Below are 225,593 nucleotides of genomic sequence, written 5' to 3' on the forward strand. Positions count from 1 at the left end.
AAGGAATCCATCCCCACCAGACAGCCACCCGCTAAGACGGCCATCCGTGACAGACGGAGGTTCATGCATGATTCATGCACTGGCTTTTAACACACTGTTGAGTTCTCAAGAAACGGACGCGTACACCATCACCCGAACCCGACCAGGATCCGAACTCCGGGGCTTCCATCTCGTATGCCTTCAAGCTATCAAGCCGCTTGACCGCCAGCAAATCGCGCCGTTACCAGCACTTGACCTGCGACCCAGCAACCCACTAGCATTCAGGCCGCCCCGTCTCCAGGGCAACCCCTCTAACTTAGACCAGCGAGTCCCACTTGGCAAGCGAGACTTGGTAGATCTTTTAGAGGGGATCGACGGCACCTCTGGCCGCACCCACGCGTCATCCACCCGGAGGGGATGTGCGGTGGGAAGTGGCCGGTCGATGCCGACACCAAAAGATTAGCAGGCCCCAGCGGGCGCTCGATCCAATACAGGCAACGATCGGGTAGAGGCTCCGGTCCTGAAGGCGATACAGATGGTCAACTAGGGCAGTACAACGCCCAACAGCGGGACACCCGAAGTTCCCCGAGCGGATCGAGGCACGCGTGAGCGATCGAGCGGTACCCCGGGCGCTGGTCACATTGCTCGTCGCGGCGGCGGCCGTCATCACGCTGGCCGGCATCAAGGCCATCGACGCGATCGCCGGCCCCGTCGTCCTGGCACTCGTCCTCACGATCGCCGTCTCCCCCATCAGAAGCTGGCTCGCCCGCCGGCGCGCGCCCGCCTGGGTCGTGGTCGCCGTCCCGTTCACGATCGTCATGGTCCTGCTGCTCGGCATGGTGGCGACGCTGATCGCCGCGGTCGCCGAGCTGGCGGTGCTGATTCCCGGCTACACCGAGCAGTTCCGCAAACTGGTGGCCGACGCGCAGGCGTGGGCTGCGGCGCACGGCGTCGCTCCTCAGGTGAACAAGGCGCTGCAGTCGCTGGACCCGGGGAAGATCCTGGAGTTCGCGCAAGGACTGCTGTCCGGCGTGCTCGGGGTGGTCTCCAGCGTGTTCCTCATCGTGGTGCTGCTGCTGGCGATGAGCCTGGACGCCCCGATCATCTCGCGCGTCATGGCGGCGGCCTCGGCGGAACGCCCGGCGCTGACCCGCGCGTTGACGACGTTCGCGAGCAAGACGCGCCGGTACATCCTGGTCTCGACCATCTTCGGGCTGATCTGCGCCGCTCTGGACGTCGTCGCGCTGTATCTGCTGCGCGTGCCGCTGCCGCTTCTCTGGGGCGTGCTGGCGTTGATCACGAACTACATTCCGAACATCGGGTTCGTGGTGGGCCTGGTGCCGCCGGCGCTGCTCGCCCTGCTGACGGGAGGCATTCGAGGGCTGGTGCTGGTGGTGGTCGCCTACATGGTGATCAACGTGGTGGTGCAGTCATTCATCCAGCCGAAGTTCCTGGGCGACGCCGTGGGGCTGACGACGACGGCGACGTTCCTGTCCTTGATCATCTGGGCGACGGTGCTGGGCCCGCTCGGCGCGTTGCTCGCGATTCCGCTCACTCTGCTGGTGCGCGCGCTGCTCATCGACAGTGATCCGGGGGCGAAGTGGTCGGGCGCGCTCGTGTCCGGCGAGATCCCCCGGGATTGACCGTCCCTCGTAGGCTGGGCGCGTGTACGTGGAGTCGGCGCCCGATCCGGCACTGGAGGGGCGGGTGGCCTGCCTGTGGGTGCAGGAGGCCCGGTCCCCGCTGGTGCAGCGTGTGGTGCCGGACGGGTGCGTCGACCTGATCTGGGGGCCGGACGGCCCGCACGTCGCGGGTCCCGACACGGGCCCGTTCCTGGCCGAGCTGCGGCCGGGTGAGCGGCTCACCGGCCTGCGGTTCCGTCCCGGAGCGGTGGGCGGCGTCTTCGGGGTGCCGGTGGAGTGGCTGCGCGACCAGCGGGTGCCGCTGGCGGACCTCCCGGGAGTCGAGGTACGCGGTCCGGCCGATCTGCAGCGCGCGACGGCCGAACTCCTGCGCGCGGCGCCCGAGCCGGACGCGGCTGCGGGGCCCATCGCCGCGGCCCTGAGGCGGGGGGCGGCCGTCGGCAGCGTGGCCTGGGATCTCGGGCTGAGCGAGCGGCAGCTGAACCGGCGTTGCGTGCGCGCGTTCGGGTACGGGCCGAAGGTCCTGCAGCGGGTGGTGCGTTTCCAGCGGGCGCTGACGCTGGCGAGGTCGGGGCTGCGGCTGGCCGACGTCGCGGCCGCGAGCGGGTACGCGGACCAGGCGCACATGGCGAACGATGTCAGGCGCCTGGCCGGAGTGCCGATGGCGCGGCTGATGGAGGCGGAACCGGCGTAGAGCCCGGGAGCCTCAGACCGCGGCCGCCATCGGCTCGGACGGCACCTTGCCGGAGGTCGGGGACTGCGGCGCCTTACGGCGCGAGCCCCACGGCATGGCGACGACCAGGACCGGCAGCAGGAGCATCGAGCTGAGCGCCCACGGCGCGTGCAGCATCTCCCAGCGCACATGGTCGAACTGGGTCAGATAGAGATATCCGACCGCCGCCCAGGTGGAGCAGCCGATGATGACGGGCCAGGCGAACCGGGTGGGCCGGGCGACGAGGAACGGCATGAACCACATCAGGTACTGCGCGCCGAGCCGAGGGGTGACCACCATGAAGGCGAGCAGGAGCGCCGTGGTGAGGTCGATGGGATCGGCGCGGCGCCAGAAGAAGCCGACGACGAGCAGCGTGCCATAGATCATGTACTGGCCGATGCGTGCCAGGCCGGCGTCCAGCGCCCAGTGACCGCCGGTGAAGGGGGGCGTCCACCCCCATTCGCCGATGATCGGGCGGACGTCGCCGATGGTGTGGATGACCTCGGGGAGCTGGGCGAGGGACGTGCCCGCGCCGATGGGCAGCGTGACGAGGAAGAAGATGGGCGCCACTCCCGTGGCGAAGAAGGCGTACGCGCGGGTGCGCAGGTCGGGCAGGAAGAACAGCATGCCGGGCACCAGCCAGATCGGCCAGCTCTTGGCGCAGAGCGCGAGGCCCATGAGCAGGCCGGCGATGATCGCGTTGCGGACGGGCCGGGAGGTTCTGGCGTTCCTGGCGACGATGAAGGCGGCGACGCCGAACACCAGGGACACCGGCTCGACCTGGCCGTGGACGGACGCGACCAGGATGGCCAGGGGGTTGCACGCGTACTGGAAGGCGCGCAGTTTGGCGTCCTTCCCGCCGGCGAGCTTGCCGACCAGCGGGATCAGGATGATGTCAGAGACCACGGTGACGAGGCGGCCGGCGATCTCCCAGGGGATGTGCATCCACAGGAGCAGTCCGTAGATGTACGGAATCGTCGGCAGGAAGTGCCACCCCCCGTTGCTTTCCAGCACGGGATCCCGGTGGGCGAGGATGGCCTCGCCCGCCGGTTTGAAGCTGTTCACGAAGTCGACCGGCTGCCAGGTGTCGACCGCCGACAGCGACATGATGAGGACGCGGACGCCGATCCCGACCGCCAGAGCGACGACGAGGGATGGCTTCCAGCCCTTCCACTGTGCGGCGATCGCCAGCACGACACCTGAGACGAGGACGAACCCCGTGAGCATTGCGTAATCCATGACGTCACTAGCCTGCCGGAAGGCAGACCAAACCGACCACTCGGGTACGAAAATTGCCACCATCTATCCAGAATTGCTCACACAAAGAAGTGTTTCCACTCCAGAGGGTGACGATCGAGTGGTCGGTGTGCGTCACGGCAGTGCGTTGAGGTAGCGGCGGTGGTTGGTCGAGAACTCCGAGGCGTTGTACTTGTCCCAGTTGATCGACCATGTCATGAGCCCGCGCAGCGCCGGGTACACCCCGCGCGGCCGGTAGGGGCCGCAGTTGGCGCCCTTCGCCAGGCAGTCGAACGCCTTCTGGACCTCCGCCACCGAGGTGAAGCCGTTACCGGCGTACACCGCGGCCGGCAGGCCGATGGCGACCTGGTCGGGACGCAGGGCGGGGAAGACGTTCGCGGTGTTCCCCGCGACCGGGAAGCCCGCGAGCAGCATGTCGGTCATGGCGATGTGGAAGTCCGAGGAGCCCATGGTGTGGTACTGGTTGTCCAGCCCGGTGATCGGACCCGAATTGTAGTCCTGCACGTGGAGCAGTGTCAGATCGTTGCGCATGGCGTAGATCACCGGCAGGTACGCGCCCGCGCGCGGGTCGGCGCCGCTGCTCCCGCCACCATAGAACTGGTAGCCGAGCTGGACGAAGAACGTCTCCGGCGCCATCGTCAGCACGAACCTGCTGCCGTACTTGGCCTTGAGCGTCCTGAGCGCCGAGATCAGGTTGACGACGACCGGCGTGGTCGGGTTCTTGAAGTCGGTGTCGCCGGAGTTCAGCGACAGGGAGTGGCCCTCGAAGTCGATGTCGAGCCCGTCCAGGCCGTACTTGTCGATGATCGCGCCGACCGAGCTGACGAACTTGTCGCGGGCGGCGGTCGTGGTGAGCTGAACCTGGCCGTTCTGGCCGCCGATCGAGATGAGCACCTTCTTCCCGGCCGTCTGCTTGGCGCGGATGCCGGCGATGAAGTCGGCCTCGCTCTCGACGTTCGGGCACTCGGCGACCGGGCAACGGGTGAACCGGATGTCGCCCGAGGTGACGGACGTCGGCTCGCCGAAGGCCAGGTCGATGACGTCCCAGGCGTCGGGGACGTCGCTCATCCTGATGTATCCGGACCCGTTGGCGAACGACGCGTGCAGGTAGCCCACGAGCACCCGCTTCGGCAGGGAGGTCGGCGGCTGGTTGCCCGGCGTCGCGGTGACCTCGGCCGACCGGGCCGACTCGCCGTTCGCGTTGGAGGCGCTGACCGAGAAGCGGTAGGTCGTCCCGCTCGTCAGGCCCGTAGCGGTGAAGGTGGTCCCGGAGGGCGTGCCCACCTTCGTCCCGTCCTGGTACACGTTGTACGAAGTCGCCCCAGAGGACGCCGACCAACTCAGCGAGACGCTCGTCGCGCTGGTGCCGGTCACGGCGAGGCCCCCGGGGACGGGCGGCGGGACCGGCGTGCTCGACGGTGTCGCGGTGACCTCCGCCGACCGGGCGGACTCGCCCGCCGTGTTGGAGGCGCTGACCGAGAAGCGGTAGGTCGTCCCGCTCGCCAGGCCCGTAGCGGTGAAGGTGGTCCCGGAGGGCGTGCCCACCTTCGTCCCGTCCTGGTACATGTTGTACGAAGTCGCGCCAGAGGACGCCGACCAACTGAGCGAGACGCTGGTGGCGGTCTTGCCGGTGACGGTGAGGCCGGCGGGTGTGGCGGGCGGGGTCGGCGGGGTGCCGCCGCCGTCGGGGCCGTCCAGCACGAGGTCGTCGGCGTTGTAGGCGCCGGTGCCGTACCAGCCGTTGACGTATACGGTCACCGACGTCGTCGCCGAGCCGGTGGTGAAGGACGTGGTCAGCTGGGACCACGCCGCGCCGGGCGAGCCCCAGGTGCTGACGTCGGTGGTGCCGGTGCCGAGCGCGCCGAGGAAGACGTAGTTGCCCCTGACCCATGCCGACAGGGTGTACGACGAGGACGGCTTGACCTTCACCGACTGCGAGCAGCGCGCGTAGTCGGAGCCGGCGGGCGTGGCCTCCAGGGCGGAGGTGCCCCCGTGCACGGGGGTGGTGACCGTCCGGGCGGTGGAGGCGCAGGTCCAGCCGTTGAGGCCGCTCTCGAAGCCGGGGTTGGGCAGGATGTTGGCGGCCAGGGCGGCGGTGGCCGGGACCACCGCGAGCCCGAGGGCGATCGCCGCCGCCGCGAGGGCCGCCATGAGGCGGGACCGGCGGCGCGTGAAGGGTGAGCCGCCGGCGCGCGGACGGGGGGCGTCCGCGCGCGAGGGGCCTGAGATGCGTGACAGGAAGGTCATCCGTTGTACCCCGCGAAGATCTTGGAGAATTCGTACGGCGCCTGGGGGATGTTGGTGCACGAGTACAGCGCCCCGGTGCAGGCGTTGCGGTCCCGCGTCATCTCCCAGAAGGCGAGCTCGCCCAGGTGCTTGGTCTTGGCGAACGCCACGAGCTGGCGGGCGTCGGCCTGGTCGTAGATCCGGCCGTCGTCGTTCTGGCCGAGCATCGGCGTGACGCCGACCATCCGCCAGACCTGGGCGTCCGACTTGCCGGGGTAGAGGGTTTTGAGCTGGTTGAACGTGCTCTGCGCCGCCTGGACGGCCGCGTCGCCGTAGTCGACGGAGCGGTAGTAGTCCATCGCCATGACGTTGACGACGTCGAGGTTCACCCCGGCGTCGCGCGCGGACCTCACGACGTTCAGCCCGTCCGCGGTGAGCCCCTCCGGGAGCACCGGCAGGGTGAGGGAGACCTTGAGGTCGGGGTGCGCCTGCTGGAGCCGGGCGAGCGCCTGCGACCTGCGGTTGACCGACACGGGGTCGGCGGTGGCCGCGCCCTCGATGTCCAGGTCGATGTACTTCAGCGCGTACGCCCTGACGACGGCGTCGTACTCGGTGAACAGGGCGTTGACGTCCGGGCACGCCTGGGCGAGCTCGACGCCGCCGGCGCCGCCGAAGGAGATCTTCACGTCGCCGCCGGCGGCGCGGACGGCGTCGATCTGGTCCTTGGCCCAGGCCTGGCGGGGGTCGTAGGCGTTGAACCACATGGCCTTGCAGGCGGAGGCGGTGATGAAGGCCAGAGTGAAGTTCTTCAGCCCGGAGGCCGACCTCATCGCGGCGATGCTGGGGGTGGGCCACGCGCCCATGTCGATGTACGGGGCGTGGAACAGGGAGCCGGGGCCCGGGGGTGTGGGCGTGGGGGTGACCGGAGGCGTGGGGGTCGGCGAGGGCGTGGGCGCGGGGCCGCCGGCGCAGGAGGCGCCGTTCAGCGTGCAGGCGGTGGGAGCTCCGGTGCCGTTCGCCACCCAGCCGAAGGTGGCCGAGGCGCCGGGCGCCAGCGTGCCGTTGTACTCCCGGTTCTTGAAGGTGTAACGGGAGCCCGACCGGGTCATGAGCGCGTCCCAGTAGGTCCCGGCCGTGGTACCCGCGGGCAGGTCGAAGGCGACCGTCCAGCCGCTGAGCGTCGTGGAGCCGGTGTTGGTGATCGTGAACTGGCCGTTGTACCCGGCGTCCCAGCTCGACGTCTTGGCGAAGACGGCCGTGTCGGCGTAGGCGGGTCCCGGGACGGCGATCGCGGCGGCGACGGCGAGGGCCGCCGCGGCCGCGGTGAGGAACCAGGTCGCGGGGCGCGGTCTCATCATGACCTCCCGGAGGTGGGGAGTGAGGTCAGGGCCCCGCGCCCCGGGGCGGGCCGGGGCACGGGGAGTCTCGGGGGTGTACGGCCCGCACACCCCGTGGGGGGTCGGGCGTGTGCGGGCCGTACGGTCAGGGGCTCCGGCCGGGCGGCCTGGAGCGTCACCCGGGCCGGCTTCTCGCCGTGCCGGTGCGGCGGACGCGCCGTACAGGCGGCCGGAGGTCCTGGAAGCCGCGGCCGGGGGCGCCGGCGGACGCGCGCAGGGGCGGGCGCGTCGGAAGGGGTTGGCGATGAGGACGGGGGCGGGGCGGCTCACGTCTTCAGGGTTCGCGCAGCTCAGCCGAGGAAGCCGGGGGGTGGAGGGCGGGGCACGGACGCCTCCGTTGGTCACTTCTTTTAGGAAAGTTTCCTAAGAGTTGTCGCGATCGTAGCCCCGTGGCAGCGTGCCCACAAGACCCAAACACCATGGTTTGCGGGCAGCCAGATGGGACCTGACAAGCCTTCGCGACTGGTCTAGCCGCCCGCCTGGAGAGGTACGGCACGCCCCGCGTCCACGGTCGTCGCGCACATATTTCATGCGGCTTTCAATCGGCGCGGTGAGAGGCGACCTTCCCATGGACGGGGCGGATCACGAGTGGTTCAGTCGCCTCATGGCGATTCATGGCATCTGTGACGCCCGGTACGCCGAGGTCCAGGATGAGTTCGAACGCAACTTCGAGGAACGCGGCGAGGTCGGCGCCTCCGTCTGCGTCACCGTCGACGGCGAGACCGTCGTCGACCTGTGGGGCGGGACGGCGGACCCCGTGACCGGCGCGGAATGGCGGCAGGACACGATCGGCCACGTGTGGTCCTGCACGAAGGGCGCCACGGCGCTGTGCGCCCACATCCTCGCGTCCCGGGGCGATCTCGACCTCAACGTGCCCGTGGTGAAGTACTGGCCGGAGTTCGCGGCCAAAGGCAAGGACGCGATCTTGGTCAGGCACCTGCTGACCCACACGGCCGGCCTGCCCGCGCTGCGCGAGCCGCTCCCCGACGGCGCGTTCTACGACTTCGCCGCCATGGCCGGGCGCCTGGCGGACGAGGAGCCCTTCTGGGAGCCCGGCACCCGCCAGGGCTACCACGCGCTGACCTTCGGCTTCCTGGTCGGCGAGGTGATCCGCCGCGTCGGCGGGCGCACCCTCGGCACCTTCTTCCGCGACGAGGTCGCCGGCCCGCTCGGGCTGGACTTCTGGATCGGCCTGCCGCAGGAGTACGAGGAGCGCGTCGCCCCGACGATCCCGGCGCCCCCGCCCGCGCCCGGCGCCCCCATGCCGACCCTCTACCGGAACGCGTTCGGCGACCCGTCCTCGATCGCCGCGCTGGTGATCGGCAACACGGGCGGCTACCTGACCCCGGGAGAGTCCGACAGCCGGGCCGCGCACGCCGCCGAGATGGGAGCCGTCGGCGCGATCACCAACGGCCGGGGCCTGGCGGGCATGTACCGGCCGCTGGCGCTCGGCGGGGGGCTGGTCTCCCCCGACCAGACGGCGGTGATGGCGTCGGTCGCCGCGGCGACGCAGTCGGACGCGGTGCTGTCGGTCCCCACCCGCTGGGCGATGGGCTTCGTGAAGGGCACGGACAACGGCCATCTGCGCGGACCCGACGCCGAAGGCGTGCTTCTGTCGGAGGACGCGTTCGGGCACTCGGGCATGGGCGGCTCGCTGGGGTTCGCCGACCCGGTGCCGCGCCTGTCGTTCGGCTACTCCATGAACCTGCAGGGGCCCGGTCTCGGGGTCAACGAGCGCGGCCAGGCCCTGATGAACGCGGTGTACCGGACGCTCGGGTACCGGCAGGCGTACGGCGGCCTGTGGTACCTCTGACGGCCGGGCCGAGGGGGGACGGGTGGACGACAGGAAAGCGATGACCACGTGTATAACGTGATACATCCCTCGCGACTATGGAGCACGGCGGCATGTTCTTCGGCATCACCAATATCTGGACCTACGTGGTCGGCGCTTTCCTGATCGTCCTCATCCCCGGCCCCAATTCCCTCTACGTCCTCAGCACCGGCGCCCAGCGCGGCGTGCGGACGGGCTACCGCGCCGCCGCCGGGGTCTTCACCGGCGACACGGTGCTCATGGTCCTGTCGGCGGCCGGGGTCGCCTCGCTGCTCCAGTCGACGCCGCCGCTGTTCAACGTCGTCAAGTACGCGGGCGCGGGCTACCTCGCGTGGATCGGCATCGGCATGATCCGCTCGGCGGTGCGGTCGTGGCGAGGCCGGACGGGGAGGGACGAGGCGCCCGCGCCGGTGCCCGACCTCGCCGACCCGTTCAGGAAGGCGCTCACGATCAGCCTGCTGAACCCGAAGGCGATCTTGTTCTTCATCTCGTTCTTCGTCCAGTTCGTGGACCCGCACTACGGCGCGCCGGCGCTGTCGTTCCTGATCCTCGGCGCGATCTGTCAGTTCTTCAGCGTGATGTACCTGTCAACGCTGATCTTCGCGGGGGCCTACCTGGCCGGCCAGTTCCGGCGGCGGCGGAGGTTGTCGGCCGGGCTGACGACCGGAGTGGGCGCGCTGTTCCTGGGCTTCGGCGCCAAGCTGGCCACGACGAGCCTGGGCTGAGCGACGGGCCCGGGGTAATGGACGGGGCTCGGTCGAGAAGCGCCGGACGAGCCGGCCACCGCCTCAGCGGTGGCCGGCCTCGTGCTCCTGGTTGGCCTTCAAGGCCACGCTGACCAGCGAGAGGAACATCTGGGCGTCCGTGCGGTCCTCGATCTCGACCCGGATCCACCCGGCGTTGTGCCCGCGGGTGACTCGGTGGGATTCGGCGAGGACCCGCGCCCATCGGTCGATGACGGGGGTGGTGAGACGGAGCTCCGCCGTGTGATCGCCCGACATGCGGATGATCTCGCGGCCTTCGGCGAGGAATCTGATTGATCTACGGGTACGACTGACGACCAGGTCGGGCCATCGAGTCAACTCGACGGCGACATCGGCCACGCACCCAGCCGACCGAACATGCGTGCGTGAGAGCACTGCCATAGCCTCATGCTCGCGGGCCGAACCTCGTCCGGAAACCCCCCGTTCCCGAACTGTTATCCAAAGTTCAATCACCCGGAGGAACTCCGTCATAACCAGAGCGTGACCAGCGATCGCTTGAAAGGATCTTTTTCGACGAATGCCGGGTATCGCCAATATTGGGTATCGTCGGCCCCAATGACGGCAATTCAGCATTGGCGGCCAGTTTTGACATTCCCCACTCAGGGTAGGCGCCGAAGCCTTAGCGTCGGTCTCAGCCGCCGTCCGTGGGAGAACCATGAGCCACCCGACCTTCACCCTCCCGAGGATCACCGCCCTGCTCAGGCAGGCCGTGCCGAAGCTGCTGGAGGGGGTGGTGGCCCCGCTGGCCGTCTTCTACACGGCTCTCGCGCTGCTCGGTCTGGACGGGGCGCTGATCGCCGCCGTGTCCTGGGTGTACGCCGGGGTGCTCTGGCGGGTGGTCCGCAGGCGCCCGATCCCCGGCACGATGCTGCTCGCGGCCATCGCCATCACCGCCAGGGCGGCGGTGGGCTGGTGGACGGGCAGCGCGGTGGTGTACTTCCTGCAACCTGAGCTCGGCACCATCTGCATCAGCATGGCCTTCCTCGCCTCCGTCCGGCTGAACAGGCCGCTCGTCCAGAAGCTGACGCTCGACTACATCCACCTGCCCTCGGCCGTGCTGCGGCACGAGCGGGTGCGGCGGTTCTTCGCGCGTATCACGCTGCTGTGGGCCTTCGTGCTGCTGGCCAATTCGACGGTCAGCATCTGGCTGCTGCTGCACCAGTCGATCGGCACCTATCTGCTGGTCCGCACCGCGGTCGTCGCGGCCATCAGCGGCGTGGCCGTCGGCATCTCGATCTACGCGTTCCGCCGCGTCCTGCGCCGCCTCCACACCGACACGCCGCGTCCGAGAGCCCTCACCGCCGGCTAGCGGGCCGTCTTCCCCTACGGGAACCCGGGGGACGAACCCTGACTAAAGCCAGGGACTGACGAGACCTTCGGAGGAAGCGCGCCTTTAACGGGCGTTTCTAACGTGGACATATGTCCCAAGCCCTGCTCGACCTGCTGAACGACGTCATGACCTCCCCTTGGGTCTACCTGGCCCTGTTCGCGCTCGCCGCGGTCGACGGGTTCTTCCCAGCGGTGCCGAGCGAGACGGCCGTGATCACCGCGGGCGTGTTCGCGGCCACAGGGAAGCCCAACCTGGCGCTGGTGATCCTGGTGTCGGCGCTCGGGGCCTTCGCCGGCGACCACCTCTCGTACCTGATCGGCCGTTCCTCGGTCGGACGGCTCCGGCGCGGCAGGCGTGCGCGCGCGGCGTTCGACTGGGCGTCCAAGGCATTGGCCGAGCGCGGCGGGGTGGTGCTGGTCATCGCCCGCTACATCCCCGGCGGCCGCACGGCCGTGACGCTGACGATGGGCGGGGTCAGGTACCCGCTGCGGTCGTTCTCCCCCTTCGACGCGCTCGCCGCGGGCTCGTGGGCGCTGTACTCGGCGCTGGTCGGCTTCCTCGGCGGCATGGCGTTCGAGAACGACCCGATCAAGGGCCTCCTCCTCGGCTTCGCGGTCGCGATGTCGATCGCGGTCACGACCGAGATCGTCCGGCACGTGCGCCGCCGCCGCCCGACGGCGCCGGTCCCCGCGGCGGCCCCGTCCTCGCGCGACGCCCTCGCCCGGGTGCCCGCACGGGACGATCAAGCAGATTAGTCGTGAAATAGGCGAAGATTGGAGGTCTCATCGCGGAAAGGACATTTACATGGGATGCGCACTCGTCACCGGGGCGTCGCGCGGGCTCGGCGCCGTCATCGCCGAGCGGCTGGCGGCCGACGGCTGGAAGGTCGTCGTGAACTACGCCAACGACACCGACGGGGCGAACGCCGTGGCGCGGCGCATAGGCGAGGCCGCCTACGTGGCGCGGTTCGACGTGACCGACGAGGAGGCGGTGCGGCACGGCATCGCCGAGATCCGCGAGAACGCCGGGCCGATCGGCGTCGTGGTCAACAACGCCACCGGCCCGCAGCCCATGATGCCGATCGAGAAGCAGACCTGGGACGACCATCTCGACCAGCTCCGCTTCTTCGTCAAGGCCCCGCTGCTGCTCCTGCAGGCCGCCCTGCCCGACCTGCGGGCCGACGGCGAGGGGCGCGTGATCAACGTCGGCAGCGAGGTCGCCGACCTGGGCAACGCCGACTTCGGGCACTACGTCTCGGCCAAGGCCGCCATGCACGGGCTCACCCGGTCGTGGGCCCGGGAACTCGGGCCGCTGGGCATCACCGTCAACACCGTCGAGCCCGGCTGGATCCCGGTCGAACGTCACGAGGGCTCCGACCACACCGAGTACCTGCGGACGTTGCCCCTCGGCCGCATGGGCGTGCCCGCCGACGTGGCCGAGGCGGTCGCCTTCCTTGCCTCGCCGAAGGCGCGGTTCATCACCGGGCAGCGGCTCGCCGTCAACGGCGGCAACACCATGAGCTGAGGCCCGTCACCCCGGCGGGGCGTGGCGTCCCGCCGGAACGGGCGGCCGGAGCATCGGGGACGGGCTCAGCCGGCCAGGGTGGCGAGCAACGCGCGGGTGCGCGCGGCGTCGTCGCCGGTGGCGAAGATCGAGGCCGCGAAGTCGGTGACGCCCGCGGCGGCGAACGTCTCCAGCTGGGCGCGGACATCGTCCTCGTCGCCCGCCACGACGACGTCGCCGGGGCCCGCGACGCCCTCGCGGTCCAGCATCGCCCGGTAGGACGGGAGCTGCCCGTAGATGGCGAGCACCTCGCCGGCCCGCGCCCGGACGGCGGCGACGTCGCCGGTCACCGCGACCGGCAGCGCGCACACGACGCGCGGGGCCGGGCGTCCCGCCTCGCGCGCGGCCTCGGTGACGGCCGGGACGACGTGGCCGGCGACGGTCTTGGGGCCGGTCATCCACAGCACGGTGCCGTCGGCGACCTCGCCGGCCAGGCGCAGCATGCGGGGCGCGAGCGCGGCGAGCAGCACGGGCACCTCGCCGGCCTTGGGGGTGCCGAGCTCGACGTGCGCCGTGAGGGTCTCGCCGTCGACGTCGGCCCGCTCGCCGCGCAGGAGGGGGCGCAGCACCGACAGGTACTCGCGCATGTGCCGGGCCGGCTTGGCGAAGTCGTACCCGTACATGTCCTCGATGACGACCTTGTGGCTCAGGCCGATGCCGAGGGCGAGGCGCCCGCCGAGCGCGGCGTCGGTCGTGAGGGCCTGCTGGGCGAGGACGGCGGGGTGGCGGGGGTAGGTGGGGACGACGGCCGTGCCGAGCTCGATACCGGGCACCCGGCTTCCCGCGGCGGCGAGGGCGGTCAGTGCGTCGAGTCCGAAGATGTTGGAGACCCATGCCGTCGCGAAGCCGTCCGCGGCCGCGCGGGCGATCCGATCCTCCAGCTCGGCGATCGCGTCCGGTCCCGAGGGCTCGTCGAGGAGAAGCCCGATGCGCATCGTCTCACCGTCAATCCGAATCAAATTCTAGTTATGGTGCCGGCCATCGTACGCCGCCGCGCCGACCATAGGCGATCTTGCGCTGTTAGCGTCGGCGGTTTCCGTGAAGTACCGCCGACAGCCCCAGGAGGAGCATCATGCGCGTCACGACCAGGATCGCCGTCGTCGCCGCCGCGCTGGCCGGGACCGCCGTGCCCATCGCCGTGCCGGTCGCAGCCGCGCACGCCGTGGGCGCGGAAAAGCCCGGGAACGCACCCGCGTTCGTGGCCTACCACGGCATCAGCGCGGCCCAGCAGTCCGAGCGCCTCGCCGCCCTGACCAAGCAGGGGTACCGTCCCATCTCGCTCAGCGTGTCCGAGCCTGGCAGTCCCCGGTACGCGGCCGTCTGGGCCAGGCGGCACGGCTCGGCGTGGGCGCTCTACCAGGGAATGTCCCCGAACGGCTACCAGAAGCGCTTCGACCAGTACTCCGCCAAGGGTTACCGGCCGGCCGTCGTGTCCGCCACGGGCAGCGGCGGCGGCGCCACGTTCGCGGCGGTCTTCGAGAAGGCGGACGGCGGCTTCCTGGCCCGGCACGGGCTCACCGGGAGCCGGCTCACCGCCATCCACGCCGCGCAGACCCAGGCGGGCCGCCGGCTCGTCACCGTCAACGCCTACGGCACCGCCGCCGAGCCCCGCTACGCCGCCGTGTGGGCGCAGGACCCCACCGGCGGCACGTCCGTCACCGTGGGGAAGACCCCCGCCGAGCACCAGGCCGAGTTCCTGTCGCGCAGGGACAAGGGCGAGCGGCCGGTCCTGGTCTCGGTCGGCCCCGGCGACACCTATACCGCCGCCTGGCGCAAGGACGACCTCGGCCCGTGGCAGGCGTACGCCGGCATGTCCGCCTCGGCGTACCAGAACCGGTTCGACCGCCTCAAGGCAGAGGGGTACCACCCCGTCCAGGTGGACGCCGAGGACGGTCGCTACGCCGCCATCTGGGCCAAGGGCTGAGCGGCGGCGGTGTGGACGGGGGTGGGCCTACCCCGCCCCCCGGCCACCGCGTCCGGACGCGGTGGCACCGATAATGGCGCCCATGGTGGGTTCTCGCGCGAGTGGACGGGAGCGGAACGAATCGTCCGCCTCCCTGTCCTGGCTGGCGGACGCCCTCGGGGTGTCCCCCGGCTCCGCGCCGGGGCCGGTCGCCGCCGCGTGGGCCGAGACGCGCGACACGATGCGGGAGCCGCGCAACCAGGCCGTCGCCCACCCGAACGACTGGACGTCCGACCCGTGGCTGGCGCGCGGCACGGGCATCACCGGGTCCGGGATGATCCCCACCTGGATCCCGCCGGACGGCATCGACGAGTGGCCCGCCGCCGACCTGACGGGCCTGCTGGACGTCTTCGCCTCCTCGGCGCGCCGCACCCGCCCGCAGACGCTCGCCGGGCCGTCGGAGGCGGCTGGGAACGTTCCCGGCGACGCCGTGGCGGCCTTCCTCCGGGAGGAAGCGGGGGCGGGAACGGACGGGGCCGCCGCCGTGCGGGCGCAGCACGTCCGCGCCTGGCTGGGCTGCGCGGTCGGGCCGCTGCTCCGCGAGGTCGTGCTCACCCCCGGAAACGGCCACGACGCGCTCGCCGCGGCCGCCGCCGCCCGGCTGGAGACCCCGCGCCGGGTCAACCTGCCCGTCTCGTGGGCCTCGGCGAACCAGTTCGCCGAGAAGTACCTCGACCTGCTGTACAACCTGCGGACGTCGGCCGACGGCCGTTTGGCGTTCCCCGACGCGGCGGACGTCAGGACCGGCCAGGGAGAGGGCTGGCGCGAGCACTGGACCTGGCTGAGCCGCGACCTCGGCCTCGGCGACGTGCGCGAGGCGCTGCGGACGGCCGCGCGCCTCATGCGCCACCCGCCGCTCGTCGAGGGCCTGCTGCGGACGGTCGAGGCGCAGGACCGGCGGCTCGGCATGACGGCCCTCGGGGTCGCGCGGCGCTGGCTTCTCACCCTGAAGGCGATGGCGTGGCTGGAGGACGCCACCGCGCACGAGTGGGAGCACGTCCGGCCACGCGACCTCGCCTGCTTCGCGTTCAACGCGCTCAAGCCCGACTGGCCGCGCCGCGTCCTCGGCATCAGCCACCGGTCGATCGACACCAAGTCGGCGCTGAGCCGGACGGACCTGTGGTCCTCGGGCCGCTGCGCCATCGACGCCACCTACGTCCCGTCCTGGGAGACCAACACCGGCATGGTGTGGGGGCTGTTCGGCGCGACGCCCGCGATCGTCCGGGTGCGCTCGGCGGGCTACGAGAAGTCCGCCTGGTGCCGGCGCGAGGCCGAGCTGACCCACTACCTGGTCGAGCGGGCGGACTTCCTGGCCGAGCGGTGGGTGCTGGACCTCGTCCCCGGGGACCTCACCGCGCTCGAAGCCGCGCACAACGCGCGCGACCCCCGCCCGCGACCCGGCGCGGCCGTCCCCGTGCCGGCCAGGCGTCCGGCGCCGTACGAGGTGCCGGTCTGGACGCCCGGCCCGCGACCGGCCTGGCAGACGGCGGTGCTGCGGGCGAGCGCGGCGCTGCGCGTCATCAACACGCTTCTCGCGGACGCCGAGCTGACCAACCGGTTCGTCACCGAGTTCCTGCTGGGCGACGCGCACTTCCCGGAGCCCGCGCCGACCGGCCATCCGGAGGGCTGGCAGGCGTACCGCTCGATCTTCCGCGAGCTCCAGGCGCTGGCCGGCGGCACCGAGCCGGCCGTGCGGCTGCCCTGGGGGTACAGCGCCGAGCAGACCGCGCTCGACGTGCACATGTTCCGGCGCCTGCCCCACCTCGGCGGGAGCGCTCACGTACGCGCGGGCTCCGGCACGCACGCGGGCACGGGCGCGGCCGGGCTGCGGGACGTGCTGGTCGCCTACGAGTTCCTGCGCAGCGAGTGGCCCTCGGTGGCCGGCGACCGGCGACGGTACCTCGCGGTCGACTGCCGCGACGTGCGGCCCGGGCTGTGGGCGGGCGACGAGCGGCTGTCCCTGCAACGCGGCCTGCTCGCGGTGCGCACACCCGTGCCGGTCTGGATCGTCCAGCGCGCCGGGCAGGAGGTCGACACCTGGCCCATCCCCGGCGACCACCCGATCTTCACCGAGCACTTCCCCGGCCAGTTCTCCTGGATGGCCGGGGAGCGCGACGACCGGGCGGCCCCGTCCCCCGGCTCGGGGCTGGAGTTCTCCCCCGCCCTCGCCGCCATGATCCGGCGTTCGGGCGATCGGTGAACCCGCGCGCCGCTTGATCGGCTCGTGGGTAGAGTGACCGGGATGCGATGTTTCGGGATGTACGCGCTGGTGGCGGGGCTGGCGGCGGCCGGGTGCGCTCCCGCGCCCGTCCACGCGGAGGCCGCGGGAGTGCTCCGCGAGGACGGCGCCACGCTGAGCCGCATCGCGCTGAGCGGCAAGAACGTCCGCACCGGCGACGACGGCTCGGGCTGCGCGCCCGGAACCCGCCGCGGCCTCTACACGATCACGGGCGACCTGGCGCCGGGCACCGAGCCGTCGGCCGTGGCGACGGCGCTCGGCACCGAGCTGCACACCATGGGCTACCAGGAGGCCGGAGGACCCGACGCGCGGTTCGGCGTGACCGTCAGCGTGCTGCGGAAGGACTCGCTCGACATCACCTTCACCGTCACGCTGCGCGGCCGGTCGCCGAACGTCGAGGTCGCCGGGACGACCGGCTGCCTGCCCGCGTGACGACGGCTCACGCGCAGCGGCGCGCGGCCGGGAGGGTGATCACAGCGCCTCCGCCGGTGCGGTGCGGACCTCGCCGAACTCGCGGAGCTCGCGGAGCTCGACGCGCCGTCCCTCGGCCGAGGAGCGCAGCCCCGCCTCGGCCAGCCGCACGCCGCGCGCCCCGGCGGTGAAGTCGTACGGGAACGGCGTGCCGTCCACGACCGCGCGGACGAACATCTCCCACTGCACCTTGAAGCCGTTGTCGAACTCCTCGTTGTCCGGGACCTCCTGCCAGTCGTCCCTGAAGGAGTGCGTCACGGGCACGTCCGGGTTCCACACGGGCTTCGGCGTGGACGCCCGATGCTGGATCCGGCAGCCGCGCAGCCCGGCCACCGCACTGCCGTGCGTCCCGTCCACCTGGAACTCCACCAGCTCGTCGCGGTGGACGCGCACGCACCACGAGGAGTTGATCTGCGCCACCACCCCGGCCTCCAGCTCGAAGATGCCGTACGCGGCGTCGTCCGCCGTGGCCCGGTACGCGCGGCCGTCCTCGTCGACACGCTCGGCGATGTGCGTGACCGTGCGCGCGGTGACCGCCTCGACCCGGCCGAAGAGGTTCTCCAGGACGTACGACCAGTGGCAGAACATGTCGAGCGCGATGCCGCCGCCGTCCTCGGCGCGGTAGTTCCAGGACGGGCGCTGCGCGCTCTGCCAGTCCCCCTCGAACACCCAGTAGCCGAACTCGCCGCGCACGGACAGGACGCGGCCGAAGAAGCCGCCGTCCACCAGGCGCCTGAGCTTGAGCAGGCCCGGCAGGAAGAGCTTGTCCTGCACGACGCCGTGCCTGACCCCGGACTCCCCGGCCAGGCGGGCCAGCTCGACCGCCTCGGCGAGCGTCTCGGCGGTCGGCTTCTCGGTGTAGACGTGCTTGCCCGCCTCGATGGCCCGGGTGATCGCGCCCACGCGGGCGGAGGTGACCTGGGCGTCGAAATACAGGTGGTTGTCCGGGTCGCGCAGGGCGCCGGCGAGGTCGGTGGTCCAGTTCTTGATGGCGTGCCGCTCGCAGATCTCGCGCAGCTTGGACTCGCTGCGCCCGACCAGCACGGGTTGCAGCAGCACCCTCCCGCCCCCGGCGACCGCAACGCCGCCGCCCTCGTTGATGGCCAGGATCGACCGCACCAGATGTTGCCGATAGCCCATGCGACCGGTCACACCGTTCATGACGACGCCCAGGGTGCGTGTGGTCACGCAGAGCCTCCTCTGGTCACGTGCTGGAAGCGGACCGGCGGGCGGGCCTGCGCTGCCGGCACGACCATGCGGGGTAAACGCTTTCCAATCCCGGCTCATATACCCGGGAAAGCGCTCTCTGAGCCGCAGCCTAAGTTCGCCCCGACAAGCCGGTCAAGCAACGCGCCCCGCCCCCGCCCCGAAAACGTGCGCGAGCGCTCCCTGATGGCGGTAAGCTCATAAACAACGACGCGGGGTGGAGCAGCTCGGTAGCTCGCTGGGCTCATAACCCAGAGGTCGCAGGTTCAAATCCTGTCCCCGCTACCAAGAAGGCCCTGGCCATTTCGATGGCCAGGGCCTTTTCTTTGTCTTTCCGGCCTGCTTTCCGGGGACCAGCTCGTCACCGCCGGGGCGGCACCGGGACGCGCATCAAATCTTCGGCCACCACCAGGTCGCTCTCGAAGTGGCGGCGGGCCTCGGTGGCGAAGGCCGTGGGGTCGGGGTAGCGCTGGCTGAAGTGGGTCAGGACGAGGCGGCGGACGCCGCTCTCGCGGGCCACGCGGGCGGCCTGGCCGGCGGTGAGGTGGCCGAACTCGTGCGCCAGGCGGGCGTCGGCGTCCAGGAACGTCGACTCGATGACCAGCATGTCGGCGCCTTCGGCGAGGGTGTGGACGCCCTCGCACAGGCGGGTGTCCATGACGAACGCGAACCGCTGGCCGGGCCGGGGCTCGCTGACCTCCTCGACGGTCACCGTGCGCCCGCCCACGCGGATGCCTCCCTCGCGCACCAGCTCGCCCACGCGGGGGCCGCTGATGCCGAGGGCCGCGAGGCGGTCCGGCAGCATGCGGCGCCCGTCGGGTTCGACCAGCCGGTAGCCGTAGGCCTGGACGGGATGGTCCAGAGGATGGGCCTCCAGCCGGCCGAACGCGCCCTCGGCGATCACTCCGGGCGCGCGCACGGGCTGGGCGATGACAGTGGCGGTCTCGTGGTAGGAGCTGGCGTGCCGCAGGCGGGCGAAGTACTCGGCGCCCGAGGCCGGGAAGTGGGCGTACACGGGATGCGGCACGCGGTCCAGGGACATGCGCTGGACGACGCCGGGCACGCCGAGGCAGTGGTCGCCGTGGAAGTGGCTGATCAGGATGCGGGTGATGTCGGTGGCGGCCACCCCCGCCATGATCATCTGGCGCTGGGTGCCCTCGCCCGGGTCGAACAGCAGACCGGCGCCGTCCCAGCGCAACAGGTAGGCGTTGTGGTTGCGCCGGCGGGTCGGCGTCTGACTGGCCGTACCTAGGACGACGAGCTCACGCGTGGACACCTGCGCCAGGATAGACCGCCGGGCGCGTCCGGGGCTCCAGGCTTTCCGGTGGCGGCGGACACGCGGGCATTACGGTGCCGGGGTTCGCGGACCGGAGGCGCCCGGCGCGTCTCAGAGGTGCTCGGCGAGGAACGCCGTGGTCGCCTCGACGGCCTGGGTGACGTAGGGCTCGGTGTCGTAGAGGTCGATGTGGTGGCGGGCGTCGAGCCAGACGATCCGCTTCGGGCCCTCCATGCGCTTGTACGCCTCCTCGGCCCCCTCCGGCGCGCAGAGGCGGTCGACGACGCCGTGCACGATGAGCCCCGGTTTGGGGGCCAGGAAGTCCGCGCCGATCATGCCGTCCATCGTGATGAGCTCGCGGACCGACGCCCGGGTGACCTCGTTGACCCACGAGGGCGCGGCCGAACGCGCGGTGCCGTAATAGGCGAACGGCTCCTCCCCCGGCATGGCCGCCTCCCCCGACACGGCCACCGCGGGAAGGTACTCGACCTCGCCACCCAGGTCCTGGCGCTCCAGCACGCCGGTGAGCGCGGCCAGCGCCTCCTCGTAACCGTCGTCGGACATGCCCGCGCGCATCGCGTACGGGTTGTCGTACGCGCCCGCGATGCCGGCGAAGACCTTCACCCGGGGGTCGAACGCGGCGAAGCGCAGAGCGTACCCGCCGCCGAGGCAGATGCCGACGACGCCGACCCGCTCGCCGTCCACGGAGGGGAGCGCGCGCAGGTAGGAGACGGCGGCGCGCAGGTCGGCGAGCTTGCCCTGCGGGTCCTCGTGCCGGCGCGGCGTGCCCTGGGAGGAGCCGAAGTTGCGGTGGTCGAACGCCAGCGTGACGTACCCCGCCTCGGCGAGCCGCGCCGCGTACAGGCCGGTCACCTGCTCCTTCACGCCGGTGAACGGACCGGTGAGGACGAGCGCGGGACGCGGCCCCTCCCCTGTGGGCACGCGCAGGTCGCCCGCGAGAGTGAGACCGTCGGCCTTGAACGTCACCGGGTCGATCACGACGGGCGCGGCCACGGGCTCGGGGACTGGCACGGTCATGCCGCCACCGTACGGCACCGGCTCACCCGACGAGCCAGCGTCCCAGCCAGCTGGCGACGGCCTCCCAGAAGACCAGCTTGTTGGCCGTCCGCACGGTCTCGTGGCCCTCGTCCTCGAACAGCAGGTAGCGGCAGGGGATGCCGCGCGCGGTGGCGGCGGCCACGACCTGCTCGGCCTCGTAGACCGGCACGTTGGTGTCCTGGGCGCCGTGGACGACCAGCAGCGGCGCGGTGAGCCGGTCGAAGGAGTGGATCGGCGACAGCGAGCGCAGCAGCTCGCGGTCGGCCACCGGGTCGCCGTACTCGCCGACGGCGGCGGCCGCGATCCACGGCTCGGTGAGGGCGTAGAACGTCGCGAAGTCGGCCATGCCGCACACGTCGACGCCCGCCCGGAACAGCTCCGGGTAGGTGACCAGGGCGGCGAGCGTGAGGTAGCCGCCGTAGGAGCGGCCCATGCAGGCGACGCGGCCGGGGTCGGCGACGCCGATCCTCACCATGTGCTCGACGCAGTCGGCGACGTCGTCGATGGCGTGGAAGCGCAGCGCGTGGTTGTCGGCGTCGAGGAAGGCCCGCCCGTACCCCGAGGAGCCCCGGACGTTCGGCGCGAACACGCTGATGCCGGCCATGAGGAGCCGGTGGAAGAGCGGGTTGAACGTGGGGCGTTCCTGGCTTTCCGGGCCGCCGTGCAGGTAGATGAGGCACGGCCCGGCGGACGGCCCCGCGCGGTGCAGCCAGCCGGTCAGCTCCAGGCCGTCCCGGGCGGCGAAGCGGACCAGCTCGGTCTCGACCCCGTCCGGCAGCGGCTCGTCCCCCGCGACCCGGTGGTACCGGCCGCTCTCCAGGTCGCACAGCAGGATGTGGGACGGCGTGTCCGGGGACTCGGCCGCCAGCACGGCGAGCGTGCCGTCGCAGGAGATCCGTGCCGAGGTGACCACGTCGGCGGGCGGCGGGGGCAGCGGGCGGAGGTGGTTGCCCTGGAGGTCGGCGACCTCCAGCTCGGAGCGGCCCATGACGTTCCAGGCCAGCAGGGCCACGCGGCCGTCCAGGCTGACCGAGAACCGGTCGAGGTCGGCCTCCGGGCGCTCGGCGACCACGCGCGGCGCCCCGCCGACCGGCACGGCGACCAGCGCGGCGCGGTCGCGGCCCGCGTCGGAGCGGACGTAGGCGATCTCGCCGTCCGGCGACAGCGCGCCGAGGTCGGTGGTGGCCGGCAGCAGCGGGCGCTCGTCGCCGACGGGAAGGTCGGCGACGGCCATCATGCGCTGGCCGCGCGGCCCGTGGCGCAGCAGCGCGCGCCGGTGGTCGCGGCTCACCGCGCTCGGCCACATCAGCGGCCCGCTGGCGATGGTGTCCCGGTGGCCGAGCTCGGCGTCGATCAGGACGGCCTCGGTGGTGCCCGAGCCGCTGAGCTCGGCGACGAGCAGGGTGGCGCCGCGCCCGGTCCACCGGACGAACACGGCCGAGCCCCGCGCGGGGGCGTCCACCGGCCCGGCGAGCAGGCGCCGGTCGGTGCCGTCCGGGCGTACCGCCCAGACCTGGGTGTGCTCGCCGCCGCCGGGGGCGACCAGGACGGCGAGCCACGCGCCGTCGGGCGACCAGAGCACGTCCCCGACCGGCTCCGGCCCGGTGTCGACGAGCCAGGCGGGGGCGGGAGGTCCCTGGGACGGGGTCGCCCCGCCGGGAGGCAGGGGCTGGACCCAGACGCGGGGAGAGCCGTCGCGGTCGCTGACGAAGGCGACGGCCGTGCTGTCAGGGGACAGTGCGGGAGACCGGCAGGTCCACGAGACGTCTACTTCAGACTCCTTGCGCTTGCAGCCACAGTTCGAGAAGTCCAAGTTGCCACAAAGCGTTGGCTCCGAGTGTGGTTCTGTGGTCATCCGGCGCGGCGAGGAGCTTCTCCACCATCGCGGGCCGGAACAGGCCGCGTGAGCGCGCGGCGGGAGCGTTGAGGGCCTCGCGCACCATCTCCAGGAACGGGCCGTGGATGTGGCGGATCGCGGGCACCGGGAAGTACCCCTTCGGCCGGTCGATGACCTCGTCGGGGACCAGCCCGCGCGCGGCGGCCTTGAGCACGCCCTTGCCGCCCTCGGCCAGCTTGAGCTCGGGCGGGCACATCGCGGCCAGCTCGACGAGCTCGTGGTCGAGGAACGGCGTGCGCGCCTCCAGCCCGAAGGCCATGGTCATGTTGTCGACCCGCTTGACCGGGTCGTCGACCAGCATGACCTCGGTGTCCAGGCGCAGCACCGCGTCCAGCGCGGTGTCGGCGCCCGGCTCGGCCAGGTGTGCGCGGACGAACGCGCCGCTGACGTCCTCGCCGACCAGGTACTCGGGTTCGAGGATCTCGGCCAGGTCCTCGTGCGGCCGGTCGAAGAAGACCTTCGCGTACGCCTCGGCCGCCCCGGCGCGGGGCACGTCGGCGAGCGGCGGGTACCAGTCGTAGCCGGCGAAGACCTCGTCGGCTCCCTGGCCGGACTGGACGACCTTGACGTGCCGGGACACCTCCTGCGACAGCAGGTGGAAGGCGACGCAGTCGTGGCTGACCATGGGCTCGCTCATCGCGGCCACGGCGCGGCCGAGCGCGGGCAGCAGCCGCGCGTCGTCCACCATGATCTTGTGGTGGTCGGTGCCGAACCTCTGGGCCACGAGGTCGGAGTACGCGAACTCGTCCCCCGACTCGCCGCCGGCGGCGTGGAAGCCGACGCTGAACGTCGCCAGGCCGTGCTGGCCCTCCTGCGCCAGCAGCGCGACGATCATGCTGGAGTCCAGCCCCCCGGACAGCAGCACGCCGACCGGCACGTCCGCGACCGTCCGGCGCCGCACGGCCACCCGCAGGGCGTCCAGCACGGCGTCCCGCCAGTCGCCCGCGTCCATCGGCCCCGCCGCCGTCTGCAGCACGTCGAGCTGCCCCTGGCGGACGGCCCCCTCGGCCGGGCGGGTGAACGGCGGGTTCCAGTACCGGTCGTCGCTGATTGCGCCGTCGGGCTCGATCGTGCGGACGGTGGCGGGCGGCAGCTTCTCGACCCCGGTCAGGATCGTCCGGGGCGAGGGCACCACCGAGTGGAACGTCATGTAGTGGTGCAGGGCGACCCGGTCGATGTCGGTGCGCACGCCGCCGCCCGCGAGCAGCGCGGGCAGCGTCGAGGCGAACCGCAGGCGGGAGGCGTCCCGGGTGATGTAGAGCGGCTTGATGCCGAGGCGGTCGCGGCCGAGCACGACGCGGCCGGTGTCGCGCTCGGCGATCGCGAAGGCGAACATGCCCTTGAATCTCTCCACGCACCGGGGCCCCCAGTGGCGGTACGCCTTGAGCAGCACCTCGGTGTCGGATGTCGAGAAGAACCGGTGGCCCTCGGCGATCAGGACCTCGCGCAGCTCCCGGTAGTTGTAGAGGCAGCCGTTGAACACGCCCGCCAGGCCGGCCTCGGGGTCGGTCATCGGCTGCGATCCGCGCTCGGACAGGTCGATGATCTTCAGCCGCCGGTGTCCCAGAGCCACGGGGCCGAGCGACCACAGGCCCGTGCCGTCGGGGCCCCGGTCCAGCATCGCCGCCGTCATGCGCTGGACGGCGGCGACGTCCGCCGCGTGCCCGTCGAAGCGGATCTCCCCGCTGAGGCCGCACATCAGACGGCCTCCCCGGACAGCAGCCAGGTATCTTTGGCTCCCCCGCCCATCGACGAGTTGACGATCATGCTCCCGGCGGGGGCGACGCGGCTCAGCGCCACCTGCGGGACGACGGCCTCCCGTCCGGAGAAGACGAACGCCCGCAGGTCCACCACGTGCGGGCGCATGCGGTCGCCGTCGAAGGTGGGGTGCGTGGACAGGCTCACGGTCTCCTGGGCCACCCAGCGCTCGGGCGCGGCGAGGATGTCCGCGCGGACGGCCTCCAGCTCGCGCCCCGAGGCGTCCCTGCCGATGATCACGCCCTGTCCTCCGAAGCCGTCCACCGGTTTGACCACGAGCTCCTCCAGGCGGTCGAGCACGTGCTCGCGGTCCTCGGGGTCGCGGCAGAGGTAGGTGGTGACGTTGGCGAGCAAAGGGCGTTCTCCCAGGTAGTAGTCGATGAGCCGGGGCACGTAGCGGTACAGGCTCTTGTCGTCGGCCACGCCGTTGCCCGGCGCGTTGGCCAGGGTGAGCGCGCCGGACTCGATCGCGTCGAGCAGCGCGGGGCCGATCGGGCCGTTCAGCAGCTCGTCCTCGTCGATCCTGCGGTACAGCACGTCCACCCGCTCCCCCGCGGCGTAGACGGCGCCGTCCCGCACCTCCAGCTGCGCGGGCTCGGCCAGGACCACGCCCATCTCCTCGGCGAGCGAGCGGTGCTCGTAGTAGGCGGGGTCCTCGCGCCCGGAGGTCACCACGCCGAGCCTCGCGCCGTCGGCCGCGGTGGCTTGGAGCAGGATGCGCTTCAGCAGCGACGCGGTGCCCTCGGGGTCCAGAACGCCCGAACGGTCCAGCTCGGGCAGAGCGTGGGCGGTGACGCGGCGATTGCCCGTGGCGTACCCGATGCCGGAGGGGACGCGCAGGTTGTCCTCCAGGACGGCCCAGCGCCCGGCCCCGTCGCGGGCGACGTCGAGCCCGGCGACCGAGCACCGGATCATGTCCTCGCGCACCCGCCACCCGGCGGGCCGGTATCCGGGCGACTCGTCCACGACCCAGGCGGGCAGCACGTGGTCCTTGATGACCTCGCGCCTGCCGTACACGTCGCGCAGGAACGCCTCCAGGGCGCGCACGCGTTGCGGCATCCCCTCGCGGATCTTCGCCCAGTCGTCGGCGGCGACGAGCCTCGGCACCAGATCCAGCGGCATCCGCTCCCGGCCCTCGGTCACCTCCTCGTCCTTGACGCGGAAGGTCATGCCGATCTCGCGCATGTACCGGTCGCGCTCGGCCTCGCGCTCGCGCAGTTCCACGGCGCCGAGCCGGTCGAGCACCCCGAAGACCGGCTGGTAGGGCTGGCGGACGGTGCCCTCGATGACGGCCTCGTCCCGCACGGCCTCGTAACCCTTGAGCAGGCTGGTCGCGAGGTCGGGGACGGGGCCGCCGAACGCCGCCTGCCAGCCTTCCGAGCGCGTCTCGGCGACGAGCAGGTCCACGACGTCGGCGAGGGTCCCGCCGTCGCCGATGACGCGGCGCTGCCGGGTGGCCGAGCTGCCCCGGGCCAGCGCCTCCTCGGCCAGAGCCGTCACGATCTCCCAGTCGCCGGTGGCCTCCAGCTGGGGACGCAGGCCCGTGATCGTCCGCCTGACGACCTCGGCGGCGGGCATGGGCGTGCCCTCGTGCGGGTCCACGAGCACGCCTTCCAGGCCCGAGCGCGCCGAGCGCCAGGTCGCGGCGCGGACGATCTCCATGCCGTCGTCCTGGGGCGGCTCCTCGTTCTGGACGGCGCGCAGCTCGCGCAGCACGATCGCACGGAAGATCCCGGCGAGCAGGACGACGTCCTCGACGCGGGGGCAGGCGTCGCACATGCGCAGCTCGATGGTGGGGACGTGCGCCGACGGCCGGACGTCGAAGTAGATCATCCCCGGGTCCATGATCACGCCGGAGCGCACGAGGTCGGCGACGACCCGGTCGTACTCGGCGGCGGAGGCGAACTTGCGCACCGGGCCCGTGGTGGGCCAGCGCTGCCACACCAGCGTGCGGTAACTGGCGTAGCCGCTGTCGGTGCCGAGCCAGAAGGGTGAGCTGGCGCTGAGCGCGAGCAGCGGCGGCAGGTACCTGGCCACGCGGTGGGCGACGTTGACCGCGAGGTCGCGGTCGGCCACGTCCACGTGCACCTGCGCGCCGCAGATGAGCTGCTCGCGGGTGAGGAGCTGGTAGTCCTCCAGCATCTGCTCGTATCGGGCGTCCGGCGAGATCTCCAGCGCGGCCGGGTCCACGAGCGGCACCGTGCCCGCCGCCACGATGCCGAGCCCGAGCCCGTCGGCGGCCTCGATGACCGTGCGGCGCAGCGCGGTGAGATCCTGCCCGAGGTCCTCCAGCCGCACGTACGGGCGGCTGTTGGACTCGACGACCGAGCGTTGCAACTCCTGGGTGAAACGCCGGTCGGGCAGCCTTTGGAGGAGGTTGCCCGCGCGTGGCACCAGGTGGCGAGTCTCAAGATCCACGACGTGGAACTCCTCTTCGACGCCTACGGCGACCGACTCCGCGAGACCCGTCATTCCATCGTCCTTCTCCCGTTTGTCCAGGGGTGTTTCAGGAGCTTCTGCCCAGAAACCACCTAGATGCACGTAACGATGGAAATCTTCGCCCTGTGATGTTCAGACGCCCCGCGGACGGCCGCCCGGCACCGTGAGCGAGGCGAGCAGCGTCTCTATGGCGTCCAGCCGGCGGTTCAGCGCGGCGATGTCCGCCTTGTCCGCGCTCTGCTCCTCCGGCCGCAGCGTGAGCACCAGATGCCCGGTCTCGGCCAGCTCGCCGACCTGGACCTCGCGGATCTCGTCGCCGTTCTGGATGCGCACGGCGTGCTCCAGCTCCTTGGTGGACATCGCGAGGCGGCGCAGGTTCTCGGTCACCGGACGGCCGTCACGGATGACGATCGTCGAGGTGCCCTGGAGCAGCCGCGAGACCCACGCGTACCGCACGGACAGGTGGTTGAGCAGCTCGTTGACGACGACGAGCGTGACCGCGCCGACGACACCGCCCGCCAGGCTGTTGTCGTTCCCGATCACCGCGTTCTGCACGACGTTGGAGAGCAGGAAGATCACCACGAAGTCGAACGTGTTGAGTCCCGCCATGTTGCGCTTGCCCGCCACGCGGAAGATCACGACGATCAGGGCGTAGACCAGGACGGTCCTGAGCAGCTTCTCGGCCACCGGGAGCTGGAAGGTGAACATGTCGTGCCACACGGGAGGTCTCCTCGTCGCAAGCGTCGCGCCGATCCCTCCGCCCACGGCGGGGCGGAGGTTCGTACGGAGCGGGCGCCCGTACGAACCTCCTATCATGCGTCAGGAGTCGAAGCCGAGCCCCAGCCGGTCCAGGGTGCGCAGCCACAGGTTGCGCCGTCCCTGGTGGGCGTCCGCCTGGGCGATCGACCAGCGGGTGAGCTGGATGACCCCCGAGCGGATCGGCTCCGGCGGGAACGGAACCGGCTTCTCACGCACCATGCGCAGCTCGGTGCGCTCGGTCGGCTCTCCCTCCAGCAGGTCCAGCATCACGTTGGCGCCGAACCGCGTCGCGCCCACGCCCATCCCCGTGTACCCGACCGCGTAGGCCAGCCGCCCCTTGTGCGCCGTCCCGTAGAACGCGCTGAAGCGGCTGCAGGTGTCGATCACCCCGCCCCAGCGGTGCGTGAACCGCACGCCGGCGAGCTGCGGGAAGGTGGAGGAGAAGTGCGCGGCCAGGGTCGCGAACGTCGCGTCCCTCTGCTCGTACTCCTGCCTGACCCTGCCCCCGTTGAAGTACACCGCGTCGTACCCGCCCCACAGGACGCGGTTGTCGGCGGTCAGCCGGTAGTAGTGGAACTGGTTCCCGCCGTCGCCGACGCCCTGCCGGTTGCGCCAGCCCACCGACGCGAGCTGCTCCGCCGTGAGCGGCTCGGTCATCAGCGCGTAGTCGTACACCGGCACCAGGAAGTTGCGCAGCCGCCCGAGCAGCGGCGGGAACACCCCAGTGCCGAGGGCGACCCTGGCCGCCCGCACGGCGCCGTGCGGGGTGGTCAGCTCCATGGTCGTCCCGTCGTCCCTCAGCGAGCGCACCGGGCTGCGCTCGTAGATGCGGACGCCGAGCGACAGGCACGCCGCGCGCAGTCCCCACGCCAGGCGGGCGGGGTCGAGCATCGCGCAGCCGCCCCGGTCCCACTGACCGCCGACGTAGGTGGGCGAGTCCACCTCGGCGCGGACCTGTTCGGCGTTGAGCAGCCGCATGTCCAGGCCGAGCTCGCGGGCGATGCCCGTCTCCTCGGCCATCGCGTCGAGCTGCCACGGCTCGGTGGCCACGTGCAGCTCGCCGGTGCGCTCGAACGCGCAGTCGATGTCGTACTTGGCGACCGTCCGCTCGATCTCGTCGAGGTTCTCCCCGCCCAGGCGGACGAGCGTGGAGATCTCGCGGGGCCAGCGGCTGAGGCCGTTGCCGAGCCCGTGGGTGAGGCTCGCGAGGCAGAAGCCTCCGTTACGGCCGGAGGCCGCCCAGCCGACGCGCCTGCCCTCCAGCAGGACCACGTCGAGCGAGGGGTCGCGTTCCTTGGCCATCAAGGCCGCCCAGAGGCCGGAGAAGCCGCCGCCGACCACGGCCAGGTCGGCGGTCGTGTTCTCGAAGAGCCGCGGCAGCGGCTCGGGTTTGTCCGGACTGTCCAACCAGTACGGCTTACGCTCCGCGTCAGCCAGTGCTTTCAGCGGATCCACACATTTCACGTCCCAACGAACAGCGTCGTTTTTCCCTGGGCCGGGAACGCCGTGTTCCCGGTGCCAGGCGGGTGTTTCCCGTCTCTAGGTGCGGCGGCGCGAGGTCACGGTGTTGATCACCGCGATGACCACGCCCACCGCGAAGATGAGGGTGCCGAGGATGTTGACCTGCGGGGGCACGCCGATGCGGACCGCGCCGTAGATCCACAGGGGGAAGGTGATCGTCGCCCCGCTGGTGAACTGCGTGATGACGAAGTCGTCGATCGACAGGGCGAAGGCGAGCAGCGCGCCGGAGACCACACCCGGCAGGATCATCGGGAACGTGACCCGCCAGAACGTGATCCACGTGGAGGCGCCGAGGTCGCGCGCGGCCTCCTCCACCGACGCGTCCAGGCCCACCACGCGGGCCCGCACGGTCACCGCGACGAACGAGACCGAGAACAGCACGTGCGCCAGCACGATCGTCGTGTACCCCGTCTGCACGCCCAGGCTGATGAACAGCGACAGCAGCGAGGCGCCCATGACCAGCTCGGGCGAGGAGATCGCCGCGAACATCACCAGGTTGGTCGGCCCCTGGCCGCGGAAGCGGTAGCGGCCCAGGGCGATGCCCATCAGCGTGCCGAGCACGGTGGTGACGAGCGTGGCCAGCAGGGCGATGCTGATCGAGTTCGTGACGGCGGTGGTCAGGTCGGGGTAGTCCCCGAGCCGGCCCCACCACTTGAAGGTGAACCCCTGCCAGCTCACGTTCGACTTGCTCTTGGTGTCGTTGAAGCCGAACGCGATCATCACCGCGATCGGCGCGAACAGCCAGAGCAGGACGAGCCACGTGTAGCCGTAGAGAAGGCGGTCGCCCCACCGGGCGCGCGGGCGCCTCGGCGCGCCCACCGGCGCCTGCCGGGCCTCGGCGGGCAGGGCCGGGCTGAGTGAACCGCTCATCGCGCCGCCGCCTCCAGGACGTTCTCGGTGCCGAGGGCCTTGGCGTAGGCGAAGATGCCGATGAGCATCGCCGCCATGAGGATGAACGACAGCGCCGCGCCAGCCGGATAGTCGTTGTTCACGAGATACTCCGTCTGGATGATGTTACCGATCATGGTATTCGCCGGGCCGCCCAGGATCGAGGCGTTCACGTAGTCCGCCGTCATCGGCACGAACGTCATCAGAACGCCCGCGAACACCCCGGGCAGCGACAGCGGCAGCACGATCCTGAGGAACGAGTCGCGGCGCGTCGCGTACAGGTCCTGCGCCGCCTCGACGACCCGCGGGTCCACGCGCTCCAGCGCGACGTAGATCGGCAGCACCATGAACGGCAGGTAGTTGTACGTCAGCCCGCCAATCACCGCCACCGTCGTCTGCAGCACGTGGAAGTCCGCCGGCAGCAGCCCGACGTCCTTCAGGGGCTGCAGCAGGATGCCGTCGTCGGCGAGCAGGAACTTCCACGACACCGTCCGCAGCACGAACGAGACGAAGAACGGCAGCAGCACCAGCAGCAGGTACGTCGACTTGCGCGCGCCCGCCTTGAAGGCGATCCAGTAGGCCACCGGGTAGGCGAGCAGGATGGTCAGCGCCGTCCCCGCCAGCCCGTACCCGGCCGAGCGCAGGAACTGCGTCTTGTACTCGCCGAGCGCATTGCCGAAGTTGGCCAGGTGGAAGGTCTGGACGAAGCCGTTGACGACGTCGCCCTCCTGGGTGGAGACCGACGCCATGAACACCAGCGGCACCACCAGGAAGCACAGCAGCCAGAGCCCGCCCGGGAGGATCAGGAGGTATGGCGCGATCTTCTGTCTCACGGCACTAGCCCTGCGTGATCGGCTGGAAGATTCCCTCGAAGGCCTTCTCCTCGGCCGGGGTCAGGGACTTGTAGGAGCGCAGCCTGGCCATGTCGGACTCGGAGGGGAAGATCAACGGGCTGGTGGCGGCCAGTTCCAGGGCCTTCTTGTCGTCCCCGCTCGCCTTGGCCGCGTCGGCCTTGATGACCTCCTGCGCGGCGGGCACGGGGGTGATGTAGGTGATGTACTCGGCCAGGTGCGCGGCGATCTCGGGCTTGTAGACGTAGTCCATCATCGCCAGCGCGTCGACCGGGTTCTGCGCGGTCTTGGGGATGCACATGTTGTCGGTCCAGATCGTCGCGCCCTCCTCGGGGACGACGAACTTCAGGTCCTGCCCCTCGGCGATCTGCTGGTAGATGTCGCCGGACCAGGCCATGCACATCCAGATGTCCCCGCGGACCAGCGCGTCCACGTAGTCGTTCTCGTAGTACTTGCGGACGAGACCGGCGTCGCGCTGCTGCTGGAGCTTCTGCCCCGCCTTCTCCCAGTCGGCCTGCACGGACTTGTCCGGGTCGACGCCGAGGGCGAACAACGCGAAGTTCGCAATCTCCTGGGCGTCGAGCATCATGCCGACCTTGCCCTTGTACTTGGGGTTCCACAGCTCCTGGATGCTGGTGATGTCCCCGTCGACGTACTTCGGGTTGTACGCGATGCCCGTCAGGCCCGACTGCCAGGGCACGGTGTAGGCGTTGCCCGGGTCGTAGGACGGGTTCTTGTACTTGGCCCCCACGTTGGCGTTGAACGTCGGCAGCTTGGAGTGGTCGAGCGGCACCAGGTAGCCGAGCGCCATGGCGCGGCCGAGGTGGATGCCGTTCGTCATCACCATCATGTCGAAGCCGATGTCCTGCCCGGCGGCCAGCTGCGGCTGGATCTTGCCGAACCAGGTGGAGTTGTCCTGGATGGCCTCCTGGTAGGTCACCTGGATGCCGGTGTCCTTGGTGAACGCCTCCAGGGTCGGGTAGGAGTTCCCCTTCTTCTCCATGTACAGCGGCCAGTTGGCCCACCGCAGGACGCCGTTCTTCTTCTTGTCGGCCCAGTACCCGGCGGCGGCGCTCGGCTTCGGCGGCTCGACCTTCTTGCCCTGGACGCCGCACGCGGCCAGGCCCAGCGCGGCGGCGGACAGCCCTCCGAGGCGCAGCGCGTCGCGGCGGGTGAGGGAGGAACGGGTGCGGCTCTGGGTCAGGCCGCGCAGGAACGCGAGATCACGTGGAGGGGTGGTCATGAGGTGGTTCGACTTCCAATCGCGTACGAGTGCTGCGGCTGCCATGACAACCAGACGGATTCACCGCGCTCCGCCGTGATGCTGCTGTCCCGGGCGTTCTGCTCGAACACCGTGAACTCGGCACCGCTCGCGAGGTTCACGGCGTAGCTGTTGTAGGTGCCGAGGTAGACCACCTCGGAAACGACGCCGCGCACGGCGCTGACGTCGGCGTCCGGCTGCTCGTGGGAGATCCGGATCTTCTCCGGGCGGACGGTGACCTCCACCTGGCCGCCCTCGCGCGTCCGGTCGCCGACCGGCACCAGCACACGCTCGCCGTCCCCGACGCGGATCACGGCCGTGCCTCCGCTGACCTGGGCGGCCGTGCCGCTGAGCAGGTTGGACGTCCCGATGAAACCGGCGACGAACGTGGTGGCCGGCCGCTCGTAGATCTCCCTCGGCCCGGCGAGCTGCTCGACCAGGCCGTCGTTCATGACGGCGATGCGGTCACTCATGGTGAGCGCCTCGTTCTGGTCGTGGGTCACGTACACGAAGGTGATGCCGACCTCGCGCTGGATGCGCTTCAGCTCCATCTGCATGGCCTGGCGCAGCTTGAGGTCCAGGGCGCCGAGCGGCTCGTCCAGCAGCAGGGCCCTGGGGTTGTTCACCAGGGCGCGGGCGAGCGCCACGCGCTGCTGCTGGCCGCCCGACATCTGCCGGGGACGGCGGTTCTCGCGGCCGGTGAGGTCCACGATCTCCAGCATCTCGCCGACCCGCCGCTTGATCTCCGCCTCGGGGACGCGCTTGCGCCGCAGGCCGAAGGCGACGTTCTCCCACACGTTCATGTGCGGGAACAGCGCGTAGGACTGGAAGACCATGTTCACGTCGCGCCTGTTGGGCGGCACGTTGGTGACGTCCTGCCCGTGCAGCCGTACGGTCCCCCGGGACGGATCCTCGAACCCGGCGATCATCCGCATGGTGGTGGTCTTGCCACAGCCCGACGGTCCGAGCATGGAGAAGAACTCTCCCTCGGCGATCGACAGGCTCACTCCCTTGACCGCCTGCACGACCTCACCGTGCGCGTGGTACTCCTTGACGACTCCGTCGAGTTCGATGGCGGGCACCGGGGAGATGTCGGAGGCGGCCGGGGCAGCCGCCTCCTTGCCCGCCTGGATATCGGTCATTCCAGGCTATCCCTCATCTATATCCGTATCCGTGCGCGGAAACGGCGCGCGGAGCAGGTGATCATTCACCGATGTAGTGCATGACGTGCTTGACGCGGCTGTAGTCGTGCAGGCTGAAGACCGACAGGTCCTTGCCGTAGCCCGAGTGCTTGAAGCCGCCGTGGGGCATCTCCGACACGAACGGGATGTGGGTGTTCACCCAGACCACGCCGAACTCCAGCCGCCGGGACAGGCGCATTGCCCGCCCGTGGTCGGAGGTCCACACCGACGCCGACAGGCCGTACTTCACGTCGTTGGCCTTGGCGAGCGCGTCGGCCTCGTCGCTGAACGTCTGGATCGTGATGACCGGGCCGAACACCTCGGTCTGCACCATCTCGTCGTCCTGCCGCAGGCCGTCCACGACGGTCGGCTCGAACAGGTAGCCCTTCTCCCCGATGCGCCTGCCCCCGGTGAGGACCTTCGCGTGGCCGGGGACGCGCTCCAGGAAGCCCTCGACGCGGGCGAGCTGGGCGGCGTTGTTGAGCGGGCCGTAGTACGCGTCCTCGTCGCCGTAGGCGCCGGTCTTGGTGGCCGCGGCCGCCTCGGCGAGGGCCGCCGCGAACGGCTCGTGGATGCTCTCGTGGACCAGCACGCGGCAGGCGGCCGTGCAGTCCTGGCCGGCGTTGTAGAAGCCGGCGCCCGCGATGGCCTCGGCCACGGCGGCGATGTTCTTGACGTCCTCGAAGACGACGACCGGCGCCTTGCCGCCGAGCTCCAGGTGCACGCGTTTGACGTCGTCGGCCGCGGACCTGGCGACCTGCATGCCCGCGCCGACCGAGCCCGTGATCGCGACCATCGACGCCGACGGGTGGCCCACGACCATGGCGCCGGTCTCGCGGTCCCCTGCGACCACGTTGAAGACGCCCGCGGGGAGGACCTCGCCGATGATCTCGGCCATCTTCAGGGTCGAGACCGGCGTGGTGTCGGACGGCTTGAGCACCACCGTGTTGCCCGCCGCCAGCGCCGGGGCGATCTTCCACACCGCCATCATCAGCGGGTAGTTCCACGGCGTGACCTGGCCGATCACGCCGATCGGCTCGTGACGGATCACCGAGGTGTGGTCGGCAAGGAACTCGGCCGAGGTCGGGCCCTCCAGGGTGCGCGCGGCGCCCGCGAAGAAGCGGAAGTGGTCGGCGGCGGGCGGGATCTCGTCCTCGGCCATCCGCGCCCGCGGCTTGCCGGTGTTGAGGCACTCGGCCTCGACAAGCTCCTCGGCCCGTGCTTCGATGGCGTCGGCGATCTTCAGCAAGTACCCGGCGCGTTCACCCGGCGTCTTCTGCCCCCACGACTCGAACGCGGCGACCGCCGCGGCGTAGGCTGCGTCCACGTCCTCCTGACCGGACACCGGCGCCTGAAGGTAGGCCTCCCCGGTGCTGGGATCGATCACATCGGAGAACCGATCGCTCCTGGCTTCCACGAGCTCGCCGTTGATGAAGTTCTGCAGACGGGTGGTCAAAGCTCGACCTCCTCGTAGTGGGCTGAGTTGTCGCGACTCTGACAGGTGCCGGACGCCACGACAAGGGATTTCGTCGCGAATATATCAAATTGCTACGAAATCGCTTGACAGGGCGCGGTGAACTGACAACATGTCGCACCAGGACGGCAACATCATCGGAACGGCCAGGTAATCATCTTGCTGTAGCCGTCCGGTCGCAGGGAGGACGCACGGAGATGACCACGCCGCCGAAAGCGCGACGGGACAACAACCACAACGACGCCAGGCCGGGTCCCGTGGTACTGGACGATATCTCCAAGCGCATCATCGAGGAGCTCCAGGAGGACGGGCGCAAGCCCTACGCCGCCATCGGCAAGGCCGTCGGACTGTCCGAGGCCGCCGTACGCCAGCGCGTCCAGCGGCTCCTCGACGCCGGGGTCATGCAGATCGTCGCCGTCACCGACCCTCTCACCCTCGGCTTCCCCCGCCAGGCGTTGATCGGCATCAAGTGCGAGGGCGACCTGGAGACGGTGGCCGACAACCTGTCGTCCATCGACGAGATCGACTACGTCGTCCTCACGGCGGGGTCGCTGGACATCATGGTCGAGGTCGTCTGCGAGGGCGACTCCCACCTGCTGGAGATCCTCGGCAAGATCCGGGCCATTCCGACCGTCCGCGCCACCGAGACGTTCGTCTACCTCAAGCTCCGCAAGCAGACATACTCCTGGGGCACCCGCTGACCTCGCCCCGGCCCGACGACCGCCCCTTCCCCCTGAGCCACCTTCCGACCGTGTCCCAGGGCAATGACCGGCCTCATCCTCCTGGGGCACCGCCGAACTCCCGCTCCTAGGTGGAAGTCCACCCACGATCGCCGGGGCCCCGTCCTCTCACGCTCGCTACGGTGCTTCCCCTCCGGCGCCGGGTCGGCGGGCAGTGGCGCGGCGAATGCGGCGCCGCCGTACGGCGGGTCACCCGGCGAACCTCCGTGGAAGGCGCACCAGGAGCCCGCGGCGTCCCTCAGACGCGTTGTCCCTGCTCACTCAGCAGGACGTCGCGACGGTCCAGGACGCCGGCGACCTCGGCGAGGAAGGCGTCCACCTGGGTCACGGCGTACCCGGTCCTGAACAGGACCGTGGCGAACCTGGCCGCTCTCACCTGGTCACCGGTCAGGGGCAGATCGGTCGTCCCGCGCAGGGTGGCCACGACCCGGTCCAGGAAGATGTCGACCTGGCCCTCGTTGTAGCCCGAACCGAAGCGCCCCCGGCGGAACAGCACCCGCTCGACCTTCGCGGCCTGGGACTCCAGCCAGGCCGCGGCGAGCGCGCTCCCGACCGGCCGGGCCGCCTCGTGCGGGTCCGCTTCCCCGCTCTCCATGGCGTGGATGGCGCTCTCCGCGGCACGGACACCGCCCACGGGGTCCGGGGGGCCGTAGCCGGCCAGCGCCGGAGTCCACGGCACCCGCTCGTCGCGTCCGAGCGGGTCCCAGGCGCCCGCCGCCTGCCCGATCTCCTGGGGGTGCAGCGGACGCCCCTCCGCGGCGCCGATCCGGGACGGCCGGAGGGGGCCCTCCCCGTCCGCGCGCACCGCGGGCATCCCCGGCAACGTCGGGGCGTCCTCCTCCTCCGCCTGCTCCGGCTCGCCGGGCGCGGGCATGCTCGTCCCGCCGTACGCGATCTCGGACGCCGGCACGGGCGCGGCGTGGAACGTCTCCCCTCCCAGGTACCGCCGCGGCTCCGGAACGCCGGGCATCCCCGGACGGCCACCGGCATCTGCGCCGGACGTGGCCGTCAGGGGCCCACCAGGCGGCGCGGCGGTCACGGCCCCCACCCCGCCCGGCGGGGCCGTCACGGCCGTCACCGGCCCGGCCGCCACCCCAGTCAGCGCCGGGCGAAAGGGCAAGGTCTCCACGGCCACCACGAAGGCATCCAGCGCGTAGTCGACCGCCATCTCGTTGTAGCCGCCGCGCTTGGCGCCGAAGCCCGCCATGCGGATCTCGTCCGCCGTCACCGGAGGTCCCTCCAGCGTGCCCCGGCCCAGGGTCGCCTCGATCCGCCGGATGAGAGCGTCGACCTGCCCGGGGTCGTATCCGGTACGTAACGCAAGTACACGTGGAAAGCGGTTCAAACCGCGTCCTCCCGGTTCACAGCCCCCGCATACGTATCGTCTTTACCATTCTTATTGCATGACTTGGGGAAATCCAGGCAGTTAGCCCCAGGGGAGTAAGCTTCCTGATCTATGCGGCTCGCGAACCTCTCCTTCCGCTACGCCCGCCGCGCCCCCTGGGTGCTCCACGACGTGCGTCTTGACCTGCCACCCGGCACGGTCGCCGAAGTCACCGGCCGCAACGGCGCCGGAAAGTCGACCCTCCTGAGGCTCCTCGCCGGCACGACCCGTCCCACCCGCGGCACGATCGCCGACCGCCCGCCGATCGTCGGATACGCCCCCGAGATCTTCCCCGTGGGCCAGCCGTTCACGGTCATCGCCTACCTCTCGCACATGGCCGCCGTCCGGGGCGTCCCCGCGTCCGCCGTCACACCGTGGGCCGAGCGCCTCGGCATGACGACATTTCTGGACGTACCGCTCGGCGACCTCTCCAAGGGAAGCGCGCACAAGGTGGGCCTGGCCCAGGCGCTCCTCGCCCCGCCCGGCCTCCTGATCATGGACGAGCCCTTCTCCGGCCTGGACGCCGAAACGCGCGCCGAGCTGCCCCGGATCATCGAGGAGGTCGCCGCCGCCGGAGGCATCGTCGTCGTCAGCGACCACCAGAGCGGCCTCGCCGACCGCCCCGGGCTCACCCGCCTGGCGGTCGAGCACAACACCGTCCGGCTCCTCTCCCCCGGCGAGGCCCTCGCTCCGGACCCGCACATCGGCGCCTCCGAGGCCCCTGCGGCCGACGACGTCTTCGCCGAGTCCACGCCCCTTTCCTCGGACACCGACGCGCCCGGCGAGCGGGCCGGGCCGCGTCTCTCCCCCGATCCCACCGACCGCGCCGAGACGGTCGTCTCCGGCAAGACGGTGATCGAGGTACTGGTCGACGGCGACGAGGCGGAAGCGGTGACCCAGAAGCTGCGCGCCGACGGCTACGACGCCCACATCCGAGGAGAACGGCTATGACCGCCCCGACCACCACTCCGGCGAGCGCCGGCCCTTCCGCCTGCGGAGAACCGTCGTGACCGCCCCGGTCGTCCGCCTCGCGGGCGCCGACGCCCCCTCTCGCGATCTCCGGCGGGCCGGCCGTCCTCGACCTGGAGCCCCGGAGTGACGCGATGAAGCCGACCTTGCTGCTCGTGCGGTTCAAGATCGCCGCCTACCTGCGCTCCCACCGGATCATCCAGCCGTTCGTGGGACTGCTCGCCATGCTGATCATCCTGTACTCGACGCGCGTCCTGGCCGGACACGAGCTCTCCTCCTACGGGGACTCCGCCGCCCTGCTGGTCCCCGTCTTCGCCTGGGCGGCCCGCGGCCTGCTCGACACCGAGCCGGACGTCCAGCGGCTCATCTCGGTGACCGCCTCCGGACGCCCCGGCCGCGAGGTGACGGCGGGCCTGCTCGCCGCGGCCGCCGTGAACGCCGTCCTCGCCGCCCTGGCGGTCCTCGTCCCTCTGGGCATCGGCTTCGCCGTCATGCCAGGCGGCGCGGTGCTGGCGGGCGGCCTGGCCCTGCACTTCCTCTCCCTGCTCACCGGCACCGCCCTGGGCGCGCTGTCCAGTCGCCCGATCCTGCGTGACCAGGCGATGTCCACCCTGGTCATGCTCGGCGCCTACGTGGCGATGCTCCTGATCAGCCTGGCCCCCGTCACCTGGCTGACCGTCCCCCTGATCAGCTGGATGCGCGCCGCCGGCCGGCCATCCTTCCTGGCCTCCGCCCTCCCCGGCCTCGCCGCGATCACCCTCGCCTGGTGCACGGCGGCCTTCCTCGCCTACACCTACCTCCGCCGCACCCGCCCATAGCCCCCTCCCCAGACGGCCTGCTCGCCCGGCTTGCCGCCGCGAGGAGGCGGCGCCGTTCTCACTGATTCATCTCAGTATGTAATACGTATTCGCTCGCATTGTGGACAGCGGCGTAGGCTGGCGGCGGTTCGGATCACAGAGGAGTTGATCGGCATGTCCGCTGTCTACACGCACGGTCACCACGAGTCGGTGCTGCGCTCGCACACCTGGCGTACGGCGGCCAACTCGGCCGCGTACCTGCTGCCGCACCTGCGGTCGGGGATGTCCCTGCTGGATGTCGGGTGCGGTCCGGGGACGATCACGGCTGATCTGGCGGAGCTGGTGGCGCCCGGACACGTCACAGCGATCGATGCCGCCGACGGAGTCGTGGCGAAGGCGAGGGAGGTCGCGGCGCGGCGCGGGCTGGAGAACGTCGCCTGTGAGGTGGGGGACCTGTACCGGCCGGCCTACCCCGAGGGTTCGTTCGACGTGGTGCACGCCCATCAGGTGTTGCAGCACGTCGCCGATCCCGTCGGCGCGCTGGTCGCGATGCGGCGCGCCTGCGGGCCGGGCGGGCTCGTCGCCGCGCGCGACTCCGACTACGCCACCTTCACCTGGTATCCAGAGGTGCCCGCCCTGGACGAGTGGCAGGACCTGTACCACCGGGTGGCGCGCGCCAACGGCGGTGAGCCTGACGCGGGACGTCGCCTGCTGTCCTGGGCCCGCCAGGCCGGGTTCAGCGACATCACCGCCACCGGCTCGGTGTGGTGTTTCGCCACCCCGGCCGACCGCGCCTGGTGGAGCGGCCTGTGGGCCGAGCGCGTCACGTCTTCGGCCATGGCCGAGCAGTCCATCTCGTACGGCTTCGCCGCCCGCGCCGACCTGGAGCGCATCGCGGACGGCTGGCGCGAGTGGGGCGCGGCCGAGGACGGCTGGTTCGCCGTCGTACACGGCGAGATCCTCTGCCGCGCCTGACGGAGACCCGCGCGGCCCGCGCGGGCCCTCAGCCGGCCCCGGTGGCCCGGCCGCTCACCCGGCGGGCGTGCTCACCGAGAGGCCTTGAGGACCTGCTCGACGCCGCGGCGGGCCAGGGCATCGGCGCGCTCGTTCTCCGGGTGACCGGCATGGCCCTTGACCCAGAGCCACTCGACCGTGTGCCGAGCCGCCGCCGCGTCGAGGCGCTGCCAGAGGTCCATGTTCTTGACCGGCTGCCTGCCCGCCGTCTTCCAGCCGTTGCGCTTCCAGCCGCGCAGCCATTGGGTGATGCCGTTGCGGACATAGGTGCTGTCGGTGTACAGCCGGACGGTGACCGGCCGGGTGAGGGTCTCCAGGGCCATGATGGCGGCCATCAGTTCCATACGGTTGTTGGTCGTGCCGGCCTCACCGCCATAGATCTCCTTCTCGGTGCCGCCGTAACGCAGCACCGCACCCCAGCCGCCGGGGCCCGGATTGCCGCTGCACGCGCCGTCGGTGTAGATGTCCACGGCCTGCCCGGCCCCCTTTTCCTGGTCACGCACAGCCGGCATGTGCTCCTACTCCGTCGGTCTCAGGGCCGGTACCTGTCATGCCACTGCGCGGTTTGGACAGGGGTCAAGGCTCTCTTCCCATTGTCCTTGCGTCCGCGTCATCGAGCGGCCGGAAGGGGTCGGGCTCCGTTCCCGGATGCTCGTGGCCACGGCCTCCTGAACCACCGACGCCTCGGCCGGGGACTCCTCCGGGATTCCCACGCCCAGGGTATCGGGGCCACGCGTTCGGCGACGACGCCGGCCGCCTCTGCTGCAGCTCTCCGGAGAAGGATCTGCCCGGCTGATCTCTCGCGCCTTCCGTCCGCGGTTCTCAGGAACTCGGTTCGAGCCACACCATCGGGCTCTATCCCTTCCACTTCGAATCACTTGATATCGCTGGATATGGCGAGTCGCCTATGATTTTGCGCGTTTACCCGGATTGGCAGGAAAGAAGCGGCTCACCAGGCTTGCCGCACATACCGAATATATCCACCCATAGACGCATTTGACCGCGGGCAGTTGTCGCCGCAAATGGTCTTTCCTCCAGCGCGCCCATCCACGGTGCAATAAATTCCTGAGACGAATGCCCTTCCCTCAGGCAGGAGGATGTCCGTGGACAGTCCGGACGGGCGCGTACTGATCATCGTGATCGTCGCGACGATTCTGTTCGTCGCGGGCCGGAACTTCCAGCGCACCTTGGATACCTGGGCAGGCTGGGGCAAGGCGGTGAAAACAGCCGCCGAGGCCAGGGACAAGATTCCGGGCGCGAAATCCTCGGCGTGGGCGGCGGTGCGACGCATGATCTTCATCGGCGCGGTGACGCTGGCCCTGCTGGCTCTGCTCGTCAACGCGTTCCGATTCGTCTGACCCTTGGTGAGCCAGGGCCGGAGGCGTGCCGGTCGGAAGGCCGCACGCCCCCGGCCGGCGACCTATGAGTCGGGGGTCGCGGCTGCGAGCTGGCCGCAGGCGCCGTCGATCTCCCGGCCGCGGGTGTCGCGGACGGTGACGGCGACGCCGTGGGATTCCAGGCGGCGGACGAACGCGCGCTCGTCCTCCGGCCGGGAGGCCGTCCACTTGGAGCCCGGGGTCGGGTTGAGCGGGATCAGATTGACGTGGACCAGCTTGCCCTTGAGCAGGCGGCCCAGCAGGTCGGCCCGCCATTCGTGGTCGTTGATGTCCTTGATCAGGGCGTATTCGATGGAGACGCGACGCTTGGTCTTGGCCGCGTACTTCCAGGCCGCGTCCAGAACCTCGGCGACCTTCCAGCGGGTGTTGACCGGGACCAGTGTGTCGCGCAGCTCGTCGTCAGGGGCGTGCAGGGAGACGGCGAGCGTCACCGGCAGCCCCTCGTCGGAGAGCTTCTCGATCGCGGGGACCAGCCCGACGGTCGAGACGGTGACACCGCGCGCGGAGATGCCGAGCCCCTCGGGGGCGGGTTCGGTGATGCGCCGGACGACGCCGATGACCGCCTTGTAGTTGGCGAGTGGCTCGCCCATGCCCATGAAGACGATGTTGCTGACCCGTCCCGGACCTCCGGGCACCTCGTCACGCGCCAACGCGCGGGCGCCCGCGACGACCTGCTCGACGATCTCGGCGGTGGACATGTTGCGGGTCAGCCCGGCCTGTCCGGTGGCACAGAAGGGGCAGTTCATGCCGCATCCGGCCTGGGACGACACGCAGATGGTGACCCGGTCGGGATAACGCATCAGGACCGACTCGACCAGCGCGCCGTCGAAGAGCCGCCACAGGGTCTTACGGGTCGTGCCGCCGTCGCAGGTGATCTCCCTGACCGAGGTGAGCAGGCCGGGCATCAGGCTCGTTACGAGCAGGTCGCGCGACGCGGCCGGGAGGTCGGTCATGTGCGCGGGGTCGGTGGTCAGCCGCTCGAAGTAGTGCCGCGAGAGCTGCTCGGCGCGGAAGGGCTTCTCCCCGAGCTCGGCGACGGCCGTACGGCGCTCGGCCAGCGTCAGGTCGGCGAGGTGGCGGGACGGTTTCGCACGTCGGGGGGCGACAAAGGTTAGCTCGGCGGACATGTCCTTCTCTTAACAGTTTGCCGGAAGCTGCACTGCACAGCCCCTTGTTGTGATCTATTGCGATCCACGGCCGAACGGGAGACGTCCACCGGAAAGGCGGATAGGCGTTGGGCACCACCGATGTCGTCCTCACCGACACCAGCCCATATGGCAGTCGCACGGTGACCGTCGAGTACGAGGGGGCGTCCTCGGTAGCTTACCTGCGCGGCGCCGACGGCGGGATCCACGGCGCCGTGTGGCTCGCCAACCATGGACAGGCGCCCCCCTCCGTCGACCTGGACCAGATCGGCCGGGGCCACGCCCCCGTCATGCCCGTGGCCAACACCCGCGTCCCGGAGGGCACGGCGCCGTTCACGGCCGCCGAGCTGGAGGTCCTCTGGTTCGAGGAGGGCGACGGTGCGGCCCTGTATCGCAACGGCGATCTCCTGGCGGTCATTCCCGGCTGGGCGGACCTGGAGCGCGGAATGCCCGGGTACGCCAGGGACGCGGTCGGCGAGTCCCCCTTCGCATGGTCCCTGGACGAGGCCCTCGAAGGGTTGGCCCCACGCATCGCCAAGGCCCGTTCGTACTGGGAATGGCGTCACGGCGACGGCGCGTGGCAGTCGTTCCAGCAGTTCGTCATGAGCCATCTGGACTCGCGGGTCGGCCCGCCGGCGCGGTACTGGGACATCGGCGGCGACCGGCTCCCCACCGTGGGCATCACCGAGCGGCCGCAGAACGGCTACACCGTGCTGTCGACGGTCGGGATGAGCTGCCAGCGCATGCCCACCGTGGAGCAGTACATCGACCGGCCCGACGCCTACACCCGCATCGAACTGGCCATCGCGACACGGGGAGAGCCCGCGGAGGCGGCGCAGCTGTTCCTGTGGCTGGCGCGGTACCCGTGGCACTCGATCACCTGGCTCGGGCACGGCCACACCGCCCGCTGGTACGGCGCCCCGGCGACCTTCCCGCTCGGCCGTGGCCATGAGGGCGTGCTGATGCTGGACACCGTTCCCGGGCTGCCCGACCTGTCGGGGTTCGCGTTCGGGGGCGACGAGGTGCGGTGGCTCTGGCTGATCCCGCTGACCGACCATGAACTGCGGATCGCCGCCGAGCGCGGCCACGAGGCCCTGGCGCTGTCGCTGCCCGGACGAATCCCCTGAACCCCTCAGCCGGGGAGGAAGGCCGCCAGGAGCAGCCACATCGGGACGAGCGTCGCGAGCAGGGAGTCGAGACGATCCATCAGGCCGCCATGGCCGGGGAGCAGGCTGCCCATGTCCTTGATGCCGAGATCGCGCTTGATGACCGACTCGACCAGGTCGCCGAGGGTGGCGCACACGGCCGCCACGACGCCGATGAGGGCGCCCTGCCAGTACTGGCCGTCGAGCAGGAACCGCATCATGAGCGACCCGCACAGGACGCAGGCGAGGACGGATCCGGCGAACCCCTCCCACGTCTTCTTCGGGCTGATGATCGACATCTTGTGCCTGCCGAACAGGATGCCCGCGAAGTAGCCGCCGATGTCGCTGCACACCGTGACGGCGATGAACAGCACCACGCGGTCGGACCCGTCGGGCTTGGCCAGCATCAGCGGCACGAACCCGGCGATCAGCGACGGATACACCGAGGTCAGGACGCTTCCCGCGGCGTCCCTGACGTAGCCCTCCGCGCCCTTGAACATCCGCTCGCAGAGCAGCACCAGCACGGTGATCGTGAACGCGCCCAGCAGCCAGATCGGGCCGCCCCAGTACGCTCCGGCCAGCATGGCGGCCAGGCCGGTCAACTGGAGCTTCATCGGCACCTGGATGTCCCGGACGCCGAACGCGCGGATCATCTCGACGACGCCGACGCCGACGGCCGCCACGAGCACCAGCAGGAACAGGGCCTTCTGGGTGTAAAGGGTGCCGATGACGGCGGCTCCCAGCGCGAGGCCCACGCCGATCGCGGCCGGGAGGTTGCGGCCTGTACGGATACCGCTCGGCTTACCGGCCGGGTGCTGCCCGCCGGGGTCGCCGGCGGCCTCGTCGTGCGCGGTGCCGTTGGCCCGCGCCCGCAGCCGCGCCGCGGGATCGCGATGCTCCACCCGGCTGGAAGCGGTCCCGAGGTCGCCATCCCTCGCGGGGGAGGCGTCGGCGCCCCCTTCCGGGCCTTCCATCCGGGCGCCGGGAGCCGCGGGCGGACGCGCCTCGGACCGCCGACCTGGGGCAGGACCGGTACCGTCCGCCGTCGTACCTTCCACAGTGTTCCCACTCTCGTACCGCCGGCCACGCTCGGCGGCCCACTACGCCTGACCCGCCACAAGGACGGGGAGGGAGCGCGATGGGGCCCAACGCGGCGAGGGCGCCCCACCCGCGGCAGGCACCGGAGTGGCAGCGCCCCTACCTGACTGCGGCCGCTGCGCGCTCAGACCTCGAGCAGCTCGGCTTCCTTGTGCTTGAGAAGCTCGTCGATCTTGGCGACGTGCTTGTGCGTGAGGTCGTCGAGCTCCTTCTCGGCGCGGCGGACCTCGTCCTCGCCCGCCTCGCCGTCCTTGACCATCTTGTCGAGGGTCTCCTTGGCGTGGCGGCGGATGTTGCGCACCGAGACCCTGCTGCTCTCGGCCTTGTTCCGGGCGACCTTGATGTACTCGCGGCGGCGTTCCTCCGACAGCTCGGGGAACACCACGCGGATCACCGCGCCGTCGTTGCCCGGGTTCACCCCGAGATCGCTGTCGCGGATGGCCTTCTCGATGGCGCCCATCGAGCCCTTGTCGTAGGGCTGGATGATGACCATGCGGGCTTCGGGGACGTGGAACGAGGCCAGTTGCTGCACCGGCGTGGGAGACCCGTAGTAGTCGACATTGATCTTGTTGAACATCGACGGGCTGACCCTGCCGGTGCGAATCGTCGCGAAGTCCTCCTTGGCGACCGCGACCGCCTTGTCCATCTTCTCCTCGGCTTCGAAGAGGGTTTCGTCGATCACAGCGGCTCCCTATTTCCCTGCCGGACTCACCAGCGTGCCGATCTTTTCACCGCGGACCGCCCGCAGAATGTTGCCCTCGCCCATGAGGTCGAAGACCACGATGGGCAGGCCGTTGTCCATGCACAGGCTGATCGCCGTGGCATCCATCACCCCGAGGCCCCGCGTGAGGACCTCGCTGTACTCCAGCTGGTCGAAGCGGACCGCGTCGGGGTTCTTTCTGGGATCGGAATCGTAGACCCCGTCGACCTGGGTGCCCTTGAGCAGCGCCTCCGCGCCGATCTCCAGCGCGCGCTGGGCGGCGCAGGTGTCCGTGGAGAAGAACGGCGAGCCGAGCCCCGCGCCGAAGATCACCACGCGCCCCTTCTCCAGGTGGCGGATCGCCCGCCGGGGTAGAAAGGGCTCGGCGACCTGCTGCATCGTGATCGCGGTCTGGACGCGGGTCTCGATGCCGCGCTTCTCCAGAAAGTCCTGCAGGGCGAGACAGTTGATGACCGTGCCCAGCATGCCCATGTAGTCCGCGCGGGCGCGATCCATGCCGCGCTCGGACAGCGCGGCGCCGCGGAACATGTTGCCGCCGCCCACGACGACGGCGACCTGGACGCCCTCACGCACCGCCTCGGCGACCGAGTCGGCGAGCTTGGCGACCACCACGGGGTCGATTCCCAGCGGCTCGGCGCCCGCGAACGCCTCGCCGGACAGCTTCAGCATGACGCGCTTCCATCGAAGCGGCCAGTTGTACGACGAAGCCGCCGGCGTAGCGGGTCGTTGGTTCTCCTGCACGGCGGCGGCCTCCTCGGTGACGGTTCTCAGCTGGTCAGCTTCCTCTTGGGGCTAAGCCTATGCCTGACCGACCTTGTAGCGGGCGAAGGCCAGGACCTTCACGCCGGCCTCGGACGCGTACTTGCCGATCGTCTTCTTCGGGTCCTTGACGAAGGACTGCTCGACGAGCGTGAAGTCCTTGTACCAGCCGTTGATGCGGCCGTCGACGATCTTGCCGATCGCGGCCTCCGGCTTGCCCTCCTCGCGGGTCATCTGCTCGAAGACCGTGCGCTCCTTCTCGACCACGTCGGCCGGGACGGAGTTCGGGCTGAGGTACTTGGGGGCCATCGCGGCGGTGTGCTGGGCGATGTCCTTGGCGACCTCGGCGTTCGGGCTGTCGAGCTGGATCAGCACGCCCACGGCCGGGGGAAGCTGCGGGTCGGTCTTGTGCATGTAGGAGACGATGTAGCCGCCGTCCAGCACGGTGAACCGGCGGACCTCGATCTTCTCGCCCAGGGCCGCGTTGGCCTCGTCGAGGTGCTCCTTGACGCTCTTGCCGTCGATCTCGGAGTCGAGCAGCGCGGGCACGTCGGACGGCCGGGAGGCGAGGATGTGGCCGACGACGAGGGCGGCCAGCTCCTGGAAGCGCTCGCCCTTGGCGACGAAGTCGGTCTCGCAGTTCAGCTCGAGGAGGGCGGCGAGGGAGTCGCCCTCGTGCTTGACGGCGATCAGGCCGTTGGAGGCGGTGCGCGTCTCGCGCTTGCCGACGTCCTTGGCGCCCTTGACGCGAAGGAGGTCGACGGCCTTGTCGAAGTCGCCCTCCGACTCCTCCAGGGCCTTCTTGCAGTCCATCATTCCGGCGGCGGTGAGCTCACGAAGCCGCTTGACGTCGGCCATGTTCACGGAAGCCATTGTCTTTTTCCTCGTCGAGTGTCGTCGTGGGTCGGGTGGGTGCGCCGCGTCAGGCGCACCCACCCGGAAGGAGCCTTGCTGGCCGTACGGTCGTCGATTCCCGTACGGCCTGACGCGAGCCTCAGCCCTGCTGGTCGGTGCCCTCGGTGCCCTCGGCGGCCTCGGCGGCCTCGGAGACCTCGGGAGCGGCCTCCTGCGCCGGAGCCTCGGCCGGAGCCTCGGCGGGGGCCTCGGCAGGCGCCTCGGCGGCAGCGGCCTCGGCGGCGGGCGCGGCGTCCTGGGCGGCGGCGTCCTGGGCGGCGGCTTCCTCGTCCGTGCGCGCGAGCAGCTCGCGCTCCCACTCGGCCAGCGGCTCGGCGACGGCGGCGCCGGACGGCTTGTCGTCGCCGCGCGTCGCACCGGCGCGGGCCATCAGACCGTCGGCGACCGCGTCGGCGATCACGCGGGTGAGCAGGCTGACGGCGCGGATCGCGTCGTCGTTGCCCGGGATCGGGTAGTCGACCTCGTCGGGGTCGCAGTTGGTGTCGAGGATCGCGACGACCGGGATGCTCAGCTTGCGGGCCTCGCTGATCCCGATGTGCTCCTTCTTGGTGTCGACGACCCACACCGCGCTGGGGACGCGGGCCATGTCGCGGATACCGCCGAGGGTGCGCTCCAGCTTGTCCTTCTCGCGGCGGCGCATCAGGAGCTCCTTCTTGGTGAGCCCGGAGCCTGCCACGTTGTCGAAGTCGAGCTCCTCAAGCTCCTTCAGACGCTGAAGCCTCTTGTGGACGGTGGAGAAGTTGGTGAGCATGCCACCCAGCCAGCGCTGGTTGACGTACGGCATGCCGACCCGCGCGGCCTGCTCGGCGATGGCCTCCTGGGCCTGCTTCTTGGTGCCGATGAACAGGATGGTGCCGCCGTGGGCGACCGTCTCCTTGACGAAGTCATAGGCGCGGTCGATGTAGGACAGCGACTTCTGCAGGTCGATGATGTAGATGCCGTTGCGCTCCGTGAGGATGAAGCGCTTCATCTTCGGGTTCCAGCGACGGGTCTGGTGCCCGAAGTGAACACCGCTCTCGAGCATCTGCCGCATGGTGACGACGGGGGCCATGAGTATGGTCCTCCTGGGTAGAGCGCCGTTGAAGGCGCGTGCCTCGGTTGTACGCGAAGGCCTGCGGCCTCCGCCCTGACGCCCTGAGTCGTCCTATCCGGGTCGGTGACCCGGACCGAGAGGACGATTCGCCTGTGGGCGTGCGAAGTCGGCCCGCCTGACGAGCCACCAAAAAGTGTACCCGGAACCCGGCCTCGCCCCGGCCACGCGGACGAGCATCCTCACCCGCCGGTCAGAGCGCGGTCAGCCTGTTCGCGGTCGTTCCGGGGCCTCGCCGAAGATCGGTACGGCGAGAGGCGGGTCACCACCAGGCGGGCGGATGCTCGGCCCGGCGGGGCGGCGGCGAGGTCCAGTACGGCCTGAGGTCGCCGATGGCGCCCGGCGCGCGGACGTAGGTCAGCCTTCCCTGCGGGGCGTCCATCTCGTCCAGAAGATCCGACGGGTCCGGCTCGGCGACCTGGCCGCCGTCGACGCGGCCCAGCCCGTCCAGCCACCGGGCGACGCGGGCCAGGGACAGCTCCACGTGCCAGGAGCCGCCCTCGGCGCGGCGTCGCAGGAGGCCGGCCAGGGCTCCCAGGGCGGCCAGCCAGCCCGCGGAGTGATCCAGGACCTGGGCGGGCAACGGGACGGGCCGATCGCCGTCCCCGCCCTCGTGGGCGATCCCGCAGGCCATCTGCACCAGGCTGTCGAAGCCGCGTCGTCCCGCCCACGGGCCGCGCGTCCCATAGGCGGATATGTCGACAGATACGATGCCCGGCCTGATCGCGGCGAGATCCTCCGGGCCGAACCCCAGCGCCGCCAGCGCGCCCGGCCGGTACGCCTGGATCAGGACGTCCGCGCCGGCGACGAGTTCCCTGAGCGCGGCGACCCCCTCGCGCGTCCGGAGGTCGATCTCGCACGACCGCTTGCCGAAGGCCGTGCTGACGACCAGTCCGGGCACTTCGGGCAGGTGCGCGGCGCCCACCCGGAGCACGTCGGCCCCGTGGGCGGCGAGCGTGCGGCTCGCCACCGGACCGGCGATCACCCTGGTCAGGTCCAGCACCCGGATCCCTTCGAGCGGACGCCCGGCCGCCGCCGTGGCTCCGCCCCGAGGGTCCGGTGCGGGGACCCCTGAGCCCTCATGGTCCAGGCGCCTGATCGCCACCAGCGGTGTCTCCGCCACGGCGGCACTCTGCGGGTGGGCGTCCCACTCCGCACGGCTGCGCATGGCGGCCGCGCAGCCACCCGCCTCGGTGACCGCCTCCTCCACGCTCAGCGCCATCCGGCGGGCGCAGGCCTCGGCGACCTGCTCCTTGTCCGCCTCCAGGGGAAGTCCCAGCGCACGCAGGGCGGCGTCCCTGTGGTGGTCGAAATTGCAGTGCAGGCGGACCCACCCGTCGGCCGTGCGGTAGTCGCCCGACAACGGCGCCCACAGGCCCCCGGCCTCACCGTCGATACGGAAATAGCGCTCGTCACGAAAGGCGATCGCGGCCTCCCGCACGTCGACGGTCACCCGCTCCGCCGGAACACGACCCGCGTCCGGCGCCGGCGGGCCGCCGCCGAGGAATCCGTCGGGCGACCTCTTCGAGGCCGCGAGGCGGTCCCGCTCGGATCGCAGGACCAGCGCGACGGCCGCGGTCACCGCCCCGACCGTGGCGGCGGCCGCCGTCCCGACCCTGAAGGCCGAGGGCAGGACCGGATCATCGCCTGTCACGTGGACGGCGGGGAGGTCCAGCCCTACCTCGGCCCCCAACTCCCGGACGAGATCCGTGATCACCCTCATGCCCTCTCGTTCCTGGACATCGCCGCCCACATGAACTCACCCACTCCCGCGTGCCGCGCGACCTTCTGTCAGGGCCTGTCACGCGTCCTGGGCACCGGCATCCCGGCGCTTCCGCGGTTTATCCACAGAATCACGTTCAGCCATCCGTGCGCCCGGCCCTATGAGCCAGTGTGCTCGGGTGCCTCATGCCCCGATCCGCCCCATGGTGGTGTTCCTCGTCACTGTCACCGTCGTCGCCTCGGTGGCCGCTCCGCGATTGTCCGTCGCCGTTCGGGCCGTGGCTCCCCAGCCGGGCCCTGAGGCGTCGGCGTCCTCCGGGAGCCCGCCCGCGCTCCCGGCGTACGAGCTTCTCGGAAGCCTCCGAGACCAGGCCGGCTCTTCCGGCCCACTCGCCCCGCACCGGAGGGACGGTCCCGGCAAGGCACGCCAGCTCGACCCGCCGGATCCGGACGGGCCCCGATGGCGGCTGCCGCTCGACGTCCCCTACCGCCAGGCCCTGCGCCGCTTCTCTCCGCCCGCCCGGCCATGGTTCGCCGGTCATCGGGGTGTGGATCTCGACACGAAGCCAGGGCAGGCCGTACGCGCGGCCGGCGACGGAATCGTGGGTTACGCGGGTCCCCTCGCGGGTCGCGGCGTCGTGATGATCGTTCATGCCGAAGGGCTCCGAACCACTTACTTGCCGGTTCGCGCGTCGGTCCGGCGTGGGCAGGCGGTGCGACTCGGCGACGTCATCGGCTCGGTGGAGCAGAGCACCGGCCACTGCCCCAGCTCATGCCTGCATTGGGGCCTGATCAGCCGAACCCGCTATCTGGATGCCCTTCTCCTGATCGGCCTCGGCCAGGTACGCCTCCTGCCGAGGTGGTCGCCCTCCCCCGACGTCGGCGCGCCTGCCCCGTATCGCTCCCTCCTGCCGCCGTGACGCCGAGGGGCCCGGCCGCAGGGTCGCCCGATCTGGCCGGGAAGTGCTCAGTCCGTGTACTCCACGATGACGAGGGGAATCTCGCGCTCGGTTCGAGATTGGTGGTCCGCGACGCCGGGGTTGGCGGCCTGGAGGACGCCGAACAGGCGCTCACGCTCGGCCCCCTGGGCGGTGGTGGCGATGCCCTGGAAGGTCTTCACGACACCGGCGTCGGTTCTTAGCTCGATGGTCACGTGCGGGTCGGCGACCAGGTTGTGGTACCAGGCGGGGTGGGACGGGGCCGCCATGGCCGACGCCCAGAGGACGATGCGGCCGGGACCGTCACGCAGGAAGCCGAGGGGCGTCGTGCGCGATCGTCCGGTCCGGGCACCGGTGGTGGTGAGCAGGACGAGCGGCACGTCCCTGAGCATCTCGTTCTTGACCAGCCCGTTGCCCGTGCGGAACTCTTCGATGATCGAACTGTTGAAGGCGGACTGGTCGTGAGGTGTAGACATCGGCCGCTCCCCTGAGGTCATGATCGCTTGAGGTCACCACGCTACCCGCTCGGCCGAACTCTTCATCAACACACGATCGGCGGGGCGAAAATACGCGATCGGCCAGTCGAAACGTGAGCGCCACGGGCCGTCCCCGCCGTCACTGGAAGTCGCAGCCGGGGTTGGGAGCGTCCTGCGACAGCGGGCTGCCGGCCGGATCGACGTAGACCACGTCGAGGATCACGGGTCGAGGGCCGAGGTTACGTCCCAGGTGCACATGACCCACGCCGCTCGGCTCGACGAACTCCGCACCCGGCCCATGGACGTTGTCGAGCGCGCATGTGGCCCCGTAATGGCTCAGCATCCCCTGTCTCACCCTCACGTACAGCGTGCCGTCGTGAAAGTGCCAGCCCGTGCTCCCGCCGGGCTGCAGGGTGATCTCGCGCAGGATGTAGTCCCTGCCGCCCACCGTGATCCGAGCGATGATCGTGCCGGTGACCCCCGTGCCGGGACTGGCGTCCGCGGCCCCGCCAACGGACGAGAGCCCCGCGACCATCACGCCGACGAGCCCGGCCCGAACCGCGATGCGCATGCGCGTCTCCTCCCTCGCTCCGTTGACGACGTCCCACGAAGATCCTTTCGGCGCGACCGCCTGGGCGGGCAACGGATCGGTCTCGTACCTGTCCCGGCCAGTCGACCACGTCGCGGCGACTCGGCGCGGCCGTTCGCCATGTCAGCGCATCAGAACGACCCGCGGGTGCCCTGAGCGACCCGCTTGCCATCCGAGTTGTCCACAGCCCAGGCAGCCTCCGCCTGGCCGAAGAGCTCGCCCGCCGCCCCGCCGGCACGCTGACCTGGACGGACACCGCGACCGAGCCTTCCCACCCGGCCACCGAAACCGAACGCCCCTCGGTCCGTTGTCCCCAGAACCCGGTTCTACGGCGAAGGCGGCGGGCGGACTGCGCGAAGGTCGCTGCCGGAGGTGGTCACATGGCCGCGACACACGAGCTCGGAAGATACGGCGAGCAACTCGCCGTCGATTATCTCCGGGCGGCCGGTTTCAAGATCCTTGATCGCAACTGGTCCTGTCACGAGGGGGAGATCGACATCCTCGTCCGTGACGGATCCGTGCTGGTGGTCGTGGAGGTCAAGACCCGGTCGGGCAGGAGCCACGGCACCGCGTTCGAGGCCGTGACCCCGGCGAAGCTGGCGCGGCTGCGCACACTGGCGGCCCGCTGGCTCAGCGGCCAGCCCGAATGGTTCTCCGCCATCCGCATCGACGTGGTGGCACTGGAGCGCTTCGCCGGTGAGTTCTCGATCCGGCATGACCGGGGGGTTTCGTAAATGGCCGTCGCCCGTACGCGCTGCGTCGCGCTGGTCGGCGTCAGCGGTCACATCGTCGAGGTCGAGGCCGACGTGGGCCACGGCATCGCCGGCGTCAGCCTGATCGGCATGCTCGACACGGCGCTCAGCGAGGCCCGCGACCGGGTCCGCTCGGCCGTCATCAACAGCAGGTACGCCTGGCCCGACGCCCGGGTCACGATCAGCCTGTTTCCCGCCAGCCTCCCGAAGCGGGGCAGCCTGTTCGATCTCGCCATCGCGGTGGCGCTGCTGGGCGCCGCCGGTCTCGTCCCTCGGGAACCGATATCCCAGCCCTTCTTCCTCGGAGAGCTCGGGCTGGACGGGACGGTCAAGCCGGTGCGCGGCATCCTGCCCGCCGTGATGGCGGCGGCGGAGGCCGGTGCCCGTTGCGTCGTCGTGCCGACCGCGAACGCCGCCGAGGCCAGCCTCGTACCAGGGGTGGACGTCGTGCCGGTGCTCAAACTCGCCGAGCTGGTCGAGTGGCTGCGCACCGGCGATCCGGCGAGCAAGCCGACTCTGGCGAGCGCGGGCGCGCCGGTGTCGTGGGCTGATCCGCCTTCTCCCGGCGAACCTACGCTCGACCTGGCGGACGTCGCGGGCCAGGCCACGGCGCGGCGCGCACTCGAGGTCTGCGCCGCGGGCGGGCACAACCTCTGGATGCTCGGACAGCCCGGCACGGGGAAGACCATGCTCGCCGAGCGGCTCCCCACCCTGCTGCCCCCTCTTGACCGAGACCAGGCACTGGAGATCACGGCGATCCATTCGGTCGCCGGCGCCCTTCCCGCCGGGCGGCCCTTGCTGACGCGTCCGCCGTTCATGGCCCCTCACCACACGGCCACGATCGCCGCCATCGTCGGAGGCGGCAGCGGAGTGATCCGGCCGGGCGCCGTCTCGCTCGCTCACCGCGGGGTGCTGTTCCTTGACGAGGCGCCCGAGTTCCCGGCCCGGGTGCTCGACTCGCTGCGGCAGCCGGTGGAGTCGGGCAAGGTGGTCGTCGCGAGGGCGGCGGGAACGGTGTCCTTTCCGGCCCGGTTCATGCTCGTGCTCGCCGCCAATCCCTGCCCCTGCGCCCAGCCGTCCACGCCCGAGAGCCCATGCCAGTGCACGCCCACCCAGCGGCGGCGCTACCTGGCCCGTCTGTCCGGGCCGCTGGTCGACCGCATCGACGTCAAGGTCCGCCTGACGCGTTCGACCCGGCGCGAGCTGCTGGCGGACCGGCAGTTCATCGAGCCGAGCGCCGTCGTGGCCGGGCGCGTCGCGCTGGCGCGGGAGCGCACGCTCAAGCGGCTGGCCGGAACGCCGTGGCGGTGCAACGCCGAGATACCCACGGCGGCCCTGCACGGAGATTTCCGGCTGCCCGCGTCCGCGATGGCACCCCTCTATCGCTGTCTCGACACAGGCGAGCTCAGCGCGCGAGGCCTGGACCGAGTGATCCGCGTCGCCTGGACCCTCGCCGACCTCATTGGCAAGGAAAAACCCGACATCACCGAGAGCACCACCGCTCTCGGCCTATGGCTGGGGGCCGAGTGAACACCACACCATTCACCGATGTCGCTCACCCGCATCCCCACCGGGACGACCCCTCCACAACGTCGCCGAGCGTAGCCAATGCCGCTCCTGAGAGCCCGGCCGACGGTGCACCGCTGGACGATTCGGTCGCAGCGGGGACAGACGGCGGCACGGAACGTGATCAGGGGGCGGAAGCCGTGTCCGACGACCTTGGCATGACGGTGTCGGACGGCCATGGCATGGCGGTGCCCGGTGCCGTTGGTGCGACGGTCGCCGATGGCCGTGGCAACGGGGGGGTCGATGGCCATGTCGTGGCCGGCGGCGTGTCGGCTGATGTGGCTGGGCCAGGGGGCGTCGCCGTGCCGACTGGTCTTCGGTGGGATGCGGTGCGGCTGGCGAGGGTCACGTTGATGCGGGTGGCGGATGCCGGAGACGCGGTGATGGGGCGTCTCGTCGCCGAGTACGGGCCGGAGGGCGCGCTCGGCCAGGTACGGCGTGGCCATCTTGATACGAGCTTCGTCGAGGAGTTGAGCCGTGGGCGAGGCCGCGCACCGGACCTCGCTCGCATGCTGAGCGGATGGCGGGCGCGGCTCCTGGTCGCCGATCCGGTGGCCGACCTCACCGAAGGGCACGATCTGGGCGCCCGCCTGATCATGCCCGGTGATCTCGAATGGCCCACGCAGTTGGACGACCTCGGTCCCGAGAGGCCGTTCGGGCTCTGGCTCCACGGTGACGCGGATCTCCGCTTCTCCTGTCTCCGTTCGGTGGCCGTGGTCGGCTCCAGGGCCGCCACTCCGTACGGCACCCATGTGGCCGCGGAGTTCGGCGCCGCCCTCAGCGAGGCGGGGTGGACGGTCATCTCGGGTGGTGCCCATGGGATCGACGCGGCGGCACATCGTGGGGCCCTGACCGGCGAGGCCCGGACGATCGCCGTACTGGCCTGTGGCGCGGACATCGCCTACCCCGCCGCCAATCAGGATCTTTTCGCGGCCATCCGGGCGAGGGGCGTCGTGGTCAGCGAATCGCCGATGGGCGTCCGGCCCACACGGCTTCGCTTTCTCGTCCGCAATCGGCTGATCGCGGCGCTGTCCCGGGGGACGGTCGTCGTCGAGGCGGCCGTGCGGAGCGGAGCCCTCAACACCGCCGGCCACGCCGTCGCCCTCCGACGTCACCTGGCCGCCGTGCCTGGCCCGGTGACCTCGGAGAACTCCGCCGGCTGCCATCGGTTGATCCGGCGGGCGGAAGCGGTCTGCGTGACGTCGGCGCGGGAGGTCGTGGAGTTGGTCGGAGCGGTAGGAGACGATCTCGCGCCGGAGCCGAGAGGCCCGGTCCTGCCCAGGGACGCCCTGGACGAGGACACCCGCAAGGTGCTGGAGGCCGTCCCCGCGCGCGGGGGAACCGGTCCCGCGACGATCGCCCTGGATGCCGGGCTCGACCTGATGACCACTCTGGCCTGCCTGGGAGCCTTGGCCGCAGCGGGCTACGTCGAGCGCGCCCCCCGAGGCTGGCGTATCCGAAGACCGACCCCCATCCCCTGACCCACCAACCCGCTCCGGTGACCACCGACAACCGTGAACCTCGACCGCCACCTACAGAAGGCGGTCGACTCACAGGCGCTGGTCGTCCGCAGAAAACACGCGACAGCACCCACGGTGGGGTGGCGGTGGACAGGGCCGTCGGCGCAGCGTGTGGTCGGGTGCGCTTGTGGCCCGGCTCCACGGGGTGGGCTCGATGTCGGGGACGGGGTGAGCCGGAAGCGGACGGTGTGCGCGCCCGGGCTGTTCCAGATCTCGATGGTCGCGTACTCGCCGAACAGCGCGGGCCAGGCCTACTCTGCGCAACCTTGAACGCCTGCATGAGGCGTCGTGCCGGTTGCTCGGGTGCTACCGACGGGGTGGTGTGGTGTCCTTGGGCGGGAGTTGGGTCAGGTGGAGAAGCCTTCCTTGGGCATTTCCAGGTCGGGCTTGGCCAGTTCTTCCACGTTGACGTCCTTGAAGGTGACCACGCGGACGTTCTTGACGAACCTGGCGGGGCGGTACATGTCCCACACCCAGGCGTCCTGCATCTTCACGTCGAAGAAGACATCACCGTTCTCGGCGGTGCGCACGTCGAGATCGACGGAGTTGGTCAGGTAGAAGCGCCGCTCGGTTTCGACGACATAGGTGAACAGGCCCACCACATCGCGGTACTCCCGGTAGAGCTGCAACTCCATTTCGGTCTCGTATTTCTCGAGATCCTCTGCGCTCATCCCGGCCCTCCACTTCCCTTCCTCCCCCGGTGTGGCCGATCAGGCGACACCGGCCCCCATTTCATTCTCGCCTATCTCGGCCCCCGCTCCGGACCGCGCCACCGTGTTCACGGTTACGAATGAGAACCGATGATGCGGACTGGGCCCGTGGGCCGCCAGAGCGCGACGGTGCCCCGCCGTCACGTACCCCTTGTGGTCGGCGAAGCCGTACTGGGGGTAGAGGTCGTCCAGCGAGGTCATCATGCGGTCCCTGGTCACCTTGGCGATGATGGACGCCGCGGCCACGCACGCCGAGACCTGGTCTCCCTTCCACACCGCCAGCGACGGGGCGGGCAGCCCAGGCACCGGGAATCCGTCGATCAGAACGTACCCGAGATCGCACTGAAGACCTGCGACGGCCCGCCGCATCCCCGCGATGTTGCACTTGTGCAGGCCGCGCGCGTCGATCTCGTCCGGCGGGATCACCACGACCTTCACGGAGCGCGCGGTCGCCATGATGCGGTCGTGAAGCTCCTCGCGCCGGGCGGGGGTCAGTGCCTTGGAGTCGGCCAGGCCGTCGATCTCGGTGCGCAGGACCACGGCCGCGACCACGAGCGGCCCGGCGCAGGCTCCGCGGCCCGCCTCGTCGACGCCGGCGATGGGCGACAGGCCTCGCCGCGCGAGCGCGCGCTCATATCCGTACAGACCGGAATCGCGGCGCACGATGCTGGGACGCGGACGGTAGAGAACAGTCATAAGCCAAGCGGCACGGAACCCCGCCGCGAAGGGATGAACCCGCGGGACGGTCGGACCCCCCGGCCGGTGAACGGCGATGCGAGCACGACCATGGGGCAAGCCTACGCCCGAATGCGCCGCGGGGGTACGCTATCGCACCTTTGAGAACCTCTCCTGCGCGCTCACGTACACAGGCATGCGCCGCCACCAGCAGGAACGACCAGAAGGGCGGATCGGACGGCCGGTCCCCCTCCGACCACGTCATCTGCGCGATCTTCCATGCGGGGCGCCGAGGGCCGGTGTGCCGGCCAGGAGACACATCACCGGCCTGGCGTACCTCTGGCAGTGACGGGAGGATGCCTTGCGACGACACTCCCGAGCGGTGTGCCCTGGCCTCCGTCCGCGCTAGCGGATCTTGGCGAACGTTTCCGGGACTGGCAGCGTCGATATGCGGGAGAAGGGCCAGTACAGCGCGAACGCCCTGCCGATGACGTCGCCGGTGGCGATCGTGCCGTGGAAGCCGTTCTTCATGTAGGCGCGAGAGTCCTCCGAGGCCGCGCGGTGGTCGCCCATGAGCCACAGGCGTCCTTCGGGCACGGTGACGTCGAACTTCTCCTGCGACGGGAAGTCGTCCGGGTTGAGGTACGACTCCTCGTCGAGGGGGACGCCGTTCACCGTGATCCGGTTCTGGGCGTCACAGCACTTCACATGGTCGCCGCCGATGCCGATGACGCGCTTGATCGTTGGAGTGCCGTCCCAGCCGTGGAAGACCACGACCTCTCCGCGGTCGATGTCCCCGGTGAGGCGGTTGACGATCACCCGGTCGTCGATGAGCAGGGTGTTCTCCATGGACTCCGACGGGATGAAGAAGGAGTCCAGGACGAACAGGCGCACCAGCAACGCGACGACGACCCCGCCGAGCACCAGCAGCACCGACTCCCGCCACCCGGATCTCTTCCCTTTGGCGTCGGATGCGGCGGTGTCCGGCTCGCCGGACGGCGACACGCCGGAGCCGGCCGCGGATCCCGTACGCTCCCCCGAGTCCGAATCCGAGTCCGCAGGCTCGGGCGCGGTGGCCTGGGCAGCACCGGAGGGACCGGTGAGGCCGGCGCCAGGAGCGCCTGCCCCGGGCGCGGCAAGGTCAGGCGAGCCGGACTCGGAGGCGGCAGAGCGAGGAGAGCCGGGCTCACCCGCACCGGAGGGGTCAGAGGTGCGGGGATCGGGCTCGGGCCTGTGCTCTGTGACGCTCATCGGAACTTTGGGGCGGTTTCCCGGCGGCGAGCCGGGAGGGGTTCGTGGCCCCGTCTCCTTCAAATGTCTCGGGGGTGGACGGACGGCTCCGCGTCTCTTGGACGTGGAGGGAACGTTTCACACTCACTGCACGGAACAACGGTTCCGAATCATAGGGGTGGAAACGATGCCGAATGTCCGGACTCAGCAGAAATTCTCCAGCCACAGGCAGGCACCCTCCGCGAGCGGAGAGGATCCTCCCCAGCCCGAGCAGCACCCACGAAACTCAAAGCTCCCGATCATCTCCGAGAAGCTCTGCGGCCAAGGGCCAGACGACCGCCGCAGCGACCTGAAGACGGTCACCGTACTTCCGCAGGCGTCAGGCCACGCCGGCCCAGGCGGGTGCGCCCACGGGGTGATGTCGCGGGCTTGGGGCGGTGGGGGCGGTGGTCAGAGGGTTGGTACTCGGGTTCGGGGCAGGTATCGGCGGCGGAGGGTTACCAGAGGGAAGGCGCCGGCGAAGCCGAGGAGGAGTGGCGACGTGGACTCGGCCAGGGCGGCGGCCTTGAGGGCGGGCTGGGTGAAGGTGTCCGGGATCGGGAGCGTGGTCGCGCGGCCGAGCGGCCAGACGACGACGAAGGCGCGCCCGACCACGCTGTCCTTCGGGATGGCGCCGCCGCCGGGGTCGCCCTGGTGGGACCGCGAGTCCAGGGAGACGGAGCGGTGGTCGCCCATGACCCACAGGCGGTCCTTCTCGACCTTGATCTCGAAGAACTTCTGGGACGGCTGGTCGTCGGGGTACAGGTAGGCCTTCTCGTCGAGCGGGACGCCGTTCACCGTGATGCGCCCCTGGGGATCGCAGCACTTGACCGTGTCGCCGGGCAGGCCGATGACGCGCTTGATGTAGTCCTTCTCGCCGGGGACGACGCCGAACGCCGTGCCCACCCAGCGGAAGAAGCCGGAGACCGGATTGGAGGGCTCGGGGACGTTGATCTCGCTGGCCCAGGAGTCGACGCCGGAGAAGACCACGATGTCGCCGCGCTCGATCTCACGCGTGTGGTAGACGAGCTTGTTGACCAGCACCCTGTCGTTGACGAGCAGGGTGTTCTCCATGGACTCCGAGGGGATGTAGAACGCCTGGACCACGAAGCTCTTGATGATGAGCGCCAAGAGAAGCGCCACCACCACCAGAACCGGCAACTCGCGCCAGAACGAGCCCTTCTTTTCCTTGCCGCCCTTGGCAGCCGGCTTGGTGTCTTCCGCGACCACGTCTACCTCGTCCTCGACGGGGCGGCGCGGCCCGCCGGCCCCCTGGCCATCGCTAGTCATCGGTGTCGAGCCTAAATGATGCCCGCTCCACGCCGGGTCGCCGACTCGGCTTCACGCCCAAAGAACTGGGCACCCCCGGCCGTATGACCAGGGAGGCGAGCGGGGAACGCCCCGGCGTTCGGCTGGAGCTCCCGGTCCGGCGGAGCCGCCCCGCGCCGGCCCCGGAAGAACCCCAGCAAAATGGCCCGCATCCCTGGTGGGATGCGGGCCACCGAGCGTAAGGGCTACTTGCCGGTGGGCAGCGCGTCGCGCTTCTCGCGGATTCGGGCGGCCTTGCCGCGCAGGTCGCGCATGTAGTAAAGCTTCGCCCGGCGGACGTCGCCGCGGGTCACGACATCGATCTTCTCGATGACCGGGCTGTGCACCGGGAAGGTGCGCTCGACGCCGACGCCGTAGCTCACCTTGCGGACGGTGAACGTCTCGCGGGCGCCACCGCCCTGGCGGCGCAGGACGAAGCCCTTGAAGACCTGGATGCGGGACCGGTTGCCTTCGACGACGCGGACGTGGACCTCCAGCGTGTCGCCCGGGCGGAAGCTCGGGACGTCACTGCGTACGGCGGCCTTCTCAAGCTCCTGGATCAGCGTGTGCATGGCAGCGGTTCCTCGATTTAAGCGAGCACCCGGAGGTCCGCCCGGCCATGCGTGTGGCACGGCATCGAGGTGGACACGAGCGCTGGGCTGAATACGTCTGGGAGGCCGGGCGTCGCTCTTGCCCGAGCCGACCGCGCGTCGACCACGAACGAGTCGACGGCAGCGATTCAGTTTGCCATATCTTCCGGCGGGAAGCGAAACGAAGCGTCGTCGAGGACCTCGCGGTCGCGCTTGTCAAGAGCTCCGGGGCCGAGCCGCGTGAGCAGTTCGGGCCTGGTGGAGGCCGTGCGGCGCAGCGCCTCGTCCCGCCGCCAGCGGGCGATCGCCCCGTGGTTGCCCGACAGCAGGATGGGCGGCACCTCGTGGCCGCGCCACACGGGCGGCTTGGTGTAGACGGGGCCTTCCACGAGGGAGGCCATGGCGCCGGGGGCGAAGGAGTCGTCGGCTACGGAGTCGGCGTTGCCGAGCACGCCGGGCAGGAGGCGCGCGACGGCCTCGACCATGACCAGCACGGCAGCCTCGCCGCCGGCGAGGACGTAGTCGCCGATGCCGACCTCGTCGACGCGCAGGCGGGGGCCGTACTCGGCCATGACGCGGGCGTCGATGCCCTCGTAGCGGGCGGGCGCGAACAGCAGCCAGGGCTCTTTGGCGTATTCGAGCGCCACTTCCTGGGTGAACGGGCGTCCGCTGGGCGTCGGCACGATGAGGCGGGGCGGGGCGGTGGCGGCGCCGGCGATCGCGTCGATGGCCTCACCCCACGGCTCGGGCTTCATGACCATGCCCGGCCCGCCGCCGTACGGCGTGTCGTCGACGGTGCGGTGCACGTCGTGCGTCCAGTCGCGGAGCTGGTGCACCCGGATGTCGAGGATGCCCCTCTGGCGCGCCTTGCCGATCAGGGACACGTCGAGCGGGGCGAAGTATTCGGGAAAGATCGTGATGATGTCGACGCGCATGCCCGCGTCCCGCCCGGCCTCCGGCAACGGGGACGGGTTCAGGTCCGCGACCAGATCGAGCGGCGCGTCCAGGCCCAGGTCGCGGCCCTGGCCCGGGTTCGAGTCCAGGCCCATGGTCAGATCGCCTCGTTCACGTCGAGCAGCCCGGGCGGGGCGTCCACAACGACACGACCGGCGTCCAGGTCGATCTCGGGCACCAGGGTCTTGACGAAGGGGACGAACACCTCGCCGGCTCCCCGCCGCACCACCAGCAGATCTTGCCCGTGGTGGAGGACGTCGGTGATCTCGCCGACGGCCTCGCCCGCGACGGTCACGACGGCCAGGCCGATGAGCTGGTGGTCGTAGAACTCGTCCGGGTCCTCCGGCGGGGGGACGTCGTCGGAGTCGATCACCAGCATGGTGCCGCGCAGCGCCTCGGCGCCCTCACGGCCGAAGACGCCCTCGAAGCCGAGCAGCAGGATGTTCTTGTGCCAGCGCACGGTCTCGACGACCAGCGGCCCCGCGCCCGAGGGGTCGGTCGCCAGCGACACGCCGGGGGCGAAGCGCGTCCCCGGGTCGTCGGTGCGCACCTCGACCGTCACCTCGCCACGGATGCCGTGCGGGCGGCCGATACGGCCGACGACGAGCTGCACGTCGCTGCTCCTTTCGAACTCGCGGAGCCCAGGAGGGCGCCGCAGAATCGCGACAGGGGACCGCCCGGCTGCCGGGGGTCCCCTGTCCAGAGGGCTGGTGGCCTCTGAGCCTCGTTACCGGGCTTCGTTCAGGTCGAGCAGGTCGACCCGTACGTACTTGCCGTCGGCCAGGGCGTTCATCACGGTGCGAAGCGCCTTGGCCGTGCGGCCACCACGGCCGATGACCTTGCCGAGGTCCTCGGGGTGAACCCGGACCTCCAGGACGCGCCCGGTGCGAATGCGACGGGCGCGCACAAGAACGTCGTCGGGATGCTCGACGATGCCCTTGACCAGATGCTCGAGGGCTTCCTCAAGCACCTCAGACCTCGCCTTCCGGCTTCTCCTCCGCGGCCGGCTCGGCCGGAGTCGCAGGGGTGTCGTCGGCCTTCACGGTCTTCTTGGCCTTGCGCTGGGTGGTGGCGTTGCTGCTGCCGGTGTCACCGGACAGCGCCTCCTTGGCGGCGGCCTCGTAGATGGCGTGACGGTCGGGCTTGGGCTCGGCGACGAGCAGAGGCGCCGGGGCGGGCTCGCCCTTGAACTTCTGCCAGTCACCGGTCAGCTTGAAGATCTTGAGAACCGGGTCGGTCGGCTGGGCGCCGACGCCGAGCCAGTACTGCGCCCGCTCGGAGTCCACCTTGATAAACGAGGGGTTCTCCTTGGGGTGGTAGAGGCCGATCTCTTCGATCGCACGGCCGTCACGCTTGGTGCGGCTGTCCGCCACCACGATGCGGTACTGCGGGTTGCGGATCATGCCGAGCCGCTTGAGCTTGATCTTGACTGCCACGGGTGTGGTCTCTCCTGGGCTTTGAGCGCGGGTGGACGGGCGTCTCGCCGAGTGGGGCACGACGGGATGACCGCCCGAGGGACAAGCGTGAGCCGCGGGGGTGAGAGGGCACCCACGGCCACGGTGTTCCAACATGACATTGTGCCAGATGTTCCGGCCGCTTTCCGAATCGGCGCGACCTCACACCGTGTCGGGCCGATTTCTGTACCGCACCGCGCCCCTGTGCCGGGAGGCTCCCCTGACCGGGCCGCTACCCCCGTGCCCGACCTCCACCCCGCCGGACCGCCCGAAGACCGGCGGCGCCCGGTACGCGAGGCGGGGCGCCGCCGTGGGACTACTTCTGGCCGGGCAGGCGGAACTTGGAGGGATCGAAGCCGGGCGGGAGCTCCAGGCCGGGGGGCAGCTGCCCGCCCACGCCGTCCAGGCCGGCGAGGCCCGGCGGCAGCGGCTCGGAGGACCCGCCGCTCGCGGCGCCGGCCTTGCCGAGCGCGGCCTTGCGCGGGTCGCCGCTGACCCTGCGGCCCTTCTTGGCCTTCTTCTGCGCGGCCTTGCCGCCCTTGCGGCCGCCGGGCATGCCCGGGATGCCCATGCCCCCGGCGACCTGCTTCATCATCTTCTGCGCGTCGAAGAAGCGGGTGACCAGGTTGCTGACCTCGGTGACGGTGACGCCGGAGCCCCGGGCGATGCGGGCGCGGCGCGAGCCGTTGATGATCTTGGGTTCCTGGCGCTCGGCCGGGGTCATCGAGCGGATGATGGCGGCGACGCGGTCGAGGTCGCGCTCGTCGACCTGGTTGAGCTGGTCACGCATCTGCCCCATGCCGGGCATCATGCCGAGCAGGTTCTTCAGCGGGCCCATCTTGCGGACCATCATCATCTGCTCGAGGAAGTCGTCGAGCGTGAAGCCGTCGCCGGAGACGAGCTTGCCCGCCATCTTGGCGGCTTCCTGCTCGTCGAAGGTGCGCTGCGCCTGCTCGATCAGGGTGAGGATGTCACCCATGTCGAGGATGCGGCTCGCCATGCGGTCGGGGTGGAAGGCGTCGAAGTCTTCGAGCTTCTCGCCCGTGGAGGCGAACATGATGGGACGGCCGGTGATGTGCCGCACCGACAGCGCGGCGCCGCCGCGGGCGTCGCCGTCGAGCTTGGTGAGCACGACGCCGTCGAACCCGACCCCGTCCATGAAGGCCTGGGCGGTGGTGACGGCGTCCTGGCCGATCATCGCGTCGACGACGAACAGGACCTCGTCGGGGCTGACGGCGTCGCGGATGTCCGCGGCCTGCTTCATCAGCTCCTGGTCGATGCCGAGGCGGCCGGCGGTGTCGATGATGACGATGTCGTGCTGCTGGCGCCGGGCGTGGTCGATGGAGCCGCGCGCCACGCCGACCGGGTCGCCGACGCCGTTGCCGGGCTCGGGCGCGTAGACCGGGGCTCCGGCGCGCTGCCCGACGACCTGGAGCTGCTGCACGGCGTTCGGCCGCTGGAGGTCGGCGGCGACCAGGAGCGGTGCGTGGCCCTGGTCGCGCAGCCAGCGGGCGAGCTTGCCGGCGAGGGTGGTCTTGCCGGCGCCCTGCAGGCCCGCGAGCATGATGACGGTCGGTGGGTTCTTGGCGTACCGCAGCCGCCGGGTCTCGCCGCCGAGGATCCGCACCAGCTCGTCATTGACGATCTTGACGACCTGCTGGGCGGGGTTGAGCGCCTGGGAGACCTCGACCCCTCGCGCGCGCTCCTTGACATGGGAAACGAAGTCCTTGACGACCGGCAGCGCGACGTCGGCCTCGAGGAGTGCGATGCGGATCTCTCGACAGGTCGCGTCGATGTCGGCGTCGGACAGCCTGCCCTTTGACCTGAGGGATGAGAAGACCGATGTCAGGCGGTCGGAAAGCGTCTCGAACACGTGATGGCCAGCCTCTGTGTCACGGGTCGTCCGGGGTGAGTTGACTCGAACTCCCAGCCTATCCGCTCCTGAGGCCGGTCACGCGTACCCGGCCGCAGGGGCGGGGACCGGGACGCGTCAGCCTCTCCGGCCGGGCACCGAGACCCGCATCGTCAGAGCATGCTCGACCAGGGCGATCAGCGTGCTCTTGACCGAGTCGCGCTTGCGCGCGTCGGTCTTGACGATGGGGACGTGCGGAGAGAGCGTGAGCGCGTCGCGCACCTCCTCGTCGCCGTACGGGTGCTGGCCGTCCCAGCCGTTGAGGCCGATGACGAACGGCAGCTTGGCCTCCTCGAAGTAGTCGACCGCGGGGAAGCTGTCGGCAAGCCGCCGGGTGTCGACCAGGACGACGGCGCCGATGGCGCCGCGGACCAGGTCGTCCCACATGAACCAGAACCGGTGCTGGCCGGGCGTGCCGAAGAGATAGAGGATCAGTTCGCTGTCCAGCGACACGCGGCCGAAGTCCATCGCGACGGTCGTGGTGGCCTTGCGCGGAATGAGCCCCAGGTCGTCGATGCCCGCGCTGGCGTCGGTCATGACCGCTTCGGTGGTGAGGGGGACGATCTCGGAGACCGCCCCGACGAAGGTGGTCTTGCCGACGCCGAAGCCGCCCGCGACGACGATCTTCGTCGAGGTCAACCCGCCGCGGCTAGAGCCTGCGAAGTCCACTGAGTACCCTTTCGAGCAGGTTGAAGTCCGGCTGTCCGGCGTCCAGTTGCGGGTGGTGCAGCTGGACGAATCCTTCCGCGGCCATGTCCGAGATGAGGACCCGGGCAACGCCGAGGGGGACCCGCAGGAGCGCGGAGATCTCCGCGACGGAACGCACCTGGCGACACAGCGTGTTGATCGCCTGGTACTCCGGAATCAAGCCGGAAATATCTTGATATGGAGGAATCGTGGAGTGCACCAACGTCTCCATGGCGAGGTGCGTCCGCGGTGCCGAGCGCCCGCCGGTGACCGTGAAGGGCCGGACGGGCGAAGAGGGTTCCTGTTGGTAGGGCCGTAAACCGTCCTCCCAGCCCGGACCGCCCATGGAGTTCACCGCGGCGACGACGCCTGAAGTTCGGCGCGCACGGCCGGGGTCAGCACCTGGCCGGCACGCTCGACCATCAGCGTCATCTGATAGGCGACCAGGCCCATGTCACAGTCGGGCGCGGCGAGCACGGCGAGACAGGAGCCGTCGCTGACCGACATGATCAGCAGAAGCCCCCGCTGCATCTCCACGACGGTCTGCGTGACCGCCCCGCCCTCGAAAACCCGGGAGGCGCCCTGGGTCAGGCTGATCAGACCCGCGGCCACCGCCGCGAGCTGGTCGGCCCTGTCCTTCGGGAAGCCCTCGGAATAGGCGAGTGGCAGCCCGTCGGAGGACACCACCACCGTGTGCGCCACCCCCGGCACCGACCGGACGAAGTCGGTGATCAACCAGTTGACTCCGCGGGCGGCCTGGCTCAGCTCTCTCACTTGTCCTCCTTATCGCCCTGTGTGCGCCGCAGGTCGGTGTTGAACGCCACCTCTTCCTCGCTGAGCTCCCCGCGGGCGACCGCCCGGCCCTGGCGGATGCCCTGCTGGAAGCTGGACAGCCGGCTGCGCGCCCGGTCGGGCGAGAGCGGGGGCATGGCGGGGACGGATGAGGTGGCGTGCTCGGCGCCTGTCGCGGACCCGGGCACCAGATTGGCCTTCGGAACCCGCTTGGGAAGGCCCGCCATGGTGGTCCCGTCCCGGACGGGCTCCTGCACCACGGCCGCGGCCTGCCAGCCGGCGTCGGCGGGGTTCTGCTGCCAGGCGCCGGTGTCCTTCTCCTTGTCCTGCACCGGGTCCGCGCGGCGGAACCAGGCGGACTCGACGGAAGCGAAGATCGGCAGGAACTCGTCCTCCTGTTCCATCGGGGAGGGCCGCACGGCCGGTAAGGGCCCGGTGACGGCGTCCAGGTCAGAGGTTTCGTAGCGGCGGGGCCGCATGCGGGTCGGCAGCTCGCCCGGCCCCGTGGGAGGACCGGCGTACCCGCCGGAGCCGGTGGCCGGTCCCCCGGCGCCCGGACCCTGCGGGCGCCCGCCGAACAGGCTCGGCCCCGTGCCCGGCCCGGCGTAGCCGCTGGAGCCGGTCGTCGGCCCGCCGAAGCCGGACCCCGTGGAGGGCCCGCCGAAGCTCGAAGACCCCGGGACCGGCCCGCCGAAGGCGTCCGTGCCTCCCGCCGGATCGCCGTAGCCCCCCGCGCCGGCGGTGGGCGGCCCGCCGAACGCGGACGGACCCATCGCGTCGTCGAACGCGCCGGTCACGGGCCCGCCGAATCCGCCGGCGGTGCCCGGCCCGGCGAACCCGCCGCCGGTGGTCGGGCCCAGGGGCCCCGTCCCGTTGGTCCCGAAAGTGGCCGGGCCCGTGGGCGAGCCGAACAGCGCCCCGGCCTGGGCGTCGAACCCGCCCTGCGAGGCGGAGGCGAACAGGTTCTGTCCGCCGGGCTGGCCGGACCCCGACCAGGCGGACGCGCCCGCGAACGCCTGCCCGCCGGAGGAAGAAGAGGAAGAGGAGGAGCCGCCCGCCGGGTGGGCGGACATGCCCATGAGCGACTCGGGCAGCAGCACCATCGCGGTCAGGCCGCCCGCGTCGTGCCTGCGCAGCTGGACGCGGATGCCGTTGCGCAGGGCGAGCCGGCCGACCACGAACAGGCCCATGCGGCGCGACACCGACACGTCCACGACCGGCGGGTTGGCCAGCCGCCAGTTGGTCTGGGCGAGTTCCTCCTGTGTCATGCCGATGCCCGCGTCGGTGATGGAGATCATCACGCCGCCGCCGTCGATGCGGTTGGCCGAGACCGTCACCCGGGTCTCGCGCGGGGAGAACGAGATGGCGTTCTCGACGAGCTCGGCGAGCAGGTGGATGACGTCGTTGACGGCCTGGCCGGCGATCGAGACGCCGGTGGGGACGTGCATCGCCACGCGCTCGTAGTTCTCGACCTCCGACAGCGAGGCGCGGGTGACGTCGAGCAGGGGCACGGGCTGGCTCCACCGGCGCGCGGGCTCCTGGCCCGCGAGGACCAGCAGGTTCTCACTGTTGCGCCGCATGCGGGTGGCCAGGTGGTCCAGGCGGAAAAGATCGCCGAGCCGCTTGTCGTCCTGCTCGCCCTGCTCCAGGCCGTCGATCAGGGTGATCTGCCGCTCGACCAGCGTCTGCGTCCTGCGGGAGAGGTTCACGAACATGGCGCTGACGTTGCTGCGCAACTGGGCCTCGTCGTTCGCGAGCCTGATCGCCTCGCGGTGGACCTCGTCGAAGGCCCGGGCGACCTCACCGACCTCGTCGTTGGACATGACGCCGATGGGGGCGACCTCCGGCGCGCCCGCGGTGCCCTCCGACTCGCGCAGCTTCTGCACCATCTCGGGCAGACGGCGTCCGGCGATCTCCAGGGCGCCGCCGCGCAGCCGCCGCAGCGGGAGGACGAGGGAGCGGGCCATGATGGCGGTGATGGCCAGGACCAGGATCATCAGCAGGACCACCGCGCCGATGTTGATGGCGGCCTGGTTCTGCTCGGCGCGGGCCAGCTCGGCCGCCTGGTCGACGATGGACCGTCCCAGCGCGCGTTGCACGTCGTGCATGCGGTCCAGCCGCTCGCTGGCGGCGCCGAACCAGTAGTCCACGTCGTTGGTGCCGCCGCCGAGGCCGCGCAGGAACTGGTTCTGCCGGATCAGCTCCAGCGACCGGTCGACCAGGGCGGCGGCCACGTCGATCTTGGGGCCGCTGACGGTGTCCTGGTAGAGCTGACCCTGGGTGAGCGTGGCGCGGGAGAAGAACGCCTGCAGCTCGCTGTCCTGCCGGGCGCGCGCGGCGTTGAAGGCGTCCAGCTCGGCCGGGGTGAACTGCTGGATCGTCAGGCCGATGCTCAGAAGCCCGCGCTGGCGGGAGGACTGCTCGGCGGCGCGGCTGAGGGAGGCCAGCGCGGAGGCGCTCGCGTCCAGGGTGGCGTCGGTGCTGCCGCGGCCGATCTCGTCGAACATCGTGAGCAGGTCGTCGATCGCCAGCGAGTACTTCTGCAGCGTCGGGAGCGCGGGCAGCTGGGAGTCGCTCACGGTCTTGCGCAGGGAGTTGAGCTGGGCAAGCCGGTCGAGCAGCCGCTGGTACGGCGGGCGTCCGCTGTCGCGCAGGGCCGGCTCGACCGTGCTGCGGTGGTCTTGGACGATCTGGACAAGCGCGTCCACGGCGTTCTGCTGGTCGCGCAGCAGCAGCTTGGCCTGGCTTCCGCGCCGGCCGCCCGCGACGAACCGGACCGACAGGTCGCGTTCCAGGTCGAGCTGGTGGGCGAGGTCGCCCAAGGTGGCCACGAACTGCGCCACCGTGCGGACGCGGTCGTACTCGGTCGCGTTCTGGATCGACGTCGCCACCCGGAGACCACCGAAGAGGACGGCCACCAGGGTGGGCACCAGGATGAGCGCGATGAGACGGGTGCGCACCCGCCAGTTACGCAGTGCGAGCGAGCTTCCTGCCGACTGACGCGGGGCGGCGGGGGCGTCCTGGGCGGAGGGCGATCGGTCTGCGTCCGGCTTGGTGCGGTGACCGCTCTCGATTGTTGCTGTCCTCACTGGTCGCAACCTCTCGCCAGCTGGTCTGCGTGGGGGATGGACGCACTTGACGTGTGTGACACATGGCAAGTGACGGGCAATCGGAGCATAAGCCTACGAGGACGATCAATAGCCGTGAGTGTTTGGATCGTTCCAAGAAATTATTCAGTTTGTGGAATGCGATTCGGTCTCGCAGGTCAAGCTCACGTCCGCACCTGCGGGTCGATGTGGCCAGTTCGTAGTCAAAGCCGTATTTACACCGTTCCACAGCATCAAACGCCGCCATAAACCCACTCTGACGGTCAAAGTGGACTTTCTTACGAGTTTCATGACATAGGCGGCTTTTCCGTGTTAGCCACGATCTTCCTCCGCTAAGCTTCACGCTCGCCGTGCCGGAAACCGCTTCGTACGCAGGTGACGCCCGTGACACGGCACTCTTCCCCCCACAACTAAAAGGACACCTCAATGAGAAGCTTTAGGGGTCGTACCTTCATCGTCGGCGTGGCCGCGGCTCTCGCGCTCACGGCATGCGGCGGATCGGACACCAGTTCGAGCAATACCGGCGGCGGGCTCGAGAAGACGACGATCAACATCGGCGCGATGCCGATCGCGGACGTGGCCGGGCTCTTCATCGCCAATGAACGAGGCTTCTTCAAAGAAGAGGGCCTGACCGTCAACGCCAAGATCATCAAGTCGGCGGCAGAGGCGATCCCCCAGCTTCACAGCGGAGGCCTCGACGTCGCCATCGGCAACTATTTCACCATCATATCGGCCACCGAGCGGACCCCGGACAAGTTCCGCTTCGTCGCCGACATCTACCAGTCGAAGCCGGACGTTTTCCAGATCGTCGTCCCCAAGGACTCGCCGATCCAGACGGTGAAGGACCTCAAGGGCAAGAAGGTGTCCGTCGCCTCGCGCAACAGCATCGCCGAGCTGGCCGTGGCCAACTCCCTGCGCACCGCCGGGCTCGACCCCAAGAACGACGTCGAGTGGGTGCCCATCGCGTTCCCCCTCGCCCCGCCGGCCCTGAAGAACGGTGACGTCGACGCCTCCTGGCTGACCGAGCCGTTCCTCACCGGCGTCCAGCAGGAGCAGGGCGCCCGCAAGATCGTCGACACGATGACCGGCGCCATGGCCGACTTCCCGATCGCCGGCTGGGTCGCGATGGACGACTGGACCAAGAAGTATCCCAAGACGATGGCCGCCCTCCAGCGCGGCCTGCTCAAGGGACAGCAGATCGCGGCCGCCGACCGCAAGGCCGTGGAGAAGGTGCTCCCGTCCTACACCCAGATCAAGCCCGAGGTCGCCTCGGTCATCAACCTGGGCTCGTACCCGACCACGCTCACCCCGGCCCGCATCCAGCGCGTCGCCGACCTGATGTTCGAGTACGGCTACCTGACCAAGAAGATGGACGTCACCCCCCTCCTGGCCCCGCTGCCTCAATGATCCGCCGCCGAGTGGCCCGCGGCGCCACCGGCGTCGCGGTCCTGCTCATCGCCGCCGAGCTGGCCGGGCGCACGGGCCTCGTGGACACCTCGCTCCTGCCCCTGATGTCGACGGTGCTGGCCCGCGCCGCGGAGCTGGTCGCCGACCCGGCGTTCCTGGCCGACGTCTGGGGGACCCTGATCGTCTGGGCCGCCGGACTGCTGATCGCCGTGGTGATCGCCGTCCCCCTGGGCACGCTGCTCGGCAGCCTCCCCCGCGCCGAGACGGCCACGCGTCCCCTCGTGGAGTTCCTGCGCCCGATCCCCTCGGTCGCCCTGCTCCCGCTGATCACGCTGCTGATCCCGGACGACTCGGCCATCAAGATGACCGCGGTCGTGTACGCGGCGGCGTGGCCGTTGCTCGTCAACACCATGTACGGGCTGCGTGACGTCGACCCGATCGCCAAGGAGACCATGCGCAGCTTCGGTTTCGGACGGCTCGCCGTGCTCGCCCGGGTATCGCTGCCGAGCGCGGCGCCGTTCGTCCTGACGGGCGTGCGGCTCGCCACCGCGGTCGGCCTGATCGTCGCGGTGAGCGCGGAGCTCATCACCGGCGGCACGGCGGGGGTGGGCGCCTTCATGATCCGCGCGGGCGCCGGCTTCCGGACGGACCTCGTCCTGGCGGCCACGCTGTGGGCCGGGGTGCTCGGCCTGGTGGCCAACGCCCTGCTGCTGGAACTGCAGCGCAGGGCGTTCCGCTGGCACGCGGCGACGTCCGGGGAGCTCTCGTGAGCGCCGCCACCACCCTTCCGCCCGCGGAGGTCACGAAGCGGAGGGCTCGCGGAGGCCGTCTCTCCGCCCTGGTGACGCGGGTGTGGCTGATCCCGGTGGTGGTCGCCGCCTGGGAGATCGGCACCCGCCAGGCCGCGTCCGCCTACTTCCCCCCGCCCTCGCAGATCGTCGCCCGGGCGTACGAACTGTGGTTCTCGGGGCCCGCGGCGCACCTGTTCCTCACCGACGACGCGCTCGGCGACTTCCTGCCGAGCCTGGCCCGGCTGTTCGGCGGGTGGGCGGTGGCCTGCGTGCTCGGCATTGGGCTCGGGGTGGCGCTCGGACGTTCCCGCGCCCTCGCCGGGTACATCGACCCGCTGGTCGAGTTCGGCCGCGCGATCCCGCCCCCGGCGCTGGTCCCGCTGTTCATCGTCATCTTCAAGCTGGGCACCGAGATGCAGGTGGCGACGATCGTCTACGGGGTGATCTGGCCCATCCTGATCAACTCCATCGACGGGGCGCGCTACGTGGACCGGCTGCACATGGACACCGCGGAGGTCTTCGGGATGGGACGGGCCCAGCGGCTCTTCCGGATCATCCTGCCGGCGGCCGGGCCGAAGATCTTCGCGGGTCTCCGGCTCAGCGTCGCCCTCGCCGTGATCCTGATGGTGCTGTCCGAGCTGGTCGGCAGCACCGACGGGATCGGCTACCAGCTCAGTTACACGCAGATGAACTTCGACCTGGCCGGCATGTGGAGCGTCATCGTCCTTCTCGGCGTCCTCGGGCTCGTGTTGAACGCGTCCTTCCTCGCCGTGGAACGGCGCGTCCTCTCCTGGCACCGGCGAGCCCGGCAGACAACCTGAGGAAGCATCGTGCTCGACGTCGTCAACCTGAGGCACACCTACGGCCAGGGGCCCTCCGCCCACCACGCCCTCGGCGGGATCGACCTGAAGGTCGCCGAAGGGGAACTGGTGAGCGTGGTCGGGCCCTCCGGCTGTGGCAAGTCCACCCTGCTCCGCTCCATCGCGGGGCTCATCGAGCCCACGGACGGGCACATCCGCATCCGGGACGGCCACGTCACCGGCACGCCGGGCGACCTGGCGGTCGTCTTCCAGGACTACAGCCGCTCGCTGTTCCCCTGGATGACGGTCGGCGAGAACGTGGCGCTCCCCCTGCGGCGCCGTGGCATGGGCCGCGCGGCCCGGCGCGCCGCCGCGGCCGAGGCGCTGGCCGAGGTGGGGCTGCCGGGCGCGGAGGCGAAGTACCCGTGGGAGCTGTCGGGCGGCATGCAGCAGCGCGTGGCGATCGCCCGCGCCCTGGCGTACCGTCCCACGCTGCTGCTCATGGACGAGCCCTTCGGCTCGGTGGACGCCCAGACGCGTGAGGACCTGGAGGATCTGGTGCTGAAGGTGCGCGAGCTGCACCGGATGACGATCCTGCTGATCACACACGACATCGACGAGAGCGTGTACGTCGGGGACCGCGTCGTCGTCCTCACGAAGTCACCGGCCCGAGTCGCGGGAGAGCTGAGCGTCGACCTGCCCTTCCCCCGCGACCAGATCGCCACCAGGGAACTGCCCGCGTTCGTGCACCTGCGCGCCGAGGTCGGGCGCCTGGTGCGCGCCAAGGAACCGCTCCCCCCGTTCCATGCCTCCCAGCAGGCATGACCCTCCCGGCACCCTCCGGGGGCCGCATCTCACGACTGGAGTGCACATGACCGAGCCTTCGAGCGCCATCACCGAGATCATCGCCGGTGGTTGGCGCCTCTCGGCCCTGAAGACCATGGTCGAACTCGACTGTGCCCGCCACCTGGCCGAAGGGCCGCTGACGGTGTCCGAGCTGGCCGGGCGCTGCGGGGCGCACGCGCCCTCGCTCGGCCGGATCCTGCGGACGCTTGGCGCGGTGGGCGTGGTCAGGACCGTGGACGTCGACACCTACGCCCTCACCGAGGCCGGCGCGCTGCTCACCGACGACGCCGAGGGGTCCATGCGCAGCGCCGTGCTGACGAACATGGACCCGGTGCTCTCCTCCGCCACCAACGAGCTGCTCACCGAGACGGTGCGCACGGGGCGGTCCGCCTTCACCGAGCGGTACGGCGTCCTGTACGACTACCTGTCCAAGCACCCCGACCTCGCGTCGGTCTTCAACAACTTCATGACCAACCGCGCGCTCCCCATGGCGCGGGGCGTCGCCGAGCGGTACGACTTCTCCTCGATCGGGAAGCTCGCCGACCTCGGCGGCGGGCGCGGGCACATCCTGGCGGAGGTGCTCCGGGCCAACCCCGACCTGCGCGGCCTGCTGTTCGAGCTGCCGCACGTCCTGCCGGACGCCCGGGCGGCGTTCGACTCCTGGGGCCTGACCGACCGGTGCGAGTTCGTGAGCGGCGACTTCTTCGCCGCCGCGCCGGAGGGCGCCGACGCGTACCTGATGGGCAGCGTCATCCACAACTGGGACGACACCAACGCGCTGCGCATCCTGAAGACGGTGCGCGCCGCGATGGCCGACGACGCGCGCCTGCTGCTGGTCGAGATCGTCGTGCCGGACGACGACACCCCGCACTACGGCAAGGACCTCGACATCCGGATGATGGGGCTGTTCGGGCAGGGCCGCGAGCGCAGCCGCTCCGAGCACACCGTGCTGATCGAGAAGGCGGGCATGACGGTCACGGACGTCATCCCGCTGCCGTTCCACGCCAGCCTGATCGAGGCCAGGCCGATCTAGGACCGGCCGCCGGGGGCGGTTCCCGGCGGGGAGGTCAGCGGCCTCCCCAGCCGGGAACCGCCACCCGCATGGTCAGCGCGTGCTCGACCAGCGCGATGAGCGTGCTCTTCACCGAGTCGCGCGAGCGGGCGTCGGTCCGCACGAGCGGGATGTGCGGGGCCAGCGTCAGCGCCTCGCGGACCTCCTCGTCGGCGTGGGCGTACCTGCCGTCCCAGCCGTTGATGCCGACGACGAACGGGAGCTGGGCCTCCTCGAAGTAGTCGATCGCCGGGAAGCAGTCCGCCAGCCGCCGCGTGTCCACCAGCACGACCGCGCCGATGGCGCCCCGCACCAGGTCGTCCCACATGAACCAGAACCGGTGCTGACCGGGCGTGCCGAACAGGTACAGGATCAAATCCTGGTCCAGCGACACACGGCCGAAGTCCATCGCCACGGTGGTGGTGGTCTTGTTCGGAGTCAGCCCGAGATCGTCGATGCCGGCGCTGGCGTCCGTCATGACCGCCTCGGTCGTGAGGGGGACGATCTCCGACACAGCCCCCACGAAGGTGGTCTTGCCGACGCCGAAGCCGCCCGCGACGACGATCTTCGTCGACGTGAGCGCCCCGCCGCGGCTAGAGCCTGCGAAGTCCACTGAGAACCCTTTCGAGCAGGTTGAGATCCGGCTTGCCCGTTTCGAGCTGCGGGTGGTGCACCTGGACGAGGCCCTCGGCCGCCATGTCGGCGATCACGATCCTGGCCACGCCGAGCGGCATCCGCAGCATCGCGGCGATTTCCGCGACCGACCGCACCTGACGGCACAGCGTGCTGATCGCCTGCTTCTCCGGGGTGAGCACCGAAATATCGTGGTGCGCCGACGTGGCGGAGGAGACAAGGGCCTCCATGGCCAGGGAGGTCCTCGGCGCGGTGCGCCCCCCGGTCATGGCGTAGGGCCGGACCAGCGAGCTCTGCTCCACCGGTTCCGGCGCGGGATAGGGCGCGGCCGCGCCGGGGAACCGGCGAGGATCCTCGATCTGCGCGTACGACGAACCGCCGCTCAGCGGGTCGCCGTCATCCGTCCAGCCACGACGTGCCATGGCGTCCTCCTGTCATCGGCCTCTCACCTGGGTTGAGACGCCTGGAGTTCGGCACGCACAGCCGGGGTCAATACCTGACCGGCACGCTCGACCAACAACGTCATCTGGTAGGCCACCAGGCCCATGTCACAGTCGGCGGCAGCGAGCACGGCGAGACAGGAACCGTCGCTGACCGACATGATCAGCAGAAGCCCCCGCTGCATCTCCACGACGGTCTGCGTGACCGCCCCGCCCTCGAAAACCCGGGAGGCGCCCTGGGTCAGGCTGATCAGACCCGCGGCCACCGCCGCGAGCTGGTCGGCCCTGTCCTTCGGGAAGCCTTCTGAGAAGGCCAGGGGCAGTCCGTCGGCCGACACCACGACCGTGTGAGCAACGCCAGGGACGTTGTTCACGAAGTCGGTGATCAGCCAGTTGACGCCACGGGCCGCCTGGCTCAGCTCCCTCACGAGTCCTCCTTGTTGCGTTCACCGTTTCCATTTGTGGAAAGGTCGTCGTTGAGCTCGCCGCGGGCGGCGGCCCGTCCCCTGCGCACGCCCTGCTGGAAGCTCGACAGCCGGCTGCGCACCCGGTCGGGCGAGAGCGTCGGCTGCGGCGAGGCGAAGACGGAGGGCCCGGGGTCGGCCGAGCCGGGGACGAGGTTCGCTTTCGGCACCCGCTTGGGCAGCCCGGAGGAGGTGATGCCTCCGAGCGAAGGGTCGCTCGCCGCCTGGGCGGCCTGCCAGCCCGCGTCGCCCGGGGAGGACCAGGTCCTGGCCTCGGCCGGTCGCATGGGGGCCGGGGCCTCCTCGGCGTACGCGGGGACCGGCGCGGCGGGGGCCGGGGGCTCCTCGTGCGGGATCGCGTCGAAGGAGGAGGTCTCCGCCTCGACGACGTCGCTGCGGCGGAACCAGTCCGACTCGACGGCCGCGAAGATCGGGAGGAACTCCTCCTGCGCCTCGTCCAGCGGCGAGGTGTGGACGGCGGGCAGCGGCCCGGTGTGGTCCATGTCCGGCACGGCGCCGAACGTGCGGGCCGATCTTTCGAGCGGTCCGGTGGCGGGGCCGCTCCCGGTGACGGGTCCGCCGAAGCCGCCGGCGACGGGGCCCGTGCCGGGGCCGGAGCGCCCGCCGGTCGCGGGACCCGCCTGACCACCGGTCACGGGGCCTTGGCGGCCGCCGGTGACCGGGCCCGTGTGCCCGCCGGACGAGACGGCCGGCCACGACGCGGTGTCCTGGTCGGCGGGGTCGGGCCAGCCGGAGTCGGCCTTGGCGCCCCCGGGCGGGGGTACGTCCGAGGGCCAGGGCGTGTCGAGCGGCGGGTTGGGGTTGAAGTAGCGGTCGAAGGGGTCCTGCTCGCCGGCCGCGTCCTTCTCGGCCCGCGGGCGCTCGAAGGGGTTCTCGAACGGGCTGAGCTCGCCGGGCGCGCCGCCCTGCCCGCCCGGCGTGGCGAACGGGTCGCGTCCGGGGGTCTGCGGGCGCTCGAACGCGCCGCCGCCCGCCGGGCGCTCGAACGGCCCACGCTGGAAGGGGCCGCGGTTGACCGGGCCGGGACCCGCGGAGCTTCCGGGGTCGTCGGCTCCGAACACCGGGGCGCGCATGCCCCGCGAGCCGGAGCTCTCGAAGGCGCCGGGCGTGGCGAACGGCGAACCCCCGCCGAACTGGCCGGTGACCTCGGCGGCCGGCATGCCCGCGTACTGTGGCGCGCCGGGGGCGGACAGCAGCGACTCGGGCAGCAGCACCATCGCGGTCAGGCCGCCGGCGTCCTGCTGGCGGAGCTGCACCCGGATGCTGTGGCGCAGCGCGAGGCGGCCGACCACGAACAGGCCCATGCGGCGCGACACCGAGACGTCCACGACCGGCGGGTTCGCCAGCCGCCAGTTGCACTCGGCGAGCTCTTCGGACGTCATGCCGATGCCGCTGTCGCTGACCGAGATCATCATGCCGCCGCCGTCGATGCGGTTGCTGGAGACGATGACCTTGGTCTCGCGCGGCGAGAAGGAGATGGCGTTCTCGACCAGCTCGGCGACCAGGTGGACGACGTCGTTGACCGCCTGGCCGACGATGGCCGTCCCGGACGGCACCCGCAGGTCGACCCGCTCGTAGTTCTCGACCTCCGACAGCGACGCGCGGACGATGTCGACGATCGGGACCGGCTGGCTCCACCGGCGCGCGGTCTCCTGGCCCGCGAGGACCAGCAGGTTCTCGCTGTTGCGCCGCATGCGGGTGGCCAGGTGGTCGAGCTTGAACAGGTTGGCGAGCCGGCTCTCGTCCTGCTCGCCCTGCTCCAGGCCGTCGATGAGGGTGAGCTGCCGCTCGACCAGCGTCTGGCTGCGCCGGGAGAGGTTGACGAACATCGCGTTGACGTTGCTGCGCAGACGGGCCTCATCGCCCGCCAGGCGGATCGCCTCGCGGTGGACCTCGTCGAAGGCGCGGGCGACTTCTCCCATCTCGTCGCGCGAGGTGACGCCGATGGGCACGACCTCCGCCGTCGGGGAGCTGTCGGTGCTCTCGCGCAGACGCTGGACGGTCTCGGGGAGCCGGACTCCGGCGATCTCCAGCGCCTCGGCGCGCAGGCGGCGCAGCGGTCGGGTCAGGGAGCTCGCCACCACGATGGTGATGATGAGGACCAGCAGCAACAGCACGACGATGACGGCGCCGGAGATCAGGGCCTGGCGCTGCGCGTCCTCCTGCAGAGTCTGGCTCTGCTGGACGACCGAGCCGACCATGCGCTCCTCGACCTTGCGCATGCGGTCGGCTACCGCCGAGACGGAGGTGTACCACAGCGTGGTGTCGTCGCGGCGGTTCAGGTCGAGGTCCTGGATCTCCTTGTACTGGCGGAGCTGCGCCAGCGCCAGCGCGCGCATCCAGTCGGCCTTGTCGACCTGCTGGCCGCGCACGGTCTCGTTGTAGAACTTGACGTCGGCGGGGGTGGCCTCGGCGAGGAAGGTCGCGGTCTCCTTCTCCTGGGTGCTCCAGGAGCCGGGGAAGTTGACGAAGTCGTCGTAGTCGAACCCGCCGCCCGCGGTCCCGCGGGTGGCGAGGCCGACGGTCATGATGCCCCGCTGGCGCGAGACCTCCTCCTTGGCGCGGCTGAGCGCGCCGAGGGCGATGCTGTCACCGAACAGGCGCTGGTCGGCGCCCGAGGTGCCGAGCTCGCTCTGCATGGAGCTGAGGACGGTGACCACCCGGCCGTACATGCCGAGCGCGGCTCGGGCGGGGACACTGACGTCCTCGACGATTCGGGAGCGGAGACCGGGCAGGCCCTCCAGCCAGCGGCGGATCTCGTCGGCCTCGGCGCGGACACGCGCGGTGTGGGACTGGTCGATGCCGGACACCGCCGCGAGGACGGGCTGGCGGACCTTGTCGACGATCTCCTGCTGGGCGTGCACCTTCTTGAACCGCGCCGCCCGCCGGCCCTCGGCGATGTACCAGGCCGTCAGGTCACGTTCCTTGTCGATCTCGTGGACGAGGACGTCGATCTTCTGGACGAGCGTGGCGACGTCGGTGAGGCGCCGGTAGTCCGCCGAGGTCGCGGCGGCGTCGGCGAGCTGCACGCCACCGAGGATGACGCCCACGATCGTCGGGATGATGATGAGGGCCACGAGACGTGATCGGACACGCCAGTTCTGGAGCCGGAGCCGGCTGCCGGTCTTCGGCGTACGCGCCATGGATGGCCCGGACCGATCCACACGGCCCTTTCGACCTGGGTTACCCCGGGGGTCTTGTGTCCTCACTGGTTTTCGCAACCTCTCACCGAGCCTGGCGTTCAGGGGGGTACGTCACGCGCGAGGCGCATGAGACGTCCGAGACATCCATCAGGCGAGGGTAATTGGAGCACACCCTTACCAGATCGGCCAACAGCACATTCAGTGACAAATATGACCAAACAACGTGTCTATGGGATAAATCCCCCTTTGCGCTTCCGTAACTATGCGGGGCGAAATCCCTCACGGGGCTCGGGCGCGGCGTGTTTGATCATCAGATGACGAGTCACCGAGTACTCTTGTACCGCTTCTTGGCTCATGTCCTTGCCGAATCCGCTACCCTTGACGCCTCCGTGTGGGGCCTCCGACGCGATCGGCAGATGATCATTGACCCAGGTCACGCCCACGTCGAGGCGATGCGAGACCCGCAGCGCCCGCGCGACGTCCCGCGACCAGACCGACGACGCGAGCCCGTACGGGGTGTCGTTGGCGAGGCGCACCGCTTCGTCCTCGCCTGAGAAGGGGATCACGACCAGCACGGGTCCGAAAACCTCGCCCTGCGCTATCTCGCTGTCCTGCGCCGCCCCCGCGACCAGCGTGGGCGGGTAGTAGAAGCCCGGCCCCCCGGGAACGTCCCCGCCGCACAGGAGCCGCGCTCCCGCGTCCGCCGCGCGCCGCACGAAGCCGTGCACGCGCTCGCGGTGACCCGCGGAGATGAGCGGCCCGATGTCGGTCGCCGGGTCCCACGGGTCGCCGGTCGCGATGCCCGCCAGCGTCTCCCGCAGCGCCTCGGCCGCCTGGTCGTACACCGCGCGCTCGACGTACACGCGGGTCGCCGCCGTGCAGTCCTGCCCGGTGTTGTACGTGGCGCCCAGCGCGACGCCCCTGGCCATCTCCTCCAGGTCGGCGTCCTGGAACACCAGCGCGGGCGCCTTGCCGCCCAGCTCCAGGTGGACGCGCTTGAGCCCCGCCTCACCCGCGGCGCCGCGCATGACGGCCCTGCCGGTGGCGGTCGAGCCCGTCACGCTGACCATGTCCACGCCCGGGTCCGCGACCAGGGCCTGCCCCACCTCGGCGTCGCCGGTCACCACGCGCAGCACGCCCTCGGGCAGCCCCGCCTTCACCGCCAGCTCCGCCAGCCGCAGCGTGGTGCCGGGCGTCTGCGGCGCCGGCTTGATCACGACGGCGTTGCCCGCGGCCAGGGCGGGGCCGACCTTCCAGATCGCCATCACCAGCGGGAAGTTCCACGGCGCGATGGACGCCACGACGCCGAGCGGGCGGCGGATGAGCACCGAGGTGTACCCCGCGCTCAGGACGCCCGCGCCGCTTCCTTCCAGCGAGCGGGCCGCGCCCGCGAAGAACCGCAGGTTGTCCGCGGCGAAGGGCAGCTCGCCGTCGCGGAACACGGTCGCGGGCTTGCCGGTCTCGGCGACCTCCAGCCGGGTCAGCTCCTCGGCGTCGGCCTCGACCAGGTCGGCGAGGCGCAGCAGCACGCGCGCCCGCTCCCCCGGCGTCGCGGCCGCCCACGTCCGGTAGGCGTCCCTGGCCTCGCGCACGACGCGCGCGACCTCGGCGGTCGGGGTGTCCGGCACCGGGGCCAGCATTACTCCGGTGGCCGGGTTGACGGGGGTCTTGCTCATGGCGCTCTTTCCTGTTGGTGCGGCCGGCCCCGCCGCGGGGGCGGGACCGGCGGGGGTGGTGCTCAGACGGCCGTGCCGCCCGTCGCGATCTCCTCGATCAGGTCGGCGGCCCTGCGCACGCCGTCGCGGCGGCGGATCTCCTCGCCCGCCTCGGCCAGGCGCGCCCGCAGCGCGGTGTCCCCGAGCAGCCGGTCCAGGGCGGACCGCAGTTCGTCGTCGGTGAAGGTGTAGGTGGACAGGCGGACGCCGAGACCCAGCTCGTCGATGCGCTGGGCGTTGTCGTACTGGTCCCAGAACAGCGGCAGCAGGATCATCGGCTTGCCGAAGTGCAGCGCCTCGGTGGTGGTGTTGTTGCCGCCGTGCGTGATGACCAGGTCCACCAGGGGCAGCACCTTGGTCTGCGGGAGGACCTCGGCGCCCCACATGTTGTCCGCCAGCTTGATCTCCTCGTGCAGCGTGCCCTTGGAGACGATGTAGCGGTGCGGCGTGGTGGCCAGCACGTCGATAACGCGCTGCATCAGCTCGACGTCGGCCGAGCCGAGCGAGCCGAGCGAGAAGTAGATCAGCGCGCCGTCGCCGCCGGCCAGCGACTCGGGCACCTCGAAGCTCTGGTCGGTCTCACGCACCGAGGAGTCCAGGCGGAACCACGTCGGGCCGAGCGGACGGGCGTCGGTGTAGTCCGCGATCTCGGGGAACACGTACAGGTTGCGGTCGCCCTCGTGGATGAACTCCAGCTCGGGCAGCGGCGGCGCGCCCTGCTCGACGACCCACTCGTTGAACGCGGTCCAGATCTCGCGGTGCGTGCGGTCGTACTCGGCGCGGAAGGCGTCCCACTCGCCGCGGTCGTCCGCGGGCAGGCCGCTGAACGCGGGCGCGACGTCCTCGCCCTTCATCTCCAGCGGGTTGCAGGAGACGATGCGGACGAACGGCTTGCCGGCGGTGAGCAGCGCGGGGAAGGTGATCACGTTGTCCTCGACGATGACGTCGGGGTTCACCCGCTCGATGATCGCCTTGAGCTGCGGCTCGCAGTACTTGGCGCCGTCGATGAGCGCGTCCCAGATCGGCTTGGTGACGGTCTCGAGCTGCGCGAGGGTCGACTTGCGGTACTCGGGGGCGGTGTCGCGGATGAAGTCCTTCCAGAACTGGCCCGCGTCCTGCTCCTCCTCGGCGGGCGGGGCGAGGTCGACCAGGTCCTCCTCGAACCCCATCGCGACGAGCTTGCCCTTCCACGACGCCTCGGCCGCGAACACCACGCGGTGGCCCCGGCGACGCAGGATGTCGCCGATGCCGATGCAGTTGTTCGTCGGCCCGTAGGCGCTCTCCGGCATGAAAAGTATGGTGGCCATCAGTACTCCATCGGATTTGAAGGACGATTCAAATACGTCTGGGCGGGGTAGGTCAAACTCCAGTTTCGTATGGCCTGGAGGGGAAGAGTGGTTTTACACTCCAACTTCAACAACGGGGCACAGGGGAGGCTGGCATGAGCTCGCGCAAGAGCCGCGCGGACCGGCGGGTGGACCTCATCGAGGCCGCGCGCCGGGCGATCCTCAGGTACGGCACCCAGGGCGTGCACCTCAACCATGTCGCCGAGGAGGCCGGGCTCACGTCGGGGGCGGTCCTCTACCACTACCCCGACCTCAGCGAGCTGCTGGTCGAGGCGCACCACGCCGGCATGGAGCGGTTCTACGAGCTGCGCGTCAAGCGCGTCTCGGGCCTCAGCGACCCCGCGCAGAAGCTGGTGGTCACGATCCGGTCCGGGCTGCCGGTCGGCCCGGACGACCCGGGCGTGCGGCTGCTGAACGAGCTCGGCGGCGCGGCGGCCCGCAACCGGGTGTACGCCGTGCTGCTGACCACGCTGTACGACCGGCAGGTCGCGATGTACCAGTCCATCCTGGACACCGGCGCGGCGCTCGGCGTCTTCACGCTGACGGGGGACTCGGTGGTGATCGCGCGCAACCTCGTCGCGCTGGAGGACGCCTACGGCTACCGCATCACCGCGCGCCACCCCGTGATCGGCCCCGACCAGGCGGCCGAGCTCATCCTCAGCTACGCCAGGACGGTCACCGGCAACATGCTGGAAGCCCCCGTCAACTGACCCGTCGACCGGCGGCGCGGCCGGCACCGCCGCGCTCACCGCGCGATCAGCACGGCGTCCGAGGCGGACCAGCCCAGCCCGACCTCGGCGCCGGCCGTCACGCGCGTCGGCCCCTGCGTCGCGACGAGCACCGGCCGTTCGTGGCCGGGCACGCGGACGGCGATGTGGGAGACGCCGCCGTAGAAGCTGACGTCGGCGACGACGCCGGACAGGACGCCCCCCGCGCCGAGCCGGATCGACTCGGGGCGGACGCCGAGCAGCGCGGGCGTCCCGGCGGCCAGACCGCCCTGCGCGGGCAGGGTGCCGAGGCCGGGCGCCGACAGGCCCTCTCCCACGGCGGTTCCCTCGAACAGGTTGTTGGCCCCGATGAACCCCGCGACGAACGGCGTGCCCGGCCGCTCGTACAGGCGCACGGGCGCGTCCACCTGCTCCACGCGACCCGCCTGGAGCACGGCGATACGGTCGGCCAGCGACATCGCCTCCTCCTGGTCGTGGGTGACCACGACGAAGGTGATGCCGACCTCGTGCTGCAGCCGCTTGAGTTCGAGCTGCATCTCGGCGCGGACCTTCTTGTCCAGCGCGGACAACGGCTCGTCCAGCAGCAGCAGCCGGGGCCGCTTGACGATGGCCCTGGCCAGGGCCACCCGCTGCCGCTGGCCGCCGGAGAGCTGGTGGGGGCGGCGGCCGGCCTGCTCGGTGAGGCCGACGGTCGCGAGCACCTCCGCCACCCGTGAGGAGACCTCCCCCCGGGGAAGGCCCTCGCGCTCCAGCCCGTAGGCGACGTTCTTGGCCACGCTCATGTGGGGGAACAGCGCGTAGGACTGGAACATCAGGTTGACCGGGCGGCGGTGGGCCGGGCGCGCCAGCAGGTCGGCGCCGTCGAGGGTGACGGCACCGGAGTCGGGCGCCTCGAAGCCGGCGAGGATGCGCAGGAGCGTGGTCTTGCCGCACCCGCTCGGGCCGAGCAGGGCGAAGAACTCACCCTGGCGGATGTCCAGGGAGACCTCGTCCAGCGCGACGACGTCGCCGAACCGGCGGGACACGCCCTCGATGCCCACCAGCGTCCGGGGGACGGCGGGCGCCTCGGGAACAGCACTCATCTCAGGGACTCCGTCAGTCGGGTCATCCGCTGCGCGACGATGATCACGGTGAAGCTGACCGCGAGCAGGATCGTCGCCAGCGCGTTGATCTCGGGGGTGACCCCGAAGCGGACCATCGAGTAGATCACGATGGGCAGCGTCGGCTGGGTGGGCGCGGCGGTGAAGAACGCGATCACGAACTCGTCCAGCGAAAGCGTGAACGCCAGCAGCGCGCCCGCCGCGATGCCGGGGGCCAGCGCCGGGAGCGTGATGCGCGTGAAGGTGGCGAGCGGCGTCGCGCCGAGGTCGCGGGAGGCCTCCTCCAGCGAGGTGTCGGCGTGGGTGAGCCGTGTTCGCACGACCGCCGCGACGAACGCCATGCCGAAGACCGTGTGGGCCAGGACGATCGACCACAGGCCGAGCGTCACCTGCACCAGGTTGTAGAACACCAGCAGGCCGATGCCGACCACGATGTCGGGGAGCACGGCGGGCAGCAGGCCGAGCGCGTCCAGCAGCCGGGACCGCGTGTAGCGGGCCATGCCCACGGCGAGCAGGGTGCCGAGGACGGTGGACAGCACGGTGGTGCCCACGGCCACGACGAGGGTGTTGATCAACCCCTCCCGGACCGTCTCGTCCCCGGCGAGGGTGGCGTACCACTTCAGGCTCGCGCCCTCGAAGACGTACGGCGACCTGCCGGAGTTGAAGGACATCACGACCAGCACGACGATGGGCGTGTACAGGAAGACGTAGGTGAGCCAGAACGGCACGTAGATGAGCCGGCGCCTAGCCACGGCGGCCCTCCGTCCCTCCGTAGACGCGCGACGCCCACGCCTGCAGGAACAGCAGGACGATCAGCACGGCGATGACGGCGAGCGCGAGCGCCGAGCCGAACGGATAGTCGCGGGCCTTCAGGAACTGGTCCCTGATGAGGTTGCCCACCATGATCGACCGTCCGCCGCCGAGGATCTCCGGGATCACGAAGTTCCCCAGGGAGGGCACGAACACGAAGACGCACCCGGTGAGGATGCCGGGCATGGTGAGCGGCAGCGTGACCGACAGGAAGGTGCGGGCGGGCCGCGCGCCGAGGTTGGCCGAGGCCTCGCCGAGCTGCGGGTCGAGCCGCTCGATGGCCGCGTACAGCGGGAGGATCATCAGCGGCAGGTAGGAGTACAACAGGCCGGTGACGATCGTGCCCTGGTTGTAGAGCAGCTCCAGCGGCTTGTCGATGATCCCGATGCCGGTGAGCGCCTCGTTCACCAGGCCCGGCCCGCTCAGCATGATCACCCAGGCGTAGACCCGGATGAGGAAGTTGGTCCAGAACGGGAGGACCACGGCGACCAGCGCGATCGTCTTCCACTTGCGGGGCAGCCGGGCGATGGCGTACGCGGTCGGGTAGCCGAGGAGCAGGGCGACCAGCGTCGTCAGCGCGGCGATCTTGATGGACCCGAGGACGATGTGGAAGTACAGCGGGTCGAACAGGCGGGTGAAGTTCTCGCTCGTCGCCTCGTAGACCACCCCGCCGAACCGCCCCCTGCGGAAGACGGTGTAGCTGAGGACCAGGGCCAGCGGCACCAGCAGCAGGACGAAGAGATAACCGAGCCCCGGGCCGAGGAAGGCCAGGCGCGCGCCCGCCGTCCCGAGGGCCCGCGACCGGCGTGACGACCGGCGCGGCGGCCGGCCGGCCGTGGGGCCGGGCGCCGCGCCGGGTGGTGCGAGGTCGTGCTTCGCAGTCAAGGCAGCAGCCGTCTCAGTACCGTCTGGCCGTCACTACTGGTTGGCCGCGATCTCTTGGGCCAGGCGGGTGTACTTCGTCGACGCCTCGCCGAGGTCGACGATCGACTCGCCCTGCAGCAGCTCGGCCGGGTTCATCTGGAGCGGGGTGTTCTTCGCGATCAGGTCCGCGTTGTTCTTGGCGACGAGGTCCATGGCGGCCTTGTTCGGCACCTTGTAGAGGATGTTCTCGGCCACCCAGCTGTGGACCGCCGGGTCGAGGATGAAGTTGATGAAGGCGTGCGCCGCCTCCTTGTTCTTGGACGTCTTCATGATGACCATGGTGTCCGACCAGAGGTCGCTGCCCTCCTTCGGCACCGCGAACTTGATCTTCGGGTTCGTGGTCGGGCACCAGCCGTCCCACGCCTCCACCATGGCCGCCTCGCCCTTGTCCAGCTTGTCGCCGAACGTGGTGTCGTCGTAGGCGAGCAGCGTCTTCTTGGCCTTCAGGAGCAGGTCCTTGGCCTGGGCGAGCTGCTGGTCGTCGGTGGTGTTGATGGAGAAGCCGAGCGCCTTGAGCGCCGGCAGGGCGAGCCACCGCTCGGTGGTCATCATCGTGACCTTGCCGCGCAGGTCGGCCGGCGGGCTGAGGATGTCGTTCCAGCTCTGCGGCGGCGTCTTCACCAGGTCCGTGCGGTAGCAGATGCCGGTGGTGCCCCAGGTGTAGGGCACCGAGAACTTGTTGCCCTTGTCGAACGAGAGCTGCGACGCCTCGGGGTACAGGTTGGCGAGGTTCGGGATCAGCTCGGGGTGGAGCGGCTCCAGCAGCCCCTGCTCGTTCAGCGCCTGGGCGTACTGGCCCGAGACGAAGGCGACGTCGATGCCGCTGTCGCCGCCCGCGGTGAGCTTGGCCATGGCCATCTCGTTGGTGTCGTGGATGGCGACCTTGACGTCGAAGCCGAGCTTCGGATTCTGCTTGACCCGCTCGGGCAGGTCCTTCGGGCTGTAGCCATCCCAGATCGTGATGTTGAGCGACTGCTTCTTGAGGTCGGCATTGGGGTTGAGCTGGTCGGCCGCCGCGCTGGGCGCCGCTCCGTCCGCGCTCGTCGTGCTGCTACCACCACATGCCGCGAGCGCAAGCGCAAGACCGGCGGCGAGCGCCGCGGCCGGAAGACGACGGGTGTACCGGATTCGGGACACGGCCGCTACTCCTTAAGGTTTTGGACGTTCTGTGGTACGGGGGAAGACCGCAGTGCCTGACCTTCGCACGGCAGACCAAACCAGGAGTGTTGCAGTACATATCAACATGAGCAAGACTTTTCCGGACATTGTTAGCTCGTAGTTTGGTTGCTGAGTTGAATCCGAGTTCAACAGACACCGACGGCCTCACGGACGCGCGGTGGCCCCCGGTCGCGGGGGACGGCGCGACCGCGCGGCTCGTCGCGGCGCTGGCGCGCGGCGCGCGGCCACCGGAAGGGCACGTCGTCCAGAACTTCCATCCGTTGCCGCACATCAGTATCTCGGCCTCCGAGCGGGGCCTCGACGTGGACCAGACCAACCGCTCGGTCATCGTGGACGAACGGGTCGTCGTCAAGTGGCTCACCCCGCCGCTGCCGCTCCCCCAGCCCGCCCCGGAGGTCTACGCCCACCTGGCCGCCGTCGGCTTCATCGAGACCGCGCTGCCGTACACAGCGCTCATCGCCCGTGACGCCGGCGGGCCCGAGACGCTGGTCGCCCTCATGACGGCCTACCTGCCCGAGGCCCGCGACGGCTGGGAGTGGTGCGTGGACGAGGCCGAGGCCGGACGCGCCGACTTCGCGGCCGACCTCGGACGCCTCGCCGCCGACCTGCACGCCGCCATGGCGACGCCCTCCCCCACGTTCCCCGATCCGGTCCGGCACACCGCCCCGGGCGAGGCGTGGGCCGTGCGCGCGGAGCGTGCGCTCGGCGAGGCGCTGGAGCTGACCGGCGGCGAGGACGGCGCGTGGCTGGCCGCCCATGCCGGAGCACTGGGCTCGGAGTTCGCCGCGCTCGGCCGCGCCGGCGCCACCCCGCTGATCCGCATCCACGGCGACCTGCACGTCGGCCAGGTCCTGCGCTGGCGCGACGGCTACGCCGTCATCGACTTCGACGGCAACCCGACCGTCTCCGGCGCCGAGCCCTTCCAGCCCGCCGCCCGCGACCTCGCGCAACTGCTCACGAGCCTGGACCACGTGGCCCAGGTGGCGATCATGCGCAGGGACGCCGGCCCCCGCCGCGCCCTGGGCTGGGCGTCCGTCGCGCGCGAGACTCTGCTGACGTCCTACCGGGCGCGGCTCGCCGAGGCGGGGGCGCCGTGGGTGCTGGAGGAGTCCCTGCTCGCCGCGTTCGAGATCGAGCAGGAGTGCCGCGAACTCATCTACGCCGCCCGCCACCTCCCCCGCTGGCGCTACGCCCCCATGGGAGTCCTGCGCGCCCGTACGCCCGGCGAGACCGCCGTCCATGGCCCCGCCGAGGAGGACAAGTGAACCCCGAGCTCTATCTCGCCGACCTGGAGGCCAAGCCCGCGTCACTGGAGGCGCTGGCCGTCGCGATGGAGGCACGTGACCCGTTCGAGGAGTTGTCCCCGGGGATCCGCCGGGTGGTGTTCCTCGGCATGGGCAGTTCCCGGTACGCGGCTGGGGTCGCCGCGCTGCGGCTGCGCGCCGCCGGGGTGGACGCCGTCGCCGAGTACGCCTCGGCCGGGCTGGGGTACCCGCCGTCGGAGGAGACGCTCGTCGTGGCGATCTCGGCGACGGGCGGCAGCCGGGAGACCTTGGATGCACTGTCGCGATACCAGGACAAATCACCCACCATGGTGCTGACCAACACCCCCGGCTCGCCGGTCACCGAGGGCGCGGGCACGGTCGTGCCGATGCTCGCGGGCGAGGAGCGCGGCGGGGTGTCGTGCCGCACCTTCCAGCACACGCTGGGTCTCCTGCTCGCCCTTGAGGCACGGCTCACCGGCGCCGGGACCGGAGTGCCCGGGCTGCTGCGCCGCGCCGCGGACGCCACGGCCGACCTGCTCGACCGCAGGGGGACGTGGCTCGCCGACGCGCTCGCGCTGCTGGACGGGCCGCACGGCGTCTACACGATCGCCCCGGCCGAGCGGCTCTCGTCCGCCGAGCAGTCGGCGCTGATGGTCCGCGAGGGGCCGCGCCGGCCCGCCGACGCGTGCGAGACCGGCGACTGGGCGCACGTCGACGTGTACCTCACCAAGACCCTCGACTACCGGGCGATCCTGTTCCCCGGCTCGCGCTACGACGCGCAGGCGATGGACTGGGTGCGGCGGCGCGGCTCCTCGGTGCTGGCGGTGGGCCCCGCCCCGGAGGGCGCGCGCGCCGTCAGGTACGCGGGCGACGACGACCCGGACGTGGCGCTGCTCACCGAGACGCTGGTGGCCGAACTGGTGGCCGCGTCGTGGTGGGCGGCGGGCTGAGCCCGCGCGCGGTCCGGTACGGTGCCCGCCGTACCGGACCGCCGCATCAGTTCGTGCGGCCGTACACCGACCGGAGGGTGAGCACGTACTCCACCAGCGTGATGAGGGTGGACTTCACCGCGTCCCGGGACCGGGCGTCGGTGCGCACGATCGGGATGTGCGGGGCCAGCGTCAGCGCCTCGCGGACCTCCTGCTCGGCGTGCGGGTAGTGCCCGTCCCAGCCGTTGATGCCGACGACGAACGGGAGCTGGGCCTCCTCGAAGTAGTCGATCGCCGGGAAGCAGTCCGCCAGCCGCCGCGTGTCCACCAGCACGACCGCGCCGATGGCGCCCCGCACCAGGTCGTCCCACATGAACCAGAACCGGTGCTGACCGGGCGTGCCGAACAGGTACAGGATCAGATCCTGGTCCAGCGAGAGCCGGCCGAAGTCCATCGCGACCGTGGTCGTCGTCTTGTGCGGAGTCAGACCCAGGTCGTCGATGCCGGCGCTGGCGTCGGTCATGACCGCCTCGGTGGTCAGCGGGAGGATCTCCGACACCGCCCCCACGAAGGTGGTCTTGCCGACGCCGAAGCCGCCCGCGACGACGATCTTCGTCGACGTGAGCGCCCCGCCGCGGCTAGAGCCTGCGAAGTCCACTGAGAACCCTTTCGAGCAGGTTGTGGTCTGGTTGTCCCTGGTTAAGCCGCGGCAGATGCAGGCGGACCAGACCTTCGTCGGCCATGTCGGCGATCAGCACCCGGGCCACGCCGAGCGGGACCCGCAGGAGCGCGGAGATCTCCGCGACCGAACGGACGGAGTGGCACATCATGATGATCGCCTCCTGCTCTGGCGTGAGCAGGGACAAATCATCACTCATTATCGGGGCCGAGGAGACCAGAGTCTCCATGGCGAGGTGGTAGCTCGGCTCGGCTCGGCCCCCGGTGACGGCGTACGGACGGAAGAGAGGCTCGTCCTCGGCCCCGTCACCCCCGAGCATCACCGGATCCTGGACGTCTGAAGCTCAGCGCGCAGGGCCGGGGTCAGCACCTGGCCCGCGCGCTCGACCAGCAGCGTCATCTGGTACGCCACCAGCCCCATGTCGCATTCGGGGGACGCCAGCACCGCCAGGCACGAGCCGTCGCTGATGGCCATGACCAGCAGGATGCCGTACTGCATCTCCACCACGGTCTGGGTCACGCCGCCGCCCTCGAACACGCGGGACGCACCCGCGGTGAGGCTCAGCAGGCCCGCCGCGACCGCGGCGAGCTGGTCGGCGCGGTCCGGCGGGAAGCCCGCCGAGTTGGCCAGCCTGAGCCCGTCGGCCGACACCACGACCGCGTGCGCCACGCCCGGTGTCCCGCTGACGAACTCCGTGATCAGCCAGTCGAACCTGCGTGCCTCGTGACTCAGCTCAATCACGAATTCTCCTCCTCACTACGGCCACGATCGGCGCCGGGCCGATCGGTCTCGTGGTCGCGTGGAACCGCCTGTGAGATGTCCGCCCGCCCGCGCTGGATGCCCTGCTGGAAGCGGGACATACGGGCGCGGACGACATCGGCGGAGACGTCCGGGCGCGGGACCGACGACGCCTCGGCCTGCGGCTGCGACGGCGTCCCTCCCACCGAGCCCGGGACCAGATTGGCCTTCGGCTTCCGCTTCGGCAGCCCGGCCGAGGTGATCCCGCCGAGGGCGGGGTCCTTGACCGCGTCGGCGGCCTGCCATCCGGTGTCGGCCTCCGAACCCCACGCGCCGCCGGCCGCGGCGTGGCGGGGCGCGGGCTCCTGCGTACGCGGTCCGTCCGCCGGGGTCTCCCGCGGCGAAGGCGACGACGCGGGGCCCTCGGACTCCTGCGCCCGGGAGGCGGCGATCTCCTGGGTGTCGGGCCGGCGGAACCACGCCGACTCGACCGACGCGAAGATCGGCAAGTACTCGTCCCCTCGTTCCAGCGGCGACTCCGGGACGCCGGGCGCCTTACCGCCCGCGCCCCCCTGCTCGGTGCTCCCCCACCGTCCGGCCCCGGGGTCGCCGGGCACGGGCGGCGGCGTGCGTTCCACAGGGGCCCGTGCCGTGGCGTTCCACGGGGAGAAGCCCTCCGGCGCGGGCCCGCCGCGGGCGGGTCCCGTGGCCGGACCGGCCGGCGCGCCGAACGTCCCGGCCGGTCGGGACGGATCCGGCGCGCGCCGGACCGGCCCCGTGGACGGCTCGGGGAGATCGTGCAGCGCGGACGTGGACGGGTCGGTCGAGGGGCCCACGGGCCCGAAGGCGGGACCGGCGGCCGGGGGCGGCGCCTCGAACGCCGAGCGCGGCCGCACGGGGCCGGTGCCGGCGCCGGGACCGGGCGGTTCCATCGGCCCGCCGAAGGGGCCGGCCGGAGCGGTGCCCGGGCCCGCGGGGCCGGGACGGGCCGGCATCGGGCCGGTGGGCGCGGGCTCGCCGAACGGGCCGAGACGGCCGCCGGGCCCGCCGCCCGTTCGGGGGCCGAACGCGCCCTGCGCCCCCGCACCGTTGAACGCCGCAGGCGATCCGGTGCCGTTGAGAACCGCCGCGGATCCGGTGCCGTTCGGGGCCGGCGCGGCGGCCCCGTCGTTGAAGCCCGGGGCGCCGCCGAACGGGCCGGTCTCCTGGGTGTCGTCGCGCTGGGGCATCGCCGGCGCGCGGCCGGCGACCACGGAGATGAGCTGCGGCGGGAAGAGCACCATGGCGATCAGCCCGGCCGAGTCGCCCCTGCGGAGCTGCACCCGGATTCCGTGGCGCAGCGCCAGCCGGCCGACCACGAACAGGCCCATGCGGCGCGACACCGACACGTCCACCACGGGCGGGTCCGCCAGCCTGCGGTTGGTGTCGGCGATCTCGTCGGGCGTCATGCCGATGCCGGAGTCGCTGACCGCCAGCAGGGCGCCTCCGCCCTCGATCATGCTGCTCGACACGACGACGCGGGTGTTGCCCGGGGAGAACGCCAGGGCGTTCTCGACCAGCTCGGCCACCAGGTGCACGACGTCGTTGGCCGCGTGCCCGGCGACGGCCGCGCTGCGGTGGACCTTGACGTTCACCCGCTCGTAGTCCTCGACTTCCGACAGCGAGGCGCGCACGACGTCGACCAGCTTGGCGGGCTGGCTGCGCTTGCGCGCGGCCTCGTGCCCGGCCAGGACCAGCAGGTTCTCACTGTTGCGCCGCATGCGCGTGGCCAGGTGGTCGAGCTTGAACAGGTCCGCCAGCCGCCCGCCGTCCTGCTCGCCGCGCTCCAGGCCGTCGATGAGGGAGATCTGCCGCTCGACCAGCGTCTGGATGCGCCGGGAGAGGTTGACGAACATCGCGTTGACGTTGCCGCGCAGCTGCGACTCCTCCGCCGCGAGGCGCAGGGCCTGCCGGTGGACCTCGTCGAAGGCGGTGGCGACCTCGCCGATCTCGTCGTGGGTGCCGATCAGGATCGGCTGCACGTCGGGCGCCGCGGCGGCGTCGCCGGACTCGCGCATGCGGCGCACCACGGCGGGCAGGCGGAAACCGGCGATCTCCAGGGCCTCGGAGCGCAGCCTGCGCAGGGGCCTGACCAGCGAGCGGGCGATCAGCACGGTGGTCGCGAGGACGAGCAGGACCAGCGCGAGGATGAGCACCACGGCGATGATCGCGTTACGCCGTTCGCCGGACTCCAGGACGGACGCGCGGGCGGCGAGCGACTCGGCGACCCGCGACTCCACCTGCTTGAGCAGCTCGATGTTCTTGGTGCTGTCGTCGAACCACTGCTTGACGGCGAGCGCGCGCCCGTTGCCGTCCTGGATCGGCAGGTTGCGGCTGGCCAGGGCGATGGCCCACGACTTGGTGAGCTCGGCGCGGATGACCTGGGTGCCGCGCACGACCTGCGCGAGGTAGCGGCCGTTGTCGGCTCCGGCCTCGCCGTTGAAGGTGTTCATCGCGCTCTTCTGGCGCGACCGGGCGGCGATGAAGTCCTCAAGGGTGTCGGGCGTGAACCGCCCGCCGCGCAGGAGAGTGCCGATGAGGGTGCCGCGCTGCTGGGACGCCTCCTCCTTGGCGTGCGCGAGGGCGCTGAGGCCGCGCGCGTCGCCGACCAGCTCGACGTCCTCGGCGGCCGGGCTGATCTCGTCGTGCAGGCGCAGGATCGAGGTGATCACGTCGGTGAACTTGGCGGGCTGGCCGCCGGCGCGGAGCACGGGCAGGCTGTCCAGGCGGTTGCCCACCTGCCGGGCCGCCTCGACGGCGCGCACGCCGTAGGCGGCGTCGATCCGCGTGAGGTCCTGCCGGATCCGGGTGATCGCGACGTCGACGGCGCGGCGCTGCTCTTCCAGCGCGGCCTTCTGCTGGCGGTTCACCTGCGCCCAGGTGGACGTGTCGCGTTCCAAGCCCAATTCCATGCCGAGGTCGCGCAGGTGCGAGGCGATCTGGGCCTCGGCGGCGATCCGCTGGTAGGCGGAGACGCTGTCGATCGACGTCACCACGCGCAGGGTCGCGAGCAGCACGCCGACGACCGTGGGCACGAGGATGAGAGCCGTGAGACGGGCGGGCACACGCCAGTTCCGCAGCGACAGTCTGGACACGCCACTCCGGCCGTGGTGGCCTCCGGAAGCGCCCTGCCCGCCCGAGCGCTTGTGGCGCTTGAGACGAGGGTCGCCCACCGTTCCGGACTGGAGCGTGGACTTGGTCTCGGTTCCCGTTGTGCTCACCGCGCCACCCCCCACGATCTTCCATGCATGGATGACGGCATGGCTGATAATTACGTAAGCGGGGACAATTCGACCACAAGGTCACCAATGCCGTAGCCAGAACCCATCACACTGCACGTAATTGTTATGAATCCTGCCTAAACGACCTTGAACCCCCCGACCGGGCCAGGATCGTCAGCGCAGTGCCGCGAGCACCTGCTCGCGAACCTGCGCACGCTGCGCGGCGTCGGTGATCGGCCGCCCCGACCGGTCGACCACGTAGAAGACGTCGACAGCCTCCGCGCCGAGAGTCTCCACTCGCGCGGCGCGCACGTCAAGGTTGCATTCGCCGAACGCACGGCCGATCCGCCACAGAAGCCCCGGACGATCATGCGCGCGGACCTCGACCACCGTGGCCGTCTGCGAGGCGTCGTCCACCAGATTGACCCGGGGAGGGGCCACCGGGACGCGGGCCGGCCGCATCGACCTGGTACGACGCGCGAGCCGCTGCTCGATGTCCAGCCGCCCCGCCAGCACCAGGCGAAGATCGGCCTCCAGCGTCGCGGGGTCCGGAGGCGTTCCGTACTCGGGCACCACCGAAAATTCGATGACGGCCGTCGAGGAGGCCGAGGCCGCGGAAGCGGCCCGCACGATCATGCGGTGCGCCGCCAGCACGCCCGCCGCCCGCCACAGCAGACCCGGGCGATCCGGCGCGACGACGGTCACCGCGCCCCCGTGCACGCGCACCGCGCCGCCGCCGTGCCGGGCGAGCGACGCCTGACGCGGCGAAAGCGCCGGCGCCGGCGCGGGCGGGCTGCCCGACAGCACCGAGCGCACCCGGCGGACCAGCTCCGACACCAGGGACGCCTTCCACGCGTTCCACGCCGCCGGCCCGGTGGCGTTACCGTCCGCCACCGCCAGCGCGGCCAGGAGCTCCAGCACCTCGCGCGAGCCGACCGCCTCGGCGACCCGGGAGATCGTCACCGGGTCGTCCAGGTCGCGCCGGGTGGCGGTCTCCGGGAGCAGCAGGTGGTGGCGCACGACGGTGGCCAGCGTGTCGACGTCGGCGGGCGGCAGGCCCATGCGGGCGCCGATGTCCCGGGCGACGATCTCGCCGGTCGTCGAGTGGTCGCCCGGCCAGCCCTTGCCGACGTCGTGCAGCAGCGCGGAGATGAGCAGCAGGTCGGGCCGCGACACCTCGCGCGTGAACGACGCCGCGCCCGCCGCCGCCTCGATCAGGTGGCGGTCGACGGTGAAACGGTGGACGGGGTTGCGCTGCGGGCGGTGCCGCACCCGCTCCCAGTCGGGGATGAGGCGGACGATGATGCCCGCCTGGTCGAGCTCCTCCCACACCGGGACGGCCGCGCGCCCGGCGCCGAGCAGCGCCACCAGCGCGTCTCGGGCCTCGTCCGGCCAGGGCACCGGCAGCGCGGGCGACTGCGAGGCGAGCAGCGAGACCGTCGCGGGGGCGATCGGCAGGCCGGCCTCGGCGGCGGCGGCCGCCGCCCTGAGCACGAGGATGGGGTCGTTCTTGGGGCTCACGCCGCGGGCGAGGACGACCTCGCCGCCGTGCTCGACCACGCCGTCGGCCAGCGGGCGGCGGCCCCGGGGGGCGGGACCCGACAGCAGGCGGTCGACCGTGCGCCAGGTGGAGTCGAAGGCGTGGCTGATCGTGCGCCCGGCCTCGGCCAGGCGGCGCATCAGCGCCTCGGCGTCCAGCAGGCCGAGGGCGCCGGCCACGGCGTCCTGCTCCTGGAGGACCAGCCGGTCGGCGCCGCGCGCGGTGACCAGATGAAGGCCGTGCCGGACGTCCAGCAGGAACTCGTAGGCCTCGCGGACGCGGGGGCCGGGGGCTGAGGCGACCCAGGCGGCGGCGACGGCCTGCATCGCCTGGACGTCGCGGAGGCCGCCGCGGGAGTCCTTGACGTCGGGTTCGAGGAGGAAGGCCAGCTCTCCAGAGGATTCGGCGCGTTTGTCCGCGGCCTCGCGCAGCTCGGCGAGCCGCCGCCGGGAGTCGGAGCGCCATTCGGCGAGCACCGCCTCGCGGGCGGCGCGGGTGAGCTCGGGGTCGCCGGTGACGTGCCGGGCCTGGATCAGGCCGAGCACCGCCTTCAGATCCTCGCGGGCGACCTTGGTGACCTCGTCCACCGTGCGCACCGAGTGGTCCAGGCCGAGCCCGGAGTCCCAGATGGGGTACCAGATGCGGTCGGCGATGCGGGCGACGTCGTCCTGGCCGTTGTGCAGGAGGACCAGGTCGAGGTCGCTGCCCGGGGCGAGTTCTCCCCGCCCCAGGCTGCCTACCGCGACCAGGGCCACGCCGGTCCCGGCGTAGGGTGCGCCGGTGCCGCCCGGTGGGGCGCCGGGCCCCGGCAGTGGAGCACCGGCGCGTTCGTCTGCGGAGGAGAACCCGCTCCTGGCCCCCCCGAGCCCGTTCCGGCCTTCCCGCCCGTGCGGCGTGGGACACGCCGTACGGAAGAGGTCGGCCAGCCAGCGGTCGATGTCGGCGGCCCGTTCCTTACGTGCCGCCGCATATGAGCGAGCGTCGCCTCTCATCATCCGGTTAGAGGGCCTCCGGTCCGCGTTCTCCTGTGCGGACCCGGACGACCGCGTCCACGGGGACGGACCAGACCTTGCCGTCGCCGATCTTTCCGGTCTGGGCCGCCTTGACGATGACGTCGATGACGTCCTCGGCGTCCTCCTCCTCGGTGAGGACCTCCACGCGCACCTTGGGCACCAGGTCGACCTGGTACTCGGCGCCGCGGTAGACCTCGGTGTGGCCGCGCTGCCGGCCGTACCCGCTGGCCTCGCTGACCGTCATTCCCTTGACGCCGAACTGCTCCAGCGCCGCTTTGACGTCGTCGAGCTTGAAGGGCTTGATCACCGCCGTGATGAGCCTCATGCGTCTACCTTCTTCGCCACTGATGGGACAGGACCGTTCACGGAGGCGGAGACGCCCGAGGCGTGAACGGAGCCGAGGTCGTAGCCGGTCTCGGCGTGGGTGGTGATGTCGATGCCGGTGACCTCGTCCTCTTCGGTGACCCGGAAGCCCATCGTCTTGTCGATGATCTTGCCGATGATCCACGCGAGGACGAACGAGTAGACGCCGACGACCACCGGCCCGAGGATCTGGCGTCCGAGCTGGGTCAGGCCCCCACCGTAGAACAGCCCCTCGGCCTGCGGGTCGAGGAACGGGTAGGCGGCGAAGAACCCGAGGGAGATCGCGCCGAGCGCGCCACCGACCAGGTGGACGCCCACGACGTCGAGCGAGTCGTCGAAGCCGAGCTTGTACTTCAGGCCGACGGCGTAGGCGCAGACGGCACCGGCGATGGCGCCGATGACGATCGCGGCCCACGGGTCGACGAAACCACAGGCCGGGGTGATGGCGACCAGACCCGCGACCGCGCCGGAGGCGACGCCGAGGGTGGTGGAGTGCCCGTCACGGATCTTCTCGACGAGGATCCAGGCGCCGGCCGCGACCGCGGTGGCGATCTGGGTGTTCATGAAGGCGAGGCCCGCGGTGCCGTCGACGGCGAGCTCCGAGCCGGCGTTGAAGCCGAACCAGCCGAACCACAGAAGGCCCACGCCGAGCAGCACGAGCGTCAGGTTGTGCGGCCGCATCGGGTCCTTGCGCCAGCCGCTGCGCTTGCCGAGCACCAGGGCCAGGGCCAGACCCGCCGCACCGGCGTTGACGTGGACCACCGTACCGCCGGCGAAGTCCTCGATGCCGAGCTGGGTGAGCCAGCCGCCGCCCCAGACCCAGTGGGCGACGGGGAAGTAGACGATCGTCGCCCAGACGACCGAGAAGACCACCCAGGCGCCGAACTTGGCGCGGTCGGCGATGGCGCCGCTGATGAGGGCCACGGTGATGATGGCGAAGGTCAACTGGAAGGCCGAGAACACCAGGCTCGGCATCCCGGTGCCGTCTTCCTTGGTGGCGGTGTCCACGAGGCTCTGGAGACCGATCTCCTTGAGCCCGCCGATGAACTTGTTCAGCGTCTCGTTACCGTTGGTGCCGAAGGCGAAGGCATGCCCGTAGATGGTCCACGCGATGGTCACGGTGATGATGCTGACGAACGACATCATCATCATGTTCAGGACGCTCTTGGCCCTGGTCATGCCCCCATAGAAGAACGCGAGGCCCGGAGTCATCAGCAGCACCAGTGCGGTGGCCGCGAGCATCCAGGCTGTAGTGCCGCTATCGATCTTCATTCGATGCGACCCTCCTTACAAATGGCGTGTGGCCGATTTCTCCCGCAGTGGGCGCTCCAGGGCTTCATTGACCGGCTGCGCACTGACGTTGGCCGAAAGCGTGTTCTTCCGCCGTTTCAGGTCTCGACCAGGCGTGTTTCACGTACGTGAAACTCACGGACATGGTGTTTCGGCCATGTTTCGGAGGGTGGGGTGGTCGATATCAGCATGTCCCAAACTGCGCGCCGCTGGGCAGCGCACAGGACCACAGGGCGGCGCCCCTGCGCCGTCACCTGCGGACACGCGGCGGCAACCCCGGAGGGTCGACCAGCCGAAAAGGAGAACAGGGGCCGAAAGCCGCACGTGACCCGTGGGCGGCCCCTACCCGCTACGCCGCCGTCTGCGCCAGCTTCCTGAGACGGGCCAGAGCGTCGCGCTCGATGCGGCGCGCCCGGTCACGGCCGATGCCGTACTTCTCGCCGACCTCGGTGAGGGTGTGCTCGCGCCCGTCGACCAGGCCGTAACGCCACCGCAACATCTCGCGGGTCTGGCCCTCCAGGCCGAGCAGCCAGTCCTCCAGGCGCTCGCGCTCCAGCGTGTCCATCGCCTGCTGCTCGGGGTTGGCCCACGTGTCGTCGGCGATCATGTCGCCCAGTTCGGTCTCGTCCTCGTCGCCGACGCCGAGCTGCAGCGACACCGGGTCGGAGGCCCAGCGGCGCAGCTCGCGGACCCGCTCGATCGGCAGGTCGAGGACGGCGGCGAGGTCGGCGTCGGTCGGCTCGGCGTCGAGCTCGGCCATCATGTCGCGGCGCACCCGCATCAGGCGGGTCATCTGCTCCCCCGCGTGGGTCGGCAGGCGCACGGGCCGCGCCTGCTCGTGGATCGCGCGGCCCACGGACTGGCGGATCCACCAGGTGGCGTAGGTCGAGAACTTGTAGCCCCTGCGGTAGTCGAACTTCTCGACGGCCCTGACCAGGCCGAGGTTGCCCTCCTGCACCAGGTCGATGAGGGGCATCCCCCGCCCGGAGTACTTGCGCGCGACGGCGACGACCAGCCGCAGGTTCGCCTGGATGAACTCGTCCTTGGCGCGCTGCCCCGACACCGCGACCCTTTCGAGCTCCTCGTCCGTGGCGTCGGACGCCTTGGGCTCGGGCAGCCCGCTGTCCAGCAGCTGCTCGGCGAACAGGCCCGCCTCGATGCGCTTGGCCAGCTCGACCTCCTGCTCCGCGCTCAGAAGCGGCACACGCCCGATCTCGGCCAGGTAGGTGCCGAGAAGATCCCTGTCGGCGACCTGCTGTTCCTGCGTCCGATTCCCCGTCGGCATCGCCATTACGATGGCACCTCGTCTCGCCACGCCCGCCGTATGTGCGGATCGGAGGACGCCCCGCGGCCGCGCGACGCCCTCTCCCCCTCTTCTGCCCCAATCAACGACCAGTCCACGGCAAAGATTCCCTAAAGGGATACGACCGGAGAATGGTTTTAGTCGTCATCCTCAGGGATGAGACCGGGCGGAAGAACATCCGCGAAAAGGCCGTTGAAAGGCGGAAATGGCCTTTGACGTGAGGGTGGGGAAGGTCAGGCGCGGACGGCCGAGATGGCGTCCGCGAGCAGCGCGCCGATGTCGCCCAGCACGTGGCCGCCCTCCACGACCACCCGCCTGCCGCCGGACACCACCGAGTGGACGTCGGAGGCCGTGGCCCCGAACACCACGCGCTCCAGGGCCGACTCGGTGCCCGCCCCGGCGGTGCGGACCGAGTCCAGGCGCACGGACACCAGGTCCGCCCAGGCCCCCGGCACGATGAAGCCCGCGTCGGGGTGGCCGAGGGACGCCTGCCCGACCATGGTGGCCGCCTGGAGCAGGTCGTCGGCCGTCCAGTGCCCGCGCTGACCCGTGACCAGGCGCTCGTCCAGCTCGACGGCCCGCGCCTCCTCCAGAAGGTCGATGACCGCGTTGCTGTCGGTGCCGACCGTGACCGGCGAGCCCGCGTCGCGCAGCCGGCGCGCGGGGCCGATGCCGTCGGCGAGGTCCCGTTCGGTGGTGGGACACAGGCAGACGTGGGTGGACGACCCGCCGAGCAGGGCCACGTCCACGTCGGTCAGGTGGGTGGCGTGGACGGCGGTCGTGCGCGGCCCGAGCACGCCGTGCTCGTACAGGACCTGCACGGGGGTCGCGCAGTAGGTGCTCACGCAGTGCTCGTTCTCGGTGCGCCGCTCGGACACCTGTGTGTGCAACGGCGCGGCCCTGCGATGGCCGAAGTCCGCGACGACGGGCATCTGCTCGGGCGGGCACGCGCGCACCGAGTGGACGGCGGCGCCGATCACGACGTCGTCCGCCTTGAGGTACTCCCCCGCCAGGTCGTCGACGCGCTCGGCCCAGCGGTGGGCGTCGCCGTCGCCGAAGCGGAGCTGCGTCCCGTCCAGGGGGGCGCCGATGCCGGCGGTGATGTAGCAGGCGTCCAGCAGCGTGATGCGGATGCCGGCGTCCCTGGCGCCCTCGATCAGCGCGTGGCCCATCGCGTTGGGGTCGGCGTACGGCTTTCCCCCCTCGCCGTGGTGCAGGTAGTGGAACTCGCCGACGCCGGTGATCCCCGCCAGGGCCATCTCGGCGAAGGTCGCTCGGGCCAGGTCGAGGTAGGAGTCGGGGTCCAGGGACGCGGCGACGGCGTACATGCGCTCGCGCCACCCCTGGAAGCTCACCGTCCCCCCCTCCGCCCGGCCGCGCAGGGCGCGGTGGAAGACGTGCGAGTGGGCGTTGGCGAGGCCGGGGACCGTGAGCCCCGCCAGCCGGATCGCTCCCTTGGGCGCTACGGCGACGCCGGGCACGACGTCGGAGAACCTGCTGCCCACGACCCGGACGACCACGCCCTCGACGGCCTCACCGGGGTGCAGCCAGGCCAGCTCACACCAGTAGGTGACGTCGGACACTCCCTTAATCTCTCAGGGGATAAGTCAAGGTATGTCCTGATATAGGAATGGATTCCTCCGGATCGGCGTGGCATCACGGGCGTACGGCCCCGCCGCGCCGTCACGCGGTGGGCGGTGCCGCCGGGCGGATCACGATCTCGGTGAAGTGCGCGTCCCGCGACGCCGTCACCGCCGTGACCACCGCGCGGGCCACCGACGCGACGTTCAGGTACTTCTCGGGCTCGTAGGCCCCGCCCTCCTGCTCGCGCACGCTGCGCTGCAGGTCGGTGTCCACCCGGCCGGGGAAGACGCTGGTCACCCGCAGCCCGTTGCCCTCCTCCTCCTGGCGCAGGGCGTCGGCGAAGGCGCGCAGCGCGAACTTCGTCGCCGCGTACGCCCCCCAGCCCGGGTTCGCCCGCAGCCCGGACCCGGAGTTGATCAGCACGACCTGCCCCCGGGAGGCGCGCAGCGCGGGCAGCAGGAGGCGGGTGAGGTGCGCCACCGCCGTGACGTTCACCTCGAACGACTCCCGCCACTGCCGCACGGACAGATCGGCCACGCGGCCGAGGTGGGCGGTGCCCGCGCTGTGGACCAGCACGTCGAGCCGGTCGATGCCCGCCACCGCCTCGGCGACCGCCCGCTCGTCGGTCAGCTCGACCGCCCACGGGCGGGCGCCGAGCTCGTCGCAGATCGCGCGCAGCGTCGTGCTCTCGCGTCCGCCGAGGATGAGCTCGTGCGTGGAGGCGAGCTCGCGGGCGACGGCCGCGCCCACGCCTCGCGAACCTCCGGTGATCAGGGCGATGGGTCGTCCGTCCATGCACGTCAGCCTAGTGGGCGCGCCCCTGTGGGATCTTCGTCCGCCCGGCCCGGCATGGCGTCCCCGCCCTGGGAGGGCGGCGTCTTGCGGAGGTCGGCCACCGGGCGGTCGATCGTCAGCGCGTACGCCGTGCCGGGGTAGCCGTGGTCGCGCGGGTGGACGCGCACCCGTCCGAGCTCGGCCTCCAGGATCACGCAGCGGTACCACGCGCCGTCCTCGGGCGCGCGGAACCACCAGTCGCCGATCAGGAACTCAAGGCCGTTGCGACGCACCTCGTCCCGGGCCTCCTCCTCGGAGCGCGCCGCCGCGAGGGGGGAGCCGAACACCGTCTGGGGCTCCCACAGGCCGTCCGCGACGGGCCGGACGTACCCGAGCAGCGCGCCGTCGTCGTCCCTGTGGACGCTGTGCACCTCGTATCCGCTCATGAGTTGACACCATATACAAACTTGAATACAAATTTGAACATGTCTTCTACGCGCGCGCTGATCCTGGGCGTGCTCCTCGACGGCCCCATGCACGGGTACAAGGTGCGGCAGACCCTGGAGCTCTGGGGTGCCCAGTACTGGGCGAACGTGGCGTTCGGCTCGATCTACCACGGGCTCGGGCAGATGGCCAAGGAAGGGCTGCTGCGGGTGGTGGTGAGCGGCAAGGGCGGCCAGACGGTCTACGAGATCACCGACGAGGGCCGCCAGGAGTTCCAGCGGATGCTCAACGACTTCTGGTGGGACCTCAAACCCATCGTGGACCCGTTCCAGGTGGCGCTCACCTTCATGGACCGCATGCCCAAGGCCGACCTGCTCGCCGCGCTCACCGCGCGCAGAGGGCGACTGCAGGCCGCGCTGCTCATGAGCGAGCGCGCGCTCGCGGGCAAACGCGCGCACGGCGCGCCCCGCCACATCGACGAAACCGTGTTCCTCGCGGCTCTTCAGTTGCGCGCGCAACTGGAATGGCTGGAGCAGGCCATCGAAAAGGCAGAAAAGGGCGATTTGCCGTGATTTTAGTATTTGACCTCCTCCCGCAGGAGACCACGAACACTTCGCCCATGAGAGGAAAGCAGTCGTGATCATCGCAGCCCACGGGCTGAAGAAGACGTTCACCACGCGCGGGCGCAAGGGCGCCCAGACGGTCGAGGCCGTGAAAGGCATCGACCTCACCGTCGAGACCGGAGAGATCTTCGGCGTGCTCGGGCCCAACGGCGCGGGAAAGCCGAACAACGGATTGTGACACTTCTTTTGGCGACGCCCCTGACGTGCTCCCATCAACGAGCCAACACCCCGCCGCCAAGACCCCCGCCCCCTTGACTACGTAATGTAATCGAACGGTCACCGTGCCCCGGCCCTCCCCGGCCCGCCCACCCACCCCCGGGTCCGTCGTGGCGCGCGACCGCTCACCCTGCATCGACCGACGCCTCGAAATGGTGCCTTCGGCGCAGTCTCCCCAGGGCGACCCTCACCCAGCCCACACCCGACCACCGCGCGAGCAGCCCCCCGCCGCGTTGCCGAAAGATTCCGCGCCTCTCGCGACGGCCACGCCCTCAGACAGGTTGCCGAAAGATCCGAGAGCTCTCCGACGGTCCCGAGCACCCTCACAGGCGTTGCCGAAACACCGGAACATGAACATCGAGCCGTGCTCTGACGCGAGCAGTTGCCGAAAGAACTGACAGTGTTCTAGGGGCACCGCCTTACAGCGGTCACATTGCCGAATTGAGCTTATAAGGATCAAGGGCGGCGCTGACGCGCCGCCCGGCGGCCTTGTGCCCTTCGGCCGGGCATGCGGCCTGGCGGCCGGACCCGGCCGAAGCACCGGCCGCCAACACACCACACGCCCAGAACTCAAGATCTACAGGCATCCAACCGCGGAACGACCACGATCAACTCTCCCCCGCAGTGGCGCCGGCCGAACTCCCTCACGGTCGCCCCTACGGGGTGCCTACGGCATTCCGCCGGCCCCACCGCTCCCGCACACACGACCGGGGAACAGCGTCACCCGCACTGCCGAAAGATTCCGCCCTGGTTCGCCTGTGCCTTGATGACGCCGATGGTCACGCGATGGTCGCCCGCCACCGTCCACGCGAAAGCGTGATCTCCCCGCTGGGGCTGATCAGGACTTTGGAGCCGTAGACCGGGAGACTTCCCTCTATCAGCCACTGCTGCCGGATCTCATCCAAGATGTCCCACAGCCGTCGAGGGCCGCCCTGATGGACCAACGGTGCGTCCCCTCTCTGCCCCGTGGCTCTGGCCCATGATCCGTCACGGTGAAGCATAAGAGCCGTCCGCAAGCCGTCCCGATCTTCATTGAACCGGTGCTCGATACCAGGCGCGGTCACCTCCAGCATCGAGGCCAGCTCCCACGCCTCACGCACATCAGTCACCGGATAACGCCCCGGACCGATCTGTTCCCCATCCTGAGCACTTGCCCGATCAGCCAGACCATCCAACGCAGGCTCATAGTCCACACCCGCACGAGTCGCCATGAACCCGGCGCGATCCCACAAGACCCGACCCACGGCCCCGCCGTCCTCGGTCTTGTCCGCGACGACGATGACCATCGCGTTGGCGATCGTGGTAACCAACCGCCCCTCTGGCCTGAGCGCCACCAGCCAGCTTGGCGGAAGTGGACGGACAGAAACCGTGGCCACGATCCGGTCATACTCCCCCGGCAAAGGACCAGTGGCGTCACAGGTGACGATGGCAGGCCATAGGCCGATCTCCGCCAAACGCTCAGTGGCGACCTTGGTCAGGTACGGGTCAACGTCAATACTGGTCACCTGATCGTCGCCGAGACGTTGAGCCAGCAGCGCCGCTCCATATCCCGAGCCGACCCCCACATCAAGCACGGCCATACCGTCATGGATGTCGGCGTGCCGGAACATGTTCACCACCAGACCCGGCAACGTAGACGACGACGTCGGCCGCCCCTCGGGGTGATCGCCGGGCCCCGCATGATCGACATGCAGCGGCCCAACCCGCGTCACCAGCGAGATATCGCTGTATGCCCTGCGCATCCACGCCCGCTCATCCGCACGCCCGTCATTCACCGTCCAAGCGCCGCCCGTGTAACTCCACCAGCGCGGTACCAGCAGATGACGAGGGATGGCCGACACCGGCCCACGCCATCGGGACATGGGCCGGGTCACCTGGTTTGCGAGTAGTGCAGCGTGGTCTTTCCACGTCACTTCTGGGGTACCTCTCAGTACGGGTCCACGAGAGTTTCGGCGGGCGAGCAGTCGTTGCCGTCGCTGTCGGGATTGCAGCCCGAGCGCTTGACCGGGACCGAGGCGACAAGCTCACGCCACCGCCGACCGTACAGGATCTCCGCCAGAGGAGTGGCCTTGACGTTGCCCGCGACCATGAAACGTGACAGCACACACGGCCAGACGTCCCCGTTCGTGCCGATGGCCGCCTTATTGATCCCGCACCCGCCGCAAAGCTGCGACACGTCAGGACGCGCCAATGTCTCCCGCCCAGCTCCCCGGACTCTGTCGATCCGGGCGTTCATCACGCCCATGGCCGCCAATTCCGCGCGGGCCTGCCGGACACGCTGACCGTCGACGATTTCGACGATTCCCGCCCTCAGGGCGATACCGCGCCGTACGGCTTCCGCGACGTTCTCTTTGGTACGGGCATGGCTATTGGCTCGACCCGTGATTGCGGAGTGCTCGGCCGTGTGGTCGGAGTAATAGCTGAAGGCCAGGGATACGTTCGGGTAGCCGAATAGCTCCCACCACTCCTCGCGAACGTGGACGAGGTTGCTGAACACCTCCACCTTTAGGGCAGTGCCGATCGCGTGCTGAAGAAGTTCGGTGAATTGCGGGTGCAGAGTGGGTTCGCCCCCGATGAACTGTATTCCCGACGCCCCGGCAGCCGCAGCCTCAGTGATGAGGGTGCTCCAGTCGTCGGCTGTCATCGTGCCCTGGTCACCGGTCGGCCCCGAGTCGGCATAGCAGTGCACGCAGTTGAGTTGGCACCGGCCGGTTATCTCCAGCTCAATACGCCACCCAGACAGCGGGAGGCCAACCATCGCGGACGTGAGTGCCGTCACTTTCGTCTCCATCCTGTGGAATCGGACACTTAATCGTCGGGCTTTGCATTTGCGCGGGCACGGCGATTCATCCGGCGCTTCAGCGCCCGCTGTGCGCGTTTGTACCCCCCGCCGCCGTAAAGCTCGGACGCGGTCCTGTTCCCACGTCCCCAAAACCTAGACGGGGTCTCGCCCTCGTGCCACAGCCGAAAGAACTGCTGACGTGCAAGAGAGAGCATCGTGGGGAAACCCTTCCGGCTCACCCTTAGTGCCTTGGCTGCACCGTCATAATCTCCATACTCGGCCAAAGCCCAGAGCACCTGTCTATTACGCCTACCCATTCGCCGCCAGATCTGCCAGAACGCCAACCGGTCCACTATCCAGCCTTCATGTGAAGGGGTTGGAGATGCGTGCGTCTGCCAGTAGGCGTAATACCGTGGCATGAATCCGTTCTGGCTCCGTTCAGGATGATCGATGACAACTCCGCGATAGGCCGAATTCTGGACCACTTGCCTCCAGATCGTTTTCTCCCCATGCGCGATCAACTCATATCGCGTCGGGGGAATCACGCTCGCGCACAGTTGCTCAGCGATCACCGACCAGGCCAATTCGTACCTCTCTAGAAAACCTTGGAAGCGCCACCGAGAACGATACGCCGCCTGCCTGGCCAGTTCATCTAGGTCAGCCACGGTGTACCCGTGCCGTACCTCCAGATCCTTACTGCTAAGTACAGCGCCGACGCCCGCCCGCCCGGCATCGTGATCGAAGACGGCGACATCGGGGATGTGCACTGATCGGACCTGATCCATCAGTGCGCTGTAGCGCTCCACGATCCGGCGCGCCGCTACGTCAGGCGCGTCGACACGGCACAGAGTGAACACCGCCCGCCCGGTGCGCTCCGAGATTCGCCCCGTCCACCACCGATAGCGCAACCCCTCCGGGCCAGGGTCGCACCAGACCGTCAGATCGGGATGTACCGACAAGATCCGGCCGTCCGTAGTGATATCCAGGCTGACAGCTATCCGATATCTCTGTAATTCCCGGCACAACCGCTGCGCAGCTTTGAGCACTCCAGGATTACGCAACGCCGGTGTCATCGACGGCTCAGGCATTGCACCATACCTCCTGCCAGTTCACGTTATGTATTGGACGGAATTGGATGGGGGCGATGGCCCGGGTTGTTCGATGTCACCGCACCATCGCCCCCCGCTTAAGGGTAGATTCGCCTATTTCCGCAGCGAGATGGCAGCGGAAAATTGATCCGGCCTAATCTTTGAAAATGACCTCGAACCATACCGTTTTACCAGCCTCATGCCTGAAGGTGCCCCACTCTTCAGAAATCAGACTCACGAGCATGAGGCCCCGTCCCCCCTCGGCGAACCGGTCGTCTTCGTCGCTGTCGACCATGGCGGGTAGGACGATTTCGCCCCCTGCATCGATGACTTCGACGCGAACGCGACCATGACTTTCGGCGATTGCCACGGCCACCGTTCCCGTGTTCTTGGATTCGGAATGCATCACCGCATTAGTGACCACCTCGGACACTAAGAGCGTGACGTCGTAAAGAGCGGGGTGGCCGTGCCTCAGCCTCTTCTGTACGAACTCCCGGGCGAGCGCAACCGACTCCGGAGATGCAGCTAACTCGGTAACACCTAAGAGCGAACCAGGCGCGGCCGTCTCAAGGCCATGCAACAGGCTCGTAGGATCTGCCATAGATCGCACCCTCCCGTGCGGTTCAGGGACCCGTACGGCGCGCCAACGCCTGCGGGTCCCGCCTATGTGTGCCCCTCCCACGGCCAGCAGGCGAAGGGGGGTACCGCCAGGCTGCCCGCACATGGCAGGGTGAAGGAAGCAGGAGCACGAGCACAGGCGAGATGCAACCCCAGGCCGACGACGTGAACCCCCGGAGTACCCCCATGGCTGGAAATGGCGGCATAGCCCGACTGTTCTTCGGGAAAGAGTTACAGATTCACCGCGAAAGACATAACCTTACTCGCGCCTCCCTGGCGAAATCGCTGTATGTCAGCGAATCACTCATCAAGCAATGGGAGAAGGGGCGCAGAATTCCAACTCCCGATCATTTGTCCCGGCTTGAGGAGTTATTCAAGACTGACGGGATTCTCACCCGAATCCGAGAGGAGTTGGTAACGACCGCAATCCCTCTGGAGTGGTTCGGCCGGTGGCCCGAGATCGAAAATCGAGCCACCACGCTGTGGTCCGTCCACGCCCACGTTTTCCCTGGACTGCTCCAGACAGAAGAGTACGCGCGCGCGGTTCTGCACGCTGGAAACCATCTCGCCGATATCGATGAACTGGTAAGCGCGCGTATGGAGCGGCAACAGGTCCTCGCCAAGGAAGACCCTCCGATGATCGTAGCGCTTATCATCGAAAGCGCCCTACGATACGGCATCGGCGGCCCCAAGGTTGCGCATGACCAGCTAGTACACATGGTCGAGCTGTCAGAACGCGACGATGTAATAATCCAAGTAATTCCGAACAGCGTGCCCGCGTGCGCCAGATTTACCGGCCCCTTCGTCATCGCGAACTTCGACGGTGGCGATGATGTCGCCTACGTGGATAACGCGATTGCAGGCGAGGTCATCGAAGACGCAGAGAGCCTCGTGCGATTGCGCCGGATTTTCGATACCTTGCGAGCCGCCGCCCTATCTCAAAATGAGTCGATCGAACTAGTGCAGAAAGTGGCAAGAGAATGGATCTCGTGACGTGGCGCAAGAGTTCATACAGCTCCGCAAACGGCGGTGAATGCATTGAGGTGGCGAAGGTTCCCAATGGGATAGCTGTTCGCGACAGCAAAGACCCGGCGCGAGGCCACCTGATGGTGTCGGCGGAAGCGTTCAACGCGTTCCTCGCCGCTGTGAGGGCTTAGATGGGCTAAGAGTTCTGCGGACGGCGAATGTTCACGTACGAGCTTTCGCCTCCGGCGGGGGAGTCCGGCTCCGGGAGCCGGACAGCGTTGCCGAAAGACCGTAGCCGGTTGCTGTGGAAGCCTGGCCGTCCCGCCTGCCGTCACCCCGGGCAGAGCCAAGCAGACCGGGGGCTAGGGCACAAGATCGTTCGTCCAGTAGGGCGCTGCATCTTGCGCCCTAGCCCCCGGCCCGCTTCCCCTTCGGGACGGGATGACGGCATACGGGACGACCAGGCAGGGGGTACCTGCTCTCTGAGCCGCAGAGAAAGAAGTGTCACAATCCGGTATTGGGGAAGACCACCACGATCCGGATGCTCTCCACCCTGATCGCCCCCACCGAGGGCACGGCCGAGGTCGCCGGGCACGACCTCGTCAGGGAACCCCGGCGCATCAGGGAGCGCATCGGCTACGTCAGCCAGGCGGGCGGCGTGGACGAGTACAACAGCGCCCGCGCCAATCTCACGCTCGCGGCCCGCGTCAACGGCATCCCCAGGGCCGAGACCGCGAGCCGCGTGGACGAGATGCTCGCCGCCTTCGAGCTGGGCGACTTCGCCGACCGCCCGGCGCGCACCCTGTCCGGCGGGCAGAAGCGCAGGGTCGCCATCGCGCTCGGGCTCGTCCACCGGCCGCCGCTGCTGTTCCTGGACGAGCCGACCACCGGGCTCGACCCCCAGAACCGCGCCAACCTGTGGGACCGGATCCGCCTGCTGCGCGCGTCCGGCACCAGCGTGCTGCTGTCCACCCACTACCTGGACGAGGCCGACGCCCTGTGCGACCGGCTGGCGATCGTCGACCACGGGGTCGTCGTCGCGGAGGGCACCCCGGCCGAGCTGAAGCGCCAGGTCGCCTCGGATGTCGTGACCCTGCGCCTGGCCGCGGCGGACGACGCGGCGTCGCCGGTGGAGGAGGCGGCCGCGCTGCTGGAGGCCCAGCCGTACACGCGCGAGGTACGCGCCGACGGCGAGCTGCTGCGCGTCTACCTGGACGACGGCGAGCACGCGCTGCCGAGCCTGCTGCGCGTGCTGGAGGACCGTTCGCTGGTCATCCGCTCGATCGCGCTCGACCGCGCCACCCTGGACGACGTCTTCCTCCACAAGACCGGCCGCTCCCTGCGCGACGCGGCCTGACACCACCGGCGCGCGGCCCTCGCCCGTCCGTGCCCGTGTTTCCCGACGGCTTTCCCGACGGCGACGCCGTAGCCGCCGAGCCCACCGGCGCGCGGCCACCGGTCCGCGACGCCGTCCATCCCCCGTTCTCCGGAGACCTCCGTGCTGAAACACACCGCGCTCTTCCTCGGCTACGAGCTCAGGAACACCGCGCGCAACCCGGTCTGGCCGTTGTTCGGCATCCTCCAGCCGGTCCTCTACATGCTGATGTTCGCCCCGCTGCTCGCCAACACCACCCCCGGCGTCCCCCTGTCGGAGACGCTGCGGCAGTTCACCCCCGGCGTGATGGTGATGATCGCGCTGTTCGGCTCGATGTTCGTCGGGTTCGGCCTGATCCGCGAGATCCGCGACGGCGTGCTGGAACGGCTCGCCGTGAGCCCGGCCAGCCGCCCGGCGATCGTGCTCGGACGCATCCTGCGCGACGTGATCGTGCTCGTCCTGCAGGCGCTGCTGATCGCGGCGATCGGCCTGCTGATGGGCATGCGGCCGAGCGCGCCCGGCCTGATCCTCATGATCGTGCTCATGGCGCTGACCGGTGTCTTCGCCTCCGGCGTCTCGTACGCGCTCGCGCTCGCGTTGCGCGACGAGAACGGGCTGTCGCAGATCCTGCAGTTCTTCGCGCTGCCGCTCATCCTGCTCACCGGCATCCTGCTGCCCATGTCCCTGGCGCCCGCCTGGATGCAGGCCGTCGCCAGGGCCAACCCGCTCTACTACGCCGTGGAGGCGGGCCGGGCCCTGTTCACCGGCCGGCTGTCGGACGGCTCGATCGTGGTGGCGTTCGCCGTCATGCTCGTGCTGGCCCTCCTGGCGCTGCGCTGGTCGGTGGCCTCCATGCGCCGGCTCGCCGGCTGACCACGGCGTGACCTGGGCCGCCGGGCGCGCGCGGGCACGCACGGCCGGGTCGGGTCAGGGCCCGAGGAACACGCCCGTCTCGTCGGCCATCCGGTCGTGCTCGTCCAGCCGGGCCTGGGTGCGCAGCGGCGCCGCCTCGGCCATCGCCTCCAGCAGGAGCATCGCGACGGCCAGCGGCGCCGCGTGCGAGTCGCACACCGCCCGCCTGCGCACCGGTGCGGGCAGCACCACGTCCGCGGGGAAGGGCACGTCCACGCGGTCGGCGATCACCGCCGTGCGGAAGCCGAGCTTGGCGGCGTACTGCAACGCGTGCACGACCTCGGCGGGATAGCGGGGCAGGACGACGGCCAGCAGCCACTCCGACCCGGCGCGGCGCGCGGCGTGCAGGCCGTCGGTCAGCTCGGAGCCGCCGTGCACCAGCGGCCGTACGTCCGGGTGGATACGCCGGGCGTAGTACGCGAACGTCCCGACGAGCCCCGAGGACACGCGCAGGCCGAGCACCGGCAGCGGCTCGCACGCCGCCAGGGCCTTGCCCAGTTCCTCGATGCGGTACGACAGGCCGTCGACCGTGACGCCCGCGACCCCCTGGCTCGCGGTCAGCCGGTCGCGCACGGCCGTCAGGTCGCGGATCTCGTTGTCGATCACCTCGCGCAGGAAACGGGCGCCGCCGGCGTCCGTTTGGCGGGGGACGTGGCCGTTCTCGGGCGGCCCGTCGCCGGCCACCACGAGAGGACGTAGCGCGTGGCGGAACTCGGGGTAGCCGGCGAAGCCCAGCGCCATCGCGAAACGGGTCACCGACGGCTGGCTCACCCCCGCCCTCTCGGCCAGCTCGACGCTCGACAGGAAGACCGCGTCGGGCAGATGCTCGCTCAGATAATGCGCTATGCGCCGTTGAACCGGGGAAAGCCGCCTCCCCCGCACCAGCCGTTCGAGCCCCTCCGCCACGTCCACCTCCAGCCCCCGGGGCGAGAACCCCGTGAATAGACCCCCGTGCCCGGCTCCGCGCTCCGCACGCGCATCCGCGAGCGACAACGCACCGGAGCGCATTCCTCATCCCCTGCTGATGGCGCGTCCTCCGGCCGCGCGGCACGAGGGGGCTCCCCGTTCTCTCCCTGTGATCCCCCGATCACCAGGTGCCCTGAATGGGTGCATTCATGCCGTGTACCTGAAGCGTACCGGGAGGGGGGCGGGGGTGCCGTTGAACTCGCATGGGCGGTGCGATCATGAGGCATTAAGCCCGAAATATGCGGATATTCAGCGATAGCAGCAAGGACGCAACCCGCCGGCCGGGGCGGGCTGGTGGGGCTGGGAGGGCGGGAGGGCTGGTGCCGAGCCCGTCGGCGCTGATCGTCCTCCCCGTCCGCGGCCTCGGCGGAGCCCTCTGACGACCTCAGCGGAAGATGTCCTGCGCCAGCAGGTGGAGCTGGTGCAGGCATTCGTCCACGTCGGTGGCCAGGGGCTGGACGCAGACGTGGTCGGCTCCCACCGCGAGGTGCTCGCGTATCCGTTCGGCGAGGGCCGCGGGCTCTCCCCAGGGGACGATCGCGTCGACGAGCGCGTCGCTGCCGCCGTTCGCGAAGTCGTCGTCGTGAAAGCCGAGTTCGCGCAGGTTGTTGAGGTAGTTCGGCAGCTTCAGGTAGAAGGCCATGTAGTCCCGGGCGATCGCGCGGGCCCTGCCGGGGTCGGTTTCGAGGACGACGGCCTGCTCGGGAACGAGCAGGGGGTAGGGACCGAGGATCTCCCTCGCCCGGGCGGTGTGGTCCGGGGTGACGAAGTACGTGTGCGCGCCGTGGGCCCGCTCGCCGGCGAGCCGCAGCATCTTCTCGCGCAGCGCGGCGACCACCCGGGCGGGCGGTTCGCGCAGCGGGGCCTCGTACGGGGCCATGTTCATGGCCTGCAGATACGTGCGCATCGTCTCCAGCGGCTTGCTGTAGTCGTGTCCGCGCTGGGTCACCAGGGGGCCGTGGCTCACGCCGAGGCCGAAGACGAAGCGGCCCGAGGACGCCTCGGCCAGGGCGTTGCTCCCGGCGACCGCGGCGGCGGCGTCCCGCGCCCAGATGTTGGCGATGCCGGTCGCGACCATGAGGCTGTCCGTGCCCGAGAGCAGGTTCGCGCAGTTCGTGAGCGCCTCCTTGCCGCCGGGGAGCTCACCGACCCACAGCGCTCCGTATCCGAGCTGCTCGATGGTGGCGGCGATCCGGCGGCCGGTCTCGGCGGAGTGGAAGCACGGCAGCGACAGCCACACCCCGACCTGGCCGAGCCGTGCCTTGACCGCCGGGAGGTCGATGTCCGGGAGGCGGTTCCTCTGCATGGTGAGCCCCTTCGGGAAGCCTGCGCCTCCCCCTGACATCCCCCGCCCTCGGCACGGTGGCTCACCCGACACGGCCGACATTCCCGATTCAACACCAAAGTTGTACGAACCACTCAGAGCCACGGGGGCGCCTGGATACGGCGGCACGCGTGCGAGCTGGTCGCGCGAGACTCCGTCCGCTCACGGCCTCGACATGGTCCGCCGACCGGCTACCGGCTGGACCGGCGCGGCGACTTCGGGCCCGCGCCGGGATCCGATGGGAAGATCCGCGACGCGAGGGCCCGCTCACGGTCTTCGGCCGCTGTCGGGATCGTCCCTACGGGCTCGTGTGGCGCCGCAGCTCGGCGTTGATGCGCAACGCCTCGGCGAGCTGGTCTTCCAAGATGATGATGCGGCAGGCGGCTTCCAGGGGCGTGCCCTGGTCGACCAGTTCTCTGGCCCTGGCCGCGAGGCGGAGCTGGTAGCGGGAATAGCGGCGGTGACCGCCGCTGGAGCGTTGCGGCTCGATCAGTTTGGCGAGGCCGAGGCTGCGCAGGAACGCGGGTGTGACCCCGAGCATCTCCGCCGCGCGGCCCATGCTGTAGGCGGGGTAATCCTCATCGTCGAACTTGTCGTCAGGACTGCTTTCGGACGTGGAGCCGATCGCAGCCAGCTGCGTTTGATCCATAAAACCTTCCGGGACGCCAACAGGGGCCCCGGTGCCGTTTGCACCGGGGCCCAAAGAGGTTCAACACCATCTATCGGCCATTCGGCCGATTCCGTTTCTGCGCATCGGGCCTTAGAAAGCCGGGATGCGGGGATCGCGTAAGCGTGACCGTAAACCACCTTCCTATCCGAGGAATCGCGGTACCCGAGCGGCATGCCTCGACCGGCAACGGGCGATCCTGATGGCGTTCAACGCCCCTTTCTTCTCTTCCTTGTGAACGTCGAACTCATGCTTACTTCGTAACGGCCTGTCCGGCCGCTTGACAGCGCGTCCACGGCCAGAGCCCCTTACCACCACATCGGCCCCGGCACGTCCGACCTTCTGCCGTTCACTGCGGTCATTCAGTTCATCCGGGCAGTTCGTCGTGATGCGGAAAACCTGTGCTCTGCCCGTCTGCGTCATCCTTGCGATGTCAGAAACTGTAGCGCCCAGACACTCGAATGTCTACTGCGGCCACTACAGATTTTCAATCCCGGGGACGGCAGGGTTGTGGCGCCGGAAGGACCGCAGGTCAGCGGCGGCTTGGCACTTGTCACACATCCAGGACAAACGCACCCCGAGGCGAGCGGGAGCCGACGGGGACTCATGGGCGTCCGGCCGGACGTCCATGGGATCCCCGCCTCGAGCCGTAGGATCCCCGCATGGAGCGAACGTTGATCTGGATCCACGGGGGCGCGTGGATGCGGCGGCACGCGAGCGAGCGGTCCCGCGAGATCTTCTCCGCCCATGGGCTCCACGTGGTGACGGCCACGCACCGGCTGAGCGACGAGGCCACCTGGCCCGCGCAACTGGACGATGTCCGGGAGGCCGCGCGCGAGGCCCGCGCCGAGCGGCCGGACGCCCCGCTGCTGGTCGGCGGCAGGTCCTCGGGCGGCCACCTGGCACTCCAGCTCGGGCTGCACGGCGTCGACGCCGCCGACGACGTGGCCGGCGTCATCGCTGTCAGCCCGCCGGTGGACCCGCTCGCCGCCGACTGGCCCGAGGCCCGCGCCTCCGGCAGCCCGTGGACGCGCCTGCTCGGCCACGTCCCCACCCCTCTGGACGACGCCACGGCCGACGCGACCCCCGCCAACCACATCGGCAACGGCGTGCCGGTGCTGCTGGTCCACGGCGCCGACGACGCGACCGTCCCCCCGACCCAGGCGCTGGACCTGGCCAACGCCCTCCTGGCCTCCGGCCACCCCGTCACGACGTACCTCACGAGCGGCGACCACGACCTCGACCTGGAGCGGGACGACGTCCGTCAGGTGATCGCCGCGTTCCTCGCCGGCCCGGCCCTCTGCCGGGCCCAAACCCCTGAGCCCTGAGCCCGGACGATCGGCTCAGGGCGCCCGCCCGGGTGAGGGCGGACGTCAGGAGCGGGCGTACTTCGCGCGGATCTCGCGGGCGGTCTGCTTGATCTGGTCCTCGGTCTGCAGGAGCCGGGCCTCGGCCTCTTCGGTGCGTCCCTCCGCGGCCAGCGTGCGGTTCCCGGTGCTCGCGCCGAGCCGCCGCTTGGCCCGTGCCCTCAGCTCACGCATCTTCCACTTGTCCAGCAGGCCCATACGAGTCTCGCCTCCCTGACTGCGGTGGTGTTCCGCCCGCCCACTCCCCTCAGATCGGCAGATGATGCGCGGACCTCCCATCGCCGCAGGTCAGCGACGGCGCGCCCCAGGGTGCTCGCCGGTCTTCCAGGCCGAGGGCAGGTCGTGGCGCCCCGAGACGAACTCCTGGACGGCGATCTTGACCCTGATCACGGGCCTGCGCCAGCGGTCCTCCCGGTGGACGGCCTTGGCCATCTTGGAAGCGCTCGGCCGGCGCGAGCCGGGGGCGAAGAGCCAGCGGGCCCACGGCGAGCCGGGACGCGCCAGCCGCACCGCGCCGACGATCAGCAGGATCGGCACGAACAGGCCCGCGAGGCCGGTCCAGATCTTGCCCTTCAGCAGGGTGACGACCGCGAGCACGAGGTTGACGACCAGGAACAGGACGGCCGTCCACCTGCCCGCGGGGGACGGGTCGGGCGCCTCCCAGCCCAAGGGACGCATGCCGAGCAGCAGGAGCACCGTCACCGCCACGGCGACGAAGACCGCGTCGACCGAGGTGCGCCCCTCCTCCGTCCAGTAGACGTCGCGCAGGTGGAGGATCAGCGCGAACTCGTCCAGCACGAGGGCGGCGCCGACCCCGAAGACCGCCGCCGTCAACGCGTACCAGCCCGGAGAGAAGCCGGCGACGACCAGGCCGGCGACCCCGCCGAGGACCATGAGCACGACGCCGAACACGACGTGGTGGACGTGCACGTCGCCCACGTTGACGTCGCGGAACCAGCCCACCTTCGCGCGGATGAGCCGGACGTTGACGCGCGTGAACAGGAACGTGACGATCAGCGCCACCAGGAAGCAGAAGAGCGGCAGCCGTCCCGTGTCGATGATCCGCTCCTGGAACCAGACTCCCACGACATCCCCCATCACCGACTCTACGGTCCCCGTACGGATGATCCCCGCGTTCGGCGGCGCCGATCATTTCGGATGGAAGGCAGGATCCCCGCCCTATGCCGCCGACCTCGGCGAACACCGGGGCGGCGCCGTTTCACGAAGGGCGAAAGTCTCCGGGCGAACGCGGCGGTCTCAGGCGAGGAACGCCCGCAGCAGCGCGGCCGTCCCGTCGAGGTGCTCCTTGACGGCCTTCCTCGCGGCCTCGGGGTCGCCGGCGAGGATGGCGGCGACGATCGCGGCGTGCTGGGCGGCGGCGTGGTCGATGTTGGGCCCGAGCACCGGGATGGCGTTGAGCAGGTCGGTCACCCGCAGCCGCGCGTCCGCGCACGCCGCCGCCAGCAGCGCCGACCCGGTCAGCTCGGCGATCGCCAGGTGGAAGGCGGTGTCGAGGCGCCGGTAGTCGGCGGGCGCGGCGTCGTTGACGTCCGCGAGCCGCCTTCTCAGCGTGGCCCGCTGCTCGTCGGTGAGGACGGAGGCCGCCAGGACCTGGGCGGCGCCGCACTCGACGGCCATGCGGAAGGTCAGCGCGTCCTCCAGCTCGTAGGGGCCCATCGCGTTGACGGCGCGGCGCAGGTCGCCGTGGGCGGGCAGCGGGGGCTCGTAGACGACGAACGCCCCGCCGTAGCGGCCGCGCCGCACGTCCAGGTAACCGGCCTCCTGGAGGGAGCGGATCGCCTCGCGCAGCGTGACGCGGCTGATGCCGAGCTGGGTGGCCAGCTCGCGCTCGGCGGGAAGCTTGTCGCCGGGTGCGACCACGCCGAGCTTGATCGCCTGGAGCAGCCGCTCGACGGTCTCCTCGAAGGCGTTGCCCGCCCGGACGGGACGAAGGAGCGCGACGAGCTGCGGCTCCCCCATCGCGACCTCCCTGATCCCGATCCTGTTCTTCAGTCAATGGTCCGAGATTAGTCCAATCGACGCGCCAGGTCGGCGAAACCGTTGACGCGAGGCCGCCGCTGGTGCTTGCATGCCTCCAATGGTCTGTTTCCAGACTTTTGGAGGGCGCACGGTGCTCACCGTCGACCAACTGCGTGAGGACGTCTCCGCCGGCCGGGTGGACACGGTGCTGCTGGCCATCGCCGACATGCAGGGACGCCTCCAGGGCAAGCGGCTGTCCGCGCGGTACTTCCTGGAGGAGGTGCTGGAGCACGCCGCCGAGGGGTGCAACTACCTGCTCGCCGTGGACATCGACATGAACACCGTGAGTGGCTACGGCATGTCGTCGTGGGAACGCGGCTACGGCGACTTCGTGATGAAGCCGGACCTCTCCACACTGCGCCGGGTGCCCTGGCAGGACGGCACGGTCATGCTGATGGCCGACGTGCTGTGGGAGGACGGCGCCGACGTCGTCGCCTCGCCGCGCCAGATCCTGCGCGCCCAGCTCGCGCGGCTCGCCGAGCGCGGCTGGAAGGCCTATGTCGGCACCGAGCTGGAGTTCATCGTCTACACCGACACCTACGAGAGCGCGTGGTCGAAGGCGTACCGCGACCTCACCCCGGCCAACCAGTACAACGTGGACTACTCGCTGCTCGGCGGCGCCCGGGTCGAGCCGCTGCTGCGCCGCATCCGGCTCGGCATGGAGGGCGCGGGCATGTACGTCGAGTCCGCCAAGGGCGAGTGCAACCTCGGGCAGCACGAGATCGCCTTCCGGTTCGACGAGGCCCTCGCCACCTGCGACAACCACTCGATCTACAAGAACGGCGCCAAGGAGATCGCGGCCCAGGACGGCATGTCGATCACCTTCATGGCCAAGCCGAACCATCGCGAGGGCAACTCCTGCCACATCCACATCTCGCTGCGGACCGCCGAGGGCGAGCCGGTCATGGCGGGCGACGGCGCGCACGGCCTGTCCAGGATCGGCGAGCACTTCATCGCGGGCCAGCTCGCCGCGCTGCGCGAGTTCACCCTGCTGTACGCGCCCAACATCAACTCGTACAAGCGGTACGTTCCCGGCAGCTTCGCCCCGACGGCCGTCAAGTGGGGCGTGGACAACCGCACCTGCGCGCTGCGCCTGGTCGGGCACGGGCCCTCGCTGCGCGTGGAGAACCGCGTGCCGGGCGGCGACGTCAACCCCTACCTGGCGGTGTCCGCGCTGGTCGCCGCCGGGTTGCACGGCATCGAGCACGAGCTGCCGCTGGAGGAGGCGTTCGGCGGGAACGCCTACACGGCGGGCGCCGACACCGTGCCGACGACGCTTCGCGACGCCCTCGCCCTGTGGGAGGCTTCGAAGATCGCCAAGGCCGCGCTCGGCGAGGAGGTCGTCGAGCACTACGCGAACAACGCCCGCGTCGAACTGGCCGCCTTCGACGCGGCCGTCACCGACTGGGAACTGTTCCGGGGATTCGAGCGGATGTGAAATGAAGATCGTCAACCCTGCGACCGAGGAAGTGCTCGCGGAGGTCGAACTCGCCGGCGCGGCGGAGATCGACCGCGCGGTGGAGCGGGCGCGCGCGGCGTTCCCGGCCTGGCGCGACGTCGCGCCCGGGGACCGCGCCCGGCTGCTGCGGCGCTTCGCCGACCTGGTGGACGCCCACGGCGAGGAGCTGGCCCGCCTGGAGCTGGCCAACTCCGGCCACCCGATCGGCAACGCCCGCTGGGAGGCGGGCAACGTCCGCGACGTGCTGCACTTCTACGCGGGCGCGCCCGAGCGCAACCACGGCAGGCAGATCCCGGTGCCGGGCGGGGTGGACATCACGTTCGCCGAGCCGCTCGGCGTCGTCGGGGTCATCGTGCCCTGGAACTTCCCCATGGTGATCATGACGTGGGGGGTCGCCCCCGCGCTCGCGGCCGGCAACACGGTGATCGTGAAGCCCGCCGAGTGGACTCCGCTGACGGCTTTGAGGCTCGCCGATCTGGCCCTCGAAGCCGGCCTCCCCGAGGGGGTGCTCCAGGTTCTGCCTGGAGCAGGGGAGGTCGCGGGAGCCCGCCTGGTCGAGCATCCCGGTGTGAACAAGATCGTGTTCACCGGCTCGACCGAGGTCGGGAAGATCATCGCCGCGAGCGCCGCCCAGACCGTCAAGCGGCTCACCCTGGAGCTCGGCGGCAAGAGCGCCAACGTCGTCTTCGCCGACGCCGACCTCGAACGGGCCGCCGCCACCGCGCCCGGAGCCGTCTTCGACAACAGCGGGCAGGACTGCTGCGCCCGCTCGCGCATCCTCGTGCAGCGCCCGGTCCTGGACGAGTTCCTCGACCGCCTCGGCGCGGCCGTCACGTCCCTCACCGTGGGCGACCCGCTCGACCCCGGCACCGACCTCGGGCCGCTGATCAGCGCCGAGCACCGCGAACGCGTGGCCTCGTTCGTCACCGGCACGCCGCGCTTCCAGGGGACGTGCCCGGCCGGCAAGGGCTTCTGGTTCCCGCCGACCGTGCTCACCCACGAGTCGCTGGACGAGCGCGCGTTCACCGAGGAGATCTTCGGGCCGGTCGTCAGCGTCGTCCCCTTCGACGACGAGGCCGACGCCGTGCGCATCGCCAACGACACCGTGTACGGCCTTTCCGGGTCGATCTGGACCAGGGACGTGGGGCGGGCGCTGCGCGTGGCCCGCGCGATCGAGGCGGGCAACCTGTCGGTGAACTCCCACTCCTCCGTGCGGTACTGGACGCCGTTCGGCGGCTTCAAACAGTCGGGCCTCGGCCGCGAGCTCGGCCCCGACGCGCTGGCCGCGTTCACCGAGACCAAGAACGTCTTCATCGCCCACTGATCCGGCGCAAGCACGGAAGCACCGATATTTCGAAGCATCGAGGAGATATTCACCATGCAACGTCTGCGTGACCGCGTCGCCGTGATCACGGGAGCGGCCGGCGGCATCGGCCTCGCCACCGCCCGCCGTTTCGCCGAGGAGGGCGCGAAGGTCGTCTGCGCCGACGTCGACGAGACGGCGGGCGCCAAGGCGGCCGACGAGGTGGGCGGCCTGTTCGTCCGCTGCGACGTCACCAGCGAGGAGGACGTCAGCCGCATGTTCGAGACGGCCTTCGAGACCTACGGCAGCGTGGACATCGCGTTCAACAACGCGGGCATCTCCCCGCCCGACGACGACTCGATCCTGTCGACCGGCATCGAGGCGTGGCGGCGCGTCCAGGACGTCAACCTGACCAGCGTGTACCTGTGCTGCAAGCACGCGATCCCGTACATGCGGCGGCAGGGCAAGGGCTCGATCATCAACACCGCGTCGTTCGTGGCGGTCATGGGCTCGGCGACGTCGCAGATCTCCTACACCGCGTCCAAGGGCGGCGTGCTGGCCATGTCGCGCGAGCTGGGCGTCCAGTTCGCCCGCGAGGGCATCCGGGTCAACGCGCTGTGCCCGGGGCCGGTCAACACGCCGCTGCTCCAGGAGCTGTTCGCCAAGGACCCCGAGCGGGCCCAGCGGCGCCTGGTGCACATCCCGCTCGGGCGGTTCGCCGAGGCGTCCGAGATCGCCGCCGCCGTCGCGTTCCTGGCCTCGGACGACGCGAGCTTCATCACGGGCGCCGAGTTCCTGGTGGACGGCGGCATCTCCGGCGCCTACGTCACCCCGCTGTAGGGCGCCGCGATGTCACGGCCCGTCATCGGGATCACGTGCTACGTCGAGCCGGCCGCGTTCACCGTGTGGGAGACGCGGGCGGCGCTGCTGCCGTACGACTACGTCGAGCAGGTCGTCCGGGCGGGGGGCCAGCCGGTGCTGCTGCCCCCGGCCGGCGACCCGGCGCCGCTGGTCGAGCGGCTGGACGGGCTGATCGTGGCGGGCGGCGGGGACGTCGATCCGGGGCGGTACGGGGAGGAACCGGCGGAGCACACGGGGTACGTCCGGAAATTTCGAGATGAGGCCGAGTTCGGGCTGGTCGGCGCCGCTCTGAAGGCCGAGCTGCCGTTCCTGGGCATCTGCCGGGGCCTCCAGGTCCTCAACGTCCATCTCGGCGGCGGCCTCCACCAGCACCTGCCCGACGTCACCGGCCACACCGACCACTCCCCCGCCCCCGGCCGCTACGGCCACCTGCCCGTACACCCGGAGCCGGGCACCAGGCTCGCCCAGATCCTCGGCACCGAGCCCGTCGAGACCGCCCACTACCACCACCAGGCGGCCGCCCGCCTCGGCGACGGCCTCATCGCCACCGCCACCGCCGAGGACGGCACCGTCGAGGCCGTCGAGCTCCCCGGCCACCCGTTCACGCTCGCCGTCCAATGGCACCCGGAGACCGGCGAGGACGGCCGCCTCTTCCAGGCCCTCGTCACCGCCGCCACCTAGCCCACCCTGACCGGGGGCGGAGGGCCGCGCCCGGCATGGACAGGAGGGCGGGCATTGGTAGGGTGGGCGAGAACACCGATGATCCCGTGCGGGAGAGAGTCCTGACATCCGGTCAGGACCCCTGAAGGAGCAAGTCCTCCCCGCGAACCTCACAAGGCAAAGGACCGCGCGGGCAAGGTGATCTCTGGAAAGCAGGCCTCCTCAGGGGGCCTCGCCGAAGGTGAAAGTCCGGCAAAAGCCGGGCGAAACTCTCAGGCACCGATGACAGAGGGGGAGGATGCTCTCATCCAACCCTGTCTGAGGTGCGCATCATGTCCAGACCCACACCGCTCCGCGAGGTGCACGAGAGCCTCGGCGCGACGCTCACCGACTTCGCCGGCTGGCTGATGCCGTTGCGCTACGGCAGCGAATCCGCCGAGCACAACGCGGTGCGCACGGCCGCCGGTCTCTTCGACCTCTCCCACATGGGCGAGATCTTCGTCACGGGCCCGCAGGCGGGCGAGGCGCTCGACCACGCGCTGGTCGGCCATCTGTCCGCGCTGGAGCCCGGCCGTGCCCGGTACACCATGATCTGCGCCGCCGACGGCGGCGTCCTGGACGACCTGATCGTCTACCGCCTGGCGGACGAGGAGTTCATGGTCGTCGCCAACGCCTCCAACTACCCGCGCGTCGCCGCCGAGCTGACAGAGCGCTCCACGGGCTTCGACGCCGAGATCGACGACCGCTCCGACCAGTACGCGCTGATCGCCGTCCAGGGCCCCCGCGCCCAGGAGATCCTCGCCACGCTCACCGACGCCGACCTCGTCTCGCTGAAGTACTACGCGGGCCTGCCCGGCACGGTCGCCGGGGCCGAGGCGCTCATCGCGCGCACCGGCTACACCGGCGAGGACGGCTTCGAGCTCTTCGTCGCCGCCGCCGACGCCGTCCCCCTCTGGCAGGAACTCACCAAGGCGGGCGACGCGTACGGACTGCGCCCCGCCGGCCTGTCCGCCCGCGACACGCTCCGGCTCGAAGCCGGCATGCCCCTGTACGGCAACGAGCTGAACGCCGGGCTCACCCCCTTCGACGCCGGCCTCGGCCGCGTCGTGAGGTTCGACAAGCCCGGCGACTTCGTCGGCCGCGCGGCCCTCGTGCCGCTGAAGGACATCCCGCCGCGCCGCCGCCTCACCGGGCTCGTCGCGCGGGGACGCCGAGTGCCGCGCCACGGATATCCCGTGGTGCTGCTGACGGACGGCACCGTCGTTGGAGAGGTCACCAGCGGCGCGCCCTCGCAGTCCCTCGGCAAGCCGATCGCGATGGCCTACGTGGACACCAACGTGTCCGAGGGTCTCGCGGTCGACATCCGTGGTAGCCATGAACCGGTCGACGTGGTTGACCTGCCTTTTTACCGGAGGAGCAAGTGAGCAGCATTCCCGAGGAGCTCAGCTACACCAAGGAGCACGAGTGGGTCGCCGGTCTGGACGACGGCCTCACCGTGACCGTGGGCATCACGGCGTACGCCGCCGAGTCGCTGGGTGACGTCGTCTTCGTCCAGCTCCCCGAAGCGGGCGGGACCATCGAGGCCGGTGACCCCGTCGGCGAGGTCGAGTCCACCAAGTCGGTCAGCGACATCTACGCGCCGGTCAGCGGCGAGGTGGTCGAGGTCAACCAGACGGTCGTGGACGACCCGTCGCTCGTCAACTCCGACCCGTACGGCGAGGGCTGGCTGTTCCGCGTGCGCATCGAGGGCGCCCCGGAGGAGCTGCTCACCGCGGAGGAGTACGCGACCTTCACCACGGCGGACTCCTGACGTCCTCTCCCCAGCCTTACCTGCCCGCCTCCGGCCACACCCCCGGCCGTGCGGGCTCCGCCCCGGCTCCGGCGAGCCACCGCTCGCCGGAGCGCCCTTCCCCTTCTTCTCCACCCCCGTCACCCGATCCGAACGTTCACCGCACACGTTCCGAAGGGCGGAAGATCAATGGCGATCAGCGTCTTCGACCTGTTCAAGATCGGCATAGGCCCGTCGAGCTCGCACACCGGCGGCCCCATGGCCGCCGCCCACAAGTTCGCCCGCGGCCTGCAACGGGATGGCCTGCTGGAGAAGACGGCCCGCGTCGAGGTCATCCTCTACGGCTCGCTCGGCCTCACCGGCAAGGGCCACGGCAGTGACAAGGCCGTCCTGCTCGGCCTGTCCGGCGAGAAGCCCGAGCTCGTGGACGTCGACACCGTGGACGACAGGCTCGCCCAGATGCGCGCCTCGGGCACCCTGCGGCTGTTCGGCGCCCAGGAGATCCCCTTCGTGGTCGGCGAGCACTGCGTGTTCGAACGCAAGATCTCGCTGCCCCACCACCCGAACGGCATGCGCTTCACCGCCTTCTCCCCCGAGGGCGAGCCGCTGCGCGAGAAGATCTACTACTCGGTGGGCGGCGGGTTCGTCGTGGACGAGAACGCCACCGGCGCCGACCGCATCAAACCGGACGACACCGAGCTCCCCTACCCGTTCCTCACCGCGGCCGAGCTGCTGAAGCAGTGCGCCGAGAGCGGGCTGTCCATCTCCGGGCTGATGATGGAGAACGAGAAGGCGTTCGGCCGTACGGAGGCCGAGATCCGGGCGGGGCTGCTCGACCTGTGGCGGGTCATGTCCGAGTGCGTGCGACGGGGCACCGCCAAGGAGGGTGTGCTGCCGGGCGGCCTGAAGGTCAAGCGGCGGGCCAACCAGATGCTGCGGCGGCTCCAGAGCGAGAGCCCCGAGAAGGACCCGCTCCAGACCATGGACTGGGTCACGCTCTTCGCCCTCGCCGTCAACGAGGAGAACGCCGCCGGAGGCCGCATCGTCACCGCCCCGACCAACGGCGCCGCCGGCATCATCCCCGCCGTGCTGACGTACTACGACCGGTTCGTCCCGGGCGCCGATGAGGACGGCGTGATCCGCTTCCTGCTCACCGCCGGGGCGATCGGCGTGCTGTTCAAGGAGAACGCCTCGATCTCGGGCGCCGAGGTCGGCTGCCAGGGCGAGGTCGGCTCGGCGTGCTCCATGGCCGCCGCCGGCCTGACCGAGGCCCTCGGCGGCACGCCGGAACAGGTCGAGAACGCCGCCGAGATCGGCATCGAGCACAACCTCGGCCTCACCTGCGACCCCATCGGCGGCCTGGTCCAGATCCCCTGCATCGAGCGCAACGCGGTCGCCTCCATCAAGGCCATCACCGCCACCCGCATCGCGATGCGCGGCGACGGCCGCCACTTCGTCAGCCTCGACAAGGCCATCAAGACGATGCGCGACACCGGCCGCGACATGCTCGACAAGTACAAGGAAACCAGCCGCGGCGGCCTCGCCGTCAACGTCATCGAATGCTGAACGTTCGGCCTCACCACTGATGTGGTCGACCGCACTGCTATCGCTTGAATAGACGGTCACATGCGTGGCCAGGTGCGGCGTACCTCTGAGAGCCCCGCAGCCGGCGGGCTCTCAGAGGGGTGACTTACGACTTAAATCGCTAACTTCCGGTAGCCGGTGGGCTCAGATGGCGCTGTGCTTGACGCCGTGGAGGAATGCGGACCACTCGACAGGAGTGAAGGTCAGGGGCGGGTCGGACGGGGTTTTGCTGTCTCTGACGCCGATGAGGCCGGGGAGGTTCGAGGCCACCTCGACGCACTGGCCCGCGTCGCCGCTGAAGCTGCTCTTGCGCCACCGCGCGCCCCGAAGGTCATGCATCAATTCGGATCACCGCTTCCTCGATGAGTCGGAGTGACTGCTTGAACGGTACGGCTTCCGCGCGGATTGCGTCATACTTCCGAATCAGGTCAGAGATCAAGCCACGATCGTCGAAAGTACGCCCGACAGGCTGCGCATCCGCATAGGCGGCATAGGAGGATCCGCTCCGTTCGGCGATGATGAACCCGCCCATGAGCCCACAGTGGGGCCGGGCCGTGTAAGGCACGATCTGGATCGTCACCAGAGGATGCTGGGCGATCTCAAGCAGGTGGCCGAGCTGCTCGCGCATGATCTCCGTGCCGCCGATCGGATGACGGATCACGTCCTCGTCGATGATGACGTGGAGCGCGGGAGCGCGATCGCGATGGAGGAGTGTCTGGCGTTGCATGCGGTTCGTGAGTCGTTCCTCCAGTTCGTCGTCCGTGATTCCAGGCCATGTCGCCAGGATCTCGCGGGCGTACGCCCTCGTCTGGAGCAGGCCGGGGACGACCATGGGTTCCCAGTTCCGGAGAGCAGTTGCGTCCTCTTCCTCTTCCAGCCAGGGGCGGAGGTATTCGGGGGCCTTGTGCCAGGTGGTGGCCATATACAGCCGGAGCATGGTGCCTTCGAGGGAGAAGGCCCGGTCGCAGAGCTCCGCGAACTGCTTCGACGGGGGACGCTTGGCTCTCTCGATCATGTTGACCATGGAGTCGGAGTAGCCGAGCCGCCTGGCCAGTTGCCGCTGGCTCATGTTCGCGGCCTCGCGGTAGCGGCGCAGCTCGAAGGCGAATAGAGCTCGCGGGGACTCGTGCGGGTCCATCTCTTTGTCGGGGGACAAAAGTGCACCTACCCATCCATGTGTGATCGTTTGATGAGATCGCTTCGCGCACCTAACGGATTCGTTCACCGGAGCTGTGAGCACAGAGTGTTTTCGATTCGCCACAGATCGTAGTCGCGCTTTGGCACGCTTGCAGGGCGAAGTTCGAAAGTCGCCGGCGAATTCTTCGTCCGGGCGTAAAAGAAGGAAGGGCGGCGCAGGAGGGAGTGACCATCAATAGACAGAAAGCCGACTCCGGGAAGGCCCTAGAAACACGCCGACCCTCGGCGGTGTTCCGCCGAGGGCCTTTGGCTATTTCGTCTCCGGCGCCCGCAGGCGCCGTTTTACGTCCATGGAATTCGTGCGGCGGAGGTCGTCGAGAGTCGCCGGCCTTCGCCACTCGGGGTCAGGCGGCGGCGCTCAGGGACTCGCCGGTTTCCAGCACCGTCTTCAGGCCGCTGAGGACCAGCATCCAGCCCTCGCCGGAGACCTTCTCGGCGGTGATCGGGGCGCCTTCGAGCCTGTCGTGGGTGACGGTGAGCTTGCAGAAGCCGCCCTCCTGGGGCTCGATCTCCCAGGTGACGCGGCTCGGGTCCTCCTTGGCCTGGTCGGGGTCGTACAGGGAACGCCATTCGTGGACGAGCCTGCGCGGCGGGTCGAATTCCATGACGGCGCCCTCGGTCCAGACGGAGCCGTCGGGGCCGTGGGAGATGTGGCCGTCGGGGGTGTTCTCGACGCGGGCCGTGTGGAAGTACCGCCGGGTGATGTCGGGCTTGACCAAGGCCTCCCAGATGCGTTCGGGGGTCGCCTTGATGAAGACCTGGTATATCTGCGTCGTCTGTGCGGGCATCGTCATTCCTCCGCTTCGAGCTCTCTTTTCATGTCGGCCAGCATCGCGGCCGGGCCGGCGGTGTATTTGTCGATCCACCGGTCGTGGATGAGCCGGATCGGCACCGGGTTGAGAAAGTGCAGTTTCTCCCGGCCCGATCTGCGGGTGACGACCAGTCCCGCCTCCTCCAGCACGCGCAGGTGCTTCATCACCCCGAACCGCGTCATCTCGACCTCGGACTCCAGCTCGCCCAGCGTGCGGCCGTCACGCTCGAAAAGCCGGTCGAGCAGCAGCCGCCTGGTCGAGTCGGCGAGCGCCTTGAAGACGCGGTCATCGTCGTCCACGCCGTCCAGAATGGGTGACCAAATGGTCACATGTCAAGGCACTCAGCTGTCCGTTTTGTCCGATCAAGTCTCTGGGTCCGCCCGTACGGCTCCGAACTGCAACTTTCGGGCCGCTGTTGAAAGTTTCACCCGCGATGTCGCGTCATCGCAGATGGCACGTCCCGACCGGCCACGGTGATTGAGGTCGCGTTGTCCGCGTGCCTACGGTGCTGGCGTCCACGCACGGTGATCCGCTCAAGGAGTCCGTCATGCGCGCCCGTGTCGTCCCGGCACTGATCTTGGCTCTGCTCGCACTGGTCGTCACCGCTCCCGAGGCACGCGCTCAGGTGCTGGGCGGGTTCGACTTCTCGCGGGCGGAGGTCTCCGTCACGGGTCTTCAGGTCCCGTGGGGCCTCGCGTTCCTGCCGGACGGCAGCGCGCTGGTCTCCGAACGCAACACGGGACGGATCCTCCAGGTTCGTCCCGGCCAGACGCCCACGCCCGTCGCCACGATCAGCGGGGTGAGCGCCTCGGGTGAGAGCGGCCTGATGGGCATCGCCGTCTCGCCCTCCTACGCCCAGGACGGCTGGGTGTACGCCTACTTCACCAGCACCGCCGGGGACAACCGGCTGGTGAGGCTGCAACTGAGCGCCCCGCAGACGCAGACCGTGGTCTTCTCCGGGGTGCCGAGCAACACCTTCCACGACGGAGGCCGCATCGCCTTCGGGCCGGACGGCATGCTCTACGTGGCGACCGGCGACGCAGGCACATCCAGCAACGCCCAGAGCCTCAGCAGCCCGGCCGGGAAGATCCTGCGCATGACGCCCACGGGCGGGGTGCCTTCGGACAATCCGTTCGCGGGCTCGCGTGTCTGGAGCTACGGCCACCGCAACGTCCAGGGCCTCGCCTGGGACTCCCAGGGCAGGATGTACGCCGCCGAACTCGGACAGAACACCTGGGACGAGGTCAACCAGATCGTCGCGGGCGCCAACTACGGCTGGCCGACGTGCGAGGGGACCTGCAACAACCCCTCCTTCCGCAACCCGATCGTCACGTGGACGACCGCCGAGGCGTCGCCGAGCGGGCTGGCCTGGGCCAACAACACGCTCTTCGTCGCGGCGCTGCGCGGCCAGCGGCTGTGGACGGTGCCGCTGAGCGGCAGCGGGACGCCGGGCACCCCGGTGGCCGAGTTCCAGTCGGCCTACGGACGCCTGCGCGCGGTCACGGTCGGCCCGGACGGCTGGCTCTGGGTGACGACCAGCAACCGGGACGGCCGCGGCACCCCGGTGGCCCAGGACGACCGCATCCTCCGCGTCCCGCCGGCCACGAGCGGAGGCGACACCACCCCGCCGACCGCGCCGGGCACCCTGGCCGCGTCGGGGACGACCGCCGGCGCCACCACCCTGACCTGGACCGCCTCGACCGACAACGTCGGCGTGACCGGCTACGACGTCCTGCGCGCCCCGGGCGCCTCCGGCGGCACGTTCACGCAGGTCGGGACCTCGGCGACCACCACGTTCACCGACACCGGGCTGACCGCGAGCACCACGTACCGCTACCAGGTGCGGGCCCGGGACGCGGCGGGCAACCTTTCCCCGGTGTCCAACACGGTCACGGTCACCACCCTGGGAGGCGGCGGCACCGCTGGATGCGCGGTGACGGCGACCACCCAGTCCCTGTGGGGCACCGGCTATGTGATCCAGCCGGTCACGGTCACCAACAGCGGCACGTCCGCCATCACCGGGTGGACGGTGACGATCACGCTGCCCACCGGCCACGCCGTCACCGGCTCCTGGGGCGCCACACTGACCACCAGCGGCCAGACCGTCACCGCCAGGAACCTCGCCTACAACGGCACGCTGGCCCCCGGCCAGAGCGTCACCTTCGGCTTCCAGGGCAGCCGCCCCGGCGGCAACACCCTGCTCCCCTCCGGCTACCAGTGCACGAGCCCCTGACCTGGCGGTCCATGGTCTACGGCGGCCGAGGGACAGAACGGCGGCGAGGAGCGGTCAGATGCCCAGGCCGGTGGCGATTCCGTCCAGGACGTAGGTGAGGCCCGTCTCGAACTGCCAGGCGAGGTCGTCCTTGCGGGCGGCCTCGCGCAGGTAGCGCAGGAAGGCGGGGTAGCGGCCCGTGCTCATGAGCCAGGACATCTGCGGCGCGAGCCCCGCGCGCAGGTCGGCGCCGCTCGACCACCCCTGGCCGGCCATGAGCTCGCGCATGGCGACCTCCGCGTGCGCCGTGCCCTGCGCGTAGGAGTCGACGGTCTTGATCACGACCAGCTTCGCGTCGGCGTCGAGGCCGAGGCCGTCGAGCGTGCCGAACAGGCGTTCCATGACCGCGTGCCGGTTGGGGGTCAGCGCGAGCGCCGTGCGCGGCGGCAGGTGGGCCAGCCACGGATGCCGCAGGGCCAGATCACGCGTCCCCACCGCCAGCGCCCGCATGGTCTCCCGCCACCCGGCCCCCTCGGGCAGCGCCACCTCGCCGTTGACCTGGTCGACCATCAGCTCCAGGACGTCGTCCTTGCCGGAGACGTACCGATAGGCGGCCATGGGGGCGACGCCCAGCTCGGCGGCGAGCCGGCGCATGGTGATGGCGTCCAGGCCGTGGGCGTCGGCGATCTCGACGGCCACCGTGGCGATCCGCTGGGGCGTCAGCGTCTGGCGGGGGGCGGGCGCGGGTCGTTCGAGGCGCTCCCACAGGGTGACCTGCGGGTTCTCGCCTTTCTTGTTCACGGCCAACGTGCGTCTCCCTCAGGTCGCCGTTTGTGTACAACGTACCAGCGGTAGACAACGTACACGACGCTGATACGGTGTATCCGCCAAAGATACAACGTACACAGCGAGCGGAACCTCAATGACGACACTGGCAGGCAAGACCGCGCTGGTCACCGGCGGCGGCAGGGGAATCGGCCGGGCGATAGCCCTGCGCCTAGGGCGGGACGGGGCCCGGGTCGGCGTCCACTACGGCACCGGCGAGCGGGCGGCCCGCGAGACCGTCGCGGAGATCGAGGCGGCCGGCGGCCAGGCCTTCGCGCTGCGAGCCGAGCTGGGCTCCCCGGACGGCGCCGAGATCCTGTGGGCCGCCTTCGACGCGCGGGCCGGCGAGCTGGACATCCTGGTGAACAACGCGGGGGTCCTCGGCGACCTGGCCCGGATCGAGGAGGTGACGCCCGAGAACTTCGACCGGGTCTTCTCCGTCAACACCCGAGCCCCCTTCTTCGTCACCCGGCTCGGCCTGGAGCGGCTGCGGGACGGCGGCCGGATCGTCAACGTCTCGTCGGTGCTGACCCGGGGGTACACCCAGCCGTCCTCGATCACCTATGCCATGTCCAAGGGAGCTCTGGACGTGCTCACCGCCACGCTCGCCAAGCAGCTCGGCCCGCGCGCGATCACCGTCAACACCGTGGCGCCCGGCGTCGTCGACACCGACATGCACGCGGGACGGCTGACCGGTGACACGCTCACGTGGGTGGAGTCGGCGTCCCCACTGGGCCGGGTCGGCGTACCCGACGACATCGCGGGCGCGGTCGCCTTCCTGACCTCGGAGGACGGCCGCTGGGTCACCGGGCACTGGCTGGAGGTCTCGGGCGGGACGCTCCTCTAGCGGGTCCCTGCCGGCGCGGATGCCGGCGGCCGCGTCTCGGCGGGCCGCACGGTCAGCGCCCGGCGGTGGCCGGGACGTTCGCGAGGGCCCGTGCCGCGCCGGCGCGGGCCCGCCACAGTTCCACGCCGAGCCAGGCGGCGCCGATCGCGGTCAGCGCGCCATGGGCGATGCGGAGCGCGTCCGTGCTGAAGAACTGCGGGATGAACAGGGCGAAGGCGGCGGCGAGAGGGACGGCGCTCCAGCGGGCCAGGACGCCCGAGCGCCATACCGCGACGGCGGCCATCACGACGCCCACACCGAGCAGGACGAGCCCGGCGCCGAACATGGTGATCGCCACGGGCTGGTAGCGGAACTCGTCCACCAGGGTCAGCAGCGACGGGTCGCCGTGCTGGACGGCCCGCCGGGCGATGACGTTCAGGCCCAAGTCCTCGGCGCCGTAGTACGGCAGGGTGAGCCCCGCGCCGATCATCGCCACCGCGAGGGCGTGCAGGCTGCGGCGGTGGCCGAGCACGAGGTGGACGCCCAGCAGCCCGAGCGTGAGGAGTATGAAGCCGATCATGGCGAACAGGTGGGACGCGATCCAGGCCGGGGAGCCGATCGCCTCGGCGCCCGCCATCGAGGACTCGTCGGAGTAGGGACGGACGACGGGATACAGAAAGAACAGGACACCGGCCACCACGAGGGCGGCGGCTCCAAGGCGGGCGCGGGGCGCGGCGAGAGGGACGGAGTCCATGACCGGTTCCTAACGAGAGGGGGAGCACCTTCAGTTCAGCGCTCCCGTTCAAGAGCAATGCTCTCTGTTGAGAACGCTGATGTCAATCAAGTTCTCCGCTCTATCAATCCCGAGAAAGAACGACGCCGAGAAAGGACAGAGACGGACGGGCGAAGATCGGAGATCGGCCCGAAGGCGGCGGCACAGAACGGCGGTGGGAGCCGGAGCCTCGAGAAGGGGTGGCGGTCAGAGAGGGCAGAGGCGCGGGGCGCCGTGGCGGGGGTGGGCGGGGCTAGCATGTAGAGCCCGTTGTCCCCCCGAGGAGGTTCGCGGTGTTGTCGGGTGCGGCTCCCCGTGCGGCCGGGTCGTCGGCTGAGGTGGAGACCGGCACTCCGGCGGGGGTGTCGTCCGGGCGGGCGCGCGGGGGCTTCGGTACGTTCGCCCGCGCGCACTGGGTGTTCCTGCTCGCGGTCGTCGCCGGGGCGGCGCTGAGGCTGGTCGCCGTGCTCGGGTACCGGCCGGCGCTCTGGTTCTGGGCCGACTCGTTCGTCTACGTCAACGCGGCGCTCGATCCGCAGCCACTGGAGTCACGGCCGTCCGGCTATTCGCTCTTCCTGTGGGCGCTCCGCCCGTTCCACAGCTTCACCACCGTCGTCGTGGTCCAGCACATACTCGGGCTGGCGATGGCGGTCTGCGTGTACGCGCTGCTGCGCCGCCGGGCCCGGCTCCCCGGCTGGGGGGCGACGCTCGCGGCCGTCCCGGTGCTGTTCGACGTGCACATGTTGCAGCTCGAACACCTGGTCATGGCCGACCTGCTGTTCACGTTCCTGGTGACGGCGGCGGTGACCCTCCTGCTGTGGAGGCGGCGGCCGACGGTCTGGACGGCCGCCGGCGCGGGCCTGCTGCTGATGGCCGCCACCCTGACCCGCACGGTGGGGCTGCCCGTCCTGATCGTCGTTCTGGTGGCCATGGTGATCGCGCGGGCGGGGCTGCGCGCCGTGCCGGCGACGGCGCTGGCCGCCGCCGTGGGCATCGGCGGCTACGCGGTCTGGTTCCACGCCGAGCACGGGAGCTACGGTCTCGGCCAGAGCAACGTGTGGCTGTGGGCGCGCACGATGAGCTTCGCGGACTGCGCGAAGCTCAGGCCGTCCGGCGAGGAGAAGATCCTCTGCCCCACGGAGCCGGTCTCCGCGCGTCCCGCTCCCCCGGTGTACATCTGGGACGGGGACTCGCCGCTGGCCAAGGTCAAGAAGGACGCCGATCGGGAGCGACTGGCGGGCGCCTTCTCCAAGGACGCGATCCTGGGGCAGCCGTTCGACTTCGTGCTCACCGGCGTCAGGGACGCTCTGTGGAGCTTCGAATGGACACGCCGGATATATCCGACGCCCGGCCCGCAGAGCGCGTACGTCTTCCCCGACTCCGTGAAGCCGTTCACGGACAAGATCGCCTCGTCTGGCCGCACCGCGCCCGAGCTGACCGCCGCCTACCAGGGCCACGGCGGCGACACCGTGGTGGCCGAGCCCTATGCCGGATGGCTGCGCGCCTACCAGGAGCAGGGCTACGTCCGGGGCCCGCTGCTGGCGCTGATCCTGCTGACGGGCCTGGCCGGGGTGGTCGTCCGGTGGCGGAGGCTGGGCGGTCCGGTGCTGCTGCCCTGGGCGGTCGCGGTGTCGCTGCTCGTGCTCCCGCCGATGATCGCCGCGTTCGACCACCGCTACGTCGTGCCGGTCGTGCCGGTCGCCTGCCTCGCGGCGGGCCTCGCCTTCGCCCGCCGCACTCAGGATGAGGCGACGGAGGACTCGTCCCACCAGGCCCGGCATCGGCGGCAGGACGGCGGCGACGCGACCCACCACGCGGAGGCATGAGGCACGCGCGGGCGGCGCGGGTTGTCACGAACCACGCGCGGGCACGGTGAGCGCGCGGGGTCTCGGAGACCGTGCGGAGGCCTCTGATGTGGCGGACGGCGGATGTCGGGGACCATGCGGAGGTGTGACAACCTCATAACATGACCTGGGCTCATTTAATGCGGCCTGCCTAGACTCCGGGTCATGGATGAACGTCGGCGTTACGATCGCGCCACCGCCGATCTGGACCCCCCGTTCGCGATCCTGGACATGGACGCTCTGCGGGCGAACGCCGCCGCCATGGTGCGCCGGGCGGGCGGGAAGCCGATCCGGCTGGCGAGCAAGTCGATCCGCTGCCGGGAGGTCCTGCGGCGCGTGCTGGCCATGGACGGCTACGCGGGAATCATGGCGTTCACGCTGCCCGAAGCCCTGTGGCTGGCGTCGGAGGGGTTCGCCGACATCCTGGTGGCGTACCCCACCGCCGACCGGCAGGCGCTGGCCGAGCTGGCGGGGGACGCGCGGGCCGCGGCCGAGATCACGCTGGTGATCGACTGCGTAGAGCATCTGGACTTCGTCGACGCGGCGGTCGACGGGGTACGCAACCGCCACGAGATCCGGATATGTCTGGACATCGATGCGGGGTTCAACGCGCTCGGCGGCCGGTTGCGGGCGGGTGTCCTGCGCTCACCGGTCAGAGAGCCGGACCAGGCCGTCGAGCTGGCCGCCGCGACCGCCAAGCGCCCGGGGTTCCGGCTGGCCGGCCTCATGGCGTACGAGGCGCAGATCGCGGGCGTCGGCGATCGCGTGCCCGGCCCGTACGGGCGGGTCGTCCGGCTGATGCAGGCTCGGTCCCAGCAGGAGCTGATCGTCCGCAGGGGCCGCATCGTGCAGGCCGTCCGGCAGCTCGCCGACCTGGAGTTCGTCAACGGCGGGGGCACCGGCTCGCTGGAGAAGACCACCCGGGAGAAGGCGATCACCGAGATCGCGGCGGGGTCGGGCCTGTACCACCCGCGCCTGTTCGACTTCTACCGGGGCTTCACCGGACGCCCGGCCGCGCTGTTCGCGCTTCCGGTGGTCCGCAGACCCGCGCCGGGCGTCGTCACCGTCCTGGGCGGCGGTTACCACGCCTCCGGGGCCCCTGGCGCGTCCCGTCTTCCCCAGCCGTACCTGCCGGCCGGGCTGCGCTACGACGCCAGGGAGGGCGCGGGCGAGGTGCAGACCCCGCTGCTCGGACCGGCGGCCCACGACCTGCGGATCGGGGACCGGGTGTGGTTCCGCCACGCCAAGGCGGGCGAGCTCTGCGAACGCTTCGACGCGCTCCACCTGGTCGAAGGCGACCACGTCATCGAGACGGTGCCGACCTACCGCGGCGAGGGCCGGGCGTTCCTCTGACCGGGACGACCCCAGGAGCCCGGAAGGCGCGGCTCGTACGGCGTCCACCGACGTATGCCGTGCTCCTCGCCATAGGGGGCGCCGGCATCGCCGTCGTCCAAGGGAACGGCCCGCCTCCATAGCGGCGTCGGCCGCGCCACGCCGTTACGCGGTTGCCGCCGCGTAGCGGTTGGACGGGTGGGGTAGGCCCAGGCGGGTGCGCAGGGACGTTTCGTCGTACGCGCCGCGGAACGCCCCACGGGCCTGGAGGGCGGGGACCAGGCCCCGGGTGATCGCCGTCAGGTCGTGGGGCAGCACGCCGGGGCGGAGGCGGTAGCCGTCCAGGCCCGCCTGCCCCCAGTCCAGCAGCAGGTCGGCGAGCCGGTCCGGGGCGCCGGTGAAGATGCGGGCGTCCGAGTCCAGCTCGGCCCCGTCGAGGTCGTCCAGGCGTGCCTTCCGGTCGGCCGCGTCCTCGCCGAGGAACGTCACCAGGTCGGCGAAGATCTTCAGCGGGGCCCCGGTGCGCCCCACGCGGTCCTCCGCCGCCCTCACCCGCGCGACGATGTCCGCGGCCCCGTCCCGGTCGTGGGGGGTCACGTACACGACGTCGGACGCGCGGGCGGCGAATTCGTACGGCAGCGTGTCATGGGCGAGCGAGGTGACCAGGGGCTGCCCCTGCGGGGAGCGCGGGGTGATCGACGGGCCCTTGACGCTGAACCACTCGCCCTGGAAGTCGATGTAGTGGAGCTTGTCCCGGTCGATGAACCGGCCGGTGGCGACGTCGCGGATCTCGGCGTCGTCCTCCCAGCTGTCCCACAGCCGGCGGACGACCTCGACGGCGTCGGCCGCCTCGCCGAACAGCTCGCCGATCACCCCGGAGGGATCGTGGACGTCGACGGGTGCGATCACGCGGCGGCCGAAGTTCGCCGCCTCGTCCGGGCGGACCGACACCCGGGGCCGCCAGCCCGCGCGGCCGCGGCTGATGTGGTCGAGCGAGCCGATGCCGATGGCGACGTGGAAGGGCTCGGTGTGGGTGGTGACGGTGGTCGGCACCAGGCCGATGTGCGAGGTCAGCGGCGCGACGTTCGCCGCGGTGAGGACGGCGTCGAGCTGCCCGCGCACCTGGTCCAGGCGGTGGTCCGCCTCCAGGAGCCGCGAGGACTGAAGGCTGAGCCCGTCCTCGAAGGTCACGAAGTCCAGCAGGCCGCGCTCGGCCTCCTGGACGAGGTCGGCCCAGTAGCGGGCGGTGAACAGCCGGTCCGGGGTCGCGTCCTCGGACCGCCAGGCCGCCGGGTGCCATCCGGCGCCGTCCAGGGCGACCGCCAGGTGCAGCGGCGTCGGGAGGGGTGTCGTCGAGTGGGGTGTCATGGCGTCTCCTTACGCGTGAGGGGCGAGTCCGAGGTGGTCGCGCAGGGTCGGGCCGGAGTAGTCGGCGCGGAAGACGCCCTTCTCCTGGAGCAGCGGCACCACCTTGTCGACCAGGTCGTCCAGACCGGTGGGCGTGAGGTGCGGGACGAAGATGAACCCGTCGGCGGCGTCGGTCTGCACGAAGGTGTCGATCTCGTCGGCGACGGCGCGCGGGGTGCCGATGAAGGTCTGCGGGGCGGCCAGCTCGATGACGAGCTCGCGGATGGACAGGTTCTTCTCCGCCGCGAGCGCCCGCCATTTGGCCACGACCGCTCCCCGGTCCCGGCGGAACTGCGCGCGTCCCTTGGACACGCCCTCCTCCAGGTCCGGCTCGATGTCGGGCAGCGGGCCGTCGGGGTCGTAGCCGGACAGGTCGCGGCCCCAGTAGCCCTCGATGAAGGAGATCGCGGTCTGCGGGCTGACCTGCGCCCGCCGGATCTCGGCGGCCCGCTCGTGCGCCTCGGCGTCGGTGTCGCCGAGCACGTACGTCACCGCCGGGAGGATCTTCAGATCCTCGTGGCGCCGCCCGTACGCGGCGAGCCTGCGCTTGACGTCGGCGTAGAACGCGCGGCCCTCCTCCAGCTTGCTGTGCCTGCTGAAGATCACGTCGGCGGCGGAGGCGGCGAACTCGCGGCCCTCGTCAGAGTCCCCCGCCTGGATGATCACCGGGTGGCCCTGCGGGGGGCGCGGGGTGTTGAACCGGCCGGAGATGTCGAAGTGCTGCCCTTGGTGCCGGAACGGGGTGATGCCTCCCTCGCGGACGAACGCGCCGGAGGCGGCGTCGGCGGCCACCGCGTCGGCCGCCCAGGTGTCCCACAGCTCGCGGGCGGTCTGGAGGAACTCGGCGGCCCGGGTGTACCGGTCGGCCTCGGCCAGGAAACCGCCGCGCCGGAAGTTCTCGCCGGTGAAGGCGTCGAAGCTGGTCACGACGTTCCAGGCGGCCCGCCCGCCGCTCAGGTGGTCCAGCGAGGCCAGCCGCCGTGCCACCTCGTAGGGCTCGTTGAAGGTGGAGTTGACCGTCGCGGCCAGCCCGAGGTGGCTGGTGACGGCGGCCAGGGCCGACAGCACGGTCAGCGACTCGGGGCGGCCGACGACGTCCAGGTCGTGGATGCGGCCCTTCATCTCGCGCAGCCGCAGCCCCTCGGCGAGGAAGAAGAAGTCGAACCTGCCGCGCTCGGCCGTCTGGGCGAGGTGCCGGAACGAGTCGAAGTCGATCTGGCTCCCCGAGCGCGGGTCGGACCAGACGGTGGTGTTGTTGACGCCGGGGAAGTGCGCGGCGAGGTGGATCTGCTTGGTTCCAGGGTCGGTCACGGGGTCCTCCTGGTCGGGAGTCCGGTGGAGATACGGTCCGGGCGGAGGGGCGGGGTCCGGGAGCCGCCCCTTGGGCTAGCTCACCCAGGCGTCGTTGAGTTGCTGGAGCCGGGAGTCGGCGCCGAGCGTGATGCCATGGGTCTTGGACGACAGCGCCAGGATGGTGGTGAGCTCGAAGACGGGGATCGAGTGGGCCTTCTCGACGATCAGCTTCTGCGCCCGCTGGATGTGGCCGGCGCGCTCGGCGCCGTCCGCCGTCGACTGCTGTCCCCGCAGCGCGTCCTCCAGCCCGGCGTCGTCGATGCGGTAGTAGTTGTTGCCCGCGGTGGAGTAGTTGGTGCGCAGGACGTCGCCGTCGGCGCGGCTGAGGTTGCCCCAGGCCAGGTCGAACGTGCCCTTGGCGTAGACCTGGAGCAGCTCGGGCACCGTGTAGGTCTGGAGTTCCAGCTTGACCCCGATCTTGGACAGTTGCTGCTGGATCAGCTCCAGCGCCGACTGGTTCGGGCCGAAGTTCGACAGCCACGTGGTGACGAGGCTGAGCTTCTCGCCGTCCTTCTCGCGGACGCCGTCGGCGCCCGGCGTCCACCCCGCCTCGTCGAGCAGCTTCTTGGCGGCCTCGACGTCGAAGGTGAGGGCGCCGCTCAGGTCCGTCCAGTCCGGGGTCGTCCTGGCGAGGATGCTGGTGGCGACGGCGAAGTCCGGGGTGAGGACCGTGTCGCGCACCTCCTGGGCATTGATCGCCTTGGCCAGGGCCTGACGCACCCGGACGTCCTTGAGCAGGGGCCTGGACTCGTTGGCCGTCAGGCTGAAGACGTTGCCCGGGTTCGGGCGCACCACCAGGGTGTAACCGCTGCTCCGCAGGACCTGGACGTTCTGCGGCGGGACGCTCCCGATGGCCGCGATCTGCCCGGACTGCAACGCGCCCGTCCGCACTCCCGCCTCGGGGATGACCTTGAAGACCACGGAGTCGAGGTAGGCGTCGCCCTGGTGCTCGCGGTCGGCCGGCGCCCAGCCGTACCCCTTGCGCCTCTTCAGCACGACCTCGGAGTTCTTGGTGTAGTGGTCGAGCGTGAACGGGCCCGTGCCCACCACGTTGGCGACGTCCCGCTCCTCGACGGGCCTGGCCAGGGTGGACGGCCCGAGCAGGCCGAGCGCGGCGGTGGAGCTGGCCTGCAGGAACGCGGCGTTGGGCGTGGTGAACTCGATCTTCACCGTCAGCTTGTCCACGACCTCGGTGGCCTTGTAGCCGGTGAAGTAGATGATCGACGAGGGGGCCTTGGCGCCCGCCCTGACGATGTCGTCGAAGTTGTCCTTGACCGACTGCGCGGTGAGCGGGCTGCCGTCGGAGAACGTGACCCCGTCGCGCAGCGTGAACGTGAACGTCCTGGCGTCGTCGCTCGCCTCCCACTTGGTGGCCAGCCAGGGGATGAGCTTGCCGGTGGCGGGATCCTGCTCGGTCAGGGAGTCGACGAGCTGCCGGGAGACGTACAGGGCGTCGTTTCCGGCGCCGGCGCCGCGCGGGTTGATGCTGATCGGGTCGGTGCTCAGGCCGAACGTGAGGGTGCCGCCGGCCCGCGGGGCGTTCCCCGCCGCGCTCGTCTCCGCCGTGCCGGCCTGCCCGCAGGCGGCCAGCGCCAGCGGGACGGCGGCCAGCCAGGCCGCGAGCACGCGCCCGCGGCCGCGCCTCCCCGGACGATATGAACTCTTCATCGATACGCTCCTGGAGTCGGTGTTCCGCCGTGGCTCATCGGCGGTGGCCGGGGATCGCGTCCAGCAGTTCCCGCGTGTAGGCCTGCCGGGGACGTGAGAAGACGTCGTCCGCGTCGCCCTGCTCGATCAGGCGTCCGCCGCGCATGACGCCGACCTGGTGCGCGACCTGCCGCACCACCGCGAGGTCGTGGGAGATGAACACGTAGCTCACGCCCAGGTCGGTCTGGAGACCGACCAGCAGGTCGAGGATCTGCGCCTGGATCGACACGTCGAGCGCGGACACCGGCTCGTCACAGACGACGAGCTCCGGGTTGACCGCCAGCGCCCGCGCGATCGCCACACGCTGGCGTTGCCCGCCGGACAGCTCGGCGGGACGACGGCGCAGCACCGCGGCGGGCAGGGCCACGACGTCGAGCAGTTCGGCCGCGCGCCGCCGCCGCTGCCGGCGGGTGCCGAGGCCGAACGAGACCAGCGGGTCCTCGATGATCCGCTCGACGCTCAGCCGGGGGTTCAGCGACGCGTACGGGTTCTGGTAGACCACCTGGATCCGCCGCCGCAGCGACCGCAGACGGCCGCCGCGCAGCCGGGTGATGTCCTCGCCGTCGAAGACGATGCGCCCTTCGGTGGCGTCGGTGAGCCGCAGCAGGAGGCGGGCCGTCGTCGACTTGCCCGAGCCGGACTCGCCCACGAGCCCGTAGGTCCGCCCCCGGCGGATGGCGAAGTGCACGTCGTCGACGGCGCGCGTCTTCCCGCGGCCCAGGGGCAGCGGGTACTCCTTGACCAGGCCGTGGGCCGACATCAGCACGTCGTCGGCCCGGCCGGAGGCGGGAGCCGGGGACTCGGCGGGGGCGCGCCCGGCGAACGGGTCGCCGGTGACGCCCGTCGTACGGGCCCGCCCGGCCCGGCCGCGCGCGGCGCGCACGGCCAGCAGCGTCGGACGCTCTGTGGCGAGGCTCGGGGCCGCCGCGAGCAGGTCGCGCGTGTAGGGCTCGTGCGGGTCGGTGAGCAGCCGCTCGGGGACGCCCTCCTCCACGACCCGTCCCTCGCGCATCACCACGACCCGGTCGGCCCGGTCGGCGGCGATGCCGAGGTCGTGGGTGATGAGCAGCACGCCCATGCCGGTCTCGCGGGACAGGTGCTCGATGTGGTCGAGGATGTGCCGCTGCACGGTCACGTCCAGGGCGCTGGTCGGCTCGTCGGCGATGATCAGGCGCGGGCGCGCGGCGACGGCGATGGCGATGAGCACCCGCTGGCGCATGCCGCCCGACAGCTCGTGGGGGTACTGCCGAGCCCTGGTCTCCGGGTCGGGAAGACCCGCGCGGCGCAGCGCCTCGACCGCCTGGGCCGCCGCGTCGCGCCTGTTCGCCAGCCCGTGGACGATCAGCACCTCGGCGACCTGGCTCCCGATCCGCTTCACCGGGTTGAGGGACACGGTCGGATCCTGCGGGATCAGCCCGATGTCGCGGCCGCGCACGGCGCGCATCCGCCGCTCCCCCAGCCGAGCCAGGTCGGTCCCGCCGAAGAGGATCTCCCCGCCGCCGATCACGGCGTTGGACGCCTGAAGGCCTGCCACGGCGTGCGCGGTCGTGGACTTGCCGCATCCGGACTCACCGACGATCGCGACCGTCTCGCCCTGCCGGACGGTGAGGCTCACCGAGCGGACGGCGTGCACCGGTCCCCCGCCGACGCGGTAGCTCACCACCAGGTCCCGGATCCGCAGGAGCGGCTCGTCCCCGGCGCCGCTCCCGGGGCTGTTCCCGGCCCTGCTCTCGGCCCTGCTCTCGGCGCGGTTCCCGGCCGTGCTCCCTGCCCGGTTCTCGACGCCGTTCCCGGCCTCGGCTCCGCTCATCCGCGGTGCCTCCATTCCCCGTCCAGCATCCGGGAGATGCGGTTCGCGGCCAGGACCGTCGCCGCGATGGTCAGGCCCGGCATGGTCGTCATCCACCAGGCGACGGCGAGGTAGTCGCGGCCGCTCGCGATCAGCGAGCCCCATTCCGGCGTCGGAGGCTGGGCGCCGTAGCCGAGGAAGCTGAGGGCCGAGACCGACAGGATGGACGTGCCGAACTCCAGGGCGGCCAGGACGAGCACGGGGCCGGAGGAGTTGGGCAGCACGTGGCGGACCAGCACCCGGGTCCAGCGCGCGCCCCCGGCGTGCGCGGCCTCGACGTAGAGGCTGTGGCGCACCCGGAGCACCTCCGAACGCATGACGCGGGCGCAGCTCGCGACGCTCGCCACCCCGACCGCGACCGCCACGTTGACGGTGCCGAACCCGAGCGCGGTGACCAGCGCCAGCGACAGCAGCAGGCCGGGGATCGCGAGCAGCACGTCGACCACCCGCATGATCACGTCGTCGGCCCACCCGCGCAGGAATCCGGCCAGCAGGCCGAGCACGGACCCGGCCAGAAGACCGACCAGCACCGCGATCACGGTCGCCTTGAGCGACAGGCCCGCGCCGTGCACCACGCGCGCGTACAGGTCCCGGCCGAGTTCGTCGGTGCCGAGCGGGTGAAGGGCGGAGGGGGCGGCCAGCTTGTCGGCCGGTGAGGCGGCCAGCGGGTCGGCGGAGGTGAGCAGGCCGGGCGCGAAGGCGGCCGGCAGGACGAGCGCGACCCAGCCGACGGCGGCCACGAGGCCGGGGCGCCTGGCGAGGAAGGTCAGAACCTCCCGTGCCCCGCCCCGGACCGGCGCGCCGGCGACGGCGGTCGTGTGCGGTTCGTCCGCGGCGCCCGGTTCGGCGCCCGGGTGGAAGACGCTGGTCAGGTCGGTCATGGACGGCCCCTCACGACACCGCCGCGGATCGGCGGGCGATCCGCGGGTCCAGCAGGGGATAGACGAGGTCGACGGCGAGGTTGATCAGGACGAACACCAGCGCGGCGAACACCACCAGGCCCTGCACGACCGGGATGTCCTGCGTGCCCACGGCGAGCGCCGTCAGGCGCCCGAGGCCGGTACGGGAGAAGACGGTCTCGGTGACCACCGAGCCGGCCAGCAGGTTGCCGACGACCAGGCCGGCCACCGTCAGCGCCGGCAGCGCCGCGTTGCGCACCGCGTGGCGGAAGTGGATCCGGGGCCGGCCCGCCCCCTTGGCCCTGGCCGTCTCGATGTAGGGCTCGCGCAGCGTGGTGCTCATGCTCTTGGCGAGCAGTTGGGCGATGGTCGCGGCGGAGGGCAGCGCGAGGGTGACGGCGGGGAGCACGACGCCGGCGAGGCCCTCGTTGCCGACGGCCGGGAAGAGACCGAGCCTGAACGAGAACACCTGGAGCAGCAGCAGGCCGAACCAGAACGACGGGATCGCCACCCCGAGCGGCGGCAGGCTCAGCAGCGCCTGCCGCAGCCATCCCCACGACACGTACGTGGCCGCCAGCGCGAGGCCCGTCCCGAACAGGACGGCCAGCAGCAGTCCCAGACCGGCGATCTGCGCGGTGGCGGGGAGCGCGTCGGCGATCATGGTCTGGACCGGCTGGTGGCTCTGGACGGACCTGCCGAATTCACCGTGAACCACGTCTGCGAGGCGGGTGAGGTACTGGATTATCACCGGCCGGTCGAGCCCGTACTCGTGCCGCAGCGCGTCAAGCTGCTCCGGAGTGATGTCGCGCCCCGAATCCGAGCCGGCCAGGACGGAGACCGGGTCGCCGGGCAGCATGTACAGGATCACGAAGGAGACCGTGAACGCCGCCCACAGAACGAAGAGCGCCTGGACCACCCTGCGCGCGACGTACCGCGCCGGCATCAGTCGGCCCGCGCCGGGGCCCGGTGCGCCGTGACCGGCTTGAGGCCCGTGTCCCGTCCGGCCGCGTCACCACGGCGGCCCGGAGGTGGAGGTGAGCCCATCCCGACGAACTTCACTCGTCCTCCTCGGAGGTGTGACGCGCGGTCCGGCAATTCCTAGTTATCCTACCGGGAGGATAGGAAACCGACCAAGGCGCGGTCAAGGGATCGAATGAAGGCATGCGTCAGGGCCGCCGGGGTGACGGCAGTTCCAGGCCGGAAAGGGGCAGGGGAAGGGGCCGGTCAGGCGCGGCGGCGGCGCCACATGGCGATGGCCGCGCCGACGATCACGACGGCTCCCACGCCGATCAGCACGGGGGCGAGGCTTCGCATGGGGGTGTCGTCCTGCCAGGCGTCGTCACCGTGGACACCGTCCTCCGAGCGCGCCGGGCCGAGCCCCACCGCGTCGCGCGCCGTCGCGATCAACTGCTCGGCGTTGGACCTGACCTTGGCGACGCCGCGCTCGGCGACCCGCTTGGGGCTGACCCGCTCCACGATGGCGTCCACGGTGACAGCCAGCTCCGCCCGGGTGCGCTCGATCTGCCGTTCGAGCGCCTCGGGATCGGTGTCCGCCATGACGATCCCCTTCTCTACGTCCCGGACGAGCCGCGCTCACGCCGGCTCGCCACCGTGCCGGGCGGACGGTCCGCCGCGGCGTTCGAACGATCAGTCTGTCAGGTCCGGCGTCCAACCGGCACGGGGGGCGTGCCGGTAGGTTGTTCCCGTGACACAGACGAGACTCGAGCCCGGCGACGCCGCACCCGATTTCATCCTGCCCGACGCCGAGGGCGCCGACATCAGCTTGAAGTCGCTTCGCGGCAAGCGGGTCATCCTTTACTTCTACCCCGCCGCGATGACGCCCGGGTGCACGAAGCAGGCGTGCGACTTCCGCGACAGCCTGGACGGGCTGACCGCGGCCGGTTTCGTCGTACTCGGCGTGTCCAAGGACTCCCCGCAGAAGCTGGCGAAGTTCACCGAGCGCGACGCGCTGACGTTCCCGCTGCTGTCCGACCCCGACCTGGCCGTCCACCAGGCGTACGGCGCGTACGGCGAGAAGACGATGTACGGGAAGACGACGGTCGGCGTGCTCCGCTCGACGTTCGTCATCGACGCCGAGGGCAAGATCGAGAAGGCGCTCTACAACGTGAAGGCGACGGGGCACGTCGCGCGCCTGCGGAAGGATCTGGGCCTCGGTTAACGGGTACGGATACCGCCCCGCGCTCAACTATTATGGCGCAAGCCCTGAAAAGCCCGGGGTCGTAGCCCAATGGCAGAGGCACAGGTTTTAGGTACCTGCCAGTGTGGGTTCGAATCCCACCGACCCCACTCTCCGGCCGGGCTGTGAAACAGGAGAGCCGCCTCCACCTGAGTGGAGGCGGCCCGGCCGTGTCAGCCCGCTGGGCATGGGGCGTCTGGCGTCGGTAGGGCGAAATGCTCGGGGTCCTCCGGGTCGCGCGACTCATCCCCCTTGCCACGCGACCCGTCGTCTTTGTTCCCCGGCATCACAATCTCCCTTTACTCACCCGAAGGTGGCTCCCACAGACAACTATCCACGATGCCCCGTAAGCACCGTGTAAGCCTGTTTGTCCCGTACGACGGCCCGTACGACCAGGGTCGTAGACGCAGATCCATCTCCAGATGGAAAGCGGGTGAACAGCGCGAACATAGGGTTGGTGGCGTGTTCGGAAGACTGCGCGCGCTGGGAGCCCGCCACAGCAGGCTGGCGGACGCGGTCCTCCTCGTCCCGCTGATCCTCCTGACCGTGATGTCGGCCCAGCCCTACGGCGGCGGCTCGGGCATGCCCGGCAGCGTGCGGCTCGACGTTCCCGGGTACCTCACCCTGTCCGCCCTGCTCCTCCTCCCCCTGTTCTGGCGCCGCCACCATCCCGTGCACGCCTTCGCCGCCGTCGCCCTCGTCAGCTTCGGGCAGTGGCTTCTCCGCGTCGATCCGGTTCCGGCCAACCTCGCCGTGCTCGTGGCGATGTACGGCGTGGTGTCCAGATGCGCCCTGCGCTGGGCGATCCCCGCCGGGCTCGTCGCCGAGCTCGGCATCGTCCTGGTCGTGCTGCGCTGGAGCGACGTCCAGCCTCCCGGCCTCATCTCCGGCTCGATGTTCGTGGTGGCCGCCTGGGTCGGCGGCATCTACGCCAGCACCCGCCGCCGCTACCTGGAAAGCCTGGAGGAACGGGCCTCGCGCGCCGAGCACGAGCGCGACCAACAAGCCCGCATCGCCACCGCCGCCGAGCGGGCGCGCATCGCCCGCGAACTGCACGACGTCGTCGCCCACAACGTCAGCGTGATGATCGTCCAGGCGGACGGCGCGGGGTACACCCTCGACACCGACCCCGAGAAGGCACGCCACGCCGTCCAGACCATCTCCAGCACCGGACGCCAGGCCCTCGCCGAGATGCGCCGCCTCGTCGGCGTGCTCCGGCAGGACGACGCGCAGGTCGAGGACTACGCGCCCCAGCCCGGCGTCGCCGAGCTCGACGAGCTGGTGGCGCAGCTCAGGCGCTCGGGGTTACCGGTCGAGTTCACGGTCAGGGGCACCTGCCGCGACCTGCCAGAAGGCGAGCAGCTCGTGATCTACCGCATCGTCCAGGAAGCCCTCACCAACGCGCTCAAACACGGCGGACCGGGCGCCCGCGCCACCGTCGAGATGGAGTACGGTGCCCGGGAGGTCCTCCTGCGGGTGACCGACGACGGGCGGGGCGCGGCGGCGCCCGCGAGCGCCGACGGGCACGGGTTGATCGGCATGCGCGAGCGCGTCGCGATGTACGACGGCAGCGTCCACGCCTCACCACGCCCCGGCGGCGGGTTCCAGGTGGCCGTGCGGCTGCCGGTGAGCAGGGCGGCGTGAGACCTCCCCGAGTGGCCCCGCGTGGGACTTCCGGAGAGCGGGGCCGTGTGAGACTTCCGGAGAGCGGGGCGGCGTGGAGAACGGCGGGCGGGGCGGCGTGAACATCAAGGTGGTGCTGGTCGACGACCAGGCGCTCGTCCGCGCCGGGTTCCGCATGGTCCTGGACGCCCAACCGGACATCGACGTCGTCGGAGAGGCCGCCGACGGGGGCGCGGCCGTGGAACTGCTCCGCTCGGTGACGGCCGACGTCGTCCTCATGGACGTGCGCATGCCCCGCGTGGACGGCGTCGAGGCCACCCGGCTGATCACGGCCCTGGCCGGCGCGCCCAAAGTGCTCATCCTCACGACGTTCGACCTGGACGAGTACGCCTTCACCGCGCTCAAGGCCGGCGCCTCGGGCTTCCTGCTCAAGGACGTCCCCCCCTCCGACCTGATCAGCGCGATCCACTCCGTGCACGCCGGGGACGCCGTGGTCGCGCCCAGCACGACCCGGCGGCTGCTGGAGCGGTTCACCGCCCACCTGCCCGGCCGGACGGCCCCCGAGCCGGAGGCCCTGCGCAAGCTGACCGCCCGCGAGCGGGAGGTCCTGGTCATGGTCGGGCGCGGCATGTCCAACTCCGAGATCGCCGAGCACCTCTGCCTGGCCGAGGCCACCGTCAAGACGCACCTCGGCCGCATCCTCACCAAACTCGGGGTCCGCGACCGCGCCCAAGCCGTCGTCTACGCCTACGAGACCGGCCTGATCACTCCCTTCGGGAACCATCAGCCGAAAGGCTGAGGTGGCGGTACCTCAGGGGTCGCATGAGCCCCGTTTCGCCCCTCCAGGGGCGTATCCGAAGTCCGTTCCCAGGGCTCATGGAAGGGGCCTTCCGCGGCCATAGCGTTGATCTCGCGGCGATCACCGCAGATCACCCGCTTACCGTTTGAAGGAGCACGATGTGACCATCACCGGACAGGACGCCGTCCGCAGGGCCGCCCCCGCGGCCGTCGTCGCCAGGGGCGTGACGAAGGTCTACGGCCAGGGCGACGCCGCCGTACACGCGCTGCGCGGCGTGGACGTCGGGTTCGCGACCGGTGCCTTCACCGCGATCATGGGTCCGTCGGGCTCCGGCAAGTCGACGTTGATGCACTGCCTGGCGGGGCTCGACACCGTGACCGAAGGCGAGGTGCGCGTCGGCGACGTCGACATCACGCGGCTGAACGACAAGCAGCTCACGTTGCTGCGCCGCGAGCGGGTGGGCTTCATCTTCCAGGCGTTCAACCTGCTGCCCACGCTGACCGCCGAGCAGAACATCCGCCTGCCGCTGGACATCGCCGGCCGCCAGGCGGACCAGGAGTTGTTCGACGTGGTGATCCGCACCGTGGGCCTCGCCGACCGGCTGAAGCACAAGCCGAGCGAGCTGTCGGGCGGCCAGCAGCAGCGCGTCGCGGTGGCGCGGGCGCTGATCAGCAAGCCGGACGTCATCTTCGCCGACGAGCCGACCGGGAACCTGGACTCGCGCAGCGGCGCCGAGGTGCTGTCGTTCCTGCGGACCTCCGTGCGCGAGCTGGGCCAGACCATCGTCATGGTCACCCACGACCCCGTCGCCGCGTCCTACGCCGACCGCGTGGTGTTCCTGCGGGACGGCGTGCTGGTGACCGAGCTGACGCAGCCCTCCCCGCAGAGCGTGCTGGACACGCTGATGAAGCTGGAGGGCTGAGGTGCTGAAGACCACGCTGGCGGGGCTGCGGGCGCACAAGCTGCGGCTCCTGCTCACCTCCCTGGCCATCACCCTCGGCGTGGGGTTCATCGCGGGCACGTTCGTGCTGACCGACACGATCCAGGCGAGCTTCACCCAGCAGATCGCCGCGTCCGCCGACAAGGTGGACGTCGCGGTGCTCCCGTCCCCCTCGGACAAGCCGTCCCCCCTCACCGCCGCGGACCTGGACAAGATCCGCACGGCGACCGGGGTGGCCGAGGCGCAGGGCATCGTCCAGGGGGACGCGCCGCTGATCGGCAAGGACGGCAAGGTCGTCGGCGACTTCCCGACGGCGGGCGTCTCCATCGTCACCGGCAGGCTCGGCCGCACCGAGGTCACCTCCGGCGCCGCGCCGTCAGCCGCCGACCAGGCCGTCCTCGACAAGGACACGGCCAAGACCCGGGGCTTCAAGATCGGGGACACCGTCCAGGTGCTGGACCACGCAGGGAAGCCGCACGCCTTCCACGTGGTCGGGCTGTTCGACGCGGGCATCGACCAGCGGATCGCCTACACCGGCGCCGTCGGCTTCACCACCGAGGCCGCGCAGGCGATGACGGGCGAGAAGGGCTTCCGGGAGATCGACGTGGCCGCGGCGGCCGGCGTCACGCCGCAGGCTCTGAAGACGGCGGTCTCCTCGGCGCTCGCCGGCGCGGGTCACAAGGTCCGGACCGGCGACGAGCTCGCCGACGAGCTGGCGAAGGCCAACGGCGCCGACATGCAGTTCATCACCTTGGGCCTGCTGATGTTCGGCGTCGTCGCGATGCTCGTGGCGGCGCTGGTCATCTACAACACGTTCAACATCCTGGTCGCCCAGCGCGCCAGGGAGATGGCGCTGCTGCGCTGCATCGGCGCCACGCGCAAGCAGGTCTTCGGCTCGGTCCTGCTGGAGTCTGCGGTGGTCGGGGTCATCGCCTCGCTGCTCGGCCTGGTGGTGGGGTACGGCCTCGGCTGGGGGGCGATCGCCGTGGCCGGGGCCATGGGGCAGGAACTGCCCGCGGTCGCCGTCTCGCTGGCGCCGCGCACGATCGGCCTCGCGCTCGCCATCGGCGTGGTCGTCACCGTCGGCGCGGCGCTGCTGCCCGCCCGTACGGCCACCAGGGTCGCCCCCATCGCGGCGCTGCGCACCCAGACCGGCGAGCAGACGTTCAAGGCCGGCGTCCTGCGGATGGTCTTCGCCGCCCTCTTCCTCGTCGCCGGCGTGGGCACCACGGCCGCGGGGGTCATGGCCACCCCGGGACCGCAGGCGCTGTTCATCGTCATGGCCGGCGGCGTGCTCACGTTCTGCGCGGTGCTGATCCTCGGCCCGGTCATCGTCCGCCCGCTGAGCGTGTTCGCCGGCTGGCTGCCCGCCAAGCTGTCCGGCGTGCCCGGCAGGCTCGCCGTGGACAACTCGCGGCGCAACCCCAAGCGGTCCGCCACCACGACGGTCGCGCTGACGATCGGCGTCACGCTGATGACGTTGATCTCGGTCATCACCGCCACCACCCGGGCGACGGTCACGGCCCAGCTCGACTCGCAGTTCCCCGTCGACTACATGGTCATGTCCCAGGGCGCGCTGGAGGGGGCGGGCGGCCCCGGCGGCGTGCCGAGGGAGCTCGCCGCCGGCCTGCGCGCGAGGCCCGAGCTGGCGTCCGTGGTGCAGATCCGGCAGGGCGAGGCCCGCGTGGGACGTGCGGACTACCAGGTCGGCACGTACGACGGACCGTACAAGGTCGTGGCGCAGAAGGGGTCCACGCAGGGGTTCACCGGGACGAACGCCATCGTCGGGACCACCGCCGCCAAGAGGCTCGGCGCGCAGCCGGGCGGCACGCTCGCGCTCGCCACCCCCAAGGCCGGGACCGTCAACGTCAAGGTCATCGCGATCTTCGACGACTCCGCGCCGCTGCCCGGCATCACCGTGCCCCCGGACGCCTTCGAGAAGTGGTTCGGCCACGTCAACGACGACCAGGTGCTCGTGAACGCCAAGGACGGCGTCGCCTCCGACGTGGCCAGGAAGGCCGTCGAGGCCGCGGCCCAGGACTATCCGGCCGCGAAGGTGGTCAGCTCGACCGAGATCCGGGGCCAGTTCGACGACATGCTGAACACGATGCTGATGGTCATCACCGGCCTGCTCGGCCTGGCGATCCTCATCTCGCTGCTCGGCATCGCCAACACGCTCAGCCTGTCGGTGCACGAGCGGACGCGGGAGTCGGCGCTGCTGCGCGCCCTCGGCCTGACCCGGCCGCAATTGCGGCGCATGCTGTCGCTGGAGGCGCTGATCCTCGGACTGATCGGGGCGATCGTCGGGGTCGTCCTCGGCGGGGCGTTCGGCTGGGCCGCCACGCAGACGCTGGTGGCGGACGTGCTCTTCCGGCTACCGGTCACGCAGGTGCTGCTCTTCGTCGCGCTGTCGGGCCTCGCCGGCGTCCTCGCGGCGCTCCTCCCCGGCCGCAGGGCGGCCCGCGCCTCCATCGTCGGCTCCCTGGCGAGCGACTGACCCACCGGCCGGGACACCGCTCAGCGGGGGCGGTGTCCCGGCCACTGCTCTGCCACGGCCTCCGGGGTCAGCAGGGGCCGGATCGACAGCTCACCGGTGACCTTGTCGATCACGATGCAGCCGCCTCCGGCGACGTCCGGCAGGACGCTCGGGTCCTCGGGTTCGGGCACCTTCGGCCAGGCGACATATCCGCCTTCGAACGCATAAAGCCCGACCTCGGTGGCCTCCTCCGCGGCCAGCGGCCCGTTGAAGTACTCCTCCGCCAGCGCCCGCGCCCGCTCAGCCGACAACTCACTCACAGCCGCCTCCCTCGCCGGTCCATGACGACGCAGAAGACGCCCGTGACCGGCCCCCGGGGCGGGTCCACGGACGTGTGCCCGCGTTGCGCGTCCACCCAGACCACCGCGCCCGCCGAGTTGACCGCGTTCCACGCGTGGGCGCCTCCCGAGGGCCGGCGCGTGACCAGCACGGCCGACGCGCCGTGCCCGCCCGTGCGCAGCCGCTGGGCGATGGCGGTGTACGCGCGGCGGCCCTGCCCGACGTACTCGAACCGGTGCCCCAGCCACCGCTCGGCCCGCGCCACGCCGCCCGCCTCGCCGCTCAGCACGGGCCTGCCCAGGCGGTCGTACTCTGGCAGGCGCGGAGCGGCCACCATCGGCTCGCCGTGCCAGGTGGAGATCACCGCCAGCGCGCAGTCGAGGGCGTTGGTCGCCCGGAACGGATCTTCCGCCGGGCCCTCCCCGTTGACCAGGCGGATCCAGGTGCCGCGCGGGTCGGGGAAACGGGCGCCCTCCGGGAGGGCCTGGCACAGGTCGCGCTGCACCTGCGGATCCGGCCAGGCGAGCCCTCCCGGAGAACCGTACGGCCTGCTCGTGTCCAGCCGCGACGGCCGCCCCACCATGTCGAACCAGTCCTCCACGGGCCCCGGCCACTCCGGTAACAACCCGTCCCGCGCCGTCGCGGACGAATCGTCACGGCCGTCACACCACTGAACCCCGGTGACGGCCTGCCACGGCGACTGCTCCCGCCACCCCGGCGGCGTCACCTGCGGGGCAGGGTCCTGCCACGGCGGCGGTGGCGTCTTCTCGGACACGAGGGGATGAACCGTCGGCCGCCGTTCGTCCCCAGGTGTCTCGGCCGCCAGCTCGTAGTCACGCCAGCGAACACCGTCAGAGGTGACGACGGGGTTGTAGCCCCCCTTCGTGAAGCTTGACCGAAATGTGCCCATCAGCGATGGGTCGCCGTTTTTTGCCCCGGACATGGTCTTCCCCCAAGCCCCCGAACCGTTTCCGGACAGACGCCGATCGTAGGCCGCGGCCCCCGGAGCGACCGACGATTCGGCGATTCACCTGGGGCCACCGATTCCCCCCGGTCGCCCTGGCTCCGCGGAGGTGCGAAATTCGTGCGACTTCCCCGCCACAATGGAATCGTCACGGCCGCTCGACCAAGAACGCACGAACGCGCGACCGGGACCGACTCCGTATATCCAGAGTTTTCGCCCGCCTGACGGCCACGAGCGGGCCATAACCGGAGGGCATAGATATGCGCTTGCCCGAGACTTCGCAACCGGCAATGATTTATTCAGATTAGTGTGATTCGGCGATAGCCGCTTCCGCGTGGGCCGCGAACCTACCGAGTCGGCGAGCGACACGGCCCGCGATGCTCGACCGCGTGCCCATGTTCCCCGGCTCGGAGGAGCGGAAATGCGACGACGGTTCACCTCTGGCCTGGCGTGCGGTCTCACCGCCGTGATCGTGGGCGCCGGTCCGGCCGCCAGACCGGCCGCCTCGGCCCCGATCCCCGGAACCCCCACCGCCCGATCCGCCGTCCCGGCCGGCGCCGGCCCGTACGGCCTCGCCTCCGCGGCCGCCCGTCCGCCCTCGCGGGCCCAGCTCACCGCCGCGCTGCTGAAGCCCTCCGACCTGCCACGCGGCTTCAAGGTGGTCAAGCTGGACCCGGGCAGCCTGAGCGGCCTGGACGAAGCCTGCCCGGCACTGGCGGCCGCTCCCGCCGGCCGGGTCAGCGCCGAGGCCGAGCGCCTCCTCGCCAATCCGGGGACGACGGAGGTGGTGGCGGAGACCCTCGCCCAGACCAGCGTCAAAAGCGCACGCGAGACCTTCAGGCAGTTCTCCCTGATCCCTCGCCAATGCCCCTCGTTCTCCTTCCAGAGCAGCTTGCTGGGCATCATCACCGTCACCATCACGCCTCTGCCTCTCCGCAGGCTCGGCTCCGGCACGACCGCGATGCGAATCAAGGCCGAAGGATCCCCTGGTCAGCCCGTATACCTGAATTCCGCCCTCGTGCGGTACGGCGGGACGCTGATCTCCCTGCAGAACGGGTCGGACGGACCGGTGAAGCAGAGCACGACACAGAAGTACGTGAGCAGGGCGTACGCGAAGGTTCACGCGCGATGGTGACCAGTGGACCCGGGCGCCCCGCGCCGGGAACGCGAGTGGCGTGAAGGGACGTCGCCTCGCGAGCGAGGCCGCGACCTGGGTGGTGGAGACGGTGTCCGGAGGCGTGACCCGCCTGCGTGACGGAACCCGCCGACTGCGGGCGTCGGCCGCTCGTCGCCTGACCTTCCACGCCTGGCGCCGACGGATACGGGCGGGCGGCAGAACGATCTCGGCCCGGCTCGGGGGCGGCCTGCGCGAGGGGTGGAGGCGGCTCGCGTCGGCCGCCGGGAGGTACCACCCCTTCCGGGGAAGGCGGCTGACGCTGTCGGGCGGCGAGAGGCCGAGATCGCTCGTCACCTCGCTGCTTCTCGGCGGGGTTCTGGTGGGCCTCTCGTACTCGGCGTACGTCGCGACGATCAGCCCGCCGAATCCCCCCGTGGTGGAGGGCACGGGCGAGATCTACCTCGACACGCCGGCCGTGCCCACCAGGCTGGCGGTGAATTTCCCGCCCGCCGACGCGCGGCAGGGACGTTCGCGGGTCGAGATCGACATCGTGTTCGTGGGCCCGCGGTCCAAGCCCGTCCGGTGGGCGCTGGTCCTCTACGGTGACGCGCGGTTCACCGACCCCGGCGTACCCGCCGCCACGCTGATACCGCCCGGGGCGACGATCGTGTCGACGAAGGCGGGAAAGCCGCCGTTCGCGGCCAATCCGAAAGAGAACGTGCAGGTGATCTCCGGTATCGCCTATCCCGCGTACCTGAACGGCCAGGCGAGCGCGCCGCACATCAGCGGCTGGCTCCCTGTCGGCGTCGTGTCCGCCGCCGGGCCGACGTTCTCGTTGTCGCTGCCGAGGTACGGCCGTGTCCAGTTGTCACCGTTGTTCCAGTTCCCGCGGAAGCCGGGGGCGCTCGACATCGGGATACCCGGCACCTGGAAACGTCCCGACCAGTTCGAGGTGATCGTGGACGCGGGCGGCAACGACACCGGGCAGCGCATCGACGTGGCCTCCCCCGACATCGAGGACCCCGCCAGGCTGCACTGGGAGAGCGATGTGTCGGTCCGGGCCCTGTTACGGCGGACCGACGTGCGCAAGGAGACCGGGCAGCAGTTCAAGACCTTCCTGATGGGCGCGGTCGTCGGCGCCGGCGCCTCGTCGCTCGTCGTGGCGCTGGAGAAACTGCTCGGCTCGGTCAGGATCGCGCGGGGAGGCGGTTGAGCATGGCGAGCATCGCACGCTCCTCGACCGCTCGCTCGACGGCCACGTTCACGTCCTGGAAGGACGCCTGCACCTCCGCCCGGCCGCGCGTGGCGGAGATGAGGTCGATGAACTGCGTGATGTCCTGGCCGTCCTCGTTCACCACGACGGTGAACCTGTACGCCACCACCTGCGCGAGGTCCGGCACGGGCCGGATCCTCTCCACCTCGACCGCCAGCGGGCCGCTCCGCTGACGGCGCAGTTGCGTCGTCAGGAGTCGCCGGAGGCAGGGCATGGCCCTCGGCCCCTGAAGGGCCTGCAGGTCCGCCGCGGCCGTTTCCCGGCTGTCGACGAACGTCACACCCGCCAGCACCAATCGACCGTCGCCGCTGACGAAGATGGACGAGAATGCCCGCGCGGTCTCGTGCACGCTGGTCAGCGGGCGTCCGAGGCACCTGCTGAGGACCTCGTCGTCCTGGGTGGCCAGCCTGCTCCTCAGATACGGCCGGCCTTCGTAGGAGGATCCGAGGTCCTTCAGGCGCAGCACCGCCGCCTGCGCCGCCTTCTGGTCCTCCTCGTCCGGCGAGGCGGCCGGCCGGGTCGTCGCGGGCGACACGTCCGCACTTGGGCGCGGTGACGGCGACGCGCCTCCGGGCACGCAGGCCGTCGTCACGGCGACGAGGAGCGCGGCCAGTACCGGTATCGCCTTCATACCGCCTCCACGAAGGCCGCACTTTACGAAATATCGGATATATCTGGCCAAGCCCCGAAATCCCGGCATTCCGGGCGCCGATCAGAGCGCTTCGGCGAGCACCGGAACCCGCGCATTTCCCAGCGCCCACAGAACCACGATTCCCACTGATCAGCAGGATGCCTCCTGACCGCCCGATCGGGAGCCTTTCTCACTGTACGCCCGACATCCCCATACAAACCATGGAGTCGATCTCACGACTTTCCCGTAATTCCGACTACTTCACCACGACCAGGATGGAGTGCCAGCCGGAGGCGCCGTCCGGGATCACCGGCGCGTAGTCGGGGGTCTGGGTGTAGCCGGTGGCGTCGGTGGCGCGGACTTCGATGGTGTGGTCGCCGGGGGTGGCGTCCCAGTCGTCCACGACCCACTGCCGCCAGGTGTCCACGCCCGGCACCTGCGCCAGCCGCGCCTGCCGCCACGGGCCCTTGTCGACGCGCACCTCGACCGCGTCGATCCCCTTGTGCTGCGCCCACGCCACGCCGGCGATCTGGGTGCGGCCCGCGCGGATCGTGGAGCCGCCCCGGGGCAGGTCGATGCGGGACTCGGTCTTGATCGGCCCCTTCGGCGCCCAGCCCCGCTCGGTCCAGTACGCCTCCTCCTGGTCGTACCGGCTGACCTTGATCTCCGTGATCCACTTCGTCGCCGACACGTAGCCGTACAGCCCGGGGACGACCTGGCGCACCGGGAAGCCGTGGGCGAGGGGAAGGGGCTCGCCGTTCATCGCGATGGCGAGCAGCGCGTCGCGGCCGTCCATCGCGACGTCCACGGGGGTGCCGGACGTCCAGCCGTCGGTGGAGGTCGACAGCAGCATGTCGGCGCCGGACCGGATGCCGGCCTCGCGCAGGATGTCGGCCAGGCTCGCGCCGAGCCAGCGGGCGTTGCCGATGTACGGGCCGCCGACGTCGTTGGAGACGCAGGTCAGCGTCACGTCGGCCTCCATGAGCGGCCGCCTCAGGAGCTGGTCGTAGGTCAGCTCGATGGGCCTGTCGACCATGCCGTGGATCTTCAGCTTCCACGTCTTGGGGTCGACCTGCGGGAGGACCAGCGCGGTGTCGATGCGGTAGAAGTCCCGGTTGGGGGTGACGAAGGGGGAAAGGTCCTTGAGCCGGAGGTCGGCGCCCGCCGGGATCGGCCTGAGCGGCTTCGCGGGCCTGGGCAGCGCGATCTTGGCCCGCTCGGTGTCGACCTCCAGGCGCCCGGCCAGGCCCCGTCCCGCCAGCCCGGCGACCCCGGCGACGGCAACGCCCGCGACGACGCCGGTGAGCAGGCCCCGCCGGTCGAACTCATGGAGTTGCCCGCCCGCGCGCATGACGGCGGGGTGCCGCTCGGCAGCCTTCTCGCGACCGTCACCCGCGGCGCCCTCGCCACGACCGCCCGTGCTCTGCGCACCATCACCCGGGGCGTGCTCGTCACGGGCGCTCGCGCCCCCGTCACCGTCCCTCGCGGCGGCAGCACCATGGCCCACGGCGGCGGGCACGGGTTCGCGGTAGCCGGTCGGCCAGGCGCGGCGGACGATGAGGCGCAGCGCCCAGGCCCCGACGGCCGCGCCGACGACCGACGGGAGCACGTCCAGTGGCCCCGAGTCCGGCCGGGTGGACGCGGCGACGGCGCCGACCAGCCCGAAGAGGAGCAGCCCGGCCGTGGCGAGCCCGGGGCGGCGGCGGGCCAGGATGCCCAGCCCAGCCGCGACGAGCGCGAGCACCACCACGATGCCGCCGATGAGGACGATCTTGTCGTTCGTGCCGAACGTACGGATCGCCCAGTCCTTCAGGGCCTGCGGGGTGCGGTCGACCGTCGCGTCGCCGACCACGATCACCGGCGCCGCGCCCGGGTCGATCAACCCTGCGGCGAGCTGGCCCACCCCGAGCGCCACCGCGCCCGCCACGAGCCCGGCCAGCGCCGCCGCCCACGCGTCCGCACGGGAACGTGCCCTTTCGTCCTTCACACTGCGAACGCTACGCCCAAAAGCCCCGGCCGATTCTTACGCCCTGGTTACGGGAACCCGGGGCCGCCGGGCAGGTCCTGAGCATGGGGACCCGAGCCCGGCGAGCAGGTCCAGGTCAGGCGAACCCGGGCGTTCCGAGCAGGTCGCGCAGGACGGGGACGAGCGCGCGGAAGGCGCGCCCGCGGTGGCTGATCGCGTCCTTCTCGGCCGGGGACATCTCGGCGGTCGTGCGGGTCTCGCCCTCCGGCACGAAGATCGGGTCGTACCCGAACCCGTTGACGCCCCGCGAGGCGCGGATCAGCGCCCCCCGGAGGGCGCCCTCGACCACGCGCTCCTCGCCGGACGGCAGGGCGGCGGCGGCCGCGCAGGCGAAGTGGGCGCCCCTGTGGCCGTCGGGGACGTCGGAGACCTGGGCGAGCAGGAGCCGCAGGTTCGCGGCGTCGTCGCCGTGCGACCCCGACCAGCGGGCCGAGAAGACGCCCGGCATGCCGTTCAGCGCGTCGACGCACAGCCCGGAATCGTCGGCGACGGCGGGCAGCCCGCTGGCCGAGGCGACGGCGTGCGCCTTGAGCAGGGCGTTCTCGGCGAACGTGAGGCCGGTCTCGGCGACGTCGCCGATCTCGGGGAACTCCTCAAGGCCGACGAGCTCGATCTTCTGGTCGGCCTCGGCGAGGATGCGGCGCAGCTCGACGATCTTTCCCTGGTTGCGGGTGGCGAGAACCACCCGGGCGACCGCGTTCACGCCAGGGCCTCCCGCTGGCGGGCGGTCAGCTCGGCGCAGCCCCCGGCGGCGAGGTCGAGCAGCGAGTCGAGCGCGGCGCGGTCGAAGGGAACGCCCTCGGCGGTGCCCTGGACCTCGACGAACTCGCCCGACCCCGTCATGACGACGTTCATGTCGGTCTCGGCCGCGACGTCCTCGCTGTAGCAGAGGTCGAGGAGGGTGGAGCTGCCCACGACACCCACCGAGACGGCGGCGACGGAGTTGACCAGAGGGTCTCCCGGGCACATCTTGCGCTCGCGCATCCAGGCCACGGCGTCGGCGAGCGCGACATAAGCCCCGGTGATGGCGGCGGTGCGCGTGCCCCCGTCGGCCTGAAGCACGTCGCAGTCGAGCACGATGCTGTTCTCGCCTAGGGCCTTGTAGTCGACGCAGGCGCGCAGGGACCGCCCGATCAGGCGGGAGATCTCGTGGGTGCGCCCGCCGATCTTGCCGCGCACCGACTCGCGGTCGCCGCGGGTGTTGGTGGCCCGGGGCAGCATGGCGTACTCGGCGGTGATCCAGCCCAGCCCGCTGCCCCTGCGCCATCGCGGCACGCCGTCCTGCACCGAGGCGGCGCACAGCACCCTGGTGCGCCCGAACTCCACGAGGACCGAGCCCTCGGCGTGAGCGAGCCAGCCACGGGTGATCGTGACGGGCCGAAGCTGGTCGGGCCTGCGCCCGTCTTCACGTGCCATGGGCTCACCTTAGGTCATACACGGCCCCGCTCCGCGCGAGTTCGATGTCGCCGCCGAAGCACGAACGCCGGGCCTCGCCGAGCACCGCCGCGGGGTCGTACCAAGGCACCAGATGGGTCAGGACGAGCGTGCCGACGCCCGCGCGCGCCGCGTGCTCGGCGGCCTGCCCGCCCGTCAGGTGGAGGCCCTTGGGGTTGCCCGGACGGTCCAGGAAGGAGGCCTCGCAGAGCAGGATGTCGGCGCCCGCCGCCAGTTCGACCAGCTCGGGGCACTCTCCGGTGTCGCCGGAGTACGCCACCGAGCGCCCGCCGTGGGAGACGCGGAAGCCGTAGGTCTCGACGGGGTGGTTCATCGTGGCGGCGGTCACCTCGAAGGGGCCGACGCGGAAGGCGCCGGGTGCGAGCGGAGCGAAGTCGAACGCCGTCTCCAGGCCCGGCTCCTCGTCCATGCCGTAGGCGGCGGCCAGGCGGCGCGGGGCGTCCCGGGGCGCGTGGACGGGGACGCGCGGCAGGGGCCCGACGGGGGCGTAGGTGCGCACGACGTGGTAGGCGCACATGTCCAGGCAGTGATCGGCGTGCAGGTGGGACAGGCAGATGGCGTCCACGTCGTACAGGCCGATATGCCGTTGCAGGGGTCCGAGCGAGCCGTTGCCGAAGTCGAGGAGCATGCGGAAGCCCTCGGCCTCCAGCAGATAACAGGACGCGGGGCTGTCCGGGCCGGGAAAGCTCCCCGAGCACCCCACGATCGTCAGCTTCACGGCGTTCTCCTTACTCTGCCGGCCCGGCGGGCACCCCTCCCGAGGCCCGCCGGTCGTACCGGCTCGCTGTTGTGCCTTACATCGCCGGCAACTCCCGGAACACCGCCGAACCCGTCGCCTCCCGGGCGGCTAGCCCGGCTGGACGGGCGCGGAGAGCGCCTCCTCGTCCGCCGTTCCTGCGACCGGGGCGCGTTCGACGCTGACGATCTCGGGGCCGAGAAAGCGCCGGCCGAGGTCGGCGAACAGGGTGCCGTCGCCGGTCGCGCGGAACCTGTGCCGGGGCCGCGTGCCCTGCCCCACCAGCCCGCGGTCGTGCAGGACGCGGAAGACGTCCTTGGCCGTCTCGTCCGCGCTCGACACCAGCGTGACGCCCTCCCCCATCACATAGGAGATGGCCCCGGCGAGCAGCGGGTAGTGGGTGCAGCCGAGGATCAGCGTGTCGCAGCCCTCCTCGATCACCGGCCGCAGGTACGCGCGGGCGACCTCGATGAGTTCCTCGCTCATCGTCTCTCCGCGTTCCACGAACTCCACCAGCCGGGGGGCGGCCACGCCGGTGAGGCGGACGTCCGGGGCGGCCGCGAAGGCGTCGTGGTAGGCCATCGACTCGATGGTGGCGCGGGTGGCGATCACCCCGACCCGGCCGTTCCTGGTGGCCCGCACGGCCCTGCGCGTCGCCGGGAGGATCACCTCCACCACCGGGACGTCGTAGCGCTCCCTGGCGTCTCTGAGGACGGCCGCGCTGGCGCTGTTGCACGCGATCACGAGCATCTTGACGTCGGCCTCGACGAGGTGGTCCATGACCTGGAGGGCGTAGGCCCGCACCTCGGCGATGCGCTTGGGCCCGTAGGGCTGGCGCGCGGTGTCGGCGACGTAGAGGATCGACTCGCCGGGCAACTGGTCGATGATCGCCCGCGCGACGGTGAGGCCTCCGACACCGCTGTCGAAGATCCCGATCGCGGGCTCCTCGCGGCCGATGTCCTCGTCTGAGGACTCCATGATGCTGACCCACGGCGCGTGGGCGACGCTCCCGATGTCCGACATGATTCCCAAGGTTAGGGGAGCGCGGTCAATCGCTCGCGGTAAGAATCCTCACACCCGGGTAATCGCCGGATGATCGTCTACGCCGGTCCGCCGCCTCGGCCGAGGCGGGCGAGCTGGCGCGACTGGGCGACGAGGCGGCCCGCGGAGTCCCACACCTCGACGTCCTCGTCGAACCAGCCGTCCCTGATCAGCCGTCCCTGGCCGATGAGCGTGAGCCAGCCGGGCGCGGGCAGGGCGCGCAGGTGCCAGGTCAGCTCCACGGTGGGCGCCCAGCCCCGGCTCCCGGCCGAGAACACGACCGGCGGCAGCGCGTCCACGGCCAGGGCCAGGACGAACGGGTCGGGGTCCTGCGGCTCTGCCATGCGGAAGTACGCGCGCGACTCGGGTCGTCCGGTCGGCTCGCCATGGAGCCAGCCGATGGTGGGCGGGTCGAAGCGCAGCTCCATGCGGGCGCTCAGCGTCATGCCGGACTCGGGCTTGGGCTCGGGCAGCGCGACGCATTCCTCGACGGGCGGCATAGGGACGGCGGGCGTCGCCGACCAGGTGCTCTCGGCGTCGCCGAGCGTGGCGGTGGTGACGAGCGCGTCGAGGTGGGCCTGGCCGTCCCGGACCAGCGTGGCCCGGGTCACGGTGGCCGTCCTGCCGGTCTTGACCTGTTCCAGGCGTACGCGCGCCGGGCCGGGGACCGCCGCGCGGAGGAACTGGACGGAGGTCGAGACGGGGTGGTCGTGCGGGGAGGCGTCGACGACCGCCCGCAGCAGCGCGGCCATGAGGTAACCGCCGTTGAGCGGCCCGCCGATGGAGTAGCCCGGGTCCAGGCACACGTCGTAGGTGGTCGCGTCGACCCGGATGGCCTGGGTGGCCTCGTCGAACTTCGTCATCTGTCCCCTTGAGCCCTCTGAGCCCTCGCCCGGCCGAACCTGCCGAATATTGTTCTGGTCGCGCCCACTTTACCGATGCCCGGCGGCCGTGCGCGCGGCGGAGGGGTCACCAGCGCTCGGATGGCACAAAATCGCTACATATCCAGGAGAAACCATCTTGCAAGTCGCTTGCTACCGGGACGATCTACTTTCATGACCGAACCCCATGAGACGGCGAGAGTGGATCATGTCTAACCAGCAGCCCTACCCTCCGTACCCCTTCAACCAGGACCCGGACGCGACGGTCCACTACCGGACACCTGGTGGCGGCCCCACTCCTGCCGGGTACGGACAGCAGCCCGGGTACGGACAGCAGCCCGGACATGGCCAGCAGCCCGGATACGGCCAGCAGCCGTACGGCTATGCCCCGCCGCAGGCGGAGGGCCCACCGACCTGGCAGGGCGGAGAGCTGGGACCACCCATACAGCCCCCTCCCCCGCCGGGCCACCGGAGGAGGCGCCGCGGCGGCGGCTGGGTGCTGGCCGTGGTCGCCGCCGTCATCGTGGCGCTGGTCGGCGGTGGCGGCGTGTACGCGATGAACCTGCTCAGCGGCGGCGGAACCCAGCCCGAGGACGTGCTGCCCGGCGACGCCCTGGTGTACGCGCGGCTGGACCTCGACCCGTCCGCGGCCCAGAAGCTGGCGCTGTTCAGCCTCGCGCGCAAGTTCCCCGCGACGAAGGACAGCTTCGCCGGCGACGACCCGCGCAAGGCGATGTTCGAGGTGATCGGCAAGAGCGGCGCCCTCGACAAGATCGACTACGCCCGTGACGTCCAGCCCTGGCTCGGCGACCGGGTGGGCCTCGCGCTGCGCGCGCCCGCCAAGGAGAACGGACAGCCCGAGGTCGTGCTGGCCGTCCAGGTCACCGACGAGGCCGCCGCCCGCGCGGGCCTGGCCAAGCTCAACAAGGGCGGCGACATGAGCGGCCTGGCCTTCCGCGAGGGCTACGCGCTCATGGCCGCGACCCAGCAGGCCGCCGACGGGTACGCCGCCGCCGCGCCGCTGTCGGCCAACGCCGACTTCGCCGCCGACCTCGAGGCCCTCGGCGAGCCCGGCGTGCTGTCCTTCTGGGGCGACATGGGACGGCTCTCCAAGATCGCCGCCAGTACCGCGGGCGTCGACCGCGCCGCGCTCGGCCTCGCCGAGAACATGCGCTTCGCCGGAGCCCTGCGCTTCGACAGCGGGTACGCCGAGCTGAGCGCCGTCACGAGCGGCATGCGGGCCGTCGAGGCCACCGAGCCGACCCGCATCGCCGACCTGCCCGCCTCGACCGTCGGCGCGGTCTCGATCTCCGGGCTCGGCGACATGCTCTCCAAGCAGTGGCCCGAACTGCTCAAGACGATCGAGTCGGCCGCCGGCGACCAGGGCGGGGGCGACATCGTCGCGATGGCCCAGCAGGCGTACGGCATCACGCTGCCGGACGACGCGGTGACCCTGCTCGGCAAGAACCTCACCGTCGCGGTCGACGAGAAGGGCCTGGACGGGGACCTGCCGAACGTCGGCGCGGTGCTCACCACCGACCCGGCCAAGGCGCAGGAGGTCGTCGCCAAGCTGGAGAGCGTCGTCCAGAAGTCCGGCACGGGGGTGCCGCAGATCGCCAAGGTCGCCGCGGACGGGCGGCTCGTGCTCGCCAGCTCGCAGGACTACGCGGCGCGGCTCGCGCAGGACGGGACGCTCGGCGACAGCGAGACCTTCAAGACCGCGATCCCCGACGCCGGCTCGGCGAGCACCGCGCTGTACGTCGACCTGGACAAGATCGAGAAGTACTACCTGAACGGGTTGCAGGGCGACGAGCGGGCGAGCCTGGAGACGCTGAAGGCCGTGGGCGTCAGCGGCCGGCAGTCCGGCGGCACCGGGTCCTTCAGCCTGCGGGTGCTGTTCAACTGAGTGCGGCGGATCACGAAGGGCCGGTCACCCGGACGGGTGGCCGGCCCTTCGGCGTACGGTCGTGACGGGCGCTAAGCCCAGAGCTGGCCCTCCAGGCGGTCCTCCGCCTCGTCCAGGGTGCCCTCGTAGGCGCCCGTGGACAGGTACTTCCAGCCGCCGTCGGCCACGATGAACGCGATGTCGGCGCGCTCGCCGGCCTTCACCGCCTTGGCCGCCATGCCGAGCGCCGCGTGCAGCGCGCAGCCGGTGGAGATGCCGGCGAAGATGCCCTCGGCGCCGAGCAGCTCACGCGTGCGCCGCAGCGCGTCGGCCGAGGTCACGGAGTAGCGCGTGGTGAGCACGTCGGCGTCGTAGATCTCGGGGATGAAGCCCTCGTCCACGTTGCGCAGCCCGTACACCAGCTCGCCGTACCGGGGCTCGGCGGCGACGATCTGGACGCCGGGCACCCGCTCGCGCAGGAAGCGCCCTACCCCCATCAGCGTGCCGGTGGTGCCCAGCCCGGCCACGAAGTGCGTGATCGAGGGAAGGTCCTCGAGGAGCTCGGGCCCGGTCGACTCGTAGTGGGAGCGCCAGTTGGCCGGGTTGCCGTACTGGTAGAGCATCACCCACGAGGGGTTCTCGGCGGCGAGCCCCTTGGCGACGCGCACGGCCTCGTTGGAGCCGCCCGCCGCCGGCGAGGAGATGATCTCGGCGCCCCACATGCGCAGCAGCTGGCGGCGCTCCTCGGAGGTGTTCTCGGGCATGACGCAGATCAGCTTGTAGCCCTTGAGCCGGGCCGCCATGGCCAGCGAGATGCCGGTGTTGCCCGAGGTCGGCTCCAGGATCGTGCAGCCGGGGCTGAGCAGCCCCTCCTTCTCGGCCTGCTCGATCATCCACAGGGCCGGGCGGTCCTTGACCGAGCCGGTCGGGTTGTGGTCCTCCAGCTTCGCCCAGACGCGGACGTCCGGGGACGGGGACAGGCGCGGCAGCCCCACCAGCGGCGTGCGCCCGACCGATTCGATCAGCGAGTCGAAGCGCATGACTAGCGCGCGCCCCCGGCCACGGCGGGCAGCACCGTGACGGTGTCGCCATCGGCCACCGGGGTGTCGAGGCCGCCGAGGAAGCGGACGTCCTCGTCGTTCAGGTAGACGTTGACGAACCGGCGCAGCCCGGAGTCGTCGACGATGCGGTCCCTGATGCCGGGGTGGCGGGACTCCAGGTCGCCGATCAGGTCGGACAGCGTCGCGCCGGCGCCGCTGACGGACTTCTCGCCGCCGGTGTAGGTGCGGAGGATGGTCGGAATGCGAACCTCGATGGCCATCGCGGGTCAGTCTCCTTGGTCATTTGTCGTCACGGGGGCGCCCAACGGGTGCGAACACGCGTCGGGAGGACGGGATTCCTGCGGTCAGGAACAGTCGTAGACGACGGCACAGGGAGTGTGCCCGAAAAGGTGCGTCCGCACGGGCGACGAAGGCCCGGGGCGCACCCCGGCGCTCCCGATCTCCGGGTCAATCGTCAGCATGTTCCCAACTCTACAGCGTCGTGACGTTCGCGCCGATGGCCGAAACCGCGCGCGGACGCCGGGCCGGTCAGGCGGGGAAGATCTTCACGTCCTCCTCGGTGACGACGCCGTCCACGATCCTGTACGAGCGGAACTGCACGGCGTCGGCGTCGGCCGTGGACACCAGCACGTAGTGGGCGTTCGGCTCGGAGGCGTAGGAGACGTCGGTGCGCGAGGGGTACGCCTCGGTGGCGGTGTGGGAGTGGTAGACGACGACGGGCTCCTCGTCACGGTCGTCCATCTCGCGCCACACGCGGAACTGCTCCATCGAGTCGAATCGGTAGAAGGTGGGCGAACGCTCGGCGTTCTCCATGGGAATGAACCGCTCCGGGCGGTCGGAGCCGGCGGGCCCCGCGACCACCCCGCACGCCTCGTCCGGGTGATCGGCCCAGGCGTGGGCGATGATCTTGTCGACCAGTTCCCGTGAGATCGTCAGCATGCCCGAAAGTTACCAAAGCGCGCGGACCAGTGTGTCCTGCAGGTAGGTCAGCCAGTCGTAGGTCACGTACGCCGGGTAGCGCGGGTCGTCCTCGGCCATGTCGGCCAGCTCGTCGTGGATCTCCTCGGTGACCTCCAGGCGCACGCCGAGCGCGAGCCGGACGTCGTTCAGCGCGCGCAGCCACGCCTGCGCCTGGTCGGCGGTGAGGCGGACCTCCCCCTGCTCGGCGGTCTCCAGCAGGGTCTCGGCGTCGGCGCGCTTGCCCTCGCGCAGGGTGGCCTCGGTGTAGCGCCGGAACTCGGTGGACGCCTTCTCGTCATCGGCGTAGGCCGAGGGGAACAGGCGGGCCAGCACCGGGTCGGAGGGCTTCTCGGCCGCGCCGATGCCGAGCGCGCGCTCCAGCGGGTCCTGCCCGGTCGAGCCGGGCTGCACCAGGCCGAGGACCTGCGACACCAGCGAGCGCAGGATCGACGCCTCGCCGCCGTCCAGGATGATCGTCACGCCCCCGCCGAGCCCCGCGTTGAAGCCCGTGCTCACGCCGAATCCCGCTGGACGGTGGCCCACAGGCCGTATGAGTGCAAGATCTGCACGTCGCGTTCCATCTCCTCGCGGGTGCCGCTCGACACCACGGCCCTGCCCTTGTGGTGGACGTCGAGCATGAGCTTCTCCGCCTTGTCCTTGGGGTAGCCGAAGACGGTCTGGAAGACGTACGTCACGTACGACATCAGGTTGACCGGGTCGTTCCAGACGATGGTCAACCAGGGGAGATCGGGCCGGACGTCCATCGACGGACGTTCGACCTCAGCCGGCGCGGTACTACCCACATTCCCATCCTGCCCTACCCCGGTCGTAGTCTTCGACTTGTGAAGATGGGCATGAGCAGCGCGTTGCTTACCGATCACTATGAGCTGACGATGCTACAGGCCGCATTGGCCGGCGGCGCGGCCCACCGGCGGTCGGTCTTCGAGGTCTTCGCCCGTCACCTCCCCGGCGGTCGCCGGTACGGGGTCGTCGCGGGCACCGGGCGCGTGCTGGACGCCCTCGCCGGTTTCCGCTTCGGCGACGCCGAGCTGGCGTACCTGCGCGAGAGCCGCGTCGTCAACGACGAGACCCTCGACTTCCTGGCGTCCTACCGCTTCTCGGGCGACGTCCACGGCTACCGCGAGGGCGAGTGCTACTTCCCCGGCTCGCCGATCATGGTGGTGGAGGGCACGTTCGCCGAGGCGGGGCTGCTGGAGACGGTGATCCTCTCCATACTCAACCACGACTCGGCCATCGCCTCTGCGGCCTCGCGCATGGTGGGCGCCGCGGGCTCCCGGCCCATCATGGAGTTCGGCTCGCGGCGCACCCACGAGGCCGCCGCCGTCGCCTCGGCCAGGGCGGCGTACCTCGCGGGCTTCTCCTCCACTTCCAACCTCATGGCCGGCAGCGTCTACGGCGTGCCGACGGCCGGCACCGCCGCCCACGCGTTCACGCTGCTGCACGACTCCGAGTACGACGCCTTCCAGGCCCAGATCGACTCCCTCGGGCCGGACACGACGCTGCTGATCGACACCTACGACGTCGCCAAGGCCGTGCGCACGGCGGTGGAGCTGGCGGGGCCGGCGCTCGGGGCGGTCCGCATCGACTCCGGCGACCTCGCCGTGGCCGCGCACGAGGTGCGGCAGATGCTCGACTCGCTCGGCGCGACGGACACCCGCATCGTCGTCACCAGCGACCTGGACGAATACTCCATCGCCGCCCTCGCCGCCGCGCCCGTCGACGGGTACGGGGTGGGGACGTCGGTCGTCACCGGCTCGGGAGTCCCGACTGCGGCCATGGTCTACAAGCTCGTCGCCCGCGAGGACGCCGACGGCGTGCTCCAGCCGGTGGCCAAGAGGTCGGTCGGCAAGCCGAGCCGGGGCGGCAGGAAGAACGCGTTCCGGGCGCTGGAGGACGGGACCGCCGTCGTCGAGCTGATCACCACCTCCCCGGACGCGCCCGCACCGGAAGGGGCCCGGCCGCTGCTGCACGCGCTCGTCCGCGGCGGCGAGATCGTCGGACGCGAGCCGCTGGACGCCGCCAGGGAACGCCACCGCGCCTCGGTGGCCGAGCTGCCCGTGCCGGCCCGGCAGCTCTCCCACGGTGACCCGGTGATCCCCACCGTCTTCTCGTAGCCGCCTACTCGGATCGTTTTCCCTCGATCTCCTCGGGAGGACTCTTCGCGAAGCCTCCCGGCATATCCCCTGAATCCCCCGGCGGCCGGGACGGCGCTTCCCCGGCCACCCGAACGAAACGAGGCCGACCATGAACCCGGAGAGCGCGGAGAACTCAGAGAACTCGGCGAACCCGGCCGACGGGACGAACCCCGCCGGCACGACGAACACGGCTCTGATCATCGTCGACGTGCAGAACGACTTCTGCGAGGGCGGCAGCCTGGCCGTCGCGGGCGGCGCCGGGGTGGCGGCGGCGATCGGCCCGCACGTCGCCGCGGAGCCGTACGCGCACGTGGTGGCCACCCGCGACTACCACGTCGACCCGGGGGCCCACTTCGCCGAGCACCCCGACTACGTCCGCAGCTGGCCCGCCCACTGCGTCGTCGGCACCCCCGGCGCCGGCTTCCACCCCGCCCTCGATACCTCCACCGTCGAGGAGGTCTTCAGCAAGGGCCGCCACAGCGCCGCCTACAGCGGCTTCGAGGGCGCCACCGAAGCCGGCACCGGCCTCGCCGAGTGGCTGACCCGGCGGGACGTGCGGCGGGTGGACGTCGTCGGCATCGCCACCGACCACTGCGTACGGGCCACCGCGCTCGATGCGGCGGCGAACGGCTTCGCGGTGCGGGTGCTGCTGGACCTGACCGCGGGCGTCGCCGCGCACACCACCGAGGCGGCGCTGGCCGAGCTGAGGGGCGCAGGGGTGGAGCTCGTCGGCGCTCCCATCGTCAAGGCGACCTGACCCGGCCCGTGACGCCGGCCCTTCCTGGGAACCTGACGCGGGCCGCGGCCCGACCCGCCCGGGCGGGCGCCGGCCGGGGCAGGGCCGCATGTGGGTGACGTGCCAGGCGGGCGCGGGCCGGCTCAGCGCCGGCGGGGCACGGCGGGAGTGGCGGGCAGGTGCGGGATCTCCGCCGGGTCGATCTTGAACTCCGGCGGGTAGGCCGGCGGATCGGTGACCGACGACGGTTCGGTGGAGCGCCAGCTGTAGACGCAGGTGTCGCAGACGTGCATCGTCCACCGGCCGGGCACCGGAGAGGTGGTCAGCACCCGGACGTTCTCCGCGTCGCAGCGCGGGCAGACGGTGGTGTTCGGGGTCATCCCAGCAGCCTCCTGATGATGTCCTCCCATTCGGCCGTGCCCTCGGGGTCGGCGACGAGCTGGGTGTAGTGGCCGCGGGTCTCCGGCGGGGCGGGCGTGGTCGCGTCGAGCACGATCTTGTGCGTGATGCCGGCCGGTTCGGAGCTCGGGTCGAGCGCCAGCACCGAGACGTTGGGGACGATCACGGTGTCGTAGAAGGGGTGGTAGTACACCGACAGCGCCCACATGACCTGCGGCAGGTTGAACGGGTCGACCGTGTCGTCCACCATGATGATCACCTTGCAGTACGCCAGCCCGTGCGGCACGGTCATCGCCCGCAGGCCGACCGCCTTGGCGAACCCGCCGAAACGCTGCCGCACGGAGATGATCCCCAACAGTCCCTGGGTGTACATGGCGTTGACCGCGGCCACCTCGGGGAACTCCGCCTTCAGCTGCCGGTACAGCACCACGCTGGTGTTCAGCGCGACCGTGTAGTCCATCTCGGTCCACGGCTTGCCGATGTAGAGCTGCTCGTGGATCGGGTCGGTCCGGTGCGCCACCCGGTGGACCTTGACGACCGGCTGGCGGCGGGCGCCGGAGTAGTGCCCGGTGAACTCGCCGAACGGGCCCTCGATCTCGCGCTCGCCGGCGATGATCTCACCCTCGATGACCACCTCGGAGCCCCAGGGGACGTCGAGCCCGGTGGCCGCCGCCTTGGTGATCGGGTACGGGGCGCACTGGATGGCCGCCGCCATCTCGTACTCCGACTGGTCGTAGGCGAGCGGCATGCCCGCGACGGTCGTGATCACCGGCTCGTTGCCGATGGCGATCACGATGGGCAGGTTCTCGCCCCGCTCCTCGGCGTGCCGCAGGTGCAGGCCGAGGTCGTGCGCGGCCAGGGGCTGGATGCCGAGCCGGTCCTTGTCCTTGACCTGGATGCGGTAGATCCCGACGTTCTGCTTGCCGAAATCGTCCGGGTCGTCGGGATCCCGGCTGATCACGCACGCCTTGTCGATGTAGCAGCCGACGTCGTAGGTGTTGAGCCGGAACAGCGGCAACAGCCGGAACAGATCGATGCCGCCGCCGACCGTCACCTCCTGCCACGGCGCGTCGTCGCGCCGCTCCACCGGGCCGGGGAACGCCTCCCAGCGGCGGGCGAACTCGAAGAACTGATCCTTGATCGCGGTGTCCTTGTCCAGGCCGAGCATCAGGGCGTGGTTCGGCCACGAGCCGACCAGGTTGAGCACCACCCGCGACCTGCCGGGCTCGTAGCCGTTGATGTTGTCGAACACCAGCGCCGGGCCACGGTCGGTGAGGTTGGCGACGGCGCGGGCGGCGGCGCTCATGCCGGGTTCGGGATCGACGGCGTCCGAGTACGTCAACAGCTGACCGCTACGGTCCAAGGTGGCGAGGAACTCCCGCAAATCCGCGTAAGCCATGTCAGATCTCTCCGGAGGTGGAGCTGGAGGAGGTCGAGCAGATCAGCCGCCGGAGCCCCGAGACCCCGGGGCCTGTCGCCCTCGCGGCGCCACCGGAGCGGCGACCGCGCGTCACGTGCTCACGCCCGAGCGGCGAGGCCGTCCTCCGCCGGAACGGCGACGGCGTGCCGCTCGCGGGCATGCCCGTGCTTGCGAGGCCCCTCCCACCGCCGCAGCGTCGGCAGGGCCAGCCCCCACTGGTCAAGCGCGCGCCCGACGATGTGCTCGACGACGTCGGTGACGCTCGAAGGGTGGTTGTAGAAGGCGGGCACCGGCGGCAGGACCGTCGCCCCCATCCGGGACAGGTCCAGCAGGTTCTCCAGGTGGATCGTCGAGAGCGGGGTCTCGCGCGCCACCAGGACCAGCGGGCGGCGCTCCTTCAGCGTCACGTCCGCCGCCCGGCCGACCAGGTTGTCCGCGTAGCCGATGCGGATGCCGGCGACCGTCTTCATGCTGCACGGCACGACGATCATGCCTTCCGTGCGGAACGAGCCGCTGGAGATCGGTGCGCTCAGATCCTCCGGCGCATGGCTGACGCTCGCCAGGCCGATCACCTCGCGCACGGTGTACGCGGTCTCCTCGGCGATGGTGGCCCGGGCCCAGCGGCTCACCACCAGATGGGTCTCCACCGAAAGCTCGCGCAGGACCGCGAGCAGGCGGATCCCGATGATCGCGCCGGTGGCACCCGTCATGGCGACGACGAGACGCACGGCAACCTCCCAGAACAGATGATCACGGTCGAACGCGTGCCCTGACCGCCTCGGCGACGCCGGCCCGCGTCCAAGGGCGGGCCTACGATGTCGCGGTGTGCTCGCGCCGCGCGGGCGTGCTGGTGCCGTCCCACCGGTAACGGTCGGTGTGCCCGAGCCCGAGCAGTTGCAGCACGCGCTCGACCAGCTCCTCCTGCAGCTCGGCCAGCGTCTCCGGGACGTTGTAGTAGGTGGGGATCATCGGGTACACGATCGCGCCCGCCTCGGTGACCGCGACCATGTTGCGCAGATGGGCCAGGTTCAACGGCGTCTCGCGCAGGCAGAGCACCAGCCTGCGGCGTTCCTTCAGGGCGACGTCCGCGGCGCGTTCGATGAGGTCGATCGCGAGCCCGTTCGCGATGCGTCCCAGCACCCCGACCGCGCACGGCAGGATCACCATCGCGTCGTAGAGGTAACTTCCGCTGGTCACCGGACCGGACAGGTCGGCGGGGTCCAGGAGCCGTATCTTCTCCGACGTGGCGCCCAGCGCCACCGCCACCGACTCCATGTCCTCGCCGGTGCCGAACTCCAGCGCGGCCAGCTTGCGCCCGTTGGCCGACACCAGCAGGTCCACGTGCGAGACCCGGTCATCGGCCTGCAGCGCCGCGAGGAACCGCTTGGCCGCGCCGGTGCCGCCCGCGCCGGTGACCGCCACCGTCATCCGCCGTTGCTCCTCCACGTGGCGCTCCCCCGAGACCCCGTTGAACTGCGCTGATACAGATGAGTGTGCCATAGGCGTCCCGGGTCGCCCGGTGCCACGCCGAAGGCCCTCCCGGCGCACGAATCACCGCGGGACCGCGGCCGAGGCCTGGGCGATGGGCGGCGTCACCCCTCGACCGGGACCGGCAGCTCGTCGGCGTCGGGAAGGAGGCTCGCGATCAGCTCCCACACGCGCTGCACCTCGACGAAGACCAGGCGCAGATCGCTGTCGGGGGTGATGGTCCCGGGGATGATCGGCTCGGCGGGGCTGTCGCGCAGCCAGTAGCCGAGGGGGCCGCAGTCCAGCACGGTGATGCCGCGGACGTCGGTGCCCGCGCCGTCCCTGCTGGTCCACGCGGCGGTCATCCGCCAGTTGCCGTTGAGCTGCAACAACAGGTGCGTGAAGATCGTCAGCTCGGGCTCGGTGAGGTCGTCCTCGGCGGCCAGCACCGCCCGTAACCGCCCGGCGGTGTCGTCCAGCCGGGTGGGGTCCATGCCGCCGAGCGCGGCGAACCCGGCGTCCATGGCCGCGATCTTCGTCGTCACGACGGGGGCGACCGGAGGCTTGACCCCCCGGTCGCGCAGGCCCACGACCCGCGCCAGCGACCACACCAGCGTGCCGAGGTCGGTGGGAACGTACTCGGACTCGACCTCCCCGGGCCACCCCTCGAACACGTAGCAGGCGTGGTTCCCGATTACGGCTCCGTGGTGCGTCAGCCCCTCGCTGCCGGTGATCTCGATGTGGACGAGCACGAGGGGCTCGGCTATCGCGTCGGCGAGGGTGGCCAGCTCGGGAATGACCTCGCCGGCGTCTCCGAGAAGCCCGGCGGCCCACAGCTCGTCACGGGCGGTCAGCAGATCGGCCGTGACGGGCACCCCTTCGTACAGGCAGCCCAGCACTCCGAGGTGGGCCGGGGCGAGCCTGAAGCGGTCACGTGCGCTGTCGAAGGAGGGCATCAGTTGATCTTCCTGCCTTGGTCACGGATCGAGAGTACTGAAAACCCGCCCGGCTCCCCCGGCCGACGGCCTTGCCGCCTTCTTCCCACCGTCCGCGATGTCATCCCGATGCTCGACGACCTTCGCGCCCTCAGCGGTAGGTCCGGATCATGCCTGGCCACGCCCCGCGATGCTCAGCGGGAGCGCTGGTTGGCCCACTTGCGGATGGTCTCGATGCGCTGGCGGATCTGCTCGGCGGTGGCCTGGGCGATCGCGGGGCCGCCGCAGGAGCGGCGCAGCTCGGCGTGGATCACGCCGTGCGGCTGGCCGGTGCGGTGGTTCCAGGCGCCGACGAGGCCGTTCAGCTCCTTGCGCAGGGCCGCGATCTCCTCGTGGGGGCTCAGGACCGGCTCGGGCCGGGGCTCGGCCGCCTGACGCCGCCTGGCGGCCTGCTGCTCGGCCTGGTGCTTGCGGAGCAGGACCGCCACCTGGTCGGGTTCCAGCAGCCCGGGAAGCCCCAGGAAGTCCTCCTCCTCGGGCGAGCCGGGCGCGGCGGCCGTGCCGAACTCGCCACCGTCGAACAGGACGCGGTCGAAGGTGGCCGACGCCTCCACGGTCTCGAACGGCAGCTCGTCGCCGAGGACGTCGGGATTGTCCTTCTTCTGCTGGGCTTCCTCGACCAGGAAGTCGTCCAGGCCCTCCTCGGGGAGCTTGCGGTCGAGGACGTGGTCGCGCTCGGCCTCCATCTCGCCCGCCAGCCCCATCAGGGTGGGCACGGAGGGCAGGAACACCGAGGCGGTCTCGCCCCGCCTGCGCGCCCGGACGAAACGCCCCACGGCCTGGGCGAAGAACAGCGGTGTGGACACGCTGGTGGCGTAGACGCCGACGGCGAGCCGGGGGATGTCGACGCCCTCGGAGACCATGCGGACCGCGACGAGCCAGCGTTCCTCGGAGGCGCTGAACTGCTTGATCTTGTCAGAGGCGCCGGGATCGTCGGAGAGCACCACCGTGGCGCCCTCGCCCGTGATCGCCCGCAAGTGCCTGGCGTACGCGCGGGCCGTCTCGTGGTCGGTGGCGATGACCATGGCCCCCGCGTCGGGCACGCCCCGGCGGACCTCGGCGAGCCGCCGGTCGGCCGCGCGCAGCACCTGGCGGATCCAGTCGCCCTTCGGGTCGAGGGCGGCCCGCCATGCCTGGCCGAGCTGGTCCTTGGTGAGGGGCGTGCCGAGCGTGGCCGTGATCTCGTCGCCCGCGCGGGTGCGCCACCGCATCTCGCCGGCGTACGCCAGGAAGATCACGGGACGGACGACGCCGTCGGCCAGCGCCGGGGCGTAGCCGTAGGAGTAGTCGGAGACGCTGCGCCGTACCCCCTCGCCGTCCTCGGCGTAGGTGACGAACGGGATGGGGTTGGTGTCCGACCGGAAGGGCGTGCCGGTGAGGGCCAGGCGCCTGGCGGCGGGCTCGAACGCCTCGCGCACGCCGTCGCCCCACGACTTGGCGTCGCCCGCGTGGTGGATCTCGTCGAAGATGACCAGGGTCCGGCGGTACTCGGTGCGCGAGCGGTGGAGCGCGGGGTGCATGGAGACCTGGGCGTAGGTGACCGCGACGCCCGTGTAGTCGCGCGAGGTCGCCCCCTGGCTGTTCTTGAACTCCGGGTCGATGGCGATGCCCACCCGGCCCGCGGCGTCGGCCCACTGGCGCTTGAGGTGCTCGGTCGGCGTGACGATCGTCACCCGCTGCACGGTGCCCCGGGCGAGAAGCTCGCTGGCGATGCGCAGGGCGTACGTCGTCTTGCCCGCGCCCGGCGTGGCCACGGTGAGGAAGTCACGCGGCTCGCGCCGGAAGTAGAGGTCGAACGCCTCCTGCTGCCACGCGCGGAGCTTGGGCGCGGTGCCCCACGCGGCGCGGTCGGGATACGAAGGTGACAGATGGGACGCGGCAAACGAGCTCACGCCGACCTCCTCCTCAGACGGCTCCGGCGGCCGGCCGGGCCCTCGCCCCCATTGATGATCTTGTCGCTGCGCTCGTGTCGGTCCCTCACAGTGAAGCCACCCTAGTGGGGCCGGCCGACAAACGCGGCGACGCCCGCGGATTCACCGCCCGGGTGTCCGGCACCGTCCGAGAGAGCCCCCCGGCGTCCGCGACCCGGCGCGGCCCCGCCGTCCGGCACCGGGCTCACCGTGCTCGCCGGGCTATCTGAGCCCGTTGACCACGGCGTCGATCTCGGCGCGCCGCCCCGGCTCGTCCGGCTGGGCGAGGCCGACGACGACCACGCTCCTGTCGTCCTTGGTGAGAAGTGTCACCCGCAGGTACGACGGCCGGTTGACGACGTCGGTGTACGTCGCGCGAAGCGCCCGTGAATGGCCGGTGTACCCGCCGACGCTGAGCCACCGGTCGTCGACGACCTCCACGGTGTCCCCGTGGAGCAGCAGCCGCCCGTACAGGTCCGTGAGCGCGATGGCGGCCGCCCGGGGCCCGAGGACGGCCACGGAGTCGCCCGCGCCGCCGGGGCGGGCCATGACCAGCGCGGCGTCCTCCAGGGCCGCGACGGAGGTGAATCCCGTGACCGGCGGGACGGCCCCGCGGATCCACCCCCGCGGCAACGGGTAGGTGACGCCCGCCGTCGCGTCCGCCACGGCCGTGGGCTCATCGGGAGCGCGGACGGCGGTCGTGACGACGGCGACGAGACCCGCCACCAGCGCCGTGCCGGCCACCACGGCGACGGCGAGCAGCACCGCGCGCCTGGCCCACGCGGGCACCGCGACCCGCGACGGCGGCGCGGGCCTGCCGTACACGCGGGCCGAGGGCGGTAACCCCTCCTCCTCTTCGGGCTCTTCCGGCGTGGGCCACACCGGATCGCCGTACGGCCGTCGTCCCGTGCGCTGTTCCTCCACGCCGCCTCCTCCCGGTGCACTGAGTATCGCCACCGAGGACGCCCCCGCGTCAACGACCATGTCAGGACTGGCAGGAATCTGTGCCTATGGCTGTGCCTATGGCCTCGCTCCGCTCGGCTGGTTCGGGGCGCCTGAGAGTCGGTGTTCCGCCGCGCCCCGACCGGTCAGACTGCGGGGGTGCGGTAGGCGGTCCACATGTTGCGCATGCGGACGGCCTGGCCGGCGGTGAACTGGGACATGCAGCGGTCGTGGGCGTAGTCCATGAAGTTGTGGATCGGATCCTCGCCCAGGTCGGGGCAGGTGTCCTTCCGCACGGGGCAGCCCTGCGTGGGCGTCGCCTCGGGCGGGGTGTCGTCGATGGAGTCGCCGGGCGGGGAGCACCCGTTCTCGAACGTGTGCAGCAGGCCGAACCAGTGGCCGATCTCGTGGACGGCCGTGTAGCCCTTGGAGAAGTCCCGAAGGGAACCCCCCGGCAGGCTGCGCCAGTCGATGACCACGCCGTCGTTGGACGGGCGGCCGGTGTACCAGTGCGGGTAGGTCGCGTACCCGAGCACGAGCTCGCCGAGCTGGGCGATGTAGAGGTTGAGGGTCTCGGGGCCGCCCCTGCGCAGGCGCTGCTTCATGGCGGTCTCGCTGAGCAGCGGCTTGCGGAACCACACCGGATTGTCGGTGTGCGTCACACCGCGCAGCTCGAACCTGATGCCGGTGTCCACGCCGCCGAGCCGCCCGCCGTACGCGGCGTTGAGCGTCTCGACCTGTGGCCCGATCGCGGTGTCCGGGACGCCCTCGCGCCCGTCGGTGATCACGTGGACCCAGAGGGGCACCGTCGTCGTGGCGGGCTCGCGCCGGGGCGGGGCGGGCGCGTGCCCCAGGCGGCGCCGCATGCCGGCCAGCATCCGCGCGGCGTCGTCGGCGTCCGGGGTGTACGGCTCGTCACGGTGCGTCCCGGACTCCGGCGCCCGGGTGCGGTCGCACGAGCGCGCGCCGTCGGCCCGGGCGGGGCCGGAAAGGCCGCCCCCTGTGCCGAGGCACACGAAGGAAACCACGGACGCCAAAGACACGGCCACCGTGCGCCGCACCATGCACTCCCCCGTCGTCGCAGGTCAGAGTGCTGACGCTAGCCGCAGTCCGCGCGTTCGCCGGGGAGCAACACTCCGTCGGGGACGCACGGGCCTCACTGCGGCTCACGGTCCGGCGGGACGCCGTACCGTCTCAAGCCCGCGGGCGGGCCTCAGGAGTCGCCGGACTCGCCCTTGGGCAGGCCCTCGTAGATCTCCTTGCACTCCGGGCAGACCGGGTACTTCTTGGGATCACGGCTCGGCACCCAGACCTTGCCGCAGAGCGCCCGGATCGGAACGCCGGTCACCAGACTCTCGGTGATCTTGTTCTTGTCGGCGTAGTGCGAGAACCGCTCGTGGTCACCCTCGTCACCATGCGAGAGGTTCGGGCGTACTTCGCTCTCAGGAAGGATCTTCGTGCTCACCAGACGAGTTTATTTGGTGTGTGCCGTGTATATGGCCGTGCCTCCGGCACGGCGGTTCGGGGCGCCTGAGAGTCGGCGCCCCGAACGTGCCTATGGCCTCGCTCAGCTCGGCGGGTTCGGGGCGCCCTTTGGTCGGTGTTCTTTCGTTGCGCCCCGAACTTCCTAGCCCACGTGGACGGGGGCGTCTTCGACCTTGCGGCCGGCGCGGACGAAGAGGGCCAGGGCGGCGGCCACCACGGCGACGATGACGGAGACGCCGAAGCCGAAGTGCATGCCGTCGAGGAAGGACAGGTGGGAGGCCTGGGTCAGGGCGTCGGCGATCGGCTTGGGGCTGCCAGGGGGCACGGGGGCGACGCCGAGGGCGACCGCGCTGCTCATCGCGTCGACCTGCGCCGCGGTGGCGGGGATCTTCACGGCGGCGAGGTGGCCGGGCAGGACGTCCGCGACCTTGGCGGTGATGAGCGCGCCGAGGACGGCGGTGCCGAGCGAGCCGCCGACCTGCATGGCCGACTGCTGCATGCCGCCGGCGACGCCGCTGAGCGACTCCGGCGAGTTGCCCACGATGACCTCGGTGGCGCCGACCATGACCGGCGACAGGCCGAAGGCCAGGAGCGCGAACGGGATCGCGGTGTCGATGTAGCCGGCTTCCAGCCCGAGGCGGGAGAGCAGGAACATCGAGGTGGCGGTGATCAGCATGCCGACGGCGATGGGCACCTTCGGGCCGAACTTGCTCAGCAGGACTCCCGCCAGCGGTGAGGCGACGATCATGCCGGCGCTCATCGGCAGCATGCGCATGCCCGATTCCAGCGGGGACAGGCCGTGCACGCCCTGGAAGTAGAACGTGAGGAAGAACATCGCGCCGAACATCGAGAAGGCCATGAGCACCATCAGCGCCGTGCCGATGGAGACGGACGCGTTGCTGAAGAGGCTGAGGGGCAGCAGCGGCTCGCTCGCCCGGGTCTGCCAGAAGACGAACGCCGCCCCCAGCACGACGGCCCCCGCGAGGAACCCGAGCGTCTTGGCGTCGGCCCACCCGTAGCCCGGCGCCTTGATGATCGCCCACACCAGGCAGAACATGGCGCCGGACAGCAGCACCACGCCGAGCCAGTCGACCTTGGACAGCGACTCGGCCTTGCTCTCCTTGATCACCCAGAAGCCCACGAGCAGCGCGACGACGCCGACCGGCACGTTGATGAAGAAGACGGACTGCCAGCTCACGTTCTCGACCAGCAGGCCGCCGACGATGGGGCCGGCCGCACTGGACATGCCGATGGCCGCTCCCCAGATGCCGATCGCCATGCCGAGCTTCTCGGCCGGGAACGCCGCGCGCAGCAGCGCGAGCGCGGCCGGCTGGAGCAGCGCGCCGAACAGGCCCTGCAGGACGCGCAGCGCGATCAGCATGCCGATGGAGGAGGTGAGGCCGATGGCCAGCGAGGTGAGGGCGAAGCCGGCGATGCCCACGAGGAACACCGACTTGTGCCCGAACAGGTCGCCGAGCTTGCCCGCCGTGATGAGGAACACGGCCAGGGCGAGCAGGTACCCGCTGGTGATCCACTGAAGGTCCGAGAGCGACGCCCCCAGCTCCTTGCCGATCACGGGGTTGGCGATGGCGACGACCGTGCCGTCGAGCATCACCATGATCACGCCGAGCGCGACCGCCAGCAACGTCAGCCACGGATGGCCGTGGCCGCGTCGGACGGGCGCGTCGGGGCGCGCGGCCAGCGCTTGAGCCATGGAGAGGTCCCCCTGTTTCGACTAGTAGTCAACGACCCGTAATTTATGTCAGTCGATGACAGATGACAAACACTTTTATGCGACAGATGATGACTTATGGCACTATATGAAGTACACATTTCGAGGAGGTGTCTGGGGTGGGTCTAAGGGAGCGCAAGAAGCACCAGACTCGGCTGGCCCTGAGCGACGCCGCCTTCGAGCTTTTCCTCGAACAAGGGTTCGAGGCTACCACCGTCGACCAGATCGCCGCCGCGGTGGACGTCTCACCCCGGACGTTCTTCCGGTACTTCGGCAGCAAGGAGGAACTGGCCCTCGACTTCATGGTCGAGTACGACGAGGTGGTCACCGCGGCGCTCGCCGCGCGCCCGGCCGACGAGCCGCCCCTGCAGGCGCTGGCCGCCGCCTACCGCCAGTTCATCCGCGAGGTCCGGCGCACCGCGGCCATCGACCCCGAGCGGTACGTCAGGCACCGGCACGTGATGGAGGCCAACCCCCACCTGATCACGGCCGGCCTCGCCCGCATGGCGGACATCGAGACCAAGCTCACCGCCGAGGTCGCGCGCCGCCAGGGCACCGACCCCGACGCCGACCCGCGCCCGCGCCTGCTCGTGGCGTTCATCACCTCGGCGATCCGCGTGGGCTTCGAGTGCGCCACCGGCGACGCCGGCTCGCTGGACAAGCTGTTCGGCAACGTGGAGAAGACCCTGGCGCTCACCGTCGAGGCGCTGAGCCCCGGCTGGTGTCAGTTCAACTTCGGGTCGTCCGGGCAGGTCGCCACGAAGGCCAGCTCCCCGGGCTGACGCCGCAGCACCGCCCGCCACAGGTCGGCCGGACGCGAGTCGAAGGTGTCGCCCGGCTCCGCCTCCACGACGTACCAGGAGCCCTCGCGGATCTCGGCCTCCAACTGGCCCGCCGTCCATCCGGCGTACCCGGCGAAGATGCGCATCTGTGTTATCTCACCCGCGAGGATCTCGGGAGGGGCGTCCAGGTCCACCGTGCCGAGCTTGGACACCGCCGAGGAGCCCGCGTGCAGCCTGCGCCACCCGAGCGGCTCCTGGCCGCTCGGCACCGAGGCCAGCGCCAGCGCGCTGTCGGTCTGCACCGGCCCGCCCTCGAACAGCACCGGAGGTCCGCTGACCAGCGGGTCCCAGGACGGGAGCACCTGGTTCACCGTGACCTCGCTCGGCCGGTTGAGCATCACGCCGAGGGTTCCGCCGTCCTCGTCGTGTTCGAGGATCAACACGACGCCGCGCCGGAAGTTCGGGTCGTCCAGCAGTGGCGTCGCCACCAGCAGCCCGCCGACGTAGATCGCCTCCGCCATGCATCCATCATGACGCGTGATGCCCCTAATGCGCGCCCACCCCCAGCCACTCGGCCGCACGGGCGCGGACATGTTACTTTGGGTGTGCGATCGGGCACTCTTCGTGTCAGACGCCGGCGATGGAAGACCCTGATTCGTGCGAACCGCCCCGTGCAGACGGCAGTGACCGAGAGGGAGAGCCCACATGAACCGCCTCATACTCGTGGCGCTCATGGCGGTGGGCGTGGCCGTGGGCGTCCCCGCCGCGCGCACCTCCCATGCCGCCGGCATCGGCGAGGGTGGCGAGGGACGCGACACGCGCGACGGCCGGGTCGACGTCAGCGTCTCCCGGGTCGAGTGCCCCGCGAGCAAGGCCAACGTCGTGATGACCGCGCCGCGTGACCACGGCACCGTCGAATACTCCGTCTACCGCGGCGACACGCTCGTGCGCAACGGCCTGCTCTGGCCGGGCGTCCAGCGCACGATCCCCGTCTACGTCGAGCCGCGCTCCACCGAGCGCATCGGGGTCACGCTCGCCGGGCAGGGCACCACGCGCCACCAGGTCTGGTCGCGCTGCGAGAGCGGGGAGGAGTCGTACGGCGAGTACCGCGAGTCGGTCTACAGCGAGAGCAGCGAGAGCTCCGACGACGAGGGGAGCGGCGGCCACCGCGCCGAGAGCGTGCGCTCCCACCGCTACAACCCGCTGATCCGCCAGCCGTACGGCCGGCTGCCGTACACAGGGCCGCCCGCCGACCTGTGGGGCAAGGTGGCCACGGCCGGCGGCCTGATCGTCTTCGGCGGCATGTTGTGGTGGGTGGGCCTGGTCTGGCCGCGCCGCACCCCCGCCGAGCCGCTCATGCGTCCCCGCCCGTTGTACGCCCCGCGCCGCCCTCCCGGCGCCTGATCGAAGTCCGGGCCTCCGGCCGGCGCCGCCACCGCTGGGCGTCCGGCCGGGTCCGGGGACGAGAGGGTGGCCCAGGGCGGGGTCAGGCCTCGGTGAAGCCGCGCGCCTTGCCGCCCGCGGACTCGCGGACGGCCGCCGCCACCGTCGTCGCCACGTCCGGGTTGAACACGCTGGGGATGATGTAGTTCGGCCCGAGCTCCTCGACCGCCACGACGTTCGCCAGGGCGTTGGCCGCGGCGAGCAGCATGGCCTCGGTGACCGTGCGCGACTGCGCGTCGAGCAGGCCGCGGAAGACGCCGGGGAAGGCGAGCACGTTGTTGATCTGGTTGGGGTAGTCGGAGCGGCCCGTGGCGACCACGGCGGCGTGCTCGCGCGCGTCGTCCGGGGACACCTCGGGCTCGGGGTTGGCCAGCGCGAACACCACGGCCTTGTCGGCCATGGCGGCGATGTCGTCGCCGGTGAGGATGCCGGGGGCCGAGACGCCGATGAAGACGTCCGCGCCCTTCACCGCGCCCCGCAGGTCGCCGCCGTACCCGTCGCCGTTGGTGTTGTCGGCGATCCAGCGCAGCGACGCGTCCAGGTCGCCGCGGCCGCGGTGGACCGCGCCGAGGTAGTCGCAGACGACGACGTTGCGCGCCCCGGCGGCGAGCAGCAGGCGAAGCACGGCGGTGCCCGCGGCCCCCGCGCCCGCCATGGCGATGCGCACGTCCGGCAGGGACTTGCCGACGACGCGCAACGCGTTCTTCAGGGCGGCCAGCACGCAGATCGCGGTGCCGTGCTGGTCGTCGTGGAAGACCGGGATGTCCAGCAGCTCGCGCAGCCGGCGCTCGATCTCGAAGCAGCGCGGCGCCGAGATGTCCTCCAGGTTGATGCCGCCGAACCCGGGGGCGATGGCCCGGACGATCTCGACGATCGTGTCGACGTCCTGGGTGTCCAGGCAGATGGGCCAGGCGTCGATGCCCGCGAAGCGCTTGAACAGCGCGGCCTTGCCCTCCATGACGGGCAGCGCCGCCGCGGGGCCGATATTGCCGAGGCCGAGCACCGCCGAGCCGTCGGTGACCACGGCGACGGTGTTGCGCTTGATCGTCAGGCGGCGGGCGTCCTCGGGGTTGCGGGCGATGGCCAGCGACACCCGCGCGACGCCGGGCGTGTAGGCCATCGACAGCTCGTCACGGTTGCGCAGCGGCACCTTGGACTGCATCTCGATCTTGCCGCCGAGGTGCATGAGGAACGTGCGGTCGCTGACCTTGTGCAGGACGACACCCTCGACCGCGTCGAGGCTGTCGACGATCGCCTGCGCGTGGTCGGTGTCCTTGGCCGCGCAGGTGACGTCGATGCGGAGTTTCTCGTGACCGGCGTTGGTCACGTCGAGGGCGGTGACCACACCGCCCGCGTTCTCCACGGCGTGGGTGAGCTGGCTGACGGCCTTGCCGCCCGCAGGCACCTCGAGTCGGACGGTGATCGAGTAAGAGACACTCGGCACGGTGGCCACGGGAATCCGCTCCTTTGCGGTACTTCATGATCCGCGTGCTCGGGTGCCCGGTGTCGTGCATCCGGCTCGCCTGTTCCCCTGGGAGACCTGCATCCGGGGGTATCCATCGTGCCAGACGCGGCCGGGAGCTTCCGCCGCGTTCGAGGCGCCGCCCGAGCCCTAGGGGTGGTGGCCCGGGTGCCCCCGGCCGCCCGCGAGCGACGCCCTCCGCAGGCGAGGGGCGCCGCGCGGGAGCGGCGGCGCCTCAGTACAGGGCGTTGGCGAGGGACCGGCGCGCCTTGGCCACCGAGGGATCGCCCGAGGGCAGGGCCTCGAAGAGGCCGAGCAGGTGGCGGCGGGCGTGGTCGCGGTCGTCGCCGGAGGTGCGGCGGACGAGCTGGATGAGCCGCTCGAACGCCTCGTCCACCTGACCGCCGAGGATCTCGACGTCGGCGGCCTGCGTCTGCGCCTCGACGTCGGCGGGGTTCGCGGCGGCGCGGCTCATGACGGCCGCGGGGTCGAGGTGCTGGGTGCGGCGCACGAGGCCGACGCCGGCGAGGCCGATCTTGGCGTCGGGGTCGGCCGGGGACCGCGCGAGCAGCCGCTCGTAGGCCGCGGCGGCGGCGTCGAGGTCGCCCTGCTCGATGGCCTGCTCGGCGGCCAGCAGGTCCGGGTCCACCGCGGGCTGCGGCGCCTCCTGGCCCTCCGGCGCCTCGCCGGGCGGCGGCAGGTACTGCGCGAGAGCGGTCAGGAGCTGGTCGAGCCACTGGCGCACCTGGGCCTCGGGCAGCGCGCCCTGGAAGCCCGTGACGGCCTGCCCCTGGAAGACGGCGAGGACGGTGGGAATGCTCTGTACCTGGAGGGCGCCGCTGATCTGGGGGCTCTTGTCGACGTCGACCTTGGCGAGCACCCACCGGCCCGCCGCCTCGGCGGCGAGCTTCTCGAGGATCGGGCTGAGCTGCTTGCACGGCTCACACCAGGTGGCCCACAGGTCGAGGACGACCGGCGTGCGCATGGAGCGCTCGATCACGTCGGTGGCGAAGGTCTCATCGGTGACGTCGATGACGGCCGCGCCGGCAGGAGGCTGGGCGGGGCCGCCGCCCGCCGCGGCCTGCGCCGCGGCCGCCTCACGGCGGGCCTGGGCTTCCAGTGCCTGCTTGCGGGCACCTAGGTCCACGGCCCCCTGCAACGATGCCGGTCGAGTGAAGTCCGCTGGGCTCATAGTCCAATCCTGCCGCATCCCGCGCGTGCTCAGGGTCACGACCGGGACCGCCGGGGCCTCCACCGAATGTCACGCCTTTGTCGCAGAAATCTCTCACAACTGTCCTGACGCACGAATATCACCAACGATGGGCACGGCATGAATTCAGCTCACGTGGAGGTGGGTGTGAAACGCGTCATCGTCGTCTCCGCCGCTGCCGCCGTGATCGCCGCGACAGTGGCGGTCCCGGCGCAGGCCGTCGTCCCAACGACGGCCGAACCCGCGGCAACGACCCAGTACGTCGTTCTTTACAAAGACGGCGCCGCTGCGGCAGACGCCCAGAAGGCGATAGAGGCCGCGGGTGGCACGGTCGTCAAGGTGAACAAGGCCGTCGGCCTGGCCACCGTGACGACCGCGAATCCCGGCTTCGCCTCGGCGCTCACCGGCAACGGCGCGATCGAGGGCGTCGCCCACGACCGTGTCATCGGCAGCGTCCCGAAGACCGCCAGGCTGGCGGCCGGCACCCAGGCGGCCATCCAGTCCAAGGCCGTCGAGAAGGCCGGCCGCGGCGACGGCGGCCCGCTCAAGGTCAAGCGTTCGGTCAAGGCCGAGCCGCTGTCGGATCTGCAGTGGGACATGAAGCAGATCCACGCCGAGGAGGCGCACAAGTACGAGCAGGGAGACCCGAAGGTCCTCGTCGGCGTGATCGACACCGGGATCGACGGCTCGCACCCCGACATCGCCCCCAACTTCGACCGGGCGCTCAGCCGCAACTTCACGGTCGACGTCCCCTACGACGCCAACGGCGAGGTGGTCGACGGTCCCTGTGAGGACGAGCCAGACCAGTCCTGCAACGACCCGGCCGACGTCGACGAGGACGGCCACGGCACGCACGTCGCGTCCTCGATCGCCTCGCCGATCAACAAGCTCGGCATCTCGGGCGTGGCTCCCAAGGTCACGCTGGTGAACCTGCGGGCCGGCCAGGACTCGGGCTACTTCTTCCTGCAGCCCAGCGTGGACGCGCTGACCTACGCCGGCGACATCGGCGTCGACGTGGTCAACATGAGCTACTACATCGACCCGTGGCTGTTCAACTGCGTCGACAACCCGGCGGACTCCCCCGCGGACCGCGCCGAGCAGGCGACGATCATCAATGCGACCCAGCGCGCGCTGAACTACGCCCACCGGCACGGCGTCACGCTGGTCTCCGCCGCGGGCAACCAGGCGATCGACTACACCAAGACCAACATCGACGCCACCAGCCCCGACTTCGCCAGCGTGCCCGGCGAGGCGCCGTACTCCCGCACGGTCCCGCCGAGCTGCGCCTCGATGCCGACCGAGGGCGAGCACGTGATCGCGGTCTCCTCGACCGGCATCAGCAAGCGCAAGTCGTACTACTCCAGCTACGGCAACGGGTTCGTCGACGTGGCCTCACCCGGCGGCGACGCGTATGACACGCCCGGCAACACGCGGGACATCACCAAGACGACGCTGTCGGCCTATCCGAAGTCCCTCGCCATCGCCAACGGCGAGATCGACGAGAACGGCGACCCGACCGTCGACTACGTCGTGAAGGACTGCGACGGCGCCACCTGCGCGTACTACCAGTACCTGCAGGGCACCTCGATGGCCTCGCCCCGCGCGACCGGCGTCGCGGCGCTGATCGTCAGCAAGTACGGGTACCGCGACTGGCGCAACGGCGGCAAGACGCTCGCCCCGGACGTCGTCGAGGGGATCCTGAAGGGCACGGCCACCAAGACGCCCTGCCCGACCCCGCCCGCCTACACCTACACCCGCCACCTTCCGAGCGGCGCCACCGTCACCGCCACGCACACGTGCGAGGGGACCACGGCGTCCAACGGCTTCTACGGCAGGGGCATCGTCGACGCCCTGCGCGCCGTCGGCCACTAGCGGGCCCGCGCCCGGCGATGACGTCCGGGCCGGACCACCGGGGCTCATCACCCCCGGTGGTCCGGCCCGGACTCGTCTTCGCCGGGCTCGAAGTCGCCCGCCGCCACCCTGATCGTGCGCAGCATGCCGAACATCTCGGACAGGTCGGACTCGCCGTACATCGTCATGCAGAAGTCGGCGGCCATCAGGTCGGCGGTCGCCCGGGCGACGAGCTCGCGTCCCTTGTCGGTGATCTCGGCGAGGACCCCGCGCCCGTCCTTGGGGTTGCGCATGCGGCGCACGAGCCCGGCGCGCTCCAGCCGGTCGACGGTGTTGGTCACGCTCGTCGGATGCACCATGAGACGCTCGCCGATGCGCGACAGCGGCAGCGACCCCGTGCGGCTGAAGGTGAGCAGCACGAGCGCCTCGTAGCGGGCGAACGTCAAGTCGTGCGGTCTGAGCAGCGTGTCCAGTTGCCCCAGCAGGATCTGGTGCGCTCTCATGATCGATGTGACGGCCGCCATGGCGGATGACGGCCCGAAATGGACGCGCCAGGTCTCGGCGGCGCGTTCGATTGGGTCGAATGGCAGATTGAGCGGCTTCGGTACACCGATGGACACAACGCTACGCTAGCGCCTGCGCGGACCACTGACACAGGGTGACTGAGTTTCATCGGATACCCAAGAACGGGGACGACAAACATCACGCTCCGTTATGGTGTGCATGTCAAGAGATGAGGCGCGGCAAAGCCCGGTCCAAAGCACGGGGAAGACCACGTCGGCGACGCGAGGCACGGCGAGACGAGCCCGTGGACGTCCGGTGTGGCGGGGACCGGCCGGGCGACAGGTGCCAAGGGGCCGGCACCGGCGCACAGCGTCGCTCATCCAGGCACGGGGGGTTGTCCTGTATGAAGAACATGAGCGCACGGGCAGCGTGGCCGGTCGTCCGGTCCACGCGGGGCCGTGCTTGAGCAGAGGGGCGTTTCACGGGAGGAGCTGAAGCACAGCGCGCTCGTGGCGGTAGGGATACTGCTCGCGCTGGGCCTGCTCGCGGCGTGGAGCGTCCTTGTGCCCGAAATATCCGCGTGGGAGAACATCGTCGTCGCGGTCATCGGCTCGCTGCGGCTGACCGGGCCGGTCGCGGCGGCCTTCGCGGCCTGGGTGGCCGTGCGCAGGCGCCGCGCGGCTCCGCGCCGCGTGCCGAGCGGCTGGCAGGTGTTCAGGGCGCCGCTGGCGATCCTGGCCGTCGTGGTGGGGTCCTTCGTGGCGACCGTCACGCTGCTGGCGATGAAGGCCGTCCTGACCGACCAGGCGGGCCATCTGGCGCCCACGGGCCTGGCGGCGGGCGCCGCCGGGCTGGCGCTGTACACGGTGACCGGGTGGGTCGCCGGGTGGGCCATGCCCTGGCCGGTCACCCCTCCCCTGGCCGGCGTGGGGGCGTACGGCCTGCTGACGGCGCTGCCGCAGGGGTCGTCCTGGGCCGCCAGGCTCGCGCCCGCGTTGTCCCAGCCGTACGACCCGTTCGAGGGGCTGAGCCCGGGGGCCTTCGCCAACCAGACGCTCTGGCTGGTCGGCCTGACCACCGCCCTGCTACTGGCCTGGGCCGCCGCCGTCACCGGGCGCGCGCTGACGCTGGCCGGGGCGATGCTGGCCGTCCTCGCGGCGGGCACGGGCATGGCGCGGCTGCTGGGCGAGCCGCAGGCCGTGGCCGCGACCGAGCCGATGGTCTACAGCTGCCAGGAATGGCCCATCACCGTCTGCGTCCATCCCGGGATGCGCAGCGGGCTGACCGAGCTGGGCGCGGCGTTCACGACGATCGCCGCCCGCCTGACGGGCACGCCGGCGGCCTTCTCACGGGTCGAGCAGCGCTCGCGGACGGACACCGAGCAGCGCTCGCGGATGGACACCGAGCAGCGCTCGCGGACGGAAACCGAGCAGCGCTCGCGCGCGGACACCACCGCGCCAGCGCCGGGCGTGGTGCCCATCTACGTCGACGACCTCACCCCGGGGTTCGCCGCGCGGGCGGCGGCCGAGTTCGTCGAGCGGCTGGCGCCTCCGTGCGGCACCGCCCGAGCCGGCGGGTACCGAGCGATCGTGACGGCCTGGCTGCGCGGGGAGCCGCTCCCGAGCGGCCCGCTGCCGGGCCACCAGGCGGCGGCCACGTGGTTCTCCGGCCTGGCCGAGAGCCAGCGACGCGACTGGCTGCGCATGTTCTACACCGACTTCGCCACGTGCGGGCTGAAGGCGTCCCATTTCGGCGGAGGCGCGGCCGGGCAGCTCGCCGTCCACCACATGGCGCCCGGCGCCGGGACTGCTCCCCGGCCGCGCGTGCGGGCCGTCCCGGGCTATCCGGGCCAGTCGTCCGTCCCCGGCTCTCCGTACCCGACCATGCCGAGCCCGCCCTCCCCGGCCCCGGCGGGGTTCCCGAGGTGAGTCCCGGGGCGCGCGGCGGGGACCGCGCTCCCGCACGGGGCCGCACATGATGTGAGAAAGGCCTCATCTCGGGAAGGAGACGGGTCGTGAACCGCCAGATGTCGACCCCCCAGACGGCGCCCCCGGCCGAGCCGGTCGAGCGCCGTCGCCGGCGTGGCTGGCGCCTGCTCGCAGGCGTGCTCGTGGTGCTGGTGCTCCTGGTCGTGGGAGCCCGGCTCACCTGGTCGTACCTCAACCCGTTCGGTGAGACGACCGTCGACCGCAGTCAGCCGGTCCTGCTCCAGTCGATCCAGAACATGAGCCGGTTCCAGGCCGCCAGCGGCAACTTCCAGGTCATCGTCGACCTGGAGAAGGACGCCGCGTTCCTGCCCGACGCCATCAAGGGCACGCGCACGCTGTTCGTCGGCGCGGGCAGCGTGGACGCCTACGTCGACTTCTCGGGCCTGCCCAAGGACGCGATCACCGTCTCCCCCGACCGCACCGAGGTCAGCGTGCGGCTGCCGCGCGCGCAGCTGGAGAAGACGAACCTGAACAACGACAAGTCCTACGTCTACGCCCAGCAGCGCGGGCTGCTCGACCGCGTCCAGGAGATGCTGTCCAGCTCCCCCCAGAACCAGCAGGAGCTGTACGTCCTGGCGGAACGGAAGATCGCCGAGGCCGCCCGGTCCAGTGACCTGCGCAACCGCGCCGACCAGAACACCAAGCTGATGCTCGAGGGCATGCTCAAGTCCCTCGGCTTCACCAAGGTGACGGTGAAGTACGCCGACGAGCCCTGACGCGCGGGGCCGCACGACGCTACCGACCTGCGCCTGACGCCTGATCACGCGGGGCGGACGGCCGGAGCCGAGGAGGTCCCCGGGGTCAGGAGGCCGGGACGGTGATGATCAGGGCGTCGCCCTGGCCTCCGCCGCCGCACAGGCCGGCCGCGCCGGTGCCCCCGCCCCTGCGCCGCAGCTCGTGGGCGAGGGTCAGGACGATGCGCGCGCCGGAGGCGCCGATGGGGTGCCCGAGCGCGATGCCGCCGCCGTTGACGTTCACCTTGTCCTGCGGCACGCCAAGCTCCTTGACCGACTGGAGCACGACCGCCGCGAACGCCTCGTTGATCTCGACCAGGTCGAGGTCGTCGGTGGTGAGGCCCTGCTTGCCGAGGGCCTGGAAGATGGCGTTGGCGGGCTGGGACTGCAGCGAGTTGTCCGGCCCGGCGACGTTGCCGTGCGCGCCGATCTCGGCCAGCCAGGGCAGCCCGAGCTCCTCGGCCTTGGCCTTGGACATGACCACGACGGCGCAGGCCCCGTCGGAGATCTGGGACGCCGACCCGGCCGTGATCGTGCCGTCCTCGGCGAACGCCGGCCGCAGCCGGGCGAGCGTCTCGACGGTGGTGTCGCCGCGCACGCCCTCGTCGGTGGAGAAGACGATGGGGTCGCCCTTGCGCTGGGGCAGCGTGACCGGGACGATCTCGTCGTCGAACCGGCCGTCCTTGATGGCGGCGGCGGCGAGCTGGTGGGACCTGGCCGAGAAGGCGTCCTGCTCCTCGCGCCCGAGGCCGAGCCGGGTGTTGTGCCGCTCGGTGGACTCGCCCATCGAGACCTGGTCGAACACGTCCGTCAGCCCGTCGTAGGCCATCGCGTCGACGACCTCCGAGCCGCCGTACTTGACGCCCTTGCGCAGCCCCGGCAGCAGGTGGGGGGCGTTGGTCATCGACTCCATGCCGCCCGCGACCACGATGTCGAACTCGCCGGCGCGGATGAGCTGGTCGGCCAGGGCGATCGCGTCGAGCCCGGACAGGCAGACCTTGTTGATGGTCAGCGACGGCACGCTCATCGGCACGCCCGCCTTCACGGCGGCCTGGCGGGAGGGGATCTGCCCCGCGCCGGCCTGGAGTACCTGCCCGATGATCACATACTGCACCCGGTCGGGCGCGACGCCGGCGCGCTCCAGCGCCGCCTTGATCACGATGCCGCCCAGGTCGGCGGCGGACAGGCCGGACAGCGCGCCGAGCAGCCGTCCGATGGGAGTGCGGGCCCCCGCCACGATGACGGATCGCGACATGCCGGGCGGGATGGTGGAAGAACCGGACACCAGGGCCTCCATGATGGGGTCGTAGGCGACTTTGCCACCATACCCAGGCCGGGCCGGACGGCTTGAGCGAGGTCTCGCGACGGGACCTCGCTCAGGGCGCCCGGCCCGCGAAGACCGACACGCACCGGAGGACACGCAATGCTGATGAGAATCGACCATGTGGGCATCGCCTGCGAGAATCTCGACGAGAAGATCGCGTTCTATCGGTCGGTCTTCGACGTGAAGGTCGTCGCCCGCGAGATCAACGAGGAGCAGGGGGTGGAGGAAGCCATGCTGCACGTGGCCGACGGCGAGGGAGGCGGCTCCTACATCCAGCTTCTCGAACCTCTGGGCCCCGACACGCCGGTGGGGAAGTTCCTCGCCCGGCGAGGCGAGGGCGTTCACCACATCGCGTACGGAGTGTCCGATATCGTCGCGGCGATGGAGCACATCGGCGGCGAGGGAGTGCGTTTGCTGGACAAGTCGCCCCGTCACGGAGCAATGGGCACGTCAATCGCGTTTCTTCATCCAAAGGACGTGGGAGGAGTCTTGACAGAGCTGGTCGAGTCCCCTCCCCGGCCGTCCTAGCAGACGAAACTTAACAATGGCTTATTCGTAACAAGTCGCGCAGAAAGTCGGACGGGACCTCCAATTCGGCAACACCGGAGTACGCTGGCCTACCACCGGACGTGGATCCCGACCATGGACGGGCGAGCCGAGCACAAGCACCCGAGGGCGCGCGAGAGCGGGCCCTCAGCCATGTGCGCAGCGCGCGCGACCATAGGAGCGGGTTCCCGCCTCGGATGTCCGCCCCCCGTCCGGCCCGTGTAGCCGTCTCGACAACCCAGGATCGAGCCTCATGCAGTCCGACATCGACGCCCAGCTGAACAATTTCTTCGAAGACGCCCCCACGCGGGAATTCGACGTGGTTCTCCGTGGTTACGACCGGCACCAGGTGCACGACCACCTCAAGCAACTCGACACCGAGTTGCGTCAGGCACGCGAGCAACTCGCCTCCTCGCAGCGCGAGCTCTCCGATTCCCAGCGCCAGCTCCAGGAGCAGGAGCGCCCGACCTATTCCGGTCTGGGCGCCCGCATCGAGCAGCTGCTGCGCCTGGCGGAGGAGCAGGCGACCGAGCTGGTCCAGGCGGCCAGGTCCGAGGCCAACGAGATCAAGGCCGCGGCGAAGGTCGACGCCGCCGACACGCGCGCCGCCGCCGAGAACGAGGCGGCCGAGAAGCGCGCGCTCGCCACCCGCGAGGCCGACGAGATGCGCACCACGGCCGAGCGCGAGGCCGAGGAGATCCGCTCGACCGCCAAGCGCGAGGCCGACGAGCTGACCTCCACCACCGAGCGCGAGGTCTCCAAGCTCCGGGCCACCGCCGACCACGAGGTCGCCGAGAAGCGCGCCGACGCCGAGCGCGAGATCGCCAAGCTGCGCACCACCACCGAGCGCGAGGTCGCGCAGCTGCGCGCGTCCACCAAGCGCGAGCGCGACGAGGTGCTCACCACCGCCAAGCGCCAGGCCGACGAGATGCGGGCCCAGGCCCAGCGCGTCCTGGAGGAGTCCGAGGCCAAGCGCGCCCAGGACGAGGCCGAGTTCGAGATCCAGCTCGCCGCCCGCCGCGAGGAGGCCGAGCGCCAGGAGTCCGAGCGCCACGCCACCGCCCAGGCCGCGACGCAGAAGCTGGTCGCCGAGGCCGAGCAGCGCGCCGCCACGGCCGAGCAGCGGGCCACCAAGGCCACCCAGCAGGCCGAGCAGACCCGCCGCGAGGCCGACACGCACGCCAAGCAGTTGCTGGCGAACGCCCGCAAGAACGCCGACCAGCTCGTGGCGGAGGCCAAGTCCAGCGCCGAGTCGATCGTCTCGGACGCCAAGGCCGAGGCCGAGCGCAACCGCACCCTCGCCCAGCGTCAGGTGGACGAGCTGACCCGCCAGCGCGACAGCATCACCAGCCACCTCGCGCAGCTGCGCCAGCTCCTCGGCGGCGCGGCGCTGCCGGGCATGGACGAGGCCCCGGCGGTGGCCGCCGCACCCGCCAAGCCCGCCCTCGCGCCGACGCCGGTCGCGAGTGAGAAGCCGAGCCCCGCGCCGGCTCCGCAGCGCGCCGCGGCTCCCGCCGACGACGATTCCGAGTGGTGGCAGGAGTAAGCCCCGAGCAGGTACCACAAATGGGGCGTTAGGACGGCTACCAGGAGAGCCTGGCGATCATGAGGGTCGCTAGGCTCTCCTGTTGTCCGCGCCCTGTGACGCCGAGGAGCACTCGTGCCCGATACCGCCCCGGACGCCGTGCCGCGTCCGGACATGCCCAGAGCCGCCGCGCACGGCAGGCCGGGTGCCGCAGGCGCGGCGGAGGTGACCGATATCCTGCCCACGGCGGGCGTCCCCTATCCCACGCCCTCCGAAGACCGCACGGCGGGCGGGCGCGCGGCCTCAGCCCCGGGCCCGGGTCCGGCCGTAGCCGCGGACGCGACGGACGACTCTGCGCCGTACGGCGTGCCGGGCAAGCCCTTCGCCCGGGGGCCGTTCCTGTGGGGGTTCACGGCCGCGCTCGGCGTGCTGACGGCGTGGGGCCTGGCCCAGGCCCTGGTCAGCTCGCGCAGCGTGATCGTGCTGATCGTGGTGGCGGCGTTCCTGGCCGTGGGGCTCAACCCCGTGGTCGAAGGGCTCCAGCGGTGGGGGCTCGGCCGGCGCTGGGCGATCTCGATCGTCTTCCTCGGCGTGATCGTCATGTTCGGGCTGTTCGGGCTCGCGATCGTCCCGCCGGTAGGCGAGCAGACCAGTGACTTCATCAGCGCCGTGCCCGGCTACGTGCAGGAACTGCTGGGCAACCCGACGATCAAGCAGCTCGACGCCGACTACCAGATCCTCGCCAAGGTGCAGGACTACATCACCAACGGCGGCCTCGGGGCGGCCGTCGCGGGGGGCATCCTCGGCGCGGGCGCGGTGGTGCTGGACGCGTTCTTCTCCGGGCTGACGCTGCTGGTGCTGACCCTCTACTTCCTCTCCTCGCTGCCGACGATCAAGGAGTACATGCTGCGCCTGGTGCCCGCGACCCGCCGGGCCCGCACGTCGGCGATCGGCGACGAGATCCTCGCGGGCATCGGCGGCTACGTCGCGGGCAACGTGCTGATCTCGGTGATCGCGGGCGCCCTGTCGTGGCTGTTCCTGTCCATCGCCGGGGCGCGGTACGCGCTGGCGCTGGCGCTCGTGGTGGCGGTGACGGACCTGATCCCGCTGGTGGGCGCCACGGTGGGGGCGGTGCTGGTCAGCGCGGTGGGGTTCCTGCAGTCCGCGACGCTCGGCATCGCCTGCGCGATCTTCTTCATCGTCTACCAGCAGGTCGAGAACTATGTCATCTACCCGCGCGTGATGCGCCGGTCGGTGGACGTCGCACCCGCCGTGACGGTGATCGCCGCGTTGTTCGGCGGAGCGCTGCTCGGCGCGGTCGGGGCGCTGCTGGCGATCCCCGTGGCGGCCGCGGTGGCGCTGATCGTCCGTGAGGTCGTCCTGCCCCGCCAGGCCAGGATGTGACCCGGGCGCGGCCGCTCAGGTCGCGGTGAAGCCGCCGTCGATGAACAGCACCTGCCCGGTCATGTAGGCCGAGGCGTCGCCGGCGAGGAACACCGCCGGGGAGGCCATCTCCTCGGGCGTGCCCCAGCGGCCCATGGGCACGGACGAGACGGTCGCCTTACTGGCGTTGTCGTCCTCCCACAGGGTGCGGTTGAGGTCGGTCGCGGTCCAGCCGGGGCACAGGGCGTTGACGCGGACGCCGCTCGCCGCCCACTCCAGCGCGAGGGTCTTGGTCAGGGCGACCAGGCCCGCCTTGGAGACCGCGTACGGCGCCATGAACGGCGCGCCCAGGGCTGCCACGGACGCCACGTTGATGACCGAGCCGGACCCGCGCTCCAGCAGGTGCGGCGCGAGCGCGTGGCACACCGCCATGGCGGAGTCGAGGTTCAGCTTCATCAGCTTGTCCCAGCCCGACAGGCGCAGGTCCTTGAACGGGACCATGAAGTTGGAGCCGCCCGCGTTGTTGACGACGATGTCCACGTGGCCGAGGCGCTCGACGGCCTCCAGCGCGGCCGCGGCCGCGGCGTCCCGGTCGGAGACGTCGCACGGGATGACGTGCGCGCGGCGCCCGAGGGCCTCGACCTCCTTGGCGACCTCGGCCAGGTTCTCCGGCGACCGCGCGACCAGCGCGACGTCGGCTCCCGCCGCGGCGTAGGCGAGGGCGATGGCCCGCCCGATCCCGCGCGACGCCCCGGTGACCAGCGCGCCCCGCCCCGACAGATCAAACGCACCCACGGATGTGCCCTCCCTCGTCCGAAACCGAACAAGATTCTAGGGCATCGCCGGGCGGGCGGGAACTCACACTTCGGTGGGCAGCGGATGAGCGGCGGGGTTGACCCGCCCGACGATCTCGTTCAGCACGACGCGGACGTACGGCTCGCCCACCCACAGGTGCTTGGCGCCGTCCACGCCGACGACCTCCGACTGCGGGACGCGCGCGAACCGCCGCCGCGCCTCCTCGGGCCTCAGGTAGTCGTCGAACTCGGGGACCAGCGCGACCAGCGGCCGTCCGAACCGCGCCCAGGCGTCCAGGTCGGCGTCGCCGGCGCGCTTGAGGGGAGGCGACAGCAGGATCGCGCCCTGGACGAGCGGGTCGTGCCCCCACTTCAGCGCCAGCTCGGTGCCGAACGACCAGCCGAGCAGCCAGGGGTTCGGCAGGTCGTGGAACTCGGCGTACTCAAGCGCCGCCGCCACGTCGAACCGCTCGCCCTCACCCTCGTCGAACGCCCCCTCGGACCTGCCCCGGGCCGAGGCGGTGCCCCGGGTGTTGAAGCGCAGCACGGCCAGGCCCGCCAGCGCGGGCAGCCGGTAGGACGCCTTGCGCAGCACGTGGCTGTCCATCATGCCCTCGGCCGTGGGCAGCGGGTGCAGGCAGATCAGCGTCGCGGCGGGACGTCCCTCGGGCGGCGAGGCCAGCTCGCCCACCAGCGTGAGCCCGTCGGCCGTGTGCAGCTCGATGTCCTCCCGGGCGGCGGGCAGGATCGTGGACGAGCGGATCTCCAATGACGGCTCCTCAAACTCCTTCGAGCACCCCGGCGGTCCCGGGGCCGTGCGGGGCGGCGGCCCGCTCTTGCTTCGGATCAGTACCGCGAGCGGCCGGGCCCGCGGTCGGTGCGCTTGCGCCAGCACGCGGTGTGCCAGTGGCGCCGCTCGCCCTCCCCGCCGGTCCAGTTGGGCCAGCTCACGAGGTGCGGCAGGCCGGGCCGGATCTCCTGGTCACATCCCGGGCAGCGGTAGACCTTCTCGGAGCCGCCGCCGGACACCATGCGGACCTTCCACTCTCCGTCCGGCCCTTCCTCCACCCGGTCCATCCCCCGTAGAACACCGTCGTCGAGCGGGCGCGCGGGCGCGGCGCGTCCTCCTCGGTCCCAGGGGTCCATGCGGCGAGCACGACGGGGGCTCATGTCGACACAAACGTCTGATCGCAGGATCTTCTTCCTGTACCTATCCCCTATCCTCGACCCGCGTCACCCCGGCCGTGACAAGTCGGTCCAGCAGAGGCGCCGGGGCGAACGACGGCTCGCGGTACTCGGCGTACAGGGCGCGCAGGCCGTCGCGGACGGTCGCCAGGCCGACGGCCTCCAGCGTCTCGAACGGGCCCGCCGGGTAGCCGCAGCCGAGCCGCATCGCGGCGTCGATGTCGGGGGCGGAGGCGTACCCGGAGTCGTACATGCGCACGGCGTCGTTGAGGTAGGGGTACAGCAGGGCGTTCACCACGAACCCAGCGCGGTCGGCGCTCGCGACCGGCGTGCGCCCGAGCGCCCGGACGACCTCCCCGGCCGCGCCGGCGGCCTCGGCAGAGGTGAGCACCGTCGAGACGACCTCGGCCACGCACTCGCCGACCAGATGCAGGCCGACGAGCCTCTCGGGCCGGGGCAGCCGAGCGGCGTGCTCGACGACCGGCGTGCTGGAGAGCACGAGCACGACGTCGGCCTCCTGCGCGTCGGCCGCCTTGACGCCGGCGGCGGACAGCTCGGAGACCAGCCGGTCGGCGCCCTCGCCGATCACGCACACCGACCCCGGGAGCGTCCCTCCCGCAGCCGCTTCGGCCTCGGAGGCGCCCTCGTGGGCGTGGAAGCCGCGCCCGCTCTTGCGGCCGAGGAGCCCGGCGGTGACCAGCTCGCGCAGGATCGGCGCGGGCGCGTGCACGCGGTCGCGGCTCTCCTCGAACAGCACCTCGCAGACCTCGTGGGAGACGTCCAGGCCGATCAGGTCGAGCAGGGCGAACGGGCCCATGGGCAGGCCGGCGCCGAGCCTCATCGCGGCGTCGATGTCGTCGCGCGAGGCCACGCCGAGCTCCAGGAGGCTCGCGGCGTGGTTGAGGTAGCCGAGCAGCAGCCGGTTCACCACGAACCCGGCCCGGTCCCCCACGGTCACCGGGGTCTTGCCGACGCGCCGCGCCAGCTCGGCGACGTCCTCGGCCACCCCGCCGGCGGTGGCGACCGTGCGCACGACCTCGACGAGCCGCATGACCGGCGCGGGGTTGAAGAAGTGCATGCCGACCACCTGGCCGGGACGCGCGGTGAACGAGGCGATGGCGGTGACGGACAGGGAGGAGGTGTTGGTCGCGAGGACCGCCTCCGGCTTGCACACGAGGTCCAGGTCGGTGAACAGGGCGCGCTTGTACTCCATGACCTCGGGGATCGCCTCGATCACCAGGTCGGCGTCGCGCAGGTCGTCCAGCGAGCCGGTGAAGGCGATCCTGCCGAGGATCTCGTCGCGCCCGGCCTCGGACAGCCTGCCCCTGCTCACCGCGCGGTCGGTGGACCGCAGGACGTGCCCCCGGCCGCGTTCCAGCGCCTGGGCGTCGACCTCGACCCCGACGACGGCGAGCCCGGCGCGGGCGAACACCTCGGCGATCCCGGCCCCCATGGTGCCCAGCCCGACGACTCCGACCGTCTCAAATGTCCGTGACATCCGGCCCTCCTCTCGCGGCAAGTGTCCCAGAGCGCCAGGCGTCCCCTCAAAAGACCCCACCCGGACGGGCGTCGGCGATCGGCGCCCGGAGGCCCCGGGCGGGCGGTAGGGTTGGCGGTCATGCGGCTGGTCATCGCGCGTTGCAGCGTGGATTACGTGGGGCGGCTGACGGCGCACCTCCCGATGGCGCCCAGGCTCATCCTCGTCAAGGCGGACGGCTCGGTGTCGATTCACTCCGACGACCGCGCCTTCAAGCCGTTGAACTGGATGAACCCTCCGTGCAGGCTGCGCGAGGAAGAGGGCGGCTGGACCGTCACGCACGGCAAGACGGGCGAGCAGCTCATCCTCACCATCGAGGAGATCATGCACGACTCCGCGCACGAGCTCGGCGTCGACCCGGGCCTGCGCAAGGACGGCGTCGAAGCCCACCTGCAGGAGCTGCTGGCCGAGCACATCGAGACGCTCGGCGACGGCTGGTCCCTGATCCGCAGGGAGTACCCCACCGCGATCGGGCCGGTCGACATCCTGTGCCGCGACCACCTCGGCGGCACGGTCGCGGTCGAGATCAAGCGGCGCGGCGAGATCGACGGCGTCGAGCAGCTCACGCGCTACCTGGAGCTGCTCAACCGCGATCCGCTGATCGCGCCGGTCAAGGGCGTCTTCGCCGCGCAGGAGATCAGGCCCCAGGCCCGCGTGCTGGCCACCGACCGGGGCATCGGCTGCGTCACGCTGGACTACGACGCCCTGCGCGGCATCGAGCGCACCGACACCCTCTTCTGACCTCCCGCGGTCCGAGCGCGGCGCCGGCCCGGTGCCGCGCCTTTCGTGTGCCCTGAATCCGTACAGACGCCCAGAAACCGGCGCCGCCCGGCAAATCGTTCACACCCGGGCCGCATTTCCACTGGTAGCTCGGCCGTCCGATTCATCGGGCGTTCATCGGCGCCGGGTCCATCGGCGCACGGCGTGATCACCTGGCCGGAGACCGCTCCCCCGGCATGCGAATGCCGTTCGGCCGGTCGCCGCGCGCGCCCGTCCCGATGACATGCGGGGACCCGTCGCGCCCTGAAAGCGCCGATGCGGGCCGCCTGCCCGATGTCCCGTTTTAGGTAACCATTCGAGCACTCATCGAATTTTTCGCGAAAAGACGCAACTTTTCCCCGGGATCAATGCGTCTAGATCATGAACAAGGGGACTTGGTACGGGGAGCGCGCTAACCCCACGTTTACCTCCGATGGAGTACGAAAGAGGTCGTCCTCCCGGGCATGCGCGTTTCCCCGCGCCGTTGGGCGAATGACTTGCGAGGGCACGAATGACTTCACGACACAGGGGGCGTTCCGCGTGATGACGAGGGCACGGGCAATCGTGGCCCGCGCGGCGCTCGCGCTGCTCGGGCTCATCAACCGCAGGCGACTGCGCAAGGCGCCGCCCCGGGGGACGGGACCGGTGCGCATCCTGCTGCTGCACGCGTACGGCATGGGCGGCACGATCCGCACGGTGCTCAACCTCGCCGCCTACCTGTCCCGGGAGCGCGAGGTCGAGATCGTCAGCCTGGTGCGCACGAACGAGGAGCCGTTCTTCGCGATGCCGCCGGGCGTGAAGGTGACCTTCCTCGACGACAGGACGGCGCCGCGCGGCCGGTTCGCCGAGTTCCTCGCCCGGCGCCCGAGCAGGCTGGTGTCCAAGGAGGAGAAGGCGTACCACAACATGAGCCTGCTCACGGACCTGCGGCTCCTCCGCTTCCTGCGGTCCCTGCGCGGCGGGGTGGTGATCGGGACCCGTCCCGGGTTCAACCTGGTCATGAGCCTGTTCGCGCCGCCGGAGGTCGTGCTCGTCGGCCAGGAGCACGTCACCTTCGAGTCGCACGGCCCCGAGCTCCAGTCGCTGATCAAGCGGCGCTACGGCAGGCTGGACGCGTTCGCCACCCTCACCGAGGCGGACCGCAAGGAGTACGCCAAGGCGCTGCGCAAGAACCCGCCGGGGCGGCTGCTGCGCATCCCGAACGCGATCCCCGAGCTCGCCGGGGACGTCTCGCCCCTGACCGAGAAGGTCGTCATCGGCATCGGCCGCATCGTCTGGGCCAAGGGGTTCGACCGGCTGGTCAACGCCTGGAAGACCGTGGCCGAGGAGCACCCGGACTGGGTGCTGCGCATCTACGGCGGCGGCACGCCCGAGCGCGAGGAGAAACTCCAGGCGCGCATCGACGAGGCCGGGCTGTCGGACAAGGTCTTCCTGATGGGCAGCACGCCGGAGATCGGCGTCGAGCTGTCCAAGTCCTCGATCTACGCGGTGAGCTCGCGGTACGAGGGCTTCGGCATGACGATCCTGGAGGCGATGAGCAAGGGAGTGCCGGTGGTGAGCTTCAACTGCCCGCACGGCCCCAAGGAGATCATCACCGACGGGCACGACGGCCTGCTCGTCCGTTCCAAGAAGGCCGCGGAGCTGGCGGCGGGCATCGGCCGGCTCATCGAGGACGAGGAACTGCGCCGCGAGATGGGCGCCAACGCCCTGCGTACCGCGGCGAACTACCACATGGAGGTCATCGGCGCGCGGTGGACGGAGCTGCTGGCGGACCTCGCCCAGCCCTCCCCCGGCCGCGCGCCCGGCGCCGCCTGACCCGTGGGACCGTCTGTCCATCGATCGGTGGACAGACGGATCGATCCCTCGGTGGTGTCCGGAAAGCCCAGACGACCGCGATGATTGCGGCATGAATGGGACAGCGGTGAGCGTGCGCGGCCTCACCAAACGGTACGGCGACGTCCGGGCGGTGGACGGCATCGACCTGGAGATCGGCACGGGCGAGGTGTTCGCCATCCTCGGCCCCAACGGCGCGGGCAAGTCGACGACCGTGGAGATCCTGGAGGGGTACCGCGAGCGGGACGCCGGGGAGGTCAGCGTGCTCGGCACCGACCCCCGGCACCCGACGCGGCTGTGGCGCAGCCGCGTCGGCATCGTCCTGCAGACCGCCAACGACACCGCGGAGCTGACCGTCCGCGAGACCGTGCGCCACTTCGCCGCGATGTACCCCTCCTCCCGGGACCCCGACGAGGTCATCGCCAAGGTCGGGCTGACCGAGAAGGCCCGCACGCGCCTGCGGCAGCTCTCCGGCGGCCAGCGGCGGCGGGTCGACGTGGCGCTCGGCGTGATCGGCGACCCGGAGCTGCTGTTCCTGGACGAGCCCACCACCGGCTTCGACCCCGAGGCCCGCCGGCGGTTCTGGGAGCTGATCAGGGGACTCTCCGACGACGGCACGACCATCGTCCTCACCACCCACTACCTCGACGAGGCCGAGGCGCTCGCGGACCGGGTGGCCGTGATCGCGAAGGGCCGCATCGTGGCCGAGGGCGAGCCCGCCACGCTGGGCGGGCGCGCGTCGGCCAAGGCCGCGGTGAGCTGGCTGGAGGACGGCGGGCGCAGGCGGATCGAGACCCGCACGCCGACCGCGACGGTCCTGGAGCTGACCGCCCGCTTCGACGGCGAGGTCCCCGAGCTGACGGTGACCCGCCCATCCCTGGAGGACGTCTACCTCGATCTGATCAACGCGTCCCCCGATTCCGAGCAGAGGCCGTCATGAGTGACACCGTCGCGTCCACCCGTGCCAGGGCCGTGGACCGGGAAGGTTCCGGGCGGCTGCCGTCCATCGCCGCGAGCGGCTGGGGCAGGGCCGCCGTGGAGACCAAGATGTTCTTCCGTGAGAAGGACGCGGTCATCTTCACCTTCTCGTTCCCGATCATCCTGCTCGTCATCTTCGGCTCGATCTTCCAGGGAGAGCTCGAAGGTCACGTCACCGTCTCGCAGCTCTACACGGCCGGGCTGATCGGCGCCGGCGTGATGAGCGCCAGCTTCCAGAACCTCGGCGTCGGCATCGCCGTCGACCGGGACGACGGCACGCTCAAGCGCCTCGCCGGCACGCCCATGCCGCGCAGCGCCTACTTCGTCGGCAAGATCCTCAGCGTGCTGATCCTCTCGGTGCTGGAGGTGGCGATCCTGCTGGCCGTCGGCGTCGTGATGTACGACCTGAATCTTCCGACCGCGCCCGGCTCCTGGCTGACGTTCGCCTGGGTGTTCGTGCTCGGCGTCACGGCGTCCTCGCTGCTCGGCATCGCCGTGAGCAGCCTGCCGAGGTCCGCCAAGAGCGCGACCGCGGTGATCAGCATGCCGTTCGTGGTGCTCCAGTTCATCTCGGGGGTCTTCATCCCGTTCACCGCGCTGCCCGAATGGCTGATGAGGATCGCGTCGTTCTTCCCGCTGAAGTGGATGTGCCAGGGCTTCCGGTCGGTGTTCCTGGGTGAGGCGGGGGCCTCCCTGGAGCTGGCGAAGTCCTACGAGCTGGGCCGCGTCGCCCTGGTCCTGAGCGCGTGGATGGTCGGAGGTCTGGTCCTGTGCTTGACGACGTTCCGCTGGAAGGGCCGCCGCGACGGATGACGAGCCGCCGGGCGCGCGGCGACGCGTGGGTGGCCTATCGCGGCTGGGAGATCTTCTACCTCGTCGTGTTCACGGTCACCATCGCGATCGTGGCGACGGACGACGGGCCGTCTCCGGCGGCCAAGGCGACGGCGCTCGTCCTGCTGGTGGCGTGCGCCGTCGCCTACCTCGTCCTGGGACGGCCGGCGCTCCTCACCGACGAGCGCACCTCTCGGGAGGCGGTGATCTACAGCCTGCTGGTCCTGGGCGCGTTCGTCCCCGCCGCCGTGATCGTCCACGCGGCGGGGTTCGCCCTGTTCGCGCTGTGCCCGCAGATGTTCATGATGCTGCGCTCGGGGTGGGCGCCGGTGATCGTGGTCCTCCTCAACATGTTGCCGGCCGTCCGCTTCCTCATCGGGCCGGACCTCAACGTGGGCGACGTCGTCGGGTCCGCCGGGTTCATGGCCGTCGCGACCGTCTTCTCCCTGGTGTTCGGCCCATGGGTGTCGCGCATCATCGACCAGAGCGCGGAGCGGGCCGAACTCATCGAGGAGCTACGGGCCAGCCGGGCGCAGGTCGAGCGGCTGTCGCGCGAACGGGGAGCGCTGGCCGAGCGGCAGAGGCTCGCCGGGGAGATCCACGACACGCTGGCCCAGGGGTTCACCAGCATCATCATGCTGATCCAGGCCGCGGAGGCGCAGGCCGACCCGTCCCGTCACCTGGCGCTGGCCGTGCGGACGGCGCGGGAGAACCTGGAGGAGGCGCGCGGGCTCATCACGGCGCTCACCCCGGCGCCGCTGGACGGGTCCACGCTGGAGGAGGCGCTCGGCAGGATCGCCTCGCGGCTGGGCGAGGAGCTCGGCGTGCCGGTGACGTTCGCGGCCGAGGGCGCCTCGCATCCGGTTCCCCCGGGCGCCGAGGTCGTGCTGATCAGAGCCGCGCAGGAGGCGCTGGCGAACGTCCGCAGGCACGCGGCGGCCTCCTCGGCGCGGGTCGCGCTGCGGTACGGCGAGCGCGCGGTCGTCCTGCGCGTCGCGGACGACGGCGTGGGCTTCGCCACCGAAGCGGACGCGACATCGGACGCGGCGGGCCCTGCCGCGGCCCGGGGGTACGGCCTGCGGGCCATGCGCGCGCGCGTCGAGCAGGCCGGGGGCACGCTGGAGATCGCGAGCGCGCCCGGCAAGGGCACCGAGCTGACCGTCCGGCTTCCCCAGGAGGAGACCCCCGCTTGATACGCGTGCTGATCGTCGACGACCACCCCGTCGTCCGGGAGGGCCTGCGCGGCATGCTGGAGGCCGACCCCGGCATCCGCGTGGCCGGGGAGGCGGGCTCCGGCGAGGAGGCGGTGACCCGCGCGCGGGAGCTGACCCCCGACGTGATCCTCATGGACCTGCGGATGCCCGGCGGCGACGGCGTCTCGGCCATCGCGCGCATCGTCGGCGACCGTCCCGAGAGCCGCGTGATCGTCCTCACGACCTACGAGACCGACCAGGACATCGTGCGCGCGGTGGAGGCGGGGGCGGCGGGCTACCTGCTGAAGGACACCACGCGGGCCGACCTGGTCGCGGCCGTGTTCGGGGCGGCGCGGGGCGAGACCGTACTGTCCCCCTCGGTGGCGACCCGGCTGGTCACGCGCATGCGGGCACCCGCACCCGAGTCGTTGTCCAAGCGCGAGACCGAGGTGCTGGCCTTGGTCGCGCGCGGGCTGACCAACGCCGAGATCGGCAGGGAGCTGTTCATCAGCGAGGCGACGGTGAAGACCCACCTCCTGCGGATCTTCGGCAAGCTGGGGGTGTCCGACCGCACCGCCGCCGTCACGACGGCCCTGAGCCGGGGCCTGCTGTGAACGGCCTATGAGCCGCAGTGCCGTGACCGGCGGCCCGGCCGGTGCGCACGCGCGGCGGCGTGATGGTTCGGGCCGCCTTCACCGGGCATATCGTTGCCCCAGATCGCCGGAAAGGTGCACCATGTGGGTCCGAGGGGCTCCGGACCGGTCTCACGGCCCCGGGACCGGCCGACGCCGCGAGTGCCGAGAGGGAGACGTCATGTCAACGGCCACCGAGCAGCGCACCTTCGACTCGCTGGACCCCGCCACGGGCGCGGTCGTGGGCACCCATCCGATCCACGACGCGGCGTCCGTACGGGCCGCCGTCGAGGCCGCGGGCGAGGCGGCGCGCTGGTGGGCGCGGCTGGGCTTCGCCGGCAGGAAGCGCCGGCTGCTGGACTTCAAGGCCGTCCTGACCCGGAACCTCGACCGCGTCGCCACGAAGATCCACCAGGAGACCGGCAAGCCGATGGGCGACGCGACGCTGGAGACGGCGATCACGATCGTCCACCTCGACTGGGCGGCGCGCCACGCGCGCGGGGTGCTCGGCCCGCGCCGGGTCTCGCCGGGCCTGGTCGGCATCAACATGGCCGCCACGCTGGAGTACCTGCCGCTGGGTGTGGTCGGCGTGATCGGCCCGTGGAACTACCCGCTGCTCACTCCCATGGGGTCCATCGGCTACGCGCTCGCCGCCGGGAACGCCGTGGTGTTCAAGCCCAGCGAGCTGACCCCCGGGGTCGCCGTCCTGCTGGCCGAGCTGTTCGCCGAGAGCGTCCCCGAGCACAAGGTGTTGCAGGTCGTCACCGGGTTCGGCGAGACCGGGGCCGCGCTCGCCGCCGACCCCGGCATCGGCAAGATCGCCTTCACGGGCTCGACCGCCACGGCCAAGCGCGTCATGGCGTCCTGCGCGGCGAACCTCACGCCGATCGTCGCCGAGTGCGGCGGCAAGGACGCGCTGATCGTCGACACAGGCGCCGACCTCGCCGCCGCGGCCGACGCCGCGCTGTGGGGCGCGATGTCCAACGCCGGCCAGACCTGCGTGGGCGTCGAGCGCGTGTACGTCGTGGAGGGGGTCTACGACGCGTTCATGCGCGAGCTCACCGAGCGCGCCGCGGCCCTGCGCACCGGCGAGGACTACGGGCCCATCACCATGCCGTCGCAGACGGACGTGATCCGGCGGCACGTCGACGACGCCCTCGCCCGGGGCGCGAAGGCCGTGGTGGGCGGCGCGGCGTCCGTACGGCCGCCGTACGTCGACCCCGTGGTGCTCGCCGACGTGCCGGAGGAGTCGAGCGCGGTGCGCGAGGAGACGTTCGGGCCGACGATCACGGTGACCAGGGTCGCCACCGCGCAGGAGGCGCTGGAGAAGACCAACGCCGTCGCCTACGGCCTGGGCGGGACGATCTTCTCGGGCGACGCCCGGCGGGCCATGGAGCTGGCCCGCGCGATGCTCAGCGGCATGACGGCGATCAACTCGGTCATCTCGTTCGTGGGCGTGCCCGCGCTGCCGTTCGGCGGCGTCGGCGACTCGGGGTTCGGGCGGATCCACGGGGCCGACGGGCTGCGCGAGTTCACCCGTGCCAAGTCCATAACGCGGCAGAGGTTCCCCCTTCCGGGCATGAACCTCACGTCGTTCACCAGGACTCCCGCGGAGCTGCAGCGTCTTGTGAAAATGGTCACTATTCTGCATGGTCGACGCAAGAGCTAGTTGTCCTGATACTTCCCCAAAAACGATCTTGCGTCCATAATGATGGGTTCCTACGAGCCAGCAGGACGCGAGGTGGGACTTGGCGACCGGACGTGACTACCGCGGGATGACGGCGGAGCAGCGATTAGCCGACCGCAAGGAACGGCTGATGAGCGCGGCTTACACGTTGTTCGCCGGACCAGGATTCAACGCCACCACGATCGAACGATTGTGCGCGGCGGCTCGCATTTCCAACCGGGCGTTCTACGAATGCTTCACCGGCCGCGAAGATCTGATGCGGGCGGTGTACGACCGCTGCGTCGAGGAGACCCTCCTCGCGGTATCCAAGGCGATCGGAGAGGCGCCCCCCGACACCGACAGCAGGATCCGGGCGGGCATCGCCGAGTACATCAACTTCGTCACCCGCGACCGGCGGCGGGCGAAGATCATGCATCTGGAGGTGCGGAGGGCCGGCGACATCCTCACCCCGCACCGCCAGCGCGCGGTCACCGGCTTCACCCAGATCATCGAGGAGAATCTGGGCGAGGTGCCGGGCGAACCGGGCGGACGACTCCACCTGCTCTCGCTCGCGCTCGTCGGCGCGATCCAGGAACTGCTCATCGAGTGGGTCCTCGCCGACGTCAAGCCTCCCCTGGACGGCCTGATCGACACGGCCGTCCACATCTTCCGCCGCTCCTTCGGCTGAAGCGCACCCCCGTCGCACCCGGGGGAGGCGCCTTCAGGCCGCGGCGGCCGCCGGGAGCTCGACCTTGAGCACCCGGTGCAGGCGGGTGATGGCGAGGAGCCTCATGACCCGCGGCGGCACCCCGCGAAGGACCAGCCGGCGCTCCGCGCGCAGCGCGCGGCGATGCGTGCCGACGAGGACCCCCAGACCGGCGGCGTCGATCATCTCCAGATCCGACAGATCGACGATCATGTCACCGTCTCCCGACTCGACCGCCTCGTGCAGACGCGGCCGCAGCCGTGCCACCGTGCCCACATCGAGCCTCGCCCCGACGCTGACCACCTGGCACCCCGGACCAGACCGGCTTGGCATGCCGCCTCCTCATGTCAGACGGCCCTCACAGACCGCAGACGTCCCCTGCCCACCATTCCCTCCCCCATGCATGCGTTCCCGCCGCAGAATCCACCTCAGCGCCCAGAGGTGTGCTCACCCGTGGTCGGGGGCGCCGGGTTCGCGGACACCGCACGGGGCGTCGGCGCCGCGGGGCGTTACTGTGGCGGCATGACCCGCGCTGACAACGACAAGCCCGTGGTGCTGTCCAAGATCTATACGCGGACCGGCGACGACGGCACGACGACGCTCGGCGACATGAGCCGCACGCGGAAGACCGATCCCCGGCTCGCCGCCTACGCCGACGTCGAAGAGGCCAACGCCGCCATCGGTGTGGCCCTCGCGATGGGGAACCTCGCGACCGAGATCGCCGAGGTGCTGACCGTCGTGCAGAACGAGCTGTTCGACGTCGGCGCCGACCTGTGCACGCCTGTCACCGAGAACCCCGAGTTCCCGCCCCTGCGGGTGGAGCAGTCCTACGTCGACCGGCTCGAAGCGCAGTGCGACCGCTTCAACGAGCGGCTACGCCCGCTGCGCAGCTTCATCCTGCCCGGAGGCGACACGGGGACCGCGCTCCTGCACGTCGCCCGCACGGTGGTCCGCCGCGCGGAGCGCACGACGTGGTCCGCGCTGGAGACCCACGACGACGTGAACCCGCTCACGGCCCGCTACCTGAACCGCCTGAGCGACCTGCTCTTCATCCTCTGCCGCATTGCCGCCGACGGCCGGGAACTCCTCTGGAAACCAGGCGCCACGCGCTAGTCGTCGCCTCGACGGCGACCCTGCCCGGCACGGTCCGGGGGCCTCAAGAGCGCGGCGAACCCGCCGGCGCGAGGCGACTCACGCGGCGTCGAGGTGGGCGCTCGGAGGGGCCGACTCGACCCAGGCCAGGAAGCCGGTGAGGGCGTCCTCGCTCATCGCGAGGGAGACGCCGGCGCAGTCGACGGTCCAGTAGCCGGCGGGGCCGTCGTCGCCGGTGAGGGGGCGACGGGTGGAAACGGTGAGGCCGCGCCTCGCGATAGCGTGGCGCGGCCTCAGTCGCAGTCCTAGAAATGGGATCCAGTGGAGCTCTCCCCCCGCGTAGCGGGCCACCCCACTTTTCCAGGCCCGGTCTCCCGTGCGCAGGCTACATACGACGTTGCCCCGGGAGCGGGCGAGCAATATGCCTCGGAGGACGAGCAGGGCGGCGACCACCGCAACGCTTGCCAAAATTTCCAGCGCCGCCATGGTCGCCCCCCCAAAGCTCATGTCCGTCTGACTAGACCTCTTCGCCGGCCGCGCGCAGGCGAGCCCTGGCACGCTTGGCCTCGATCTGCGCCTCGGTGTCCTCGCCGTCGGCGTCGACCGACGCGAGCGCTCGCTGGAGCGCGTCCCGGGCCGCCGCGACGTCCACCTCGGAGCCGAGCTCGGCCGTCTCGGCCAGAACCGACACGTCGTTGTTCGCCACGGAGATGAACCCGCCGTGGACGGCCGCGATCACGTCCCCGCCGTCGCCTCGCTTGATGCGAAGGACGCCGCCCTCCACGAGGACGCCGAGAACGGGGGCGTGGTTCGGCATAATACCGATCTCACCGTCCACGGTCTTGGCAATCACCATGTCGGCCTCGCCCGACCAGATCTCACGTTCCGGCGAAACGACGCCGATGCGGAGCTTTGCCATTACTCACCTTCCTCGGATGCCGGTACGGCAGGGCCGTACCGGCATCCCCTCGTCAGCGGGCCAGTTCCTTCGCCTTGGCGATGGCCTGGTCGATGCCGCCGACCATGAAGAACGCCTGCTCGGGAAGGTGGTCGTACTCGCCCTCGCACAGACCCTTGAAGGAGCGGATGGTCTCCTCCACGTCGACGAACTCTCCCGGCTGACCGGTGAACGCCTCGGCGGCGTACATCGGGTGGGACAGGAAGCGCTCGATGCGGCGGGCCCGCTGGACGATGACCTTGTCCTCTTCCGAGAGCTCGTCGATGCCCAGGATGGCGATGATGTCCTGGAGCTCGCGGTACTTCTGCAGGATCCGCTTGGTCTCCTGGGCCACCCGGTAGTGCTCCTCGCCCACGATGGTGGGGTCGAGGATGCGGGAGCTGGAGTCGAGCGGGTCCACCGCGGGGTAGATGCCCTTCTCCGAGATCGGCCGGGACAGAACGGTCTGCGCGTCGAGGTGCGCGAACGCGTTGTGCGGGGCCGGGTCGGTGATGTCGTCCGCGGGGACGTAGATCGCCTGCATGGAGGTGATCGAGTGACCGCGGGTCGAGGTGATGCGCTCCTGGAGCACGCCCATCTCGTCGGCCAGGGTGGGCTGGTAACCCACCGCGGACGGCATGCGGCCGAGCAGGGTGGAGACCTCCGAGCCCGCCTGGGTGAAGCGGAAGATGTTGTCGATGAAGAGCAGAACGTCCTGCTTCTCGACGTCGCGGAAGTACTCGGCCATGGTGAGCGCGGAGAGCGCGACTCGCAGACGGGTGCCCGGGGGCTCGTCCATCTGGCCGAACACCAGCGCGGTGTCCTTGAGGACGTCGGCCTCTTCCATCTCCAGCCAGAGGTCGTTGCCCTCACGGGTGCGCTCGCCGACGCCGGCGAACACCGACGTACCGGAGAACTTCAGCGCGACCCGGCGGATCATCTCCTGGATGAGGACGGTCTTGCCGACGCCCGCGCCGCCGAACAGGCCGATCTTGCCACCCTTGACGTACGGGGTGAGCAGGTCGATGACCTTGATGCCGGTGGGCAGCATCTCGGTGCGCGACTCGAGCTGGTCGAACGGCGGGGACGGACGGTGGATGCCCCAGCGCTCGCTGATCTGCAGCGAGGCGGTGGGCGCGTCCAGGGCCTCGCCGAGGGTGTTCCACACGTGGCCCTTGACGACCTGGCCGACCGGCACCGAGATCGGGCCGCCGGTGTCGTTGACGACGACGCCGCGGACGACGCCGTCGGTGGGCTGCATGGAGATGGCGCGGACCAGGTTGTCGCCGAGGTGCTGGGCGACCTCCATGGTGAGCGTCTTGGTCTCGCCGCCGATGGTGACCTCGGTGGTGAGAGCGTTGTAGATTTCCGGCATCGCCTCGACGGGGAACTCCACGTCGACGACGGGACCCGTGACGCGGGCCACGCGACCTACGGCGGTCGCGACGGTCTCAGCAGTCATTGTGGTTTCTCACTCTTTCCCCGCGGAGGCGTCGGCGAGCGCGTTGGCGCCGCCGACGATCTCGCTGATTTCCTGGGTGATCTCGGCCTGCCGCGCCTGGTTCATCCGCTGCGTGAACACGCGGATGAGCTCGTTGGCGTTGTCGGTCGCCGACTTCATCGCGCGGCGACGCGAGGCGTGCTCGGAGGCGGCCGACTGGAGCAGCGCGTTGAAGATGCGCGACTCGATGTAGCGCGGCAGGAGCTGGTTCAGCACCTCACCGGCGGTCGGCTCGAACTCGTAGTACGGCAGCGGGCCTTCGGGGGGCTCCTCGGTGGTCTCCTCGACCTCCAGCGGAAGGATGCGCTTCACCTGGACCTGCTGGGTGAGCATCGAGACGAACTCGGTGTAGACGATGTGGATCTCGTCGATGCCGTTCTCGTCCTCGAACGCCGCCACCAGCGAGTCGGCGATCTCCTTGGCGTGCGCGTACAGCGGGTTGTCGGAGAAGCCCGACCACTCGCCGCTCATCCGCCGGTCGCGGAACCGGTGCCAGGTGATGCCCTTGCGCCCGACGACGAAAGGCTTGACCTCCAGGCCGCGACCCCGCAGGTGGCCGCCCAGCGCCTCGGCCTCGCGCAGCACGTTGGCGTTGAAGCCGCCGGCGAAGCCGCGGTCGCTGGTGATGATCAGCACGCCTGCCGCGGTGGGCTGTTCCTTGGCGACGGTCAGCGGGTGGTCGACGTCGGCGGAGTTGCTGAGGACGGCCGACACCGCGCGCGTGATCTCACGCTCGTACGGGACCGCCGCCTCCATGCGCTGCTGCGCCTTGACGATGCGGGACGAGGCGATGAGCTCCTGCGCGCGGGTGATCTTCGCCGTGGACTTGACCGAACGGATCCGCCGCCGCAGCAGTCTTAGCTGGGCACCCATCGGCTACTTCTTCTCGGCCGTCGGGCGGACGTGCTTCACGATCTTCTCCTGGCCGACCTCGTCGGCCTGGAGCGGGTCGACCGGCTCGTCGTTCACGAGCAGGGCGCCGGAGGAGGTCTGGAACGTCTTCTTGAATTCCGTGATCGCCTCCTTGAGCGTCGTGACCGTGTCGTCGTTCAGGTCGCGCGTCTCGCGGATGCTGTCGAGCACGCCCTTGTACTTGGTCGTCAGGTAGTCCAGGAACTCGGCCTCGAAGCGGGCGATGTCCTCGAGCGGGACGTCGTCCAGCTCGCCGCTGGTGCCGGCCCAGACCGAGACGACCTCGCGCTCGACCGAGTACGGGTGGTACTGCGGCTGCTTGAGGAGCTCGACCAGGCGGGCGCCGCGCTCCAGCTGGGCGCGGGAGGCCGCGTCCAGGTCGGAGGCGAAGGCCGCGAAGGCCTCGAGGTCGCGGTACTGCGACAGCGACAGACGGAGCGTGCCAGCGACCTTGCGCATCGCCTTGATCTGCGCCGAGCCACCCACGCGGGAGACCGAGACACCGACGTTGATCGCCGGGCGGACGCCCGCGTTGAACAGGTCGGTCTCCAGGAAGCACTGGCCGTCGGTGATGGAGATGACGTTGGTCGGGATGAACGCCGAGACGTCGTTGCCCTTGGTCTCGATGATCGGCAGACCGGTCATCGAGCCGGCGCCCATGTCGTCCGACAGCTTGGCGCAGCGCTCCAGCAGACGCGAGTGCAAGTAGAACACGTCGCCGGGGAACGCCTCGCGGCCCGGCGGACGGCGCAGCAGCAGGGACACGGCGCGGTAGGCGTCGGCCTGCTTGCTCAGGTCGTCGAACACGATGAGCACGTGCTTGCCCTGGTACATCCAGTGCTGGCCGATGGCCGAACCGGTGTAGGGGGCGATGTACTTGTAACCGGCCGGGTCGGAGGCCGGGGCGGCGACGATGGTGGTGTACTCCATCGCGCCGGCCTCTTCCAGGCGCGCGCGGACCTGCGCGATGGTCGAGCCCTTCTGGCCGACCGCGACGTAGACGCAGCGCACCTGCTTCGTCGGGTCGCCGCTCGCCCAGTTCTCGCGCTGGTTGAGGATCGTGTCCACGGCGATCGCGGTCTTGCCGGTGCCACGGTCGCCGATGATCAGCTGGCGCTGGCCGCGGCCGATCGGCGTCATGGCGTCGATCGCCTTGATGCCGGTCTGGAGCGGCTCCTTCACCGGCTGGCGCTGGACCACCGACGGCGCCTGGACCTCCAGCGGCCGGCGCGCCTCGGCCTCGATCGGGCCCTTGCCGTCGAGGGGGTTGCCCAGCGAGTCGACGACGCGGCCGAGGAAGGCGTCGCCGACGGGGGCGGACAGGACCTCGCCCGTCCGGCGTACCGCCTGGCCTTCTTCGATGCCGCTGAAGTCGCCCAGGACGACGGCACCGATCTCCCGGACGTCCAGGTTCAGTGCCAGGCCACGCGTGCCGTCCTCGAACTCAAGCAGTTCGTTCGCCATCGCCGAGGGAAGGCCGGAGATGTGGGCGATGCCGTCGCCGGCATCGACGACGGTCCCGATCTCCTCCCGGGCCGCCCCTTCCGGCTCGTAGGCCTGGACGAAGCGCTCAAGCGCGTTCCGGATCTCGTCCGGCCGGATCGTCAGCTCCGCCATCTCTGTTCAGTCTCCCTAATCATCGGCCGCCCTGACTCTCCTAGCCGGCCAACCGGCGGCGGACATCTTCAATACGTCCTGCGATCGTGGTGTCGATCATCTCGTCGCCCATGCGGACCGAGAATCCACCGATCACCCGCGGGTCCACCTCGACGTTCAGGTGGACGTCGCGACCGTACGTGGTGCGCAACCAGGCGGCGAGGCGCTGCCTCTGCCCGTCGGTCAGCGGAACCGCGCTGCGCACCACGGCGACAAGTTGCTGTCGCTGCTCCGCCACGAGCTGGATGTATTCATCCAGCCCCCGTTCCAAACTACGTCCTCTGGGGTACAGCGCAAGCTGCGTCACCAGCCGCAGGGTGGCCGGGGCGACCCTGCGGGCGAGCAGGTCGCCCAGCAGCGCCCGCTTGGCGTCCCCGGGGAGGCCCGGGTCGGCGAGCGCGTGGCGCAGCCCGGGGTTGGCCTCGACGATGCGGCCGAAGCGGAAGAGCTCGTCCTCCACATCGTCGAGCCTGCCCTGGGACTCGGCCTCGGCGACCGAGGCGATGACGCTGAGCCGCTCCAGCGCGTCGGCGAGGTCGCCGGACTTCGACCACTTGACCGAGACGGCCGTGACGACCGTCTCCAGGGCCGCGTCGTCGATCTTGCCGCCCAGCAGCGACCGCACGACCTCGGCCTTCTGCTCCGCGGGACGCGCGGGGTCGGCCAGGTTGCGGCGAAGCCCGTGCTCGCGGTCCAGCAGGACGGCGACCGCGAGCAGGTCATCGGCCACGCGAGCGAGGTCCGCCGTACCGGCCACCGCGTTGAAGCGCTCTTCGACCTCGGCGAACGAGCTACGGCTCAGGCCTCTCATCAGCGCACCGCCGCCCCGTCCGCGGACTCGAGCTCCTGGAGGAACCGGTCCACGACACGGCTCTGGCGGACCTCGTCCTCCAGCGACTCGCCGACGATGCGGCCGGCCAGATCGGTCGCCAGACGGCCGATCTCACCGCGCAACTGGGCGAACGCCTGCTGGCGGTCAGCCTCGATCTGCGCGTGCGCGGCTTCGATGAGGCGCCGGGCCTCGGCCTGGGCCTCCTCACGGAGCTCGGCCTTGATCTGCGCGGCCTGCTCACGGGCCTCTTCCCGCAGGCGGGCGGCGTCGTGACGGGCCTCTTCGAGCTTGGCGCGGTACTCCTCAAGGGTGCGCTGCGCCGTGGCCTGGGCCTCCTCGGCCCGCTTGAGGCCGCCTTCGATCGCCTCGGTCCTCATCTCCAGCGTCTTCTGGAGACGGGGCACCAGAAGACGGCCGACGAAGAACAGGACGATCAGGAACGCGGCCCCGCCGATCACCATCTCCGCCATGTCGGGGAGGAGAGGGTTCTTCGCTTCTTCTGCGACTGCTAGCAGATACACAATTGCCACCTTCCGCCGGGGAGGGTCGCGTCAGACCCGGAAGGCGAACGCGAGCGCGATACCGATCAGGGCGAGCGCCTCGGCGAAGACGAAGCCCAGGATCATGTTCTGACGGATCAAGCCATACGCCTCCGGCTGGCGGGCGATGGCCTGCACGCCCTGGCCGAAGATGATGCCGATGCCGATGCCAGGGCCGATCGCGGCGAGGCCGTAGCCGATGGAACCAAGGTTGCCGGTCACTTCGGCGAGCAGACCACTAGACATGCTTAGTTTCCTTTTCTATCGACCAGTGGGACGTCCACCGGGGTTTCGGACGAGGTGGAAGATCTATCAGTGCGTTATCAGTGCGCGGGGTGAACCGCGTCGTTGATGAACATGGCCGTCAGCAGCGCGAACACGTAGGCCTGCAGCGCCTGGATGAACAGCTCGAAGGCGGTGAGCAGGATCGTCATCGCGACCCCGAGCACGCCGAGCGGGGCGCCGAGCGGCGTGACCTGCACCGCGAGGAAGTGCCAGCCGACCTCGGAGAACAGCGCCACGATGAGGTGGCCCGCCATCATGGTGGCGAACAGTCGCACCGCGTGGGTGATGTGGCGCAGGAAGAAGGTCGAGATGAGCTCGATGGGGGCGACCAGGACGTAGATCCACCCGGGCAGGCCGGGGGGGAACATCACGTTCTTGAAGAAGCCGATCGGCCCCTGGTGCTTCATGCCCAGGTACATGACCAGCAGCCACACGCCGAGCGAGAGGACGGCGGGGTAGCCGATGCGCGCCATGACGGGGAACTGGACGAAGATGACCGAGCCGAACAGGTTCATGATCCAGACGAACAGGAACATGGTGAACAGCAGCGGCATCCAGCGGTCGCTGTCCTTGCCGAGATTCGGCCGGGCGATCTGGTCGCGGACGAAGTCGTAGGCGAGCTCGCCGACGTTCTGCACGCCCCTCGGCACCAGCTTGGGCTTGGAGAAGGCGACGAAGGCGAAGACCATGACCAGGATCGCGGCGGTCAGCGCCAGCAGGGCCGGCTTGTTGAACCAGGCCACATCGTCGACGAGCGGTGGCCAGTCGAAAAGGCCCAGCCCCGGAGCGTGGAACTCATCGGAGGCGAGAGGCGTCAGCGTGGCGCTCACTCGTCGTTCCCTTCGTCGTGATGATCGGTCGTCAGCAGGTCCTCCGGTCGGCGTACCTCGGAGAGGCCGGCCGGAGAAGAAGTGTGAAGAGGGCGAGGAGGCCAGGACTCGATGGCACAGGCGAACGTTCCCCTGCCGCGCACGCGACAATAGCAGGCGTGGCCGTGACTAGTCATATCGAGCCAGCCGCGTGAGGCATTTCCCTCAGGCGCCCGGCGATGACGTGTCTCGCCCCGTCTGCCAAGGCGAGTGTAGAGGAAACTCCCGGAGATCGTCGGTACGCGACGCGTCACGTCCGCTTCTCCCCGATCTGGCCCGGCACCTTGACGGTGGGGTCGACGTAGAGGATGCGGAGTTTCAGGAAGCCGCGCGCCTCGCCGATGGTCCAGATGACGGTGCACGCGATGACGGTCAGGCCGAACGCCCCCGGGTGCCACACGGTGGCGTCCTGGAAGGCCTCCAGAGTCACGACCAGGGCGAGGATCTTCAGCAGGAACGTGCCCAGCGCCGCGGCCATCATCATCGTCGGCGAGATGCGCGCGGCGTAGGTGACGGCGACGAGGCTGATGGTGAAGAAGGCCGCCACGACCAGCACACCGATGCCCGCGCCCAGGGCACCCTTGGCACCCTCGGCGAACGCCGCGACGACGACGGCGGCGAGGCCGGCCACCGCCGTGGGGATCACGGCCGCCCGGAGAATCTGGAGATCGTTGGCCTGCATCGGTGCTCCAAAGAACAGTTGTCAAGCGAGCGATTGCTACCTCGCGGGGCGCGCGTTGCCCGCCCTTGCTAGTGAAAGATATCACAAGCTCATGAAGGAGCGCCTTTACCTGGGCTTTCGGGCAGGTGAACGGACGTATCAGCCGGTTGTCGCGGTGGCCGGAGAGGTGTGCGCGGGATCGTCGGCCGCGGACGCCTCCGCAGTGGAGGGGTCCGCCGAGACCGGGCCGGAGGTCGGACCCGGGCCGCGCCGGGCCGCGTGCGTGCCTCCCCCGCGCCCGCCCCGGCCCGAACGCCACCGCGGCAGGCCCATGAGCATCAGCACGGCGAGGGCGAACACCACGACCGCGGGGAACACGAACAGCGGCACGCCGCCCACCGAGAGGCCGACGACGGGCGCCGCGAACAGGAACGTCCACGCGTACATGATCAGCACCGTGCGGCGGTGCGAGTGGCCGACCTGCAGCAGGCGGTGGTGCAGGTGGCCGCGGTCGGGCGCGAACGGGGACTTGCCGTACGACGTGCGCCGGACCACCGCCATCACCAGGTCGGCCAGCGGGAGCACCATCACCGCGAGGGGCAGCAGGATCGGCAGGACGAGGGGGAAGCGGTTGATGTCCGCGGCGCCCTGGTAGTCGACCGTGCCGGTCACCGTGACCACCGACGTCGCCAGCACCAGGCCGATGAGCATCGCGCCGGTGTCGCCCATGAAGATCTTGGCGGGGTGGAAGTTGTGCGGCAGGAAGCCGAGGCACATGCCGATGAGGATCGCCGTGATCGCCGCCGTGACGCTCAGCCGGCCCTGGTCGAGGCTCTCGGTCAGCGCGATGGTCCACGCGAACGTCGCCATCGCGGCGATGCAGACGATGCCCGCCGCCAGTCCGTCCAGTCCGTCCACGAAGTTGACCGCGTTGATGGCGACCACCACCACGAGGATCGTGATGATCGTCTGCAACGTGCTGTCGAGGTTCAGCGTGTTCCCGTCGGGCAGCGGGACCCACAGCAGCGTGAGCTTGAAGACCACCAGAATGCCGGCGGCGGCGATCTGCCCGCCCAGCTTGACCAGGGCGTCCATGCCCCACCAGTCGTCCAGGAAGCCGGTGATCACGATGACCCCGCCCGCGAGCGCCAGGGCGATCACGGTCTGCCCCTCGCCCATCTTCGGCTCGGCGAGCGTGGCCCCGATGTGGTCGAGACGGGTGGCGACGAACAGCCCCGCCAGCATTCCGGCGTACATCGCCAGGCCGCCGAGGCGGGGGGTGCGGACGGTGTGCACGTCGCGCTCGCGGATCTCCGGCGCGGCGCCGATGCGGAGCGCGAAGACCCTGACCAGGGGGACCAGCAGGTAGGTAACCGCGGCCGCCACCAGTGCTATGAGTGTGTATTCGCGCACGTACCTAGTTTCCCGGATTGTCCGGTCATCTGTGACCGGAAAACTGCACAGAACTGCACATTAACCCCGTGGATATGCCGGGTGACCACGTGTGAGCCGGGTCACCCGCTCGGCCACCGACGTTATCGCACCTGGATCCCCCACCGCTTGCGCCACCATCGACGCGATCTCCTTCATCTCCGGCACGCCCATGCCCTGCGTCGTCACGCACGGCGTGCCCAGGCGGATGCCGGAGGTCACCGTGGGCGGCTCGGGATCGTACGGGATCGTGTTGCGGTTGAGCGTGATCCCCGCGCGGGCGCACGCGTTCTCGGCCTCGGCCCCCGAGACGCCGAGGTCGCGCAGGTCGATGAGCGTCAGATGGGTGTCGGTGCCGCCGGAGACCGGGCGCATCCCCTCCACCGCCAGCGCGTCCGCCAGCGCCCGCGCGTTGGCCACCACCTGCTCGGCGTACGCGCGGAAACCCGGGCGGGACGCCTCGCCGAACGCCACCGCCTTGGCCGCGATCGCGTGCATCAGCGGCCCCCCCTGCGTGAACGGGAACACCGCGCGGTCGACGCGCGAGGCGAGTTCGTCCGTGCACAGGATCGCCCCGCCCCTCGGGCCGCGCAGCGCCTTGTGCGTCGTGAACGTCACCACGTCGGCGTACGGCACCGGGGACGGGACCGCGCCGCCCGCCACCAGGCCGATCGTGTGCGCGGCGTCCGCGAGCAGCCACGCCCCCACCTCGTCGGCGATGCCACGGAACACGGCGAAGTCGATGAGCCTCGGGTACGCCGTGGCGCCGCAGATGATCAGCTTCGGCTGGTGGCGCAGCGCCAGGTCGCGCACCTCGTCGTAGTCGATCGTCTCGGTGTCGCGCCGCACGCCGTACGCCACGACGTCGAACCACCGGCCCGAGAAGTTGACCTTCGAGCCGTGCGTCAGGTGACCGCCGTGCGAGAGGGCCATGGCCAGCATGGTGTCGCCCGGCTGGAGCAGCGCGGCGTAGGCGGCGAGGTTCGCGGAGGCCCCCGAATGCGGCTGGACGTTGGCGTGGTCGGCCCCGAACAGCTGCTTGGCGCGGTCGGTCGCCAGCCGCTCGGCGCGGTCGACCACCTCGCAGCCGCCGTAGTAGCGCCTGCCCGGGTAGCCCTCGGCGTACTTGTTGGTGAGCGTCGAGCCGAGCGCGGCCATCACCGCGGGCGAGGTGAAGTTCTCGCTGGCGATCAGTTGCAGGCCGGCGCGCTGGCGTTCGAGCTCGTCCAGCAGCACCAGCGCGATCTCGGGGTCGGTGCGCAGCAGCTCGGAGAAGTCGGGCCCGTAGAAGACTTTCTCGCCCGCGGCCGCGTCGCCGGGCCGCCGCTCGTGGTCGCGCCCTCTCGCCCGCATGGCTCGATCACCATTCCCCTCCTCGCGCCGCGAAGCGCGTGGCAAGGACCGCCGATCTCCCCACTGTATGCCCGGCACCCTCCGGCACGCGTGCCGGAGGGTCAGCTGTAGGCGTGCGGAGCCGAGGAGGAGACCGGCACCCAGCGGGGGGTGTCCGCCGCCTGGTCGCTGATCGCGGTCAGCACGGCCTGCCGGTACATGCCGAGCCGCGTGCGCCACTCGCCCATGTCCTGCACGTACCGCTCGGCCACCGGGGCGTCCCAGACGTCGCGGCTCCGCGCCATCTGATACGCCTTGTCCAGTGAGCCGGTGAGCCCCTCCAGCAGGGGCTGGGCCTGCTGCCAGAGATCGACGAGCTTCTGGTACTCGGGGTTGAAGCGCCAGCTCGTCGCCTGCCCGTCCGGGCTGAACGGATCTGGCGACGCCGATACGGGCGGCATCTCCCCAGGCTGCAAGGGCTTCGGCGCCGGCGGATCCGAGTACATGTCTTTGTGGCCTCTCTTCGTTCGGCGGGTTCGGGCGCCTTCGCGGCGAACGGCTTCAGGAAGCGGCCGACGAGGAGCGAGGGCCGTCCGAGGCGGGGGTGTGGCTCGGGCCCGGGTCCTCGGTCGCGTCGCCGTTGTAGGCGGGGTCGGTGAACGGGTCGCCGGTGTAGGGGTCGGCGGAGGGGCTTTGGGCGGCGCTGAGATCGCCAAGCGCGGTCGAGGAGTCCGGAGCCATGTAGACACCCGACTGCACCTGTCCTCCCGCCTGCACGACGCCCTGAGGGGCGGCGGCGGCCGGGTCAGGGGTCTGGGCGCCCGAATCGGACGGCTGGGCGCCGGAGTCGGGCGGCAGGGGCGCCGACGGCTTGGCAGAGACGGAGGGATCGCCGGGCTGGACGTAACCCGTCGGCCCGTCGGAGTGCGGATGCCCCGGCTGCGCGCCGTCCGGGGGCACGACCACCGGCTGCTCCATGGGCGGGATCTTGTCCATGTTCTGCGACAGCCAGTCGAGGTGCTCGGCCGTCGGCGGCTTCATGGTGACCTCGACCACCCGGACGCCGTCGACGTTGATCACCCGCGTGCGCTCCTGGCTGGTGTCGATGTCGTGGGCGTTGTCCGGTTTCGGGGTGTCCAGCGGGCCGTCGCCCCCGCCGCTCTGCGGCGCGGTCGGGTCGACGTACCGGGGCTGGTCGGCCTTGGGAGCGGGGTCGGCCTTCGGCGCATGGTCGGCCTTCGGCGCGGGATCCGACTTGGGACTGGAATCGGCCTTCGGCGCCGGGTCGCCCTTGTCCTTGGGGGTCGAATCACCCTTGGGCGCGTCGTTCTTGTCCGGCTTGTCGCCCTGGGGGGCGTCGTGCCTGTCCGGATGGTCGGCCTTCGGGGCCACGTCCTTCGTGTCGTGCTTGGGAGCCTCGTGACCGACCGGCTTGTCCGTACGGGGAGCGTCCTGCTTGTCGGCCTGCGGCGGCTCGACCTTGTGGGTCTGGTCGTTCTTCGGTGGCTCCACCTTGTGGGTCTGGTCGTTCTTCGGCGGGTCCTGCTTGTCGACCTTGGGATCGTCCCGCTTCTCGCCCTTCGGCGCGTCCTTGTCGGCCTTGGGGGTGTCGTCCTTGTCCGCCTTCGGGGGCAGGTCCGCCGAGTGCTTGTCCCGATCGTGCGGCTTGGCGTCCTTGTCGGGTTTGTCGTCCTTCGGCGCGTCGTGCTTGTCCGGCTTATCGGTCTTGTCGGGCTTGTCGCCGGACGCGTGGTCCTTCGGCTTGTCCTTGTTCTGCGAGTCGGACGTAGGGGCGCCGTTCTTGTCCCCCTTATCGCCGCCCTTATCGGACTTATCGGACTTATCGCCGTCGTCCTTCGCGTCCTTCTTCTCGGGAGCCGTCTGCTTCATGGTCTTGGGACCGGCCGGGCCCTCGTTCTGCTTCTCCTTCTTCTCCAGCAGCACGAGGCGGGCGTTGACGTCCTTGACCAGCGTCTCTCCCGCGTCGGCCACCTGCGCGGGCCGGTGGATCGCCGGGACGGAGAGGCCGGCCGCACTCGTGAGCCGGCTGATGCGGGACTCGACCGTGCGCATCTGATCACCGGCACGCCCGACCTCGGCCAGCAGCTCGCGGACCAGCTTGGGGTCCATGCCGTCCAGCTTGCCCATGGCGCCTCCCTGCTCGTGGTCGCGCTCCGCCGGTCGCTCTGTGGCAGGGATCACGCCCTGCCCGCAGCCATGCTCCCTCGCCACGGCCCATCGCTCAAGAGCGCGGACGCGGTTCACGGTACTGTCCGTGGCCGTCCGCGCCACCCGGCGATAGCCACAGGGCATGAATCACGGTGACGCGCCGTGGCGGGGCGGGCCCCGCCACGCGCCGTGGTCAGACCCCGCCGTCGGCCTTCCTGGCCTGCTCGACGGGCTTGTCCAGCGGCTTGTCCAGCGGCTTCGGCTCCCCGGCCGTCGCCTCTGCCGGCTTCGGCTCGTCCGCGATCGTCTCGACGGGCTTGGGGGTCTCGACCGACTCGAGGGGCTTCGGCGTCTCGGCCGGACTCGTCGTGGCGTCCTTGTCGTCGGTGCCGGTCACGCCGGTGTCGCCGGGAAGAGAGCGCCGGGTGTCGACCTCGGGCTCCCCGTCCGTGGCGATGTACCCGACGATCGCGCGCAGCTTCTCGACCGGCACGGCGCCCTTGCGCAGCACGCGGGGCACCGGCGTGGTCAGGTCGACGATCGTGGAGGGGGTGTCATCGGCGCAGGGCCCGCCGTCCAGGTAGACGCCGACCGCCTCTCCGAGCTGGGCCTCGGCGTCGGCCGCGGTGGTGGCGGGCGGCGCGCCGGAGCGGTTGGCGCTGCTCACCGCCATCGGCCCCGTCTCCTTGAGCAGTTCCAGCGCGAGGGCGTGCAGCGGCATGCGAACCGCGACCGTGCCCTTGGAATCGCCGAGATCCCAGGTGAGGGACCGGCTCGCCCGGCAGACCAGCGTCAGCGGCCCGGGCCAGAACGCGTCGATGAGGTCCTGCCCGTAGGCGCCGAGATCCTCGATCAGGGCGGTCGCCGCCCGTACGGTGCCCACCAGCACGGGGACGGGCATGTCCCTGCCCCGGCCCTTGGCCTCCAGCAGCTCCGCCACCGCCGAGGGCGTGAAGGCGTCGGCGCCGATGCCGTAGACGGTGTCGGTCGGTATCACGACCAGCTCGCCCGCGCGGATAGCGGCCGCCGCGTCGGCGAGCCCGGTCGCGCGCTCCTCGCTGTTCGAACAGTCATAACGTCGGATCACGAGTCGTCATCCTCCCACGTGGGCCGCACCGTCATGCCACGGGCATCGGTGCATGTGCCCTCATTCCTGGCCGTAACGGGCGGTCACGAACCGGTCACGCCCGGCGAGGTCGGTGTGGTCGCGGGTGTCGCGCCAGCCGCGCTCCTCGGTGAACTCCAGGTACACCGACGATCCCTGCTGGTCGGCGTGCTCGACGGCGACCAGGCCGCCGGGCCGCAGCAGCCGCCTCGCGGTGCGCTCGACGGCGCGGACCTCGTCCAGCCCGTCCTCACCGGAACCGTACAGCGCGCGGGAGGGGTCGTAGTCACGCACCTCGGGATCGCGCGGCACCGCCCCCGGCGGGATGTACGGCGGGTTGGAGATCACCAGGTCGACGCGGCCGTTCAGCTCGGGCAGGCAGTCGGCGAGGTCTTCGGGGTGGAGCGAGACGCGGCCCTGGCCGTGCTCGACGATGTTGCGCTTCGCCCAGCCGTACGCCACCGGGTCGACCTCGACGGCGTGGACCTGGGCGAGCGCGACCTCCTGGGCGATCGACAGGGCGATCGCGCCGGAGCCGGTGCCGAGGTCGACCACGACCGGCGAGGCGACGTCCATCTCGCGGAGCCGGTCGATCGCCCAGCCGGCGACGACCTCGGTCTCGGGCCTCGGCACGAAGACGCCGGGGCCGACCTCCAGGGAGAGGTAGCGGAAGTAGGCGCGCCCGGTGATGTGCTGGAGCGGCTCGCGGGCCTCGCGCCGGGCGACGCCCTCCCAGAACAGGGCGTCGAAGTCGGCGTCGCGCACGGTGTGGAGCTGGCCACGCCGGACGCCGTGGACGAACGCCGCGATCTCCTCAGCGTCGGTTCGCGGTGAGGGGACACCCGCCTCGGCGAGCCGGGCGGTGGCGAGCGCTATCTCGTCCATCAGCAAGGTCATGGGCGTTTTCGTGATTTGTCTCGTTACGGGTGGACGGCGGGCACCAAGGACATCTCAGGGTCACGCGTGGGCGGCGAGCTTCTCGGTCATCTCGGCGTCGGTCAGCGCCTGGATGACGGCGGAGAGGTCTCCGTCGAGCACCTGGTCGAGGTTGTACGCCTTGAACCCTACGCGGTGGTCGGAGATGCGGTTCTCCGGGAAATTGTAGGTGCGGACGCGCTCGGACCGGTCGACCGTGCGCACCTGGGACTTGCGCTCGGCCGAGGCGGCGGCGTCGGCCTGCTCCTGGGCGATCGACAGCAGCCGGGCGCGCAGGATGCGCAGCGCCGACTCCTTGTTCTGCAACTGGCTCTTCTCGTTCTGGCAGGAGACGACCACGCCGGTGGGCACGTGGGTGATGCGCACGGCCGAGTCGGTCGTGTTGACGCTCTGGCCGCCGGGGCCGGAGCTGCGGAACACGTCGATGCGCAGGTCGTTCGGGTCGATCTGGACCTCGACCTCCTCGGCCTCGGGATAGACCAGGACGCCCGCCGCCGAGGTGTGGATGCGGCCCTGGGACTCGGTCACCGGCACGCGCTGCACCCGGTGGACGCCGCCCTCGAACTTCAGCCGCGACCAGACGCCGTCGGCGCCCTTGCCCTTCACGGCGACCGTCACGTCCTTGTAGCCGCCGAGGTCGGAGTGCTGCGCGTCGATGATCTCGGCCTTCCAGCCCACCCGCTCGGCGTACCGCAGGTACATGCGCAGCAGATCGCCGGCGAACAGCGCGGACTCCTCACCGCCCTCGCCCGCCTTGATCTCCATGATGATGTCCTTGTCATCGTTGGGATCGCGGGGGATGAGCAGGTGCTTGAGGCGATCCTCCAGCGGCGGGATGCGCGCTTCGAGCTCGACGACCTCGTCGGCGAAGCCGGCGTCCTCGGTGGCGAGCTCCCGGGCCGCCTCCAGATCGTCCCGGACGCCGTCCAGCTCGCGGTAGACGGTGACGATCGGCGTGAGCTGGGCGTACCTCTTGCCAAGGGTCCGCGCGCGGTTCTGGTCGGCGTGCACGGAGGGGTCGGCGAGCTTGAGCTCCAGCTCCGCGTACTCGGCGAGCAACTCCTCCAGGTTCACCGTGCGTCCCTTCTTTCGTGCTTGGCTCGTGGCAGGAAACCCGTGGCGGAAACCGGGGCCGTCATCAAGAACGCCGACCCGGGCACGCCCCCGCGAACCGGGGGGCGCTTCCGGGCCGGCGCTGCTTGCCGGGCTACTTGCTCGCGGGCTTCTTGCCGAAACGCTTCTCGAAGCGCGCCACGCGGCCGCCGGTGTCCAGGATCTTCTGCTTGCCCGTGTAGAACGGGTGGCAGGCCGAGCACACGTCGGCGTGGATGACGCCGTTCTTGGCCGTGCTGCGGGTGGTGAAGCTGTTGCCGCAGCTACAGGTCACCTGGGTGAGGCCGTACTGCGGGTGGATGTCGGGCTTCATCTCAGTCCTCTCTGGGGCGCGGCCGCCGGGTCGCCTTCATCTCTCGCGGTCGGAGTGACGCGCGGGCGGGCGGGAACCGGAACCGCCATGGGTCGGCTACCAGTGTGCCAGATCCTGTAACCGCGCCAGGCCATCGGCCATTCCCCCCGCCGCTCCCCGCCTGGCCGGGACAGGCCACGCGACACCTCGCTACGGCTGCGGAAATTGAGTGCCAAAGGCTCTTATTGTGGGAAAAAGCGGGCTGTGACCGTGATTCCTGGCAGGAACACGCCCTGGGGGAGCCACAAGCTCAGGCGAAAGGGCAACGATACGGACGAGGCCAAGGCACGCGGACAGGAGCCGGGTTCGACCGGCTTACCCGGTTTACCCAAGCCTGACTCGGCGGACGAGCGCCGCCCGGAGGCCGGCACGGCTCGAAGGCGGGTTCAGAGGCGGCCGAGGTAGGCCAGCACGGCGAGCACCCTGCGGTGGTCGTCCGGCGTGGGGTCGAGCCCCAGCTTGCCGAAGATGCCGGAGATGTGCTTCTCGACGGCCCCCTCGGTGACCTCGAGGCGCCCGGCGATCGCGTTGTTCGACCGCCCCTCGGCCATCAGGGCGAGGACCTCTGACTCCCTGCCGGTCAACGACTCGATCGGCTGCCCCCGGCGGCGGCTGAGCAACTGCACGACCACCTCGGGATCGATCACCGTGCCGCCTGCGGCCACCCGGCGCACGGCGTCGAGGAACTCGGCGACGTCGGCGACCCGCTCCTTGAGCAGGTAGCCGACGGCCGCCGCGCCGCGCCCGATCAGCTCGGTCGCGTACCGCTCCTCGACGTACTGCGACAGCACGAGCACCGGCAGTCGTGGCATCAGGGCGCGCGCGGAGATCGCCGCGCGCAGGCCCTCGTCGGTGTGGCTCGGCGGCATGCGGACGTCGACGACCGCGAGGTCGGGCTCGTGCGCGCGCACCGCCTCGACGAGGCCCGGGCCGTCGCCGGCCGTGGCCACGGTCTCGATGCCGCCGTCGGCGAGCAGCCTGACCAGGCCCTCCCGCAGCAGGACGGAGTCCTCCGCGATCACGACCCGCATCGCGCGTTCCCTCACCACTCGTACGGTAGCCGGGCCCGGATCACCGTGGGGCCGCCCGGCGGGCTCTCGACGGTCAGCGTGCCGTCGATGGTGGCCGCGCGGTCGGCCAGCCCCGCCAGCCCGCCGCCGGGGCCCGCCACCGCTCCCCCGACGCCGTTGTCGCGCACCTCGACCACCACCCGCTCGTCCTGCCGCCCGACCCGGACGGACGCCTCGGTCGCCGCCGAGTGCTTGGCGACGTTGGTCAGCGCCTCGGCGACGATGAAGTAGGCGATGCTCTCGACGGCGGCGGGCGGCCGGTCGGTGATCTCGACGCTCACGTCCACGCGGATCGGCGCCCGCGCGGCCAGGGCGGACAGGGCGGCGTCCAGCCCCCGGTCGGTCAGGATGGCCGGGTAGATGCCCCGCGCCAGGTCACGCAGCTCGGCGATCGCGGCCTTGGCGTCGGCGTGCGCGCGGACGAGCAGCTCTCTGGCCTGTTCGGGGTCGGAGTCGAACTTCGCCTGCGCCCTGCCGAGCTCCAGCGCCACCGACAGCAGCCGCTGCTGGGCTCCGTCGTGCAGATCCCGCTCGATCCTGCGCCGCTCGGCCTCGGCGGCGTCCACTCCCCTGGCCCGGCTCGCCCGCAGGTGCGTGACGCGCGCCTCGTCCCCCGGGCCGAGCAGCGCGACCGCGAGCAGGGTGTGCAGCCAGGCCATGCCCCGCACGACGTACAGCGTGATCACCAGCAGCGCCAGGCCGGCCAGCGCCCACGGCAGGGACTCGGGCAGGGTGTCGACCACCAGACGGTCGGTGATGACGGTCGTCCGGCCGGACAGCACCAGCGCCGGCTGGACGAGAAGCCCCACGGAGGACACCCACAGGGTCAGCGACACGATGAACTCGCCGAGGCCGAGGGGGAACAGCAGCAGGAGGTAGCCCAGATCCTTCCAGGTGGCCGGGTCGCCGAACACCCAGCGGAGATGTCCCACCACCCCCGAGGGCGGCCTCGGCCGGTACGGGTCGGGGATCGCGACGCCGAGCGCCAGGCGCAGCAGGCGGCGCTCCAGCATCGCGCCGCCGCGCCACAGCAACATGGCGGCCAGCAGCAACGGCAGGCCGAGCCATATCAGCACCAACGCCAGCGAGACCGACAGCCCCACGGCCAGGATCACGAACCAGGCGATGCCGAACGCGGCGCTGATCCCCAGCAGGTACGGCGCCGCGCGCCAGGTCAGCGGATCGGCGAGCAACCCCAGCGGCCCGTACGGCCCCAAGGGCACCCTCCGGCGCAGCGGCGGGCGGGCCGTCGCCTCCCCGGTCATCCCGAAACACCCCTCGGTCGAACCTCGGCCGTGTGCTGTTCGCCGGCCCGGACGTGACGAGCCTGCCAAGCCCGCGGGCGGGGCGCCATGGGGCGGGCGCCAGACCCGGGGTGGGGCCACCCCCACCCCGGCGCAGATCTCTCACCCCCGGCCGCACACGAAAAGGCGGCGGGCCCCATGGCCCGCCGCCCCTTCACACGCCTGCCGGACGGCCGCGCGAACCGCCCGCAGGACGGTTCGCGGGCGGTCAGTCGCGGTCGTTGCTGACCGTGGTCTTCTGGACCTGGAGCAGGAACTCGGCGTTCGACTGCGTCTCGCGCATCTTCTCCAGGAGCAGCTCCAGCGCCTGCTGCATGTCCAGGGCGTGGAGCACCCGGCGCAGCTTCCAGACGATCTGCAGCTCGTCCCTGGACATCAGGATCTCCTCCTTGCGGGTGCCGGACGCGTCGACGTCCACCGCGGGGAAGATGCGCTTGTCGGCCAGGGAGCGGTTGAGCTTGAGCTCGGCGTTGCCGGTGCCCTTGAACTCCTCGAAGATGACCTCGTCCATCTTGGAGCCGGTCTCGACCAGCGCCGTGGCGAGGATCGTCAGCGAGCCGCCGTTCTCGATGTTGCGCGCGGCGCCGAAGAACCGCTTCGGCGGGTACAGCGCGGTCGAGTCGACACCACCGGACAGGATGCGGCCGGACGCCGGGGCCGCCAGGTTGTAGGCGCGGCCCAGACGGGTGATCGAGTCGAGCAGCACGACGACGTCGTGGCCGAGCTCGACCAGCCGCTTGGCGCGCTCGATGGCGAGCTCGGCGACCGTGGTGTGGTCCTCGGCGGGACGGTCGAAGGTCGAGTGGATGACCTCGCCCTTCACCGACCGCTGCATGTCGGTGACCTCTTCCGGCCGCTCGTCGACCAGGACGACCATGAGGTGGCACTCGGGGTTGTTGCGGGTGATCGCGTTGGCGATCGCCTGCAGGACCATCGTCTTACCGGCCTTCGGCGGGGAGACGATCAGCCCGCGCTGGCCCTTGCCGATCGGCGCGACCAGGTCGATGATGCGCGTCGTCAGGATGTTCGGGTCCGTCTCCAGCCGCAGGCGCTCCTGCGGGTAGAGCGGCGTGAGCTTGGAGAAGTCGGGGCGGTTGCGCGACTGCTCCGGGTCCATGCCGTTGACCGTGTCGAGCCGCACGAGCGCGTTGAACTTCTCGCGGCGCTCGCCGTCACGGGGCTGGCGCACCGCGCCGGTGATGACGTCGCCCTTGCGCAGGCCGTTGCGTCGGATCTGCGCCAGCGAGACGTACACGTCGTTGGACCCGGGCAGGTAGCCGCTGGTGCGCACGAACGCGTAGTTGTCGAGGATGTCGAGAATGCCGGCGATCGGGATCAGGACGTCGTCGTCGCCGATCACGGGCTCGTTGCTGTCGAAGCGGTCGCGGCCCCGGCGGTTGCGCTCCCTGAACCGGCCGCGGCGGCCGCGGCGGTCGTCGTCGCCCTGCGGGTCGCCGCCCCGGTCACGGCTCTGGTCCCGCGACTGGTCGCGGCCCTGGTCACGGCCCGAGTCACGGGTCTGCTCACGGCCCTGGTCGCGGCCCTGCTCACGGCCCTGGTCGCGGGTCTGCTCGCGGCCCTGGTCACGGCTCTGCTCGCGGCGGCCCTCGCCGGCGTCGGCGGCGCGCTG

The 225,593-nt window shown here is 70.8% G+C and carries 215 protein-coding genes, 2 tRNA genes and 2 riboswitches (1 of these 219 running past the window's edge); of the genes, 75 read left to right on the forward strand and 142 right to left on the reverse strand.

All coding sequences use genetic code 11. The features are described from left to right. Positions 1-584: 584 nt before the first annotated feature. Together DQ384_RS12050 and DQ384_RS12055 are read left to right on the forward strand one after the other, a co-directional pair. On the forward strand, positions 585-1,622 hold the full coding sequence (locus DQ384_RS12050) for an AI-2E family transporter (protein WP_114028856.1): 1,038 nt from the start codon (positions 585-587) through the stop codon (positions 1,620-1,622). 22 nt (positions 1,623-1,644) lie between these two features. Further along, complete coding sequence (locus tag DQ384_RS12055; RefSeq protein ID WP_114028857.1) at positions 1,645-2,316, forward strand: helix-turn-helix domain-containing protein; 672 nt, start codon at positions 1,645-1,647, stop codon at positions 2,314-2,316. 12 nt (positions 2,317-2,328) lie between these two features. Here the strand turns inward: DQ384_RS12055 and DQ384_RS12060 are convergent, their stop codons facing one another. The 3 genes from DQ384_RS12060 to DQ384_RS12070 all read right to left on the reverse strand — a co-directional run bounded on the left by DQ384_RS12060 (position 2,329) and on the right by DQ384_RS12070 (position 7,172). Then, a complete protein-coding gene (locus DQ384_RS12060) occupies positions 2,329-3,573 on the reverse strand; it encodes a hypothetical protein (RefSeq protein WP_114028858.1) in 1,245 nt (414 codons plus the stop codon). Between the two features lie 132 nt (positions 3,574-3,705). After that, positions 3,706-5,838 (reverse strand): glycoside hydrolase family 18 protein, encoded by a 2,133-nt coding sequence (locus DQ384_RS12065; protein ID WP_245966413.1) that lies wholly within the window; start codon positions 5,836-5,838, stop codon positions 3,706-3,708. After that, the gene (locus DQ384_RS12070; RefSeq protein ID WP_114028859.1) at positions 5,835-7,172 is read right to left on the reverse strand and encodes a cellulose binding domain-containing protein; all 1,338 of its coding nucleotides are present in this window, start codon (positions 7,170-7,172) and stop codon (positions 5,835-5,837) included. The genes DQ384_RS12065 and DQ384_RS12070 overlap by 4 nt, the downstream gene beginning before the upstream one ends. A 646-nt stretch (positions 7,173-7,818) precedes the next feature. On the opposite strand from DQ384_RS12070, the gene DQ384_RS12075 reads away from it, so the two are divergent. Further along, positions 7,819-9,027, forward strand: a complete 1,209-nt coding sequence (locus DQ384_RS12075; RefSeq protein WP_114029185.1) for a serine hydrolase domain-containing protein — start codon at positions 7,819-7,821, stop codon at positions 9,025-9,027. 92 nt (positions 9,028-9,119) lie between these two features. Continuing rightward, positions 9,120-9,770 (forward strand): leucine efflux protein LeuE, encoded by a 651-nt coding sequence (gene leuE, locus DQ384_RS12080; RefSeq protein WP_114029186.1) that lies wholly within the window; start codon positions 9,120-9,122, stop codon positions 9,768-9,770. 63 nt (positions 9,771-9,833) lie between these two features. Here leuE and DQ384_RS12085 read toward each other — a convergent pair whose 3' ends face one another. Continuing rightward, entirely contained in the window at positions 9,834-10,148 is a 315-nt protein-coding gene (locus tag DQ384_RS12085) for a luciferase domain-containing protein (RefSeq protein ID WP_147268749.1), read from the reverse strand. A 316-nt stretch (positions 10,149-10,464) separates the two neighbouring features. On the opposite strand from DQ384_RS12085, the gene DQ384_RS12090 reads away from it, so the two are divergent. The 3 genes from DQ384_RS12090 (at position 10,465) to DQ384_RS12100 (ending at position 12,663) form a co-directional block, all read left to right on the forward strand. Continuing rightward, positions 10,465-11,118 carry a VC0807 family protein gene (locus DQ384_RS12090; protein WP_114028861.1) on the forward strand — a complete coding sequence of 218 codons (654 nt, stop codon included), beginning with the start codon at positions 10,465-10,467 and terminating at the stop codon, positions 11,116-11,118. 110 nt (positions 11,119-11,228) lie between these two features. Further along, positions 11,229-11,894 carry a DedA family protein gene (locus DQ384_RS12095; RefSeq protein WP_114028862.1) on the forward strand — a complete coding sequence of 222 codons (666 nt, stop codon included), beginning with the start codon at positions 11,229-11,231 and terminating at the stop codon, positions 11,892-11,894. Positions 11,895-11,943: 49 nt separating this feature from the next. Beyond that, on the forward strand, positions 11,944-12,663 hold the full coding sequence (locus DQ384_RS12100; RefSeq protein ID WP_114028863.1) for an SDR family oxidoreductase: 720 nt from the start codon (positions 11,944-11,946) through the stop codon (positions 12,661-12,663). A gap of 65 nt (positions 12,664-12,728) precedes the next feature. On the opposite strand, the gene DQ384_RS12105 is transcribed toward DQ384_RS12100, so the two are convergent. Next, entirely contained in the window at positions 12,729-13,637 is a 909-nt protein-coding gene (locus DQ384_RS12105) for a TIGR03564 family F420-dependent LLM class oxidoreductase (RefSeq protein WP_114028864.1), read from the reverse strand. A gap of 137 nt (positions 13,638-13,774) precedes the next feature. On the opposite strand from DQ384_RS12105, the gene DQ384_RS12110 reads away from it, so the two are divergent. The 3 genes from DQ384_RS12110 (at position 13,775) to DQ384_RS12120 (ending at position 17,336) form a co-directional block, all read left to right on the forward strand. Beyond that, the gene (locus DQ384_RS12110; protein WP_114028865.1) at positions 13,775-14,626 is read left to right on the forward strand and encodes a hypothetical protein; all 852 of its coding nucleotides are present in this window, start codon (positions 13,775-13,777) and stop codon (positions 14,624-14,626) included. An 82-nt stretch (positions 14,627-14,708) separates the two neighbouring features. Next, the gene (locus tag DQ384_RS12115) at positions 14,709-16,865 is read left to right on the forward strand and encodes a hypothetical protein (protein WP_114028866.1); all 2,157 of its coding nucleotides are present in this window, start codon (positions 14,709-14,711) and stop codon (positions 16,863-16,865) included. A gap of 42 nt (positions 16,866-16,907) precedes the next feature. Further along, on the forward strand, positions 16,908-17,336 hold the full coding sequence (locus DQ384_RS12120) for a hypothetical protein (RefSeq protein WP_147268750.1): 429 nt from the start codon (positions 16,908-16,910) through the stop codon (positions 17,334-17,336). Between the two features lie 39 nt (positions 17,337-17,375). On the opposite strand, the gene DQ384_RS12125 is transcribed toward DQ384_RS12120, so the two are convergent. After that, positions 17,376-18,536 (reverse strand): Gfo/Idh/MocA family protein, encoded by a 1,161-nt coding sequence (locus tag DQ384_RS12125; protein ID WP_220182928.1) that lies wholly within the window; start codon positions 18,534-18,536, stop codon positions 17,376-17,378. A 256-nt stretch (positions 18,537-18,792) separates the two neighbouring features. On the opposite strand from DQ384_RS12125, the gene DQ384_RS12130 reads away from it, so the two are divergent. Continuing rightward, positions 18,793-18,869, forward strand: a tRNA-Met gene (locus tag DQ384_RS12130). A gap of 73 nt (positions 18,870-18,942) precedes the next feature. Here DQ384_RS12130 and DQ384_RS12135 read toward each other — a convergent pair. From DQ384_RS12135 to DQ384_RS12190, 12 genes are all read right to left on the reverse strand, one after another. After that, positions 18,943-19,857 carry a ribonuclease Z gene (locus DQ384_RS12135; RefSeq protein WP_114028869.1) on the reverse strand — a complete coding sequence of 305 codons (915 nt, stop codon included), beginning with the start codon at positions 19,855-19,857 and terminating at the stop codon, positions 18,943-18,945. 111 nt (positions 19,858-19,968) lie between these two features. After that, positions 19,969-20,895 (reverse strand): alpha/beta hydrolase, encoded by a 927-nt coding sequence (locus tag DQ384_RS12140; RefSeq protein ID WP_220182905.1) that lies wholly within the window; start codon positions 20,893-20,895, stop codon positions 19,969-19,971. Between the two features lie 22 nt (positions 20,896-20,917). Next, on the reverse strand, positions 20,918-22,729 hold the full coding sequence (locus tag DQ384_RS12145) for a S9 family peptidase (protein ID WP_245966414.1): 1,812 nt from the start codon (positions 22,727-22,729) through the stop codon (positions 20,918-20,920). Next, a complete protein-coding gene (locus tag DQ384_RS12150) occupies positions 22,689-24,512 on the reverse strand; it encodes an N-acetylglutaminylglutamine amidotransferase (protein ID WP_114028871.1) in 1,824 nt (607 codons plus the stop codon). Before DQ384_RS12150 ends, DQ384_RS12145 begins: the two co-directional genes overlap by 41 nt. Beyond that, positions 24,512-27,043: a carboxylate--amine ligase/circularly permuted type 2 ATP-grasp protein gene (locus DQ384_RS12155; RefSeq protein ID WP_114028872.1), complete on the reverse strand. Its 2,532-nt coding sequence runs from the start codon at positions 27,041-27,043 to the stop codon at positions 24,512-24,514. The genes DQ384_RS12150 and DQ384_RS12155 overlap by 1 nt, the downstream gene beginning before the upstream one ends. A gap of 99 nt (positions 27,044-27,142) precedes the next feature. Continuing rightward, positions 27,143-27,730, reverse strand: coding sequence for a DUF421 domain-containing protein (locus DQ384_RS12160; RefSeq protein ID WP_114028873.1), 588 nt, complete (start codon positions 27,728-27,730; stop codon positions 27,143-27,145). Positions 27,731-27,829: 99 nt separating this feature from the next. Beyond that, complete coding sequence (locus DQ384_RS12165) at positions 27,830-29,224, reverse strand: NAD(P)/FAD-dependent oxidoreductase (protein ID WP_114028874.1); 1,395 nt, start codon at positions 29,222-29,224, stop codon at positions 27,830-27,832. Between the two features lie 84 nt (positions 29,225-29,308). Beyond that, positions 29,309-30,160, reverse strand: coding sequence for an ABC transporter permease (locus DQ384_RS12170; protein WP_114028875.1), 852 nt, complete (start codon positions 30,158-30,160; stop codon positions 29,309-29,311). After that, positions 30,157-31,011, reverse strand: coding sequence for an ABC transporter permease (locus tag DQ384_RS12175; protein WP_114028876.1), 855 nt, complete (start codon positions 31,009-31,011; stop codon positions 30,157-30,159). The genes DQ384_RS12170 and DQ384_RS12175 overlap by 4 nt, the downstream gene beginning before the upstream one ends. Before the next feature lie 4 nt (positions 31,012-31,015). Further along, positions 31,016-32,272, reverse strand: a complete 1,257-nt coding sequence (locus DQ384_RS12180) for an ABC transporter substrate-binding protein (RefSeq protein ID WP_114028877.1) — start codon at positions 32,270-32,272, stop codon at positions 31,016-31,018. Beyond that, entirely contained in the window at positions 32,269-33,432 is a 1,164-nt protein-coding gene (locus tag DQ384_RS12185) for an ABC transporter ATP-binding protein (RefSeq protein ID WP_114028878.1), read from the reverse strand. The genes DQ384_RS12180 and DQ384_RS12185 overlap by 4 nt, the downstream gene beginning before the upstream one ends. A gap of 61 nt (positions 33,433-33,493) precedes the next feature. Next, entirely contained in the window at positions 33,494-34,927 is a 1,434-nt protein-coding gene (locus DQ384_RS12190) for an aminobutyraldehyde dehydrogenase (RefSeq protein ID WP_114028879.1), read from the reverse strand. Positions 34,928-35,142: 215 nt separating this feature from the next. Here DQ384_RS12190 and DQ384_RS12195 point away from each other — a divergent pair, with 215 nt between their 5' ends. Continuing rightward, positions 35,143-35,646: an AsnC family transcriptional regulator gene (locus DQ384_RS12195; protein ID WP_181871166.1), complete on the forward strand. Its 504-nt coding sequence runs from the start codon at positions 35,143-35,145 to the stop codon at positions 35,644-35,646. Positions 35,647-35,923: 277 nt separating this feature from the next. Here DQ384_RS12195 and DQ384_RS12200 read toward each other — a convergent pair whose 3' ends face one another. Beyond that, positions 35,924-37,030, reverse strand: coding sequence for a DivIVA domain-containing protein (locus DQ384_RS12200; RefSeq protein ID WP_147268751.1), 1,107 nt, complete (start codon positions 37,028-37,030; stop codon positions 35,924-35,926). Positions 37,031-37,141: 111 nt separating this feature from the next. Between DQ384_RS12200 and DQ384_RS12205 the strand changes: the two genes are divergently transcribed. The 3 genes from DQ384_RS12205 to DQ384_RS12215 all read left to right on the forward strand — a co-directional run bounded on the left by DQ384_RS12205 (position 37,142) and on the right by DQ384_RS12215 (position 39,810). Next, entirely contained in the window at positions 37,142-38,020 is an 879-nt protein-coding gene (locus DQ384_RS12205) for an ABC transporter ATP-binding protein (protein WP_114028881.1), read from the forward strand. A gap of 152 nt (positions 38,021-38,172) precedes the next feature. Next, positions 38,173-38,856 carry a hypothetical protein gene (locus DQ384_RS12210; RefSeq protein WP_114028882.1) on the forward strand — a complete coding sequence of 228 codons (684 nt, stop codon included), beginning with the start codon at positions 38,173-38,175 and terminating at the stop codon, positions 38,854-38,856. 153 nt (positions 38,857-39,009) lie between these two features. Continuing rightward, the gene (locus DQ384_RS12215) at positions 39,010-39,810 is read left to right on the forward strand and encodes a methyltransferase domain-containing protein (protein ID WP_220182906.1); all 801 of its coding nucleotides are present in this window, start codon (positions 39,010-39,012) and stop codon (positions 39,808-39,810) included. Between the two features lie 71 nt (positions 39,811-39,881). Here the strand turns inward: DQ384_RS12215 and rnhA are convergent, their stop codons facing one another. After that, positions 39,882-40,352, reverse strand: a complete 471-nt coding sequence (gene rnhA, locus DQ384_RS12220) for a ribonuclease HI (RefSeq protein WP_425451444.1) — start codon at positions 40,350-40,352, stop codon at positions 39,882-39,884. 600 nt (positions 40,353-40,952) lie between these two features. On the opposite strand from rnhA, the gene DQ384_RS12225 reads away from it, so the two are divergent. Continuing rightward, positions 40,953-41,207: a hypothetical protein gene (locus DQ384_RS12225; RefSeq protein WP_147268752.1), complete on the forward strand. Its 255-nt coding sequence runs from the start codon at positions 40,953-40,955 to the stop codon at positions 41,205-41,207. Positions 41,208-41,269: 62 nt separating this feature from the next. Here DQ384_RS12225 and rlmN read toward each other — a convergent pair whose 3' ends face one another. Next, entirely contained in the window at positions 41,270-42,373 is a 1,104-nt protein-coding gene (gene rlmN, locus DQ384_RS12230) for a dual-specificity RNA methyltransferase RlmN (RefSeq protein ID WP_114028886.1), read from the reverse strand. Positions 42,374-42,480: 107 nt separating this feature from the next. On the opposite strand from rlmN, the gene DQ384_RS12235 reads away from it, so the two are divergent. Continuing rightward, entirely contained in the window at positions 42,481-43,518 is a 1,038-nt protein-coding gene (locus DQ384_RS12235; RefSeq protein ID WP_114028887.1) for a suppressor of fused domain protein, read from the forward strand. 5 nt (positions 43,519-43,523) lie between these two features. On the opposite strand, the gene DQ384_RS12240 is transcribed toward DQ384_RS12235, so the two are convergent. The 6 genes from DQ384_RS12240 to DQ384_RS12265 all read right to left on the reverse strand — a co-directional run bounded on the left by DQ384_RS12240 (position 43,524) and on the right by DQ384_RS12265 (position 49,842). Then, positions 43,524-44,438 carry a phosphatidate cytidylyltransferase gene (locus DQ384_RS12240; protein ID WP_245966415.1) on the reverse strand — a complete coding sequence of 305 codons (915 nt, stop codon included), beginning with the start codon at positions 44,436-44,438 and terminating at the stop codon, positions 43,524-43,526. A 320-nt stretch (positions 44,439-44,758) separates the two neighbouring features. Continuing rightward, positions 44,759-45,316, reverse strand: coding sequence for a ribosome recycling factor (gene frr, locus DQ384_RS12245; protein ID WP_114028889.1), 558 nt, complete (start codon positions 45,314-45,316; stop codon positions 44,759-44,761). Between the two features lie 9 nt (positions 45,317-45,325). Further along, positions 45,326-46,024: a UMP kinase gene (pyrH, locus tag DQ384_RS12250; RefSeq protein WP_220182907.1), complete on the reverse strand. Its 699-nt coding sequence runs from the start codon at positions 46,022-46,024 to the stop codon at positions 45,326-45,328. Between the two features lie 129 nt (positions 46,025-46,153). Next, a complete protein-coding gene (gene tsf, locus DQ384_RS12255) occupies positions 46,154-46,987 on the reverse strand; it encodes a translation elongation factor Ts (protein WP_114028891.1) in 834 nt (277 codons plus the stop codon). A 121-nt stretch (positions 46,988-47,108) separates the two neighbouring features. Then, positions 47,109-48,080 (reverse strand): 30S ribosomal protein S2, encoded by a 972-nt coding sequence (gene rpsB / locus DQ384_RS12260; protein ID WP_114028892.1) that lies wholly within the window; start codon positions 48,078-48,080, stop codon positions 47,109-47,111. Positions 48,081-48,381: 301 nt separating this feature from the next. Beyond that, positions 48,382-49,842, reverse strand: coding sequence for a CoA transferase (locus DQ384_RS12265; RefSeq protein WP_181871167.1), 1,461 nt, complete (start codon positions 49,840-49,842; stop codon positions 48,382-48,384). A 547-nt stretch (positions 49,843-50,389) separates the two neighbouring features. Here DQ384_RS12265 and DQ384_RS42150 point away from each other — a divergent pair. Further along, a complete protein-coding gene (locus DQ384_RS42150) occupies positions 50,390-50,761 on the forward strand; it encodes a M23 family metallopeptidase (RefSeq protein WP_220182908.1) in 372 nt (123 codons plus the stop codon). A gap of 47 nt (positions 50,762-50,808) precedes the next feature. Here DQ384_RS42150 and DQ384_RS12275 read toward each other — a convergent pair whose 3' ends face one another. Together DQ384_RS12275 and DQ384_RS12280 are read right to left on the reverse strand one after the other, a co-directional pair. Then, positions 50,809-51,255 carry a nitroreductase/quinone reductase family protein gene (locus DQ384_RS12275; protein WP_114028894.1) on the reverse strand — a complete coding sequence of 149 codons (447 nt, stop codon included), beginning with the start codon at positions 51,253-51,255 and terminating at the stop codon, positions 50,809-50,811. 139 nt (positions 51,256-51,394) lie between these two features. Then, complete coding sequence (locus DQ384_RS12280) at positions 51,395-51,826, reverse strand: cupin domain-containing protein (RefSeq protein ID WP_114028895.1); 432 nt, start codon at positions 51,824-51,826, stop codon at positions 51,395-51,397. Positions 51,827-52,224: 398 nt separating this feature from the next. On the opposite strand from DQ384_RS12280, the gene DQ384_RS12285 reads away from it, so the two are divergent. From DQ384_RS12285 to dprA, 3 genes are all read left to right on the forward strand, one after another. Continuing rightward, positions 52,225-52,578 (forward strand): YraN family protein, encoded by a 354-nt coding sequence (locus tag DQ384_RS12285; RefSeq protein WP_114028896.1) that lies wholly within the window; start codon positions 52,225-52,227, stop codon positions 52,576-52,578. Next, positions 52,579-54,126 (forward strand): YifB family Mg chelatase-like AAA ATPase, encoded by a 1,548-nt coding sequence (locus tag DQ384_RS12290; protein ID WP_114028897.1) that lies wholly within the window; start codon positions 52,579-52,581, stop codon positions 54,124-54,126. 389 nt (positions 54,127-54,515) lie between these two features. Continuing rightward, positions 54,516-55,643, forward strand: a complete 1,128-nt coding sequence (dprA, locus tag DQ384_RS12295) for a DNA-processing protein DprA (protein WP_114029190.1) — start codon at positions 54,516-54,518, stop codon at positions 55,641-55,643. Positions 55,644-56,029: 386 nt separating this feature from the next. Here dprA and DQ384_RS12300 read toward each other — a convergent pair whose 3' ends face one another. The 14 genes from DQ384_RS12300 to DQ384_RS12365 form a co-directional block, all read right to left on the reverse strand. Beyond that, positions 56,030-56,353: a DUF2469 domain-containing protein gene (locus DQ384_RS12300; RefSeq protein WP_114028898.1), complete on the reverse strand. Its 324-nt coding sequence runs from the start codon at positions 56,351-56,353 to the stop codon at positions 56,030-56,032. A 39-nt stretch (positions 56,354-56,392) separates the two neighbouring features. Next, positions 56,393-57,088, reverse strand: a complete 696-nt coding sequence (locus tag DQ384_RS12305; protein WP_114028899.1) for a ribonuclease HII — start codon at positions 57,086-57,088, stop codon at positions 56,393-56,395. 384 nt (positions 57,089-57,472) lie between these two features. Continuing rightward, a complete protein-coding gene (gene lepB / locus DQ384_RS42840; protein ID WP_245966416.1) occupies positions 57,473-58,000 on the reverse strand; it encodes a signal peptidase I in 528 nt (175 codons plus the stop codon). A 747-nt stretch (positions 58,001-58,747) separates the two neighbouring features. Next, complete coding sequence (lepB, locus tag DQ384_RS12315; RefSeq protein WP_114028901.1) at positions 58,748-59,626, reverse strand: signal peptidase I; 879 nt, start codon at positions 59,624-59,626, stop codon at positions 58,748-58,750. Positions 59,627-59,850: 224 nt separating this feature from the next. Beyond that, positions 59,851-60,216 carry a 50S ribosomal protein L19 gene (rplS, locus tag DQ384_RS12320; RefSeq protein ID WP_114028902.1) on the reverse strand — a complete coding sequence of 122 codons (366 nt, stop codon included), beginning with the start codon at positions 60,214-60,216 and terminating at the stop codon, positions 59,851-59,853. A gap of 167 nt (positions 60,217-60,383) precedes the next feature. Next, positions 60,384-61,169 carry a tRNA (guanosine(37)-N1)-methyltransferase TrmD gene (gene trmD, locus DQ384_RS12325; protein WP_114029191.1) on the reverse strand — a complete coding sequence of 262 codons (786 nt, stop codon included), beginning with the start codon at positions 61,167-61,169 and terminating at the stop codon, positions 60,384-60,386. Positions 61,170-61,285: 116 nt separating this feature from the next. Then, entirely contained in the window at positions 61,286-61,801 is a 516-nt protein-coding gene (rimM, locus tag DQ384_RS12330; RefSeq protein WP_114028903.1) for a ribosome maturation factor RimM, read from the reverse strand. A 114-nt stretch (positions 61,802-61,915) separates the two neighbouring features. After that, positions 61,916-62,158 carry an RNA-binding protein gene (locus tag DQ384_RS12335; protein WP_114028904.1) on the reverse strand — a complete coding sequence of 81 codons (243 nt, stop codon included), beginning with the start codon at positions 62,156-62,158 and terminating at the stop codon, positions 61,916-61,918. Between the two features lies 1 nt (position 62,159). After that, on the reverse strand, positions 62,160-62,624 hold the full coding sequence (rpsP, locus tag DQ384_RS12340) for a 30S ribosomal protein S16 (RefSeq protein WP_114028905.1): 465 nt from the start codon (positions 62,622-62,624) through the stop codon (positions 62,160-62,162). A 334-nt stretch (positions 62,625-62,958) separates the two neighbouring features. Continuing rightward, positions 62,959-64,515 (reverse strand): signal recognition particle protein, encoded by a 1,557-nt coding sequence (gene ffh, locus DQ384_RS12345; RefSeq protein WP_114028906.1) that lies wholly within the window; start codon positions 64,513-64,515, stop codon positions 62,959-62,961. Between the two features lie 117 nt (positions 64,516-64,632). Further along, a complete protein-coding gene (locus DQ384_RS12350; RefSeq protein ID WP_114028907.1) occupies positions 64,633-65,193 on the reverse strand; it encodes a GTP-binding protein in 561 nt (186 codons plus the stop codon). Positions 65,194-65,203: 10 nt separating this feature from the next. Further along, positions 65,204-65,587, reverse strand: a complete 384-nt coding sequence (locus tag DQ384_RS12355; RefSeq protein WP_114029192.1) for a DUF742 domain-containing protein — start codon at positions 65,585-65,587, stop codon at positions 65,204-65,206. 5 nt (positions 65,588-65,592) lie between these two features. Then, on the reverse strand, positions 65,593-66,015 hold the full coding sequence (locus DQ384_RS12360; protein WP_114028908.1) for a roadblock/LC7 domain-containing protein: 423 nt from the start codon (positions 66,013-66,015) through the stop codon (positions 65,593-65,595). Further along, positions 66,012-69,122 (reverse strand): sensor histidine kinase, encoded by a 3,111-nt coding sequence (locus DQ384_RS12365; RefSeq protein ID WP_147268753.1) that lies wholly within the window; start codon positions 69,120-69,122, stop codon positions 66,012-66,014. Before DQ384_RS12365 ends, DQ384_RS12360 begins: the two co-directional genes overlap by 4 nt. Positions 69,123-69,566: 444 nt before the next feature. Here DQ384_RS12365 and DQ384_RS12370 point away from each other — a divergent pair, with 444 nt between their 5' ends. From DQ384_RS12370 to DQ384_RS12390, 5 genes are read left to right on the forward strand one after another with little or no spacing between them, the layout of a single operon-like run. Beyond that, positions 69,567-70,547, forward strand: coding sequence for an ABC transporter substrate-binding protein (locus tag DQ384_RS12370; RefSeq protein ID WP_114028910.1), 981 nt, complete (start codon positions 69,567-69,569; stop codon positions 70,545-70,547). After that, complete coding sequence (locus tag DQ384_RS12375; protein ID WP_114028911.1) at positions 70,544-71,317, forward strand: ABC transporter permease; 774 nt, start codon at positions 70,544-70,546, stop codon at positions 71,315-71,317. Before DQ384_RS12370 ends, DQ384_RS12375 begins: the two co-directional genes overlap by 4 nt. Next, on the forward strand, positions 71,314-72,159 hold the full coding sequence (locus DQ384_RS12380) for an ABC transporter permease (RefSeq protein WP_114028912.1): 846 nt from the start codon (positions 71,314-71,316) through the stop codon (positions 72,157-72,159). Before DQ384_RS12375 ends, DQ384_RS12380 begins: the two co-directional genes overlap by 4 nt. A gap of 9 nt (positions 72,160-72,168) precedes the next feature. Then, positions 72,169-72,963 carry an ABC transporter ATP-binding protein gene (locus DQ384_RS12385; protein ID WP_114028913.1) on the forward strand — a complete coding sequence of 265 codons (795 nt, stop codon included), beginning with the start codon at positions 72,169-72,171 and terminating at the stop codon, positions 72,961-72,963. Positions 72,964-73,009: 46 nt separating this feature from the next. Continuing rightward, entirely contained in the window at positions 73,010-74,017 is a 1,008-nt protein-coding gene (locus DQ384_RS12390) for a methyltransferase (protein WP_114028914.1), read from the forward strand. A 34-nt stretch (positions 74,018-74,051) separates the two neighbouring features. On the opposite strand, the gene DQ384_RS12395 is transcribed toward DQ384_RS12390, so the two are convergent. The 6 genes from DQ384_RS12395 to DQ384_RS12420 form a co-directional block, all read right to left on the reverse strand. Beyond that, entirely contained in the window at positions 74,052-74,648 is a 597-nt protein-coding gene (locus DQ384_RS12395; protein WP_114028915.1) for a GTP-binding protein, read from the reverse strand. After that, on the reverse strand, positions 74,629-75,090 hold the full coding sequence (locus DQ384_RS12400) for a DUF742 domain-containing protein (protein ID WP_114028916.1): 462 nt from the start codon (positions 75,088-75,090) through the stop codon (positions 74,629-74,631). Before DQ384_RS12400 ends, DQ384_RS12395 begins: the two co-directional genes overlap by 20 nt. A 23-nt stretch (positions 75,091-75,113) precedes the next feature. Further along, complete coding sequence (locus tag DQ384_RS12405) at positions 75,114-75,536, reverse strand: roadblock/LC7 domain-containing protein (protein ID WP_114028917.1); 423 nt, start codon at positions 75,534-75,536, stop codon at positions 75,114-75,116. Further along, positions 75,533-78,670, reverse strand: coding sequence for a sensor histidine kinase (locus DQ384_RS12410; RefSeq protein WP_181871168.1), 3,138 nt, complete (start codon positions 78,668-78,670; stop codon positions 75,533-75,535). The genes DQ384_RS12405 and DQ384_RS12410 overlap by 4 nt, the downstream gene beginning before the upstream one ends. Positions 78,671-78,996: 326 nt before the next feature. Further along, the gene (locus tag DQ384_RS12415; protein ID WP_114028919.1) at positions 78,997-80,412 is read right to left on the reverse strand and encodes an aminobutyraldehyde dehydrogenase; all 1,416 of its coding nucleotides are present in this window, start codon (positions 80,410-80,412) and stop codon (positions 78,997-78,999) included. Between the two features lie 62 nt (positions 80,413-80,474). Next, positions 80,475-81,758 carry a glycosyltransferase gene (locus DQ384_RS12420; protein ID WP_114028920.1) on the reverse strand — a complete coding sequence of 428 codons (1,284 nt, stop codon included), beginning with the start codon at positions 81,756-81,758 and terminating at the stop codon, positions 80,475-80,477. Positions 81,759-81,892: 134 nt separating this feature from the next. Here DQ384_RS12420 and DQ384_RS12425 point away from each other — a divergent pair, with 134 nt between their 5' ends. After that, positions 81,893-82,507 (forward strand): TetR/AcrR family transcriptional regulator, encoded by a 615-nt coding sequence (locus tag DQ384_RS12425; protein WP_114028921.1) that lies wholly within the window; start codon positions 81,893-81,895, stop codon positions 82,505-82,507. Positions 82,508-82,542: 35 nt separating this feature from the next. Here DQ384_RS12425 and DQ384_RS12430 read toward each other — a convergent pair whose 3' ends face one another. From DQ384_RS12430 to DQ384_RS12445, 4 genes are read right to left on the reverse strand one after another with little or no spacing between them, the layout of a single operon-like run. Continuing rightward, the gene (locus DQ384_RS12430; RefSeq protein WP_181871169.1) at positions 82,543-83,607 is read right to left on the reverse strand and encodes an ABC transporter ATP-binding protein; all 1,065 of its coding nucleotides are present in this window, start codon (positions 83,605-83,607) and stop codon (positions 82,543-82,545) included. Then, positions 83,604-84,377, reverse strand: a complete 774-nt coding sequence (locus DQ384_RS12435) for an ABC transporter permease (protein ID WP_181871170.1) — start codon at positions 84,375-84,377, stop codon at positions 83,604-83,606. Before DQ384_RS12435 ends, DQ384_RS12430 begins: the two co-directional genes overlap by 4 nt. Then, complete coding sequence (locus DQ384_RS12440; protein WP_114028922.1) at positions 84,370-85,320, reverse strand: ABC transporter permease; 951 nt, start codon at positions 85,318-85,320, stop codon at positions 84,370-84,372. Before DQ384_RS12440 ends, DQ384_RS12435 begins: the two co-directional genes overlap by 8 nt. Before the next feature lie 33 nt (positions 85,321-85,353). Beyond that, on the reverse strand, positions 85,354-86,496 hold the full coding sequence (locus DQ384_RS12445; RefSeq protein ID WP_114028923.1) for a polyamine ABC transporter substrate-binding protein: 1,143 nt from the start codon (positions 86,494-86,496) through the stop codon (positions 85,354-85,356). Positions 86,497-86,651: 155 nt separating this feature from the next. Between DQ384_RS12445 and DQ384_RS12450 the strand changes: the two genes are divergently transcribed. Both DQ384_RS12450 and DQ384_RS12455 read left to right on the forward strand, forming a co-directional pair. Further along, the gene (locus tag DQ384_RS12450; RefSeq protein ID WP_114028924.1) at positions 86,652-87,803 is read left to right on the forward strand and encodes an aminoglycoside phosphotransferase; all 1,152 of its coding nucleotides are present in this window, start codon (positions 86,652-86,654) and stop codon (positions 87,801-87,803) included. Further along, on the forward strand, positions 87,800-88,753 hold the full coding sequence (locus DQ384_RS12455) for an SIS domain-containing protein (protein WP_114028925.1): 954 nt from the start codon (positions 87,800-87,802) through the stop codon (positions 88,751-88,753). Before DQ384_RS12450 ends, DQ384_RS12455 begins: the two co-directional genes overlap by 4 nt. 46 nt (positions 88,754-88,799) lie before the next feature. Here the strand turns inward: DQ384_RS12455 and DQ384_RS12460 are convergent, their stop codons facing one another. From DQ384_RS12460 to DQ384_RS12510, 11 genes are all read right to left on the reverse strand, one after another. Beyond that, positions 88,800-89,390 (reverse strand): GTP-binding protein, encoded by a 591-nt coding sequence (locus DQ384_RS12460; RefSeq protein WP_114028926.1) that lies wholly within the window; start codon positions 89,388-89,390, stop codon positions 88,800-88,802. Then, positions 89,371-89,730 carry a DUF742 domain-containing protein gene (locus tag DQ384_RS12465; protein WP_114028927.1) on the reverse strand — a complete coding sequence of 120 codons (360 nt, stop codon included), beginning with the start codon at positions 89,728-89,730 and terminating at the stop codon, positions 89,371-89,373. The genes DQ384_RS12460 and DQ384_RS12465 overlap by 20 nt, the downstream gene beginning before the upstream one ends. Further along, entirely contained in the window at positions 89,730-90,152 is a 423-nt protein-coding gene (locus tag DQ384_RS12470; RefSeq protein WP_114028928.1) for a roadblock/LC7 domain-containing protein, read from the reverse strand. The genes DQ384_RS12465 and DQ384_RS12470 overlap by 1 nt, the downstream gene beginning before the upstream one ends. Further along, positions 90,149-93,409: a sensor histidine kinase gene (locus tag DQ384_RS12475; RefSeq protein ID WP_147268754.1), complete on the reverse strand. Its 3,261-nt coding sequence runs from the start codon at positions 93,407-93,409 to the stop codon at positions 90,149-90,151. Before DQ384_RS12475 ends, DQ384_RS12470 begins: the two co-directional genes overlap by 4 nt. Before the next feature lie 174 nt (positions 93,410-93,583). Further along, positions 93,584-95,941, reverse strand: coding sequence for a [protein-PII] uridylyltransferase (locus tag DQ384_RS12480; RefSeq protein ID WP_114029195.1), 2,358 nt, complete (start codon positions 95,939-95,941; stop codon positions 93,584-93,586). 7 nt (positions 95,942-95,948) lie between these two features. Beyond that, positions 95,949-96,287 (reverse strand): P-II family nitrogen regulator, encoded by a 339-nt coding sequence (locus DQ384_RS12485; RefSeq protein WP_114028930.1) that lies wholly within the window; start codon positions 96,285-96,287, stop codon positions 95,949-95,951. Then, positions 96,284-97,597 carry an ammonium transporter gene (locus DQ384_RS12490; RefSeq protein WP_114028931.1) on the reverse strand — a complete coding sequence of 438 codons (1,314 nt, stop codon included), beginning with the start codon at positions 97,595-97,597 and terminating at the stop codon, positions 96,284-96,286. Before DQ384_RS12490 ends, DQ384_RS12485 begins: the two co-directional genes overlap by 4 nt. Positions 97,598-97,964: 367 nt before the next feature. Further along, positions 97,965-98,900, reverse strand: coding sequence for a sigma-70 family RNA polymerase sigma factor (locus tag DQ384_RS12495; RefSeq protein ID WP_245966417.1), 936 nt, complete (start codon positions 98,898-98,900; stop codon positions 97,965-97,967). A 251-nt stretch (positions 98,901-99,151) separates the two neighbouring features. Beyond that, a complete protein-coding gene (locus tag DQ384_RS12500; protein ID WP_114028933.1) occupies positions 99,152-100,501 on the reverse strand; it encodes a formimidoylglutamate deiminase in 1,350 nt (449 codons plus the stop codon). Between the two features lie 100 nt (positions 100,502-100,601). Continuing rightward, a complete protein-coding gene (locus DQ384_RS12505) occupies positions 100,602-101,297 on the reverse strand; it encodes an SDR family oxidoreductase (protein WP_114028934.1) in 696 nt (231 codons plus the stop codon). Between the two features lie 5 nt (positions 101,298-101,302). Further along, positions 101,303-101,722 carry a hypothetical protein gene (locus tag DQ384_RS12510; protein WP_147268755.1) on the reverse strand — a complete coding sequence of 140 codons (420 nt, stop codon included), beginning with the start codon at positions 101,720-101,722 and terminating at the stop codon, positions 101,303-101,305. A 39-nt stretch (positions 101,723-101,761) separates the two neighbouring features. Here DQ384_RS12510 and DQ384_RS12515 point away from each other — a divergent pair, with 39 nt between their 5' ends. Continuing rightward, complete coding sequence (locus tag DQ384_RS12515; RefSeq protein WP_114028936.1) at positions 101,762-102,292, forward strand: PadR family transcriptional regulator; 531 nt, start codon at positions 101,762-101,764, stop codon at positions 102,290-102,292. 64 nt (positions 102,293-102,356) lie between these two features. Then, entirely contained in the window at positions 102,357-102,521 is a 165-nt protein-coding gene (locus tag DQ384_RS12520) for a hypothetical protein (RefSeq protein ID WP_181871171.1), read from the forward strand. Between the two features lie 817 nt (positions 102,522-103,338). Here the strand turns inward: DQ384_RS12520 and DQ384_RS12525 are convergent. The 4 genes from DQ384_RS12525 to DQ384_RS12535 form a co-directional block, all read right to left on the reverse strand. Further along, on the reverse strand, positions 103,339-104,301 hold the full coding sequence (locus DQ384_RS12525) for a methyltransferase domain-containing protein (RefSeq protein ID WP_245966418.1): 963 nt from the start codon (positions 104,299-104,301) through the stop codon (positions 103,339-103,341). Positions 104,302-104,486: 185 nt separating this feature from the next. Then, on the reverse strand, positions 104,487-105,338 hold the full coding sequence (locus DQ384_RS12530; RefSeq protein ID WP_245966419.1) for a radical SAM/SPASM domain-containing protein: 852 nt from the start codon (positions 105,336-105,338) through the stop codon (positions 104,487-104,489). 29 nt (positions 105,339-105,367) lie between these two features. Further along, entirely contained in the window at positions 105,368-106,429 is a 1,062-nt protein-coding gene (locus DQ384_RS40395) for a hypothetical protein (RefSeq protein WP_147268756.1), read from the reverse strand. Between the two features lie 154 nt (positions 106,430-106,583). Beyond that, complete coding sequence (locus DQ384_RS12535) at positions 106,584-107,030, reverse strand: ATP-binding protein (protein WP_181871173.1); 447 nt, start codon at positions 107,028-107,030, stop codon at positions 106,584-106,586. 203 nt (positions 107,031-107,233) lie between these two features. Here DQ384_RS12535 and DQ384_RS12540 point away from each other — a divergent pair, with 203 nt between their 5' ends. The 4 genes from DQ384_RS12540 (at position 107,234) to DQ384_RS12555 (ending at position 110,261) form a co-directional block, all read left to right on the forward strand. After that, complete coding sequence (locus tag DQ384_RS12540) at positions 107,234-108,040, forward strand: helix-turn-helix domain-containing protein (protein WP_181871174.1); 807 nt, start codon at positions 107,234-107,236, stop codon at positions 108,038-108,040. Further along, entirely contained in the window at positions 108,028-108,204 is a 177-nt protein-coding gene (locus DQ384_RS12545) for a DUF397 domain-containing protein (protein ID WP_114028939.1), read from the forward strand. The genes DQ384_RS12540 and DQ384_RS12545 overlap by 13 nt, the downstream gene beginning before the upstream one ends. A 326-nt stretch (positions 108,205-108,530) precedes the next feature. Then, entirely contained in the window at positions 108,531-109,370 is an 840-nt protein-coding gene (locus DQ384_RS12550) for an ATP-binding cassette domain-containing protein (RefSeq protein WP_245966420.1), read from the forward strand. A gap of 141 nt (positions 109,371-109,511) precedes the next feature. Next, positions 109,512-110,261 carry an ABC transporter permease gene (locus DQ384_RS12555; RefSeq protein ID WP_181871175.1) on the forward strand — a complete coding sequence of 250 codons (750 nt, stop codon included), beginning with the start codon at positions 109,512-109,514 and terminating at the stop codon, positions 110,259-110,261. 54 nt (positions 110,262-110,315) lie between these two features. On the opposite strand, the gene DQ384_RS12560 is transcribed toward DQ384_RS12555, so the two are convergent. The 3 genes from DQ384_RS12560 to DQ384_RS12570 all read right to left on the reverse strand — a co-directional run bounded on the left by DQ384_RS12560 (position 110,316) and on the right by DQ384_RS12570 (position 113,239). Beyond that, positions 110,316-111,206 carry a MurR/RpiR family transcriptional regulator gene (locus DQ384_RS12560; RefSeq protein WP_245966421.1) on the reverse strand — a complete coding sequence of 297 codons (891 nt, stop codon included), beginning with the start codon at positions 111,204-111,206 and terminating at the stop codon, positions 110,316-110,318. Positions 111,207-111,651: 445 nt separating this feature from the next. Then, positions 111,652-112,572, reverse strand: coding sequence for a TIGR03620 family F420-dependent LLM class oxidoreductase (locus tag DQ384_RS12565; RefSeq protein ID WP_114028942.1), 921 nt, complete (start codon positions 112,570-112,572; stop codon positions 111,652-111,654). Positions 112,573-112,888: 316 nt separating this feature from the next. Further along, positions 112,889-113,239 carry a MerR family transcriptional regulator gene (locus DQ384_RS12570; protein WP_114028943.1) on the reverse strand — a complete coding sequence of 117 codons (351 nt, stop codon included), beginning with the start codon at positions 113,237-113,239 and terminating at the stop codon, positions 112,889-112,891. 680 nt (positions 113,240-113,919) lie between these two features. On the opposite strand from DQ384_RS12570, the gene DQ384_RS12575 reads away from it, so the two are divergent. Then, entirely contained in the window at positions 113,920-114,585 is a 666-nt protein-coding gene (locus DQ384_RS12575; protein WP_114028944.1) for an alpha/beta hydrolase fold domain-containing protein, read from the forward strand. A 45-nt stretch (positions 114,586-114,630) separates the two neighbouring features. Here the strand turns inward: DQ384_RS12575 and DQ384_RS12580 are convergent, their stop codons facing one another. The 3 genes from DQ384_RS12580 to DQ384_RS12590 all read right to left on the reverse strand — a co-directional run bounded on the left by DQ384_RS12580 (position 114,631) and on the right by DQ384_RS12590 (position 116,604). Then, entirely contained in the window at positions 114,631-114,822 is a 192-nt protein-coding gene (locus tag DQ384_RS12580) for a CsbD family protein (RefSeq protein ID WP_114028945.1), read from the reverse strand. A 90-nt stretch (positions 114,823-114,912) separates the two neighbouring features. Then, complete coding sequence (locus DQ384_RS12585) at positions 114,913-115,710, reverse strand: hypothetical protein (RefSeq protein WP_245966422.1); 798 nt, start codon at positions 115,708-115,710, stop codon at positions 114,913-114,915. A gap of 171 nt (positions 115,711-115,881) precedes the next feature. Then, positions 115,882-116,604 carry a FadR/GntR family transcriptional regulator gene (locus tag DQ384_RS12590; protein WP_114028947.1) on the reverse strand — a complete coding sequence of 241 codons (723 nt, stop codon included), beginning with the start codon at positions 116,602-116,604 and terminating at the stop codon, positions 115,882-115,884. A 118-nt stretch (positions 116,605-116,722) separates the two neighbouring features. On the opposite strand from DQ384_RS12590, the gene DQ384_RS12595 reads away from it, so the two are divergent. The 7 genes from DQ384_RS12595 to DQ384_RS12625 all read left to right on the forward strand — a co-directional run bounded on the left by DQ384_RS12595 (position 116,723) and on the right by DQ384_RS12625 (position 124,302). After that, entirely contained in the window at positions 116,723-118,102 is a 1,380-nt protein-coding gene (locus DQ384_RS12595) for a glutamine synthetase family protein (protein ID WP_114028948.1), read from the forward strand. A gap of 1 nt (position 118,103) precedes the next feature. After that, positions 118,104-119,447 (forward strand): aldehyde dehydrogenase family protein, encoded by a 1,344-nt coding sequence (locus DQ384_RS12600; RefSeq protein WP_114028949.1) that lies wholly within the window; start codon positions 118,104-118,106, stop codon positions 119,445-119,447. A gap of 54 nt (positions 119,448-119,501) precedes the next feature. Next, a complete protein-coding gene (locus DQ384_RS12605; RefSeq protein ID WP_114028950.1) occupies positions 119,502-120,266 on the forward strand; it encodes a 3-oxoacyl-ACP reductase in 765 nt (254 codons plus the stop codon). Positions 120,267-120,275: 9 nt separating this feature from the next. Further along, entirely contained in the window at positions 120,276-120,968 is a 693-nt protein-coding gene (locus DQ384_RS12610) for a gamma-glutamyl-gamma-aminobutyrate hydrolase family protein (RefSeq protein ID WP_114028951.1), read from the forward strand. Positions 120,969-121,047: 79 nt separating this feature from the next. Further along, positions 121,048-121,145: riboswitch (glycine riboswitch) on the forward strand. Further along, a riboswitch (glycine riboswitch) is annotated at positions 121,146-121,246 on the forward strand. 33 nt (positions 121,247-121,279) lie between these two features. Further along, positions 121,280-122,371 carry a glycine cleavage system aminomethyltransferase GcvT gene (gcvT, locus tag DQ384_RS12615; protein WP_114029199.1) on the forward strand — a complete coding sequence of 364 codons (1,092 nt, stop codon included), beginning with the start codon at positions 121,280-121,282 and terminating at the stop codon, positions 122,369-122,371. Next, the gene (gcvH, locus tag DQ384_RS12620; protein ID WP_114028952.1) at positions 122,368-122,757 is read left to right on the forward strand and encodes a glycine cleavage system protein GcvH; all 390 of its coding nucleotides are present in this window, start codon (positions 122,368-122,370) and stop codon (positions 122,755-122,757) included. Before gcvT ends, gcvH begins: the two co-directional genes overlap by 4 nt. A 168-nt stretch (positions 122,758-122,925) precedes the next feature. Beyond that, positions 122,926-124,302: an L-serine ammonia-lyase gene (locus tag DQ384_RS12625; RefSeq protein WP_114028953.1), complete on the forward strand. Its 1,377-nt coding sequence runs from the start codon at positions 122,926-122,928 to the stop codon at positions 124,300-124,302. Between the two features lie 162 nt (positions 124,303-124,464). Here the strand turns inward: DQ384_RS12625 and DQ384_RS12630 are convergent, their stop codons facing one another. The 4 genes from DQ384_RS12630 to DQ384_RS12645 all read right to left on the reverse strand — a co-directional run bounded on the left by DQ384_RS12630 (position 124,465) and on the right by DQ384_RS12645 (position 126,628). Further along, the gene (locus DQ384_RS12630) at positions 124,465-124,659 is read right to left on the reverse strand and encodes a DUF397 domain-containing protein (RefSeq protein WP_114028954.1); all 195 of its coding nucleotides are present in this window, start codon (positions 124,657-124,659) and stop codon (positions 124,465-124,467) included. Continuing rightward, positions 124,652-125,458: a helix-turn-helix domain-containing protein gene (locus DQ384_RS12635; RefSeq protein ID WP_114028955.1), complete on the reverse strand. Its 807-nt coding sequence runs from the start codon at positions 125,456-125,458 to the stop codon at positions 124,652-124,654. Before DQ384_RS12635 ends, DQ384_RS12630 begins: the two co-directional genes overlap by 8 nt. A gap of 403 nt (positions 125,459-125,861) precedes the next feature. Continuing rightward, positions 125,862-126,305, reverse strand: a complete 444-nt coding sequence (locus tag DQ384_RS12640; protein ID WP_220182910.1) for an SRPBCC family protein — start codon at positions 126,303-126,305, stop codon at positions 125,862-125,864. Between the two features lie 2 nt (positions 126,306-126,307). Continuing rightward, entirely contained in the window at positions 126,308-126,628 is a 321-nt protein-coding gene (locus DQ384_RS12645) for an ArsR/SmtB family transcription factor (protein ID WP_114028957.1), read from the reverse strand. Positions 126,629-126,876: 248 nt separating this feature from the next. Between DQ384_RS12645 and DQ384_RS12650 the strand changes: the two genes are divergently transcribed. Beyond that, positions 126,877-128,562 carry a PQQ-dependent sugar dehydrogenase gene (locus DQ384_RS12650; RefSeq protein ID WP_181871176.1) on the forward strand — a complete coding sequence of 562 codons (1,686 nt, stop codon included), beginning with the start codon at positions 126,877-126,879 and terminating at the stop codon, positions 128,560-128,562. A gap of 54 nt (positions 128,563-128,616) precedes the next feature. On the opposite strand, the gene DQ384_RS12655 is transcribed toward DQ384_RS12650, so the two are convergent. Continuing rightward, positions 128,617-129,342, reverse strand: coding sequence for a TetR/AcrR family transcriptional regulator (locus DQ384_RS12655; protein WP_114029200.1), 726 nt, complete (start codon positions 129,340-129,342; stop codon positions 128,617-128,619). Between the two features lie 121 nt (positions 129,343-129,463). On the opposite strand from DQ384_RS12655, the gene DQ384_RS12660 reads away from it, so the two are divergent. Next, on the forward strand, positions 129,464-130,213 hold the full coding sequence (locus DQ384_RS12660; RefSeq protein ID WP_114028958.1) for an SDR family oxidoreductase: 750 nt from the start codon (positions 129,464-129,466) through the stop codon (positions 130,211-130,213). Positions 130,214-130,265: 52 nt separating this feature from the next. On the opposite strand, the gene DQ384_RS12665 is transcribed toward DQ384_RS12660, so the two are convergent. Beyond that, complete coding sequence (locus DQ384_RS12665) at positions 130,266-130,946, reverse strand: hypothetical protein (RefSeq protein WP_114028959.1); 681 nt, start codon at positions 130,944-130,946, stop codon at positions 130,266-130,268. 311 nt (positions 130,947-131,257) lie between these two features. Between DQ384_RS12665 and DQ384_RS12670 the strand changes: the two genes are divergently transcribed. Beyond that, a complete protein-coding gene (locus tag DQ384_RS12670; RefSeq protein ID WP_147268757.1) occupies positions 131,258-132,790 on the forward strand; it encodes a hypothetical protein in 1,533 nt (510 codons plus the stop codon). Between the two features lie 183 nt (positions 132,791-132,973). Further along, positions 132,974-134,161, forward strand: coding sequence for an amino acid deaminase/aldolase (locus DQ384_RS12675; RefSeq protein ID WP_114028961.1), 1,188 nt, complete (start codon positions 132,974-132,976; stop codon positions 134,159-134,161). A 144-nt stretch (positions 134,162-134,305) separates the two neighbouring features. On the opposite strand, the gene DQ384_RS12680 is transcribed toward DQ384_RS12675, so the two are convergent. From DQ384_RS12680 to DQ384_RS12710, 7 genes are all read right to left on the reverse strand, one after another. Next, positions 134,306-135,508 (reverse strand): LLM class flavin-dependent oxidoreductase, encoded by a 1,203-nt coding sequence (locus DQ384_RS12680; RefSeq protein WP_114028962.1) that lies wholly within the window; start codon positions 135,506-135,508, stop codon positions 134,306-134,308. 9 nt (positions 135,509-135,517) lie between these two features. Continuing rightward, positions 135,518-136,858, reverse strand: coding sequence for an NtaA/DmoA family FMN-dependent monooxygenase (locus DQ384_RS12685; RefSeq protein WP_114028963.1), 1,341 nt, complete (start codon positions 136,856-136,858; stop codon positions 135,518-135,520). Positions 136,859-136,933: 75 nt separating this feature from the next. Continuing rightward, a complete protein-coding gene (locus DQ384_RS12690) occupies positions 136,934-138,568 on the reverse strand; it encodes an ABC transporter substrate-binding protein (protein ID WP_114028964.1) in 1,635 nt (544 codons plus the stop codon). A gap of 34 nt (positions 138,569-138,602) precedes the next feature. Continuing rightward, a complete protein-coding gene (locus DQ384_RS12695; protein WP_114028965.1) occupies positions 138,603-140,417 on the reverse strand; it encodes a dipeptide ABC transporter ATP-binding protein in 1,815 nt (604 codons plus the stop codon). Beyond that, a complete protein-coding gene (locus DQ384_RS12700) occupies positions 140,414-141,337 on the reverse strand; it encodes an ABC transporter permease (protein ID WP_114028966.1) in 924 nt (307 codons plus the stop codon). Before DQ384_RS12700 ends, DQ384_RS12695 begins: the two co-directional genes overlap by 4 nt. 10 nt (positions 141,338-141,347) lie before the next feature. Further along, positions 141,348-142,298, reverse strand: coding sequence for an ABC transporter permease (locus DQ384_RS12705; RefSeq protein WP_114028967.1), 951 nt, complete (start codon positions 142,296-142,298; stop codon positions 141,348-141,350). Between the two features lie 281 nt (positions 142,299-142,579). Continuing rightward, positions 142,580-142,912: a DUF3618 domain-containing protein gene (locus tag DQ384_RS12710; protein WP_114028968.1), complete on the reverse strand. Its 333-nt coding sequence runs from the start codon at positions 142,910-142,912 to the stop codon at positions 142,580-142,582. A 148-nt stretch (positions 142,913-143,060) separates the two neighbouring features. Between DQ384_RS12710 and bcp the strand changes: the two genes are divergently transcribed. The 6 genes from bcp to DQ384_RS12740 all read left to right on the forward strand — a co-directional run bounded on the left by bcp (position 143,061) and on the right by DQ384_RS12740 (position 149,411). Beyond that, the gene (bcp, locus tag DQ384_RS12715; protein WP_114028969.1) at positions 143,061-143,534 is read left to right on the forward strand and encodes a thioredoxin-dependent thiol peroxidase; all 474 of its coding nucleotides are present in this window, start codon (positions 143,061-143,063) and stop codon (positions 143,532-143,534) included. Positions 143,535-143,589: 55 nt separating this feature from the next. Next, a tRNA-Leu gene (locus DQ384_RS12720) sits at positions 143,590-143,662 on the forward strand. Positions 143,663-144,014: 352 nt separating this feature from the next. Further along, complete coding sequence (locus DQ384_RS12725) at positions 144,015-145,196, forward strand: sensor histidine kinase (RefSeq protein WP_245966423.1); 1,182 nt, start codon at positions 144,015-144,017, stop codon at positions 145,194-145,196. Positions 145,197-145,269: 73 nt separating this feature from the next. Continuing rightward, the gene (locus tag DQ384_RS12730; protein ID WP_281274045.1) at positions 145,270-145,974 is read left to right on the forward strand and encodes a response regulator transcription factor; all 705 of its coding nucleotides are present in this window, start codon (positions 145,270-145,272) and stop codon (positions 145,972-145,974) included. A 160-nt stretch (positions 145,975-146,134) separates the two neighbouring features. After that, the gene (locus DQ384_RS12735) at positions 146,135-146,896 is read left to right on the forward strand and encodes an ABC transporter ATP-binding protein (RefSeq protein WP_220182911.1); all 762 of its coding nucleotides are present in this window, start codon (positions 146,135-146,137) and stop codon (positions 146,894-146,896) included. Position 146,897: 1 nt separating this feature from the next. Next, entirely contained in the window at positions 146,898-149,411 is a 2,514-nt protein-coding gene (locus DQ384_RS12740; protein ID WP_114028970.1) for an ABC transporter permease, read from the forward strand. 20 nt (positions 149,412-149,431) lie between these two features. Here the strand turns inward: DQ384_RS12740 and DQ384_RS12745 are convergent, their stop codons facing one another. Together DQ384_RS12745 and DQ384_RS12750 are read right to left on the reverse strand one after the other, a co-directional pair. Further along, positions 149,432-149,710: a hypothetical protein gene (locus tag DQ384_RS12745; RefSeq protein WP_245966424.1), complete on the reverse strand. Its 279-nt coding sequence runs from the start codon at positions 149,708-149,710 to the stop codon at positions 149,432-149,434. Continuing rightward, the gene (locus DQ384_RS12750) at positions 149,707-150,504 is read right to left on the reverse strand and encodes a toxin glutamine deamidase domain-containing protein (RefSeq protein ID WP_245966425.1); all 798 of its coding nucleotides are present in this window, start codon (positions 150,502-150,504) and stop codon (positions 149,707-149,709) included. Before DQ384_RS12750 ends, DQ384_RS12745 begins: the two co-directional genes overlap by 4 nt. A 610-nt stretch (positions 150,505-151,114) precedes the next feature. On the opposite strand from DQ384_RS12750, the gene DQ384_RS12755 reads away from it, so the two are divergent. Together DQ384_RS12755 and DQ384_RS12760 are read left to right on the forward strand one after the other, a co-directional pair. Then, entirely contained in the window at positions 151,115-151,828 is a 714-nt protein-coding gene (locus DQ384_RS12755) for a hypothetical protein (RefSeq protein WP_114028972.1), read from the forward strand. Positions 151,829-151,868: 40 nt separating this feature from the next. Continuing rightward, entirely contained in the window at positions 151,869-153,023 is a 1,155-nt protein-coding gene (locus tag DQ384_RS12760; protein WP_114028973.1) for a hypothetical protein, read from the forward strand. Here DQ384_RS12760 and DQ384_RS12765 read toward each other — a convergent pair. From DQ384_RS12765 to DQ384_RS12795, 7 genes are all read right to left on the reverse strand, one after another. Continuing rightward, positions 152,998-153,714, reverse strand: a complete 717-nt coding sequence (locus DQ384_RS12765; RefSeq protein ID WP_114028974.1) for a hypothetical protein — start codon at positions 153,712-153,714, stop codon at positions 152,998-153,000. The genes DQ384_RS12760 and DQ384_RS12765 overlap by 26 nt on opposite strands. Before the next feature lie 256 nt (positions 153,715-153,970). Then, a complete protein-coding gene (locus DQ384_RS12770; RefSeq protein ID WP_245966426.1) occupies positions 153,971-155,701 on the reverse strand; it encodes a molybdopterin-dependent oxidoreductase in 1,731 nt (576 codons plus the stop codon). 115 nt (positions 155,702-155,816) lie between these two features. Next, complete coding sequence (gene rdgB / locus DQ384_RS12775; protein ID WP_114028975.1) at positions 155,817-156,443, reverse strand: RdgB/HAM1 family non-canonical purine NTP pyrophosphatase; 627 nt, start codon at positions 156,441-156,443, stop codon at positions 155,817-155,819. Continuing rightward, positions 156,440-157,156 (reverse strand): ribonuclease PH, encoded by a 717-nt coding sequence (gene rph / locus DQ384_RS12780; protein ID WP_114028976.1) that lies wholly within the window; start codon positions 157,154-157,156, stop codon positions 156,440-156,442. The genes rdgB and rph overlap by 4 nt, the downstream gene beginning before the upstream one ends. 4 nt (positions 157,157-157,160) lie before the next feature. After that, positions 157,161-157,913, reverse strand: coding sequence for an MBL fold metallo-hydrolase (locus DQ384_RS12785; RefSeq protein ID WP_114028977.1), 753 nt, complete (start codon positions 157,911-157,913; stop codon positions 157,161-157,163). A gap of 129 nt (positions 157,914-158,042) precedes the next feature. Continuing rightward, the gene (murI, locus tag DQ384_RS12790; protein ID WP_281274046.1) at positions 158,043-158,954 is read right to left on the reverse strand and encodes a glutamate racemase; all 912 of its coding nucleotides are present in this window, start codon (positions 158,952-158,954) and stop codon (positions 158,043-158,045) included. A gap of 77 nt (positions 158,955-159,031) precedes the next feature. Next, positions 159,032-159,835: a thioesterase family protein gene (locus DQ384_RS12795; protein ID WP_114028978.1), complete on the reverse strand. Its 804-nt coding sequence runs from the start codon at positions 159,833-159,835 to the stop codon at positions 159,032-159,034. A gap of 226 nt (positions 159,836-160,061) precedes the next feature. Between DQ384_RS12795 and DQ384_RS12800 the strand changes: the two genes are divergently transcribed. Further along, the gene (locus DQ384_RS12800; protein WP_245966427.1) at positions 160,062-161,759 is read left to right on the forward strand and encodes a DUF3352 domain-containing protein; all 1,698 of its coding nucleotides are present in this window, start codon (positions 160,062-160,064) and stop codon (positions 161,757-161,759) included. Between the two features lie 71 nt (positions 161,760-161,830). On the opposite strand, the gene DQ384_RS12805 is transcribed toward DQ384_RS12800, so the two are convergent. From DQ384_RS12805 to clpS, 5 genes are all read right to left on the reverse strand, one after another. After that, on the reverse strand, positions 161,831-162,778 hold the full coding sequence (locus tag DQ384_RS12805) for a PLP-dependent cysteine synthase family protein (RefSeq protein ID WP_114028980.1): 948 nt from the start codon (positions 162,776-162,778) through the stop codon (positions 161,831-161,833). Positions 162,779-162,780: 2 nt separating this feature from the next. After that, a complete protein-coding gene (locus DQ384_RS12810) occupies positions 162,781-163,059 on the reverse strand; it encodes a MoaD/ThiS family protein (RefSeq protein ID WP_114028981.1) in 279 nt (92 codons plus the stop codon). Between the two features lie 268 nt (positions 163,060-163,327). Continuing rightward, positions 163,328-163,738 (reverse strand): M67 family metallopeptidase, encoded by a 411-nt coding sequence (locus DQ384_RS12815; protein WP_114028982.1) that lies wholly within the window; start codon positions 163,736-163,738, stop codon positions 163,328-163,330. A gap of 9 nt (positions 163,739-163,747) precedes the next feature. Then, positions 163,748-164,275, reverse strand: a complete 528-nt coding sequence (locus tag DQ384_RS12820) for a DUF2017 domain-containing protein (protein ID WP_114028983.1) — start codon at positions 164,273-164,275, stop codon at positions 163,748-163,750. Continuing rightward, positions 164,272-164,562, reverse strand: a complete 291-nt coding sequence (clpS, locus tag DQ384_RS12825) for an ATP-dependent Clp protease adapter ClpS (RefSeq protein WP_114028984.1) — start codon at positions 164,560-164,562, stop codon at positions 164,272-164,274. The genes DQ384_RS12820 and clpS overlap by 4 nt, the downstream gene beginning before the upstream one ends. 45 nt (positions 164,563-164,607) lie before the next feature. Here clpS and DQ384_RS12830 point away from each other — a divergent pair, with 45 nt between their 5' ends. Continuing rightward, positions 164,608-165,894, forward strand: coding sequence for a nicotinate phosphoribosyltransferase (locus tag DQ384_RS12830; RefSeq protein WP_114028985.1), 1,287 nt, complete (start codon positions 164,608-164,610; stop codon positions 165,892-165,894). Between the two features lie 130 nt (positions 165,895-166,024). Continuing rightward, entirely contained in the window at positions 166,025-166,672 is a 648-nt protein-coding gene (locus DQ384_RS12835; RefSeq protein ID WP_114028986.1) for an isochorismatase family protein, read from the forward strand. A 122-nt stretch (positions 166,673-166,794) separates the two neighbouring features. On the opposite strand, the gene DQ384_RS12840 is transcribed toward DQ384_RS12835, so the two are convergent. The 10 genes from DQ384_RS12840 to DQ384_RS12885 form a co-directional block, all read right to left on the reverse strand. Continuing rightward, a complete protein-coding gene (locus tag DQ384_RS12840; protein WP_114028987.1) occupies positions 166,795-167,031 on the reverse strand; it encodes a non-oxidative hydroxyarylic acid decarboxylases subunit D in 237 nt (78 codons plus the stop codon). Then, positions 167,028-168,449, reverse strand: coding sequence for a non-oxidative hydroxyarylic acid decarboxylases subunit C (locus tag DQ384_RS12845; RefSeq protein WP_114028988.1), 1,422 nt, complete (start codon positions 168,447-168,449; stop codon positions 167,028-167,030). The genes DQ384_RS12840 and DQ384_RS12845 overlap by 4 nt, the downstream gene beginning before the upstream one ends. Positions 168,450-168,568: 119 nt before the next feature. Continuing rightward, positions 168,569-169,198, reverse strand: a complete 630-nt coding sequence (locus tag DQ384_RS12850) for a UbiX family flavin prenyltransferase (RefSeq protein ID WP_114028989.1) — start codon at positions 169,196-169,198, stop codon at positions 168,569-168,571. Positions 169,199-169,280: 82 nt separating this feature from the next. Continuing rightward, positions 169,281-169,916 carry a UbiX family flavin prenyltransferase gene (locus DQ384_RS12855; RefSeq protein ID WP_220182912.1) on the reverse strand — a complete coding sequence of 212 codons (636 nt, stop codon included), beginning with the start codon at positions 169,914-169,916 and terminating at the stop codon, positions 169,281-169,283. Between the two features lie 146 nt (positions 169,917-170,062). After that, entirely contained in the window at positions 170,063-170,893 is an 831-nt protein-coding gene (locus DQ384_RS12860) for a hypothetical protein (protein WP_114028991.1), read from the reverse strand. 173 nt (positions 170,894-171,066) lie between these two features. Next, the gene (locus DQ384_RS12865; protein WP_114028992.1) at positions 171,067-172,824 is read right to left on the reverse strand and encodes a DEAD/DEAH box helicase; all 1,758 of its coding nucleotides are present in this window, start codon (positions 172,822-172,824) and stop codon (positions 171,067-171,069) included. Between the two features lie 240 nt (positions 172,825-173,064). Next, positions 173,065-173,766: a hypothetical protein gene (locus tag DQ384_RS12870; protein WP_114028993.1), complete on the reverse strand. Its 702-nt coding sequence runs from the start codon at positions 173,764-173,766 to the stop codon at positions 173,065-173,067. Positions 173,767-173,930: 164 nt separating this feature from the next. After that, on the reverse strand, positions 173,931-174,833 hold the full coding sequence (locus DQ384_RS12875; protein WP_245966428.1) for a zinc metalloprotease: 903 nt from the start codon (positions 174,831-174,833) through the stop codon (positions 173,931-173,933). Positions 174,834-174,997: 164 nt separating this feature from the next. Next, positions 174,998-175,249 carry a DUF3039 domain-containing protein gene (locus DQ384_RS12880; protein ID WP_114028995.1) on the reverse strand — a complete coding sequence of 84 codons (252 nt, stop codon included), beginning with the start codon at positions 175,247-175,249 and terminating at the stop codon, positions 174,998-175,000. Positions 175,250-175,411: 162 nt separating this feature from the next. Further along, complete coding sequence (locus tag DQ384_RS12885) at positions 175,412-176,983, reverse strand: DHA2 family efflux MFS transporter permease subunit (protein WP_114028996.1); 1,572 nt, start codon at positions 176,981-176,983, stop codon at positions 175,412-175,414. A 137-nt stretch (positions 176,984-177,120) separates the two neighbouring features. Between DQ384_RS12885 and DQ384_RS12890 the strand changes: the two genes are divergently transcribed. Beyond that, positions 177,121-177,783, forward strand: a complete 663-nt coding sequence (locus DQ384_RS12890; protein WP_181871177.1) for a TetR/AcrR family transcriptional regulator — start codon at positions 177,121-177,123, stop codon at positions 177,781-177,783. Here DQ384_RS12890 and DQ384_RS12895 read toward each other — a convergent pair. Further along, a complete protein-coding gene (locus DQ384_RS12895) occupies positions 177,726-178,304 on the reverse strand; it encodes a YqgE/AlgH family protein (protein ID WP_114028998.1) in 579 nt (192 codons plus the stop codon). The genes DQ384_RS12890 and DQ384_RS12895 overlap by 58 nt on opposite strands. Before the next feature lie 184 nt (positions 178,305-178,488). Here DQ384_RS12895 and DQ384_RS12900 point away from each other — a divergent pair, with 184 nt between their 5' ends. Continuing rightward, positions 178,489-179,187: a hypothetical protein gene (locus tag DQ384_RS12900; RefSeq protein ID WP_114028999.1), complete on the forward strand. Its 699-nt coding sequence runs from the start codon at positions 178,489-178,491 to the stop codon at positions 179,185-179,187. A gap of 82 nt (positions 179,188-179,269) precedes the next feature. On the opposite strand, the gene DQ384_RS12905 is transcribed toward DQ384_RS12900, so the two are convergent. Then, a complete protein-coding gene (locus tag DQ384_RS12905) occupies positions 179,270-180,679 on the reverse strand; it encodes an NAD-dependent malic enzyme (protein WP_114029000.1) in 1,410 nt (469 codons plus the stop codon). Between the two features lie 244 nt (positions 180,680-180,923). Beyond that, positions 180,924-181,880: a tetratricopeptide repeat protein gene (locus DQ384_RS12910; protein ID WP_114029001.1), complete on the reverse strand. Its 957-nt coding sequence runs from the start codon at positions 181,878-181,880 to the stop codon at positions 180,924-180,926. 165 nt (positions 181,881-182,045) lie between these two features. Between DQ384_RS12910 and DQ384_RS12915 the strand changes: the two genes are divergently transcribed. Next, entirely contained in the window at positions 182,046-183,770 is a 1,725-nt protein-coding gene (locus DQ384_RS12915) for a S8 family serine peptidase (protein ID WP_245966429.1), read from the forward strand. 47 nt (positions 183,771-183,817) lie between these two features. Here the strand turns inward: DQ384_RS12915 and DQ384_RS12920 are convergent, their stop codons facing one another. Then, the gene (locus DQ384_RS12920; RefSeq protein ID WP_114029207.1) at positions 183,818-184,363 is read right to left on the reverse strand and encodes a MarR family winged helix-turn-helix transcriptional regulator; all 546 of its coding nucleotides are present in this window, start codon (positions 184,361-184,363) and stop codon (positions 183,818-183,820) included. A 348-nt stretch (positions 184,364-184,711) separates the two neighbouring features. On the opposite strand from DQ384_RS12920, the gene DQ384_RS12925 reads away from it, so the two are divergent. Together DQ384_RS12925 and DQ384_RS12930 are read left to right on the forward strand one after the other, a co-directional pair. After that, complete coding sequence (locus DQ384_RS12925) at positions 184,712-186,181, forward strand: hypothetical protein (protein WP_147268758.1); 1,470 nt, start codon at positions 184,712-184,714, stop codon at positions 186,179-186,181. A gap of 86 nt (positions 186,182-186,267) precedes the next feature. Beyond that, the gene (locus tag DQ384_RS12930) at positions 186,268-186,957 is read left to right on the forward strand and encodes a DUF4230 domain-containing protein (protein WP_245966430.1); all 690 of its coding nucleotides are present in this window, start codon (positions 186,268-186,270) and stop codon (positions 186,955-186,957) included. Positions 186,958-187,042: 85 nt separating this feature from the next. On the opposite strand, the gene DQ384_RS12935 is transcribed toward DQ384_RS12930, so the two are convergent. Next, complete coding sequence (locus tag DQ384_RS12935) at positions 187,043-188,230, reverse strand: acetyl-CoA C-acetyltransferase (protein ID WP_114029209.1); 1,188 nt, start codon at positions 188,228-188,230, stop codon at positions 187,043-187,045. A 168-nt stretch (positions 188,231-188,398) separates the two neighbouring features. Here DQ384_RS12935 and mce point away from each other — a divergent pair, with 168 nt between their 5' ends. From mce to DQ384_RS12950, 3 genes are all read left to right on the forward strand, one after another. Continuing rightward, positions 188,399-188,827, forward strand: a complete 429-nt coding sequence (gene mce, locus DQ384_RS12940) for a methylmalonyl-CoA epimerase (RefSeq protein ID WP_114029004.1) — start codon at positions 188,399-188,401, stop codon at positions 188,825-188,827. 271 nt (positions 188,828-189,098) lie between these two features. Continuing rightward, the gene (locus DQ384_RS12945; protein ID WP_114029005.1) at positions 189,099-190,391 is read left to right on the forward strand and encodes a DivIVA domain-containing protein; all 1,293 of its coding nucleotides are present in this window, start codon (positions 189,099-189,101) and stop codon (positions 190,389-190,391) included. 114 nt (positions 190,392-190,505) lie between these two features. Then, entirely contained in the window at positions 190,506-191,774 is a 1,269-nt protein-coding gene (locus DQ384_RS12950; protein ID WP_245966431.1) for an AI-2E family transporter, read from the forward strand. Positions 191,775-191,789: 15 nt separating this feature from the next. Here the strand turns inward: DQ384_RS12950 and DQ384_RS12955 are convergent, their stop codons facing one another. From DQ384_RS12955 to DQ384_RS12970, 4 genes are all read right to left on the reverse strand, one after another. Beyond that, positions 191,790-192,548, reverse strand: a complete 759-nt coding sequence (locus DQ384_RS12955) for an SDR family NAD(P)-dependent oxidoreductase (protein ID WP_114029006.1) — start codon at positions 192,546-192,548, stop codon at positions 191,790-191,792. A gap of 63 nt (positions 192,549-192,611) precedes the next feature. Further along, the gene (locus DQ384_RS12960; protein ID WP_114029007.1) at positions 192,612-193,316 is read right to left on the reverse strand and encodes an alpha/beta hydrolase; all 705 of its coding nucleotides are present in this window, start codon (positions 193,314-193,316) and stop codon (positions 192,612-192,614) included. Between the two features lie 77 nt (positions 193,317-193,393). Beyond that, the gene (locus DQ384_RS12965; RefSeq protein ID WP_245966432.1) at positions 193,394-193,624 is read right to left on the reverse strand and encodes an ATP/GTP-binding protein; all 231 of its coding nucleotides are present in this window, start codon (positions 193,622-193,624) and stop codon (positions 193,394-193,396) included. A 133-nt stretch (positions 193,625-193,757) separates the two neighbouring features. Then, on the reverse strand, positions 193,758-195,230 hold the full coding sequence (locus DQ384_RS12970) for a 3-hydroxyacyl-CoA dehydrogenase family protein (RefSeq protein ID WP_114029009.1): 1,473 nt from the start codon (positions 195,228-195,230) through the stop codon (positions 193,758-193,760). A 120-nt stretch (positions 195,231-195,350) separates the two neighbouring features. On the opposite strand from DQ384_RS12970, the gene nucS reads away from it, so the two are divergent. The 8 genes from nucS (at position 195,351) to DQ384_RS13010 (ending at position 203,849) form a co-directional block, all read left to right on the forward strand. Then, the gene (gene nucS, locus DQ384_RS12975) at positions 195,351-196,010 is read left to right on the forward strand and encodes an endonuclease NucS (RefSeq protein WP_114029010.1); all 660 of its coding nucleotides are present in this window, start codon (positions 195,351-195,353) and stop codon (positions 196,008-196,010) included. Positions 196,011-196,571: 561 nt separating this feature from the next. Then, positions 196,572-197,843 (forward strand): glycosyltransferase family 4 protein, encoded by a 1,272-nt coding sequence (locus tag DQ384_RS12980; RefSeq protein WP_114029011.1) that lies wholly within the window; start codon positions 196,572-196,574, stop codon positions 197,841-197,843. 91 nt (positions 197,844-197,934) lie between these two features. After that, positions 197,935-198,801, forward strand: coding sequence for an ABC transporter ATP-binding protein (locus DQ384_RS12985; protein ID WP_114029012.1), 867 nt, complete (start codon positions 197,935-197,937; stop codon positions 198,799-198,801). Then, positions 198,798-199,652: an ABC transporter permease gene (locus tag DQ384_RS12990; RefSeq protein WP_114029013.1), complete on the forward strand. Its 855-nt coding sequence runs from the start codon at positions 198,798-198,800 to the stop codon at positions 199,650-199,652. Before DQ384_RS12985 ends, DQ384_RS12990 begins: the two co-directional genes overlap by 4 nt. Continuing rightward, a complete protein-coding gene (locus DQ384_RS12995) occupies positions 199,610-200,863 on the forward strand; it encodes a sensor histidine kinase (protein WP_147268759.1) in 1,254 nt (417 codons plus the stop codon). The genes DQ384_RS12990 and DQ384_RS12995 overlap by 43 nt, the downstream gene beginning before the upstream one ends. Continuing rightward, positions 200,860-201,477, forward strand: a complete 618-nt coding sequence (locus DQ384_RS13000) for a response regulator (protein ID WP_114029015.1) — start codon at positions 200,860-200,862, stop codon at positions 201,475-201,477. Before DQ384_RS12995 ends, DQ384_RS13000 begins: the two co-directional genes overlap by 4 nt. 199 nt (positions 201,478-201,676) lie before the next feature. Continuing rightward, positions 201,677-203,164 (forward strand): aldehyde dehydrogenase family protein, encoded by a 1,488-nt coding sequence (locus tag DQ384_RS13005; protein ID WP_114029016.1) that lies wholly within the window; start codon positions 201,677-201,679, stop codon positions 203,162-203,164. A 148-nt stretch (positions 203,165-203,312) separates the two neighbouring features. After that, entirely contained in the window at positions 203,313-203,849 is a 537-nt protein-coding gene (locus DQ384_RS13010) for a TetR/AcrR family transcriptional regulator (RefSeq protein WP_245966433.1), read from the forward strand. Between the two features lie 33 nt (positions 203,850-203,882). Here the strand turns inward: DQ384_RS13010 and DQ384_RS13015 are convergent, their stop codons facing one another. Beyond that, positions 203,883-204,200 (reverse strand): STAS domain-containing protein, encoded by a 318-nt coding sequence (locus DQ384_RS13015; RefSeq protein ID WP_114029017.1) that lies wholly within the window; start codon positions 204,198-204,200, stop codon positions 203,883-203,885. A gap of 189 nt (positions 204,201-204,389) precedes the next feature. On the opposite strand from DQ384_RS13015, the gene DQ384_RS13020 reads away from it, so the two are divergent. Continuing rightward, positions 204,390-204,980 carry a cob(I)yrinic acid a,c-diamide adenosyltransferase gene (locus DQ384_RS13020; RefSeq protein ID WP_114029212.1) on the forward strand — a complete coding sequence of 197 codons (591 nt, stop codon included), beginning with the start codon at positions 204,390-204,392 and terminating at the stop codon, positions 204,978-204,980. 78 nt (positions 204,981-205,058) lie between these two features. Here the strand turns inward: DQ384_RS13020 and DQ384_RS13025 are convergent, their stop codons facing one another. The 21 genes from DQ384_RS13025 to rho form a co-directional block, all read right to left on the reverse strand. Continuing rightward, on the reverse strand, positions 205,059-205,466 hold the full coding sequence (locus DQ384_RS13025) for a DUF2550 domain-containing protein (protein ID WP_245966434.1): 408 nt from the start codon (positions 205,464-205,466) through the stop codon (positions 205,059-205,061). Positions 205,467-205,476: 10 nt separating this feature from the next. Beyond that, positions 205,477-205,878 (reverse strand): F0F1 ATP synthase subunit epsilon, encoded by a 402-nt coding sequence (locus DQ384_RS13030; protein ID WP_114029018.1) that lies wholly within the window; start codon positions 205,876-205,878, stop codon positions 205,477-205,479. A 52-nt stretch (positions 205,879-205,930) separates the two neighbouring features. Beyond that, positions 205,931-207,358: a F0F1 ATP synthase subunit beta gene (gene atpD, locus DQ384_RS13035; RefSeq protein WP_114029019.1), complete on the reverse strand. Its 1,428-nt coding sequence runs from the start codon at positions 207,356-207,358 to the stop codon at positions 205,931-205,933. Positions 207,359-207,367: 9 nt separating this feature from the next. Next, positions 207,368-208,270, reverse strand: coding sequence for a F0F1 ATP synthase subunit gamma (locus DQ384_RS13040; RefSeq protein ID WP_114029020.1), 903 nt, complete (start codon positions 208,268-208,270; stop codon positions 207,368-207,370). Between the two features lie 3 nt (positions 208,271-208,273). Further along, positions 208,274-209,926, reverse strand: a complete 1,653-nt coding sequence (atpA, locus tag DQ384_RS13045) for a F0F1 ATP synthase subunit alpha (RefSeq protein WP_114029021.1) — start codon at positions 209,924-209,926, stop codon at positions 208,274-208,276. A gap of 40 nt (positions 209,927-209,966) precedes the next feature. Then, complete coding sequence (locus DQ384_RS13050; protein WP_114029022.1) at positions 209,967-210,776, reverse strand: F0F1 ATP synthase subunit delta; 810 nt, start codon at positions 210,774-210,776, stop codon at positions 209,967-209,969. Further along, positions 210,776-211,312 (reverse strand): F0F1 ATP synthase subunit B, encoded by a 537-nt coding sequence (locus DQ384_RS13055; RefSeq protein ID WP_220182935.1) that lies wholly within the window; start codon positions 211,310-211,312, stop codon positions 210,776-210,778. The genes DQ384_RS13050 and DQ384_RS13055 overlap by 1 nt, the downstream gene beginning before the upstream one ends. A gap of 36 nt (positions 211,313-211,348) precedes the next feature. Further along, complete coding sequence (atpE, locus tag DQ384_RS13060) at positions 211,349-211,582, reverse strand: ATP synthase F0 subunit C (protein ID WP_114029024.1); 234 nt, start codon at positions 211,580-211,582, stop codon at positions 211,349-211,351. A gap of 77 nt (positions 211,583-211,659) precedes the next feature. Continuing rightward, a complete protein-coding gene (gene atpB / locus DQ384_RS13065) occupies positions 211,660-212,451 on the reverse strand; it encodes a F0F1 ATP synthase subunit A (protein WP_245966435.1) in 792 nt (263 codons plus the stop codon). A gap of 289 nt (positions 212,452-212,740) precedes the next feature. Next, positions 212,741-213,172 carry a Cg1360 family ATP-synthase-associated protein gene (locus DQ384_RS13070; protein ID WP_114029025.1) on the reverse strand — a complete coding sequence of 144 codons (432 nt, stop codon included), beginning with the start codon at positions 213,170-213,172 and terminating at the stop codon, positions 212,741-212,743. 138 nt (positions 213,173-213,310) lie between these two features. Beyond that, entirely contained in the window at positions 213,311-214,564 is a 1,254-nt protein-coding gene (locus DQ384_RS13075) for a glycosyltransferase family 4 protein (RefSeq protein ID WP_114029026.1), read from the reverse strand. A gap of 60 nt (positions 214,565-214,624) precedes the next feature. Continuing rightward, on the reverse strand, positions 214,625-215,935 hold the full coding sequence (locus tag DQ384_RS13080) for a serine hydroxymethyltransferase (RefSeq protein ID WP_114029027.1): 1,311 nt from the start codon (positions 215,933-215,935) through the stop codon (positions 214,625-214,627). Between the two features lie 101 nt (positions 215,936-216,036). Then, complete coding sequence (locus DQ384_RS13085) at positions 216,037-216,375, reverse strand: hypothetical protein (protein ID WP_245966436.1); 339 nt, start codon at positions 216,373-216,375, stop codon at positions 216,037-216,039. Between the two features lie 100 nt (positions 216,376-216,475). Further along, positions 216,476-218,062 (reverse strand): hypothetical protein, encoded by a 1,587-nt coding sequence (locus DQ384_RS13090; protein WP_114029029.1) that lies wholly within the window; start codon positions 218,060-218,062, stop codon positions 216,476-216,478. 214 nt (positions 218,063-218,276) lie between these two features. Further along, complete coding sequence (locus DQ384_RS13095) at positions 218,277-219,170, reverse strand: L-threonylcarbamoyladenylate synthase (protein WP_114029030.1); 894 nt, start codon at positions 219,168-219,170, stop codon at positions 218,277-218,279. Positions 219,171-219,230: 60 nt separating this feature from the next. Next, a complete protein-coding gene (prmC, locus tag DQ384_RS13100) occupies positions 219,231-220,085 on the reverse strand; it encodes a peptide chain release factor N(5)-glutamine methyltransferase (protein WP_114029031.1) in 855 nt (284 codons plus the stop codon). A gap of 60 nt (positions 220,086-220,145) precedes the next feature. Further along, positions 220,146-221,198, reverse strand: coding sequence for a peptide chain release factor 1 (gene prfA / locus DQ384_RS13105; protein WP_114029032.1), 1,053 nt, complete (start codon positions 221,196-221,198; stop codon positions 220,146-220,148). A gap of 133 nt (positions 221,199-221,331) precedes the next feature. Continuing rightward, entirely contained in the window at positions 221,332-221,550 is a 219-nt protein-coding gene (rpmE, locus tag DQ384_RS13110) for a 50S ribosomal protein L31 (protein WP_114029033.1), read from the reverse strand. Between the two features lie 425 nt (positions 221,551-221,975). Further along, a complete protein-coding gene (locus DQ384_RS13115; RefSeq protein ID WP_114029034.1) occupies positions 221,976-222,620 on the reverse strand; it encodes a response regulator transcription factor in 645 nt (214 codons plus the stop codon). Between the two features lie 11 nt (positions 222,621-222,631). Continuing rightward, positions 222,632-223,924, reverse strand: a complete 1,293-nt coding sequence (locus DQ384_RS13120; protein ID WP_114029035.1) for a sensor histidine kinase — start codon at positions 223,922-223,924, stop codon at positions 222,632-222,634. Positions 223,925-224,171: 247 nt separating this feature from the next. Next, positions 224,172-225,593 carry the 3' portion of a transcription termination factor Rho gene (gene rho / locus DQ384_RS13125; RefSeq protein ID WP_114029036.1) on the reverse strand. Its footprint extends 606 nt past the window's final position, so 1,422 of the gene's 2,028 nt are visible here — the last part of the coding sequence; its start codon lies beyond the right edge, outside the window — the gene reads right to left on this strand; it ends in the stop codon at positions 224,172-224,174.

Origin of the sequence: Sphaerisporangium album (genome assembly GCF_003323745.1) — a bacterium.
Taxonomy (GTDB): domain Bacteria; phylum Actinomycetota; class Actinomycetes; order Streptosporangiales; family Streptosporangiaceae; genus Sphaerisporangium; species Sphaerisporangium album.

What these genes read in the sequence shown, in the direction of transcription:
- DQ384_RS12540 (WP_181871174.1), top strand. Translation starts at nt 107,234, where the DNA reads ATGGCTGGAAATGGCGGCATAGCCCGACTGTTCTTCGGGAAAGAGTTA.
- atpD (WP_114029019.1), bottom strand. Translation starts at nt 207,358, where the DNA reads ATGACTGCTGAGACCGTCGCGACCGCCGTAGGTCGCGTGGCCCGCGTC.
- DQ384_RS12700 (WP_114028966.1), bottom strand. Translation starts at nt 141,337, where the DNA reads ATGACCGACCTGACCAGCGTCTTCCACCCGGGCGCCGAACCGGGCGCC.
- DQ384_RS13015 (WP_114029017.1), bottom strand. Translation starts at nt 204,200, where the DNA reads ATGCCAAGCCGGTCTGGTCCGGGGTGCCAGGTGGTCAGCGTCGGGGCG.
- atpA (WP_114029021.1), bottom strand. Translation starts at nt 209,926, where the DNA reads ATGGCGGAGCTGACGATCCGGCCGGACGAGATCCGGAACGCGCTTGAG.
- DQ384_RS12815 (WP_114028982.1), bottom strand. Translation starts at nt 163,738, where the DNA reads ATGCTGACGATCTCACGGGAACTGGTCGACAAGATCATCGCCCACGCC.
- lepB (WP_114028901.1), bottom strand. Translation starts at nt 59,626, where the DNA reads ATGACTAGCGATGGCCAGGGGGCCGGCGGGCCGCGCCGCCCCGTCGAG.
- DQ384_RS13070 (WP_114029025.1), bottom strand. Translation starts at nt 213,172, where the DNA reads ATGCAGGCCAACGATCTCCAGATTCTCCGGGCGGCCGTGATCCCCACG.
- DQ384_RS12705 (WP_114028967.1), bottom strand. Translation starts at nt 142,298, where the DNA reads ATGCCGGCGCGGTACGTCGCGCGCAGGGTGGTCCAGGCGCTCTTCGTT.
- DQ384_RS12155 (WP_114028872.1), bottom strand. Translation starts at nt 27,043, where the DNA reads ATGACGGGTCTCGCGGAGTCGGTCGCCGTAGGCGTCGAAGAGGAGTTC.
- DQ384_RS12945 (WP_114029005.1), top strand. Translation starts at nt 189,099, where the DNA reads ATGCAGTCCGACATCGACGCCCAGCTGAACAATTTCTTCGAAGACGCC.
- DQ384_RS12170 (WP_114028875.1), bottom strand. Translation starts at nt 30,160, where the DNA reads ATGAGCGGTTCACTCAGCCCGGCCCTGCCCGCCGAGGCCCGGCAGGCG.
- DQ384_RS12625 (WP_114028953.1), top strand. Translation starts at nt 122,926, where the DNA reads ATGGCGATCAGCGTCTTCGACCTGTTCAAGATCGGCATAGGCCCGTCG.
- pyrH (WP_220182907.1), bottom strand. Translation starts at nt 46,024, where the DNA reads ATGCTGAAGCTGTCCGGCGAGGCGTTCGCGGGCGCCGAGCCGCTGGGA.
- DQ384_RS13025 (WP_245966434.1), bottom strand. Translation starts at nt 205,466, where the DNA reads ATGAGCTTTGGGGGGGCGACCATGGCGGCGCTGGAAATTTTGGCAAGC.
- DQ384_RS12985 (WP_114029012.1), top strand. Translation starts at nt 197,935, where the DNA reads ATGAATGGGACAGCGGTGAGCGTGCGCGGCCTCACCAAACGGTACGGC.
- DQ384_RS12105 (WP_114028864.1), bottom strand. Translation starts at nt 13,637, where the DNA reads ATGCGCATCGGGCTTCTCCTCGACGAGCCCTCGGGACCGGACGCGATC.
- DQ384_RS12860 (WP_114028991.1), bottom strand. Translation starts at nt 170,893, where the DNA reads ATGCCCTCCTTCGACAGCGCACGTGACCGCTTCAGGCTCGCCCCGGCC.
- DQ384_RS12895 (WP_114028998.1), bottom strand. Translation starts at nt 178,304, where the DNA reads ATGGCGGAGGCGATCTACGTCGGCGGGCTGCTGGTGGCGACGCCACTG.
- DQ384_RS12305 (WP_114028899.1), bottom strand. Translation starts at nt 57,088, where the DNA reads ATGACTGTTCTCTACCGTCCGCGTCCCAGCATCGTGCGCCGCGATTCC.
- rplS (WP_114028902.1), bottom strand. Translation starts at nt 60,216, where the DNA reads ATGCACACGCTGATCCAGGAGCTTGAGAAGGCCGCCGTACGCAGTGAC.
- DQ384_RS12695 (WP_114028965.1), bottom strand. Translation starts at nt 140,417, where the DNA reads ATGAGCGGAGCCGAGGCCGGGAACGGCGTCGAGAACCGGGCAGGGAGC.
- murI (WP_281274046.1), bottom strand. Translation starts at nt 158,954, where the DNA reads ATGTCGGACATCGGGAGCGTCGCCCACGCGCCGTGGGTCAGCATCATG.
- DQ384_RS12885 (WP_114028996.1), bottom strand. Translation starts at nt 176,983, where the DNA reads ATGGCTCAAGCGCTGGCCGCGCGCCCCGACGCGCCCGTCCGACGCGGC.
- mce (WP_114029004.1), top strand. Translation starts at nt 188,399, where the DNA reads ATGCTGATGAGAATCGACCATGTGGGCATCGCCTGCGAGAATCTCGAC.
- DQ384_RS12415 (WP_114028919.1), bottom strand. Translation starts at nt 80,412, where the DNA reads ATGAGCAAGACCCCCGTCAACCCGGCCACCGGAGTAATGCTGGCCCCG.
- DQ384_RS13050 (WP_114029022.1), bottom strand. Translation starts at nt 210,776, where the DNA reads ATGAGAGGCCTGAGCCGTAGCTCGTTCGCCGAGGTCGAAGAGCGCTTC.
- DQ384_RS12580 (WP_114028945.1), bottom strand. Translation starts at nt 114,822, where the DNA reads ATGGGCCTGCTGGACAAGTGGAAGATGCGTGAGCTGAGGGCACGGGCC.
- DQ384_RS12565 (WP_114028942.1), bottom strand. Translation starts at nt 112,572, where the DNA reads ATGCAGAGGAACCGCCTCCCGGACATCGACCTCCCGGCGGTCAAGGCA.
- leuE (WP_114029186.1), top strand. Translation starts at nt 9,120, where the DNA reads ATGTTCTTCGGCATCACCAATATCTGGACCTACGTGGTCGGCGCTTTC.
- rlmN (WP_114028886.1), bottom strand. Translation starts at nt 42,373, where the DNA reads ATGTCCGCCGAGCTAACCTTTGTCGCCCCCCGACGTGCGAAACCGTCC.
- DQ384_RS12065 (WP_245966413.1), bottom strand. Translation starts at nt 5,838, where the DNA reads ATGACCTTCCTGTCACGCATCTCAGGCCCCTCGCGCGCGGACGCCCCC.
- DQ384_RS12845 (WP_114028988.1), bottom strand. Translation starts at nt 168,449, where the DNA reads ATGGCTTACGCGGATTTGCGGGAGTTCCTCGCCACCTTGGACCGTAGC.
- DQ384_RS12075 (WP_114029185.1), top strand. Translation starts at nt 7,819, where the DNA reads ATGGCGATTCATGGCATCTGTGACGCCCGGTACGCCGAGGTCCAGGAT.
- DQ384_RS12140 (WP_220182905.1), bottom strand. Translation starts at nt 20,895, where the DNA reads ATGACCGTGCCAGTCCCCGAGCCCGTGGCCGCGCCCGTCGTGATCGAC.
- DQ384_RS12535 (WP_181871173.1), bottom strand. Translation starts at nt 107,030, where the DNA reads ATGGCAGATCCTACGAGCCTGTTGCATGGCCTTGAGACGGCCGCGCCT.
- DQ384_RS12660 (WP_114028958.1), top strand. Translation starts at nt 129,464, where the DNA reads ATGACGACACTGGCAGGCAAGACCGCGCTGGTCACCGGCGGCGGCAGG.
- DQ384_RS12795 (WP_114028978.1), bottom strand. Translation starts at nt 159,835, where the DNA reads ATGACGAAGTTCGACGAGGCCACCCAGGCCATCCGGGTCGACGCGACC.
- DQ384_RS12465 (WP_114028927.1), bottom strand. Translation starts at nt 89,730, where the DNA reads ATGCTCGGGGGTGACGGGGCCGAGGACGAGCCTCTCTTCCGTCCGTAC.
- DQ384_RS12090 (WP_114028861.1), top strand. Translation starts at nt 10,465, where the DNA reads ATGAGCCACCCGACCTTCACCCTCCCGAGGATCACCGCCCTGCTCAGG.
- dprA (WP_114029190.1), top strand. Translation starts at nt 54,516, where the DNA reads ATGCGGGTGGCGGATGCCGGAGACGCGGTGATGGGGCGTCTCGTCGCC.
- DQ384_RS12355 (WP_114029192.1), bottom strand. Translation starts at nt 65,587, where the DNA reads ATGGGCGGTCCGGGCTGGGAGGACGGTTTACGGCCCTACCAACAGGAA.
- DQ384_RS13005 (WP_114029016.1), top strand. Translation starts at nt 201,677, where the DNA reads ATGTCAACGGCCACCGAGCAGCGCACCTTCGACTCGCTGGACCCCGCC.
- DQ384_RS12060 (WP_114028858.1), bottom strand. Translation starts at nt 3,573, where the DNA reads ATGGATTACGCAATGCTCACGGGGTTCGTCCTCGTCTCAGGTGTCGTG.
- DQ384_RS12495 (WP_245966417.1), bottom strand. Translation starts at nt 98,900, where the DNA reads ATGCCGACGGGGAATCGGACGCAGGAACAGCAGGTCGCCGACAGGGAT.
- DQ384_RS12525 (WP_245966418.1), bottom strand. Translation starts at nt 104,301, where the DNA reads ATGCGCAGGGCATACAGCGATATCTCGCTGGTGACGCGGGTTGGGCCG.
- rph (WP_114028976.1), bottom strand. Translation starts at nt 157,156, where the DNA reads ATGGCACGTGAAGACGGGCGCAGGCCCGACCAGCTTCGGCCCGTCACG.
- DQ384_RS12505 (WP_114028934.1), bottom strand. Translation starts at nt 101,297, where the DNA reads ATGGACGGACGACCCATCGCCCTGATCACCGGAGGTTCGCGAGGCGTG.
- DQ384_RS12115 (WP_114028866.1), top strand. Translation starts at nt 14,709, where the DNA reads ATGGTGGGTTCTCGCGCGAGTGGACGGGAGCGGAACGAATCGTCCGCC.
- DQ384_RS12900 (WP_114028999.1), top strand. Translation starts at nt 178,489, where the DNA reads ATGAACCGCCTCATACTCGTGGCGCTCATGGCGGTGGGCGTGGCCGTG.
- DQ384_RS12710 (WP_114028968.1), bottom strand. Translation starts at nt 142,912, where the DNA reads ATGGCGGACACCGATCCCGAGGCGCTCGAACGGCAGATCGAGCGCACC.
- DQ384_RS12510 (WP_147268755.1), bottom strand. Translation starts at nt 101,722, where the DNA reads ATGAGCGGATACGAGGTGCACAGCGTCCACAGGGACGACGACGGCGCG.
- DQ384_RS12420 (WP_114028920.1), bottom strand. Translation starts at nt 81,758, where the DNA reads ATGGCCACCATACTTTTCATGCCGGAGAGCGCCTACGGGCCGACGAAC.
- DQ384_RS12810 (WP_114028981.1), bottom strand. Translation starts at nt 163,059, where the DNA reads ATGGCCATCGAGGTTCGCATTCCGACCATCCTCCGCACCTACACCGGC.
- DQ384_RS12195 (WP_181871166.1), top strand. Translation starts at nt 35,143, where the DNA reads ATGACCACGCCGCCGAAAGCGCGACGGGACAACAACCACAACGACGCC.
- DQ384_RS12570 (WP_114028943.1), bottom strand. Translation starts at nt 113,239, where the DNA reads ATGGATCAAACGCAGCTGGCTGCGATCGGCTCCACGTCCGAAAGCAGT.
- tsf (WP_114028891.1), bottom strand. Translation starts at nt 46,987, where the DNA reads ATGGCTTCCGTGAACATGGCCGACGTCAAGCGGCTTCGTGAGCTCACC.
- rpmE (WP_114029033.1), bottom strand. Translation starts at nt 221,550, where the DNA reads ATGAAGCCCGACATCCACCCGCAGTACGGCCTCACCCAGGTGACCTGT.
- DQ384_RS12185 (WP_114028878.1), bottom strand. Translation starts at nt 33,432, where the DNA reads ATGACCGATATCCAGGCGGGCAAGGAGGCGGCTGCCCCGGCCGCCTCC.
- DQ384_RS12150 (WP_114028871.1), bottom strand. Translation starts at nt 24,512, where the DNA reads ATGTGCGGCCTCAGCGGGGAGATCCGCTTCGACGGGCACGCGGCGGAC.
- DQ384_RS13090 (WP_114029029.1), bottom strand. Translation starts at nt 218,062, where the DNA reads ATGGGCAAGCTGGACGGCATGGACCCCAAGCTGGTCCGCGAGCTGCTG.
- DQ384_RS12575 (WP_114028944.1), top strand. Translation starts at nt 113,920, where the DNA reads ATGGAGCGAACGTTGATCTGGATCCACGGGGGCGCGTGGATGCGGCGG.
- DQ384_RS12970 (WP_114029009.1), bottom strand. Translation starts at nt 195,230, where the DNA reads ATGTCACGGACATTTGAGACGGTCGGAGTCGTCGGGCTGGGCACCATG.
- DQ384_RS12300 (WP_114028898.1), bottom strand. Translation starts at nt 56,353, where the DNA reads ATGAGCGCAGAGGATCTCGAGAAATACGAGACCGAAATGGAGTTGCAG.
- DQ384_RS12070 (WP_114028859.1), bottom strand. Translation starts at nt 7,172, where the DNA reads ATGAGACCGCGCCCCGCGACCTGGTTCCTCACCGCGGCCGCGGCGGCC.
- DQ384_RS40395 (WP_147268756.1), bottom strand. Translation starts at nt 106,429, where the DNA reads ATGCCTGAGCCGTCGATGACACCGGCGTTGCGTAATCCTGGAGTGCTC.
- DQ384_RS12675 (WP_114028961.1), top strand. Translation starts at nt 132,974, where the DNA reads ATGGATGAACGTCGGCGTTACGATCGCGCCACCGCCGATCTGGACCCC.
- DQ384_RS13020 (WP_114029212.1), top strand. Translation starts at nt 204,390, where the DNA reads ATGACCCGCGCTGACAACGACAAGCCCGTGGTGCTGTCCAAGATCTAT.
- DQ384_RS12375 (WP_114028911.1), top strand. Translation starts at nt 70,544, where the DNA reads ATGATCCGCCGCCGAGTGGCCCGCGGCGCCACCGGCGTCGCGGTCCTG.
- DQ384_RS12990 (WP_114029013.1), top strand. Translation starts at nt 198,798, where the DNA reads ATGAGTGACACCGTCGCGTCCACCCGTGCCAGGGCCGTGGACCGGGAA.
- DQ384_RS12545 (WP_114028939.1), top strand. Translation starts at nt 108,028, where the DNA reads ATGGATCTCGTGACGTGGCGCAAGAGTTCATACAGCTCCGCAAACGGC.
- DQ384_RS13080 (WP_114029027.1), bottom strand. Translation starts at nt 215,935, where the DNA reads ATGCGGGCGAGAGGGCGCGACCACGAGCGGCGGCCCGGCGACGCGGCC.
- atpE (WP_114029024.1), bottom strand. Translation starts at nt 211,582, where the DNA reads ATGTCTAGTGGTCTGCTCGCCGAAGTGACCGGCAACCTTGGTTCCATC.
- gcvT (WP_114029199.1), top strand. Translation starts at nt 121,280, where the DNA reads ATGTCCAGACCCACACCGCTCCGCGAGGTGCACGAGAGCCTCGGCGCG.
- DQ384_RS12485 (WP_114028930.1), bottom strand. Translation starts at nt 96,287, where the DNA reads ATGAGGCTCATCACGGCGGTGATCAAGCCCTTCAAGCTCGACGACGTC.
- DQ384_RS13085 (WP_245966436.1), bottom strand. Translation starts at nt 216,375, where the DNA reads ATGCCGCCCGTATCGGCGTCGCCAGATCCGTTCAGCCCGGACGGGCAG.
- DQ384_RS12690 (WP_114028964.1), bottom strand. Translation starts at nt 138,568, where the DNA reads ATGAAGAGTTCATATCGTCCGGGGAGGCGCGGCCGCGGGCGCGTGCTC.
- DQ384_RS12480 (WP_114029195.1), bottom strand. Translation starts at nt 95,941, where the DNA reads ATGAGAGGCGACGCTCGCTCATATGCGGCGGCACGTAAGGAACGGGCC.
- DQ384_RS12400 (WP_114028916.1), bottom strand. Translation starts at nt 75,090, where the DNA reads ATGGCACGTCGTGGCTGGACGGATGACGGCGACCCGCTGAGCGGCGGT.
- DQ384_RS12095 (WP_114028862.1), top strand. Translation starts at nt 11,229, where the DNA reads ATGTCCCAAGCCCTGCTCGACCTGCTGAACGACGTCATGACCTCCCCT.
- DQ384_RS12110 (WP_114028865.1), top strand. Translation starts at nt 13,775, where the DNA reads ATGCGCGTCACGACCAGGATCGCCGTCGTCGCCGCCGCGCTGGCCGGG.
- DQ384_RS12210 (WP_114028882.1), top strand. Translation starts at nt 38,173, where the DNA reads ATGAAGCCGACCTTGCTGCTCGTGCGGTTCAAGATCGCCGCCTACCTG.
- rpsB (WP_114028892.1), bottom strand. Translation starts at nt 48,080, where the DNA reads ATGGCCCCCGTCGTCACCATGCGGCAGATGCTCGAGAGCGGTGTTCAC.
- DQ384_RS12490 (WP_114028931.1), bottom strand. Translation starts at nt 97,597, where the DNA reads ATGAAGATCGATAGCGGCACTACAGCCTGGATGCTCGCGGCCACCGCA.
- DQ384_RS12180 (WP_114028877.1), bottom strand. Translation starts at nt 32,272, where the DNA reads ATGACCACCCCTCCACGTGATCTCGCGTTCCTGCGCGGCCTGACCCAG.
- DQ384_RS13040 (WP_114029020.1), bottom strand. Translation starts at nt 208,270, where the DNA reads ATGGGTGCCCAGCTAAGACTGCTGCGGCGGCGGATCCGTTCGGTCAAG.
- DQ384_RS12125 (WP_220182928.1), bottom strand. Translation starts at nt 18,536, where the DNA reads ATGAACGGTGTGACCGGTCGCATGGGCTATCGGCAACATCTGGTGCGG.
- DQ384_RS12840 (WP_114028987.1), bottom strand. Translation starts at nt 167,031, where the DNA reads ATGACCCCGAACACCACCGTCTGCCCGCGCTGCGACGCGGAGAACGTC.
- DQ384_RS12515 (WP_114028936.1), top strand. Translation starts at nt 101,762, where the DNA reads ATGTCTTCTACGCGCGCGCTGATCCTGGGCGTGCTCCTCGACGGCCCC.
- DQ384_RS12280 (WP_114028895.1), bottom strand. Translation starts at nt 51,826, where the DNA reads ATGCGCATCGCGGTTCGGGCCGGGCTCGTCGGCGTGATGGTCGCGGGG.
- DQ384_RS12425 (WP_114028921.1), top strand. Translation starts at nt 81,893, where the DNA reads ATGAGCTCGCGCAAGAGCCGCGCGGACCGGCGGGTGGACCTCATCGAG.
- DQ384_RS12610 (WP_114028951.1), top strand. Translation starts at nt 120,276, where the DNA reads ATGTCACGGCCCGTCATCGGGATCACGTGCTACGTCGAGCCGGCCGCG.
- DQ384_RS13120 (WP_114029035.1), bottom strand. Translation starts at nt 223,924, where the DNA reads ATGACCGGGGAGGCGACGGCCCGCCCGCCGCTGCGCCGGAGGGTGCCC.
- DQ384_RS12965 (WP_245966432.1), bottom strand. Translation starts at nt 193,624, where the DNA reads ATGGACCGGGTGGAGGAAGGGCCGGACGGAGAGTGGAAGGTCCGCATG.
- DQ384_RS12120 (WP_147268750.1), top strand. Translation starts at nt 16,908, where the DNA reads ATGCGATGTTTCGGGATGTACGCGCTGGTGGCGGGGCTGGCGGCGGCC.
- DQ384_RS12630 (WP_114028954.1), bottom strand. Translation starts at nt 124,659, where the DNA reads ATGCATGACCTTCGGGGCGCGCGGTGGCGCAAGAGCAGCTTCAGCGGC.
- DQ384_RS12370 (WP_114028910.1), top strand. Translation starts at nt 69,567, where the DNA reads ATGAGAAGCTTTAGGGGTCGTACCTTCATCGTCGGCGTGGCCGCGGCT.
- DQ384_RS12100 (WP_114028863.1), top strand. Translation starts at nt 11,944, where the DNA reads ATGGGATGCGCACTCGTCACCGGGGCGTCGCGCGGGCTCGGCGCCGTC.
- DQ384_RS12605 (WP_114028950.1), top strand. Translation starts at nt 119,502, where the DNA reads ATGCAACGTCTGCGTGACCGCGTCGCCGTGATCACGGGAGCGGCCGGC.
- DQ384_RS12430 (WP_181871169.1), bottom strand. Translation starts at nt 83,607, where the DNA reads ATGAGTGCTGTTCCCGAGGCGCCCGCCGTCCCCCGGACGCTGGTGGGC.
- DQ384_RS12765 (WP_114028974.1), bottom strand. Translation starts at nt 153,714, where the DNA reads ATGAAGGCGATACCGGTACTGGCCGCGCTCCTCGTCGCCGTGACGACG.
- DQ384_RS12600 (WP_114028949.1), top strand. Translation starts at nt 118,104, where the DNA reads ATGAAGATCGTCAACCCTGCGACCGAGGAAGTGCTCGCGGAGGTCGAA.
- DQ384_RS12830 (WP_114028985.1), top strand. Translation starts at nt 164,608, where the DNA reads ATGGGCATGAGCAGCGCGTTGCTTACCGATCACTATGAGCTGACGATG.
- DQ384_RS12265 (WP_181871167.1), bottom strand. Translation starts at nt 49,842, where the DNA reads ATGAGGGTGATCACGGATCTCGTCCGGGAGTTGGGGGCCGAGGTAGGG.
- DQ384_RS12835 (WP_114028986.1), top strand. Translation starts at nt 166,025, where the DNA reads ATGAACCCGGAGAGCGCGGAGAACTCAGAGAACTCGGCGAACCCGGCC.
- DQ384_RS12390 (WP_114028914.1), top strand. Translation starts at nt 73,010, where the DNA reads ATGACCGAGCCTTCGAGCGCCATCACCGAGATCATCGCCGGTGGTTGG.
- DQ384_RS13010 (WP_245966433.1), top strand. Translation starts at nt 203,313, where the DNA reads ATGAGCGCGGCTTACACGTTGTTCGCCGGACCAGGATTCAACGCCACC.
- DQ384_RS12275 (WP_114028894.1), bottom strand. Translation starts at nt 51,255, where the DNA reads ATGTCTACACCTCACGACCAGTCCGCCTTCAACAGTTCGATCATCGAA.
- DQ384_RS12935 (WP_114029209.1), bottom strand. Translation starts at nt 188,230, where the DNA reads ATGTCGCGATCCGTCATCGTGGCGGGGGCCCGCACTCCCATCGGACGG.
- DQ384_RS12665 (WP_114028959.1), bottom strand. Translation starts at nt 130,946, where the DNA reads ATGGACTCCGTCCCTCTCGCCGCGCCCCGCGCCCGCCTTGGAGCCGCC.
- DQ384_RS12910 (WP_114029001.1), bottom strand. Translation starts at nt 181,880, where the DNA reads ATGAGCCCAGCGGACTTCACTCGACCGGCATCGTTGCAGGGGGCCGTG.
- DQ384_RS12680 (WP_114028962.1), bottom strand. Translation starts at nt 135,508, where the DNA reads ATGACACCCCACTCGACGACACCCCTCCCGACGCCGCTGCACCTGGCG.
- nucS (WP_114029010.1), top strand. Translation starts at nt 195,351, where the DNA reads ATGCGGCTGGTCATCGCGCGTTGCAGCGTGGATTACGTGGGGCGGCTG.
- DQ384_RS12805 (WP_114028980.1), bottom strand. Translation starts at nt 162,778, where the DNA reads ATGCGCTTCGACTCGCTGATCGAATCGGTCGGGCGCACGCCGCTGGTG.
- DQ384_RS12640 (WP_220182910.1), bottom strand. Translation starts at nt 126,305, where the DNA reads ATGCCCGCACAGACGACGCAGATATACCAGGTCTTCATCAAGGCGACC.
- DQ384_RS12755 (WP_114028972.1), top strand. Translation starts at nt 151,115, where the DNA reads ATGCGACGACGGTTCACCTCTGGCCTGGCGTGCGGTCTCACCGCCGTG.
- DQ384_RS12590 (WP_114028947.1), bottom strand. Translation starts at nt 116,604, where the DNA reads ATGGGGGAGCCGCAGCTCGTCGCGCTCCTTCGTCCCGTCCGGGCGGGC.
- DQ384_RS12290 (WP_114028897.1), top strand. Translation starts at nt 52,579, where the DNA reads ATGGCCGTCGCCCGTACGCGCTGCGTCGCGCTGGTCGGCGTCAGCGGT.
- DQ384_RS13115 (WP_114029034.1), bottom strand. Translation starts at nt 222,620, where the DNA reads ATGCGGGTCGTGATCGCGGAGGACTCCGTCCTGCTGCGGGAGGGCCTG.
- DQ384_RS12595 (WP_114028948.1), top strand. Translation starts at nt 116,723, where the DNA reads ATGGTCTGTTTCCAGACTTTTGGAGGGCGCACGGTGCTCACCGTCGAC.
- DQ384_RS12800 (WP_245966427.1), top strand. Translation starts at nt 160,062, where the DNA reads ATGTCTAACCAGCAGCCCTACCCTCCGTACCCCTTCAACCAGGACCCG.
- DQ384_RS12285 (WP_114028896.1), top strand. Translation starts at nt 52,225, where the DNA reads ATGGCCGCGACACACGAGCTCGGAAGATACGGCGAGCAACTCGCCGTC.
- DQ384_RS13030 (WP_114029018.1), bottom strand. Translation starts at nt 205,878, where the DNA reads ATGGCAAAGCTCCGCATCGGCGTCGTTTCGCCGGAACGTGAGATCTGG.
- trmD (WP_114029191.1), bottom strand. Translation starts at nt 61,169, where the DNA reads ATGCGCGTCGACATCATCACGATCTTTCCCGAATACTTCGCCCCGCTC.
- DQ384_RS12980 (WP_114029011.1), top strand. Translation starts at nt 196,572, where the DNA reads ATGACGAGGGCACGGGCAATCGTGGCCCGCGCGGCGCTCGCGCTGCTC.
- prmC (WP_114029031.1), bottom strand. Translation starts at nt 220,085, where the DNA reads ATGACCTTGCTGATGGACGAGATAGCGCTCGCCACCGCCCGGCTCGCC.
- DQ384_RS12215 (WP_220182906.1), top strand. Translation starts at nt 39,010, where the DNA reads ATGTCCGCTGTCTACACGCACGGTCACCACGAGTCGGTGCTGCGCTCG.
- DQ384_RS12205 (WP_114028881.1), top strand. Translation starts at nt 37,142, where the DNA reads ATGCGGCTCGCGAACCTCTCCTTCCGCTACGCCCGCCGCGCCCCCTGG.
- DQ384_RS12635 (WP_114028955.1), bottom strand. Translation starts at nt 125,458, where the DNA reads ATGGACCCGCACGAGTCCCCGCGAGCTCTATTCGCCTTCGAGCTGCGC.
- DQ384_RS12650 (WP_181871176.1), top strand. Translation starts at nt 126,877, where the DNA reads ATGCGCGCCCGTGTCGTCCCGGCACTGATCTTGGCTCTGCTCGCACTG.